This is a genomic window from Geomonas azotofigens, assembly GCF_018919395.1.
Classification (GTDB): Bacteria; Desulfobacterota; Desulfuromonadia; order Geobacterales; family Geobacteraceae; genus Geomonas; species Geomonas azotofigens.
The window spans coordinates 458,898-689,583 of record NZ_JAHLME010000001.1; the positions used below are offsets into that span (position 1 = coordinate 458,898).

At 63.1% G+C, this 230,686-nt stretch carries 197 protein-coding genes and 4 tRNA genes (2 of these 201 only partly in view); 107 read left to right on the forward strand and 94 right to left on the reverse strand.

Features of this window, described 5'->3' with window-relative positions:
• Both KOL99_RS02075 and KOL99_RS02080 read left to right on the forward strand, forming a co-directional pair.
• A protein-coding gene (locus KOL99_RS02075) for a TatD family hydrolase (protein WP_216508840.1) crosses the window boundary here: on the forward strand, nt 1–524 show its 3' portion. The gene continues 265 nt to the left of window position 1, outside the view; only the last 524 of its 789 coding nucleotides appear in the window; its start codon lies off the left edge, out of view; it ends in the stop codon at nt 522–524.
• 97 nt (nt 525–621) lie between these two features.
• A complete protein-coding gene (locus KOL99_RS02080; protein ID WP_216508841.1) occupies nt 622–1,119 on the forward strand; it encodes a ferritin-like domain-containing protein in 498 nt (165 codons plus the stop codon).
• Nucleotides 1,120–1,415: 296 nt separating this feature from the next.
• Here KOL99_RS02080 and KOL99_RS02085 read toward each other — a convergent pair whose 3' ends face one another.
• The gene (locus tag KOL99_RS02085) at nt 1,416–2,204 is read right to left on the reverse strand and encodes a lytic transglycosylase domain-containing protein (RefSeq protein ID WP_216508842.1); all 789 of its coding nucleotides are present in this window, start codon (nt 2,202–2,204) and stop codon (nt 1,416–1,418) included.
• Between the two features lie 11 nt (nt 2,205–2,215).
• Nucleotides 2,216–3,622, reverse strand: coding sequence for a sigma-54-dependent transcriptional regulator (locus tag KOL99_RS02090; protein WP_216508843.1), 1,407 nt, complete (start codon nt 3,620–3,622; stop codon nt 2,216–2,218).
• Nucleotides 3,623–3,939: 317 nt separating this feature from the next.
• Between KOL99_RS02090 and KOL99_RS02095 the strand changes: the two genes are divergently transcribed.
• The 5 genes from KOL99_RS02095 to KOL99_RS02115 are packed head-to-tail and all read left to right on the forward strand — an operon-like array spanning nt 3,940 to nt 9,178.
• Nucleotides 3,940–4,437 (forward strand): chemotaxis protein CheW, encoded by a 498-nt coding sequence (locus KOL99_RS02095; protein ID WP_216508844.1) that lies wholly within the window; start codon nt 3,940–3,942, stop codon nt 4,435–4,437.
• A gap of 42 nt (nt 4,438–4,479) precedes the next feature.
• Nucleotides 4,480–6,306, forward strand: coding sequence for a chemotaxis protein CheA (locus KOL99_RS02100; protein WP_216508845.1), 1,827 nt, complete (start codon nt 4,480–4,482; stop codon nt 6,304–6,306).
• Between the two features lie 10 nt (nt 6,307–6,316).
• Nucleotides 6,317–7,189 (forward strand): CheR family methyltransferase, encoded by an 873-nt coding sequence (locus tag KOL99_RS02105; RefSeq protein ID WP_216508846.1) that lies wholly within the window; start codon nt 6,317–6,319, stop codon nt 7,187–7,189.
• A gap of 10 nt (nt 7,190–7,199) precedes the next feature.
• Entirely contained in the window at nt 7,200–8,111 is a 912-nt protein-coding gene (locus KOL99_RS02110; protein WP_216508847.1) for an HDOD domain-containing protein, read from the forward strand.
• On the forward strand, nt 8,108–9,178 hold the full coding sequence (locus KOL99_RS02115) for a protein-glutamate methylesterase/protein-glutamine glutaminase (protein ID WP_216508848.1): 1,071 nt from the start codon (nt 8,108–8,110) through the stop codon (nt 9,176–9,178). The genes KOL99_RS02110 and KOL99_RS02115 overlap by 4 nt, the downstream gene beginning before the upstream one ends.
• A gap of 2 nt (nt 9,179–9,180) precedes the next feature.
• Here the strand turns inward: KOL99_RS02115 and KOL99_RS02120 are convergent, their stop codons facing one another.
• The 13 genes from KOL99_RS02120 to KOL99_RS02180 form a co-directional block, all read right to left on the reverse strand.
• A complete protein-coding gene (locus KOL99_RS02120) occupies nt 9,181–9,468 on the reverse strand; it encodes a hypothetical protein (protein WP_216508849.1) in 288 nt (95 codons plus the stop codon).
• Nucleotides 9,465–10,478, reverse strand: coding sequence for a DMT family transporter (locus tag KOL99_RS02125; RefSeq protein ID WP_216508850.1), 1,014 nt, complete (start codon nt 10,476–10,478; stop codon nt 9,465–9,467). The genes KOL99_RS02120 and KOL99_RS02125 overlap by 4 nt, the downstream gene beginning before the upstream one ends.
• Before the next feature lie 89 nt (nt 10,479–10,567).
• Nucleotides 10,568–11,587 (reverse strand): retropepsin-like aspartic protease family protein, encoded by a 1,020-nt coding sequence (locus KOL99_RS02130; RefSeq protein ID WP_216508851.1) that lies wholly within the window; start codon nt 11,585–11,587, stop codon nt 10,568–10,570.
• A gap of 137 nt (nt 11,588–11,724) precedes the next feature.
• Complete coding sequence (locus KOL99_RS02135) at nt 11,725–13,110, reverse strand: MATE family efflux transporter (RefSeq protein WP_216508852.1); 1,386 nt, start codon at nt 13,108–13,110, stop codon at nt 11,725–11,727.
• A gap of 228 nt (nt 13,111–13,338) precedes the next feature.
• Nucleotides 13,339–13,755: a F0F1 ATP synthase subunit epsilon gene (locus tag KOL99_RS02140; protein ID WP_129125177.1), complete on the reverse strand. Its 417-nt coding sequence runs from the start codon at nt 13,753–13,755 to the stop codon at nt 13,339–13,341.
• A 94-nt stretch (nt 13,756–13,849) separates the two neighbouring features.
• Nucleotides 13,850–15,262 (reverse strand): F0F1 ATP synthase subunit beta, encoded by a 1,413-nt coding sequence (gene atpD / locus KOL99_RS02145; RefSeq protein WP_216500167.1) that lies wholly within the window; start codon nt 15,260–15,262, stop codon nt 13,850–13,852.
• A 51-nt stretch (nt 15,263–15,313) separates the two neighbouring features.
• Entirely contained in the window at nt 15,314–16,177 is an 864-nt protein-coding gene (gene atpG, locus KOL99_RS02150; protein WP_216508853.1) for an ATP synthase F1 subunit gamma, read from the reverse strand.
• 20 nt (nt 16,178–16,197) lie between these two features.
• Nucleotides 16,198–17,706, reverse strand: a complete 1,509-nt coding sequence (gene atpA, locus KOL99_RS02155; protein WP_216500165.1) for a F0F1 ATP synthase subunit alpha — start codon at nt 17,704–17,706, stop codon at nt 16,198–16,200.
• A gap of 9 nt (nt 17,707–17,715) precedes the next feature.
• Nucleotides 17,716–18,258, reverse strand: a complete 543-nt coding sequence (gene atpH, locus KOL99_RS02160) for an ATP synthase F1 subunit delta (RefSeq protein WP_216508854.1) — start codon at nt 18,256–18,258, stop codon at nt 17,716–17,718.
• Nucleotides 18,255–18,866 carry a F0F1 ATP synthase subunit B family protein gene (locus KOL99_RS02165; RefSeq protein ID WP_216508855.1) on the reverse strand — a complete coding sequence of 204 codons (612 nt, stop codon included), beginning with the start codon at nt 18,864–18,866 and terminating at the stop codon, nt 18,255–18,257. The genes atpH and KOL99_RS02165 overlap by 4 nt, the downstream gene beginning before the upstream one ends.
• Nucleotide 18,867: 1 nt before the next feature.
• Entirely contained in the window at nt 18,868–19,293 is a 426-nt protein-coding gene (locus KOL99_RS02170; RefSeq protein WP_216508856.1) for a F0F1 ATP synthase subunit B family protein, read from the reverse strand.
• A gap of 488 nt (nt 19,294–19,781) precedes the next feature.
• Entirely contained in the window at nt 19,782–20,621 is an 840-nt protein-coding gene (locus KOL99_RS02175; RefSeq protein ID WP_216508857.1) for a ParB/RepB/Spo0J family partition protein, read from the reverse strand.
• Nucleotides 20,614–21,387, reverse strand: coding sequence for a ParA family protein (locus KOL99_RS02180; protein WP_216508858.1), 774 nt, complete (start codon nt 21,385–21,387; stop codon nt 20,614–20,616). The genes KOL99_RS02175 and KOL99_RS02180 overlap by 8 nt, the downstream gene beginning before the upstream one ends.
• A gap of 208 nt (nt 21,388–21,595) precedes the next feature.
• On the opposite strand from KOL99_RS02180, the gene KOL99_RS02185 reads away from it, so the two are divergent.
• The 4 genes from KOL99_RS02185 to uvrC all read left to right on the forward strand — a co-directional run bounded on the left by KOL99_RS02185 (nt 21,596) and on the right by uvrC (nt 26,102).
• Complete coding sequence (locus KOL99_RS02185) at nt 21,596–21,850, forward strand: cytochrome c3 family protein (RefSeq protein ID WP_216508859.1); 255 nt, start codon at nt 21,596–21,598, stop codon at nt 21,848–21,850.
• 233 nt (nt 21,851–22,083) lie between these two features.
• A complete protein-coding gene (locus KOL99_RS02190) occupies nt 22,084–23,286 on the forward strand; it encodes a c-type heme family protein (protein ID WP_216508860.1) in 1,203 nt (400 codons plus the stop codon).
• 83 nt (nt 23,287–23,369) lie between these two features.
• Complete coding sequence (locus KOL99_RS02195) at nt 23,370–24,050, forward strand: RNA recognition motif domain-containing protein (protein WP_216508861.1); 681 nt, start codon at nt 23,370–23,372, stop codon at nt 24,048–24,050.
• A gap of 213 nt (nt 24,051–24,263) precedes the next feature.
• The gene (gene uvrC, locus KOL99_RS02200; RefSeq protein ID WP_216508862.1) at nt 24,264–26,102 is read left to right on the forward strand and encodes an excinuclease ABC subunit UvrC; all 1,839 of its coding nucleotides are present in this window, start codon (nt 24,264–24,266) and stop codon (nt 26,100–26,102) included.
• Between the two features lie 92 nt (nt 26,103–26,194).
• Here the strand turns inward: uvrC and KOL99_RS02205 are convergent, their stop codons facing one another.
• The 3 genes from KOL99_RS02205 to KOL99_RS02215 form a co-directional block, all read right to left on the reverse strand.
• Nucleotides 26,195–26,782, reverse strand: a complete 588-nt coding sequence (locus tag KOL99_RS02205) for a GTP-binding protein (RefSeq protein ID WP_216508863.1) — start codon at nt 26,780–26,782, stop codon at nt 26,195–26,197.
• Nucleotides 26,783–26,862: 80 nt separating this feature from the next.
• Nucleotides 26,863–27,354: a roadblock/LC7 domain-containing protein gene (locus KOL99_RS02210; protein WP_216508864.1), complete on the reverse strand. Its 492-nt coding sequence runs from the start codon at nt 27,352–27,354 to the stop codon at nt 26,863–26,865.
• A 97-nt stretch (nt 27,355–27,451) separates the two neighbouring features.
• Nucleotides 27,452–28,861 carry a phosphoglucomutase/phosphomannomutase family protein gene (locus tag KOL99_RS02215; RefSeq protein ID WP_216508865.1) on the reverse strand — a complete coding sequence of 470 codons (1,410 nt, stop codon included), beginning with the start codon at nt 28,859–28,861 and terminating at the stop codon, nt 27,452–27,454.
• 158 nt (nt 28,862–29,019) lie between these two features.
• On the opposite strand from KOL99_RS02215, the gene KOL99_RS02220 reads away from it, so the two are divergent.
• On the forward strand, nt 29,020–29,601 hold the full coding sequence (locus KOL99_RS02220; RefSeq protein ID WP_216508866.1) for a peptidylprolyl isomerase: 582 nt from the start codon (nt 29,020–29,022) through the stop codon (nt 29,599–29,601).
• A 38-nt stretch (nt 29,602–29,639) separates the two neighbouring features.
• Here KOL99_RS02220 and KOL99_RS02225 read toward each other — a convergent pair whose 3' ends face one another.
• The 9 genes from KOL99_RS02225 to KOL99_RS02265 all read right to left on the reverse strand — a co-directional run bounded on the left by KOL99_RS02225 (nt 29,640) and on the right by KOL99_RS02265 (nt 37,954).
• Nucleotides 29,640–30,317, reverse strand: a complete 678-nt coding sequence (locus tag KOL99_RS02225) for a cytochrome c biogenesis protein ResB (protein ID WP_216508867.1) — start codon at nt 30,315–30,317, stop codon at nt 29,640–29,642.
• Between the two features lie 71 nt (nt 30,318–30,388).
• Nucleotides 30,389–31,105 (reverse strand): cytochrome c biogenesis protein, encoded by a 717-nt coding sequence (locus KOL99_RS02230; protein WP_216508868.1) that lies wholly within the window; start codon nt 31,103–31,105, stop codon nt 30,389–30,391.
• A gap of 139 nt (nt 31,106–31,244) precedes the next feature.
• A complete protein-coding gene (def, locus tag KOL99_RS02235) occupies nt 31,245–31,751 on the reverse strand; it encodes a peptide deformylase (protein ID WP_216508869.1) in 507 nt (168 codons plus the stop codon).
• Between the two features lie 6 nt (nt 31,752–31,757).
• Nucleotides 31,758–32,324, reverse strand: coding sequence for a glycine cleavage system protein R (locus KOL99_RS02240; protein WP_216508870.1), 567 nt, complete (start codon nt 32,322–32,324; stop codon nt 31,758–31,760).
• A 99-nt stretch (nt 32,325–32,423) separates the two neighbouring features.
• Nucleotides 32,424–34,748, reverse strand: coding sequence for a DNA translocase FtsK (locus KOL99_RS02245; protein WP_216508871.1), 2,325 nt, complete (start codon nt 34,746–34,748; stop codon nt 32,424–32,426).
• Nucleotides 34,749–34,865: 117 nt separating this feature from the next.
• The gene (locus KOL99_RS02250; protein WP_236025738.1) at nt 34,866–36,557 is read right to left on the reverse strand and encodes a ribonuclease J; all 1,692 of its coding nucleotides are present in this window, start codon (nt 36,555–36,557) and stop codon (nt 34,866–34,868) included.
• A gap of 71 nt (nt 36,558–36,628) precedes the next feature.
• On the reverse strand, nt 36,629–37,045 hold the full coding sequence (locus tag KOL99_RS02255) for a hypothetical protein (RefSeq protein WP_216508872.1): 417 nt from the start codon (nt 37,043–37,045) through the stop codon (nt 36,629–36,631).
• Nucleotides 37,046–37,074: 29 nt separating this feature from the next.
• On the reverse strand, nt 37,075–37,257 hold the full coding sequence (locus KOL99_RS02260) for a hypothetical protein (RefSeq protein ID WP_216508873.1): 183 nt from the start codon (nt 37,255–37,257) through the stop codon (nt 37,075–37,077).
• A 1-nt stretch (nt 37,258) separates the two neighbouring features.
• Entirely contained in the window at nt 37,259–37,954 is a 696-nt protein-coding gene (locus KOL99_RS02265) for a lysophospholipid acyltransferase family protein (protein WP_216508874.1), read from the reverse strand.
• A gap of 117 nt (nt 37,955–38,071) precedes the next feature.
• Here KOL99_RS02265 and KOL99_RS02270 point away from each other — a divergent pair, with 117 nt between their 5' ends.
• The gene (locus KOL99_RS02270) at nt 38,072–38,512 is read left to right on the forward strand and encodes a single-stranded DNA-binding protein (protein WP_216508875.1); all 441 of its coding nucleotides are present in this window, start codon (nt 38,072–38,074) and stop codon (nt 38,510–38,512) included.
• A gap of 151 nt (nt 38,513–38,663) precedes the next feature.
• Here the strand turns inward: KOL99_RS02270 and KOL99_RS02275 are convergent, their stop codons facing one another.
• The 3 genes from KOL99_RS02275 to KOL99_RS21960 all read right to left on the reverse strand — a co-directional run bounded on the left by KOL99_RS02275 (nt 38,664) and on the right by KOL99_RS21960 (nt 42,267).
• A complete protein-coding gene (locus KOL99_RS02275; protein WP_216508876.1) occupies nt 38,664–41,090 on the reverse strand; it encodes a glucan 1,4-alpha-glucosidase in 2,427 nt (808 codons plus the stop codon).
• Between the two features lie 65 nt (nt 41,091–41,155).
• Complete coding sequence (gene fabG / locus KOL99_RS02280) at nt 41,156–41,938, reverse strand: 3-oxoacyl-ACP reductase FabG (RefSeq protein ID WP_216508877.1); 783 nt, start codon at nt 41,936–41,938, stop codon at nt 41,156–41,158.
• Nucleotides 41,939–41,973: 35 nt separating this feature from the next.
• Nucleotides 41,974–42,267, reverse strand: a complete 294-nt coding sequence (locus KOL99_RS21960; RefSeq protein WP_407931843.1) for an aquaporin — start codon at nt 42,265–42,267, stop codon at nt 41,974–41,976.
• 301 nt (nt 42,268–42,568) lie between these two features.
• Between KOL99_RS21960 and KOL99_RS21735 the strand changes: the two genes are divergently transcribed.
• The 3 genes from KOL99_RS21735 (at nt 42,569) to KOL99_RS02295 (ending at nt 45,302) form a co-directional block, all read left to right on the forward strand.
• Complete coding sequence (locus KOL99_RS21735) at nt 42,569–42,823, forward strand: GSU3128 family (seleno)protein (protein WP_268898899.1); 255 nt, start codon at nt 42,569–42,571, stop codon at nt 42,821–42,823.
• A 90-nt stretch (nt 42,824–42,913) separates the two neighbouring features.
• Complete coding sequence (locus KOL99_RS02290) at nt 42,914–44,257, forward strand: MATE family efflux transporter (protein WP_216508879.1); 1,344 nt, start codon at nt 42,914–42,916, stop codon at nt 44,255–44,257.
• Between the two features lies 1 nt (nt 44,258).
• Nucleotides 44,259–45,302, forward strand: a complete 1,044-nt coding sequence (locus tag KOL99_RS02295; RefSeq protein ID WP_216508880.1) for a methyltransferase domain-containing protein — start codon at nt 44,259–44,261, stop codon at nt 45,300–45,302.
• Between the two features lie 103 nt (nt 45,303–45,405).
• Here the strand turns inward: KOL99_RS02295 and KOL99_RS02300 are convergent, their stop codons facing one another.
• Entirely contained in the window at nt 45,406–46,386 is a 981-nt protein-coding gene (locus tag KOL99_RS02300) for a beta-ketoacyl-ACP synthase III (RefSeq protein WP_216508881.1), read from the reverse strand.
• A gap of 76 nt (nt 46,387–46,462) precedes the next feature.
• Nucleotides 46,463–46,774, reverse strand: coding sequence for a hypothetical protein (locus tag KOL99_RS02305; RefSeq protein ID WP_216508882.1), 312 nt, complete (start codon nt 46,772–46,774; stop codon nt 46,463–46,465).
• 69 nt (nt 46,775–46,843) lie between these two features.
• Here KOL99_RS02305 and KOL99_RS02310 point away from each other — a divergent pair, with 69 nt between their 5' ends.
• Nucleotides 46,844–47,446, forward strand: a complete 603-nt coding sequence (locus KOL99_RS02310) for a HEAT repeat domain-containing protein (RefSeq protein ID WP_236025739.1) — start codon at nt 46,844–46,846, stop codon at nt 47,444–47,446.
• A 6-nt stretch (nt 47,447–47,452) separates the two neighbouring features.
• Here KOL99_RS02310 and KOL99_RS02315 read toward each other — a convergent pair whose 3' ends face one another.
• A complete protein-coding gene (locus KOL99_RS02315; RefSeq protein WP_328759463.1) occupies nt 47,453–48,193 on the reverse strand; it encodes an HD-GYP domain-containing protein in 741 nt (246 codons plus the stop codon).
• Nucleotides 48,194–48,371: 178 nt separating this feature from the next.
• Between KOL99_RS02315 and radA the strand changes: the two genes are divergently transcribed.
• The 10 genes from radA to KOL99_RS02365 all read left to right on the forward strand — a co-directional run bounded on the left by radA (nt 48,372) and on the right by KOL99_RS02365 (nt 62,462).
• Complete coding sequence (radA, locus tag KOL99_RS02320) at nt 48,372–49,733, forward strand: DNA repair protein RadA (RefSeq protein WP_216508883.1); 1,362 nt, start codon at nt 48,372–48,374, stop codon at nt 49,731–49,733.
• A gap of 126 nt (nt 49,734–49,859) precedes the next feature.
• On the forward strand, nt 49,860–50,216 hold the full coding sequence (gene dksA, locus KOL99_RS02325; protein WP_183343984.1) for an RNA polymerase-binding protein DksA: 357 nt from the start codon (nt 49,860–49,862) through the stop codon (nt 50,214–50,216).
• Between the two features lie 40 nt (nt 50,217–50,256).
• Nucleotides 50,257–52,560 (forward strand): GAF domain-containing sensor histidine kinase, encoded by a 2,304-nt coding sequence (locus KOL99_RS02330; RefSeq protein ID WP_216508884.1) that lies wholly within the window; start codon nt 50,257–50,259, stop codon nt 52,558–52,560.
• 147 nt (nt 52,561–52,707) lie between these two features.
• Nucleotides 52,708–53,352, forward strand: a complete 645-nt coding sequence (locus KOL99_RS02335; protein WP_216508885.1) for a flavodoxin family protein — start codon at nt 52,708–52,710, stop codon at nt 53,350–53,352.
• A gap of 158 nt (nt 53,353–53,510) precedes the next feature.
• Nucleotides 53,511–53,939: a bacteriohemerythrin gene (locus KOL99_RS02340; RefSeq protein ID WP_216508886.1), complete on the forward strand. Its 429-nt coding sequence runs from the start codon at nt 53,511–53,513 to the stop codon at nt 53,937–53,939.
• A 202-nt stretch (nt 53,940–54,141) separates the two neighbouring features.
• Nucleotides 54,142–56,943, forward strand: a complete 2,802-nt coding sequence (locus tag KOL99_RS02345) for a response regulator (RefSeq protein ID WP_216508887.1) — start codon at nt 54,142–54,144, stop codon at nt 56,941–56,943.
• Nucleotides 56,944–57,010: 67 nt separating this feature from the next.
• A complete protein-coding gene (locus KOL99_RS02350) occupies nt 57,011–59,158 on the forward strand; it encodes a putative bifunctional diguanylate cyclase/phosphodiesterase (protein WP_236025740.1) in 2,148 nt (715 codons plus the stop codon).
• Nucleotides 59,159–59,414: 256 nt separating this feature from the next.
• On the forward strand, nt 59,415–59,918 hold the full coding sequence (tpx, locus tag KOL99_RS02355) for a thiol peroxidase (RefSeq protein WP_216508888.1): 504 nt from the start codon (nt 59,415–59,417) through the stop codon (nt 59,916–59,918).
• A 132-nt stretch (nt 59,919–60,050) separates the two neighbouring features.
• Nucleotides 60,051–61,055, forward strand: coding sequence for an AI-2E family transporter (locus tag KOL99_RS02360; RefSeq protein WP_216508889.1), 1,005 nt, complete (start codon nt 60,051–60,053; stop codon nt 61,053–61,055).
• Between the two features lie 150 nt (nt 61,056–61,205).
• Nucleotides 61,206–62,462, forward strand: coding sequence for a glutaredoxin family protein (locus KOL99_RS02365; RefSeq protein ID WP_216508890.1), 1,257 nt, complete (start codon nt 61,206–61,208; stop codon nt 62,460–62,462).
• Here KOL99_RS02365 and KOL99_RS02370 read toward each other — a convergent pair.
• Genes KOL99_RS02370 through KOL99_RS02380 form a run of 3 tightly spaced genes read right to left on the reverse strand, consistent with a single transcriptional unit; the run spans nt 62,452 to nt 66,667 of the window.
• Complete coding sequence (locus KOL99_RS02370) at nt 62,452–64,965, reverse strand: response regulator (protein ID WP_216508891.1); 2,514 nt, start codon at nt 64,963–64,965, stop codon at nt 62,452–62,454. The two genes, KOL99_RS02365 and KOL99_RS02370, sit on opposite strands and share 11 nt — an antisense overlap.
• On the reverse strand, nt 64,962–66,002 hold the full coding sequence (locus KOL99_RS02375) for a uroporphyrinogen decarboxylase family protein (protein ID WP_216508892.1): 1,041 nt from the start codon (nt 66,000–66,002) through the stop codon (nt 64,962–64,964). Before KOL99_RS02375 ends, KOL99_RS02370 begins: the two co-directional genes overlap by 4 nt.
• On the reverse strand, nt 65,999–66,667 hold the full coding sequence (locus KOL99_RS02380; protein WP_216508893.1) for a cobalamin B12-binding domain-containing protein: 669 nt from the start codon (nt 66,665–66,667) through the stop codon (nt 65,999–66,001). Before KOL99_RS02380 ends, KOL99_RS02375 begins: the two co-directional genes overlap by 4 nt.
• Nucleotides 66,668–66,975: 308 nt before the next feature.
• On the opposite strand from KOL99_RS02380, the gene glf reads away from it, so the two are divergent.
• From glf to KOL99_RS02410, 6 genes are all read left to right on the forward strand, one after another.
• A complete protein-coding gene (glf, locus tag KOL99_RS02385; RefSeq protein ID WP_216508894.1) occupies nt 66,976–68,112 on the forward strand; it encodes a UDP-galactopyranose mutase in 1,137 nt (378 codons plus the stop codon).
• A gap of 64 nt (nt 68,113–68,176) precedes the next feature.
• Nucleotides 68,177–69,964, forward strand: coding sequence for a glycoside hydrolase family 2 TIM barrel-domain containing protein (locus tag KOL99_RS02390; protein ID WP_216508895.1), 1,788 nt, complete (start codon nt 68,177–68,179; stop codon nt 69,962–69,964).
• 60 nt (nt 69,965–70,024) lie between these two features.
• Nucleotides 70,025–71,110: a galactose-1-phosphate uridylyltransferase gene (gene galT / locus KOL99_RS02395; RefSeq protein ID WP_216508896.1), complete on the forward strand. Its 1,086-nt coding sequence runs from the start codon at nt 70,025–70,027 to the stop codon at nt 71,108–71,110.
• Nucleotides 71,107–72,198: a M24 family metallopeptidase gene (locus KOL99_RS02400; RefSeq protein ID WP_216508897.1), complete on the forward strand. Its 1,092-nt coding sequence runs from the start codon at nt 71,107–71,109 to the stop codon at nt 72,196–72,198. The genes galT and KOL99_RS02400 overlap by 4 nt, the downstream gene beginning before the upstream one ends.
• Nucleotides 72,199–72,212: 14 nt before the next feature.
• Nucleotides 72,213–73,283, forward strand: coding sequence for a galactokinase (galK, locus tag KOL99_RS02405; protein ID WP_216508898.1), 1,071 nt, complete (start codon nt 72,213–72,215; stop codon nt 73,281–73,283).
• Nucleotides 73,284–73,295: 12 nt separating this feature from the next.
• A complete protein-coding gene (locus KOL99_RS02410) occupies nt 73,296–75,530 on the forward strand; it encodes a family 1 glycosylhydrolase (protein WP_216508899.1) in 2,235 nt (744 codons plus the stop codon).
• Between the two features lie 38 nt (nt 75,531–75,568).
• Here the strand turns inward: KOL99_RS02410 and KOL99_RS02415 are convergent, their stop codons facing one another.
• Entirely contained in the window at nt 75,569–76,684 is a 1,116-nt protein-coding gene (locus KOL99_RS02415; protein WP_216508900.1) for a glycosyltransferase, read from the reverse strand.
• A 298-nt stretch (nt 76,685–76,982) separates the two neighbouring features.
• On the opposite strand from KOL99_RS02415, the gene KOL99_RS02420 reads away from it, so the two are divergent.
• A complete protein-coding gene (locus tag KOL99_RS02420) occupies nt 76,983–78,101 on the forward strand; it encodes a methyl-accepting chemotaxis protein (RefSeq protein ID WP_216508901.1) in 1,119 nt (372 codons plus the stop codon).
• 81 nt (nt 78,102–78,182) lie between these two features.
• On the opposite strand, the gene extS is transcribed toward KOL99_RS02420, so the two are convergent.
• The 10 genes from extS to extH all read right to left on the reverse strand — a co-directional run bounded on the left by extS (nt 78,183) and on the right by extH (nt 88,276).
• On the reverse strand, nt 78,183–78,995 hold the full coding sequence (gene extS, locus KOL99_RS02425) for a selenite/tellurite reduction operon c-type cytochrome lipoprotein ExtS (protein WP_216508902.1): 813 nt from the start codon (nt 78,993–78,995) through the stop codon (nt 78,183–78,185).
• Complete coding sequence (extQ, locus tag KOL99_RS02430; protein WP_216508903.1) at nt 78,971–79,387, reverse strand: selenite/tellurite reduction operon b-type cytochrome membrane protein ExtQ; 417 nt, start codon at nt 79,385–79,387, stop codon at nt 78,971–78,973. Before extQ ends, extS begins: the two co-directional genes overlap by 25 nt.
• Nucleotides 79,384–80,004, reverse strand: a complete 621-nt coding sequence (locus tag KOL99_RS02435; protein WP_216509388.1) for a cytochrome b N-terminal domain-containing protein — start codon at nt 80,002–80,004, stop codon at nt 79,384–79,386. Before KOL99_RS02435 ends, extQ begins: the two co-directional genes overlap by 4 nt.
• Nucleotides 80,005–80,107: 103 nt before the next feature.
• A complete protein-coding gene (locus tag KOL99_RS02440; protein WP_216508904.1) occupies nt 80,108–80,500 on the reverse strand; it encodes a QcrA and Rieske domain-containing protein in 393 nt (130 codons plus the stop codon).
• Nucleotides 80,455–81,711 (reverse strand): selenite/tellurite reduction operon b-type cytochrome iron-sulfur cluster-binding subunit ExtO, encoded by a 1,257-nt coding sequence (extO, locus tag KOL99_RS02445; RefSeq protein ID WP_216508905.1) that lies wholly within the window; start codon nt 81,709–81,711, stop codon nt 80,455–80,457. The genes KOL99_RS02440 and extO overlap by 46 nt, the downstream gene beginning before the upstream one ends.
• The gene (extM, locus tag KOL99_RS02450) at nt 81,665–83,515 is read right to left on the reverse strand and encodes a selenite/tellurite reduction operon c-type cytochrome ExtM (protein ID WP_407931844.1); all 1,851 of its coding nucleotides are present in this window, start codon (nt 83,513–83,515) and stop codon (nt 81,665–81,667) included. The genes extO and extM overlap by 47 nt, the downstream gene beginning before the upstream one ends.
• Before the next feature lie 272 nt (nt 83,516–83,787).
• Nucleotides 83,788–85,131 (reverse strand): multiheme c-type cytochrome (seleno)protein ExtKL, encoded by a 1,344-nt coding sequence (gene extKL, locus KOL99_RS02460; RefSeq protein ID WP_268898903.1) that lies wholly within the window; start codon nt 85,129–85,131, stop codon nt 83,788–83,790.
• Between the two features lie 74 nt (nt 85,132–85,205).
• Complete coding sequence (gene extJ, locus KOL99_RS02465; RefSeq protein WP_216508908.1) at nt 85,206–85,526, reverse strand: selenite/tellurite reduction operon protein ExtJ; 321 nt, start codon at nt 85,524–85,526, stop codon at nt 85,206–85,208.
• A 67-nt stretch (nt 85,527–85,593) separates the two neighbouring features.
• Nucleotides 85,594–86,799 (reverse strand): selenite/tellurite reduction operon porin ExtI, encoded by a 1,206-nt coding sequence (gene extI / locus KOL99_RS02470; RefSeq protein WP_216508909.1) that lies wholly within the window; start codon nt 86,797–86,799, stop codon nt 85,594–85,596.
• Nucleotides 86,800–86,857: 58 nt separating this feature from the next.
• Complete coding sequence (gene extH / locus KOL99_RS02475) at nt 86,858–88,276, reverse strand: selenite/tellurite reduction operon rhodanese-like protein ExtH (protein WP_216508910.1); 1,419 nt, start codon at nt 88,274–88,276, stop codon at nt 86,858–86,860.
• A gap of 514 nt (nt 88,277–88,790) precedes the next feature.
• Between extH and KOL99_RS02480 the strand changes: the two genes are divergently transcribed.
• Nucleotides 88,791–89,714 (forward strand): LysR family transcriptional regulator, encoded by a 924-nt coding sequence (locus KOL99_RS02480; protein ID WP_216508911.1) that lies wholly within the window; start codon nt 88,791–88,793, stop codon nt 89,712–89,714.
• Nucleotides 89,715–89,902: 188 nt separating this feature from the next.
• Nucleotides 89,903–93,619 (forward strand): pyruvate:ferredoxin (flavodoxin) oxidoreductase, encoded by a 3,717-nt coding sequence (gene nifJ / locus KOL99_RS02485; protein ID WP_216508912.1) that lies wholly within the window; start codon nt 89,903–89,905, stop codon nt 93,617–93,619.
• Between the two features lie 56 nt (nt 93,620–93,675).
• On the opposite strand, the gene KOL99_RS02490 is transcribed toward nifJ, so the two are convergent.
• The 5 genes from KOL99_RS02490 to KOL99_RS02510 all read right to left on the reverse strand — a co-directional run bounded on the left by KOL99_RS02490 (nt 93,676) and on the right by KOL99_RS02510 (nt 101,495).
• Nucleotides 93,676–94,890, reverse strand: coding sequence for an MFS transporter (locus KOL99_RS02490; RefSeq protein ID WP_216508913.1), 1,215 nt, complete (start codon nt 94,888–94,890; stop codon nt 93,676–93,678).
• A gap of 101 nt (nt 94,891–94,991) precedes the next feature.
• A complete protein-coding gene (locus tag KOL99_RS02495) occupies nt 94,992–96,788 on the reverse strand; it encodes a flavocytochrome c (RefSeq protein WP_216508914.1) in 1,797 nt (598 codons plus the stop codon).
• 44 nt (nt 96,789–96,832) lie between these two features.
• The gene (locus KOL99_RS02500) at nt 96,833–98,113 is read right to left on the reverse strand and encodes a porin (protein ID WP_216508915.1); all 1,281 of its coding nucleotides are present in this window, start codon (nt 98,111–98,113) and stop codon (nt 96,833–96,835) included.
• A 264-nt stretch (nt 98,114–98,377) separates the two neighbouring features.
• Nucleotides 98,378–99,784: a sigma-54-dependent transcriptional regulator gene (locus KOL99_RS02505; RefSeq protein ID WP_216508916.1), complete on the reverse strand. Its 1,407-nt coding sequence runs from the start codon at nt 99,782–99,784 to the stop codon at nt 98,378–98,380.
• Complete coding sequence (locus tag KOL99_RS02510; RefSeq protein ID WP_216508917.1) at nt 99,774–101,495, reverse strand: transporter substrate-binding domain-containing protein; 1,722 nt, start codon at nt 101,493–101,495, stop codon at nt 99,774–99,776. Before KOL99_RS02510 ends, KOL99_RS02505 begins: the two co-directional genes overlap by 11 nt.
• Nucleotides 101,496–101,758: 263 nt before the next feature.
• Here KOL99_RS02510 and KOL99_RS02515 point away from each other — a divergent pair, with 263 nt between their 5' ends.
• The 8 genes from KOL99_RS02515 (at nt 101,759) to KOL99_RS02550 (ending at nt 107,379) form a co-directional block, all read left to right on the forward strand.
• Nucleotides 101,759–102,139: a NifB/NifX family molybdenum-iron cluster-binding protein gene (locus KOL99_RS02515; RefSeq protein ID WP_216508918.1), complete on the forward strand. Its 381-nt coding sequence runs from the start codon at nt 101,759–101,761 to the stop codon at nt 102,137–102,139.
• 2 nt (nt 102,140–102,141) lie between these two features.
• Entirely contained in the window at nt 102,142–102,474 is a 333-nt protein-coding gene (locus KOL99_RS02520; RefSeq protein ID WP_216508919.1) for a DUF134 domain-containing protein, read from the forward strand.
• A 2-nt stretch (nt 102,475–102,476) separates the two neighbouring features.
• A complete protein-coding gene (locus KOL99_RS02525) occupies nt 102,477–102,731 on the forward strand; it encodes a GSU3529 family protein (RefSeq protein ID WP_216508920.1) in 255 nt (84 codons plus the stop codon).
• Nucleotides 102,732–102,848: 117 nt separating this feature from the next.
• Entirely contained in the window at nt 102,849–103,118 is a 270-nt protein-coding gene (locus KOL99_RS02530; RefSeq protein ID WP_216508921.1) for a hypothetical protein, read from the forward strand.
• A 48-nt stretch (nt 103,119–103,166) separates the two neighbouring features.
• Entirely contained in the window at nt 103,167–104,651 is a 1,485-nt protein-coding gene (locus KOL99_RS02535) for a cytochrome c family protein (RefSeq protein ID WP_328759485.1), read from the forward strand.
• A 177-nt stretch (nt 104,652–104,828) separates the two neighbouring features.
• Nucleotides 104,829–106,121 carry a double-cubane-cluster-containing anaerobic reductase gene (locus KOL99_RS02540; protein ID WP_216508922.1) on the forward strand — a complete coding sequence of 431 codons (1,293 nt, stop codon included), beginning with the start codon at nt 104,829–104,831 and terminating at the stop codon, nt 106,119–106,121.
• Nucleotides 106,122–106,124: 3 nt separating this feature from the next.
• On the forward strand, nt 106,125–106,868 hold the full coding sequence (locus KOL99_RS02545) for an acyl-CoA dehydratase activase (RefSeq protein ID WP_216508923.1): 744 nt from the start codon (nt 106,125–106,127) through the stop codon (nt 106,866–106,868).
• A gap of 70 nt (nt 106,869–106,938) precedes the next feature.
• Nucleotides 106,939–107,379: a rhodanese-like domain-containing protein gene (locus KOL99_RS02550; protein ID WP_216508924.1), complete on the forward strand. Its 441-nt coding sequence runs from the start codon at nt 106,939–106,941 to the stop codon at nt 107,377–107,379.
• Nucleotides 107,380–107,505: 126 nt separating this feature from the next.
• Here the strand turns inward: KOL99_RS02550 and KOL99_RS02555 are convergent, their stop codons facing one another.
• Nucleotides 107,506–109,932, reverse strand: coding sequence for an ATP-dependent DNA helicase (locus KOL99_RS02555; protein WP_216508925.1), 2,427 nt, complete (start codon nt 109,930–109,932; stop codon nt 107,506–107,508).
• Nucleotides 109,933–110,081: 149 nt separating this feature from the next.
• Between KOL99_RS02555 and KOL99_RS02560 the strand changes: the two genes are divergently transcribed.
• The 4 genes from KOL99_RS02560 (at nt 110,082) to KOL99_RS02575 (ending at nt 112,995) form a co-directional block, all read left to right on the forward strand.
• Nucleotides 110,082–110,366: a cytochrome c7 gene (locus KOL99_RS02560; RefSeq protein WP_216508926.1), complete on the forward strand. Its 285-nt coding sequence runs from the start codon at nt 110,082–110,084 to the stop codon at nt 110,364–110,366.
• A 269-nt stretch (nt 110,367–110,635) separates the two neighbouring features.
• The gene (locus tag KOL99_RS02565) at nt 110,636–111,055 is read left to right on the forward strand and encodes a hypothetical protein (protein ID WP_216508927.1); all 420 of its coding nucleotides are present in this window, start codon (nt 110,636–110,638) and stop codon (nt 111,053–111,055) included.
• Between the two features lie 94 nt (nt 111,056–111,149).
• Complete coding sequence (locus tag KOL99_RS02570) at nt 111,150–111,572, forward strand: hypothetical protein (protein WP_216508928.1); 423 nt, start codon at nt 111,150–111,152, stop codon at nt 111,570–111,572.
• A gap of 25 nt (nt 111,573–111,597) precedes the next feature.
• Nucleotides 111,598–112,995 (forward strand): radical SAM/SPASM domain-containing protein, encoded by a 1,398-nt coding sequence (locus tag KOL99_RS02575; protein WP_216508929.1) that lies wholly within the window; start codon nt 111,598–111,600, stop codon nt 112,993–112,995.
• A 10-nt stretch (nt 112,996–113,005) separates the two neighbouring features.
• Here the strand turns inward: KOL99_RS02575 and trhA are convergent, their stop codons facing one another.
• On the reverse strand, nt 113,006–113,674 hold the full coding sequence (gene trhA, locus KOL99_RS02580; protein WP_216508930.1) for a PAQR family membrane homeostasis protein TrhA: 669 nt from the start codon (nt 113,672–113,674) through the stop codon (nt 113,006–113,008).
• Between the two features lie 152 nt (nt 113,675–113,826).
• On the opposite strand from trhA, the gene KOL99_RS02585 reads away from it, so the two are divergent.
• Complete coding sequence (locus KOL99_RS02585) at nt 113,827–114,924, forward strand: phosphotransacetylase family protein (protein WP_216508931.1); 1,098 nt, start codon at nt 113,827–113,829, stop codon at nt 114,922–114,924.
• Between the two features lie 119 nt (nt 114,925–115,043).
• Here the strand turns inward: KOL99_RS02585 and KOL99_RS02590 are convergent, their stop codons facing one another.
• Nucleotides 115,044–115,316, reverse strand: coding sequence for a cytochrome c7 (locus KOL99_RS02590; RefSeq protein ID WP_216508932.1), 273 nt, complete (start codon nt 115,314–115,316; stop codon nt 115,044–115,046).
• Nucleotides 115,317–115,493: 177 nt separating this feature from the next.
• On the opposite strand from KOL99_RS02590, the gene KOL99_RS02595 reads away from it, so the two are divergent.
• Together KOL99_RS02595 and KOL99_RS02600 are read left to right on the forward strand one after the other, a co-directional pair.
• Nucleotides 115,494–116,408 carry a helix-turn-helix transcriptional regulator gene (locus KOL99_RS02595; protein ID WP_216508933.1) on the forward strand — a complete coding sequence of 305 codons (915 nt, stop codon included), beginning with the start codon at nt 115,494–115,496 and terminating at the stop codon, nt 116,406–116,408.
• Nucleotides 116,409–116,617: 209 nt separating this feature from the next.
• Nucleotides 116,618–117,127, forward strand: coding sequence for a type 1 glutamine amidotransferase domain-containing protein (locus KOL99_RS02600; RefSeq protein ID WP_216508934.1), 510 nt, complete (start codon nt 116,618–116,620; stop codon nt 117,125–117,127).
• A gap of 119 nt (nt 117,128–117,246) precedes the next feature.
• Here KOL99_RS02600 and KOL99_RS02605 read toward each other — a convergent pair whose 3' ends face one another.
• The 10 genes from KOL99_RS02605 to rpmH all read right to left on the reverse strand — a co-directional run bounded on the left by KOL99_RS02605 (nt 117,247) and on the right by rpmH (nt 128,146).
• Nucleotides 117,247–118,479, reverse strand: coding sequence for an LL-diaminopimelate aminotransferase (locus KOL99_RS02605; protein ID WP_216508935.1), 1,233 nt, complete (start codon nt 118,477–118,479; stop codon nt 117,247–117,249).
• A 53-nt stretch (nt 118,480–118,532) separates the two neighbouring features.
• On the reverse strand, nt 118,533–119,336 hold the full coding sequence (dapB, locus tag KOL99_RS02610; RefSeq protein WP_216508936.1) for a 4-hydroxy-tetrahydrodipicolinate reductase: 804 nt from the start codon (nt 119,334–119,336) through the stop codon (nt 118,533–118,535).
• A gap of 103 nt (nt 119,337–119,439) precedes the next feature.
• Nucleotides 119,440–120,312: a 4-hydroxy-tetrahydrodipicolinate synthase gene (gene dapA, locus KOL99_RS02615; RefSeq protein WP_216508937.1), complete on the reverse strand. Its 873-nt coding sequence runs from the start codon at nt 120,310–120,312 to the stop codon at nt 119,440–119,442.
• 669 nt (nt 120,313–120,981) lie between these two features.
• The gene (gene rsmG / locus KOL99_RS02620) at nt 120,982–121,635 is read right to left on the reverse strand and encodes a 16S rRNA (guanine(527)-N(7))-methyltransferase RsmG (protein WP_216508938.1); all 654 of its coding nucleotides are present in this window, start codon (nt 121,633–121,635) and stop codon (nt 120,982–120,984) included.
• Nucleotides 121,632–123,506, reverse strand: a complete 1,875-nt coding sequence (mnmG, locus tag KOL99_RS02625; protein WP_216508939.1) for a tRNA uridine-5-carboxymethylaminomethyl(34) synthesis enzyme MnmG — start codon at nt 123,504–123,506, stop codon at nt 121,632–121,634. The genes rsmG and mnmG overlap by 4 nt, the downstream gene beginning before the upstream one ends.
• Before the next feature lie 904 nt (nt 123,507–124,410).
• The gene (gene mnmE, locus KOL99_RS02630) at nt 124,411–125,778 is read right to left on the reverse strand and encodes a tRNA uridine-5-carboxymethylaminomethyl(34) synthesis GTPase MnmE (RefSeq protein ID WP_216508940.1); all 1,368 of its coding nucleotides are present in this window, start codon (nt 125,776–125,778) and stop codon (nt 124,411–124,413) included.
• Nucleotides 125,779–125,797: 19 nt separating this feature from the next.
• Nucleotides 125,798–127,414, reverse strand: a complete 1,617-nt coding sequence (gene yidC / locus KOL99_RS02635; RefSeq protein ID WP_216508941.1) for a membrane protein insertase YidC — start codon at nt 127,412–127,414, stop codon at nt 125,798–125,800.
• A gap of 18 nt (nt 127,415–127,432) precedes the next feature.
• Nucleotides 127,433–127,645: a membrane protein insertion efficiency factor YidD gene (gene yidD, locus KOL99_RS02640; RefSeq protein ID WP_216508942.1), complete on the reverse strand. Its 213-nt coding sequence runs from the start codon at nt 127,643–127,645 to the stop codon at nt 127,433–127,435.
• A complete protein-coding gene (gene rnpA, locus KOL99_RS02645; protein ID WP_183344102.1) occupies nt 127,635–127,988 on the reverse strand; it encodes a ribonuclease P protein component in 354 nt (117 codons plus the stop codon). The genes yidD and rnpA overlap by 11 nt, the downstream gene beginning before the upstream one ends.
• 8 nt (nt 127,989–127,996) lie before the next feature.
• Nucleotides 127,997–128,146 (reverse strand): 50S ribosomal protein L34, encoded by a 150-nt coding sequence (gene rpmH, locus KOL99_RS02650; RefSeq protein ID WP_183344104.1) that lies wholly within the window; start codon nt 128,144–128,146, stop codon nt 127,997–127,999.
• A 271-nt stretch (nt 128,147–128,417) separates the two neighbouring features.
• Here rpmH and dnaA point away from each other — a divergent pair, with 271 nt between their 5' ends.
• The 19 genes from dnaA (at nt 128,418) to KOL99_RS02745 (ending at nt 158,510) form a co-directional block, all read left to right on the forward strand.
• Nucleotides 128,418–129,797, forward strand: coding sequence for a chromosomal replication initiator protein DnaA (dnaA, locus tag KOL99_RS02655; RefSeq protein ID WP_216508943.1), 1,380 nt, complete (start codon nt 128,418–128,420; stop codon nt 129,795–129,797).
• Nucleotides 129,798–130,014: 217 nt separating this feature from the next.
• Nucleotides 130,015–131,133: a DNA polymerase III subunit beta gene (dnaN, locus tag KOL99_RS02660; RefSeq protein WP_216508944.1), complete on the forward strand. Its 1,119-nt coding sequence runs from the start codon at nt 130,015–130,017 to the stop codon at nt 131,131–131,133.
• An 88-nt stretch (nt 131,134–131,221) separates the two neighbouring features.
• Complete coding sequence (gene recF / locus KOL99_RS02665; protein ID WP_216508945.1) at nt 131,222–132,316, forward strand: DNA replication/repair protein RecF; 1,095 nt, start codon at nt 131,222–131,224, stop codon at nt 132,314–132,316.
• An 8-nt stretch (nt 132,317–132,324) separates the two neighbouring features.
• A complete protein-coding gene (gene gyrB / locus KOL99_RS02670; RefSeq protein ID WP_216508946.1) occupies nt 132,325–134,715 on the forward strand; it encodes a DNA topoisomerase (ATP-hydrolyzing) subunit B in 2,391 nt (796 codons plus the stop codon).
• Nucleotides 134,716–134,906: 191 nt separating this feature from the next.
• Nucleotides 134,907–137,420, forward strand: coding sequence for a DNA gyrase subunit A (gyrA, locus tag KOL99_RS02675; RefSeq protein WP_216508947.1), 2,514 nt, complete (start codon nt 134,907–134,909; stop codon nt 137,418–137,420).
• A gap of 112 nt (nt 137,421–137,532) precedes the next feature.
• Complete coding sequence (locus tag KOL99_RS02680; RefSeq protein WP_216508948.1) at nt 137,533–139,056, forward strand: HEAT repeat domain-containing protein; 1,524 nt, start codon at nt 137,533–137,535, stop codon at nt 139,054–139,056.
• A gap of 140 nt (nt 139,057–139,196) precedes the next feature.
• Nucleotides 139,197–140,204 carry an NAD(P)H-dependent glycerol-3-phosphate dehydrogenase gene (locus KOL99_RS02685; protein ID WP_216508949.1) on the forward strand — a complete coding sequence of 336 codons (1,008 nt, stop codon included), beginning with the start codon at nt 139,197–139,199 and terminating at the stop codon, nt 140,202–140,204.
• Between the two features lie 81 nt (nt 140,205–140,285).
• Nucleotides 140,286–142,571, forward strand: a complete 2,286-nt coding sequence (locus KOL99_RS02690; RefSeq protein ID WP_216508950.1) for an ATP-binding protein — start codon at nt 140,286–140,288, stop codon at nt 142,569–142,571.
• Nucleotides 142,540–144,072, forward strand: a complete 1,533-nt coding sequence (locus KOL99_RS02695; RefSeq protein ID WP_216508951.1) for a hybrid sensor histidine kinase/response regulator — start codon at nt 142,540–142,542, stop codon at nt 144,070–144,072. The genes KOL99_RS02690 and KOL99_RS02695 overlap by 32 nt, the downstream gene beginning before the upstream one ends.
• Before the next feature lie 182 nt (nt 144,073–144,254).
• Nucleotides 144,255–145,331, forward strand: coding sequence for a sensor histidine kinase (locus KOL99_RS02700; protein ID WP_216508952.1), 1,077 nt, complete (start codon nt 144,255–144,257; stop codon nt 145,329–145,331).
• A 162-nt stretch (nt 145,332–145,493) separates the two neighbouring features.
• The gene (locus tag KOL99_RS02705; RefSeq protein WP_216508953.1) at nt 145,494–147,644 is read left to right on the forward strand and encodes a hybrid sensor histidine kinase/response regulator; all 2,151 of its coding nucleotides are present in this window, start codon (nt 145,494–145,496) and stop codon (nt 147,642–147,644) included.
• Nucleotides 147,645–147,729: 85 nt separating this feature from the next.
• On the forward strand, nt 147,730–148,656 hold the full coding sequence (locus tag KOL99_RS02710) for an ABC transporter ATP-binding protein (protein WP_216508954.1): 927 nt from the start codon (nt 147,730–147,732) through the stop codon (nt 148,654–148,656).
• A gap of 92 nt (nt 148,657–148,748) precedes the next feature.
• Complete coding sequence (locus KOL99_RS02715) at nt 148,749–149,504, forward strand: ABC transporter permease (protein ID WP_216508955.1); 756 nt, start codon at nt 148,749–148,751, stop codon at nt 149,502–149,504.
• Nucleotides 149,505–149,719: 215 nt separating this feature from the next.
• Nucleotides 149,720–150,796, forward strand: a complete 1,077-nt coding sequence (locus KOL99_RS02720; protein ID WP_216508956.1) for a radical SAM/SPASM domain-containing protein — start codon at nt 149,720–149,722, stop codon at nt 150,794–150,796.
• 79 nt (nt 150,797–150,875) lie between these two features.
• Nucleotides 150,876–151,895 carry a uroporphyrinogen decarboxylase gene (hemE, locus tag KOL99_RS02725; RefSeq protein ID WP_199387225.1) on the forward strand — a complete coding sequence of 340 codons (1,020 nt, stop codon included), beginning with the start codon at nt 150,876–150,878 and terminating at the stop codon, nt 151,893–151,895.
• Nucleotides 151,896–152,013: 118 nt separating this feature from the next.
• Nucleotides 152,014–152,967 (forward strand): magnesium/cobalt transporter CorA, encoded by a 954-nt coding sequence (gene corA, locus KOL99_RS02730; protein ID WP_199387226.1) that lies wholly within the window; start codon nt 152,014–152,016, stop codon nt 152,965–152,967.
• A 113-nt stretch (nt 152,968–153,080) separates the two neighbouring features.
• A complete protein-coding gene (locus tag KOL99_RS02735) occupies nt 153,081–154,310 on the forward strand; it encodes an OmpP1/FadL family transporter (RefSeq protein WP_216508957.1) in 1,230 nt (409 codons plus the stop codon).
• 235 nt (nt 154,311–154,545) lie between these two features.
• On the forward strand, nt 154,546–155,604 hold the full coding sequence (locus KOL99_RS02740) for an ABC transporter substrate-binding protein (RefSeq protein WP_216508958.1): 1,059 nt from the start codon (nt 154,546–154,548) through the stop codon (nt 155,602–155,604).
• A complete protein-coding gene (locus tag KOL99_RS02745) occupies nt 155,601–158,510 on the forward strand; it encodes an ATP-binding protein (protein WP_216508959.1) in 2,910 nt (969 codons plus the stop codon). Before KOL99_RS02740 ends, KOL99_RS02745 begins: the two co-directional genes overlap by 4 nt.
• 24 nt (nt 158,511–158,534) lie before the next feature.
• Here KOL99_RS02745 and KOL99_RS02750 read toward each other — a convergent pair whose 3' ends face one another.
• The 11 genes from KOL99_RS02750 to KOL99_RS02800 form a co-directional block, all read right to left on the reverse strand.
• Nucleotides 158,535–159,572 carry a cytochrome-c peroxidase gene (locus tag KOL99_RS02750; RefSeq protein WP_216508960.1) on the reverse strand — a complete coding sequence of 346 codons (1,038 nt, stop codon included), beginning with the start codon at nt 159,570–159,572 and terminating at the stop codon, nt 158,535–158,537.
• Nucleotides 159,573–160,030: 458 nt separating this feature from the next.
• A complete protein-coding gene (gene gltA / locus KOL99_RS02755; RefSeq protein ID WP_216508961.1) occupies nt 160,031–161,440 on the reverse strand; it encodes an NADPH-dependent glutamate synthase in 1,410 nt (469 codons plus the stop codon).
• The gene (locus KOL99_RS02760) at nt 161,437–162,285 is read right to left on the reverse strand and encodes a sulfide/dihydroorotate dehydrogenase-like FAD/NAD-binding protein (protein ID WP_216508962.1); all 849 of its coding nucleotides are present in this window, start codon (nt 162,283–162,285) and stop codon (nt 161,437–161,439) included. Before KOL99_RS02760 ends, gltA begins: the two co-directional genes overlap by 4 nt.
• 202 nt (nt 162,286–162,487) lie before the next feature.
• Nucleotides 162,488–163,396 (reverse strand): DMT family transporter, encoded by a 909-nt coding sequence (locus KOL99_RS02765; protein ID WP_328759505.1) that lies wholly within the window; start codon nt 163,394–163,396, stop codon nt 162,488–162,490.
• Between the two features lie 216 nt (nt 163,397–163,612).
• Nucleotides 163,613–164,455, reverse strand: coding sequence for an FAD/NAD(P)-binding protein (locus KOL99_RS02770; RefSeq protein WP_199387233.1), 843 nt, complete (start codon nt 164,453–164,455; stop codon nt 163,613–163,615).
• A 107-nt stretch (nt 164,456–164,562) separates the two neighbouring features.
• Complete coding sequence (locus KOL99_RS02775) at nt 164,563–165,573, reverse strand: 4Fe-4S dicluster domain-containing protein (RefSeq protein ID WP_216508963.1); 1,011 nt, start codon at nt 165,571–165,573, stop codon at nt 164,563–164,565.
• Nucleotides 165,574–165,773: 200 nt separating this feature from the next.
• Nucleotides 165,774–166,718 carry a 4Fe-4S dicluster domain-containing protein gene (locus tag KOL99_RS02780; RefSeq protein WP_216508964.1) on the reverse strand — a complete coding sequence of 315 codons (945 nt, stop codon included), beginning with the start codon at nt 166,716–166,718 and terminating at the stop codon, nt 165,774–165,776.
• A 164-nt stretch (nt 166,719–166,882) separates the two neighbouring features.
• On the reverse strand, nt 166,883–167,386 hold the full coding sequence (locus KOL99_RS02785) for a hydrogenase iron-sulfur subunit (protein WP_216508965.1): 504 nt from the start codon (nt 167,384–167,386) through the stop codon (nt 166,883–166,885).
• Nucleotides 167,387–167,521: 135 nt separating this feature from the next.
• On the reverse strand, nt 167,522–169,519 hold the full coding sequence (locus KOL99_RS02790) for a CoB--CoM heterodisulfide reductase iron-sulfur subunit A family protein (protein ID WP_216508966.1): 1,998 nt from the start codon (nt 169,517–169,519) through the stop codon (nt 167,522–167,524).
• Nucleotides 169,520–169,554: 35 nt separating this feature from the next.
• Nucleotides 169,555–170,508: a CoB--CoM heterodisulfide reductase iron-sulfur subunit B family protein gene (locus KOL99_RS02795; RefSeq protein ID WP_216508967.1), complete on the reverse strand. Its 954-nt coding sequence runs from the start codon at nt 170,506–170,508 to the stop codon at nt 169,555–169,557.
• Nucleotides 170,505–171,089: a 4Fe-4S dicluster domain-containing protein gene (locus tag KOL99_RS02800; RefSeq protein WP_183344161.1), complete on the reverse strand. Its 585-nt coding sequence runs from the start codon at nt 171,087–171,089 to the stop codon at nt 170,505–170,507. Before KOL99_RS02800 ends, KOL99_RS02795 begins: the two co-directional genes overlap by 4 nt.
• A 579-nt stretch (nt 171,090–171,668) precedes the next feature.
• Between KOL99_RS02800 and KOL99_RS02805 the strand changes: the two genes are divergently transcribed.
• From KOL99_RS02805 to selB, 3 genes are all read left to right on the forward strand, one after another.
• On the forward strand, nt 171,669–173,378 hold the full coding sequence (locus tag KOL99_RS02805; RefSeq protein WP_216509392.1) for an ABC transporter ATP-binding protein: 1,710 nt from the start codon (nt 171,669–171,671) through the stop codon (nt 173,376–173,378).
• 167 nt (nt 173,379–173,545) lie between these two features.
• On the forward strand, nt 173,546–175,351 hold the full coding sequence (locus KOL99_RS02810; protein ID WP_216508968.1) for an ABC transporter ATP-binding protein: 1,806 nt from the start codon (nt 173,546–173,548) through the stop codon (nt 175,349–175,351).
• Between the two features lie 288 nt (nt 175,352–175,639).
• Nucleotides 175,640–177,550, forward strand: a complete 1,911-nt coding sequence (gene selB, locus KOL99_RS02815; RefSeq protein WP_216508969.1) for a selenocysteine-specific translation elongation factor — start codon at nt 175,640–175,642, stop codon at nt 177,548–177,550.
• Nucleotides 177,551–177,653: 103 nt separating this feature from the next.
• On the opposite strand, the gene KOL99_RS02820 is transcribed toward selB, so the two are convergent.
• From KOL99_RS02820 to KOL99_RS02845, 6 genes are all read right to left on the reverse strand, one after another.
• Nucleotides 177,654–179,606: a TraB/GumN family protein gene (locus KOL99_RS02820; RefSeq protein ID WP_216508970.1), complete on the reverse strand. Its 1,953-nt coding sequence runs from the start codon at nt 179,604–179,606 to the stop codon at nt 177,654–177,656.
• Between the two features lie 8 nt (nt 179,607–179,614).
• Complete coding sequence (locus KOL99_RS02825; protein ID WP_216508971.1) at nt 179,615–180,433, reverse strand: AAA family ATPase; 819 nt, start codon at nt 180,431–180,433, stop codon at nt 179,615–179,617.
• 137 nt (nt 180,434–180,570) lie between these two features.
• Entirely contained in the window at nt 180,571–180,750 is a 180-nt protein-coding gene (locus KOL99_RS02830; protein ID WP_183344170.1) for a hypothetical protein, read from the reverse strand.
• A complete protein-coding gene (hemH, locus tag KOL99_RS02835; protein ID WP_216508972.1) occupies nt 180,747–181,703 on the reverse strand; it encodes a ferrochelatase in 957 nt (318 codons plus the stop codon). Before hemH ends, KOL99_RS02830 begins: the two co-directional genes overlap by 4 nt.
• A gap of 228 nt (nt 181,704–181,931) precedes the next feature.
• Complete coding sequence (locus tag KOL99_RS02840) at nt 181,932–183,488, reverse strand: bacteriohemerythrin (RefSeq protein WP_216508973.1); 1,557 nt, start codon at nt 183,486–183,488, stop codon at nt 181,932–181,934.
• 156 nt (nt 183,489–183,644) lie between these two features.
• The gene (locus KOL99_RS02845; RefSeq protein WP_216508974.1) at nt 183,645–183,833 is read right to left on the reverse strand and encodes a hypothetical protein; all 189 of its coding nucleotides are present in this window, start codon (nt 183,831–183,833) and stop codon (nt 183,645–183,647) included.
• 251 nt (nt 183,834–184,084) lie between these two features.
• On the opposite strand from KOL99_RS02845, the gene KOL99_RS02850 reads away from it, so the two are divergent.
• The 7 genes from KOL99_RS02850 (at nt 184,085) to KOL99_RS02880 (ending at nt 189,539) form a co-directional block, all read left to right on the forward strand.
• Entirely contained in the window at nt 184,085–184,948 is an 864-nt protein-coding gene (locus KOL99_RS02850; protein ID WP_236025741.1) for an SCO family protein, read from the forward strand.
• Nucleotides 184,949–184,975: 27 nt separating this feature from the next.
• A complete protein-coding gene (ctaD, locus tag KOL99_RS02855; protein ID WP_216508975.1) occupies nt 184,976–186,595 on the forward strand; it encodes a cytochrome c oxidase subunit I in 1,620 nt (539 codons plus the stop codon).
• The gene (locus KOL99_RS02860; protein ID WP_216508976.1) at nt 186,592–187,191 is read left to right on the forward strand and encodes a cytochrome c oxidase subunit 3 family protein; all 600 of its coding nucleotides are present in this window, start codon (nt 186,592–186,594) and stop codon (nt 187,189–187,191) included. Before ctaD ends, KOL99_RS02860 begins: the two co-directional genes overlap by 4 nt.
• A 49-nt stretch (nt 187,192–187,240) precedes the next feature.
• A complete protein-coding gene (locus tag KOL99_RS02865) occupies nt 187,241–187,528 on the forward strand; it encodes a cytochrome C oxidase subunit IV family protein (protein WP_183344182.1) in 288 nt (95 codons plus the stop codon).
• A 10-nt stretch (nt 187,529–187,538) separates the two neighbouring features.
• Nucleotides 187,539–188,441: a cytochrome c oxidase subunit II gene (coxB, locus tag KOL99_RS02870; protein ID WP_216508977.1), complete on the forward strand. Its 903-nt coding sequence runs from the start codon at nt 187,539–187,541 to the stop codon at nt 188,439–188,441.
• A 62-nt stretch (nt 188,442–188,503) separates the two neighbouring features.
• Nucleotides 188,504–189,271: a protoheme IX farnesyltransferase gene (locus tag KOL99_RS02875; protein ID WP_216508978.1), complete on the forward strand. Its 768-nt coding sequence runs from the start codon at nt 188,504–188,506 to the stop codon at nt 189,269–189,271.
• 76 nt (nt 189,272–189,347) lie between these two features.
• Nucleotides 189,348–189,539: a hypothetical protein gene (locus KOL99_RS02880; RefSeq protein WP_216508979.1), complete on the forward strand. Its 192-nt coding sequence runs from the start codon at nt 189,348–189,350 to the stop codon at nt 189,537–189,539.
• A 9-nt stretch (nt 189,540–189,548) separates the two neighbouring features.
• Here KOL99_RS02880 and KOL99_RS02885 read toward each other — a convergent pair whose 3' ends face one another.
• From KOL99_RS02885 to tdh, 4 genes are all read right to left on the reverse strand, one after another.
• The gene (locus KOL99_RS02885) at nt 189,549–190,772 is read right to left on the reverse strand and encodes a TonB-dependent receptor (RefSeq protein ID WP_216508980.1); all 1,224 of its coding nucleotides are present in this window, start codon (nt 190,770–190,772) and stop codon (nt 189,549–189,551) included.
• 11 nt (nt 190,773–190,783) lie between these two features.
• Nucleotides 190,784–191,230, reverse strand: coding sequence for a hypothetical protein (locus KOL99_RS02890; protein WP_216508981.1), 447 nt, complete (start codon nt 191,228–191,230; stop codon nt 190,784–190,786).
• A gap of 256 nt (nt 191,231–191,486) precedes the next feature.
• A complete protein-coding gene (locus tag KOL99_RS02895) occupies nt 191,487–192,677 on the reverse strand; it encodes a glycine C-acetyltransferase (RefSeq protein ID WP_216508982.1) in 1,191 nt (396 codons plus the stop codon).
• Nucleotides 192,678–192,831: 154 nt separating this feature from the next.
• Nucleotides 192,832–193,884, reverse strand: a complete 1,053-nt coding sequence (tdh, locus tag KOL99_RS02900; protein WP_216508983.1) for an L-threonine 3-dehydrogenase — start codon at nt 193,882–193,884, stop codon at nt 192,832–192,834.
• A 295-nt stretch (nt 193,885–194,179) separates the two neighbouring features.
• Here tdh and cmoA point away from each other — a divergent pair, with 295 nt between their 5' ends.
• Nucleotides 194,180–194,914: a carboxy-S-adenosyl-L-methionine synthase CmoA gene (gene cmoA, locus KOL99_RS02905; protein WP_216508984.1), complete on the forward strand. Its 735-nt coding sequence runs from the start codon at nt 194,180–194,182 to the stop codon at nt 194,912–194,914.
• A complete protein-coding gene (gene cmoB / locus KOL99_RS02910; RefSeq protein WP_216508985.1) occupies nt 194,911–195,879 on the forward strand; it encodes a tRNA 5-methoxyuridine(34)/uridine 5-oxyacetic acid(34) synthase CmoB in 969 nt (322 codons plus the stop codon). The genes cmoA and cmoB overlap by 4 nt, the downstream gene beginning before the upstream one ends.
• A 675-nt stretch (nt 195,880–196,554) precedes the next feature.
• Here cmoB and KOL99_RS02915 read toward each other — a convergent pair.
• Nucleotides 196,555–196,722, reverse strand: a complete 168-nt coding sequence (locus tag KOL99_RS02915; protein ID WP_216508986.1) for a hypothetical protein — start codon at nt 196,720–196,722, stop codon at nt 196,555–196,557.
• Nucleotides 196,723–196,878: 156 nt separating this feature from the next.
• Between KOL99_RS02915 and KOL99_RS02920 the strand changes: the two genes are divergently transcribed.
• On the forward strand, nt 196,879–197,058 hold the full coding sequence (locus KOL99_RS02920; protein ID WP_216508987.1) for a hypothetical protein: 180 nt from the start codon (nt 196,879–196,881) through the stop codon (nt 197,056–197,058).
• A 119-nt stretch (nt 197,059–197,177) separates the two neighbouring features.
• Here the strand turns inward: KOL99_RS02920 and KOL99_RS02925 are convergent, their stop codons facing one another.
• Nucleotides 197,178–198,101: a M28 family peptidase gene (locus KOL99_RS02925; protein WP_236025742.1), complete on the reverse strand. Its 924-nt coding sequence runs from the start codon at nt 198,099–198,101 to the stop codon at nt 197,178–197,180.
• Between the two features lie 266 nt (nt 198,102–198,367).
• Between KOL99_RS02925 and ovoA the strand changes: the two genes are divergently transcribed.
• Both ovoA and KOL99_RS02935 read left to right on the forward strand, forming a co-directional pair.
• The gene (gene ovoA / locus KOL99_RS02930) at nt 198,368–200,473 is read left to right on the forward strand and encodes a 5-histidylcysteine sulfoxide synthase (RefSeq protein ID WP_216508989.1); all 2,106 of its coding nucleotides are present in this window, start codon (nt 198,368–198,370) and stop codon (nt 200,471–200,473) included.
• Nucleotides 200,470–201,627: a MalY/PatB family protein gene (locus tag KOL99_RS02935; RefSeq protein ID WP_216508990.1), complete on the forward strand. Its 1,158-nt coding sequence runs from the start codon at nt 200,470–200,472 to the stop codon at nt 201,625–201,627. Before ovoA ends, KOL99_RS02935 begins: the two co-directional genes overlap by 4 nt.
• A gap of 97 nt (nt 201,628–201,724) precedes the next feature.
• On the opposite strand, the gene KOL99_RS02940 is transcribed toward KOL99_RS02935, so the two are convergent.
• Nucleotides 201,725–202,768 (reverse strand): GMP reductase, encoded by a 1,044-nt coding sequence (locus KOL99_RS02940; RefSeq protein WP_216508991.1) that lies wholly within the window; start codon nt 202,766–202,768, stop codon nt 201,725–201,727.
• A gap of 357 nt (nt 202,769–203,125) precedes the next feature.
• Between KOL99_RS02940 and KOL99_RS02945 the strand changes: the two genes are divergently transcribed.
• Entirely contained in the window at nt 203,126–204,379 is a 1,254-nt protein-coding gene (locus KOL99_RS02945; RefSeq protein ID WP_216508992.1) for an MFS transporter, read from the forward strand.
• A 70-nt stretch (nt 204,380–204,449) separates the two neighbouring features.
• On the opposite strand, the gene KOL99_RS02950 is transcribed toward KOL99_RS02945, so the two are convergent.
• The 3 genes from KOL99_RS02950 to KOL99_RS02960 all read right to left on the reverse strand — a co-directional run bounded on the left by KOL99_RS02950 (nt 204,450) and on the right by KOL99_RS02960 (nt 206,734).
• Nucleotides 204,450–205,454 (reverse strand): tRNA dihydrouridine synthase, encoded by a 1,005-nt coding sequence (locus KOL99_RS02950; RefSeq protein ID WP_236025743.1) that lies wholly within the window; start codon nt 205,452–205,454, stop codon nt 204,450–204,452.
• Between the two features lie 143 nt (nt 205,455–205,597).
• On the reverse strand, nt 205,598–206,104 hold the full coding sequence (locus tag KOL99_RS02955; RefSeq protein WP_216508994.1) for an FKBP-type peptidyl-prolyl cis-trans isomerase: 507 nt from the start codon (nt 206,102–206,104) through the stop codon (nt 205,598–205,600).
• A gap of 165 nt (nt 206,105–206,269) precedes the next feature.
• Nucleotides 206,270–206,734 carry a hypothetical protein gene (locus KOL99_RS02960; protein WP_216508995.1) on the reverse strand — a complete coding sequence of 155 codons (465 nt, stop codon included), beginning with the start codon at nt 206,732–206,734 and terminating at the stop codon, nt 206,270–206,272.
• Nucleotides 206,735–206,966: 232 nt separating this feature from the next.
• On the opposite strand from KOL99_RS02960, the gene KOL99_RS02965 reads away from it, so the two are divergent.
• The 3 genes from KOL99_RS02965 (at nt 206,967) to KOL99_RS02975 (ending at nt 208,789) form a co-directional block, all read left to right on the forward strand.
• Nucleotides 206,967–207,614, forward strand: a complete 648-nt coding sequence (locus KOL99_RS02965; protein WP_216508996.1) for a YceH family protein — start codon at nt 206,967–206,969, stop codon at nt 207,612–207,614.
• Between the two features lie 9 nt (nt 207,615–207,623).
• Nucleotides 207,624–207,920, forward strand: a complete 297-nt coding sequence (locus KOL99_RS02970) for a DUF2288 domain-containing protein (protein WP_216508997.1) — start codon at nt 207,624–207,626, stop codon at nt 207,918–207,920.
• Nucleotides 207,921–208,066: 146 nt separating this feature from the next.
• The gene (locus tag KOL99_RS02975) at nt 208,067–208,789 is read left to right on the forward strand and encodes a DUF1847 domain-containing protein (RefSeq protein WP_216508998.1); all 723 of its coding nucleotides are present in this window, start codon (nt 208,067–208,069) and stop codon (nt 208,787–208,789) included.
• Here KOL99_RS02975 and KOL99_RS02980 read toward each other — a convergent pair.
• Nucleotides 208,773–208,976 carry a hypothetical protein gene (locus KOL99_RS02980; protein ID WP_216508999.1) on the reverse strand — a complete coding sequence of 68 codons (204 nt, stop codon included), beginning with the start codon at nt 208,974–208,976 and terminating at the stop codon, nt 208,773–208,775. The genes KOL99_RS02975 and KOL99_RS02980 overlap by 17 nt on opposite strands.
• A gap of 224 nt (nt 208,977–209,200) precedes the next feature.
• Between KOL99_RS02980 and KOL99_RS02985 the strand changes: the two genes are divergently transcribed.
• The 4 genes from KOL99_RS02985 (at nt 209,201) to KOL99_RS03000 (ending at nt 214,715) form a co-directional block, all read left to right on the forward strand.
• Nucleotides 209,201–211,183: an APC family permease gene (locus KOL99_RS02985; RefSeq protein ID WP_216509000.1), complete on the forward strand. Its 1,983-nt coding sequence runs from the start codon at nt 209,201–209,203 to the stop codon at nt 211,181–211,183.
• Between the two features lie 104 nt (nt 211,184–211,287).
• Nucleotides 211,288–212,820 carry a DUF4118 domain-containing protein gene (locus tag KOL99_RS02990; RefSeq protein ID WP_216509001.1) on the forward strand — a complete coding sequence of 511 codons (1,533 nt, stop codon included), beginning with the start codon at nt 211,288–211,290 and terminating at the stop codon, nt 212,818–212,820.
• A complete protein-coding gene (locus KOL99_RS02995; RefSeq protein WP_216509002.1) occupies nt 212,810–213,514 on the forward strand; it encodes a response regulator in 705 nt (234 codons plus the stop codon). Before KOL99_RS02990 ends, KOL99_RS02995 begins: the two co-directional genes overlap by 11 nt.
• Before the next feature lie 382 nt (nt 213,515–213,896).
• Complete coding sequence (locus KOL99_RS03000) at nt 213,897–214,715, forward strand: flagellin (protein ID WP_216509003.1); 819 nt, start codon at nt 213,897–213,899, stop codon at nt 214,713–214,715.
• A 187-nt stretch (nt 214,716–214,902) separates the two neighbouring features.
• Here the strand turns inward: KOL99_RS03000 and thpR are convergent, their stop codons facing one another.
• Nucleotides 214,903–215,439, reverse strand: a complete 537-nt coding sequence (gene thpR, locus KOL99_RS03005) for an RNA 2',3'-cyclic phosphodiesterase (protein ID WP_216509004.1) — start codon at nt 215,437–215,439, stop codon at nt 214,903–214,905.
• A 118-nt stretch (nt 215,440–215,557) separates the two neighbouring features.
• Here thpR and serS point away from each other — a divergent pair, with 118 nt between their 5' ends.
• The 14 genes from serS to KOL99_RS03075 all read left to right on the forward strand — a co-directional run.
• On the forward strand, nt 215,558–216,826 hold the full coding sequence (serS, locus tag KOL99_RS03010; RefSeq protein ID WP_216509005.1) for a serine--tRNA ligase: 1,269 nt from the start codon (nt 215,558–215,560) through the stop codon (nt 216,824–216,826).
• 5 nt (nt 216,827–216,831) lie between these two features.
• Nucleotides 216,832–216,917: transfer RNA gene (locus tag KOL99_RS03015), tRNA-Ser, on the forward strand.
• A gap of 39 nt (nt 216,918–216,956) precedes the next feature.
• Nucleotides 216,957–217,049: transfer RNA gene (locus KOL99_RS03020), tRNA-Ser, on the forward strand.
• Between the two features lie 52 nt (nt 217,050–217,101).
• Nucleotides 217,102–217,578 carry a DUF2155 domain-containing protein gene (locus tag KOL99_RS03025; protein WP_216509006.1) on the forward strand — a complete coding sequence of 159 codons (477 nt, stop codon included), beginning with the start codon at nt 217,102–217,104 and terminating at the stop codon, nt 217,576–217,578.
• 8 nt (nt 217,579–217,586) lie between these two features.
• A tRNA-Arg gene (locus tag KOL99_RS03030) sits at nt 217,587–217,663 on the forward strand.
• Between the two features lie 20 nt (nt 217,664–217,683).
• Nucleotides 217,684–217,760: transfer RNA gene (locus KOL99_RS03035), tRNA-Arg, on the forward strand.
• A gap of 184 nt (nt 217,761–217,944) precedes the next feature.
• Nucleotides 217,945–218,823, forward strand: coding sequence for a sensor histidine kinase (locus KOL99_RS03040; RefSeq protein ID WP_216509007.1), 879 nt, complete (start codon nt 217,945–217,947; stop codon nt 218,821–218,823).
• Nucleotides 218,824–218,994: 171 nt separating this feature from the next.
• Entirely contained in the window at nt 218,995–219,354 is a 360-nt protein-coding gene (locus tag KOL99_RS03045; RefSeq protein ID WP_216509008.1) for a hypothetical protein, read from the forward strand.
• 409 nt (nt 219,355–219,763) lie between these two features.
• The gene (locus tag KOL99_RS03050) at nt 219,764–221,983 is read left to right on the forward strand and encodes a multicopper oxidase family protein (protein ID WP_328759526.1); all 2,220 of its coding nucleotides are present in this window, start codon (nt 219,764–219,766) and stop codon (nt 221,981–221,983) included.
• A 706-nt stretch (nt 221,984–222,689) separates the two neighbouring features.
• A complete protein-coding gene (locus KOL99_RS03055; protein ID WP_216509010.1) occupies nt 222,690–224,744 on the forward strand; it encodes a TonB-dependent receptor plug domain-containing protein in 2,055 nt (684 codons plus the stop codon).
• 12 nt (nt 224,745–224,756) lie between these two features.
• Nucleotides 224,757–225,323 (forward strand): YfiR family protein, encoded by a 567-nt coding sequence (locus tag KOL99_RS03060; RefSeq protein ID WP_216509011.1) that lies wholly within the window; start codon nt 224,757–224,759, stop codon nt 225,321–225,323.
• Nucleotide 225,324: 1 nt separating this feature from the next.
• Nucleotides 225,325–227,496 carry a putative bifunctional diguanylate cyclase/phosphodiesterase gene (locus tag KOL99_RS03065; RefSeq protein ID WP_216509012.1) on the forward strand — a complete coding sequence of 724 codons (2,172 nt, stop codon included), beginning with the start codon at nt 225,325–225,327 and terminating at the stop codon, nt 227,494–227,496.
• A gap of 18 nt (nt 227,497–227,514) precedes the next feature.
• Nucleotides 227,515–229,755 carry a GspE/PulE family protein gene (locus tag KOL99_RS03070; RefSeq protein ID WP_216509013.1) on the forward strand — a complete coding sequence of 747 codons (2,241 nt, stop codon included), beginning with the start codon at nt 227,515–227,517 and terminating at the stop codon, nt 229,753–229,755.
• Nucleotides 229,756–229,796: 41 nt separating this feature from the next.
• Nucleotides 229,797–230,686 carry the 5' end (the start) of an MASE3 domain-containing protein gene (locus KOL99_RS03075; RefSeq protein WP_216509014.1) on the forward strand. Its footprint extends 1,852 nt past the window's final position, so only the first 890 of its 2,742 coding nucleotides appear in the window; it begins with the start codon at nt 229,797–229,799; the stop codon falls past the right edge of the window.

The window sequence follows — 230,686 nt, forward strand, 5'->3', positions numbered from 1 at the left end:
GCGAGATCGGGCTCGACTATCTGCTCCCCTCACCTTCCCGGGAACTGCAGCGGCAAGCTTTCGCGGCGCAGCTGCGGATCGCGGTAGAGGCCGGGCTGCCGGTACTGCTCCATTGCCGCAAGGCCTTCGATGACCTGGTTGCCGTGCTCCGCGACGTTGGCGTCGCCCGCGCCGGCGGCGTGATGCACTCCTTCTCCGGGAGCGTGGAGACGGCCGAGATCTGCCTGAAGCTCGGGCTGCACATCTCGCTCTCCGGAACGGTCACCTACGCCAACGCCCGTCGCCCGGTGGAGGTCGCCAAGGCGGTTCCGCTGGAGCGGCTGCTGCTGGAGACGGACGCACCCGACCTGGCGCCGGAGCCGCACCGGGGCAGCGTCAACGTTCCGGCATATCTGCTGGCCACGGCACGCCGTGTGGCCGACATCCGCGAGATCGCGCTGGACGACCTCGCCCGCAGCACCTTCGACAACGCCGTCCGGCTCTTCAACCTCGACCGGTGCTTGGAATCCCACCCGACGCATTAGACTGTTTTCATTGCGATTTCAGTTATTTGACCTCCTTCCCGGCTTCGATATACTCTTTGCCAGGCAATTCCCATTGAACCGTTACGGAGGTGCAGCCATGTTCAAGGAGTACACACTGCAGGAAGCACTCAAACTGGCCATCAAGACCGAGAAGGAGAGCATGGACTTCTACCGTCGGGCGGGGTCCGTGAGCAGGGATGAGAGATCGAAAAAGGTGTTCGACCTCTTGGCCAACGAGGAGGCCGGTCACCTGCGCGCCTTCTTCGACCATTACCGCGGCGGCGACCTGGGGGACATCGACAGCTACCTGGCGTCGCCACCGGACAAGCAGTCGGCCACGCATCAGGCGCTCGAGCAGGCCATCGCCGCCGAGAGCCACGAACAGAAGGCGCTGGAGATCGCCCTCAAAGAGGAGAAGGCCTGCATCGACTTCTACACCATCCTGGTGAAAGACGTTGTGGACCCGCTGGTGCGCCGCGTCTTCGAGACGGTGATCAGGGAGACCCAGGGGCACTACGACATGATCGAGGACGAGTACATGCGCATCATGACCATGGTGCACAGCTCGGATCAGAACATTTATGTGAGGGAATAACTGGGGGAAGGCGCCCGAAGGGCGCCGGTCCACACGGCGGCGACAACGGCCGAGGGAACGACTTTTTGTGGACCCGGTGGACAAAAGTGGACTCAGGGGACCCGGTGGACTCAGGGGACCCGGTGGACTCAGGGGACCCGGTGGACTCAGGGGACCCGGTGGACTCAGGGGACCCGGTGGACTCAGGGGACCCGGTGGACGGGCTACCGCGAAGAACCACAATTGAAAAGCCTCCGCACCTTTTGGTGCGGAGGCTTTTGTTTTCTGGGGTGCTCAACCTTGACCAGTACCTGCCTCTACGCCAGGTACTGGGCGTAGTAACCTTTGACCTTGGCCAGATAACTCCTGGTCTCGCGGGGGAGAACGTCGGTGCCGTGACGGTCGACGTTGCCCGGGCCCCAGTTGTAGGCGGCCAATGCCTCGTCGACGTTGCCGTTGTAACGCCGCAACATGTCCTTCAAAAACCTGGTGCCGGCCATGATGTTCTGCTCGGGATCGAAGGAATCGGTGACGCCAAGCCCGCGCGCGGTGGCGGGCATCAACTGCATCAAGCCCTGGGCGCCGGCGGAACTCACGGCATTCGGGTTGAAATTGCTCTCGGCCTTGATGACGGCCCTGATCAACCCGCTGTCCACGCCGTAACGCTGGCTGGCCCGCTGGATGATGGCGTCGGTACTGCCGTCGTCGGCAACTCCCGGGACCGTCGGCAGTTGGCCGGCCTGGAAATGCGCCTGCTGCGCCTGGAAGGCGGCCTCGACCCCTTGGTCAGCCGCAGCTTCGCGTGTTTCGGCCACCGCGCTCCCCCCGGACGGGAGCTGCTCGAGAAACCGGTTCAACAGGCCCTGCACATTGACACTGGGATTGGACGCCGGCGACGCGGCCGCGTCACCACCACCGATTGCCAGCGCGGAACTGAGCATCTTCAGCCTCAGCGCCTCGGCCGCGGCCTGCGGCGTCACCTGGATGCGTGCGCCGCCTTTATCCAGCATCTCCTGGAAGGGCACTGCCGGCGCACCGGAGGAGGGAGCGTTTTTCTTGACCCCTTCGACGCTCCCGGGTGCCATGGTTATCGGATTGATCGACATATACCTCCCCTCTACGGGGAAAGCGTAGTCTCCCCGTAAACCAGTTTCTTCTTCTTCAACTTCTCGATGAGCGTGGTCCGCTTCAGGTTCAGAAGCTCGGCGGCCTCTTTCTTGTTGCCGCCGCTTTTCTCGAGGGCCTGCATGATCAGCCGGTTCTCGAACTCCTCCACGGCGCTGTTCAGGCAGAAACCGTCGTCGGGAAGGTTGATCATGTGCTCGCCGTGCACCACCGGGGTGCTGCGGCCGCCGCGGTACTTCTCGGGAAGGTCGTGGATGTTGATCACGCCGCTCCCCTTGATGATCACCAGGCGCTCCACCAGGTTCTCCAGCTCGCGCACGTTGCCGGGCCAGTCGTAGCCTCCCAGCACCTCCATGACCTGCTTGTCAAACCCCTGGACCTTGCGCTGCTTGCTCCGGTTGAACTTCTCCAGAAAGCTGTTCAAGAGCAGCGGAATGTCCGCCCCGCGCTCGCGCAGGGGGGGGAGCATGATCGGGATCACGGACAGCCGGTAATACAGGTCCTCGCGGAACTCCTTGGAAGCCACCATCCCGTCCAGGTTCTGGTTGGTGGCGGCGATGATCCTGACGTCGACCTTCTTGGAGCGGGTGGAACCAACCGGCTCCAACTCCCGGCTCTGCAGCACGCGCAGGAGTTTCACCTGCAGGTTCGCCTTCATGTCCCCGATCTCGTCGAGGAAGAGGGTCCCCTTGTCTGCCATCTCGAAGCGCCCGACGCGGGTGGCAACGGCGCCGGTGAAGGAGCCCTTGACGTGGCCGAAGAGCTCGCTTTCCAAAAGCTCGTCCGGAATGGCCGCGCAGTTGAGCGCCACGAAGTTCTTCTCGGAACGGTTGGAGAGGTCGTGGATGGCGCGCGCCACCAGCTCCTTGCCGGTCCCTGACTCACCCTGGATCAGCACGGTGGAGTCGGAGGTGGCCACCTTCTCGATCATCTCGAAAAGCGAAAGCATCTTTTCGCTTTCCCCGATGATGTTGTTCAAAAGCGCCCTGTTCTTTATGCAAGGCTTGGACCGGAAACTCTTGCTCTGCAGCGCCTGGTGCTCCAGGCCACGCTTGACGTGGGTTTCCAGCTCTTCGAGGTTGAAGGGTTTTTCCAGATAGAAGAACGCCCCCGCCTTCAGGAGATTGGCGGTCATCTCGTTGTTGGCGAAGGCGCTGTAGGCTATGGTGACTATCTCCGGGCGGAGCGACTTGAGCTGCCGAATGAACTCCAGACCGTTCACCCGCGGCATCATGATATCGGTGATGACCATCTGCACGTCGTGCATCTCGATCTTCTGCAGGGCGTCCTGCCCGTCGAAGGCCTGGTAGACCTGATACCCTTTGTAGCTCAGGAAGGCGGCCACGAAGTCCCGCGTCTTCTTGTCATCGTCTGCGATCAGTATTTTCGGCGTTTCCATCGTTTCCCCGATTTCGGTTAAAGTTGCTGAGATTTCAGCCGATACAAAAACGGTCAACGTCCGAAACTATAGCGAGTTATTTCGGTAATGTCAATTAAATGACTTGACCTAAATATGAAGCCTGTCAATTTTTTGCCCGCCCCACCGAAACCACCCCCGCCGCGGGGTCTCGAGCCGCCCTGAGCGGCATTTCGCACGCTGGCCGGGATCTTGCGTTAGAGGAAAAAAATATTCAACCTTTGTGCTACCCCGCCGATTAGGGAGCAATAGGGCTGGCGCGACGCGTCGGCCCCGATTACACCGTAGAGGGAGGGTCCATGGAGACCGCACTCGCCAAGGTAAAGAGCGAAGAGTACGGGGGGGAGTTGATCCAGCTGGTCAGCTTCAACCTCGAGAAAGAAGAGTACGGCATCAACGTTCTGATGGTGCGCGAGATCATCCGGATGCTCAACATCACCCGGGTGCCCAACACCCCCCACTACGTCGAGGGGGTCATCAACCTGCGCGGCAAGGTGATACCGATCATCAACCTGCGCAAGAAGTTCGACCTGATGGACGCCGAATACGACAAGCGGACCCGCATCATGGTGATGGAGGTGGTGGGCGAGCTGATGGGGTTCATCGTCGACGAGGTGTCCGAGGTGATCCGCATCTCCGAGAAGGAAATCCAGCCGCCCCCCCCGGTGGTCTCCAGCGGCATCGAGCAGGAGTGCATGGCCGGCGTCATCAACCAGGCCGAACGGCTTCTGGTCCTGCTTGACCTGGAGAAGATGTTCTCCGCCGACGAAAGAAGGCTGTTCAGCAACGTAGCGTAAGGCACCAACAGGGGGAAACGGTCCCCCTTTCCGGAGCACAACATGGCCATAGACTGCGAAGATCAGGAGCTATTGGACGGCTTTCTAGCCGAGACCACCGAGCTCCTGGAAAAACTTGACGACGACCTGATCTCTCTTGAAAAGAGCCCGGAAGACGCCGACCTCATGAACCGGATCTTCCGGTCCATCCATACGGTCAAGGGGGCTTCCAGCTTCCTGGGCTTCGACATGCTCGTCAAGGTCACGCACAAGACCGAGGACGTCCTGAACCGCCTGCGCAAGGTGGAACTGACGCTCACCCCGGAGATCATGGACGTGATCCTCGAGGCGGTCGACCTCGTGAAGACCCTGGTGGCCGACATCAAGGGGGGCGATATCGTCGAGAGGGACCTGGAGGGGACCATAGCCAAGCTGATCCCGTTCCTCTCCGAGAACGCGGTGGAAGCGACCGTGCTCGCTCCCGTCTTCGCCCCCAAGGAGGAGAAGGCGGCCGCCCCTGCGCAAGCGCCGGCGGAAGCCGCTGCTGCCGAGGCCCAAGCAGCGCCCGCCACCCCCCAGGAGGCCAAGGCAGAGGCCAAGTCAGAGCCCGCGCCCTCCCAGCAGGTGGCACCCGCGCCGCAGCCCAAGCCCCAGCCGGTGAAGGAACCGCAAAAGGCCCCGGCCAAGGGTGGCGGCGAGGACCTCGCCGACAACTCGACGGTCAGGGTGGACGTGAAGCGCCTCGACGACCTGATGAACCAGGTCGGCGAGCTGGTGCTGGAGCGTAACCGCATGATCCAGCTGCACAGCGACTACCAGGCCGGCCTGAGCCCCGCCGACTTCGGCGACGATTTCGGCAAGCTCTCCAAGCGGCTCAACTTCGTCACCTCGGAACTGCAGATGCAGGTCCTCAAGATGCGCATGCTCCCGGTGGAGAAGGTATTCAAGAAGTTCCCGCGCATCGTCAGGAACCTGGCGCGCGACCTCGGCAAGGAGGTCGACCTGGTCATCTACGGCGAGGAGACGGAACTTGACCGCTCCGTCGTCGACGAGATCGGCGATCCGTTGATCCACCTGATCAGGAACGCCCTGGACCACGGCCTGGAGACCCCTGAGCAGCGCCTGGCCGCCGGCAAGGACCGGACCGGCACCGTGGTACTCTCCGCCGCCCACGAGGGGAACCAGATCGTCATCAGCATCAAGGACAACGGCCGGGGCATCGACCCGGACAAGATCGCCAAGAAGGCGCTGGACAAGGGGCTGGTCACCGACGAGCAGGTCGCCGCCATGGGGACCCGCGAAATCCTCGACCTGATCTTCCTCCCCGGCTTCTCCACCAAGGAGCAGACCACCGACCTCTCCGGCCGCGGCGTCGGCATGGACGTGGTGCGCACCAACATCAGGAAGCTCAACGGCATCATCGAGATCAAGAACGAGGTGGGGCAGGGCAGCGAGTTCATCCTGAAGTTGCCGCTCACCCTGGCCATCATCCAGTCGCTCCTGGTCGAGGTCGAGAAGGAGGTCTACTCGATCCCGCTGGCATCGGTCATCGAGACCATGCGCGTCAGCAAGAAGGAATTCCACATGATCGGCGGGCAGGAGGTGCTGAAACTGAGAGACTCGGTGCTTCCGCTGCTCAGGCTGCAGCAGACCTTCGGCTGCCAGGAAGTCTACACCGACCGTGACACCTGCTACGTGGTCATCGTGGGGGTTGCGGAGAAGAGGATCGGCCTGATCGTCACCAGGCTGCTCGGGCAACAGGAGGTTGCCATCAAGTCGCTGGGCAAGTTCCTGTCCAACCTCCCGGGGATCGGCGGTTCTACGATCATGGGAGACGGCAGGGTGGCGTTAATTGTGGATCCGATCGGACTGGTCGGTGGGGCAGCCTGAGGGGACGATAATGGCATTAGACATGAAACCATTTGACGCTAAAAGCGCCCCGAAGATTTCCGACAAGGATTTCGAGCAGCTTCGGGACTATATATACAACGTCTGCGGCATCTACTTCCACAGCAGCAAGAAGTACTTCCTGGAAAGCCGCCTGGCGCGCAGGATGGAAGGGACCGGCTGCAAGACCCACGCGGACTACTACCAGTTCGTGCGCAGCCCGGCCACCGGCAGGACCGAATTGACCAAGCTCCTCGACGAGATAACCACCAACGAGACCTGCTTCTTCAGGAACATGCCCCAGCTGAACGCGCTGGAGAACAAGTTCCTCCCGGAGATCATCGGCACCAAGGGAAAGATCGGCTTCAAGAAGCTGCGCATCTGGAGCGCCGGTTCCTCGTCCGGGGAAGAGGCCTATACCATGGCCATGATCCTCCTGGAGAAGCGCGCCACGCTCCTGAAGGACTGGATCATCGAGATCATCGGGACCGACATCAACGAGACCGTGCTGGCCCAGGCGCGCGAGGGGGTCTACAACAGCTACTCGGTGCGCAACACCCCGGACTACTACCTCAAGAAGTATTTCAAGGAGGAGGCCCCGGGGCGGTTCGTGCTTTCCCCCGAGGTCAAGAAACTGGCCACCTTCAACCAGTTGAACCTCTACGACGACAACAAGATGCTCTTCATGAAGAGCTTCGACTTCATCTTCTGCGCCAACGTGCTCATCTACTTCGACACCTCCTCGAAAAGCAAGGTAGTGCAGCACTTCTACAACAACCTGCAGCCGTATGGCTACTTCTTCGTGGGGCAGTCCGAGTCGCTGCATGGGGTGAACGATAAATTCAAGACCGTGCACTTCCCCGGCGGGTTCACCTACAACAAGTGAGGACGATGCAATGGATAAAGCAGCCATGATGCAGACTGCCCAGGAGATGGTCGAGAGCTTCGTTGACCTTCCCACCATCCCGCACGTGGCCACCCGGGTGATCGAGCTTCTGGACCGCCCCGGCGTCGAACTGGACGAGGTGGCCGACATGATTCTCGCCGACCAGGTCCTGGCGGCCCGGGTCATCAAGATGGTCAACTCGCCGCTGTACAAGCCGGCCAACGAGATAAAGTCCGTGAAAAGGGCCCTGATCTACCTGGGCTTCCGCCACATCCGCGAGCTGGCCTTCACCTGCTCCTTCGTCGACGTCTTCGAGGGGCGGGACGGCATCTTCGACGTCAGGACTTTCTGGGAGCACTCCTTCGGCGTCGGCGTGGTCTCCAAGATCATCGCCCAGCGGGTGCGCTACCCCGACACGGAAAAGGCCTACCTGGTCGGGATCGTGCACGACATCGGCGAGGTGTTCCTCTCCTACTACCGCCAGGACGCCTTCCGCGCCCTGCTCGAGTCGGTGAAGGGACAACCCTTCCGGCTGGTGGAAAAGGAGGCCGAGTACCTGGGCACCTCGCACAGCGAGATCGGCCTCTGCATCGCCCGCAAGTGGAACTTCCCGGCCGACTACTGCGAGGTGATCGGGCTGCACCACGACCCCGAGCAGGCGGTCCTCGACCCGACGCTCTGCGCCATCGTCAACCTGGCCGACCTGTTCTGCTCCGTGCGCCAACTCGACTACGGCGGGAGCTCCTGGGTCACCTTCAACCTCGCCGAGGAGAAGGCCTGGGCCATCCTCAGGTCCTACGCGCCCAACCTCGCCGACCTCGACGTGGAGCGCTTCTGCTACGAACTGGACGACCGCGTCCCCGAGATCCAGGACATGGTCAAATCGATCTTCCAAGGCATAGGAGCCAAAGAACCGTCATGATCCCCGCAACCTCGAGCAAACTGAAGGTACTGATCGTCGACGACTCCTCCTTCATGAGGATGGCGATCCGCGGCATCCTCACCAAGGCCCCCGGCGTGGAGATCGTCGGCATCGCGGCCGACGGCATGGAGGGGGTGGAAAAGGCCCTGGCGCTCAAGCCGGACCTGATCACCATGGATGTCGAGATGCCGCGCATGGACGGCATCGCCGCGCTGAAGCAGATCATGGCCAAGCAGCCCACCCGGGTGCTCATGGTCTCGACCCTCACCTGCGAGGGGGCGCGCGCCACCTTCGAGGCGCTCGAGGCGGGCGCCATCGACTACGTCCCGAAAAACGTCAGCGACTGCAAGGACGCCCAGGCCATGTTCCAGGCGGCGCTCCTCGAGAAGGTACGCGAGGCTTCGGTCTCCGCCATACCCAGGCGCGCCGGCCTCGGGATTGCGCCGCGCGTGGCGCCTGCGCCCCAGGTGCGTCCTTCCCAGTTCGCCAACCGTCGCGTCGGCTACGTCGGCATCGGCGCCTCCACCGGCGGTCCCGTGGCGCTCCAGGAAGTGCTCTCGCGCATCCCGGTCAATTTCCCGCACGGCATCGTGGTGGCCATCCACATGCCCAAGGCCTTCACCGGCCCCTACGCCGAAAGGCTCAACGCCAAGTGTTCGTTATCGATCAGGGAAGCGGTCGACGGGGACATCGTCAAGGGGGGGCAGGTGCTGATCGCTCCGGGGGGGATGCACACCACCCTGGTGAAACAGGGGAGCAACGTCGTGGTGCGCGTCCAGCCGACCAGCGACTTCCCCCAGTACATCTACATCCCTTCGGTGGACCAGATGATCACCTCCATGGCCGACGCCAGTAACGGCGCCATGCTGGGGGTCATCCTGACCGGGATGGGGAACGACGGGTTCAAGGGGATGAAGCACCTGAAGGAAAAGGGGGGGCTCACCCTGGTGCAGAACGAGGCGACCTCCACCATCTACGGCATGCCGCGCGCCTGCATCGACGGCAAGGTCGCCGACGTGGTGCTGCCGCTGGACCAGATCGGTTTCGAGATCGGCAAGATCGGCTAGAGTCAGCGCCGCGCCTGGATCAGGAGTCCTCCTTCGACCATCCTGACGCTGCAGCGCGAGAAACCTTCCCGCTTCAACCGGAACAGCACCACGGGGGCCGCGAGCCCCCGGCAGTTCGGGATGAAGAGCCGCAACTCCCCCGCGGCGTCCAGGTAGAGCCCCATCCCCCCCCTGATATCCGCCGGCTCGCACTCACGCACCCCACCAGGCTCGACCGGCTGGGGTGCACCGCCTTGTGCCGGATGCAGCGCGTGCCAGATCAGCGCGACCGTTCGCAGCAACCTGGTCATGGCCTTATCTCCCACCGTTCCGGGAACGCCTCGCCCTCTGCCCCGTTCCGCTCCGGCCCACGTCCCTCCGGTTTCCGGAGCGCCGGCACCGCCTGATGCCTGGCGTTACCGCGACTTCCCCAGTAGACTCCCGCTACCACCAATAATCCTCCGCACAGCTGCGGCAGCACCACCCGCTCCCCTAAGAGCAGCGCCGCCTGCAACGCCCCGAACAACGGGACCAGGTTGACGAAAACCGCCGCGCGCGAGGCGCCGATCCGCCCTACCCCCTGGTACCACCAGACAAACCCCACCACCGTCCCTAAAAGGGCCAGTTGCAGGATGGCGAGCCACCCTACCCAGCTGAACGCGGGCCAGGGGCCGCCCAGTACAGCGTGCTCCAGCAGCGCCGCAGGCAAGAGCAGCATGGCGCCGAAGAGTGCCGCGTAGGCGGTGGCGGCCAGCGGCGTGAAGGTTGCCAGGGCCTTCTTGCCCAGGATGGAATAAAGCGCCCAGCAAAGCGGTGCGCCCAGCATGATCACGTCCCCCTTGTTGAAGGCGAAGCCGGCGAGGACCGCCCAGGATCCTTTGGAGATGACCACCGACACCCCGAGGAGCGAGATCAGGAGCCCGAGGCCTTGCGTCAGGGTGACCCGCTCCCTAAGCCAGAGCGCGGAGAGCACCGCGGTGAGAAGAGGGTTGATGGCGACGATGAGCGCCCCGCTGGTGGCGGTGGTCAGCTTGAGGCCGGTGAAGAAAACCGCGTTGTAGCAGAAGATGCCGGTGACGCCGAGGCTGAAGAGGAGGGCGAGCTCCCGCAGCCCCTTCGGCACGGGGAAGGACGTGCCTTCTCTGCGGGCGTACCAGGCGGTGAGGGCGACCAGGCAGGTGCCGGCTATGGAGAAGCGGCAGGTGGCCGCGAAGAAAGGAGGCGCCTCTTTTACCGCCAGACGCGCCGCGACGAAGGTGCCGCCCCAGAAAAAGGTGGTCAGCACCAGCTTCAGATATACCGATTTCAGATTACCCGTCATGCCGCGAGCACCCCGCCCCGAGCCCTTCGCGACAAAGCCGCACCGCTACCGAAACTTCTTTGATTCACTTCCCCTCCAACCGCGGTCCATCAGAACCAGCGGATCATTTCATGTTCCATATCGATCTGGTAGCGGTGCTTGCGCAGGAAATCCATCCCCAGGAGGCCGTCGTGCATCCCGACGCTGCCGCTGTAGGCGATCAGTTCGACATCCATCGAGGCGTGGGCGTAAGGGCCGACGCTCACCGCGTCAACGCGGACGATCTTGGAGCGGACCACCCTGCCGTCGGCCAACTCGGCCTGCGCGTTCGCGGCAGAGCGTAAATCAATCGGGAGCCTGCTGGCAACACTTTCGTGCAAGGCGGTCCTGGTTGCGCCGGTATCGAGAACCAGCTCCAGCCTGATCGCCTGACCGCCATGCTTGACGGTCACCGGAACCAGCACCTGGTTGTCGACCACGCGCACCTTGGTGACCGCATCGCCGCTTGGCACCGTCGCCAGGGCCGGGGCCGCCCGCTCCTGGCGCGGGGAAAGCTGCTCCGTGCCCCTTTGCTCGTCTTCCCATTCCTGCGTGGCACGTGGCTGCAGCGGCTCGCGGTGCTCCGCTTGCCTCCTTGGCTCCGCCTCTTCCGCCATCTGCTGCGCCTGCGCCAGCTGGGTCTGCTCACTCGCGCCATAGGGCCAGAGCAGGTACCACATCAGGCCAGCCACTGCCAGCATCCCCGCGAGCCCGGCGATGGTTCGCCCCGGCGACGCTTCTGTGTCCCGGAGCGTCTGCCGGGGTGAAAGCTTTTGGGCATATCCCGCGAGCTTCTTCCCGATCAGGGGATCGGGACAGGCGTCGGCAAGCTGGGCAAGCGCGGCTCCCCCGCGGTGGTCTCCCTCCTTGATCAACGGGATGGCGATGGAACTGACCAGGTCCATGACCCAATCCTGCAGGCGGCCATAGCCCGGCATCCCCTCTGCCTGCCCCAGGGCCGGGAAGACGATCCGCTCCACGTCGCTAAGCGCCGCGATCAGCAGTTCCTGCCTGGCGCTGGAATCCGTGCTTTCCCGCAGTTCCAGCGCGACCCTTTCCTTTATTCCCCTGCACAGATGCTCGAGATCCATGACGATCACCCATGGCGGATCGACTCCGCGACGGCAACTGTTTGGCGACGACAGGAAATTCTAGCGTACTATGGGCAGCACGTCTGCGCCGGCGGCCGGGCAGGGGAAAAAATTGCAGCGTCCTTCGGGGATGGAGATCAGCGCCCTTGCTCTCCCGCCTCTTGCACCGCCACGGCGGAGCCGTCCATCGTGGTTGCGAGACGCAGGACATAGAGCAGGATGACGCAGGCGGCGCCCCAGGTGACCAGCAGGATGCCGCACCAGATGCCGGTGAGCCCCCATCCAAGCAGGTCGGAGAGGAGGTAGAAGACCGGGATCGGCAACACGATCTGCCGCACGAGACCGATCACCAGCGGGAAGACGGGACGTTTGAGCCCCTGCAGGACCGAGACGCTGGTGTAGAGGATGACGTAGGCGGTGAAGACGAAGGCCTCGATGTGCAGGTAGTGCACGCCGATTTCGACGACCACCGGATCCTTGGTGAACAGGGACATCAGCGGGCGGGCGGCGAGAAAGACGGCGGCGGTGCCGAAGCTCATCAGCATCATGCCGGCCCGCAGCGAGGTGCGTATGGTCTGCACCACGCGCTCCATCTGCCGTGCGCCGCTGTTTTGCGCCACCAGCGCCAGGGTTGCCACGTTCATACCCATGACCGGGAGGAGCGCGATCTGCTCAATGCGAGTGCCGATGCCGTAGGCGGCTACCGCGTCGCTGCCGAAGCGGGCCACGAAGCGGGTGATGACAAAGATGCCGATGGCGACGGTCATCATGTTCAGGCTGGAAGGAAAGCCCAGCTTGGCGAGCTGGTAGTAGGCGTGCCGATCCGGAACCAGTTCGAGCAAGCGGAAATGCCTGAGCATGCCGGACTGCCTGACCCGCATCAGCATGTAGCAGTTGCCGATCGCCTGCACGAGAACGGTGGCCCAGGCGATGCCGGCGAGCCCCATGGGGGGGATGCCGAGGCCGCCGTACATGAACCAGGGGTCGAAGGCCAGGTTCAGGAAGAAACCGAGCACCAGGTAGTTGCGGAAGCTGCGGCTGTCGCCGGTCGCGTTCAGGATGGCGTTCAGCACGTAGTTGACCAGGAAGAAGATGCTGCCGGTGAAGATGCACCCCATGTACTGCATGGCCAACTCCAGGACGGTGCCGTAGGCCCCCAGCAGCCCGAAGAGGAAGGGTGCCCCGGCAAGCCCCACCGCCGTGAGCAGGAGCCCGTGCAGCAGGCCGAAGGAGAGCGTCTGGCCGGCGAGGTGGCGCGCTCCATCGCGGTCTCCCGCTCCGAGGGCGTGTCCGATGAGCGAGGTGGCACCGGTGGAGATGCCCGCCCCGATGGCGATGATCAGGAAGAAGACCGGGAAGGAGAGCGACATGGCAGCGAGGGCGTCCGTGGAGATCCTGCCGCCGTAGAAGGTGTCCACCACGTTGAACATGGTGTTGAAGAAGTAACCCACGCTGGTCGGCAGGGCGATCTTGCGGATCAGGCCGGGGATGGGTTGGTTCAAAAGGTCGTGACCGTGGTTCATGGAACCCTCAATTCGCGGCCTTTGCAGGCACGTTTCCCCCTCCCTATCCCTCCCCCTCCGGGGGAGGGGACCGCCGGGTCACCGGAATGGATTCGAGCTCCTTCCCCCGGAGGGGGGAGGCTGGGAGGGGGGCAGGTTGGCTGTCTCAAGGCCTCAAGCTTACACGCCCTGCGGGCAAAAAAAAAGAGCGGCGGGGCCGCTCTTCTCATTTGTTTCTGTGTCGGACGCTTAACGCCCGCCTGCCTTGCCGGCCACCTGCACCCTGATCAGGGCGCGCTCGAGCGCGGCCTGGTAGATGCGGAAGTTCTTGTCTTCCGGGGTGAGCGACTTGAGCTCGGTCTCGGCACGCCCAAGGGCCGCCTTGGCACGCTCCAGGTCGATCTCGTCGGCCCTCTCGGCGGTCTCGACCAGCACGGTGACCTGGTCGTTCTCCACTTCGAAGTAGCCCCAGTTGAGCGCCAGGTGGTGCAGCACGCCGTCCTTCTTGTATGCCAGCTCGCCGATCTTCAGCGAGGTGAGGAAGGGGGCGTGGCCCGGAAGGACGCCGAACTCGCCGAGGGCACCAGTGGCGGTGATCTCGTCGACTTCTTCGGACAGGACCTTCTTGTACGGGGTTACCAGTTCAACCTTCAGTTTTTCAGCCATATAAACCTCTTGAGGTAAAGGTGGGAGGGTGAGGGGGACCGGCACCTGGCGGAGCCAGTCCCCTTACCTCATACCTTCAGCCGTACCAGATTAATTACACCGCAAGCTTCTGAGCTTTCTCGATGGCTTCTTCGATGGTGCCGACCATGTAGAAGGCCTGCTCCGGGAGGTCGTCGTGCTTGCCGGCGATGATCTCGCTGAAGCCCTTGATGGTGTCCTTCAGCTCGACGTACTTGCCCGGGGAACCGGTGAAGGCCTCTGCCACGTGGAACGGCTGGGAGAGGAACTTCTGGATCTTACGGGCGCGGGCAACGACCAGCTTGTCCTCTTCGGAAAGCTCGTCCATACCGAGGATCGCGATGATGTCCTGGAGATCCTTGTACTTCTGGAGCACGTACTGAACCTGACGCGCGATGGCGTAGTGCTCGTCACCGATGACCTGCGGATCGAGGATCCTGGAGGTGGAGTCGAGCGGGTCCACTGCCGGGTAGATGCCGAGCTCGGCGATCTGACGGGAGAGAACGGTGGTCGCGTCGAGGTGGGCGAAGGCGGTTGCCGGAGCCGGGTCGGTCAAGTCGTCGGCCGGTACGTAGATCGCCTGGACCGAGGTGATGGAACCCTTGTTGGTCGAGGTGATGCGCTCCTGCAGCTCGCCCATCTCGGTTGCCAGGGTCGGCTGGTAACCAACGGCGGAAGGGATACGGCCGAGAAGCGCCGAAACCTCGGAACCCGCCTGGGTGAAACGGAAGATGTTGTCAACGAAGAGGAGCACGTCCTGGCCTTCCTCGTCACGGAAGTACTCGGCGATGGAGAGCGCGGAGAGAGCAACGCGGGCACGCGCCCCCGGAGGCTCGTTCATCTGGCCGTACACGAGAGCGGCCTTGTCGAGAACGCCGGACTCCTTCATTTCCATCCAGAGGTCGTTCCCTTCGCGGGTACGCTCGCCGACGCCGGCGAAGACGGAGAAGCCGCCGTGCTGCTTGGCGATGTTGTTGATCAGCTCCATGATGAGAACGGTCTTGCCGACGCCTGCGCCGCCGAAGAGGCCGATCTTACCGCCCCTGGCGTACGGTGCGAGGAGGTCAACGACCTTGATGCCGGTGGTGAACGCCTCGACCTTGGTGGACTGGTTCACGAACAGCGGCGCCTCGCGGTGGATGCCGTACTCTTTCTCGTTGCCTACCGGACCCATCTCGTCAACCGGCTCGCCGATGACGTTGAGGATGCGGCCCAGGGTCTTGCGACCGACCGGCACGGAGATCTGCTTGCCGGTGTCCATGACCTGCTGGCCACGAACCAGACCGTCGGTACCGTCCATAGCGATGGTCCTGACGGCGTTCTCGCCCAGGTGCTGTGCGACTTCCAGAACCAGGTTGAACTCCTGGTCGTCGATCGCGGGGTTGGTTACCCTGAGAGCCTGGTAGATCGGGGGGAGCTTGCCCGGCTCGAATTCGACGTCGATAACTGCGCCGATGACCTGCGATATTTTTCCGAAGTTCTGACTCATGTTTAAACCTCTTCCTTTTGCGGCCGAGAGGGCCACATATTTTTATAAGTGTTAACCCTTGATCGATTCAGCGCCGGAGATGATTTCCATCAGCTCCGTCGTGATGGCAGCCTGGCGCGCCCTGTTGTAGATCAGGGTCAGCTTGGCGATCATCTCTGTGGCGTTCTTGGAAGCCGCATCCATCGCCGTCATCCTGGCGCCGTGCTCGGAGGCGACCGACTCGAGGAGGGCCTTGAAGACCTGGACCTCGATGTGCTTGGGAAGGAGTTCGTCCAACAGCGCGCCCTTGGACGGCTCGTAGATGTACTCGGTCCCGACTTCGTCCTCGTCACCGGCCTTCGGTGCGATGGGCAGGAGCTGCTCCAGGGTGATGTCCTGGGTCATGACGCTCTTGAAGGCGTTGTAGATGATGAAGACTTCGTCGTACTCTTCCGCCAGGTATCCCTCGATCAGTTCGGCGGCGATCAGGGCCGCGGTCTGGTAAGAGAGGGTGGAGAAGATGTTGCCGTGATGTTTGCGGACCGTGTGACGGTTCCTCAGGAACTCGTAACCCTTACGGCCGATGGTCATCAGGGTCATTTCCGAGTAGTCGCCCTTGCGCTCCTTGAGGAAGCGGTCGGCGGCCTTGGAGAGGTTGGCGTTGAAGCCGCCGCAAAGGCCGCGGTCCGAGGTCACCACCACCAGAAGGGCGCGACCACCGTCGCGCTTCACCATGAGCGGATTGGCATCCGACTCCTGGGTCTTGGCAAGCCGCTCAAGCACCTCCGCGAGCTTCCCCGCGTAGGGGCGCGCAGCGACCACGTTCTCCTGGGCGCGACGCAGCTTGGCGGCAGAGACCATCTTCATGGCCTTGGTGATCTGCCGGGTATTTTTTACGGATACGATCCGTTTCTTGATGCTCTTAAGGTTTGCCATTCGCTAAGTCCGTCCTTGGTTTAGGCAGTAAATTCCTTCTTGAACTCTTCCAGGCCGGCGATGATCTCGCCTTTCATGGTGTCGTCGATCGCTTTCTTGTCGCGGAGTTCACCAAGGAGGGTGGCCTTCCTGGAGTCGAAGAAAGCGTAGAGTTCCTGCTCGTAACGGCCCAGGGACCCGATCGGGTAGTCATCGACGAAGCCGTTGTTGGCGGCGAAGATGATCAGGACCTGCTTCTCGTTCGGGATCGGACGGTACTGCGGCTGCTTCAGGATCTCGACCAGGCGTGCGCCGCGGGCGAGCTGCATCTGGGTAGCCTTGTCCAGGTCGGAACCGAACTGGGCGAACGCCGCCATCTCGCGGTACTGAGCCAGAGCCAGACGGAGGGTACCGGCGACCTGCTTCATCGCCTTAACCTGAGCCGAGCCGCCGACGCGGGAAACGGAGAGGCCGACGTTGATGGCCGGGCGTACGCCGGAGTAGAACAGGTCGCTCTCCAGGTAGATCTGGCCGTCGGTGATGGAGATGACGTTGGTCGGGATGTAGGCCGAAACGTCGCCTGCCTGGGTCTCGATGACCGGCAGAGCGGTGAGCGAACCTGCGCCGCACTCGTCGGATACCTTGCACGCACGCTCGAGGAGACGGCTGTGGAGGTAGAAGACGTCGCCCGGGTAAGCTTCACGCCCCGGCGGACGGCGAAGGAGCAGGGAAAGCTGACGGTATGCGACGGCCTGCTTGGAGAGGTCATCGTAGATGATCAGCGCGTGCTTGCCTGCGTCGCGGAAGAACTCGCCCATGGTGACGCCGGTGTACGGTGCGATGAACTGCAGCGGTGCCGGCTCGGAAGCGGTAGCGGCGACGACGATGGTGTAATCCATGGCGCCGTGCTCTTTCAGCTTGGCAACAACCTGGGCGACCGTGGAACGCTTCTGGCCGATCGCGACGTAGATGCAGACGACGTCGCCGCCCTTCTGGTTGATGATGGTGTCGATCGCGACGGCGGTCTTGCCGGTCTGGCGGTCGCCGATGATGAGCTCGCGCTGGCCGCGCCCGATCGGAACCATGGAGTCGATCGCCTTGAGGCCGGTCTGCATCGGCTGATGCACCGACTTACGCTTGACGATACCGGGGGCCTTCACTTCGACCTTGCCGAAGGTGGAGGTGTTGATCGGGCCGAGGCCGTCGATCGGGTTACCGATCGCGTCGACCACGCGGCCGACGAGAGCCTGGCCTACCGGGACCTCGACGATCCTGCCGGTACGCTTGACCGCGTCGCCTTCCTTGATCTCGGAGAACTCGCCGAGGATCGCGGCACCAACGTTGTCTTCCTCAAGGTTGAGAACCATGCCGGTGATGCCGTGCGGGAACTCGAGGAGCTCGCCTGCCATCGCCTTGTCAAGACCGTGGATACGGGCAATACCGTCACCGATGGAGATGATGGTGCCGGTTTCGGCTACCGCCACTTCCTTGCCGTACTCCTTGATCTGCTTCCTGATAATCTCGCTGATTTCTTCCGCTTTGATTTCCATAGAACCGTCTCACCCCTTCTGTAATATATCCTGAATGTTAGCTAACTGAGTCCTTACCGAGCCGTCGAATACCTTGTCGCCGATCTGCGTTACCACACCGCCGATAAGCGACGGATCAACCACAACCTTCAGTTCAACCTTTTTGCCGGTCGACTTGGCCAGGGCCGATTTGATCTCCTCGACCTGGGCCGCGTCCAGCGGCAGCCCGGAGGAGAGCGTCGGCCTGATCACGCCGGAGAGCTCGTCGGCGAAGATGCCGTAGTTCTCCGCGATCTGCGGCAGCACCGAAAGGCGACCGCGCTCGAGGAGGAGCATCATCAGGTTGGAGATCATCGGGGAGATGGAGAGCTTCGCCACCAGGTCCTTCAGGATCTCTTTCTTCTCTTCGATGCCATAGGCAGGGTTGGCGAAGACCGCCGAAAGCTCGCGGCTGTCGGTGAGGACAGTGCTGAAGCGGGACAGTTCGCCGTTGAACCCTTCCACGCTCCCCGCTTCCGAGCCAATCTGCACGAGTGCCTTGGCGTAACGTTTGGCAATAGCGTTAGTACTCAATGTAGAGTCACCACCTTAGAGATATAGTCGCCCACCAGTTTGTCCTGGTCGCCTTTTGCAATGTTCTGCTTGATCTTCTGCTCGGCCAGCTCGACCGCGAGGCGTGCCGCCTCGGCGCGGAGCTCGTCTTTCGCCTTGAGGACTTCCTGGGTCGCTGCTGCCTCGGCCTGGGCCTTGATGCGGGCGGCGGCGTCCTTGGCTTCGGCGATGATGCGCTCTTTTTCGAGCTCACCCTCGCGCTTCATGTTGGCGGAAATCACCTCGATCTCCTGGTTGGCCTGGTCCAGGCGCTGGGAGTACTCGGCGAATTTCTTCTCGGCGGCTTCCTTGGCGGCGACCGCTTCCTTCAGGGTCTTCTCGATCCCTTCGCGGCGTGCGGCCAGGGTGCCCTTCACGTCGGCCTTCTTGAGGGCCCAGACGGCGATGGCGACCAGGGCGGCGAAGTCGATGCAGCGCCACATGAAGTCCTTCATCTGTGCGGCCTGGTGCCCGCCTTCGTGAGCGGCGCCCGCGTGCTCGGCGGCCTCCTCGGCAAAACCGAGGGAAGCCAGGGCGATGATCGCGCCGACCGTAAGCAGGGAAACTATCAGCTTCTTGTTGTTATGCATGCTAGAGACTCCTCCCCAGAACTTTTTCGCAGATTTCGGCGGACAGGGTCTCGGCGCTGGAGGTGAGCAGGCGACGTGCTTCCTCGGCCTCCTGGGCCACCTTGGCCTTGATGGCGGAAAGCGACGCGGTAGCTTCGGCACGCGCCTTGTCGAGGATGGCGGCCTCCTGCTGCTGGGCCTCCTTCTTCAGGGCACCACGCTCGTCGGCAGCACCCGCGCGGATCTCGCGCATGCGTGCCTCGTAGCTGGCCAGCTTCTCCTGCACTTCCCTGTCGACTTCGGCGCTTTTCTGCTTCGCCCCGTTGATCTGGGCGGCACGGTCGGCGAGCTGTTTCCTGATCGGCTTGTAGAGGAAGACGTTCAGGAGCAGTACCAGCACCAGGAAGTTCACCAGCTGGAATACAAATGCGATGTCTAAATTGATCACCAAACCACCTCTATTCGAACATTTTTAAAGGCGTATACGCCTTCAGACTGTGCATAGCTCCGCGCAAAACAGGTGATTGCTATCACATAAATGCTTTTTGTGTCAAGCGATTTATCCGTTTGCGTGCAGAATTGTATACACTTGGACAGTGCCCAACATCACTGTTTTGCGGCCCCGAAGCTGTGCCAGTCGGGGTGCCGCGGGACTGTCACAAGAGCGCGAACCGAGAGTTAGCGCGGGTTTTGTAGACAGGATCGTGTATGACATTTGGAACGATGTTTCAGGCGTTGAGGAAAAGGGAGGGTTTTCTGTAGGGGTGAATAATCATTCGCCCCCCTCAATCGCGCCGGTGCTGCTCTTGCTAATCATGGGGCCGGGGCACCGGCGGCCGGGCGAATAATTATTCGCCCCTACAGTCCGCCCGGGTGGAGGGAGCTCTGCCCTCCGATCATGCACTTCCCCTCCCCTTGAGGGGAGCGAGGCGGTGCCTACAGGTTCAGAAGCTCGACGATGCGGGTCAGCTCCTTCATGTCGCCGAAGCTGATCTCCAGTTTGCCGCCGCGACCGGCGCGCTTGAGCGCAACCTTGGCGGCGAAATGGCGCTGCATGCGCTCCACGAGGTCCTTCTGGTCCGGGTCGAGCGACGGCTTGGCCACCTTCTTCGCCGGCCCCGCCTTCCTGCGCTTCACCAGCGCCTCGGTCTCGCGCACGGAGAGGTGCCCCTTGACGATCTCGTCGCGCACCGCCTTCTGCTCCTCGACGTCCTCCAGGGTCAAAAGCGCTCGCGCGTGCCCCATGGAGATGCGGTCCTCGGCCACGTCACGCTTTATCTCGGCGGGGAGGCGCAACAGGCGCAGGGCGTTGGCGATGGTCGAGCGCTCCTTGCCGACGCGCTTGGCCAGTTCCTCCTGGGACAGGGAGAAACGCTCCAAAAGGGCGTGGTAGGCCTCGGCCTCCTCGACCGCGTTCAGGTCCTCGCGCTGGATGTTCTCGATGAGCGCCATCTCCAGGGCGGTCTCCTCGGAGACGTCCTGGATCACCACCGGGACTTCGCGCAGGCCCGCTTTCTGGGCGGCGCGCCAGCGCCGCTCGCCGGCGATCAGCTCGTAATGGCCGGCCTTCTTGACCACGACCAGGGGCTGGATGATCCCCTTTTCGCGGATGGACGCAGCCAGCTCCTCCAGCTTCTCGTTGACGAAGGTCTTTCTGGGCTGTTCCTTGTTCGGCTTTATGTCTTCGATAGGGCAGGAGAAGTACTTCTTGCCGTGATCCTCCACGACCGGGAGCAGCGCCCCCATCCCCTTGCCCAGTCCCATTTTTTTAACCATGCGACACCTCGCGCGCGATGAGTTCCTTGGCCAGATCCATGTAGCTGGTCGCCCCCTTGGAGGTGATGTCGTACAGGCAGATCGGCTTGCCGTGCGACGGCGCCTCGGAGAGCCGCACGTTCCTCGGGATCACGGTCTGCAGGGTCTCCTTGGGGAAGTGGGCGCGCATCTCATCGCCGACCTGGCGCGAGAGGTTGTTCCTCGCGTCGAACATGGTGAGCAGGATCCCCTCGATGGCGAGCGACTTGTTCAGCCCCTGCTGGATCAGGTTGATGGTCTTTAGTATCTGCGAAAGCCCTTCCATGGCGTAGAACTCGCACTGCAGCGGAATCAGGACGGAATGCGCCGCGGTCATCGCGTTGATGGTGAGGAGGTTCAGCGAAGGAGGACAGTCGATGAAGATGTAGTCGTAGGAGTCGGAGAGCGAGGCGAGGATCTTCTTCAGCTTGCGCTCGCGGTCGGTGACGCTCACCAGTTCCAGCTCGGCGCCGGCGAGGTCGGAGGTAGCCGGCAAGAGGTGCAGGTAGGGGAGTTCCGTCTTCAAGACGATGCGCGACGCCGGGGCGTCGTCGATCAGGGCGTCGTAGATGCTCTCTTCGAGGACATCCTTGTCGGCGCCCACGCCGCTACCCGCGTTTCCCTGCGGATCCATGTCCACCAGGAGCACGCGGCGCTCGGCCACGGCCAGCGAGGCCGACAGGTTCACGGCAGTCGTGGTCTTGCCCACCCCACCCTTTTGATTCGCCACACAGATGATCTTAGCCATAAATTTCTTCTCGATTTGTGAATGATCCGAGTGTTGCCGAAAATGCAAAGCAGGGAAAATTACCATACTGCCGGAGCTATGAAAAGTGTTTTCTCAGAGAAGCCCGCGACGCGTTCCTTGACTTAGGTCAAGGCGCCCTGACCGGCGGCGGCCTATGCTGACGGCGCTGAATCAGCTTGAGAACCGATACCATCGAAGGAGTTCCCGCATGAAGAAAACGCTTTTGGTCCTGTCGCTGCTGTTCGTCGCCCCCGCCGCTTATGGCTTCGAGTGCAACGTCTGTCACAGCAAAAACCCCGCGATGGTGAAGATGCACAAGGCCCTGAAAGGGAGGAACTGCTTCGACTGCCACAAGATGGGCGAGAAGCTGATGGGCAAGGGAATTCCCAAGGACAAGGCCGCGCAGATCAAGCGCCGCGAGACCGAAGAGATCTGCTTCGAGTGCCACAAAAAAAGCAACTGACGTTCGACGTTCTACGTCAAACCCAGCACCTGCGCCCCATCCGCCCTCTCCTGCGGATGGGGCTTTTTTTGTCCTGTCTCCCCCAGACACCTCCCCCCTCCCTGTCCCTCCCCCTCCGGGGGCGGGGACGCTGATGGCGGACTTGTCCACCGTAGCCTTGGCGAAGGTGGATTGCGGTTCCTATGTCCCCGGATATACTTGTGGCTTCAGTGCTATGAATTCCAGGAGGATGCATGACCCGCCCGGCAGATTTCTCGATCCGCACCAAGTTCTTCGGCCTGATGTCCCTGCTCCTGATCGCCCTCCTGCTCGCCTCCGGCATATTCCTGTACCATCGCCAGAAGGCCTTCGTGCTCCGCTTCGCGGTCGACAACGCGCGCAGCTTCGCGACGCAACTCATCGAGACCCGCGAGTACATGTCGTCGGTGGTGAAAAACGAGCCGGAGTCCAATTACAACCTGGTGCCGCAGGTGGTGGCGACCCAGGTTGCCAAAAGGGTCACCCAGAACAGCAAGTTCTACGTGCGCCAGGTGTCGCTGCGCTACCGCAATCCGGAAAACCGCCCCGACGCCTACGAGACGGCGCAACTGCGGAAGTTCATCGCCGACCCCACCGCGGAAAGCTACGCCATCGTGCAAAGCGGCGACACCAGCGTGTTCCGGTACCTGCAGCCGATGCGCGCCACCCCTTCCTGCCTGGGATGCCACGGCAGCTACCAGAGCGCACCCGACTTCGTGCGGAAGCGCTTCCCGCCCGGGCACTACTCCTACAACTACCGGGTCGGCGAGGTTATCGGCGCGGTATCGGTGAGCATCCCGGTGAAGGACCTGTACGCCCAGTTGGGGGCCAACTTCAAACTCGACCTGCTGGCCCGCGGGCTGGTGTACCTCATCGTCACCGTCGTGATGGGAATCATCATGAGCCGGCAGATCATCACGCCGGTGAAGCTCCTTTCGGACCGGATCATCGACGTCACCCGGACCGGCAACTTCCACGATAAGCTGCCCCAGAAAAGCCGCGACGAGATCGGCATGCTCATCGCCGCCTTCAATGACATGATGGAGGAACTCTCCCATCGCACGGTCCAGTCGCGCGAGGCCGACGAACGCTACCGCCGCTTCATCGAGGTGGCGGCCTCGGCGGTGGTGACCTTCCTCAAGGACGGCAAGATGGTGATCGTCAACGAGAAGGCGGAGGCGCTTTTCGGCCGCAACCGGCAGATGCTGCTCGGGGAGTCGATCTTCGATTTCCTGGAAGGGGGGGATGAACTGCGGCAGCGGATCGAACAGCCCGGCGAGTTCAAGGAGGAGACCATGCGCCAGCGGGTCATCAGCGCGGCCGGCAAGCCGGTGACCGTCGAGATGGTCGTTTCCGCTTCCAGGGCGGATCGGGAGCCGCTCTACACGGCGATCCTGCGGGAGCGTAACGGCGGCTAAGGCATCGGACCGAGAGAAAGTTTTGCCGTGCCGCCGCGTGTTGTGCTAGAGTGTGCCGACAAAATCAAGGAGAGTTAGATTCCATGGCAAAAGCAGGTAAAGAACTTTACGTAGGCAGCCTGTCCTACGATGTCACCGAATATGAGCTGCAGAAGTTGTTCGCCGTTTCCGGCACGGTCACCTCGATGCACCTGATCAGGGATCCGGACACCGGCCAGTTCAAGGGTTGCGGCTACGTCAGGATGTCCACCGAAGCCGAGGCAAGGGACGCCATCGATTCGTTGGATGGCGCCTGGCTCCTCGACAAGAAAATCACCGTCTCGTATGCCAACCCGCAGAAGATGAAGGCGAGTGGTGGCGGCGCCAAGACCCTCCCCAGGTGGCGCATCGAGGCGGCCGAGAAGAAAGCCGCTGAGAAGAAGGCCGCTGCCGCGGCACCGGCCACGAAGCCGGCAGCCAAACCGGCAGCAGCCAAACCGGCAGCAGCCAAACCGGCGAGCAAACCGGCAGCCAAACCCGCAGCTAAACCCGCAGCCAGGCCGTCAGCCAAACCGGCAGCTGCGCCGGCGGCCAGACCCGCTGGGAATCCTGCGGCGAAACCGGCGGGGGCCAGACCGGCCGCAGCCAAAGCGGGAGCGGCCAAAGCGGGAGCGGCCAAAGCGGGAGCGGCCAGACCGGCCGGCGCCTCCAGACCCGCGGGGAGCAAGCCCGCCTCGCGTCCAGGCAGCGCCGCCAAGCCCGGCAGCAGGACAGGAAAACGCTGACCCCACCACCGAACCTGTAGGGGCGAATAATCATTCGCCCCGTCTTTCCCCCCTCAGCCTCCAACACGACGCCTCTATTCCTCGAGAGCAGCGGCCGGGTCGCCATCGCCAACGGCGGGCGAATGTTTATTCGCCCCTACAGGACGACGCGTCGCACTCTCGTTAGCACGTCCCACCTTCCCTTCTAACCAGCAACCGTCTATACTACGCCTCATGATAACCCAGGAGATGATCCAGAACTTCCCCACCTCCCCCGGCGTCTACCTCATGAAGGCCTCGGACGGCACCGTCATCTACGTCGGCAAGGCGCGCAACCTGAGAAACCGCGTGCGGGCCTACGTCGGCGACACCCGCGACTCCCGCGTCCATATCCGCTTCATGGTGCAACTGGTCCAGTCGGTCGACTACATCGTCACCGACACGGAAAAGGAAGCGCTGATCCTCGAAAACACGCTGATCAAGCAGCACCGCCCGAAGTACAACATCAACCTGCGCGACGACAAGACCTACTTCTCGCTGCGCATGGACATGAAGGAGGAGTTCCCGCGCCTGTCGCTGGTGCGCAAGATCCCCTCCGACGGCGCGCGCTACTTCGGCCCCTACTCCTCGGCTAGCTCCGCCAAGGAGGTGCTGAAGCAGCTCTACAAGATGTTCCCGCTGCGCCACTATCCGCTGGCGACCTGCATGGCGAGAAAGCGCCCCTGCCTGTACCACCAGATCAAGCAGTGCTCGGCACCCTGCTGCGGGTTGATCACGAAAGAGGAGTACGCTGCGCTCGCCGAAGGGGCGGCCCTGTTCCTGGAAGGAAAGAACACCGAGATCGCCCGCCTCTACCGCGCCAAGATGAACCAGGCCTCCCAGGAGATGCGCTACGAGGACGCGGCGCGCTACCGCGACCTGGTGCGCGCCATCGAGGTCACCGTGGAACGGCAGAAGATGGTGGCGCAAGGCGGCGACAGCGACGTGTTCGGCGTGCACCGCGAGGGGGACCAAATGCAGATCGCCCTCTTGCACATCCGCGGCGGCACCGTGACCGGCGGCCGGACCTTTCTCTTCGACTGGGAGCTGGAGACCGAGGAGGGGTTGGCCTCCTTCCTAAACGAGTACTACGGCCTGGACGCCCCGCTCCCCCCCCAGGTGCTGATCCCCTTCCCGATCCCGGAACCGGGCCCGCTCGAGGAGCTCCTGTCCGAGAAGGCGGGGAAAAAGGTCGCTATCGCGGCACCGCAGCGCGGCCCCAAGCTGGAGATGGTGAAGCTGGCCCAGAAGAACGCGGAGACCGCCTCCCAGGAGCGGCTGGCCAAGGAAAGCTCGTCCGCCACGCTGCTGACCGAACTCGCCGAGAAGCTGCACCTCTCCCGCCCCCCGAGAAGGATCGAGTGCTACGACATCTCCAACATCCAGGGGGAGATGGCGGTCGGGAGCCGGGTGGTCTTCATCGACGGCAAGGCCGACAAGAACCTGTACCGGCGCTACCGGATCAAGGGGGTGCTCCAGTCCGACGACTTCGCCATGATGCGCGAGGTGCTGTCGCGCCGCTTCAAGGCGGAGACCACCGAGGATCAGCCCGACCTGATCGTGGTCGACGGCGGCCTGGGGCAGCTGGGGGTGCTGAACGCGGTACTGGACGAGTTGGGGGTGACCGGGGTGGAGGCGGCGGGATTGGCCAAGAGCCGCACCTTCCGGGACATGGAAAGCGCGGAGATCTCGAAGAGCGACGAGCGGGTGTTCCGCCCGGGGCGCAAGAATCCAATTACGCTCCGGCAGAGCTCGGCGCCTCTGCTGCTTCTGGCGCGCATCAGGGACGAGGCGCACCGTTTCGCGGTCACCTACCACAAGGCCGTGCGCAGTAAGACCCTGACCGGCTCAAGCCTGGACCAGGTGCCGGGGATCGGCGCGAAGAGGAAGAAGGGGCTCTTGAAGCATTTCGGGAGTTTAACAGGTGTGCGGGGGGCGACGCTGGAGGAACTGATCGCGGCGCCCGGGATGACGGAGAGCGCGGCCAAGGCGTTGTGGAAACACCTGCAGAAACAGAAACAAGAACAAAACTGAACAGGGATAAAAAGGATAAAGGGGATAAAACCAACTGGTTTGGTCGTATCCCCTTTATCCCTTTTATCCCTGTTTGAATAGCCTTTGTCTTTTTACTTCCCTTTTTTCAAATCAAACAGGATCAGCTTGGCGATCGCCTTCAGGGTCTCGAAGACACCCTCGCCGGTGGTGGCGCAGGCCTCGAAATCGGGGACGTTGGTCGGGTTCAGCTCGCGGCGCAGTTCCTCGACGCTGACCACGTTGGGGAGGTCGCGCTTGTTGTACTGGATCACGTACGGGATCTTGTCCAGGTCGTACCCCTGCTCGATCAGGTTGATGCGCAGGTTCTCGACGCTCTCGATGTTGGCGTCCATGCGCTCTTCCTGCGAGTCGGCCACGAACACCACACCGTCCACACCCTTCAAAATCAGCTTCCGGGAGGCATCGTAGAAGACCTGGCCGGGAACGGTGTACAGGTGGAAGCGCGTCTTGAACCCCCGGATCTCGCCCAGCGCCAGGGGGAGGAAGTCAAAGAAAAGGGTGCGCTCGGTCTCGGTCGCAAGGCTGATCATCTTCCCTTTCGCATCGGCGGCGGTCTTCTGGTAGACGTACTGAAGATTGGTGGTCTTGCCGCACAGGCCCGGGCCGTAGTAGACGATCTTGCAGTTTATCTCACGGGAAGCGTAGTTGATGAAGGACATCCTACAGTACCTCTTATAAATTACTGCACCACATGGTTTTCAGGGCACATGCCGCCACCCCGTCCCACCGAAATGTTCCGTTAGCTGAACAGGTTGTCGATATCGTCGTCGGTGATCTCGGCGAAGGGGAACTCGCTGTCGCCGCTCTTCTCCTTCTCCTCGTTCTTCTGCAGCAGGCGGTTGAAGATGGCGGTGAGTTCTTCGGAGGCTTTCTTGACCCGCAGGCGAACCAGCCCAAGCGAAGAGCGGGTATCGAAGAGGACGACCAGGATGACGCGGCCGGCCACGATGGAGATGTGCAGGTTGTCCTTCTCCCCCTCGTGGAAGAGGATGGAGAACTCCTTCTCGCCGATCAGCTTGGCCAGACCGCCCGTGGCGGCGATGTTGCCGGCGGTGAGCGAGGCGAGCGAGGTGGTGTCGAAGCGCTCCGTCTCACCGCAGCCGGTGATCAGCTGGCCGTTCTTGTCCACCAGGAAGATCACCTTTGCATTGGCTTCGCGCAGCAGTTTCTCGAGCGCGGCATTTATCTGTTTGAATTCCTCATCGTACATAATCAACTGAGGATTCGACATGAATGTCTCCTTGGTGGGGGTACTTTTGACGCAAAGCTTATTCTATAACAGAAGCGTTACGCCATTTCAAGGTAATTGCCTGAGCGATAACCGCTCCTTACACGCCCGCTATGCCACGCGCTGCCTTCAGAAGCAGAGCGACCTTCTCCGGATCCCCCGCCTCGCTGTACAGTCTCAGCACCGGCTCGGTCCCCGAAGGACGTATCAAAAGCCAGGCCCCGTCCTCGAAGATGAACTTGAAACCGTCGCTGAAATTGTGACGCGCCACCTCGAAGCCGGCGATGCTGGTGATGCCACCTTCCTGCATCCGATCCAGGAGTTGCCGCTTCGCCTGCGGGTCGATGGGGAGGTCGATGCGGGAATAGTGGAAGTGGCCGATTTCGTCCATGGTCTCACCCAGCAGGGCCCGCAGCCCCTTGCCGCTCATGGCCATCGCTTCCAGAAGCAGGAGCCCCATCAGGATGCCGTCGCGCTCGGGAATATGCCCCTTGACGCCGAGGCCGCCGGACTCCTCCCCCCCCATCAGGATGTCGTTCTCCAGCATCATCTCGCAGATGTGCTTGAAGCCGATCTGGGTCTCGAACAGCTCCAGGCCGTACTTCTCGGCCAGGAGGTCTATCATCTGGGTGGTGGAGACGGTCTTGACCACGGCGCCGCGCACCCCTTTCCTCTCGTAGAGGTGGCGCAGCAGCACCGTGAAGATACAGTGCGAGGAGAAGAACTCACCGGTCTCGTCGACGGCGCCGATGCGGTCGGCGTCGCCGTCCAGGGCCAGGCCCACCTGGAAGTTGCCGGCCTCGACCAGCGCGGACAGCTCGCCCAGGTGCTCGGCGATCGGCTCGGGGGGGTGGCCGCCGAAGGAAGGGTTCTCGGCGCCGTGGATCTCCTCGATCCCCGGGATCAGCAGCGGCAAGAGGCCGGAGCCGGCGCCGAACATCGGGTCCACGACGGCCTTGATGCCGGCGGAGCGGATCTGCTCGAGGTCGACGTAGCGCGCCAACTGGGCCAGGTAGGGCGCGGAGGCGTCGAACAGCTCCACCTGCCCGGTCGCCTGAGCCTCGGCCAGGTCCAGCGCCTGCACCGGGCGTGACGCCGCCTGGTTCTCGGCCACCATCTGCTCCAGCACCTTGGTGGTGGAGGGGCGCGCGGAGCCGCCGAAGGATTCTTTGACCTTGAAGCCGTTGTAGCGGGGCGGGTTGTGGCTTGCCGTGATCATGACCCCGGCGCCTGCCTTTTTCTCGTGGACCGCCCAGGAGACAGCGGGGGTGGGTGCGTAACCGTCGGAGAGCCAGGTCTTGATGCCGTTGCCGGCCGCGATGGCGGCGACGCGCTCGGCGAACTCCCTGGAAAGGAAGCGGCGGTCGTAGCCGATCACCAGCCCTTTTTCGGCAAGCCCCTGTTTGTGCAGATAATCCATGGTTGCCTGCGCCACGAGGGATAGGTTTTCAAAGGTAAAGGTGTCGGCGATGACGCCGCGCCACCCGTCGGTACCGAATTGTATCTGCAAGTGCAATCCTCCATAAACGTTAATGATTGGGCATTTTCCACGGCGACGCCTGATCTGTCAACCCTTAGTTGCCGGAAGGCCTCCTAAGTGGTTGACCGCGGACGGGGATTGGCTTATAAGGGTGCAACGATTACCAATCCCAGAGGAGGTACGAAAACATGCTGAAAAGATTCATCCACGCTCTGATCCTGGGGCTCTTCCTGGTGGGCGGCGCCTTCGCCGCCGAGACGAAGAACCCGGTGGTGCTGATCGAGACCAACCAGGGCACCATCAAGGTAGAGCTGAACCAGGAAAAAGCGCCCATCTCGGTCAAGAACTTCCTCGACTACGCGAACAGCGGCTTCTACAACGGGACCATCTTCCACCGCGTCATCCCCAACTTCATGATCCAGGGCGGGGGCCTGAGCCAGGACTTGGTGCCCAAGCAGACCAGGGCCCAGATCAAGAACGAGGCGGCCAACGGGCTTAAGAACGATCGCGGCACCATCGCCATGGCCCGCACCATGGTGGTCGATTCCGCCACCTCGCAGTTCTTCATCAACGTGGAGAACAACACCTTCCTGAACCACAACCCCGCCGGCGGGCAGATGGGGTACGGCTATGCCGTCTTCGGCAAGGTCATCGAGGGGATGGACGTGGTCGACAAAATCGCGACCACCAAGACCGGCAAGGGCGTCAACGGCATGCCGGACGTACCGCAGACGCCGATGATCATCAAGAGTGTCAAAGTCCTCAAGTAATGCGAAAAGGGGCGCCGCCAGGCGCCCCTTCTTTTTACTTATCTCCCCTTGCGCTGCGCCAGCAGCATCAGGTTCCCCACCGTAAAGATCAACGCCCCGATGAACGCGGTCAACGCACCCGGCTCCTTGTGCACCTCGAAGAGCGCCACCGGCACCGGACTGAGCGCCACGTCCTTGACGTAGATGCCGTACCCCTTGTGGAAGAGGGGCTGGTTGGGCTGCACCGCGTGCAGGCCATCCGAGAGCCGCAGGTCCGCGCGATAGCCGCTCATCATCCCCATTGGCCCCACCTGTCCGGTAATCCGCTCCACAACGACCCGCTCGCCGTCCGGAAAGCCGAAGGAATCGCCCTGCGGCAACTGCATCTGCTGTTTGAAGCCGCCGTAGGCGGAGAGAAGGTGGGCCAGGACGATGAGCAAAAAGCCCGCGTGCATCAGGTGCGGTGCCACGCTGCGCCCTTTGCGGCGCAGGGCGTCGATGGAGCAGATGAGCGCGTTGACGAAGAGAACCGCGATGCAGGCGACGCAAAGCCAGAGCCACCAGGAGTAGCCGAGGGGTGCGCGCTGCAGCCAGAAGAGGAGCGGCATGTCGTTGAGGCCGCCCTGCTCCGAGCTGGCGCTGGAGAAGGAGCCCAGGGCCAGGGTGACCATGACCCCGGTCATGAGCCAGAGGCCGAGGTTCAGGGAGCAAAAGGTGGTGTAGAGCTTTTTAAACAAGGGCGTTCCCTCTTTTTCCGGCCCGGGGACTGGCTCCGCAGGTGCCTGTCCCCAAAGCACCAAACTTTCGACTAGAAACTGTGCGAGCTCCGCATGAGCATGCTGACGCCCAGGTAGGTGAAGAGCGTCACCAAAAAGCCGACGATGCCCAGCCAGGCGAAGCCGCGCTCCCAGGCCTGACCCTTGAGGCGCAGGTGCAGGTAGAGCGAGTAGAAGATCCACAGGATGGAGGTCCAGAGCTCCTTCGCGGTCCACAGCCAGTAGGTGCCCCAGGCGTAGTACCCCCAGATGCCGCCGGAGACCATGGAGAGCGAGAAGAAACTGTAGCCCACCAGCGCGGCCCGGTACTGCAGGTCGAGCGCCGCCTTGCCACCTCCCTGCAGGTACGCGACACCCAACAGCGCGGCGATGCCGAAAAGGCCGTAGGCGAAGAAAGCCAGGGCAACATGCAGCTCGAACCAGTAGGTGTCGAGGATGGGGGGCAGCGGCATGTTGATGGTCGGGAAGGGGAGCGCCAAGGCGGCGAAGAGTCCGGCCAGCGCGCCGCACCCCCAGCAGAACCAGCGTATGCCCGCGGTCTGACGGCTATAGATGAAGGGAAGCCCCATGAGCCCGAGCGACCCCGAGAAGAAGGCCAGGGTGTCCTGGGGGCCGATCAGGGGGAGCCGTCCCAACCCCATGCCACGCGAGGCGAGGTAGGCCAGGCTACAGCCGAGCGCCGCCACGAAAATCGGCCGGCGGATCGAGGCGACGTAAAGCAGCGCGGAAATGATGAGAAGAAGTTTCATGACGATCCAAGAGCTTAGGCTGTTAACATTCCCTCCCCCGGAGGGGGAGGGTCAGGGAGGGGGCGCGCAGAGTCTTTGTGAAGCTTCCCCCCTCCCAACCTCCCCCCTCCGGGGGGAGGAGAGTGATCCAGTGTGGAAGCTATTTGTAACTCTTGCGCCTGAACAGGCCGGTTTTGAGCGACGCGATGCGGTCCAGGAACAGGAAGCCGTCCAGGTGGTCCATCTCGTGCTGGATCGCCACGGCCTCGAAGCCGGAGGCCTCGAACTCGCGCACGCTACCGTCAGGCTCGGTGAAGCGCAGGGTGAGCTCGGTGGCGCGCTCCACGTCGCCGGTGTAATCGGGGACGCTCATGCACCCCTCGCGCATCACGGCGCCGCCGCTTTTGGCCAGGATCTCCGGGTTGATCATCAAGAGCAGCCCGTGGTTGTTCTCCTTGCCGTGACGGTTCTTGGAGACGTCGATGACGCAGACGCGCCGGGAGACGCCGATCTGGGGCGCGGCAACACCGACGGAACCGGGGCCGGCGTGCATGGTGTCGACCAGGTCTTCGATCAACTGCTTTATCTCATCGTCGATGGCCTGCACCGGGGCGCAGGCCTGCTTCAATATCGGGTCGGGATAAACGACTATCGGTTTAACTGCCATATAGAATCAGAGGGAAACCGGCGTAATGAGTCGCACCGAAATCTCCACACTCAGCTCCTTTTTCAGTTTTTCCAGCAGGGCGGTCACATCCTCCACCGAGAGCCCCTGGGGGAGCGCGGCCTCGAGCACCAGTACGTACACGGGCTCGCTCGGCTTTCCAATCAGCTTGGTGTTGAGGTCGGCGATGCTGACACCGCGGTCGGCGAGCTCGCGGGTGATGCGATAGACGATGCCCGGCTTGTCGGAGCCGTACACCGAGATCAGGCAGAGCTCCCCTTCCGGCCCCTGGTAGCAGACCTCGTCGTCCTTCAACGTCCTGACGAAGGCGGAAAGGCCGGTGCCGGCGGTCTTGGCGGCGAACTCCTCTTCCAGCTTCTTCTTGGAGAAGGGCTTCTCGTGGGAGACGATCAGGATCATGGCGAACTCGCCACCGAGCATGGTGCAGCTCGAGTCCTCGACGTTGCAGCCGAGTTTGTAGAGCACCTCGGAGGTGTCCGCCACGATACCGGTGCGGTCCTTGCCGATGATGGTGACGGCGAAATGAGCCAGGTTAGGCTTGCGACAAAGGTTCATTGGGCCTCCTTGTAAGGGGGACAGGCACCGGCCAATCCCCTGAGCGACTAGATCTTGTTGATCAGGGGGACAGGCACCTGCGGAGCCAGTCCCCTGCGACTAAATCTTGTTGATAAAAACTTCGCGGGGCTTGCTGGTGCCGTCGGAGGGCCCGATGACCCCTTCCTGCTCCATCTTCTCGATGATGCGGGCGGCGCGGTTGTAGCCGATCCTCAGCCGACGCTGGATCATGGAGATCGAGGCCTGCTTCGCCTCGGCCACCAGGGCCAGGGCGTCGTCGTAGCGTTCGTCGATATCCTCCTCGTCGTCGCCACCTCCCTTCTCGTCGCTCGCCTTCATCTCCAGGATCGACTTCTCGTACACCGGTTTCCCCTGCTTCTTCAGGAACTCGACCACGCGCTGCACCTCGGCGTCGGAAACGAAGGCGCCGTGGGAGCGGAGCATCTTCGAGGTCCCCGGCGGGAGGAAGAGCATGTCGCCGGCGCCCAAGAGCGACTCGGCGCCGTTGCCGTCCAGGATGGTGCGGGAGTCGATCTTCGAGGAGACCTGGAAGGAGATCCTGGCCGGGAAGTTGGCCTTGATGAGGCCGGTGATGACGTCGACCGACGGGCGCTGGGTGGCGAGGATCAGGTGTATGCCGGCGGCACGCGCCATCTGGGCCAGGCGGGCGATGGACTCCTCGATCTCGCGACCGGCCACCATCATCAGGTCGGCGAGCTCGTCGACGATGACCACGATGTAAGGAAGGTGGCCGTGTTCCAGCTGCTCCTCCTTGGCCAGGAAGGCCTGGATGGCCGCCTCGCGCGCCTCCATGTCCTCCGGGTCCTCCAGGTGATCGGCCTCGTCGATCTCCTCGACAACGACGGTCTCGCGGGCGCGGTTCTCGGCGTCTTCCTTCTCCTGCCGCTCCAGTTCGCGGTTGTAGGAGTCGATGTTCCTGACCCCCTTGTCCGACATGAGGCGGTAGCGCCGCCCCATCTCCTCGACGGCCCACTTGAGCGCGAGGGCCGCCTTCTTGGGGTTGGTGACCACCGGGAGCAGGAGATGCGGGATCCCCTCGTAGACCGAGAGCTCCAGCATCTTGGGGTCGACCATGATGATCCTGACATCGTTGGGGGTCGAGGTGTACAGAAGCGACAGGATCATGGTGTTGATGGCGACCGATTTACCGGAGCCGGTGGCGCCGGCGACCAGGAGGTGCGGCATCTTGGCCAGGTCGGTAACGAGCGGCGTGCCGGCGATGTCCTTGCCGAGCGCCATCGGGAGCTTCATCTTCCCCTTGTGGAACTGCTCGGAGTTGAAGATCTCGCGCAGCGACACCATGTCGCGCTCCCGGTTGGGGAGCTCGATGCCGACGACGCCCTTGCCCGGAATCGGCGCGACGATGCGGATCGAGTGCGCCTGCAGCGCCATGGTCAGGTCGTCCTGCAGGCCCGCGATGCGGCTCACCTTGATGCCGGGGCCGGGGGAGAACTCGTACATGGTGATGACCGGGCCGGGGCAGATCTCCACCACCTCCCCTTCCACGCCGAAGTCCTTGAGCTTTTTCTCCATGAGCCGGGCGTTCATGGTGAGGGTTTCTTTGTCCTGGCGCTTGGCCCCCTCGGGGGGCGGATCGAGCAGGGACAGCGGCGGGGTCTTGAAATCCCCTTCCGCCTTGATGAAATCGAACGCCTCCTGCACCGGGGCGGTCTTCTTGTCGTCCTTTTTCTTCTCCTTCTTGGCCACCGGCGCGGGGACCGGCGGCGGCACCGCCGCGGGCTTGATGATCGGGGCCGCGTGCTGCCGGGGCTTCTCTTCCTTCTCCCCTTTCTCGGAGGCGAGCTCGCGCTGCAGGGCGCGGCGCTGCCTGCTCTTCTCCCAGCTCTCCTTGAGCGCGGTCAGCCACCAGTTGGCGAACAGGACGAAGGAGAAACGGGACAGGAGCATGGCGCTCGCCGCCAGCATCGGCAGCAGGATGAGGAGCGCACCGATCGTGCCGAAGGCGCGCTTCAAAAGGTCCGCGCTCTGGTAGCCGACGAAGCCGCCGGTGGGTACCCGCTGCCCCAGGAACTCGGTGAACTGCAGGTTGAAGGCGAACAGGCCGGAGATGGAAAGGACCAGCAGGCCGAAGCCGACCAGCTTGTAGCGGCGCCACCGGATCGGGTCGGAGCTGAAGGCACGGTAGGTCAGGTAGAAAAGGGTGCAGGGGAAGATGTAGGCGGCCAGTCCGAAGAGCTGCAGGAAGAGGTCGGCCAGCTGCGCGCCGAAGCGCCCTCCCAGGTTCTTGGTCTGGGCGAAGGTGGAGACGCTGTTGAAGGAGAGGTCCTCGCCGTGGAACGAGACAAGCGCAATGAACAGGAACAGGCCGGCCACGCCGAAACCCATACCTTTCATCTCCTTGGTCACCTTTTCCTTCTTTTCGATCTTCTCGTCAGTCGTCATGCGTTGTCCGTTTTCTGTGCTCCCGCCCCCGGAGGGGGAGGGTTGGGGAGGGGGAAAGGTTGACATCCCCCCTCCTGACCTCCCCCCTCCGGGGGGAGGAAAAGTGAGGTTCCTACCCTACATCTCCAAAACCAGCGGCAGAATCACCGGCCGCCGCTCGATAGTCTTGTTGAAGAAGCGGCGCAACACCCGGCGCACCTCAAGCTTCACCTCGTTCCAGTCGGTCATCGCCTCGGTGCTCACCAGCGCCAGGGTATCCAGCACCACCTTCTTCGCCTCGTCCAGGTACTGCTGGCTCTCGTCCTCGAAGATGAAACCGCGCGACACGATGTCCGGGCCGTAGATGATCTCGCCGCTCACCTGGTTGATGCCGATCAGCACCACCACCATGCCGTCCTCGGAGAGATGCTTCCTGTCCTTTAAGACCACGTTGCCGACGTCGCCGACCCCCTTGCCGTCCACGAAGACCCGGCCGGTGTTGACGTGATCCACGATCAACGCCTCGTCGCCGGAGAAGAGCACCACGTCGCCGTTGACGGCCAGGATGCAGCGCTCCTCGGGGGTGCCAACCTTCTGGGCCAGTTGGGCGTGCTTCACCAGGTGCCGGTACTCGCCGTGCACCGGGACGAAGAAGCGGGGCTTGACCAGGTTGTGCAGAAGCTTCAGCTCCTCCTGGCTGGCGTGGCCGGAGACGTGCACCTCGGAGACCTTCTCGTGGATCACCTCGGCGCCGCGACGGTACAGGTGGTTCATCAGGTCGGAGATGGTCTTCTCGTTGCCCGGGATGAAGCGGGAGGAGAGGATGACGGTGTCGCCGCGCTCCAGCTTGATCTGCTTGTGGTCGTCCATGGCGATCCGGATCAGCGAGCTCCTCGGCTCCCCCTGGCTCCCGGTGGTGATCATGCAGACCTGCTCCTTGGGGAGCTTCGGAAGTTCCTTCAAATCCATGAGGAGATCGTCAGGGATGGTGAGGTAGCCGAGCTCGCGGGCGATCTGCACGTTGGCGATCATGGAGCGGCCGTTCAGAAGCACCTTCCTGCCGCTCTTCTGCGCGGCATGCACCACCTGCTGCACCCGGTGGATGTTGCTGGAGAAGGCGGCGACGATAACCCTGCCGGGGCAGTTCGGGAAGATCTCGTCGAAGGCCTCACCCACCACCCGCTCCGAAAGGGTGTACCCCTCGCGCTCGATGTTGGTGGAGTCGGCGAAGAGCGCCAGCACCCCGGCCTGGCCGTAGCGGGCGAAGGTGGGGAGGTCGGTGAGCTCGCCGTCCACCGGGGTCTGGTCCAGCTTGAAGTCGCCGGTGTGGATCACCACCCCCTCGGGGCAGGTGAGGGCCAGGGCGCAGCCGTCCACGGTGGAGTGCGCCACCCGGATGAACTCCACGATGAAGTCGCCCAGTTCCACCACGTCCCGGGGCTTCACCACGCGCAGGTCGACCTTCTCGTCGAGATCGAACTCCTTCAGTTTTTCCTTGACGAAACCCAGGGTGAGGGCGGTGCCGTAGATGGGGGGATTGATGTCCCGCAGCACGTAGGGGAGCGCGCCGATGTGGTCCTCGTGCCCGTGGGTGAGCAGGATGGCGCGGATGCGGTCCGCCCGCTCCACGAGGTAGCCGATGTCGGGGATGACCACGTCGATCCCCAGCATGTACGGCTCGGGGAACATGAGACCGCAGTCGACGATGACGATGTCGTCGCCGTACTCGAAGGCGGCCATGTTGAGCCCGATCTCGCCGAGCCCGCCGAGGGCCACGAACTTCAGCCCGGTATTTTCAATACTGCTTTCTTCCAAAATAGTCCTTTGCATTGAGGGGACTGGCTCCGCAGGGCCTGCCCCCTTGGTTTTATCGGCTTGCCGCTCGAGCGCTACCGCCCCGGCTAAGGCGCCGTGCCGCCCGTAGCCTTGGCGGAGGGGGGGACGAGTGCCGCGATGCGGGCGTCGCAGCGCTTGATCCACTCCTGTCCCGGCGAGTAGATGCCGGCCACGGCGTAGAACGAGCTCCTGAGGGCGCGGTAGGCGATCAGCGCGCGCGCCGTGTCGTGGTTCGCCTCGGCCATCTGCCCGAGGTCCCACAGCTTCTGCGCGCTGCGGGGGACGATGGAACTGCCGGGGGTGTACATGTGGATGGCGGCCTCGTAGCCCGCCACCGCCGCGGGAAAGTCTCCCGACGCGGTCCCCTTCTCACCCTTTTCGAACTGCACGTACTGCCGGTACAGCGCGTTGCCCCAGAACAGGGCGACGGAGATCAGCGCGATCGCCGCGACGTTTACCGCTATGGTTTTGACCTTTTCCATGTCTTTTACTGTTTCCTGTGGCTTCAGGGTTACCCCTGGAAGAAGTTGGGGGCGACGACGAGCAGCGTGCCCAGCAGGGCGAGCACCATCCCCAGGAGGACGGTCGCGGCCGCGACAATGTTGAGCGGCGAGCGCAGACGGTGCGCGGCGGGGAGTCCCCACGCGATCAGACCGACCCCGCAAAGGGCCAGCACCAGGTAAACCATGACCATCTTATTCAACCTCCAGCTTTGCTGCGATAGCCGACCGTACCCGCTCCAGGAGTTCCGCTTCCGGGACGCCCGCGACCTCTATGGGCGCGGCGAAGCTGATCCTGATGGTTCCGGGCCTCAACTCGATGCGGTTGCGCGGGTTGATCGCCCGGCTGCCGTTGATGGTGAAGGGGACGATGGGGACGCCGGCCTTGACCGCCAGCAGGAAGGCGCCGCGCTTGAAGGGGAGCAGGGCACCGTCCTTGGTGCGGGTCCCCTCGGGGAAGATGACCACACTCGCCCCTGCGGCGATCCGCTGCGCCGCCTGGTTCATGCTCTTCAGGGCTTTCCTGCCGTCGCTTCTGTCCAGCGGGATGTAGCCCGCGCGACGCATGGCCGCGCCGAAGACCGGCACCCTGAAAAGCTCCTCCTTGGCGACCCAGGAGAACAGGCGCGGGATGGCGCGGGTCAGGGCCAGGATGTCGAAGTTACCCTGGTGGTTCCCCATGTAGATCACCGGCCCCTCGGTCGGGACCAGTTCCAGCCCCTCCACCTCGACCTTGATCCGGGCCGCCCAGAGGGAGCCGAGGCTCCAGACCCTGGCGCAGGCATGTCCCGCCCGGCCGGAGGCGTCGAAAAGTCCGCCAATGACGGCGGCGAGGCTGCATAACAAGGTGTACGGAACGAAGAAAAGAAGGTAGATACGAGCTCTCAGCATGACCGGTTACGTTACTTTTTTTTCCGATGAGAGTCAAACAATATCGCTTGCCATGAGACCCCGATTTCTATACACTTCCCGGAATTCAAAACGTGACACGAACAAAGGAGAATCCCCATGGCAAGTCTCAACAAGGTGATGCTCATAGGCAACCTGGGCAAAGACCCCGAGGTGCGCTACACCGCCGGCGGCACCGCCGTAGCTTCCTTCTCCCTGGCCACCACCGACCGCATCAAGGGGAAGGACGGCAACTGGGAAGACAAGACCGAATGGCACAACATCACCCTCTGGGCGCGTCTTGCCGAGATCGCCGGCGAGTACCTCTCCAAGGGGAAGACCGTATATATCGAAGGACGTTTGCAGACCCGCAAGTGGACCGACAAGGACGGCAAGGACCGCTACACCACCGAGATCGTCGGCGAGAAGATGCAGATGCTCTCCGCCAAGGGGGAAGGCGGCGGCCAGCGCCAGGGCGGCGGCAGGCCCCAGCAGGACTACAACCAGGGCGGCGGGTACGAGGAGCCGACCTTCAACCCGGACGACGAGATCCCGTTCTAACCGCTACCTTTTAATTAATGTAAAAAAGAGGCGCAAACCATCAGGTGTTGCGCCTCTTTTTTTGCGAATTTTCCAATTCCCGGTTTTTCCGTGTAGCAGTCGCGGCGCGCTCGGAGAACAAAACCTGCACAAAGGTCGGCCGCGGCGCTTTTCAGCAAAACACCTGCGGCGGGGAATCTACGCTGACAACGAAGTCATTGCCTTCGTAATGGCCTGGGTCCGGCCAATAAATGGTGAATTTGATCTCCTTTCCTGCCGAGAGCAATTCCGTTGCCAGATCTGCGCTATGGATCGAAAGCCCGGTATCGCGCGTTTTGTCGTCATGGACCGTGTGCCATTCATCATCGCTCCAGTGAATGACCGCCGGGGCCAGTGTCTCGATGCGCAGTATCTTGCCGGCTGGCAGGGAGCGGATCTTGTGGTTGAAACGCCACACCATGAACGGCGATTCTGTTTTCTCCACCAGGTAGCGCTGCACGGTTTGCGGCGGCATGTCGAAGACCCGTCCATCGTGCAGAGAACGCAGCAGCTTCAGATACTCGGCGTGTGCCCATGCAAGCGGCATGGCGGAACCGGACGGCCGGCCGAAAAAAAGCTCACGCTCCGGCAGGTCCGCCCCGTCCCAGATCTGCTCGGGAAACAATCCTTCCGCGCCGGCAAAGGTTTCCATAGCCGCCTGAAGTTGCCGTGCGTCTCCCTCTCGGCCGGCCGCCAGTTCATAATGGGCTCGCTCCCCGGTCAGCAGAGGCCAGCACCGGCCGATCCCGGTACCGTCAAACGGTTCGCCATCCCCATGTTCACCGTAGCCGTCGCCGTTGTAGCGACGCCAGACAGAGCCCTGTTGCGTCTCCACCCTGAGCAGAGCATCAACGAGTTTGACCGTATCGAGGATGCGCGGGTCGTCGGCGCTGCGCAGGCCAAAACGAACAAGGGCCAGCGCGTCTGGGCTGACCAGATGGTAGGCAGGACTTTCGGCTTGGCCGGGAGCGACGTTTTTTATCGGAACACTCTTTTGAAAGCGAGACACACCGCCTCCCGTCTCAACCGGTGCGATCCGGACGTAATACCCCGCGACCTCGAACTCACGACACCAATCGGTACCTTTCACGTAGATCCAGCGGTCGATGGACGCGTTCCACACATCTGCAGTCTCGCGCAGATACGTTGCGATTGACTGCTCCTGCTGCATCTCGGCCAGATCCGCCGCCGCCAGGAGAGCGGCGATTTCGGCGGCGACCGTGAATGGCGAATATCCGGGATCTTCCTCCCAGCGGTCCTGCGGGCTCACCGGCCCGTTGCGGACCAGATATGCCACGGCTTGTCGAACCATAGGCCAGAACCGGGCCATATCGTCCGCGGCCAGTGCCTTTTCACGCCGGCTCAGGTCAACGAGCAGGACCGGCAGGGCTGTTTCGTCCATCTGGATGCCGTTCCAGTAGGGGGAGCCGTCCAACCACATGTTCTGTGCCCAGTGCCCGTCAGCTTCCTGGGTTGCCTGCAAATAGCAGAGTGCGCGACGAACCTCCTCGTGCCCCCCGGCAGCCAGAAGCCCCCCCGCCGACCCCACCAGGTCGCGCGGCCAGGCGAGGTGATAACCGCCGAGATCGTTGTCCCCCTTGCTGAATCCCCACGGGATCGATAGGCTGGCGATAATTCCCCCCGGGAAATTGAAGGCCTCGTGGACACGCAAGACGGTCGTACTCACCCGGTAAAAGTTTGGCCGGCCCAATCCCCGGTCTGTATCGAGTGGCAGCAACAGCCCCTGCCATCTGTTCCACCCTTCAACGTACTCCGATTGCGCAGCGTCAAAGCCGTCCTGAAGTGCCGCACGCGCACGGTTCCCCGCTTCGGCGGCGTTGCGTCCAAACCCCAAGGCTAACAGAAATCCCCCGTTACCCGATTCAAGGTCAACCTCTGCCGTCAGGGCGATGTTCCCGTTCTCGGCCCGCGTATAGTCCCATGTCATCTTTTTGTGGGACACCAGATCTTGCCACCCATCCGAGAACCCGACGAATCCGACGGAACGATTGCGCCAGGGAACGGAGCAGGCCAAAGCCAGGGCGCTCCCGTCCCTTTCCGCGAACAGCATGGGAATGCCTTTGTATTCGTCAACCCAGGCTGTATTGCCGGCTCCATGATTGCCCAGGTGCGGAGCGAGCAATACGTATAGGCGATAACTTGAGATCTCCCCTTCTTGGGCGAAAAATCGGGTTTGCTGCAACACCGTGTCCCGCTTGGAGTCGGTCAGAATCGTCTTTTCGATACGGTAGCGCCCCTTACGGCATCTGCTGACTACACGAAAGGCCGGCACGCCGTCGGCCAACCACTGGACCTCGCTGACTGCGTCACGCTTTTCCTCCGAGAAGAAATCTGCTCCGTCGGTGACGATCAACCCCATGTCGCGCACGCAGGCCTGGTCTATCCGTGGATAATAGATCTCGTTGAAAATTCCGTGGCTCAGAGTGAACCAAACATGGCTCATGTTGCTCAGGGACACACCTACGCCGGATTTGGCGCTGGAGGTCCAGCGCGCCGGGATGCCGGGCCATCCCGGCGCGAAACGATCCGAGGGACTCATGATGTCTCCTTTGGTTTCGGAACGCGGTCATTTCAGCCGGTCAATGGCCAGGCCGCTTACCGCGACTAACCGCCATGTGCGAAGTCGGGATAGTCGGTCATGCCCCCGTCCACGAAGATGGTGCGACCGGTCACATATGAGGCGATGTCCGAGGCCAGTACTACCACCATGCGGGCGACTTCTTCGGGCGCTCCGATTCGTTTCAGCGGGATCTTCTCGAGCAAGTCCTGCAAGCTCCCGGCATCACTCCATACGGCGCGGTTGATCGGCGTCTTGATCGCTCCGGGCGCAACAGCGAGCACGCGCACCCCGTGTGGCGCAGCTTCCTGGGCCAGGGTCTTGGTCAGCATGGATACGGCAGCCTTGCTGGCCGTGTAGGCGCTGTAACCCGACCAGGCAATTTCTTCATGCACCGAGCTGATGGTGAGAATGACGCCGCTGTTCTGCGGCACCATCCGCCGCAAGGCTTCTCGGGCGCAACAGAAGGCTCCTGTCAGGTTCACCTCGATCACTTTTCGCCAGGCGGCGATATCTGCCTCCCAGGCCAAGGCACGACCACCATCAATGCCCGCATTGTTGACCAGGATATCAACCCCACCCCAGGCAGCCTGAATGCTTTCGAACATTTTCGCGATAGCCTCGGGATCGGATACGTCGGCTTGGATTGCCATGGCAATGCCGCCTTGCTCCTGAATCCGCTGCACGAGCGCATGCGCGGCCTCAGGATGGTCGACATAGTTGATGGCCACTAGAGCGCCCGCTTCGGCGAGGCATAGTGAAATCGCCTCACCGATGCCGGAATTGCCGCCGGTGACGACGGCCCTTTTGCCGTCAAGCCGCACGTTCATGCTCGTCCTCCTTGCGGTTGCGGTTGGGCCACGACTCAACGCTTCCCGCGAAATACGCCGTAGCGGTCATGGCCGAAGTGATGGAGCTTGGCAACTTCAATAGTCAACCAACGCGGCCCCATACACCGGTACATAGCCACACCGAGAAAAGTGCCCAGCAACGGGCCTATCCAGTAAATCCACCACCCCTGCCAGGCCCCGGAGATCACTGCCGGTCCAAGGCTGCGGGCCGGATTGGTGCTGGTCCCCGAGATTGGCCCTTCCGCGAAAACCATGACGGCATACAGGACGGGAAACAGAGAAGGTGTGAAAGACCTTAGCCGTCGCATCCCGGACAGGCAGCCAAGCTGATGCAGAAAATGACATTGCCAACATTCGGGAACTGTCTGACAGGGGGGATTTCTGGAACAGGCATAGGGGAAAGGTTAACACAATGCCTGGAATTGTCTTATCAAGAGCCTCTGAATCAGTGTGTAGATCGTTGGCAATCTACTTGGGTGGAGGGGAGAGGGTGTCGTTCTGGAAATAATCGATGCCGGGAGCGCGCCGCAGGTTAAGGTTTCCAGAGGCGTGCGTTTGTGCTAGTTATGTAGACGCTCGTCAGACAGCTCCCCTGCAAGGAGGTGGACCATGAAAATCCGTAAGAAGATCCTGGATTTCGAGTATGAGGAAGTTCTCGAGGTCAAGTACCGGGAACTGATCCGTGTCGCCTGCGCCGTGGCCGTCGGTTGCCCCGACTGACTCAAGAAGCACTTCGCGGTCGCGAAGGAAGCAGGCGCCACCGAAGCAGAACTGAACGAGGCCCTGGCCTACGGCATCATCGCGCCGTCGGGACGGGCCAAGAACTTCGTGCGCAGCCAGGAAGAGATTTTAAAGGATCTGTAGGACTAACAGGGATAAATGGGATGCAGGGTATAAGGCGGGGGTAGCCCCCCTGCCCCCCTTCATCCCTGTTTATTTTAGGTTTTCGACATCTTGAAACGTCTCTCCCCCAATAAAACCACCAAGCGGGTCTCGATCCGTCGCAACGTCGCGGCACTGTCGATGCCGGTGCTCCTTTCCTCGCTGTTCCAGCGTCTGGTCTCCATCGTGGACATTTTCATGGTGGGCGGCCTCGGGGCCGCGGCCATCGCCGCCACCGGCCTCGGGCAACTCCTCATCTTCGTCACCATGACGGTCTTCTGGGGCTTCTCCACCGGCGCCAACGTGGTCATCGCCCATCTCTGGGGCGCGGGACGGCGCCCGGAAGCCCGCAGGACCGCCTTCGCCTCGGTGCTTTTCTGCGGCCTCCTCGCCGTCGCGGCCACCCTGCTCGGCATCGGCTTCGGGAGGGATATCGCGGTCTTTCTGGGGGCGAGCCCGGACGTGCTCGCCTACGCCTCGGACTACATCCGCCTGGTCTTCCTCTATTTCGGCTTCACCGCCGGTCTGAACATCCTGTCCGCCATCATGCAGGGAACCGGCAACACCCGCACCCCGATGGAAGGGATCCTGCTGGTGAACATCCTGCACGTCGCCATTGCCTATCCCCTCATCTACGGCTACTTGGGCTTCCCACGCTACGGCGTTCTCGGAGCAGCCTACGCCATTAACCTCTCCGAGGCCGCCGGTTTCAGCTACCTGTTGATCCAGGCGCTCCGCAAGGGATACCTGAAGATCGGACGTCCCGACCTGGCCCTGTTGAAGAAGGTGATCGGCATCGGATACCCGGTGGCGCTGGAGCGGGTGGCCCAGCAGTCGGGACAGCTCTTCTACTCCAAGTTCATCATCGGTTTCGGCACCGCCGCCTACGCAGCTCACCAGATCGGCCTCTCCATCGAATCCCTCTCCTTCATGCCGGGCGCGGGGATGGGGATCGCCGCGGCGACGCTGATGGGGCAGTCCATCGGTGCCCGGAAGCTCAGGCGCGCCCACATGAGCCACACGGAGGCGCTTCGGCTGGCCGTGCTGGTCATGGGCTGCATGGCCCTGCTCTTCTTCTTCCTGCCGCACCAACTGATCGCCCTGTTCACCCACGACCCGCAGGTGATCGAGAAAGGAAGCGTCTTTTTGCGCCTGGTCGCCTTCGCCCAGGTGCCGCTCGCCATCTCCTTCGTCTACGCCGGCAGCCTGCGCGGCACCGGCGACACACATTACGTCTTCCTGGTCACCCTGGTGTCCATGTGGGGCATCCGGGTGCTCCTCTCCTACATCGCCGCGGTCCCGCTGCAGCTTTCCCTTTACGCCGTCTGGAGCGTCTTCCTGATCGACTGGTTCTTCCGGGCCGGCGCGTTCTGGTGGCGTTACCAGCGTCGCGACCTGCACCAGGTCATCATCTGACATGCAGCTTTCCTTCGTCCCAACCACCGATCAAGGTGAGATCCGGCTGCGGCTGGAACGGCTCCTGGTCCCCGGCTCCCTGCTCGACGCAGCGCTGGAGCGGCGCATCCGGCGGCTCTCCTCCGACTTCGCAAGCTACGCCGCCAGCTATCCCCTCCCGCTTTGGGCTCCCGGCCTCGTGATCAGCAATGAAATGCGCGGGCTGACCGAGGCCCTCTTCCCCCTGGCCCGCCCCCGCGCCTTGTTCGAGTTGATCCTGCGCCGCGGCTGCCGCTTCGACCCACTTCTCTCCGGAAGCTACCTGCACAGCTGCGCCAGTTGGCTCGACCTGCTCCAGAAGCTCTCGCCGCGACTGAACAGCGCAGATCCGGGCCCGGTGCTGCGCCTGATCGCCGCAGACGGCGACACCCGCGCGGCATTTCTGTTCGCCCTGATGCTGCCGCGGCACTTCGGCGGCGGCTTCGACCGCTACCCCGAGCAGTACCGGTGGCTGGCCCAGTGGCTTCGCGGGCAGGCGGGACGATACCCAACCGGGATCCGGGTTCTCGACGCCGCCTGCGGCAGCGGCGAAGGGACCTATCAGGCCGCGCTACTTGTTGCGGAGACAAGACATGGCAACAAAAGCGCGGTGCACGGCTCGACCCTGGAGCCGATCGAACTGTTCGCCGCCGCGCACCTTCATTTCCCGCACGATGCCGAGCGGGAGCGCGAGTACCGGGCCCGGGTCCAGGCGCTCGAGGACGCGCCTGCCATGGAGTTTTACCTGGACCGGGTCGACACCGCGCCGCAGCGCGAACCTTATCACCTGGTGCTCTGCAACGGGCTCCTTGGCGGGCCGATGCTGCACGAGCCGGCACCGTTAACGGCCGCCTTTGCCGGGCTTGCCGCCCGCCTCGCCCCCGGCGGCCTGTTCCTTGCCGCGGACCGTTTCCACGCCGGGTGGCGGCTGCGCGTCCCGCGGGAGGCGCTCATCGCCCAGATGCGGGCCAACAGCCTCACCCCGGTGGATATCCCGGAAGGGATCGCGGGGATAAAGGCGGGCTGACGGAGGCGGACGGCACGCGAGCAAAATAAAAGGGGACGGCACCCACCGGTGCGTCCCCTTTTGCAATCCATCGTCTCACGCAATCTCATTCTTGGTCGTTGCCTTACGCCCTAAAGAGCACCCCTCCCCAGGAAAGCCCGCCGCCGAACCCCATCATCAGCACCAGCTCCCCGGGCTTGATCACGCCGTTTCTCCGGTTCTCGTCCAGGGCGAGGCCCACCGAGCCGGCGGCGGTGTTGCCGTAACGGTCCAGGTTGAGCAGGAACTTCTCCTTGGGGATCCCGGTCTTCTTGGAGATGAAGTCGATGATGCGCACGTTGGCCTGGTGCGGGATGATGTGGTCGATCTCTTCCGGCTTCACCCCGCCGCGCTCGGCGAGGTCGGTGATAATGCGCGGAATGACGTCGGTGGCGAAGCTGAACACGCTTTTGCCCGCCATCTTGAAGGTGTTCTCCTTGGCCGCGATGCTCTCGGCGCTGACCGGCTTCCTCGATCCGGAGGAGGGCACCTGGATCAACTCCCAGCCGTTGCCGTCGCTTTGCATAACGGAGTGCTGAATCCCCTTCCCTGACAGTCCCGCCCCCAGGATCACCGCCCCGGCGCCATCGCCGAAGAGCGGCGCAGTGGTCCTGTCATCCATATCGAGGATCTTGGAATAGGTGTCCGCGCCGATCAGGAGCACCTTGCGGTACTTCCCCGAGCGGATCAGGTTGTCCGCGAGTTCGACGCCGTAGATGAAGCTGCTGCAGACCGCGTTCATGTCGAAGGCGAACGCCTTGGCGGCGCCGATGTTCTTCTGCACCATGCAGGCGGTGGCGGGAAGGATCATGTCGGGGGTGGAGGTGGCGACGATGATGCAGTCGAGTTCGAGGGGGTCGACATCGGCGTTTTCGAGGGCGAGGAGGGCGGCGTTGGTGGCGAGATCCGAGGTCGCCTCCTCCGCTGCCGCGAAGCGTCTTTCACGGATGCCGGTCCGGGAGTGGATCCACTGGTCCGCGTCATCCACCAGGTAGTCGAAGTGAGCATTGGGGACGACCCGCGCCGGAACGTAGCCGCCGGTCCCCAGAATTTCCGCACGTATCATGTAGAGAGCGCCTCCCTTGCTTCCCGCTTGGACCGCCGGGAAACGCTACCCTTATCTCACAATAAAATAACGTTTGTCAATTGTCTCCTTTGAAAAAAGCGGCATCCACCACTCCGTAGGCCCACAGGATCATGAATGCGCCCAAAAGCCATTTTACGTAAGGGGCATCCGCCTGGATCGCGGTCAACACCTGCTCCGGGGTGAGTCCCTGTTTGCCGGCGACCATCAGCTTCCCCGCGCTTCTGAGGCCGATGAACAGTCCCCCGAGCAGGAAGATGTTGTCCAGCAGGAGCATCACCCCTCCCTTGACGCGGCTGCCCCGGTACAACTGTCCCAGTCCGGGGAGCACCAGGGCGGAAAGTGCTACGCATTTGATCCTGTTTGCCATCCATATCTCCTTGTCTGCCCGCCACCCGGCGGGTTGTTGATTAAATTGTGTTGTGCCACGGGCCGAATTTTGCTAGTTATCATCGCTATGGACCATGCCGAACGCATCAAAAGGCGCGACGCCATCATCCCGCTTTTAAAGGACCCGGACCCGGAGGTGCGCCTGTCCGCCTCGACGGCGCTGGAGGCCCTGGAGGCGGCGGAGAGCCTCGAGGAGGTCTTCGATCGCCTCAAACGCGGCGACCGCGCCACCAAGGTGGCCGCCATCTACGCCCTGGGGCGGATCGGCGACGAGAGGGTGCTGCCGATCCTCTACTACTGCGCGGGGAGGCCCGAAGAGGACATCCGGTGCGCGGCGGTCAAGGTCCTGGGAGAACTGGCCCGCCCCGATGCGCTTGCCACCCTGCTGGAGAAGCTGCAGGACCCCGCGGTCACCGTGCGGGCCCTGGCCATCGAGGCGCTGTCGCGCTACCGCAACCCCTCCCTGGCAGCCAAGCTCGTCCCGTTCCTGGAGGCCAACGACGGCATCCTCGACGCCGAGGCGGCCCTCGCCCTGGGGCGCATCGGAGGGGCCGCAGGGGCCACGCTTTCCGACGCCGTCATCAAGCTGCTTTCCTCCCCCTTCGACAAGACCCGCGCCGCCGCCGCCACGGCCCTGGCGCAGCTTCCCTGATCCGGTTCAACCTCCCCCGTCCGTCAGTTCCAGAAACCCTTCCACGATGGTCCCGTCCAGCACGGTGCCGCGCGCCCTTCTGAGCGCCTCGACCGCCTCGTCCCGCAGCATCGGGCGCTGGTAGGCCCTGAGCGTCGTGGTCGCATCGTAAAAATCCGCCACCGCGACGACCGCGCACGGCAGCCCGAGGCAAAGGGAGCGCGCCGACTCGGGGTAGCCGGTCCGGTCGAAACGGACATGGTGCGCGAGCACCGCCTCGACCACGCTCGCCGGCACCCCGGCCATGCCGCGCACGATCTCGGCACCGTACTCCGGGTGCTTCCGCATCTCCAGGACCTCGTCCCCGGATAGTTTCCCCGGCTTGTCCAGGATGCACAGATCGACCCGGGTCTTGCCGATGTCATGGAGAAACCCCGCCAGCCCGCACTGCGCCACCGGTTCGGCGTCATGCCCAAGCGACGCCGCCAGGGCCAGGGCCAGCAACCCGACGCTCACGCTGTGCCGGAAGGTGTAGCCGTCATCCTCCCGCGTCGGATCCAACTGCAGCAGGGACGCCGGATCCTTTAGGGCGCCCAGGGCCAGGGCGCGCACCCGGTCCATGAGAGGCTCGGCTGGCGGGATCATCCCGTTGCCGATCTCCTGGAAAACCTCCCTCAGCGCGTCGACTGCGTCGCGGCAAAGCGCGGACAACCGGTCCATCTCGCTGGGCGGGAGTGATTTTGCTCTTTTCTTGTCGGCAGTCGCCACCGGGCCTCCTGGGTAGGGCAAACCATTAAAGGAAAGAGCTGATTTTATCTTAGCCGGGGAAACCTTGTCAAACTGAATGGCAGGTGGAGCCCGCGAGCGCGCCAGAGTTGACACTGTTGAGCAAAAAGCTTAGCATTACGTAGTTTTTCACTCGCCATCGGCGAGGCTTTGGGGGGGTATGGCAAAGGTAAAGGTGAAGACCGGGTACGTCTGCTCCGACTGTGGCGCGACCTATCCGAAATGGCAGGGACACTGCGGCGCCTGCGACGCCTGGAGCACCATAAAGGAGGTGCGCCTGGGTGCGGAGCCCCGTGCCGGACGGCGCGACGGCTTCGCCGGCGCCGTCTCCGCGGTCACCCTGCTCGGTGACGTGAAGTGCACCGAGGAGGCCCGCTTCTCCAGCGGCAGCGAGGAGTTCGACCGGGTGCTCGGGGGGGGCTTCGTCCCCGGCTCGGTGATCCTGATCGGCGGCGACCCCGGCGCGGGGAAGAGCACCATCCTGCTGCAGACCATGTGTCATGCCGCGGCCAGCAAGGAGGTGCTCTACGTTTCCGGGGAGGAATCCCTGCAGCAGATCGCCGGGCGGGCCCGCAGGCTGCAGCTGCCGCTGGACCGGGTCAAGATGCTGGCCGAGAGCTCGGTGGAGCGGGTCCTGGAGGCGGCCGAGAGCGAGCGCCCCGAGGTGGTCGTGATCGACTCGATCCAGGTGATGCAATCCGCCGGTATCGACGCCGCGCCGGGCGGGGTATCCCAGGTTCGTGAATCAGCCGCCGCCTTCACCTGCTTCGCCAAGACTTCCGGCGTCGTGCTGATCATGGTCGGGCACGTCACCAAGGACCAGTCGCTGGCGGGGCCCATGACGCTGTCCCACATGGTCGACACCCAGGTGATGCTCTCCTCCACCGAGGACGCCCGCTACCGGCTCATGCGCACCACCAAGAACCGCTTCGGACCGGTGAACGAGCTCGGCGTCTTCGCCATGACCGAGCGGGGGCTGCGCGAGGTGAAGAACCCAAGCGCCATCTTCCTCTCACGCACCGAGAACGCGGCGCCGGGGAGCCTGATCAGCGTGCTCTGGGAAGGGACCAGACCGCTGCTGGTGGAGATCCAGTCGCTGGTGGTATCGGCCCAGTACGGTTCGCCGCGCCGGCTCGGCATCGGGCTGGACCAGAACCGCATCGCCATGATCCTCGCCGTGATCACCAAGCACGGCGGCCTGGTCCTCTCCGACCAGGACGTCTTCGTCAACGTGGTGGGCGGGATCCGGGTGCTGGAAACGAGCGCCGACCTCGCCGTGGCCCTCGCCATCGTCTCCAGCTTCAGGAACTCGCTGCTGCCGCAGGACCTGCTGGTATTCGGGGAGGTGGGGCTGTCGGGGGAAATCCGGCCGGTCTCCAACGGGGAGTCGAGACTCAAGGAAGGGGTGAAGCACGGGTTCACCAGGGCCATCGTCCCCAAGGGGAACGCGCCCAAGAAAGATATCGCCGGGATGAAGGTGGTCGGGGTGACCTCTCTCGCCGAAGCCCTCGACGCCATCTAGCACCACTTTGGGAGCCTTGGCGGCGTACATTGCGTTTTCGGCATCTTTTCGTTAAGAGGAAAATTTCACTTTACTAATTTACAAAAATCCTCTTTAATGTCGTATTGATTAGAAAGGGCAGGTGTCATGAATTCGGAAAAGCTCGAGTATTTCAGAGGTATCCTTCAGGAAGAGAAACGATCGCTCCTGGAAGAGGCAGGCCGGACCGTCATGGAGATGAACTCCGACACGACCAACTTCCCGGACCCGACCGACCGTGCCACCCAGGAATCCGACCGCACCTTCGAACTGCGCATCCGGGACCGCGAGCGTAAGCTGATCGTCAAGATCCAGGAAGCGCTGAACCGCATCGACCAGGGCACCTTCGGCATCTGCGAGGTGTGCGAAGAGGACATCAGCGAAGCGCGCCTGAAGGCCCGTCCGGTGACCACCCTCTGCATCGACTGCAAGATGGAACAGGAAAAGAAGGAAAGGTTCCGCTAGTTTCCCCCATCCCACGTGTTGTTCGTCCTTCGGAGTGCGCATGGCTGCCCGGAAGGGAAATAACCTCCTGGAGCAAGCGTTACGTGTTGCCCAGTCTTCCGGCCGCTCGCACCAGGGCCGGCTCCGCAGCCTGCTCCGCCTGGCTGCCCGTACCCCCGGCATTGCCTCGGCCTCCCTCTATCTTCCCGATTCGACAGAACCAGTTCTCAGCGAATGTTTCAGCTCGCTGCTCTCCGGCGCCAGCCGCGGCTGCCTGATCCCGTACGGGCAGGGTTGCGCCGGCCGCGCCGCAGCCGAGCTGCGCGACATTTACGGGACGTCCGTCGACCTGCACCCCGAGGAGCGCGGCAGCGACGAGGCGGGGCAGTTCGCCGCCATTCCCATCCTGGACGGCACCGGGCTGACCGCAGTCCTGACCCTCGCCTGTCCCGACCCCGAACTCCCCACGGAAAGCCTCGCCCTTTGCCGGCAGTTGGTCCCCGTCTTCTCGCTCACCCTGTCCGGGTTGGCGGCCGAGCAGCAGGCCCACAAGGCCCGCCGCGACCTGGCACTTATCTCCTCGCTGGGCCGGCTCATCGAGGCGCCCGTCCCGGCGGCTACGCTGCTGCCGCAGGTGGTCAAGCTCTGCACCGGCTCAGGAGTCGCCGGCTGCGCCGTGATCCGGCTCACCCCCAAGGGGCGCAACCGGGGCAGGGTGTACAAGGGGTGCCACAGTAGCGTGCGGAGGGAGTTGACGGCGCTGCTCGAATTCGAACAGAGGTTCTCCGCCCGCACCCTGGCCGCCGGCACCTCCCGGACCGACAAGCTCCCCCTGCCGGGGTCATGCCGCTACGCCCTTTGCACCCCGCTCAGCTGCAACGGCCAGGTCCTCGGCGCGCTCTCCCTGTTCGGGGGAGCCGACCTCGTCGCCGCCGGGCAGGCGGAATTGGCCGAGACCGTCGCGCGTCTGGTCGCCGGTGCGCTCACCGAGGCGATCTGCGAGGAGCGGGTCGCCAGCTTCGACACGGAGAACGAGAAGAAGCTGAAGGAACTCTCCCTGCTCTACCGGCTGAGCAACACCATGCTCTCCACCATCAAGCTGAACAAGCTGATCCACCTGACCCTGACCGCCCTCACCTCCGGCCCCACCCCTTTCTTCGATCGCGCCATGCTCTTTCTGGCCAACGAGCGCTCCGGGTCGCTGGTAGGGATGCTTGGGGTCACCTCGGAGAACGCCCCTCCCCTCTCCATGCCGCCGGGCGGGGGTGACGACCTCCTCTCCAGCCGCTGGGACATCACCGAGGACGAGATGGCGGCCCAGCGGGAGTCGGAGTTCTCCCGGCAGGTGCAGGGCAAGAGGCTCGAGCTGGACCCGACCCTGAACATCGCCTCGCAGGCCGTGCTCGAGAGGCGGCTCATCTACATTCCCGAGGAGACCGGCATCGGTTCCGACGCGTCCGCGGTCTCGCGCACCGCGCTGGCCGCCTCGCCGCTCGTCGCCCACGGCCAGACGGTCGGGGTGGTGCTGGTGGACAACGCGCTCACCCTCTCCCCGATCACCCAGGAGCACCTGCGCTTTTTGCAGCTTTTCACCAACCAGGCCGGCATGGCGATCGAAAACTCGATACTCTACAACAGGATCGAGGATGCCCACCGGCAGTTGAGCGAGGCCCAGGAGAGCCTGCTCCAGAAGGAGCGCCTGGCCGCCATAGGAGAGATGGCCGCCGGCATCGCGCACGAGTTGAAGGGGCCACTGGTTTCTATCGGCGGATTCGCCGGTCGCCTGGCGCGCAAGCTCCCCGCCGAGAGCAACGAGTGGGCCAGCGCCGACCTGATCGTGCGCGAAGTGGTGCGCCTGGAGGGTATCCTCTCCGAGATCCTGCTCTTCTCCAAGAAGACCACCATCTGCTACACCCGCTGCAACATCGTGGACATCGTCAACGAGACCCTCGCCATGACCGCACCCACCGCCGAGGAGAAGCAGATCAGCATCAGCACCAAGTTCCCCCGTCAGCGCCAGCTCCTCCTCGGGGACTGCCAGCAGTTGAAGCAGGTGTTCATCAACATCATCCAGAATTCGCTGGAGGCCATGGCGCCGGGCGGGCAGCTGTCGATCCAGGTGCACCCGGGCGAGCTGGACGGTAAGGATGCCATCTCGGTGAAGATCGCCGACACCGGCGGCGGCATCCCGCTCGAGCAGTTGAACAACATCTTCACCCCCTTTTTCACCACCAAGGAGAGCGGCACCGGCCTCGGGTTACCCATCGCCAACCGCATCATCACCAACCACGGCGGCAAGATCCACGTCACCAACCACCCCGGCGTCGGCGCCGAGTTCCGCATCGTCCTCCCCAAGCACTGGTAGCACCGCCCCGGTATCCTCCCGGGTACTATGGCACCAAAAAGATCGTACTTGTCAGAACGCCCCCTCAAGCTCTATCCTCCCTCAAACCCAGTGCCGCCACCGCGGCAACGGCGATTCATATAATCAATTCTGGTACAGGAGGCGTACGTGAAAGTCATCGGAATCAACGGCAGCCCCAGGAAGAAGTGGAACACGGCGCAGGTGCTGCAGAAGGCGTTGGCCGGGGCGGCGTCCCAGGGGGCGGAGACGGAACTGATTCATCTCTACGACATCGACTTCAAGGGATGCACGAGCTGCTTCGCCTGCAAGCTGAAGGGGGGCAAGAGCTACGGCAAATGCGCCATGCGGGACGGGCTGACCCCGGTCCTCGAGAAGATCGCCCAGGCCGACGGGCTGGTGCTCGGGTCGCCGGTCTATTTCGGCAGGGCGACCGGGGAGATCTGCTCCTTCCTGGAAAGGCTCCTCTTCCAGTACTTCGTCTACTCGCAGCCGCCGGCTTCGTTGTTCGAGAGAACGATCCGGACCGCGTTCATCTACACCATGAACGTGCCGGAAACCCTGATGCAGGAGGCCAACTACGCCGTCCACATGGGGGGCAACGAGAACTACCTGCGCCGGATCTTCGGCGACTGCGAAACGCTCTGCTGCAACGAGACCGTCCAGTTCGACGACTACGACAAGTACGTCTTCAACTACTTCGATCCGCAGCAGAGGCGGGAAAGACACAGCGTGCTCTTCCCGGAAAACTGTCAAAAGGCCTTCGAACTCGGCAGGAGGCTCGTCCCGGCTTAGCCCGTGATCGGAAGTCCCGGCACCTGCATCCCTCACGCAGGTGCCTTTTCATTTGCCGCTAACTCATAGGGTTTTTAGCAGACCGTACTTCTTCAAGTTCCGGCTTCTCCTTCCGATATTAAGGGCATGACCATGAATCTGCGTGAGGAGGGAGAAGTATGCCTATCGTGACTTGGGATGGAAGTCTGGCGGTTGGACACGAGATGATCGACCAGCATCATGAACATCTGGTGGAACTGCTCAACAGGACCTACGACGAGTTCTGCGACAGGAAATCCAGGCAGAGCCTGGAAGCTGTGCTGGACGAGCTGATCGATTACGCCACGTACCACTTCGCACAGGAAGAAGTGCTGATGGCCCAGGTCGAGTTTCCCGCCACAGAAGAACACGTGGGGGAACACGCCTTCTTCATCAGAAGAATCGGCGAGATCCAGAAGGAGTTTCTTTCCGGCACCGGGGCCATCTCCCTGGAAATCATCACCTTCCTGAAGGACTGGCTGGTGAACCACATCTCTCAGAAGGACACCCAGCTCGGTGACTATGCCAATGCCCGTCAGGGGAAACCCGTGATCATCGACCTCGACTGACCGACGCAGGTCCCGCCTCTTCTCTCGTTACCCCCCCGTCAAGCCGCCCCTGGTCGATCCAGGGGCGGCAGCGCAAATTGCTTCAAGTTTCCCATGGTGTTTCCGATACGCTGTGACTAGCGGCGCGTATGAAAGTTCATCGCACCAGGAATTTATCGCGGCAAGGGTGGCCAGAATGGTCACTTTCAAACGGGTAGAAGCCATGCGGAAATTGATCGGCCGCCTGCCGATTCGCAAAAAACTGATGCTCATCCTGCTGATCGCCAGCGGCTTCACGCTGGTGCTCGTCTCGCTCACCTTCGTGGTGGGCACCTTCGTCTTGTCCCGCATCGGGATGCACCAGGAACTCTCCACTCTCGCCTCCATCGTCGGGCATAACAGCTCGGCGGCGCTCGCCTTCGGCGACAAGAAGGACGCCCAGCGCACGCTGCAGTTTCTCGAGGACAAGAAATACATCCTGGAGGCGTACGTCCTTTCCGAGGATGGGCAGCCTTTCGCCTCCTACCGCGCCGCGGGAGGCGTCCCGGTGGCGAAATCCGGCAAAGCCCTGGCCCGGGAGGCGGCAGGCGGGGACCTGTGGGACGTGGACGGCGACATGGTGGTCAGTTCCAGGATCCTCCTGGAGGGGCAGCCGCTGGGCACCGTGGTGATCCGGGCAGACTACCGGGACGTCAACGCCAAGCTTTGCTGGGTGCTTGGCGGCGCCTTGCTGGCGATGCTGGGGAGCCTGTTCTGCTCGTACCTGGTCTCCCTCAGATTGCAGGGGGTCGTGTCAGCCCCGATCATGCAACTGGCCCGCACCATGGAGGGAGTGTCCCGGGACCAGGATTTCGCGGTCCGGGTGCAAAAGAGCGCCGATGACGAACTGGGCGCACTGATGGACGGATTCAACGAGATGCTGGGCCAGATCCAGGCCCGCGACCGGGAACTCGCCGGCTATCGAGACGAACTGGAACAAAAGGTGGCGCAGCGCACCCAGGAGCTGGAGCTCACCGTGGCCGAACTGCAGCGGGCGATGGAGGCGGCGCAGACGGCGAGCCGCGCCAAGAGCCAGTTCCTGGCCAACATGAGCCACGAGATCCGCACGCCCATGAACGGCATGCTCGGGATGACCGAACTGCTCATGGCGACCAGGCTCGAGGACCAGCAAAAACGGTTCGTCTCCTCGGTGCGCCGCTCCGGGGAGGCGCTGCTCAGCATCATCAACGACATCCTGGACTTCTCCAAGATCGAGGCCGGCAAACTGGAACTCGAGGAGACGGCCTTCAACCTCCAGGACACGGTGGCCGACGTGGTCGAGCTCCTGGCCGAGGCGTCGCACCGCAAGGGGCTTGAGATAGTCGCCATGGTGGAAAACGACGTCCCCCCGGTGCTGGTGGGGGACCAGGTGCGGGTGCACCAGATCCTGATGAACCTGGTGGGGAACGCGGTCAAATTCACCGACCGCGGCGAGGTGGTGATCCGGGGAACGCTCAAGGAGGAGCGCGGCGAGGAGGTCGTGGTGCGGCTCGAGGTGGCGGATACCGGTATCGGCATCGCCCCGGAGGTGAAGGACCGGATCTTCGAGGGGTTCTCGCAGGCCGACAACTCGACGACGCGCAAGTACGGCGGGACCGGGCTGGGGCTCACCATCGCCCGCCAGCTGGTCGAGCTCATGGGGGGGGAGATCGGCCTCGAGAGCGAGCCTGGCGTCGGCTCGACCTTCCGCTTCACCTTGAAGCTGCGCCGCGAGGCGTCGGAGCGGAGCGCGAGCCCGAGCGCCGCCTGCCTCGCCGGCTACCGGGCCTTCATCGTCGATGACAACTCGACCAACCTGAGCATCATGCACCACGAGTTGCACGCCTGGGGCATCAAGGCGGACATGGCGGATAACGGGGCGACGGCGCTGGAGCTGATGCGGCGGGGGGCCCGGGACGGGGCGCCCTACGACTTCGCCATACTGGACATGCAGATGCCGGGGATGAACGGCATCGACCTCGCCCGCGCCATCAAGGCGGACCCGGCGCTGGACTCGATCAAGCTCCTCATGGTCACCTCAGTCGGGCAGTACGGCGACGAGGCCGAGGCGGTCAAGGCCGGCATCGGTTGCTACGTCAGCAAGCCGGTGCGCCAGTCCCGGCTCTACAACACCATCGTCGACCTTCTGGGGGTGGGGATGACTCGCGCGGTACAGCCGCGGTCCGGCGCGGAACAGGGGCCCGCCGTGGCGCTGTCGGCGACGGTGCTCCTGGTGGAGGACAACCCGGTGAACCAGGACGTGGCGACCGCCATGCTGGAGGCCTCCGGCTGCGTGGTCAGTGTGGCCAACAACGGCGCGGATGCCCTGGACGCCATCGCCCGGCGCGAGTTCGACCTGATCTTCATGGACTGCCAGATGCCGATCATGGACGGCTACGCCGCCACCCGCGCCATCCGGGAACGGGAGAAGGACGCGCCAGAAGGGGTGCACCGCACCATTATCGCCCTCACCGCCCACGCCATGCGCGGCGACCGTGAGCAATGCTTCGCCGCCGGCATGGACGACTACCTGACCAAGCCCTTCACCCAGGCGCAGCTGGTCGCCCTGCTGCAGCGCTGGATCGCCCCGACCGCCCCCGCCAGCGAGGAGGAACGGGAGCCGCCGCCAGCCGAGCCCGCCGTCGCCGGTTCCGGCATCGACCCGTCCGCGCTGGACGAGATCCGTGCGCTGCAGCTTCCGGGCAAACCGGACCTTTTGGTCAAGGTGGTGGGCTCGTTCATGAAGTCAAGCCCGCTGTTGGTGGCATCGATGCGGGAGGGGCTCGCCGGGGAGGACGCGCAGGGGGTGCGCCAGGCCGCGCATACGCTGAAATCGAGCAGCGCCTCGCTGGGGTGCGTGGAGCTCGCCGACTCCTGCCGCCTCTTGGAACTGCTGACGGCCGAGGGGACCCTGGAGGGGGCCGAACCGCTGCTGCGGCGGATCGAGGCGCAGCACCGGACGGCGATCGAGTTCCTCGCCGCGCTGCCGGGGCTCCCGGCGGCCTGAAAGGGAAGAGACGGCGCCCGCCCCGCGGGCGCTGGTGGGATACCACGTGGAGGAGATGAAGGTCGAAATGGAACCATACCTGGACGACGAGAGCGAACTGCGCCCCGAGCTGGTGCTGGTCGTCGACGACGACGAGATGATGCGGGACCTGGCCGTGGCGGCCCTGGAGCAGGCGGGATTCTTCGTGGCCGAGGCCGAGAACGGGGTGGTGGCCCTGGAGCAGTTCCGGCAGTTGCAGCCCGACATCGTCCTGCTCGACGTGATGATGCCGGAGCTGGACGGCTTCTCCACCTGCCGCGCCCTGCGCGCCCTCCCCGCCGGGGGCGACGTCCCGATCCTCATGATGACCGGCCTCGACGACACCCGCGCCATCGAGCAGGCCTATCACGCCGGGGCCACCGACTTCGTCACCAAGCCGATCCACTGGGCCATCCTGCGGCACCGGGTCCGCTACATGCTCCGTTCCTCCAAGGCGATGCGCGACCTCAGGGTGAGCGAGGCGCGCCTGAGCAACGCCCACCGCATCGCCCACATGGGGAGCTGGGAGTGGGACATCCTCAACGACCAGTTCTACTGGTCCCAGGAGATCTCCAACATCTTCGCCGTCGATCCCGGTGGCTTCGACTCCTCCTACGCGGCCTTCCTCAACACCATCCACCCGCTCGACAAGGAGCTCTTCAACAAGGCCTTCGAGGACGCCTGCGCCTACCAGCGGCCGATCAGCCTGGATCACCAGATCGTGCTCCCCCGGGGCGACGAGCGCTACTGCCACACCGAGGGGGAGGTCTGCACGGACGAGACGGGGCGGGTGGTGCGCATCTCCGGGACCATCCAGGACATCACCGAACGGAAGCGGATCGAGGACCAGGTCCGCTCCCTGGCCTACTACGACAGCATCACCGGGCTCCCCAACCGGGTCCTCTTCGGGGAGCTCTTGGACCGCGCCCTCACCTTCGCGCGCCGCTACCGCAAGAAGGTCGCCGTCCTCTTCCTGGACCTGGACCGTTTCAAGGAGATCAACGACACCCTGGGGCACGCCGTGGGGGACGACCTGCTCAGGGAGGTCTCCGAGCGCCTCAAGCGCTGCATCCGCGGCTACGACTCCGTGTGGCAGGGGATAGGGACGCCGGAGGGGAACCCGGTGGCCCGGCTGGGGGGGGACGAGTTCACCGTGATCATGGAGGACATCCAGGACAGCAACGGGGTGATCGCCGCCTCGCAGCGAATCCTGCAGCAGCTCTCCGACCCGTTCCTGCTGGACGAGGTGGAGATCTGCGTCACGGCCAGCATCGGCATCAGCATCTATCCCGATGACGGCGAGGACGCCATGACCCTGGTGCGCAACGCCGACACCGCCATGTACCACGCCAAGCGGGAGGGGCGTAACAACGCCCAGTTCTTCATGCAGGCCCTGAACGACGCCGCCTGCGAGCGGCTGCTCCTCGAGCGGCAGATCAGGAAGGCGCTCGCCAACGAGGAGTTCGTGCTCCACTACCAGCCGCAGGTCGACGCCGGCAGCGGCAGGATCGTGGGACTGGAGGCGCTGATCCGCTGGCAGAGCCCGGAACTCGGCTTCATGTCTCCGGCAAGCTTCATCCCCTTCGCCGAGGAGAGCGGGCAGATCATGCTGATCGACGAATGGGTGGTGCACGCGGTCTGCCGCCAGGTCGCCGCCTGGCGCTCAGAGGGGATCGCCCCCCCGAGGGTCGCGGTCAACCTCTCCGGCTGCCATTTCCTCAAGAAGAGCCTGATCGAGATGGTGGCGGAATGCCTGCAGAATTTCGCGCTGGAAGGGCATCACCTCGAGGTGGAGCTCACCGAGGGGGTGATCATGCGCGACGTGGAGCAGGCCACCGCCACCCTCGCCGACCTCAAGCGCATGGGGGTCACCGTCTCCATCGACGACTTCGGCACCGGCTACTCTTCCCTGAGCTACCTCAGGCGCTTCCCGATCGACACCCTGAAGATCGACCGCTCCTTCATAACCGGCGTCACCAGGGATCCCGACGGCGCCGCCATCACCACCGCCATCATCTCCATGGCCACCAGCATGAGGCTGGAGATCGTCGCCGAGGGGGTGGAGACCGCGGAGCAGATGGCGTTTCTCCTGGAGCACGGCTGCTCCGTCATGCAGGGGTACCTCTTCTGCCGCCCGGTCCCGCCGGAAGAGGTGGCCCGCTTCCTGCGCGAGGGGCTCCCCATGCCGACAAAGTGACTGGAGCCGCAGGTTGCCGTGGCGCAGGGGACTGGCACCTGCGGAGCCAGTCCCCTTTCCCCTTGCGGGAGGGGGAGCCACCAATGCCCCTTTTTTCCCACACGTCACGACAGAACCTTCCGCAGGCGGAGGCGGCCCGGGCGCGCAGCGAGGTGGCCAAAAATGGTCGGGCACGACGCCCTGTACCGGGCGACGGTTGCAATCCGCCGAAAATGTCTTACCCTTTCCCGAGAATTCAACCTGAGCAGGAGGAACTATGCCTAAAGTTACTTTCAAGGGAAACCCGGTGACACTGGTGGGGCCGGAACTGAAGGTGGGAGACGCCGCTCCCAATTTCGCCGTGGTGGATAACTCTCTCAACCAGGTGACCCTGACGACCTATGAGGGAAAGGTCAAGATAATCAGCGCCGTTCCTTCACTGGACACTCCCGTCTGTGACACGGAAACCAGACGTTTCAACCAGGAGGCCGCCGCGCTCCCCGGCAACGTCGTCGTCCTGACCATCAGCGCCGACCTTCCCTTCGCCCAGAAGAGGTGGTGCGGGGCCGCCGGGATCGACAAGGTGGTCACCCTCTCCGACTACCGCGACCGCTCCTTCGCCCTGGCCTACGGCGTGCTGATCGAGGAGCTCAAACTGCTGGCGCGCGCCATCTTCGTCATCGACCAGAAGAACGTGATCCGCCACATCCACTTCGTCCCCGAGGTGACCCAGGAGCCGGACTACGCCGCGGTGCTCGCCGCGGCCAAGGAACTTTGCTAGTCCCGACAGCGGCATAAACGCCGAAGGCGCCCGCGGCTGAAGCCGCGGGCGCCTTTTTTTGCTGTCGCGCGCGCCGGGTATCGTCCTGATTTTACTGGACGCGGCGCACGGGTTGATAGTAAAAGGGTGGTCATGGAAACCAGATCGATCCCCATCACGCTGCAGATCAGCTACGCCCTGGCGGCGCTCGCCGTCTTCACGGTGCTGCACTTCCACCTGCTGCCTGCGGTTTTCGCCGGGCTCGCGGTGTACGCGCTCACCGCGAAGCTGGCGCTCAAGCTCCCGGTACGCTGGGGAACGCTGACCCAGAAGGTGGCGCTGGCGGGGATCATCCTGTTCGTGATCGGACTGGTATCGGGGATCTGCCTGGGGCTTTGGTCGTTTCTGCGCGGCCACCACGGCATGTCCAACCTGCTCGGCACCGCCGCCGAAACGCTCGACAACCTGAAGCGCAACCTGCCGGAGGACCTGACCGCGCTGCTGCCGGATACGGTGGACGAGCTGCGCGAGCAGATCGTCACCATGCTGCGCGAGCACGGCAAGAACATCTCCTCGGTGGGGATATCGGGGGTGAAGACCTTCGCGCACCTGGTCCTGGGGATGGTGGTGGGAAGCCTCGCGGTCCTGCACCGCTTCAACCGGGAGGAGGGGTTCCCGCCGCTGGCCGGCCACCTGCACGACCGGCTCCTGAACCTCGCGAGCGCCTTCGACAAGGTGGTGTTCGCCCAGGTGAAGATCTCGCTTCTGAACACCGCCCTGACCGCCCTGTACCTCGCGGTGGTCCTCCCCATGTGCGGCATCTACCTCCCCATGGTGACGCTTTTGATCCTGCTGACCTTCATCGCCGGACTCCTGCCGGTCGTGGGAAACCTGATCTCCAACTTCACCATCGTGCTGATCAGCCTCGGCGTCTCCCCCATGGTCGGTCTCGCCTCCCTGGCCTTCCTGGTGCTGATCCACAAGCTGGAGTACTTCACCAACGCCCGCATCGTCGGGACCGAGGTAAAGGCGAGCGTCTGGGAGCTCTTGACCGCGATGCTGGTCATGGAGGCCATCTTTGGCGTGGCCGGCCTGGTCGCCGCCCCCGTGGTCTACGCCTGGCTCAAGGCCGAGCTGAAGGCGTACCGGCTGGTGTGAGCCGCGCCCCTGGCCAAAGGCACCACCCGTAGTATCATTTGCGGCATGGCCACAACGCTCCCCACAAAACACCTTCACGCTCCACGCTCCGCCCCCCGAACCGGCGCGCCACGTCGCCGCACCCTCCCCGGCAGTTCATCCCGGCACCGTTTGCAGCTCCTCCCATCGCGCCTGGCCTGCGCCCTGCTCCTGATCGCGCTCTGCGTTGCCGGCGTGTGTCCCCCAGCCGGTGCCGCCCCGACGGCCACCCTGTACTTCTTCTGGGGCGAGGGGTGCCCGCACTGCGCCGAGGCGAAGCCCTTCCTTGAGCAGCTGCGCCGCAGCTACCCCGGCCTCAGGGTGGAGGCGACGGAGGTGCTTACGCACCGCGAGAACATCCCCCTTCTCATGCGCATGGCGAAGGAGAGGGGGCGGGAGGCGACCGGGGTGCCGGTCTTCATCATCGGGCCGCACTACTTCAGCGGATTCTCGGAGGGGACTCCGGCACAGCTGGAAGAGGCGGTCAAGGAGGCGTTGCAGCACCCGGCACGGCCAGCCCCCAAGCCCCGGGTCACCGACCGCGTCACCGTCCCGCTGCTCGGAGAGCTCGACCCGCGGCAATCACTTCCCCTCTTCACCGTCGTGATCGCCGCGCTGGACAGCTTCAATCCGTGCGCCTTCTTCGTGCTCTTCTTCCTTTTGAGCCTCCTGATCCACGCCCGGTCGCGGCGCCGCATGCTCCTCATCGGAGGCGTCTTCGTCTTCGTCTCGGGGCTTTTGTACTTCCTGTTCCTGGCGGCGTGGCTGAACCTGTTCCTGGTGGCCGGGACACTCCCCGCCGTCACCACTGCCGCGGGTATCCTGGCGCTCCTCATCGGCCTCGTCAACGTGAAGGACTTCTTCCTGTTCCGGCAGGGGGTGACGCTCGGTATTCCGGAGGGGAAAAAGCCCAGGCTCTTCGCCCGGATGAGGCTTCTTCTGAAGGCGGAGTCGCTCCCGTCCCTTCTGGCGGGAACCGGCGTCCTCGCCGTCGCCGCCAACAGCTACGAACTTTTGTGCACCGCCGGCTTCCCCATGGTCTTCACCCGCGCGCTCACGCTGCACCGGCTCACGGCACCTGGCTATTATTCATACCTTGCCCTCTACTGCCTGGTATATGCGGTGCCGCTGGCGGCGATCGTGGTGATCTTCACGGTTACGCTGGGTGGGAAGAAACTGAGCGAATGGCAGGGGCGGGTGCTGAAGCTGGTATCGGGGCTGATGATGCTGGGGCTCGGAGGGGTGCTGCTGGCAAGGCCGGCCCTCTTGACCGACCCGGTGGTCTCCGCTTTGCTCATGGCGGCGACCCTGGCGCTGGCGGGAGTGCTCGCCCTCTGCTTCCGGCGGGCGTACACCGGCGGGGGACAAGACGGGGGGACTACCCGATAGCGAAGTTGCCGGCAAGGGCGGACTTGATCTTCTCCCCAAGGCTCGCCATGTCGAAGGGCTTCTGGATGAAGTTGACCCGGCTGCGGTCCACGCCCTTGTCCAGCAGGGTCTCGGGAGCGTAGCCCGACATGTAGATGACCTTCAGATCCGGCCTCAGGGCGAGGATCGTTTCCACCGCATCCTTCCCGCTCGCACCCGGCAGCATCACGTCCGACAGCACCACGTCGATGCCGTGTTCCGCCCGGCACAACTCCAGCGCCTGGACCGAATTCTCCGCCAAGAGCACGCGGTACCCCATGTGCTCCAGCATCTTCAAGGTCATCCTCCCCACGATCTCGTCGTCCTCGACCACCAGCACGGTACCGGTCGCCTGCCCCGCCGGAACCGCCTTCAGCTCCTGGACCCGTTCCCGATAGCGCGGCAGGCAGACCTTGAAGGTCGTCCCCACCCCCCGTTCGCTCTCCACGGTCACGAAGCCGCCGTTCTGGGTGACCATGCCGTACACGCTGGCAAGCCCCAGGCCGCTCCCCTGCCCCACCTCCCGGGTGGTGAAGAAGGGCTCGAAGACGCGGCGGCAGGTCTCGCGGTCCATGCCGTGCCCGGAATCCGAGATGGCGATCTCCAGGTACTCCCCCGGCACGGCGTCGATGTTGGCGCTGCAGATATCATCCCCGACCGTGACGTTCTCGGTGGCGATGACGAGGTCCCCGCCGTTGGGCATGGCGGCGCCGGCGTTGCTGACCATGTTGGTGACCATCTCTTCCAGCTGGGCCGGGTCTATCCGCACCGGCCACGGCTCCCGGCAAAGCTTGAGGGAGAGCCGCGTCCCCCGTCCGGCCAGGAGGGCGACCTTGCGCGCGAGCTCCCCCAGGGCCTCGTTGATGTCCAGGGTTCTCGGTGCGATGAGCTGCTGGCGCGAGAAGGAGAGCAGCTGCGCGGTCAGGTCGCGGGAGCGCTGCGCCGCCTTGCAGATCTCGTGCAGGCTGTCGGAGATGCGCGGGTGGCCGTGGTACTCCATCCCGAGCATTTCCGCGTAGCCGATGATGACCGACAGCATGTTGTTGAACTCGTGCGCCACCCCCCCCGCCAGACGCCCCACCGATTCCATCTTGATCGCCTGCCTGAGTTTGTCCTCCAGGAGCTTCTGCTTGGTGATGTCGTTGATGATCATGCCGCAGTACCCAGGCCTGGGGCGGAAGAGCCAGACCTGGCAGCACTTGCCGTTGAAGAAGTAGCGCTCCAGCGCCAGCGGCGTCCCCTCGCGGGCCAGCTGCCCCAGGCTCTCGAGCTGGGTCGCGTCGAAATCGGGAAGCAGCTCCAGCATGGTGCGCCCCACCAGGTCCTCCTCGCTCCTGCCGGTGAAGGCCTCGAAGGCTGGGTTCACCTCGACGAAACTGAAGTCGGCGGGGGTTCCCATCGGCCCCAGCAGCATCTTCAAGAGGGCGAAACCGTTGCCCATGTTCTCGAACAGCAGCCGGTACCTGTCCTCGCTTTCCTTGAGGTTGCGGTAGACGGTGCGCGCCGAAACGATGGCCATGGCGCAGACGTTGGCGGCACTGACGGCGAGGTTCAGGTACCTCTGCAGGTGCTGGGGCAGGGCGAAGTGGCCCGCCCAGATCCACCCCACCAGGCCGTTGTGATTCAGGCGCACCAGGAACCCCGAGGCCTGCTCCGTCACCTCGAAGCCCCCCCGCACCTCGCCGGTGAGTTGGCGCAGGATCACGTCTTGGGTAACCGCCTCGCCATGACGGTAGAGCGGCCCGCCGCTGCCCGGGATGAAGGCGACCTCCTTGGCCCCGAAGAGCATGGCGAAGACGGAAAGAAGCTCCTCCACCACCCGTTGTTCTCCGCTGCTGCTGGAGAGCCTGGAAAGCAGGTCGAGCAACAGCGCGTAATCGGAGGCCGGCGCGACCGCGCCGTCCCCTTCCCACGTCTCCTGCCGCTCCAGTTCGCCGTGTGCCCGTTGTAACTGCAGGGCGAGGAGCTCCAGGCCGACCGGAACCGACTCGACCGGCCGCTGCACGAAGGCGCCGAACTCCTCCAGCCAGCGAAGGCTCTCCGGCGAGCTCCCGGTGTCGACCAGGGTGATCCCGGCGCAGCTCTCCGCGAAGAAATCGGCCCCGGTACTCCGGTCGAAGCCCCACCCCTCGACGAAGGAGCGCCAACGGGCGAGCCACCCCGGGGTGACCAGGTAGGCGCCCGCGGCGGTGAGGCGGTCGAAGGCGTAATCGCCGCAGACGAGGGCGGCGCAGTGACGCTTCCTGAGCAGTTGCACCCGGCGCAGGTCATCGGGGGGGGCGCCCAGGTGCGCCAGGCACTCGCCCCCCACGACGATGGCGGGTGAGCCTCCGCACAGGCGCCGCAGGTCGTCCCAGGAAACGGGCGGTCGTCCGCAGCACCCGGTGAAGGTGGTGCACTCTGCCCCGCCCAGACATCCCCCGGCCAGTGCGCTGGTGACGTCCCCCCCGAGGGCCTCGCAACAGTAGATGCGCGGGGTCGTCATGGTCCCCCCCTCCCGCCGGCGAGCGGGTAGCGGCCGTATTCCCGCGCCGCCTGCGCGATCAGGTCCAGGGTCGCTTCGGGCACCTGCCACGGGATCTCGCCATGCTGGTCCGAGAGGATGAAGCCGCCACCGGCGGCCGCGGCGTCGATCGCCCCCCGCACCGCCGCGACGGTCGCGGCCTCGTCCCAGCACCGCATCTGGATGCCGTTGAGGTTGCCCAGCACCGCAAGGCGCCCGCGGCAGGCCGCCTTCACCGCGGCGAGGTCCTCTTCCCCTCCCACGCCGACCATCATGGTGCCCGTGTCGACCAGGTCGTCGACGACCTGCAGGCAGGGCCCCGAGGCGAGGTGGGTGGCGGTCGGACCCGCTATGGCGGCTATGGTCTTTTGGGCCGCGGGACGGCCGAAGCGGCGGTACAGGGCGGGGTCGATCATCTTCTGGGAGGCGAGCGGGTCGAAGTAGCAGATGGCGTGGGCCCCGGCGGCGAGCTGGGCGTTGGCCCACTCGGCGCAGAAGGCGCCGTTTATCTCCATGAGCCGGTGGGTGAGGTCCGGGCGGTCGAAGATGAGGTCGAGGTAGTGGTCGAAGCCGAGCTGCATCACCGGCAGCGAGAAGGGGGACATGACCACCCCCACGATGGGGACGCTGTCGCCGACCGCCCGCCTCAGGGCGCGCTGCGCTTCCAGCACCCTGGTGAGCCCCGGTACCTCGGCTATCCGCGGCGGGGCGAGCGAGGCGATCATGTCGGCTTTGAGCGGAGGAGGACCCGCGTTGGGAGGGCCGTCCTCCGTGAAGATGGTGCTTCCCCCCCATGCCTCCGCTTCCAGCGAGGCGTGGAAGAAACCGTAGATGCAGTCGTGCCCGTAGCGCTCGAGCATGCGCAACTGCCCCTGCACTACGTGTTCGGTCTTGGCAAAATACTCCTCGATGGTGAGCCCGAGCTCGCGGGCGCCGTGCAGGGACAGGAGCAGGAACAGGGGCACCCGGTCCGGCTCCCGGTGTGACAAGGTGGCAAGGACGCGCTCCATGCTGGTCATGACTCCCCCTCCCTGAGCCGCGCCAGTGCGGGGAGCACCTGTGACGCCGTGTCGCAGCTCAGGTCCGCCCCCACCTCGTGGTGCAGCGCCGGGTCGAGGCGGAAGGGGGCGCCTCCCACCACGATGCGGCACGTTATCCCGAGCCGGTCCAGGGCGTCGCGCACCTCGCGCACCTTCAGTGCGGAGGGGAGCATCAGCGCGGAAATCAGGAGCACCCGCACCCCGTCCCGCTGGACCCGCCGGACCAACTCCTGCACGCCCACCGTGCCGTAATCGAGGTAGCTGATCCCCGCACCCTTGAGCACGAACCCTACCAGGCGCTTGCCCAGCAGGTGGTAGTCCTCAAGCACCGCCAGCGCCACGCACCTGCGTTCCGGCACCGACGCGGAGCGTCCCCCGAGCACCTGTTCCATGAATTCCTCGCACTGGCGCCCGCTCATGTAGACATGGGAGAGGGAAAGCTCGCCCCGGTCCCACTTCTCGCCGATAACGGCCAGCGCCGGTGCGACAACCTGTTCGCAGAAACTCAAGGGGGAGAGGCCGGAATCGGCGTAGACGCGCTGTATCGCCAGCCGGTCCATGCTGACCAGGGCGGCTTCCAGCAGCAAAACGGGTGAACCGTGGGGGTAGTCGACGGCGGTACCGGAGCAGCAGGAGCTGATCATGTATTTCTCCAGATAGCAACTTGTTGTAGGTGAAACGACAAGCAGATCCAGTCAATACAGCGTGAGCATCGGGAAAACAGAGAAGTTTTTTCGATTAGGCGTAAAACTTACACCTCCTTCAGATATTAGTCCACTACAATGTCCTTGTTTATGACAGCCCCTTCTCTGTTTCTTGAGTCTTTGTGACTGTACTCACAATTACTGTGACAGTGTACTCCGGGGGCCTCCCGCCAGCAGCAGCCCGCCGTTGACTACCCCGCCCAACACATTATCATTTGCTAATATTTTTCACGGCTGAGAGGTGATCCATGGGCGCATTTGACATCGCCGTCGTGGGAGCGGGCATTTCGGGGTCGACACTGGCGGAGCGCTACGCCTCGCGGGGGGCGCGGGTGCTGGTGCTGGAGAAACGCCACCATATCGGCGGCAACTGCTACGACAGTTTCGACCGACACGGCATCCTGGTCTCCAACTACGGCGCGCACCTCTTCCATACCGAGTACGACGACGTCTGGCGCTACGTGAACCGCTTCTCGACCTGGTACCCCTACGAGCACCGCGTGCTGGCCCGGGTGGACGGCAAGCTGGTGCCGATTCCGGTCAACATCACCACGGTCAACTCGGTATTCGGCCTGGCGCTGCGCAGCGAAACGGAGATGCAGCGCTTCCTGGACCGGGTCCAGGTGAAGCACCCCGCCCCCAGAAACGGCGAGGAGGCGGCGCTGGCGCGGGTGGGACACGTGCTCTACGAGAAGATGTTCAAGCACTACACCAAGAAACAGTGGGACAAGTACCCCCACGAGCTGGACGCCTCGGTGTTGCAGAGAATTCCCATCCGCACCAACTTCGATGACCGCTACTTCAGCGACCGCTACCAGGCGCTCCCGCTCGAGGGCTACACCAAGCTCTTCGAGAAGATGCTCGAGCACCCCAACATCGCGGTGCGCCTGAACACGGACTACTTCGACGTGAGAGAGACGGCCGAGGTGCGCGGCTGCCGCAAGCTCTTCTATGCCGGCCCCATCGACCGCTTCTTCGACTACCGGCACTCCCGCCACAGGAGGCTGCAGTGGCGCTCCATCCGCTTCGAGTGGATCACGCTGGACCGCGAATACTTCCAGGAAAATTCCGTGATCAACTACCCCGACCCCGCCGACGGCGCGTTCACCCGCATCGTCGAGTACAAGCACTTCTCCCGCCAAAAGCACGACAAGACCACCATCTCCCGCGAATACACCACCGACGATGGAGACCCCTACTACCCGGTTCCCAACCCCGACAACGATGCGATCTACCGGCGCTACCAGGAGGAGGCGGACCGGCTCCCCGACGTGCACTTCGTCGGGCGCCTGGCCAACTACAAGTACTTCAACATGGACCAGGCCTTCAAGAACGCCCTCGACCTCTTCCACCGCCTGGAGGGGGACGACGCGGAGCTGTTGTAAATCGCCGTCGCCCTGCTAGTCTTTGCGGGTGAATTTTTTTTAATCCTTAAGCGAGGCATGGCGCATGGAATACCCCCGCCCGCAACTGCGGCGCCCCGAATGGCTCTCCCTGAACGGCCCTTGGCGCTTCACCTTCGACAACGACGGCCGCTACGGCGTCCCGTCCGACATCGAGACCTGGCCCCTCACCATCGAGGTCCCCTTCGCCCCGGAGGCGACCGCTTCCGGCGTCGGGGACACCGGCTTCCACAAGGTCTGCTGGTACCAGCGCGATTTCGAGTCCCGTCCCGGGCCGGGAAAAAAGGTGCTGCTGCACTTCGGCGCCGTCGATTACCTGGCCCACGTCTGGGTCAACGACATGCTGGTGGCGCGGCACCGCGGCGGTTTCACCCCCTTCAGCGCCGACATCGGCCACCTGCTCTCACCGGACGGGAACCAGCGGGTCACGGTCCGGGTCGAGGACGACCCGGAGGACCTGGAGAAGCCGCGCGGCAAACAGGACTGGCGCCTGGAGCCGCACGCGATCTGGTACTACCGCACCACCGGCATCTGGCAGACGGTCTGGCTGGAGCAGGTGCCGCAGACCTACGTGCGGAGGATCCGCTGGTCGCCCCACCTGGAGCGCTGGGAAATCGGCTTCGAGGCCTTCATCCTGGGACCGATCGCGGACGAGCTCGAGGTGCAGGTGCGCCTTTCCAGCGACGGCGACCTCCTGGTCGAGGACCGCTACCGGGTGATCCGGGGGGAGGTGCACCGAAGGATCGCCCTCTCCGACCCCGGCATCGACGACTTCAGAAACGACCTGCTCTGGTCCCCCGAGCACCCGCACCTGATCGACGCCGAGGTGACGCTCCTGAAGGGGGGGGAGGTGATCGACAGCATCACCTCCTACACGGCGCTCCGCTCCGCCAAGGTGCACCGGGACCGGTTCCTTTTGAACGGCCGGCTCTACCCCCTGAAGCTGGTGCTGGACCAGGGGTACTGGCCCGACACCCTGATGACGCCCCCCTCCTCCGAGGCGGCCCGCCGCGACGTGGAACTCGCCAAGGCGATGGGGTTCAACGGGGTCAGAAAGCATCAAAAGCTCGAGGACCCGCGCTACCTCTACTGGGCGGACCGGCTCGGCCTCGTGGTCTGGGCCGAGATGCCGTCGGCCTTCCGCTTCACCACCCGCGCCGTCAAGCGCCTGATGCGGGAGTGGACCGAGGCGATCGAGCGCGACTACAGCCACCCCTGCGTCATCGTCTGGGTCCCCTTCAACGAATCGTGGGGGGTCCCCGACCTCACCGCCACCCAGGCCCACCGCGACGCGGTGCACGCCTTCTACCACCTCACCAAGACGCTCGACCCGGAGCGCCCGGTGATCGGCAACGACGGCTGGGAAAGCTCCGCCACCGACATCATCGGCATCCACGACTACGACAACAACCCGCACACGCTCAGGGAGCGCTACGGCCCGCAGGTGAAGCCCGACGAGCTCTTCGACCGGCGCCGTCCCGGCGGGCGTATCCTCACCCTGGACGGCTACCCGCACCGGGGCCAGCCCATCATCCTCACCGAGTTCGGCGGCGTCGCCTACGTGAACCCGCAGGACGAGTCGCACCGGGGGACCTGGGGCTACTTCAGCCACGCCACCCTGGAGGAGTTCGAAAAGCTGGTGCTCGCCCTGATCGACGTCGCCCGGGGCACCGCCATGTTCAGCGGCTTTTGCTACACCCAGTTCGCCGACACCTTCCAGGAAGCCAACGGCCTCCTCTACCCCGACCGGACCCCCAAGATCCCGCTGGAGAAGATCGCCGAGACGGTGCGCGGACAGGTCGAGGAGGGGGCGCTGCACTGGGAAAGCACCTAACCACCATCGCGAGCGCTTGACCCCCTTGCGCCCCGGCGCCGAGGGAAAGGACCGGACGCCATGCTCTACAGGGAAGAGATGAAGAAGCCGGACGGACGAAGCCTCACCCTCTACGGTCACACCCCGATCCGGGTCGAAGGCCCCGCCCCGAGCCCGAACCGCGAGCCGTTGCAGGCGAACCCGCACCTGCGCTGGCACCCCCTGCGGGGGGAATGGGTCGCCTACGCAAGCTACCGGCAGGGGCGCACCTTCATGCCCCCGCCGGAGTACAACCCGCTCGCCCCCACCCGCGACCCGGAAAACCCGACCGAGCTCCCCCAGGGGGAGTACCAGGTGGCGGTGTTCGACAACCGCTTCCCCTCGCTGGCCCAGGCGGCGCACGACCCGCCCCGGGACGGGGTGAAGACGGCGCCGGCCAGGGGCAAGTGCGAGGTGGTGGTCTTCACCAAGGACCCGTCGGCCTCGCTCGCCGCGCTCCCCCTGGAGCACATCGAACTCCTCATGGAGGTCTGGGGGGACCGCACGGCGCTCCTCGGGAGCGACCGCTGCATCAAGTACGTGCTTCCCTTCGAGAACAAGGGGGTCGAGGTCGGCGTCACCCTGCACCACCCGCACGGGCAGATCTACGCCTATCCCATCGTCCCGCCGGTCCCCGCGCGCATGCAGGCCGAGGAGCTGATCCACTACCGCGACAAGGGGCGCCCCCTGCTCGAGGAGCTGATCGAGGGGGAGCTGCTCTCCGGCGAACGCGTCCTCTACGCCGGCGAGCACGCCGTCTCCTTCGTCCCCCCCTGCGCCCGCTACCCCTACGAGGTGTGGGTGGCGCCGCGCCGGGCGGTCCCGGGCTTCGATCACCTGGACCCTGCTGTGCGCGCCGACCTGGCCCGGGCGCTGAAGACCACGCTCCTCAAGTACGACGGCCTCTGGCAGCGCCCCTTCCCCTACCTGATGGCGTGGTACGGCGCCCCCACCGACGGCAGGCACCACCCGGAGAGCCATCTGCACGCCGAGTTCTATCCCCCCTACCGCTCCAGCGACCGGCTCAAGTACCTTGCCGGGACCGAACTCGCCGCGGGCATGTTCGCCAACGACGCCCTCCCCGAGGATAAGGCGCGGGAACTGAAGGACGTGGAGGTGGCACTATGAACGACGCCATCCGCGCGGCCGAGGCGGCCGAGAAGGTGCGGCGGGTCCAGGAGAGCCTCTGTCCGGACATGGTGGTGCGCCTGAAGGGCATCGACTGGTTCGCCTGGATCACGGCGGGAGGCTCCAACGAGGTGCTGCTCGCCGCCGAAACCGGGGTGGCCGAGGTGGTGATCACCCCGGAGGGGGCCTTCGTGGTCACCAACGAGATCGAGGCCCGGCGCCTGGCGGAAGAACAACTCCCTGAGGGGTTCGAGCTCCGGGTGCTCCCTTGGGCCTACCCCTCGCAGATCGACGTGCTTTTGCGCGAGCTGGCGCACGGACTGCCGGTCTGCTCCGACCGTCCCGACGATGGGGAGCACGAGCTCCCCGTCCCCCTGCTGTCCGCGAAGCTGGTACTCGCCCCGGCGGAGGTGCAGCGCTACCGTTCGGTGGGGCTGCTTGCGGCGCAGGCCATGACCGAGGTGCTCACCCACGCCCAGCCCGAGTGGAGCGAACGGCAACTGGCCGGGGCGGGGGCGAGGGCCCTGTTGTCGCGCGGGCTCGCACCGGCCCTGATCCTCGCGGCGGGGGAGCGGCGCGGCACGCTGTACCGCCACCCCCTTCCCACCGACGAGCCCCTCGGGCGCCACGCCATGCTGGTCTTCTGCGCCCGGGGCTTCGGTCTCTACGCCAACCTGACCCGCTTCGTCGCCTTCGGCCCTTTGACCGACGAGGAGAAGGAGCGGCACCGGCTGGTGCGCGAGATCGAGGCGCGGGCGCTGACCCTGTCCCGCCCCAACGAGCAGTTGAACGAGATCTACCGCGAACTGAGCTACGCCTACGCCGGCTTCGGCTTCGGTGAGGCGATCCACGAACACCACCAGGGGGGAACCACGGGGTACCTGTCCCGCGAGGCGATCGCGGGGCCGGAGAGCCGGGAGGTGCTGCAGGCGGGGATGGCGGTGGCCTGGAACCCGAGCCTCCCCGGAGCCAAGATCGAGGACACCTTCCTCATCACCAAGACCGGCCTTTTGAACCTCACCCTCGACCCGGTCTGGCCCAGCGCGCCGGTGGCCGGCATCGAGCGTCCGCTCGTCTGGCAGGGGTAGAGAAGGAGGACGCCATGGAAGAGAGCAGCTTCGAGAACACCTTCGGCTTTCCGGCGCAGGCCGCGGCGAGCGCGCCCGGTCGGGTGAACCTTTTGGGCGAGCATACCGACTACAACGACGGCTTCGTCCTCCCCATCGCCATTCCCCTGGAGACCCGGGTGGAGCTGGCCAGAAGCCGCGACGGCCTAAACCACTACTACGCCAGCGAGCTGAAGGAGCGCGCCTGGTCCGAGGCTGGGGGCGCCGTCCCCAGCGGCTTCGCCGCCTACCTGCACGGCTGCCTGGCCCTGCTGCGCGTCTCCGGCTACCACTGCGACCCGGTCTGCGCGCGGGTCACCTCGCGGGTCCCCATGGGGAGCGGCCTCTCCAGTTCCGCGGCACTCGAGGTGGCCTTCCTGCGCGCCATGCGCGAGCTGTTCGCCCTCGACCTGGACAACCTCGCCCTGGCCCTGATGGCGCAACAGGCCGAGGTGCGCTACGCCGGGGTGAACTGCGGCATCATGGACCAGATGGCGTCGAGCCTCGCCGACACCACCCACATGCTCTTTCTGGACACCCGCTCCCTGGAACGCAAGCTGGTCCCGCTGCCGCGCAACTCCGAGCTCCTGGTGCTCGACTCCGGCGTGCCGCGCCGGCTGGGGGAGAGCCGCTACAATCTGCGCCGGCAGGAGTGCGAGGAGGCGGCGCGGCTTTTAGGCCTCGCCTCGCTCCGCGACCTGGACGACCCCACCGAGCTGGGCCGCCTGCCCCGGGACCTGGCGCGCCGGGCCCGGCACGTGCTCACGGAGAACGAGCGGGTGCTCCAGGGGTTGGTGGCGCCCCACGCCTGCCAGTTCGGCGAGCTCATGAACGAGTCGCACAAAAGCCTCAAGGAGGACTTCGACGTCTCCACGCCCGAGCTCGACCTCCTGGTCTCCCTGCTGCAGCGGCAGGTGGAGGTGTTCGGCGCGCGCCTCACCGGCGCAGGGTTCGGCGGCGCCTGCGTGGCGCTGGTCCGGACGGGAACGGCCCGCGCGGTGGGCGAGCGGGTGCTCGCCCTTTACCAGGAACAGGGCCAGCAGGGTGCCCTGCTGGTCCCGCGGTAGGGAGGGGCGGACGTGACCGGGTCCGGCGGGCGGCGGCTTTTCCCCGAGCTTTGGGGCGGGGTCGAATGCACCCTGAACCGCATCGGGGAGCGCTTCCACAGCCAGATCGAGCTGAACGGCCACCTGGCGCGTCCCGGCGACCTGGAACTCTTCGCCACCCTGGGGATCACCGCGCTGCGCTACCCCGTGCTCTGGGAGATGGTGGCCCCCGACTCCCTGGACCGCCCCGACTGGAGCTTCAGCGACGAACGGTTGCCGCTCTTGCGCGGGCTCGGGATCGAACCGATCGTCGGCTTTCTCCATCATGGCAGCGGCCCGCGCTACACGAGCCTCACCGATCCCGCCTTCGCCAGCCTGCTCGCCCGCTACGCCGGCATGGTGGCCGCCCGCTACCCCTGGCTCACCTCGTTCACCCCCGTCAACGAACCGCTCACCACCGCCCGCTTCAGCTGCCTCTACGGTCACTGGTACCCCCATGGCCGCGATGACCGCAGCTTCGTCGCCGCCGTCCTCTCGCAGTGCCGCGGTATCGTGGAGGCGATGCGCGCCATCAGGCGCGTGATCCCTGCGGCGAGGCTGGTGATGACCGAGGACATGGGGAGGACGTCGTCCACGAGAGAGCTCGCGTACCAGGCCGACTACGAGAACAGCCGCCGCTGGCTCAGCCTCGACCTCCTGGCCGGGCGGGTGGACCGGGACCACCCCCTGCGCCTGTGGCTGTCCCAAAACGGCACCACGGAGGATGATTTCGACTACTTCCAGCGCTGCGACATGCCCCCGGACCTGATCGGGCTCAACTACTACCTCACCAGCGACCGTCACCTGGACGAGCGCCTGGAGCGCTACCCGGCGCAAACTCACGGCGGCAACCACCGGCACCGCTACGCGGACGTGGAGGCGGTGCGCGCCTGCCCGGAGGGGATCCTCGGGCACGAGGGAGTGCTCCGCGCGGCGTGGCTGCGTTACCGTCGCGAGGTGGCCCTCACCGAGGTCCATGCCGGCGCCACCAGGGAGGACCAGCTGCGCTGGTTCCACGAGGCGTGGCAGGCCGCGCTGAAACTGTGCCGGGAGGGGGTCCCGGTGCGGGCAGTGACCTCCTGGGCCCTGCTGGGATCGTTCGACTGGAGCGGGCTTCTCACCAGCATGGACGGGAGGTACGAGCCCGGCGTCTTCGACGTGAGCGGTCCCACACCGCGCCCCACAGCGTTGGCCACGGCCCTGCAACAGGTATCCCTCGTGGGTCAGCTCTTCCATCCCACCCTCACCCGCCCGGGATGGTGGCGCCGACCCGGGCGCCTGCTCGCCGGCTGCGCTCCGAGGCATGCCACGCCGGACCCGCCCCTCCCGGAGAGCGGAGGCGTGGTCGTGATCGGCAAGACCGGGACCCTGGGGCAGGCCTTCTCCCTGGTCTGCGCGAACCGCGGTCTCCCCTGCCATCTCCTCTCCCGCGCCGAGCTCGACATCACCTCGCGGGTATCGGTCGCCGCGGCGCTGGAGCGCTTCGCCCCGTGGGCCGTGATCAACGCGGCCGGTTTCGTGCGCATCGACGAGGCGGAGGGGGATGCCGTCACCTGCTTCAGGCAGAACGCCCTCGGCCCCGGGATCCTCGCCGCGGAATGCGCGCGCCGGGGCATCGCCCTGGTCACCTTCTCCTCCGACATGGTCTTCGACGGCAGCAAGAAAACGCCCTACCACGAGACCGACCCCGTTGCGCCGCTGAACGTCTACGGACGGAGCAAGGCCGAGGCGGAGCGCCGCGTGCTCAGGCTGCATCCCGGGGCGCTGCTGATCCGGACCAGCTCCTTCTTCGGCCCCTGGGACCGGTACAACTTCGTGACCGAGACCCTGCGCCGGCTGGCCCAGGGAGCGACGGTACGCGCCGCCTCCGACCTCGTGGTCTCCCCCACCTATGTCCCCGACCTGGTGCACGCCTGCCTCGATCTCCTGGTGGATGCCGCCCGGGGGATCTGGCACGTGAGCAATCAGGGTGCGGTGACCTGGGCCGAGCTGGCGACCTGCTGCGCCACCATGGCGGGGTTCGATCCGGCCGCCGTGTTACCCCGCCCCGCCTCCACCCTGGGATGGATCGCCCCCCGCCCCCCCTTCTCGGCCCTCGCCAGTGAGCGCTGGGCGGCACTCCCCCCCCTCCAGGACGCCCTCACCCGCTACTTGCGCGACGCCGCCCCGGACCTCCCGGCCCAACAGCTGGAGCGGGCCGGCAGCGGTGACACGAAAAAAGGCCCCTGAACGGGGCCTTCTTCTTTGCTCCTGCCTGGTTGGGTCCGCTACCGGTTCGGCGTCCGCGTAGCCGCCAGCAGCTCCTCCATGGCCCGGACCGTGGCATCCCACGAGGTGCCGGCCACCACCTCCCGCATCGCCCGCACCATGTCCCGCTGCTTCGCCCCGGACAGCGCCAGGGCCCCTTCGCACCCGGCGATGAAACTGTCGATGCCGTCGCCGATGAAGACCATGTCGCCGTACGGCTCGGCCACGTCGGTGATGGGCGTGCTCACTACCGGCTTTTCCGCGGCCATGTACTCCAATATCTTGGTGGGGCTGATGAAGCGGGTCGCCTCGTTCAAGGCGAAGGGGATCAGGCAGACGTCCCATCCCGCCAGGAAGCGGGGGAGCTGGGCATACTCCTGCTGGCCGTAGTAGCGGATGTTTTCGTGCTTGGGCAGGGTCTCCGGGGCAATCTTCAGCACCGGCCCGACCATGACGATCTGCCATTCCGGATGGGCGCAGGCCAGGGCGTCCAGCAGGGGGAGGTTGAGCCGCTCGTCCAGGACCCCGAAGTAGCCCAGGCGGGGGCGCGGCAGGGGGCGCTGGCTTTCATGCTCGATGCCGGGATCGCAGGCGAGACCGAAGTGGGCGGCGTCGACGCTGCTCGGGAAACAGTAGACCCGCGCATGGTGGCGCTGCTTGGCCCGGTACAGGCTTGGGCCGCCGGTGAAGACCAGGTCCGCCCGCTCCAGCAGGGCGCGCTCCCGCTCCGCCAACTCCTTGGGGGCATCCAGGAACCCGGAAAGCTCGTCCATGCAGTCGTAGACCACCAGGCGGGGCTCGAGGGTGGCCGCAAGCGGCAGCGCCATCGGGGTGTAAAACCAGGCCAGGTAGCGCTCCAGCCCTTCCGCGCGCAGGAGTTCGTCCAGGAGCGGGACCAGGCAGGAAAACTGTTCGTCGTGGTATCCCGGCCGCTGCACCGGGGTGTGCGGACGGCACACCAGCACCCCCGGGGCGGGGGTCGAGCGCTCCAGAAACGGCGCGGCCTCCCGGTCCAGCACCGGTTCCTCGAAAAAGACGACGCGGCGTCGTTCCGCCATGCGCGCCAGCAGCTGCTGCGGACGCTGGTAGACGAAGCTCCAGCGCAGGTGGGAAAAAACGACGATTGCTTCGTGCATCCCCGCCTCCTGTCGACGGCCGCCGCGTGGCTGCCGTGCGCCATGATATCGCTCCCGGGCATCTTCCCGGCTCAAAAACAACAGTAGAGGATTTTAACATGAGCTACGGTGAAGGGAAGTCGCGCAACGCCGGCGGCGCAAAGTCCCACGGCAAACGAGGTGATTCTCACGGTCTCACATTAAAGCTTTAGCCCGTACTGCCGATGAAGATACCTGACCTGTGCATCTCCCCGCGCATCGCCGCGCCGGGGCGAGCACCAACGAAGCGGCGCCCCGGCAGGCGCGAAGGGAGAACCTCATGAAACTTTTCGGCAACTCCTGCCAATCCAAGGTGGACGATCAGGCCGTGGAAATCGCGAAGATGGCCCAGATGCTCGACAACGTCGACAACATCGTCATGCTCTGCGATACCAGCCATGACAACAAGATCATCTACATGAACAAGCAGGCCCGTGCCCTGATGCAGCAGTTCCGCAGCCAGTTGAACGCGGGGCTGCGCGGCGCCGACGTCGCCAACGCCGAGGGGAACAGCATCCACCAGTTTCACAAGGACCCGGCCCGCATCCGGGGCATCTTCGGCGAACCGCGCGGCAGGATGCCGCACACCGCGGAGATCCCCATCGGCGAGGTCACCCTGCGCACCTCCACCTACCCCATCTGGGACAGCCGCGACCCCTCCAAGGTGCTCTGCTACATGGCCTGCTGGAACGACATCACCGCCGAGAAGGCGGTCGCGCAACACCAGCGCGACGCCATCGAGCGCAAGGAATACCTGGAGACGCGGGTGACCCAGATCGCCACCGCCATGGAGGAGATGAGCATGACGGTAAACGAGGTGGCGCGCAACACCGTCAACGCCGCCGACTCCGCCGCCGAGGTGGCCGGCAACGCCCGCGAGGGGCAGAGCGTGGTGAGCCAGGCCGTGAGCGAGATGCGCAAGGTAGCGGAGATCGTCAGGGATTCGGCGGGGATCGTGGGCAACCTGGGGGAAAAATCATCGAAAATCGGCGAGTTCGTGGCGGTGATCAACGACATCGCCGACCAGACCAACCTGCTGGCGCTGAACGCTGCCATCGAGGCCGCCCGCGCCGGCGAGCAGGGGCGCGGCTTCGCCGTGGTGGCCGACGAGGTGCGCCGGCTGGCGGACCGGACCGTCGCCTCCACCAAGGAGATCCGGCTCATGGTCGAGGAGATCCAGAAGGAAACCGTCCTGGCGGTGGAATCGATCGAGCGCGGCAAGAGCGAGGCCGAGGTGAGCGAGGCGCTCTCGCACCAGGTCGACAGCTCGCTCGCCAACATCGTCAACTCGATAGAGCAGATCGAACACGTCATCGCCCAGATCGCCACCGCGTCCGAGGAGCAGGCCGCGACCTCGACCACCATAGCCAGCAACCTCGAGGAGATCGTGCGCGGTTAACGAGTCCACCCCCGCCTCTCACCTCCTTGAGACGGGGGGGGAAAGCCCCGCCGGGCCCGGTACCCGGCGGGGCTGCTTTTTTTACAGCCCCTGGCGGCCCGCCAGAATGTTCACCAGTTTTGTCAGCTCTCCTTCCGGCAGGCGTATCGGTCGCATCTGGGTCCGTTCACGACTTTGCCTCGGGTTTTCCAGCCATTTTTTCAGTGCCCCTTCGCTCCAGCGCGTGCGCCCTGCGGCGGTCTTGGGGTAGAACTCCGACAGAAGGCCCGACAGGTTCGGGCCGATGGCACCGCGCCCCACCCCCCCCACGGCGCGGGTCAACGCTCGGTGGCAGTCGCCGCAGCGTTTCTCGAAGACGTTGTCCCGCTCGGATTTCCCATCCTGAAAATGCACCACCTGGGGCGACTCGTCCTTGCCTCGTCTCCTCTTGGCCTCGGCCTCCCGCACCCCCGCCAGCACCGCATTCACCAGGTCCGTTTTCTGCCGCTCGTCGAAGTGAAACTGGGGCATCAACAGCGCCGGGTTGCCGATCGCCTCAAAGATCCGCTGCGCGGTGGTCCCCGCCGGGAGCCGGTCCAGGTCCGCGGCGAGCCGGTTCCCCTTTCCCCCCACGATGTGGCAGCGCCGGCAGGCGAACTGCTCCACGAGGTCGCGCCCGCGCCGCGTGGGAGCTGAGCCGGGCACGGCGAACCAGGCGAAGCGTCCCGGCACCAGGTCGTGGTGGGCGATGCGCGGCCGGTCCGAGCGAGGGTCCCCGCCGTGGCAGGTGACGCAGCTTCCCACAGAGCGATAGTGCGCGGGGTGGCACTCGAGGCAGGACGGTGTCACCCCGTGGGCGGCCACCGGGGCCACCAGGAGCGCCAGGGCGATCAGAAGTGGGGTACGAACTGCCAATTGGCACCTCTGCAGAACAGGGCAACGAGGGTCAGCGCGAGCACCAAAACGGAAGCGGCGAGCGCCGCGCCGTTGACGGCCCGGCACTCGCGGGGGAGCCAGCGGGCGGAGTCCGGGGGCGTGGTGCGGGAAAGCCAGGGAAGGGCAAGGAAACAGGCCGCCAGCGCCAGCACCAGGTAGATGAGGTACTTCGAGTAGCTGACCAGCTCCTGGATCCAGAGCAGGAACCAGGCGGACTTGACCGGGTTGGGGACGCGGGCGAGATTCGCCTGTTCCTGCAGCGGGGCCGGGACCAGCGCGGCAAGGGCCATGAGGGCCAGCACCGTGAGGGCCAGCGCGGCCTTGATGAGCCGGAAGAAGTGCGGCGAACTCTTTACGTAGCCTCGTTTCATAGGTAGGGGAGCACCCCCTTGTTCTTCCTGATCCGGTAAAAGTGGAGCCCGCTCAGAAAGAGGAGCGCTCCCGGGATCATCAGGATGTGCAGCACGTAGAAGCGCAGCAGGCAGGCGGGCTCGCCCACCCCGTCCGGCACCAGTGCGGCGCGCAGCGCCCCGCCCAGCGGCATGATGTGCAGCAGCTCCATGCCGGTCTGGGTGGCCCAGAGGGCGAGCTGGTCCATGGGGAGGAGATAGCCGGTGTACCCCTCGAAAACCGCCAGGAAGAAGAGGGCGCAACCGACCAGCCAATTCAGCTGCCGGGGCTTTTGGTAGGCGCCGGTCAGGATGACGCGCAGGGTGTGCAGGACGATCAGCACCAGCAAGAAGTGGCTCGCGAGCCGGTGCAGGCTTCTCAGGTAGCGCCCTCCCCAGACCGAGGACTCCAGGAGGAGGATCGACGGGTAGGCCGCGGCCGGGCTCGGTTGGTAGTAGAAAAGGAGCAGCAGCCCCGAGGCGGCCAAAAGGAGCAGGCAGGTGAAGGCCAGCCCTCCCAGACAGAGGGTGTAGGAGAGGGTGAGGTTTTTTTGCAGCACCGCCCTCGGAAAGAGATGTTTGAGGAATTCCTCGATCAAATCAGTTGCTCCCACCGTTTCACCTGCAACACCAGCTTTGCCCGCTCCCGATTGATTCCCCCTCCCTTCGCTGGGGGGACCACGGGCGCATGATTATTCGCCCCTACAGTTGGACGTGATAGTTCTCTCCCACCAGCTGCACTTCGTACCGCGCCAGCGCCCGGTCGGCGGGCCCCTTCAGCACCTTTCCCTCGCGGTCGAACTCGGAGCCGTGGCAGGGACAGACCAGCCCGGAGGGGGTGACGTTGACCGTGCAGCCGAGATGCGTGCAGACGAGATCCAGGGCATAGACCCGCCCGCCCCGATCCAGGAGCGCGATGCGCGCCTCGCCGTAGACCAGGGCACCGTCGCGCGGGAGATCCCCCTTGGCCACGGTGAGTAGCGTCTTCCTACGCTTCCCCCTCGGGGTCAGGAACTTCCCCAGGAACCATCCTCCCGCCGCTAGCGCGATCAGCGAGCCGAGGAAGGTTCGACGTGATTGACCAAGCTCTGCCATTTTTCCAGGTACGCCCTCCGATAGGCCGTGCTTTTTCGATTGAGTTCCAGGTAGCGTCGCTCCGGGTAGAAGGTGCCGTTACTGACCTGCTGGCCGGTCGCGTCCCAGAACGAGGAAAGCGTCATCCCCTCGGCCTGCAGCTGGTAGATGCGCTCCTCCTTGGGCTCCCTCAGGAAACGGCGCGGGTTGTCGTGGCACCCCTCGCACATCACCGTGCCCCGGCGCACCGTGTGGGGGAAGAACGCCTTCCAGCGCGCCGCCAGGAGTAGGTTTTCGTCCCAGACCGCCCGGTCGTTCCTGACGTCGGTGAAGTAGGCGATGAACTCCGGTCTGATCGGGCTCACCTTGCCCCGCCCGTTCAACCCCAGCGGCGGCGCGTCCTGGCGCCGCAGGTAGGCGCTTTTTAGGTACTCCTCCGAGCCCTGGTCCCGCCGCAACCCGTAAAGCTCCTGCGAGGGGCTGTTGCTGAAGCGCAGGAAAAAGGTGCCGTACTCCTGGGCGGCCCAGGCGGAGTGGCAGGCCCAGCATTCCATCTTCTCCAGGTGCGCCGCGATGCGGTGCTCCGGCACGCTTTGCTTGGGCTCATGGCAGTCCCGGCACCCCTTGGCCGCCTTGCGCCCTGCGGCGAGGCTCGCCATGGAGTGGCAATCGCCGCAGGTAAGGCCCGCCTCCGCGTGCAGGTCCGGGGTCATCTTCAGGTACGCCTCGCCGTAGGCCACCTCGCCGCGCTGGTAGCGCATGCTGTCCTCGCGCGGCGCCATGCCGTAGTAGTCGGTGCCGACGAAATACCCTTTATGGCAGGCGAAGCAGTCGCGATCACGGGGCTTGCCGATGTCGTGCCCCTTGGCGGCATGACAGTCGGTGCACCCCTTCAAGTGGCACGCGCCGCAGTTCTTGGCGAAAAAGCCCCGGTCCGCCCGGCCGTAACTTGCCGCGACAAAGTCGAGCTCGCCCCGCCGGCTCCCCATGGCCTGGGCGAAGAGTGCCGCGTACCCCTTGTGGCAGCCGACACAGCCGGCGGCGCCGCTCTCCCGGGAGGCGGGGTTGGCCAGGGTCCTGGTCTCGTCCAGGTGACAGGAGAGGCAAGGGATCCCCCGGTGCACCCCCTTGACCACCTTCTTGTGGCAGACGGTGCAGTTCTCCCCGGCCAGCGCGAGCGCCGCGCTAAGGAGCAGGAATAAGGCGACGATGCAGCGCATCATTGAGCGCACGATGGTCCAGCTCCTTTCGATAAATGGGGTCGGCCGCCTTGTCGTGGCAGACCAGGCAGAGGTTCACGGCCAGGGCGCGCCGCACCTCAGCGGCGTCGAGGGGACGGGAATGCTCCCGGGTGATGGCCGAGTACGCCCGCACCTTCCCCTCCTGCAGGGTCAGGAAGCCGTCCAGCGGCTTGTCCGCCGACTGCTCGCAGATCATGGTCCCCTCGATGTTCCTGCCCGAGACCACGTGCTGCCCGAAACCGAGGAAGGCGGGGTTGCCGTGGCACTCGCCGCAGCCGATCGCCTTTTTGCCGGTGTTGTGTGAATAAAAGGGGGCGAAGCGGAGTTGCTGTTTCCCCCTGAAGCGCGCCACGTACTCGTTTTTGGAGAGGCTCCCGTCCGGCTCCACCACGCTCACGAAGGTCTGGCACCCGGGCGTGACCGTGGAGATCCTGCCGCGCTGGTTCAGGGCCAGCGGGAAGGGGTAGAGCATGCGGTAATCCTCCTTCTCGCTGAAGCGCCCCGGCGTCGGCACCCCCTTCACGTAGTCCATGGCGGACCGGGTCTTGTCGTAGCTCGTGTGACAGCCGTAGCACTGGACCACGGTGCGGCTGTGGCAGGAGTAGCATTCCATCCGGCCGTGGCCGACCACGGTGTGCTCAGCCGTGCCGGTGATGACCCGGCTCTTGAAGAGCCTGCCGCTGCGCTTTCCCAAGACCCAGACCGCGCCGTCCTTGTAGAAGACGTTGGAGTAGGCGCGCCCCTTGGCGGTCAGGATCATCTTCATCCCCTGCCGCATCTGCATCCGGTACCCCTGGGACTCCCGGAGTGCCTCGTCGCTTTCACTGGCGATCTCACGGTAGCGCGGCGGCTTGGCGCCGCCGTGGCAGTCCTCGCAGGCGATCTCGGTCTGCAGGTACATGTTGCGATAGGAGTAACCGTCCCCCATCAGGTCGCGGGAGGTGTGGCAGTCGATGCAATCCATTCCGGCCGCGAAGTGCACGTCCGGCGCGATGCGGGTCAGGTTCCTGTTGCCGCTGGCAAGCTGCCGTCCCGGAAGCCCGAAGCGGGTCGGCACCAGCGAGTTGTTGCCGTCGTTAAGTCCCTGGTAGGAATAGGCGATGCGCCCGCTTCTGTTGTGGCAACGGGCGCAGACCTCGTTGCCGGGAAGCCGCTCCATGGCGTGGCTCGCCGCGTAAGGGCCCCGCCCCCGCACGGTGGCGTCCCCCCCCCGGTAGGTGGCGCGTTCGTCGTAGGGGAAATGGCAGGCGGCGCACCCCGAGGCGTGGCTCGCCCCGTAGACCTCACCGCTCTCCCGGGCCACGTGGCACTGGGAGCAGAACTTACGGTACAGCTCCCCGGAAACGTGGTCGAGTTCCTCCACCGGCTTGAGCCGCAGCGGCTTGCCGGCGGGATCGTAGACCTCCCCGGCGCGGCTGGCGTACTCCCCCTCTTCCGGGCCTTCCCAGGTGAGCCGGATGTTGCGGATCATCCCGGCCGTCGTGTACATCAGGTTCGACTTGACCCGGTCCAGCTGGTATTGGTGACAGGAGCCGCAGCTCTTGTCCCAGTGCTCCGGCGCGGAGGGATTGCCGCGCCCCAGCATGCCGCGGTGGGCAATTTCCTTCCCGGTAGCCCTGGCATCACCGCCGTGGCAGGCGACGCAGTCGCGGTGCGTCGCCGAGGCGTGCTCGATGCCGGCGTGGCAGGTGAGGCAGTTGTTGGCCGGTGCCCCCTTGGCAATGCACCCGGCAGCGAAAAGGGCAGCCAGCAGAGCGGCTTTGCGGGTAACACGGGACCAGCCTGATGGCGCCACGCTCCCCGCCCCCGGAGGGGGAGGGCCAGGGAGGGGGAAATCCATCTTGCCCGCATCCTGCGTCCCCCCTCCCGACCTCCCCCCTCCGAGGGGAGGAACTGGGTATGTTTCTCGGTCTGTAACCTTCATATCGCCCGCTAACTTTGCACTGAACACCCGCGCATTATAGTCAAATTACAACCATTCTCCAAAACCTTTCATGAGCAATGGACAAAAAAAGCCGGCATCACGTTGGATGCCGGCCATTGCAAAACCAGGAACCTTCTCTGTGCCTACTTACCGCTCTGACTGATGCTCACCCTCTTGGTGAACTCCTTCCAGACGAAAGGATCGCTGTTGGGGGTGCCGAAGGGGAGATAGGTCAGCTTCACTTCCACGTCGAGGTCGTACGCTGCGGGCTTCTCGACGGTCTTGCCGTTCACTTCCACCTCTTCGAGGGGATAGAAGATTTCGAAGCGCTCCTTCACCAGCTTGCCCGGGGGAAGCCCGGTGTCCTCGATCAGGCCGCTCTTCTCGTAGGGGCCGCGCCCCATCCGGTCGCCCCTGGCCAGCTGTTGCGGGACCGGCATGTAGATCTTCTCCTGGTTGAACACTTCCTTGCCGTCTTTGGTCTTACCGATTACCGACAGAACCAGTCGGTTAGGGGTCGGTCAGCCGTCGGGGATGGAATGCCCCGCCTTGTTCAGCATCTCGACCTTGACCACGGCCCGGGGCCTGATCTTGGCGCCGTCGCGCCAGTAGTACCCGAACGCTTCGGCCTTGAACTCGACCGCCTTGTCGCTCATGGCCGCATCACGGTACGACTGGATGTTGTGGCCAAGCTTGGAGTTTTTCATGTGGCAGTCCTGGCAGTTCTCCTGCCCCACCTCCGCCTTGTAGGTCCAGAGGTAGCTGCCGTACGAGGTGCAGCACTGGGTCGGCTCGTCGAGCTCCAGGTTCGGCCCCAATCCGTGGCACTGGCCGCACTGGATGGCCTGGTCCATGATCGGGCTCTTGGCCATCTTGGGGAACTTGTCCGAGGGATGGTCGCCGTCCTTGGAACCGTATACCACCCCCGCCTTGGGATAGCCGTCCTGCCACTTGTGGGTGATCGCGTTCCGGTTATGACAGACCAGGCAGTTGATGGAGACGCTTTTCAGCTTCTCCTCGAGCTTTTTGGCCCCCTCCTTGTCCTTCTTGGCCCGGGCCTCCTTCCACCCGTAGAGGGTGCTGACCAGCTCCTGGGCCACCGAGTCCTCGGCGTCGGCCAACTGCGGCAGGTGGCACTTCGCGCACCCCATCAGGTGCTCGACCTTGACGTCCTTGGGGCTTTTCACCCCCGAATAGGGCTCCTCCATCAGGCCGTTCTCGATGGTGGTCATGATGGTCATCGCCGTGCGCGCCGTCCCGAAGAGGGAGCGCGAGTGGATCGATTTGGAGGCCTGGTCATGCTGCTCCTGGTGGCATTCCACGCAGGAGCTCGAGTCGTACATCTTGGCCAGTTCGGCGAGCGTCTTTGCCTTTCCCGACTTGGCCGCGATGGTCTCCTGCCAGCCGATACCGGCCTTTCCCGCGAAAGAGGGTGCCGTCAGCACCCCCAAAACAAGGGCGGCGGCAAGGCCACCCCGCAGAATCATTGTGTTCATGGGTACTCCCGTTCAGCCGATGATTTGCGACTGCGGGCGCCCGGCCACGCGGGGCGCCCTTTACCTTAGCAACCCTGCAGTTCGTCCCCTTCGCACTCCGTGATCGACACCGGGGCGTCCACTTTCATCTTCTCCGCCTTGGCCTTGCCGAACTTCAGGGTCACCTCGTTCCCCTGCACGGCGAGCACCTTGGGTGAGCCGCCGGCGGCCGAGACCATGGCGCCTTTTTTCACGAACGCCGGGGGAGCCCCTTCCAGGGTCACCGTGACCTGCTCGCCATCCACCTTGGTTACCTTTCCCTTGGCCGGTCCAGCCGCGAAGGCAATCGCCGCCAGGCTCATTATCGCCAGGGTCGTCGCCGCTATCCGTATCGCTTTAGCTAACATCGCTTTTCCTCCTGTAACCCGAGGGGGACTGGCACCTGGCGGAGCCAGTCCCCTTGGTTGTCTGTGGTTAGAAGATTACCTGGAGCTGCGTCACGTAGGTCATGAAGTCCTCGGTCCCGTCGGCCGTGGTGCCGCTGCCGTTACGGAAGCCGGTGGAATTGGCCTCGAAGGTGAGCTTCAGGTTCTGGTCACGCAGGTAGTAGTTCATGCCGCCGCCGGTCCAGAATATGCGCTGGTTGTAGATGCCGTTCAGGTTGGCGAACTTCCAGTTCTCATGGCGCACGAAAAGCTGCAGCGGGATGTTGGGGAGCATGTAGCCGGCCTTGACGTAGTAGCCGTTCTTCTCCCCGTTAATGCCGACCACGTTAAGGTCGGGATTGTCACCCAGGTAGGCGTGGTCGAGGTCGATCTTCTCGTAGGCGCCGGAAGCGGTGAAGGTCCCCAGCCCGTCAACCGGGTACTCAACGAAGCCGTCGAAGGTCCACGCCTTGTAGTCCTTCTTGTCGGTCTTCAAGACGGTGTTGCCGTAGGCGACGTCCGGCTCGAACTGGTACGCGGCCCCGAAGGTAGCGACCTTCTTCTTGCCGAGGTAGGTACCCTTGTAGCCGTAGTCGTTTTCGGGGTCGAGCAGGGTCACGTGGGCGCGCGCCGAGTAGCGGAAATTCGAGGCCGGTGCGGTTTCGCCGGAGACCGCCTTGCGTCCTTCCATGGCGTCCAGCCGGTACTGGAACATGTCGTTGAAGAGGTTACCCCATACCGCGACGCCGGTGTCGCGCGTGGTCACGTAGGGGGCGCGGATGAAGAGCGAGCGGTCCAGGGTGAGGGGAGCCTCGCAGGCTTCCAGGTTCTCGCGGGAGAGGTTGTACTTGAACTTGCCCACGTTCACCCGGAAGGCGTTGTCGATCTTGAAGCGGACCACCGCGTCCAGGAGCTGGAAGTTGGACCCCTGGTTCTCTCTGGCCACGTCAAGCGGGGTCAGGTTGGGGTCATCGGTGTACTCGGTCTGCACGTAGATCGACATCATGTCGCCGTACTTGCCCATGAGGGCCAGGCGGTTACGGCGGAAGTTGAAGTTCATCGTGGTGTCTTCGTTGTTGTCTCCGGAGCCGATGTCCCTAAAGGTCATCTGGAACTGCCCCTTGTAGTCCAGTTGCAGCGCCCCCTCGTCGTTGGGGCCGAAGGTCATCCTGGGACCGGCAAAGGCGGTGCCGGCCATAAGCACAATTCCCAGCGTCATCCCGGCGACCGTCGATATCTTAGGCATTTTCAGCATAGATCACTCCTTTTCGTTGTAAGTCAGCCCCCGCAGGAGCTCAGAAGCCCCATAACCGCTAGCAGCCGCCACCGCCGCTGCCGGAACCGCCCGAAGACGGGGCGCTCACGGTGCTGCGATAGGCCCGGTCCGCGGTCTCGATCTGGTTTCCTTCCGCGAAGCTCGGCTCGACCGTGTACACCCGTGCGCCGTAGTCTACGATGATGCGCTGGGTCGTTCCAGTGTGGAAACGGCTCACGTTCCAGGTCAGGTTGTCCATCAACGCGGTGGTGTCCCAGATCGAGCCAACCGCCAGCTTGCCGCCCGCCGGAACGGTGGCGCCTGCGGTATTGACCGCGGTGTGATCCGAAGAGGCGAGGAGGTTCCATTGGCCGTAGGAGCCGTCATACCACTTCACTTCCACGTTCGGGTCGTTGTAGTAGGCGATGCCGTCAAGGGCGAAGAAGCCTACCGATGCATAGTTGCCGGCCCGGCAGAAGGAGATGAAGGTCCTGGTTGCGTCGCGGCCTGCCGCGCCAAGGGTGGCCACGCCGTCGGTACCCAATGCCGCTGCGAGATCCGCTTTTATGGTGGCGGCATCCTTGAAATTCAGCGTCCCCGCCGGTGAGACCATCGCCGGAGCGCCATAGGAATATGATCCCTTGATGGCGCCGTCAAACGGTGTGTAGGCGTTGCCGCTCACAAGGAGGTCGGTGGTTGACGAGACGGTGGCCAGCGGGTTGGTGGCGCCGCGCACGGTGTCGACCAGGGTGACCTTGCCGGCATTGCCCGCGACGATGCCCTGGACATAGGCGATCATTTCCGGGAGGGAAACGCGCATGTCCGTGTTGACCCTGGTGGTGCCGTTCTGAGCCACGCCGAAGCTCGATCTGGCGACGGTGGGAACAACCTTGGTCAGCGGGTAACCAGCAGCGACCCATCCCGCGTTACCCCCCTGCAGAACCTTGAGCCGGTTCTTGGGGAACCCCCAGTAGCGGAACGTCGTGTAGGCGCGGGCCACGTTGACCGTGTTGGTTGCGTTGTTGGTGAAGACGACGGTGGTGTTGCCATCGATGCCGGCAGTCTGGATCAGGGTGTCCATCGCGGCCCCGGTCAAGACCATGCTGCCGGTGACGTTGAAGGGTCCCTCGGCACGGGTATTGTCCATGAAGGCCGCGGATCCCGCTGAAAGGAGTTGGGCTCCTGGGATGTGCCCAACGGTGTTGTATTTATTGGATGTGTCAGAGTCGTTGTTGGAGACATCGAGAATTACAACCCGGTCATATCCCCCCTGCTTGTTCACCAGGCCGGCATCGACCCACCCCTTCAAGTCGGCCGCGGTGATCAGCGCGGTAGCGGTCTTGGTCGTAACTGCCTTCTCTGCGGGAGTGTCATAACTGGTGCCCCCGCACCCCCAGATGCTGAGCGCCGCGACGGCCATCAGACCGAGCAGCGAGAACAGCAATACCCTGCTCTTTTGCATCATCTTTTCCGACATACAACCTCCTTTGGATTGGGTAAATTGTGGCGTTCAACAGGGCTTAAACTTTCACTCCTCCTTTCCACTCAATTAGCACTGTCAAAGAAACCCGCCAAGAACGTTAAAATATTTTCGTTTTGTGTCAAGAATGTTGCTTTGATGACTAAAGGAGCATGGAGATAAACTAAAGGGAACTGAAACACTGGCAGGCGCAGCATCCGCCATGGCACACGCTGCCATAACAACCCATTCTTTCGTCTTTTTATGTCAGACCAAGGTTAGCGATATCGTTTGCAACTGCGCCTTTGCTTCTTCGCAGTATGGGGTAAACTACTCAAGTGAAAGTTTTTCATAGGATCATGCGCAATACGCATGGTAATTAATTGAATTTAAGCCTTGGTTCTGACTGTGGAGAGGTATTCCTAAATTTCGCTGTTGCAATCTATATAAGTTTTTTGCAATATGCACAAACGACATATTCTCACACGGTCTATGCGTCTTTCGCATAGCCAGCGCCGCCGGGTGACCTCACATGGATTTCACCAATCTGAAAACCCTTGTAGTCTCGGTTGAATGCGGCAGCTTTTCCAAGGCTGCGGAGATCCTCTGCGTCACCCAGTCCGCCGTCTCCCGCAGGATCAAGCTCCTGGAGGACCACTACGGCCAGCTCCTTTTGGACCGTTCCGGGCTCGCGCTGAAGCCCACCGCCGCGGGGCATCTGCTCGTCGCGAAGGCGCGACAGGTGCTGAAGGTGGAACAGGAATTCCTCAACGACCTGCAGGCACTGGCGCGCAAACGGAAGATTTCCTTCTGTTGCACCGCCCCTTTCGGCATCTCCTATCTCCCCGACATCTTCACGCGCTTCATGTCCCGCAACTCCGAAAGCAGCGAACTGAGCTTCGTTTTCGACATGCCCGAAGGGGCGCTCAAGGGGCTGAAGGAAAAGCTGTACGACCTGATTCTCATCGAATTCTGCGAGGACCTGAACCTTGACGAATTCGCCGTCTACCCGCTGCCGGACGACGAGATGGTCTTCGTGAGCGGGCCCGGCTTCGGTATCGATGCCAAGGTGGTAGATGTTGAGACCATGCTTGGGCAACGCCTGTACTGCAAGAAATCTGGCTGCTGCGCCCGTCGCTTCCTGGAAAAGAGCATGCACGGCATCGGCCGGGACGCGGCGGAGTTCCGCAACACCGTCTTCTTCGACGACATACCCTTCATCATCAAGGCGGTCCAGGCGGGAGAAGGGGTCACCTTCATCTCCCGCAGCCTGGTGGCAGCGCACCTGGCCGACGGTGCGCTGCTCAGCCACCACGTCGAGGGGTTCGCACCGGCCAGGCCGCGGCGGCTGGTCCTGGAGAAGAACCGGAGCCTCGATCCGACCCTGTTCGACCTGATCGAGGGAATCTTCCAGAGGTTCTCGCTCACCCCGCCCCCTGAGTTGGCACCACGCTGAATTCTCGCTCCAGATTGCATCTTCCCCCACCCCCCATCCACCCCGCTTGGCCCCGCTCCGCTCTTCCCATCCAATAAATTAGTGGTAGCATATTAACCTTCATTATTGACACCCTCTCTGCGTCCCCATTATCGCGGACCGGGCCACCGGGCGGGTGCAGCCATCTCTTGACAAGGGGGACTGTTCACATGAGCGGAACCAGGAAAACGATGGACGGCAACACGGCGGCGGCTCATGTCGCCTACGCGCTGAGCGAGACGGCGGCCATCTACCCGATCACTCCGTCCTCGACCATCGGGGAAGTGGCGGATGAGTGGGCGGCGGAGGGGCGAAAGAACATCTTCGGCCAGGTGCTGAACATCAAGGAACTGCAGTCGGAGGCGGGTGCGGCGGGCGCCGTGCACGGCTCGCTGGTGGCGGGGGCGCTCACCACCACCTTCACCGCGTCGCAGGGGCTTTTGCTGATGCTTCCCAACATGTACAAGATCGCCGGGGAACAGCTCCCGGGTGTGTTCCACGTCTCGGCGCGCGCCATCGCCACCCACGCCCTCTCCATCTTCGGCGACCACCAGGACGTCATGGCGGCGCGACCCACCGGCTTCGCCATGCTCTGCTCGTCATCGGTCCAGGAGGTGATGGACCTCGCCCTGGTGGCGCACCTGGCCGCCCTGGAGGGGCGCCTCCCCTTCCTGCACTTCTTCGACGGCTTCCGGACCTCGCACGAGGTGCAGAAGATCGAGGTGATCGATTACCAGGATATGGCCGGGCTGGTGAACCACGAGAAGCTGGCGGCCTTCCGCAAGAAGGCGATGCACCCGGAGCACCCGGAACTGCGCGGCACCGCGCAAAACCCTGACATCTACTTCCAGGGGCGCGAGCGTGCCAACCCCTTCTACCAGGCCCTGCCGCAGATCGTTACCGAGACCATGGAACGGGTGGGGCAGTTGACCGGCCGGCACTACCGGCTCTTCGACTACATCGGCCACGCCGAGGCGGACCGGATCATCGTCACCATGGGTTCCTCGTGCGAGACCGCCGAGGAGGTGGTGCAGCACCTGAACGTGCAGGGCGAGAAGGTCGGCCTGGTCAAGGTGCGCCTGTACCGCCCCTTCGACTCCGGCGCCCTCCTTGCCGTCATCCCCCCCACGGCCGGAAAGATCACCGTGCTGGACCGGACCAAGGAGCCGGGCGCCCAGGGGGATCCGCTCTACCAGGACGTTTGCACCGCCTTCCTCGAGCGCGGCGGCAACATCCCGGATCTCTACGCCGGGCGCTACGGGCTGGGCTCCAAGGAGTTCCGTCCCGTACACGTGAAGAGCATCTTCGACAACATGAACGGGCGCCCCGGCAAGCGCCACTTCACGGTCGGCATCACCGATGACGTGAGCGACAGCTCGCTCCCGGTCGGGGGGACCCTCTCCACAACGCCTGAGGGAACCATCCAGTGCCGCTTCTGGGGCATGGGGGCCGACGGGACGGTCGGTGCGAACAAGGCAGCCATCAAGATCATCGGCGACAACACCGAGCTCTACGTGCAGGCCTACTTCTCCTACGATTCCAAGAAGTCCGGGGGGATCACCGTCTCCCACCTGCGCTTCGGCGAGAGCCCGATCCAGTCCACCTACCTGGTCGACGCGGCCGATTTCATCTCCTGCCAGAAGGCCCCGTACGTGCAGATCTACGACCTGCTCGAGGGGATCAAGGAGGGGGGCACCTTCCTTTTGAACTCCCCCTGGAACAGCGTCGAGGCGATGGAGGCGAACCTCCCCGCCACCATGCGCCGCGCCATCGCCGGCAAGAAGGTGCGCCTCTACAACGTGGACGCCATCAGCATCGCCCAGTCCGCGGGGCTTGGCGGGCGCATCAACATGATCATGCAGACCGCCTTCTTCAAGCTTTCCGGCGTCCTCCCCTTCGAGCGGGCCGTGGAACTCTTGAAGGACTCGATCCGCAAGGAGTACGGCAGGAAGGGTGACCAGGTGGTGGAGATGAACCTCGCCGCGGTCGACCTCGCCGTCGAGAACCTGGTCGAGATCTCCTACCCCGACGCCTGGCGCGACGCGGACGACCAGCGCGGCACCGACTTCCGCCTCAACCAGCGGATGCCCGACTACATGCGCGACATGGTCTTCCCGATCCTGCGCCAGAAGGGAGACGACCTGCCGGTCTCCTCCTTCGCACCGGACGGCGTCTTCCCCTTCTCCACCGCGCGCTACGAAAAGCGGGGCGTCGCCATCAACGTTCCGGAGTGGGTCAAGGAGAACTGCATCCAGTGCAACCAGTGCGCCTACATCTGCCCGCACGCCACCATCCGCCCCTTCATCGCTTCCGAGCAGGAACTCGCCGGCGCCCCGGAAACCTTCCAGACCATCCCCCCCAACGCCAAGGAGTTCAAGGGGATGGGATTCCGGATCCAGGTCTACACCCTGGACTGCATGGGATGCGGCAACTGCGCCGACATCTGCCCGGCCAAGGTCCCGGCGCTGGTGATGAAGCCGATCGAAACCCAGTCGGCGGTGCAGGAAGAGAACCGCAAGTTCGCCGAAACACTCTCCCCCAAGGGGCACCTGGTGAAGCGGACCACGGTGATCGGGAGCCAGTTCCAGCAGCCGCTCCTGGAGTTCTCCGGCGCCTGCTCCGGCTGCGGCGAGACCCCGTACGCGAGGATCATCACCCAGCTCTTCGGCGAGCGGATGATGATCGCCAACGCCACCGGCTGCAGCTCGATCTGGGGCGCCTCGGCGCCGGTCTCCCCCTACTGCGCCAACGCCGAAGGGCACGGCCCCGCCTGGAACAACTCGCTCTTCGAGGACGCCGCCGAGTTCGGCTTCGGCTACCACATGGCGGTATCCCAGCGCAGAAGCCTCCTGGCCGACCAGGTGCGCCGCGCCGTGCACAGCCTGCCGGAAGGTGAGCTCAGGGAGGAACTGTCCGCCTGGCTTGCCGGCATGATGGATCCGGAGCTCTCCCGGCGCCACGGCGACCGCCTCAAGGAGCTGCTCCCCAGGGCGGGAGACAACGAGCAGTTGCGCGAGATTGCCGCCGCCTCTGACCTCTTCACCAAGAAGTCCATCTGGATCTACGGCGGCGACGGCTGGGCCTACGACATCGGCTTCGGGGGCCTGGACCACGTCATCTCCACCGGCGAGGACGTGAACCTCCTGGTGATGGACACCGAGCTCTACTCCAACACCGGCGGCCAGTGTTCCAAGGCCACCCAGCTGGGCGCCATCGCCCGTTTCGCCGCCGCCGGCAAGCGGACCTCAAAGAAGGACCTGGGGCGCATGGCCATGACCTACGGCTACGTCTACGTCGCCTCCATCGCCATCGGCGCGGACAAGAACCAGACGCTGAAGGCGATTACCGAGGCCGAGGCCTATCCCGGCCCGTCGCTCATCATCGCCTACTCCACCTGCATCAACCAGGGGCTCAGGAAGGGGATGGGGAAATCGATCGAGGAGAGCCAGCTCGCCGTCAAGTCCGGCTACTGGCCGCTGTACCGCTACAACCCGCTTTTGAAGCTGGAAGGGAAGAACCCGTTCATCCTGGAGTCGAAGAAGCCGGATGGTTCGCTGGCCGAGTTCCTGTCGGGAGAGGTGCGTTACCAGGCGCTGGAAAAGCAGAACCCGGAGGTGGCGAGGCGGCTGCGCGAGCAGATGGAGCAGGAGGCGATGGAGCGTTTCCGCATGTTCCGTGACATGGCGGATTGGCAGCCGAGCAAGGGGGACGTACCCAAGGAGGGCGGACGCAGCCACGAGCACGTTCCCGCCGCAGCGGGAGCCGCCGAGGAGCCGGCGCCGGTCTGCGTCAGCGCGACGAGCGACCCGCGCTACAGCCGGCCGGGCGAGCCCGAGGAGGAGTGTGACGACGGCCGCGCCGGGATCGACAAGAACATCAAGGAATGACGCATAGGTAGGAAAATGTGGGGCGGTGCGAGGTGGCAGTGGCTGGTTCTGGCACCTCAAGCCGCCCCTGCAGTGCTGGCGGCCGCCCCCTCGCCGCGGCGCATCTTTTCTCTGGCGCTCCCGGCGGCAAAGAGCAGTGCCGCCGCCAGGCCGATCCACCCCGCGCCCTGGAAGACGGCGGCAAGCCCGAAGCGGCTTTGCAGCCACCCGCCAAAGAGAGGCCCCACCACGAACCCCAGGTTCAACGACGTGTTGAAGATGCCCACCGCGACTCCCGTTCCGTGACGCTCCCCCTGCTCCAGCAAAAGCGCCGTGCTGGCAGGCTGGGACAGTACGCTGCACAGTCCGATCCCTCCCCCCAGCATGAGCACCTGGTGGAATCCCTGGGCCACCGGAACCAGGAAGTAGAGCAGCGACACCGAAACCCCGCCCAGCAGCACCAGGGGCTTGCGCGGCAGCCGGTCGGAAAGCCACCCTGCCGGTCGCAGCAGCGAGGTGATCACGAGGGTGCTTGAAGCAAGCACCATCCCGGTCTGGGTGCCGCTAAGCCCCAGCCGCGCGTCGAGGAGAATGGGGAGAAAACCCGCCAAGAGCGAGATCCCGCAGCCCCTGCCGAAGATGAACGCCAAGAGCCCCCCCATGGTGCCGTGGCGCGCCGCCTCCAGTGCGGCAGGCAGGGCCGGATGGGCCGCCACCCGGCCCGTAGCGATAGCGGACTGGGCCTGCGCCGGTATCTGGCGCATGGCGAGCGTCAGCGCGAAAAGGCACAACAGGGCAAGGCAGGAGAAGATGCCATAAAAGCCCCACAGATCGTGCAGCACCCCACCCAGCAGCGGCCCGACCCCGACGGCGAGGTAGAAGGATATGTCGAAGGTCCCCGCCGCGCGCCCCTCACCTTTGCGGCCGCCCACAACCGCGACGAGGGAGAGCATGACGGGCCTGAACATGGCGCACGCAGCGCCCTGGAGCAGGCGCAACAACGCGATGAGCGCGAGCTTGGAACAAAAGAGATAGCCAAGGGAGACGAGAAGGTAAAGCGTGAGGCTGAGCGTGGCGGCACGGCGGGCACCGATGCGATCGACGCATGCCCCCATGACCGGGCTGAAAACGATCTTTGAAAGGGAGAACAGCAGCAGTGGCAGCCCCAGCAGAAGACCGCGCCCCCCGATGGAGAAAAGGTAGGTGGAGAAGAAGGCATCCGCTATGCCGAACCCGAGACTGGTTGCGAAGTTGATCAGAAACAGCGACTTGAACAGCTTTCCGTTTTTCATGTCGGTTCCCTGCTTCCGGTCACGCTCCGCCCCGGCTGGCGCTTCGAAAAGCGCCCTGCGTACCAGTGACGCAGGGCGCTTTCGTTTTTTGAGCGAAGTGGTTACTTCTCGTTCTTGATGAAGCTTGCCGCGTTGCTGCCGGCGATCCTGCCGAAGACCACGGTATCGGTAATGGCGTTGCCGCCCAGGCGGTTCCAGCCGTGCACGCCGCCGGTCACCTCGCCCGCCGCGTAGAAGCCGGTGATCGGCTTGCCGTCCTTGGCTATCACCTGCGCCTCGGTGTTGATCTTCACGCCGCCCATGGTGTGGTGGCGCCCCGGCTTGACCCAGATCGAGTAGTACTTCGGACCGTCGACGGGACGCGGGATGTCCTGACGCTGGAATTCGGGATCCTTTTTCGCCTCGAAGGCCTTGTTGTAGGCGGTTACCGTGGCGGTAAGCGCATCGGCCGGCACACCCATCTTGGCCGCGAGGCCGGCGATGCTGTCGGACTCCTGCACCAGCCCGAGGGCGATATAGCCGTCGATCTGGACGTTGCTCTTGCGGGTGCTCTCGCCCAAGACCAGGAAGGCCGACTTCTCGGGTTGCGCCAGGATGGCGGCGGAGGCCTTGTCGCGGGTGGTGAGCTCGTTGACGAAGCGCTTGCCGGCGTGGTTCACCAGGATGGCGCCGCTGCCGCGCACCGTTTCGGAGATCAGCACCTTGGTGTCGCCCCCCATGGTCGGGTGAATCTGGATCTGTTCCATGTCGATGAGCTTCGCGCCCACTTTTTCGGCGAGGAACATCCCCTCGCCCGTTGCCCCCGGCTGGTTGGAAGAGGCGGTTTCCTTGAACTGGGGCTTGTAGAAGCCCACCAGCTCGTTGTTGGCGGCGAAGCCGCCCGCGGTGTCGATGACCGCTTTGGCGTTGATGGTGTACACGCCGCTATGCTTCCCCTTCACCTGCACGCCGGTGACGCGCCCCTTGCCGTCGGAGAGGATCTGCACCACCTCGGAGTTCACCCTGACGTCGATGTTGCGCTTGGCCGCGTTGTCACGGTAGACCTTGATCAGGTGCGGTCCTACCGCGGCGCCGCCCACGGGACGGTGGGTGCGGTCCACCGCGACCCCGCCCGAGCGCACCAGGTCGGTCATGTCGGCCCCGAGCGACACCAGGAAGTCGACCGCATCGGCGGACTTGTAGGCGAGGATCTTGACCAGTTCGGGGTCGTTCTTGTCACGCCCCCCCTTCATGGTTTCCTTCACCATCTCGGCCGGGTCGTCGTGCATCCCGAGCCGCTCCTGGTAGCGGGTCCTGGCGGCGTTGATGCCGCCGGCCGCCAGCATGCTGTTGCCGCCGGTTATGGGCATCTTCTCCAGCAGAATCACCTTGGCGCCCGCGTCGTGGGCGGTGATCGAGGCCACGTACCCGGAGCCGCCGGCACCGATCACGACCACGTCGGTGGACTCGACCCGGTTCGATTTCAGCTCCTTCTTGCCGGGGGCCGATTCCTGCACCCATTTCTTGTCGGTCGATTCCTTCTCGGTCCCCATGGCGGGGATCTTCATGGCGAAGCTGTGGCAGTAGTTGCAGTACGCCTTCGAGGCGGCATGCCCCTTGTGGCAGGCGGTACAGTTGGTCTCGCCGAGATGTGACTTGTGCGGGTTGATGTGCTCCTTGGTCTTCGCAGCCAGCTCTGCGAAGCCGCCATGGCACCCCTTGCAGTTCTTGTTGAGCGCCGTCTCGCTGTCGTCCACGACAAGCGATTTGCCGTGGCAGTCGGCGCAGGTTACCTGGTTTTTCTTGTGCACCCCGGAGAGGAAGGAGCTCTTGTTTGAGTCCTCCGCCCAGGCCGCGGATGCCGCGATGAACAGGGCCGCTGAGAGCAGCAGTGCCGGTACGATAGTTTTCCGTTTCATTTTTATCTCCTGTTGATTACGTCGTCGTTGTCCTGGCCGAGCCCTTAGAAGAGCAGCTGCACCTGGGCGCGCGCCACGAGGTCGTCAACCTGGCCCTTGTAGGTGTGGCGGTTGCCGACGTCACCTTGGATCTTCAGGTTGTTGCCGTAGAGGAAGTAGTTGACCGCACCCTGGATTTCGGAAATGGAGTCGTTGGATACCTGGCGGTTGGGATCCATCCAGGCGTAGCGGAGGGCAAGCTCCAGGCGCTGCGGGATGACGAAGTAGCCGGCCTGGACATAACCGCCCTTGGCGATCAGCTCCTTGCCGGAAGTTTCACCCACGGCTTTCCCCCAGAAGTATTCGCCCTGCATCGACGCGCCCAGCCACTTGCAGGCGAAGTCCGCTTCCCAGGAGTCGACGCTGATATCCTCGGCAGCCTTGGTGCCGAAGTATTTCGCCTTTACCGCGGTACCGAGCCAGCCGTTGGCGTCGGTCACGAAATTGGAGTTGTTGTTGTCGATGGCGGAAGTCGCCGCGGCCCCGGTTCCGGATACCGTCTTTTTCACGGTATTGAGGTAGTAGCTGCTTCCCAGCGAGACCAGCGGCTTCTTGGAATACTCGAGGTCTCCCTCACCGTACTTCATGTCGCCCAGAGGGTTGAAAGCCAGCCTGAAGGCGTACGCGTTGTCGCCGGTTTTGTTCTTGGTATTCTGGCCGGCGCCTCCGAAGACCCCCGCGTCGTACTTCACGACGCCGGTCCAGAGATCGCCATGCAGGTTGATACCCGTATCGTACCCCTGCATGAAGGCATTCCTCACGAAGGAGCCGTCCACGAACTGCTGAGCGGTGTTGGAGGTGATCCACTGCCGGGAGTACTGGATCTTCTCCTGTCCGAACATCACCTGCAGTTCGTCGGCGACGCGGTACTTCATGTTCACCTCTTCCATCGCCTTGGAGTTCTCCTTCACCACGTTGGCCCAGTTGTAGGTGGCCTTGTAGGTGAGGTCCTTGGTGAAGGCGTAGCCGCTCAGGAGGGTCTTGACGCGCCGCAGGTTGAACTGGCTCACGTCCTGCTTGTTAGGCACCTCGTAGTTATCCAACTCGTACTGCGCCTGTATCTGGCCGCCCAACTGCAACTGGAACTTCTGGTCCGGGGAGGTGAACACGAACCCCTTGCCCAGCTTGTAATCCAGGGGCTGTGCCTTTGACGCTTCCTTGTACTCAGCCTCCGTGATGACACCTTTCTCCTTCAGGATATCCTCCAGGCTTTTAGCCTGGGCATCATTGCCCGCCGCCAGTACCGCCAGAACACCTGCCATCGCCAACGTCGCCTGTTTTTTCATGATCCTCTCCTTCTCAGTGTGAGGGCGTTCGCCCCGTAACAGCCTTTGACTCATTAGAGCAGGATCGGTACCAAGAACAGCCAACAGACGTAAGTCTTCGTTATCGTTGATCAAAACTGGGCATCGAGGGTGGGTCGGGACGGCAAACCGCTATAGCCGCGGGCTATCGGTGTTGTCATGAGGTAGGTGAAAAAGAGTAGGAATTACGGCGGGTTACAACTGTTATTGCCGGAGTCTATGGCTATAGACTCCGGCAATAGGGGTTCAGCGGCGGGAGAGCTTGAGGCGTTTCCAGAGGGAAGGCTGTGAGATGCCGAGGAGCCGTGCGGCGAGGGTCTGGTTGCCGCCGGCACGTTTCATCGCTTCTTCAAGCAGGTATCCGGCCGCGTTGGCAAAGGTCGGCAGGGGCTCGAACGAGGCAAACGGATTCTGGTCCGGGAGGCGCTCCGCCACCGCCCCGCCGGAGGCGCTGATCGATTTCACGAAGCTCTCCATGGAAAGCATGCGCTCCTTGTGCGTGCTCACCGCGTCGAAGACCATCGCCTTGAACTCGCGGACGTTTCCCGGAAAGCCATAGGTCGACAGCAGCTGCACGAGCCCCGGCGGAGGAGTCGGCTTCTTCTTCCCCAGCGTCCCGGCCGCCTCCTCCAGGAACAGGTCCAGGAGGTAGGGGATGTCCCCCTTGCGCTCGCGCAGCGGCGGGACTTCGACGTGGTGAGCGCGCAGCCGGTAAAACAGGTCGCGCCGGAAGGTCCCTTCGGCCACTTTCGCCTCCAGGTTCTGGTGGGTCGCCACCACGACGCGCGCCTTCAGCCGTTTGGGTTGGTCGCTCCCCAGCGGAAAATATTCACCCTCCTGGAGCAGCCGCAAAAGTTTGACCTGGGACGGTATGCTCAGGTCCCCGATCTCGTCCAGGAAGAGGGTGCCGTTGGCAGCCGCCTCGATCATGCCGCGGCGCACCCCTTCGGCACCGGTGAAGGCGCCGCGCAGATGCCCGAACAGGGTGTCGGCGAAAACGGTGTCGTCGAGTCCGGCCACGTTGACCGCGACCATCTCCCCTTTGCAGCCGCTGAGCCGGTGCGTGGCCTGCGCCAGCAGTTCCTTGCCGGATCCGCTCTCGCCGGTGATCAGCAAGGGGAGCGGGCTCTTCGCCACCGCCTCGATGTAGGCGAACATGGCCTGCATGGCGCGATCGGCGGTGCAGATGGCGGAGAAGGCCTCCGGGTGCTTGAGCTCGCACGAGACGAAGCGCTGCGTCATCTCCTTGTTTTCCCGCTGCAACTCGAGATGCTTGATGGCCCGCACCACGCCGCAGACGATGCGCTCCTCGTCGTCGGTCTTCACGTAGTAGTCGTGGGCGCCGAGCCTCATGCAGGTCACCACCTTCCCCACCTGGTTCAGGCCGCTGACGACTATCACGGCCACCCCGGGATAACGCTCCCCGATCTGGGTCAGCAGCTCTTCCCCGGAAACGTGCGGCATGGTGAGGTCGAGCAAGACCAGGCCGAAGTCCCGCTGCGCCATCAGCTCAAGGACCTGGCGGCTGTCGCTGCACGTTTCCACGTTGGTGATCCCCGCGCTACTTTCCAGCGCCAGCGAGAGCGAACGCAGCCAGGCCGGCTCGTCATCCACCAGCAACACCCGGAAGGACGGGTAGAGCTCACTTTCCATTTTTACTCCCTGCCACGGCAGCCGGTAGAGAAAGGGTGACCGTGGTCCCCTCGCCGGGGCTCGACTCGAAACCGAGGTCGCCGCCGTGGTCCTTGATGATGTTCGCCGAAATGGAGAGACCGAGGCCGGTTCCTCCGCTCTCGCGCTTGGTGGTGAAGAATGGGTCGGTCAGGTGCTGCAGGTGCTCGGGAGCGATGCCGCTTCCCTGGTCCCGCACCTTCAGCACCACCTTCCCCGCCGCCGCGTCATAGCTCGTGGCGACCTCGATGGCGCGGCTCGGGTCCGGCAGCGCCTGGCCGGCGTTCATGATGAGGTTCACCACCACCTGCTCCAATCGTTGCACGTTGCCATAGACCGGCGGGAGGCCGTTGCCGTAACTCGCGCTGAAATTACTGGTGAATTTCCGGGTAGCCACATCCACCAGGCGCACCGCCGTCTGCACCACGTCGTTGAAGTCCAGCGGTTCCTTGCGCGCCTCATCGTCCTTCCTGGCAAAGTTCTTCAGGTCGTCCACGGTCTTCTTGATGCGGTGCGCGCCGTCCTGTATCTCGTCCAGGATGAGCGGCACCTCCTGCCGAACCCGCTGGTACCTGATCCCTCCCAGGGAGAAGTCCCCCTCTTGCTCCTGGTAGCGGTCCAGGATCCGCTCCGCATCCCGAAAAATTTTCTTCAAGGTCGGCATGTTCATCAGGATGATGCCCGTGGGATTGTTGATCTCGTGGGCGACCCCGGATACCAGTATCCCGAGCGCCGCCATCTTGTCCGCCTGCACCAGTTGCTGCTGGTTTCTCTGCAACTCGGCCAGGGCATTCGAGAGCGACTCCGTGCGCTGCGCCACCTGCCGGCGCAGGGAGTACGACCAAAGCACCGTCGCCGCCAGGATCAGGGAGAGGGGTATCACCACCAGCGCCGCGTACTTGGCGATTACGAGCCAGGAGGTCTTCTGCGGTTCCAATACACCGATCCACTTGTTGTAGATCTCGTCGAACTGGCCGGTCTTCTTCAGGATGCTGAGCCCTTCGTTGAACTGGGCCAGCAGTTCCGCGTTTCCCTTTTTCACCGCGTAGCAGTAGTACCGCTGGGGCGCCACATTGCTCGCCATCGGCACGATGTTCTCCAGCTTCTCCTCGCGGATGATGTGCATGCCGGGCAGCAGTGCGAGCACCGCGTAGTCGCAATCCCCCCGGGCGAGTTGCTCAAGGGTCTCGCGCGGGCTGTCGGTGAGCACCAGGTCGCGCTCCCACCCCTTCTCCCTCAGGTAGTTGTGCATCCCTCCGCCGCGGTGCACCAGCACCTTTTTTCCCTTCAGCTCGTCCAGGCTCTGGACTTTGGCCGTTCCCTTCCTGGCGAAGATTGCTTGCACGATGATGGAATGGGGAGTGGAAAAATCGTATTGCCGGGCGCGGGATTCCGAAAAGGAGAGCCCCTCCAGGACATCCACCTCGCCGCTGTCGAGCTGCTTCTGAATGGCTCCAAAGTCGCCCAACCGGATCTCGACCTGCATCCCCATGACGCCGGCGATGGCCTTGGTGAGGTCGACGATGTAGCCCGCGGGCTGTCCGTACTTGTCCAGAAACTGGTAGGGGGGATAGTTGCTGTTGCCTCCGACGACGATGACGCGGGAGGGAGAGGCGGGAGCGGTCGACTGCGCCGCAAAACCCGAGGTGGGCAGGATGAAGACCAGCAGTAAGAGGATGATTCTGGTCAGCATGGCAAGCAAGGCTCCTGCGCATAACCGCTACGTGCATGGCCACGGAAAAAAAAGACTCAACAGCGGAAGCTCGCGGCACTTATACCACCTGTGTGCAGCCGGGGTCAAAGCAAATCTAGTACCTGTCATCCATCGGTTCCGGCGGGGATTTCCACACAGTTGATGCGAGAAAATGGCATCTTTCCTTTCAAAGATATTGACATATACCTTTCTGAATGTTAGTTGTGCCTTGTGCATATACACAATATCCCCGGAGTTTACTCATGAAAATTTGTTTTCCCGTCGAGCATGACCGCGGTCTCTTAAGCGCAGTTTACGGCCATTTCGGCTCGGCTCCCGGGTTTGTCGTGGTGGACAGCGTCACCGGTGAGTGCACCGCCATCGACAACGGCGACCGCGTGCACCAGCATGGGGCCTGTAACCCCGTGGCCGGGCTCGGCGGGCACCAGGTTGACGCGGTGGTGGTCGGCGGGATAGGGGGTGGCGCGCTGCACAAGCTGAACGCGGCCGGGATGAGGGTGTTTCGTGCCGGAGCGGGTACGGTTGCCGACAACCTCGCCCTTTTGAAAGAGAACCTGCTCCAGGAGTACCTGCCGGGGCATACCTGCGGTGGCCATGGCCATAACCATGGGTGCTCCCACTAGCCGTGCCGCGTCCGCGCAAGCCCAGGACCTGTATCTGTCCGCATCGCTCCGGCTTCGCCGCGGTGTTCAAGCCGGCGGGAACGCCGCTCAAGGATTTGGACCTGGTGCAACTCGCCCATGACGAACTGGATGCCCTGCACCTGTGCGACGGGCAGGGTAAGACGCAGGAAGAGGCCGGTGCCTGCATGGGGGTGTCCCGCGGCACCGTGCAGCGCCTGCTGGCGTCGGCCCGAAGCAAGGTGGCCGACGCCTTGGTACAGCAAAAGGCCCTGGCGATCTCCGGAGGGCCGGGACAAGCCGCTACCAGACCCTCCACCGGTCCGGCAAAGGAGTAGCCATGGAGTTGCTCGAGCAGCTCGTTGCAACAGCACGGCGCCAACACGAGGAAGCCGATCTCCCCGCCTGGCTCGTCGAGGAGATCATCGCACTCCGCGCTGCCCCAACACCGGTCCAGGGCCGGGATGACCGGCTCGCGCTTCTCCTGCGCCAGGTGGAGGATTTCGACAGTTACGCCGGAGCGGGCTGTTTCGGTGATTCGGTGAGCGCCGCCACCATAGCCGCGACGCTGGACCGGATACGCGGCGGGGCCTGAGGCGGCGTCGCCGCAGAGCAGTTCTGCCGCCACGTGCACCAGCTCCGGCGGCGCCCGTGGCAGGGCCGGTTCGGCCGGCCCGGCAATACGTGTGAGATTAGATTCGAGGTGTGTATCATGGCGTGCGAACTCGTCGAATGCTGCCAGTTCTTCAAGGACAACATGAAGGACCTCCCCAAGGCGGCACAGTACATTCAAAGTAAACTCTGCTTCGGTGACTACCAAAGCTGCAACAGGTACCAGATCTACAAGCAGACCGGGGAGCACCTCCCCTTCGATCTCTTCCCCGACGACCAGGAGGCGATCCGGAAGGTTAAGCAGTGCCTGAGCCGGAAACTGCGCTGCCCCGACGCGCCGAGGGATTGTCAGACGCCTGATACCGAGTAGTCGCGGCCGCCGCCCTCCGATCCAGCGGCTAGCGTAAAAGGAGAAATCGTGACGTCCAGGAAAAGTCTCGCCCTCAAGCTTGTCACCTTGGTAACTTTCGCCGCCCTGGCGAGCATGGCGCAGGCCGCGTCCGCCGCTTCCGCCGTCTTCGACGTCAACCGCGACTTTTACCCCTACTACCCCTCCCTCCTCAAGTGGGACAGGTCGGTCCTCGAATTCACCCCCCCCAGCGTCTGCCAAGGGTGTCATGAGAAGCAGTACCAGGAATGGAGCGGCTCCGTGCACCAGCTCGCCTTCCAGGACCCCGTCTACCAGGGTGAACTTAACAAGGCGGTCAAGGCGGTGGGCCACGAGATTTCCCGTCAATGCGAGGGATGCCACACCCCCGCCGGCGTGGCCACCGGCGAGGTAAAGGGGTCCGGCAACGCGGGGCTGAGCGAGATGGCGCTGGCGGGAGTTTCCTGCGACATCTGCCACTCCGTAAGCGGCGTCACGCACTGGCAGACGCCGTCCCACGAACCTGAGAACGGCTCCTTCATCCTCGCACCCGGAGCCGAGACCAAGGACGGCCCGCGCTTTGTCAAGCGCGGCCCCTTCAAACCCGGCGAGGATTGCGGCGGTGGCTTCCACGACTGCGTTCAGAGCCCCTTGCACCTGCAGGCCGACCTGTGCGCCTCCTGCCATCAGGTCTACCACTACGACGCACATTTCCCGCTCGAAGCCACCTACCTCGAATGGAAGCACGGCCCCTACGCCCAGCGCGACATCCTCTGCCAGGACTGCCATATGGTTGACACCTCGACCTTCATGGCGGCCGCGGACGGGTTCACCAAGCCGCAGCGCCAGCAATATCGCCACTATTTCAACGGCGCCAACTATCTCCTGAGCTATCTTGCCGCCGGTGCCGCCACCAAGGCGGGGAACCAGGAACAGGCCAAGCTCTTGATGAAGCAGTACGCGATGGCCGTCGACCGTCTCAAATCCGCGGCGGCGGTCGAGATCACCCCTGTCTACCGCAAGGGGGCACTCAGCGAACTGCAAGTCCGCGTGAAAAACCTGCGCGCCGGACACAACCTCCCCACCTCGCTCACCAACGTGCGCCAGATGTGGCTAGAGATAGTGGCCACGGATGACGCCGGCAGGACCCTCCTCAGCAGCGGCCAGGTCGGCGCGGACGGTTCCCTTCCCGCCGATGCCAGGCTCTTCAATTCCGACGGCATGGGGGACAACTTTCATTTCGCCGTCGATCCCTGGGTGGTCACCTCCTTTTCCCGGCACGACACCATCCCTCCCAAGGGGTACAAGGACGTGCATTACGGCGTCCCTCCGCTTAAGGGGGTGAGGAAGCTGAACATCGAGGCGAAGCTCCGCTACCGTCAGGCGGACCAGAAAGTTGCCGAGGCGCTTTTGAAGGCTGTTCCCAAGGATATCGACTTGGAAAAGATCTACGGGTTGAAGGGGGTCCCTCCGCTGCCGGTGGTCGACATGGCGGTGCGGCACGTGGTCGTCCCATCCCGCCAGGGCCCTCGGTAACAATACGACCGCCCCCTCGCCCTTAAAGCCCCCGTCACCACGGGGGCTTTTCTTTTGCTCGCGCCGCAATTATCGGTCAAACCGATAAAACTAAGAGCTTTTATCGAAACTATCGGTTTGACTTATCCTCTTTCTGCACATATATACATTTTGCAATTTTATGTCACGGGAGGGTGCATGAGCGACGAGTTCGAGGTGAAATCCGATCGGGTACTCTGGGAGCAGCTGGGCATGGACGTCGAGCGTTTTTCCGGTATGCCCGCCATGCTGACCAACGCGTACAAGAACATCTTTCTGTCCCAGCACAACCGCCCGAACAACATGGCCTACTTCGATGACATGGTTGCCAACATCCACACCGGGCGCATCCGGGAGATCTACGACGCCAAGCAGGGAGGAAGGCCGGTCATCGGCACCTTCTGCGTCTATGTCCCCGAGGAGCTGGTGGTCGCGGCCGGCGGGATCTGCATCGGGCTTTGCGGCGGCGCCCAGGGGTCCATCGCCGACGCCGAGAAGATACTGCCGCGCAACATCTGCCCGATGGTAAAGTCCGCCTTCGGCTTCAAAGTAGGCAGGATCTGCCCCTATTTCCAGGTGGTCGACCTGGTCTACGGCGAAACCACCTGCGACGCCAAGAAGAAGACCTGGGAGCTCCTGGACCGCTACGTGCCGACCCACATCATGGAGATCCCGCAGATGAAGCGGGAGCGCGACAAGCGGCTCTGGCTGGACGAGGTGAAGGATTTCAAGGCGGCCGTGGAGCGTATCACCGACACCGTCGCCGATTTCGATGCCGTGGCCGCCGGGATCAAGACCATCAACGCCAAGCGCTTCGCCCTGCAGCGCCTGAACTCCCTGCGCCACCACAACCCATCGCCCATAAGCGGCAAGGACATGCTGCTCATCGAACAGATCGCCTTCTACGACGAGCCGGTTCGCTTCGCGAAACAGGTGCACGAGCTGTGCGACGAACTGGAGCAGCGCATCGGCCGCGGAGTCGCGGTCGCGCCGACCGCCACCCCGCGCATCATGGTCTCGGGCACGCCGATGGCGTTACCGAACTGGAAACTGCACCATATCATCGAGTCGGCCGGCGCCATCGTGGTCAACGAGGAAAGCTGCATCGGCACCCGCTACTACAAGGACCTGATCGACGAGGGGGCAACCGACCTCGAAGGGCAGCTGGACAGGCTCACCCAGCGCTACATGAAGATCGATTGCTCCTGCTTCACCCCCAACGACGACCGCATCGCCCAGGTGTTCACGGAGTACGAGGCGTCCGGGGCGGAGGGGATCATCGATTACTGCCTTCAGTTCTGCCACACCTACAACATCGAGGCGGTGAAGCTGAGGGAGGCGTGCGAGGCCCGGGGCATCCCGTTCATGGCCATCGAAACCGACTACTCACCCGACGACGTCGGCCAACTGCAGACGCGGGTCGAGGCGTTCCTCGAGCAGATCAAGGGGTAGCCCATGCAGGTGGGGATCGATCTCGGCTCGCGCACCATCAAGACCGTCGCCCTCAAGGGTGGTGCCATGCTGCAGCGCCGCGTCGTGGAAAGCGGGTTCGAGCCGCACCGCCAGGCGTTGGAGCTACTTGGCGACCATCCGCGGGCGCGGGTGGTGGCGACCGGCTACGGACGGCACCTGATGCAGCAGCACGCCGATCTCGACATCATCACCGAGATCAAGGCTCATGCCCTGGGGGCGCGGCACCTGTTCCCCCACTGCCGGACCGTTCTCGACGTGGGGGGGCAGGACAGCAAGGTGATCCAGTTGAGCGAGAACGGTCGCATCGTCAACTTCCAGATGAACGACAAGTGCGCGGCGGGCACCGGACGGTTCCTGGAGATGATGGCGGTTTCGCTTGGGTACGACCTGAAAGAATTCGGTTTGGCCGCGGCACGAGCCCAGGCCGGCACCGCCATCAACAGCATGTGCGCGGTATTCGCCGAATCCGAGGTGGTCTCGCTGAAGAACCGGGGCGTTCCGCCTGGCGATATCGCCCGCTCGGTACACCTCGCCGTCGCCTCGAGACTCGCCGCGATGGTTCAAAAAACCTGCGACTGTCAGCACCTGGTGTTCACCGGCGGCGTTGCCAACAACAAGACGCTGGTGGCGATGCTGGAGCGGGCGCTGGGGGTGCCGGTGCTGGTCCCGGAGGATCCTTCCATAACCGGCGCGCTCGGTGCCGCCTTGCACGCCGGCACCCCCTGACGCGGATGCAACCTTGGAAGTGGCAAAACGGGCGGAAGGCCCGGTAGATAACGATACAGGAGAGATAACGATGAGAAGAATTGTGGCCCTTACCCTGGTACTTGCGGTGACCCTCGCCGCGACGGCGGCTTTCGCCGCGAACCTCTTTGGCGGCAACTACCAGTACGTGGCGCCCGGCGACTTCAAGAAATGGCTGGAGACGGGCAAAAAGGTGCAGATCGTCGACATCCAGGTCCCGGCCGAGTTCCAGCAGCACCACTTCAAGGGCGCCGTCCAGACCAACGCTTTCCCGGTGAAATCGGCCGAGGACAAGCAGAAGCTGGACCGGGTGCTGCCGCAGCTCACCGCCTCCCGCGAGGAGATCGTCATCGTCTGCCCACGCGGGGGCGGCGGCGCCAAGAACACCTACGACTACCTGAAAGGAAAGGGGATCGCCGAGGCCCGCATGCACATCCTCGAGGACGGCATGCAGGGATGGCCCTACCAGGCCCTGGTGGTGCAGGGCAAATAGCCCGGCCGCAATCGACAGAAAAGCCGCCTCTCGCAGCGCAGAGGCGGCTTTTTTTATTTCCCTCTCCCTCCGGGAGAGGGTGCCCGAAGGGCGGGTGAGGGAGGCGGTGGCGGCAATCCCCTCACCCTAGCCCTCTCCCAGAGGGAGAGAGGATTGTGAAGCTCCGGCCCAGAACTCGCTGATGTCCTTCAGGATCGCCGCCGACACCAGCTCCTCCGCCCGCGTCTCGAACCAGTCCGCCGGCATGGCGGAACTGTACCCCTGCTCCAGGAAGCGGTCGTCCATGAGCACGATCACCCCGCGGTCGGTCTCGGAGCGGATCACCCTCCCCGCCGACTGGATCGCCTTGGACATGGCGGGAATCGTGTAGGCGTACTCGAACCCCTTGCCGTAATGGCGCTGGTAGTAGGCCCGCATCTCCTCGCGCTCGAGGTCGTAGTTGGGGAGCGGCGGCCCGACCACGAAGGCGCCGATCACCATGTCACCCGCGTAATCCACCCCTTCGGAAAAAGATCCCCCCTGCACCGCGAACACCACCGTGGGCACCTCACCCGTCCGTAGCTGCTCCAGGAACTCGGCGGTCCGCGTCCCCTTCATGCTGCGCTCCTGCCGGAGCACCTCGAACCCCTCGGGCACGCGAAAGAGCTCAGCCACCCGCTCCAGGAAGGTGAAACTGGGAAAGAAGGCGAGGTAGTTGCCCCGCCTGAGCGCGACGATGCGGGCCAGGGCGTCGGCGATGCGGGCGTAGTTGCGCTCGCGCTGGGAATAGCGGGTGGAAACCTGCGGGATGATCAGGAGCTTGCGCCTCTCCGGCGGAAAGGGACTTTGGAACTCCGACCAGCGTACCTGGTCCGGGTCGAGGCCGGAGAGCTTGGCGTAGTACTCCATCGGCTTCAGCGTCGCCGAGAAGCCCACCACCTGCTGGTAATCGGCATAGCGCTCCCGGATCAGCTCCGAGGCGTCGCAGCAGGTCACCTTGACGCTGCCACCGCCGCCGTGCGGCTGGTAGGAGGTGAAGAATTCCTGGCGCTCCGAGCGCACCGCGAACTCCAGCGTCTCGGTGAACTCGGACCAGTAGTAGCACAGACGCAGCACCGGGTCCTCCTGCCGGATCTCGAGGTCCGCCTCCAGGTAGCGCGACAGGAGTCCACGCAGCCTGCCGTCCAGTTCGAGGAAAACCGCCAGAGGAGGCTCGATGCGGGCCGCCTTGCCACCTTCCCCACGGCGACAGGAGAGCACGGCCGCGACGCACTCCTCCAGTAGCGCGGCGGCCTCGCGCTGAAACGACGGCGGCACCCCGGCCAGGTCCTCGCGCATCCCCTCCAGGACCGCGCTGGAGAGCCTCGGGGAATAGTACTCCATGGCCCGGGAGGGGAGATTGTGCGCCTCGTCGATGACCAGGTTCGGCTTGCCCACCTGGTCCACCGGGAGACCGGCGGCACGCCCCAGCGCCGAGCGCGGCGCGAAGACGTAGTTGTAGTCGCAGATAACGACGTCGGCCTGCTTGGCGCAGTCGATCTGCAGTTCGAAGGGGCAGACCTGGTATTCCTCGCCGAACTGCCGGAAGCTGCGGCTTTTCAGGCTCCTTTTCTTCTCCAGCAGCTCCACGACGCCGTGGCGCGCCACCTTGGCGTAATAGTCACGGGCATACTCGCAGTAGTCCGGGGTGCAGATCGGCTCGTCCTTGAAGCAGATCTTGCTCTTGGCCGTTATGGTCAGCGAGCGCAGCTTGCTTCCCGCATCCCGGAACCTGCGCACCGCGTCCTCGGCGACCTCGTGCTGGCTGTTCTTCGGCGTCACGTAGCAGACCGTCTGCCCGCGCCCGAGCGCCTCCTTGAGCACCGGGTGCAGCACACCCACCGTCTTCCCCAGCCCGGTCGGCGCCTGGATCAGCATGCGGCGCCCCAGCGCCATCCCCAGATCGACCTCCCGCATCAACTCCACCTGCCCGGGACGCGGCTTCTCGAAGGGGAACGGGAAACCCGCCGCCAGTTTCCGCCTGCGCTGCGCCCTCTTGGCCGCCGCGGCCGCCTCCCGGACCAGCTCGTCCAGCCGCGCATCGAACCATGCCTGGTACTCGTCCAGGTCGAGCCGGACCTCGACGTCCGCGGAGTGCCCGTTGCGCGAAGATACCAGGTGGAAGGTAAGGCGCGGCACCACGCCGTGCTCCAGCCAGTGGAAGTAGCCGTAGGTGTAAAGCTGCAGGCAGTAGGGTTCCTGGAGCGAGCCACCGGCCAGGCGCCGTTTGAGATCCCAGAGGTTGAAGCAGCTCTTGATCTCCTCGATCCAGGGAGGATCGTGGGCGAAGATGCCGTCCATGCGCCCGTTGACCTGGAAACGGAAGCCGCCGCACTCGAGCAGCCGCCCCACCGGCACCTCGGCCTGGTAGGCCGGGTCGTCCTGCGCCCGCCGCCTTTGCACCCGCTGGTGGATCTCCTGCCCGTCGCTGGTGGAGCGGTCGTACCCGGAGCGGGGCTCGATGCTCCCGGTGCGCGGCACGGGGAGGGCGAAGTACCCCACGGGGATGTTGATGATGTCGCTTGCTGGTTTCATACGGCCCGTTAGTCCCTTGATTCTCCGTCACTTTCTAATGACTGCTTCTCTTTTGTCAAGTTAAGAATCCGGATGTCGTTGCAATAGCTCGGTTAACCGGTATCCTCTTCTGCGTATTATCTCATTACATGCGAAAAGGAGAGCAAAACATGAGAAGAGCCATCGCAGCAGCAGTCCTGACCCTTTTCTGTGCCGGATTGGCCTATGCCGCTGACGAAACCGTGGTGGTGCTCCCGGCCAAGAACGGCAACGTGACCTTCCCGCACAAGAAACACAAGGACATGGCCGAGATGAAGTGCACCAACTGCCACGAAACCGACAAGGGCGGCAAGATCGCGGCGCTGGGCAAGGATTGGGCGCACAGCACCTGCAAGGGATGCCACGCCGACAAGGGCAAAGGGCCCACCAAGTGCAACGAGTGCCATAAGAAGTAGCCCCTTTCCCGCCCGATCAGCATTTCGGCGGGGGCCTCGGCCTCCGCCGCTTTCATTGTGTCCCCCCTCCGCCTGGCAAAATCAATTAGACTCCCCCTCACAACATTGACAATCTCTAATTTTACCGGATAATGAATTCGCTCGGGGCACCCCGCTTATCCAACGCCGGCTGCCAACTCCTTGGAGAGACACGCGTCTGCCAGGCGACCGGAGCGCGAACCGAGCCGCCAAGCTCCTACATTAAAGGTTGAGGCAGAGGAGATTCACTCATGAGGGACCCTTTCCACGACCTGCACCACCACGAAACCGGAGGCACCTCCCATATCAGGCTGATCTCGGAAGGGGGGACTTCCCACGCCCGGACTCCCGAGCTGGTCTGCATCGATTCGATCCAGGCTACCCAGAGCTGCACCACCGAGGCCCAGCACACCGTCTTTCCCGCCGCCGTCGGCCCGGGCGCCGCGCCCGCTGACACCCTGGTTTGCACCCTTCCTCCCGAGCATGCCGAGGAGCTGAACCGTGCAATCGTGCCCGCCCTGCTGCGCCAACGGCTGCAACTGTTGAACCTCCCCTTGAGTCCGGCGGCCACCGTCTCGGTCCGGGAACCGGGCAAGCTGTGGCTGGTCTCCGATGGGACCCGCTCCTACTCCGTCCGGTTGATCGCCGCGCGCATCGCCGTGTATGCCTGAATGTGGGCGGTGGCCGCGGGGAAGCGTCACCTGACTACCGGCTGCCGGGGAGTACCCCGCCCCGCCCGGATGCTATCCATGCAAGGAGAGAGCGATGACCGAGGAGAAAGCAGGAGGGGAAATCGGCGACAGCAGGCACCTCAAACTCGTCTCGGAGGGGGGCGGGGAGCCGGAAACGCGGCGGGCGCAAAGCTGGTCGCCTGACCAGATCGTCGCCAGCTGCATCACACCGCAGCAGATGGAGAACTTCAGGGCCTACAACAACGTCTGCATGACCCTGCCGACCAACGACATGTATGTCTTCTCCCTCCCGCTGGAGCACGCGCTGGGGCTGGACCAGGGGGAGATTTCGCGGGAAGTGCGGCAGGAGTTCGATGCCAACGGCTCTCCGCTCTCCCCGGCGGCGAAACTGAACGTACAGCAGTCCGGAAGAGTCTGGTTCATCGTCGATCTCGACCGCAAGTACTCGGTGCGGATGGTGCCGACTGGCTTGCTGGTTTACAGCGAAAGGTTATGAAGCTCGCCACGGCCGGAGAACCGTCATGAGCGACTACCACTGCTTCGAGCAGGGAGGCGGCACCTACCTGTTCTTCAGCCGCTCGGCCAAGCTCTACCAGGTCAGCCCGCTCGCGGCAAGGCTCATCCGGGAATTCCTCCCCGAGGAGCCTGCCGCCGCCCTGCCGGCGCCCGGCACCCCCCCGCCCCCGTGGCTTTGCTCGGAGGAGGCCGCCCTCTACAGGGAGCTGGTCGAGCTTTTCGGCCGGGAGCTGGCCGTTCCGCTCCCCGCCCCGCACCAGCAGGACGCTGCCCCCGGCGAAAACAACTTCCAGACCTTTTCCATCTATCTCGCCCAGACCTGCAACATGGCCTGCTGCTACTGCTGGAACCGCGGCGGCACCTTCGGCAAACCCGGGCACCTGATGGGGCGGCCGACCGCCCGCCGGGCGACGCAGCTGATCGTGTCCCTGGTGGAGCGCTCGAGCGCGGAAAGGATCTTCATCAACTTCTACGGCGGCGAGCCGCTGCTCGATTTTCCCGTCCTGCAGCAGATCGCCCGCGAGCTCCTGAAGCACGAGCCCCGCCTGGGCAAGAACTTCCACCTGACCCTGGACACCAACGGCACCCTCCTGGAAGGGCACGCGGCGCAGTACCTGGCGCGCTACTTCACGCAGGTGGGGGTGAGCCTCGACGGCAGTCAACGCATCCACGACCTGCAGCGCCCGGGAAAATACGGAGAGGAAACCTGGCAGCGCATCGTCAACAACATCAGGAGCTTCCCCAACCCGAAGCTGCTGGGGATCAGGGCCACCCTGACCACCTTTTCCGACAGCTACCTGGAGACCTTCCTCCACCTCACCACCCTGGGCGTCGGTCGCATCCAGCTCGAGTACTGCCACGAGCCGGGGTACCGCCAAAACCCCATCTACGAGAAGCTCATCGTCCCTCCGCAACGGCAGCTCGCCGAGCTGCGCGAGTTCGTCGATTACTACGTCGACTATATCGCCAGCTACAAGAGCACCCGCGATATCCCCTTCGTTTCCAACCTCCTGGACAGCATCAACCGCATCAGGCGCGCCAACCGCTTCACCCGCCCCTGCGGCGCTGGAACCAACACGCTGGCAATCAACAGTCACGGCGAGGTATTCCCCTGCATCGCCTTCGTGGAACGCGACGACTTCGCCATGGGCCAGACCGGCCACGACTCCCTCTCGCTGCACCGCACGCTGCAAGGGTTCGAGGTGGACAGTCAACTCCCCTGCCAGACCTGCTGGCTGCGCTACGATTGCGCCGGAGGCTGCTACGCCACCCACTACGACATGACCGGCCACCCACGCCAGCCACACCCGGAATACTGCCAGAACATGCGGGGACGCGCCGAGGTCTACTTCTACGCCCTGACCCGGATCCTCACCAGATGCCCCTGGCACCTGGATGGATGAGGATGGTCCCTCACCGCCCGACGGGTGTCACGTACCAGAAGATGGCCAGGAAGTGAAAGGCGCTTCCCACCAGCACGAAAACGTGCCAGATGGCATGGTTGAAGGGGAGTTGGTCCCAGAGGTAAAAAAGGACTCCGAGGGTGTAGGCGGCCCCGCCCGCGAAGAGCAGCAGCAGCCCGTTGAGGGCGAGTGAGGCGGCCAGCGGCTTGATGACGACGAGAACGAGCCAGCCAAGCCCCAGGTAGAGCGCCGGCCCCAGGTAGGGAAGCCGGTGCGTGGTGTACAGCTTCATGAGCGCGCCCACCGTCCCGAGCCCCCACACCGTGACCAACAGCCAATCCCCCCAGGCCCCCCGTAGCGTGACCATGGCGAATGGGGTGTAGGTTCCGGCGATCATGAAGTAGACGCAGGCATGGTCCAGTATGCGGAACGTGTAGCGCAGGCGAGGCCTTCTCACGCTGTGGTAGGTGGTCGAGACGCTGTAAAAGAGGAGCATGGTGGCGGCGTAAACCGAAGCGGAGACGATGCGCGCCTGGTCGCCGATGCGAACCGCCAGGCTGATCAGGGCGGCCGCCCCCGCCGCGCTCAGCAGGATACCCAGGGCATGGGTCCAACGGTTGGCGAATTCCTCTTCCTCGGTGTAATGAAACAGCCGTTGTTTCAGGTCATCGTCGTCCATGGCTCCCCCTGAGATTAACACCAGCCAAAGATACAACGATTTTCCCCTTCCCGCAAACGCCCCACCCGCGTTTGAGCTTGACAAGCAGCCCCTTCAATACCATCATGAGCATCGCGTTTACACTATGCTAATGAGGTTTAGCGGAGGCAGCCTTGGCCAGGAAGATTTTCGTCGCGGCTTCGGGTCAGAACATCGGTAAGACGACCATCAGCGTTTCGCTGCTGCACCTTGCCCAGAAGAAATACGGACGCGTCGGCTTCATGAAGCCACTGGGGCCCAAACCCACCGTGCTGCGCGGTATTCCCGTCGACAAGGACGCCGCCCTCATGGCCCAGGTATACGACCTGACCAAGGACCTGAGCTACATGTCACCGGTCGTGGTGTACCCGGAAACCTCGCGGCAGGCCATCGACGGCAAGCTGAACCTTCCCGAACTGGCCGACCGCATCATGACCAGCTTTGCGGAGCTGGAGAAGAACTACGACTTCATCATCATCGAGGGATCCGGGCATCCCGGCGTCGGGTCGGTCCTCAATCTGTCCAACGCACGCATCGCCAAGATGCTGGACGCGCCGGTCCTGATGCTGAGCGGTGGAGGCGTGGGAAACGTCATCGACACCCTGGCCATGAACACGGCACTGTTCAAGATTGAGGGGGCCGATGTACGCGGGGTCCTGGTGAACAAGCTGTTTGCCGAGAAGCGCGACACCATGCTGGACTACCTGACCCGCGCCTTCGCGGGACAGACTTTTTCCGTTCTCGGCGGCTTCGACTACAAACCGGTACTGGCCAATCCATCGTTAGGCAGGGTGGCACGCCTGCTCGACCTCCCCTTGCACGGCAACTGCCGCGAGGTGAAGCGCATCATCCATAACGTGCAGATCGGAGCGGCGTCGACCCAGCGGGTTACGGAAATGCTGCGCGATTCCACGCTTTTGCTGGTGACCAGCAGCCGTGACGAATTGCTGGTCACCCTGGCCAACCTGTACCAGATGCCCGAGTTCCATCCGCAGATCGCCGGATTGATCATTTCGGGCCAGGCGCCGGTCAGCGGCATCACCCAGCGCATCATCGACCGCAGCAACATTCCCTATATCCGCACCAACCAGACCACTACCGATCTCTACAAGCTCATCACTGAGGATGTCTCCAAGTTGACCGCCAAGGACACCGAGAAACTTGCGCTAATCCGATCCCTGGCCGATGAGCGCCTGGACTTCGACGCGATCGACGAGCTGTTCGCGCAGTAGATCGGGTAACAAGGGGGCGGGGGCACCAAGGGGGCGGCAGAACCTAAAAAAGGCGGCCTCCGTAGGAGAGCCGCCTTGTGCCGTCCCTGGTGGGGATCGGCCTGCTCTGGGCTTGCCGACTACTTCTTGTGGCAGTCAGAGCACTTGGTCGGGCCGGCGCCCTTGTCGCTGTGGCACCCTTTGCAGGTCTTGTGCGCCCAGTCCTTGCCGAAGCCTTCGATCTTGCCCGGTCCCTTCTCGTGGCACGCCTTACAGTCCTTCAGCGCTTCCTGGTGTTTCTTGTGGTCGAAGGTGATGTTGCCGTTTTTGGCCGGCAGGGTGATGACGTCGGCGGCGAAGGCCGCTCCCGCACCGAACACGACGAGGGCTGCTGCTACGATTACCTTTTTCATGGTCCACTCCTTTTCTTTTGGGTCTTTTGCTACCGAACTGTGGTAAACATAGCATCTGGTCAGCCGCCCCGGTATCGACATCTATAGCAATCCGACCCGATGTCGGGTCCCCGGCGGGCCATGTCGGGCCTCATCCGCCCCCCGAACCACCCGTTTCAGCTTGCGGAGAGCGTTGTGATGGTTGACACCAACGACAAAAACGACAAGAGTGCCCAGCCCAGCGTCGCCATCGACGGCGCCCGGATCCGGAGCATAAGGGAGACCAAGCGGCTCACCCAGCTCTACGTCGCCAGCGTGGTCGGTGTGACCACCGACACCATTTCGCGCTGGGAAAACAACCGCTACCCCTCTATCAAAAGGGACAACGCCCAGAAACTGGCCGATGCCCTCGAGGTTCCACTGGAGGAGGTCCTAAGGCCGGACTCTCCAGAACCGGAGCAGGCCCCGCCGCAGTTGGAGCCGCCCCCAGCCAAAGCCACCACCGTCACGATATCCGTTCTCCTCGCCGCCCTGTTGCTGGGCCTGCTCCTGTTCTTCGTGCTGCGCCAGCCTGCCCTGCCCCTCAGCGCCACCCGCTGGACGCCGCGCTTCGCCGCCCCCGGTGAGGTTTTCCCGGTGCAGATCAAGGTGGCGCGCCAATCCGGATCCCCCTTCGGTTTCATCCTCAGGGAAAAGCTCCCCGCGGGTGCCCGCCTGGTCAGCTCGCTCCCCCCCGCGTCCTCGTCCGATTCCGACGTCAAATGGCTGGTTCCCGACGGCGGCACGCCAGTAACCCTCTCCTTCACCCTCCAAGTCCCGGCCAGCTTCAATTCCGGCAGGGATGCCGCGTTCAAAGGGGAGATCGTCATCCACAGTGCCGGTTCCACCAACCGGACCGAAGCGGTCGGCGGCAGCGGTGCCATCCACATTGGGTCCTACCACTGGGCCGACAGCAACGGTGACGGCCGCATCGACGACGACGAGATCATGCCCGCCTACTACATCTGCGAAGAGATGAAGGGACTGGGGCTCGATTGGAAGACCATCGAGGCGATCTGGAGCGGCAAGGGGTACCGCTGGGACGCCAAGCATGGCTACACCGTCTTGAAGTAGCCGCCCTCCCCTTCCCCGCCCCCTCACTCCTCCTCCCTGGTACACCGCGAGGTCGTTAGCACCCCCCCCCTCCGAGGATCATTAGTTTTCATTATTCTTTCTGATGCCAATCGCGGGGCGCATGGTAAACTGTGTCCGTCCTACTTGGTCCATTTCGGCAGCCTGGCGTCAGGGCCGCTGCCTAATAAACTTTCGAGAGCGGAGGAATCATGAAAGCATTGATCTTGAGCGCGGACAATTTCGAGGATTCGGAGCTGCTGGTACCCCTTTACCGACTGCGTGAAGTCGGCTACTCCGTGGTCGTGGCGTCGGAAAACGCCGGCACCATTCACGGTAAGCACGGGTACGAAGTACCGGTAGACAAGGTGTTTTCGGACATCCACCCCGCCGATTACGCCGTACTGGTGCTGCCGGGAGGGAAGGCCCCGGCGGCCATCCGGAACCTCCCGGGGGTCCAGGAAATCGCCCGGGCGTTCATGTCCTCGGGAAAACCGGTGGCTGCCATCTGTCACGGCCCGCAGATCCTGATCTCGGCCGGGCTGCTCAAGGGACGCAAGGCCACCTGTTACGAGTCGGTGGCTCCTGAACTGCGCGACGCCGGGGCGCAGTACCAGGACATCGAGGTGCTGGTCGACGGCAACCTGATCACCTCCCGGAAACCCGACGACCTCCCCGCCTTTTGCCGCGAGTTGACCAGGCTGCTCAAGGCGCAGGGGTAATAGAGATTCCAGCGGCCCCTCTCCCAAGTGGAGAGGGAGATGGATGACAAATGGGCGACTAGACGAAAAAAGGCGGTTCCCGATCGGGAACCGCCTTTTTTTACCTGCATGTGCCGCTACTACTTGAGGTTCTTCTTGATCCTCTCGACCGCCTCGATGACGTTGTCGCGGTTACCGAAGGCGGAGAGGCGGAAGTACCCCTCGCCGGCCGGGCCGAAGCCGCTGCCCGGGGTGCCGACCACGTTGCACTCGTTGAGGAGCTTGTCGAAGAAGTCCCAGGAGGAGAGCCCTTCCGGGGTCTTGAGCCAGATGTAGGGGGCGTTGACGCCACCGTACACGGTCAGGCCGGCAGCCGCTAGCCCTTCGCGGATGATGCGGGCGTTCTCCATGTAGTAGTCGATGATTTCCTTGTTCTGCTTCCACCCTTCCTCGGAGTAGACCGCGGCAGCGGCCTTCTGCACCGGATAGGAGGCGCCGTTGAACTTGGTGGTGGTGCGGCGCAGCCAGAGCTTGTTGAAGGAGTACCTCTCGCCGCTCTCGGTGGTGCCCATTACCTCTTCCGGCACGACTACCAGGCCGCAGCGCACGCCGGTGAAGCCGGCGGTTTTGGAGAAGGAGCGGAACTCGATGGCGCACTTCTTCGCGCCCTCCACCTCGTAGATGGAATGCGGGATGCTCGGATCGGTGATGAACGCCTCGTAGGCAGCGTCGTAGAAGATCACGGCGTCGTTGGCGAGGGCGTAGTCCACCCACTTCTTCAGCTCCGCCTTGCTGGCCACGGTGCCGGTCGGGTTGTTGGGGAAGCAGAGGTAGATGATGTCCACTTTGCCGGTGGGGAGCGCCGGGATGAAACCGTTCTCCTCGGTGCAGGGAAGGTAGACGATCCCTTTGTAGTAACCCTTCTCGTCCGCCTCACCGGTGCGGCCGATCATGACGTTGGTGTCGTTGTAGACCGGGTAGACCGGGTCGCCGATCGCCACCACGTTGTCCAGCGCGAAGATGTCCAGGATGTTGGCGCAGTCGCACTTGGAGCCGTCGGAGATGAACATCTCCTCGGTCTTCAGGTCGACGCCGAGCGGCTTGTAGGACTTCTCGATGATGGCGTTGATGAGCCAGTCGTAGCCCTGCTCCGGGCCGTAACCGGCGAAGTTGTCGACGGTGGCCAGGTCGTCAACCGCGTCGTGGAACGCCTTGATGACGGCCGGGGCCAGGGGGCGTGTCACGTCGCCGATCCCGAGGCGGATCACTTTCGCCTCCGGGTTGGCGGCGGCGAAAGCGCGCACGCGGCGCCCGATCTCCGGGAAGAGGTAACCAGCTTTCAGTTTCAGGTAGTTATCGTTTATCTTTGCCACGTATTTCCTCCAGAATTAAACTCTACGGCAGCCCAAAGGGCCGCCTGAATCTCTTATCTCAGCCCGAGCACGTCCTGCATGTCCCACACGCCCGGCTTGGCGGTGACCACCCACTTGGCGGCGCGCACGGAACCGCGGGAGAACATGTCGCGGGTGTGGGCGCGGTGGGTGAGCTCGATGCGCTCCCCCATGCCGATGAAGTAGACGGTGTGCTCGCCGACGATGTCGCCGCCGCGCACGGTCTGCATGCCGATCTCGTCGTGGGTGCGCTCGCCGCAGATCCCCTCGCGATGGTAGTTGGCGACCTGGTTGTAGTCGCGTCCCAACGCGTTGGCCACCACTTCGCCCATCCTGACCGCGGTCCCGGAGGGGGAGTCCTTCTTCAGGCGGTGGTGCGCCTCGACGATCTCGACGTCGAAGTCCTCGCCCAGGATCTTGGCCACGTCGGCCAGCACCTTGAAGCAGACGTTGACGCCCACGGACATGTTGGGAGCGATGATGACCGGGATCTCGCGCGCCAGTTCCGCCGCCAGCGCGCGCTCTTCCGGGGTAAAACCGGTGGAGCCGATGACGATGGACTTCTTGTAAAGGGCGCAGACTTCCAGGTTTTTAAGGGACACCTTGGGAGCGGTGAAGTCGATAAGGACGTCGCACCCCTGCACCACGGCGTTGAGATCGTCACTGATGGCGACGCCGATGGCGCCCAGCCCGGCGTTGTAACCGGCGTCCTGTCCCACCATCGGGTGGCCCGGCCGCTCCAGGGCGCCGGAGAGTTCGACCCCTTCGGATTCCTTGATGGCGGCGATGATACGGCCGCCCATCCGTCCGGCAGCCCCGCAAACAGCTATTTTAACCATTGGTTTCTCCAATTCTAATTAATAATGGGACTCCCCGCGAGGCGCCAGGGTTGGGGCGAATGATTATTCGCCCCTACAGTCCCCCATCTTTTTTCCGCTTTCGTTAGATCAGCTTGTATTCCTTCATGATGGCCACGAGCTTCGCCTTGTTGGCCTCCATGAGCGGGGCCAGCGGCAGACGCACCTCGTCGCTGCACTTGCCCATCAGGGAAACGGCGGTCTTGACCGGAACCGGGTTGCTCTCGATGAACATCGCGTTGGAGATCTTCAGGAGGTACAGATGCAGCCTCCTCGCCTCCTCCAGGTTGCCGGCGTTGAAGGCGTCGACCAGCGACGCGATCTCTTTCGGCATGATGTTGGCGGTCACCGAGATGACACCCTTGCCACCGGCTGCCATGATCGGCAGGGTGATGAAGTCATCGCCGGAGAGGACGTCGAGTTTGTCGCCGCAAAGGGCCAGCACCTCGGAAGCCTGCTGCAGCGAGCCGGTTGCCTCCTTGATGGCGACGATGTTCTGGTGCTCGGCGAGGCGCGCCACGGTTTCCGGGAGCAGGTTGACGCCGGTGCGGCCCGGTACGTTGTACAGGATCTGGGGGAGCGCCACCGCGTCGGCAACGGCCTTGTAGTGTCGGTAGAGCCCTTCCTGGGACGGCTTGTTGTAGTACGGAGTCACCAGCAGGGCACCGTCGGCGCCCAGTTCCTTGGCGTGCTTGGTGATCTCGATCGCCTCGTGGGTGGAGTTGGAGCCGGTGCCGGCGATGACCGGAACCCTCTTGTTGACCTGCTCTACCACGATCTGGATGACCCGGTCGTGCTCCTCGTAGCTGAGAGTGGAGGACTCACCGGTGGTGCCGCAGGGCACGATGGCGTCGGTGCCGTTCTCGATCTGGAACTCGACGAGTTCCCTCAGCTTTTCTTCGTCCACCGCATGGTTGTTGAACGGGGTCACGATGGCAACGATACTTCCGTGAAACATGGTCTACCTCCTCGTTAGAGCTATGTGAATGTCTGGGGTGTTTTGTTTGTAGAGCGTTCTACGGCGACCGGTGCAATTTCACCTGGTTCTGCTGTCGCTGTAAACAAAAAAAGTTTTTATTTCTAACATATAAAGAGACAAAAAGTCAAAGTAATGCTGACCGCTTTCCCCGCGCCAGGACCGGAGAATGGTGCCGGGTTGGCGAAGTTTAACACGGTTTGTGCAGGGAACTGAAACGGCCCTCACCGATAGCAAGCTGCCCTCACCCCCGCCCCTCTCCCGGAGGGCGAGGGGATGAACCTCCCACCCTCACTCTCCCGAAGAGATATGGGGAGGACTTTCAATCCTCTCTTTCTCGAAGGTGGATGAGCTCGATCTCGAATGGCGATTGGCGTGTCCAGCGTCCTCTCCCTTTAGGAGAGGGTCGGGGTGAGGGCGTCGCGAAACGCGAGACCTCTCTGACCTCGACCTGCCGTCGGTGCCTCTCCCCCCTACCGCCGCCGGAAGGCGCCAGGAACGTTTCTGGCCAAAATTGCACAAATTTTAGGCTGCCATTTTACACCCTAAAACAGCCGTTCTCGCCTCGACGCAACCACAGACCTTCATTGGCAGCTAAAGCCGCTTCTAGAGCCATTTTTGCTCATTCTGAAAAACATTAACAAAAACTAATCATATTTTGGCGATAACAACCAACGATCTGGCGTCGCCGGAGCAGGGAAGAGTGAAATCTTGTACCGACTCCACCCGCGCACCAAGTTTTTCCAGTTCGCCTTCGGCAGCGACGACTTCCTCCGCGGCGTTCTTCCCTTTCATTGCGACGACACGTCCCCCCTCCTTCAAAACCGGGAGGGCCATGGCAACGAAGGAAGGAATATCCGAAAAGGCGCGGGATACGACATAATCAAAATAACCTGCGTACTGCGCGGCCAACGTCTCGGCGCGCACATGCAGAGCAGCGAAGCCCACCAGGTTCAGCAGGCGCACCGCCTGTTTCTGAAAGCTGATCTTTTTCACCACCGCATCGACCGACACGATCTCCAGATCAGGTTGCACCAGCTTCACCGGAATGCCGGGGAAGCCGCCACCGGAACCGATATCGAGCATGGTTGCCGGCCCACGCACCACTTTCAGCAGGCTCAACGAGTCCACCAGGTGCTTCACCGCGATACCTTCGTCATCGGTTATGGCGGTGAGGTTGATCTTCCGGTTCCATTTCTTCAACTCTTCCGCGAAGAGGTCGAGGGCATGCAACTGGGCCGGAGTCAGGTCCAGCCCCAGTTCGAGGGCACCTTTCTTCAAGAGATCCTTGGCGCGCTGGTTCATCGACCATACCTCGCCTTCAGTGCGATGGACAGGATCGTGATACCGGCAGGTGTGACGCCAGGGATGCGGGACGCCTGGCCCAGGGTGTCGGGACGGAAGCGGGCGAGCTTTTCCCGCACCTCGGCGGAAAGCCCGGAGATGGTTCCGTAGTCCATGTCATCGGGGATTTTCGTACTCTCAAGCCTCGCGGAACGGTCCACCTGCTCCAGCTGGCGCTGGATATAGCCTTGGTACTTGATCTGGATTTCGAGCTGTTCACGCACCTGCTCAGGCAGATCCATGATGGCCGGATAAATCCTGGAGAGGTCCTGGCAGGTGAATTCCGGGCGACGCAGCAGCTGCTCGTAGCTGATAGCGTTCTGCATCCCCGCCAATCCCCATTCCTCGAGCAGATCCTCACCGGCAGCAGAAGGAGCCAGTCTTTCCTTGGAGAGCCGCGCCAGTTCGCTTTCGATCAGTTCTTTTTTGGCCAGGAAGGAGCTATAGACCTCTTCCTTCACCAGCCCGATTTCGTGCCCCTTCTCCCTCAGGCGAAGGTCAGCGTTGTCTTCGCGCAGCAACAGGCGGTACTCCGCCCGCGAGGTGAACATGCGGTACGGTTCCTTGGTGCCCAGGGTCACCAGGTCGTCGATCATCACGCCGATGTAGGCTTCGCTCCGTCCAAGCACCAGCGGCTCTTTGTCCTGTACCCTGAGGGCGGCATTGATCCCGGCCATGAGCCCTTGTGCCGCGGCCTCCTCGTAACCCGAAGTGCCGTTGATCTGGCCGGCATGGTAGAGGTTGCGCACCAGCTTGGTCTCCAGCGAGGCGTGCAGCTGGATCGGGTTGACGTAGTCATACTCGATGGCGTAGGCCGGGCGCATGATCTCGACCCGCTCCAGCCCCTCGATGCTCCGGTAGAAGGCCCACTGGATGTCGATGGGAAGCGAGGTGGACATGCCGCTCGGGTAGACTTCCACCGTTTCGCGCCCTTCTGGTTCGATGAAGGTCTGATGGCGATCCTTCTCGGGGAAGCGCACCACCTTGTCCTCGATGGACGGGCAGTAACGCGGGCCGATTCCCTCGATGATCCCGGCGTAGAGCGGCGAGCGATCCAGGCCGCTGCGGATGATATCGTGGGACCTGGGATTGGTATAGGCGATGTGACAGGGAACCTGCGGCTGCTCGATGCGCTCGGTTGAGAAAGAGAACGGGATCGGGTTCTCGTCACCGTACTGCTTCTCGAGCCTGTCGAAGTCGATGGTCCGGCCATCCAGGCGCGCCGGGGTGCCGGTCTTGAGACGGCCGACATCGAAGCCGTAATCCTTGAGGCCGTCGGAGAGCCCGATGGAAGGCAGATCCCCTGCCCTGCCTCCGGGGTAATTGACGAGGCCGATGTGGATGAGACCGCGCATGAAGGTGCCGGTAGTGAGGACAACCGTTTTGCCCAGGAAGCGGACACCGCCACGGGTATCGACGCCGACAACCTCGCCTGCCTCGATCACCACTCCCGTTACTTCCACCTGCTTCAGGTCCAGGTCGTCCTGCTGCTCCATGACGTGCTTCATGCGCAGGCGGTACAACTGCTTGTCCGCCTGGGCGCGGGAAGCGCGGACAGCCGGGCCCTTCTTGGTGTTCAGCACGCGGAACTGGATCCCGGTTGCATCTATGTTGCGTCCCATCTCGCCGCCAAGGGCATCGATTTCTTTGACGAGATGCCCCTTGGCCAATCCGCCGATGGCGGGGTTGCATGACATCAGAGCGATGGCGTCCAGGTTGATGGTGAGCATAAGGGTCGAGCGTCCCATGCGCGCGGCGGCGAGTGCGGCCTCGCACCCGGCATGCCCTGCGCCGACGACGATTACATCATATTTCTTGTCGTAAACTATCAAACCTTACTCCGTGTACTGCGAATGCATGTAAGTGTGGCAACAGAAGCAGCCCTGAACTCCTCTGCAGCCATGAATCTGCTAAGCCGACAGATGTTCCACGTGAAACAAAAGTAAAAAATCCTGCAAAATCATATCCTTAAAACACATCTTAACCTAAAACGGCCCAACACCCTCGACCTACGGGAAACAGAACATCCATGAACCGCAATAGAGAACTCGCAGCCCATGGTAAACAAGTTATCCACGGACCTCTAAGAGTCATCTAGCGGTGTAAGGCATATCTGTCACGGTTGAAGACTTATCAATCGGGGTCCACAAGTTCTGAACCGCAGTCCACATCATCTCACTCGCTACCCGCAACTTCTCCCTCGCGGTCTACATCTTCTCCCTCGCGATGCATATCTTCTCACTAGCGATGTATATCTTCTCACTAGCGATGTATATCTTCTCACTAGCGGTCCATAACTTCTCAGTAGCGGTCCATAACTTCTAAACAGCGGTCCGCAACTTCTCACTAGCGGTCCACAACTTCTCACTAGCGGTCCACAACTTCTCACTAGCGGTCCACAACTTCTCACTAGCGGTCCACAACTTCTCACTAGCGGTCCACAACTTCTCACTAGCGGTCCACAACTTCTCAACAGCGGTCCACAACTTCTCAACAGCGGTCCATAACTTCTAAACAGCGGTCCGCAACTTGTCATTCGCGTCCCACAACTTCTCAACAGCGTTGCAAGACTTCACAAGGGTCTGTAAAGAGTTTTATGTAAATGACCTTGGTTAAGGTGGTGGTTGAACTACAAAGGTATTGCACCACGCTGCGTGACCAGGACAAAAAAACATGCGGATTAACAGGAGAAAAAGGAATTGTTTCACGTGAAACATCACCCCTGCATTGCGCTCCCTATTTCCCTATACAGAAACTGGAAAAGATTCGATCGAGAACGTCATCTGCGGTTGTCTCCCCGGTAACTTGCCCTACAGCATCGAGCGCGTCCCTGAGATCAACAGGCAACAACTCCATGTTTACCCCAGCCTCTACATTGGTGACGAACGACAGGAGCGAGGATTGCGCCTTAAGGAGTGCGTCTCTGTGTCGGGCTTTGGACACCGCCACGAATTCCCGGCCGTCAATGGCATGCCCGTGCATAAAAGCATTGCTGATGGCATCACGCAGTTCAGGCACACCCTGCCCGGTAAGGGTGGATAGAGCGACTACAGGGGCACAACAGTCGTCAGGCAAAGTCGCTTTTACCGAAAGGTCTGCCTTGTTTCTGACAACTATAAAACTTTTGCTGCCTATCGCCTGCAGGATGGAGACATCATCTTCGCAGAAGTCCGTCGAGCCGTCGACAACAAAGAGCACCAGGTCGGCCTTGGGAATCCGGTCCAGCGACAGCCGCACTCCCTCCTGTTCAACCTGGTCCTCCGACTCACGTATGCCGGCAGTATCGAGAAGCTTAACCGGCAGTCCGTTTATGTTGACCACTTCCTCTATTAGGTCTCGCGTGGTCCCCGGAACAGAGGTGACTATAGCCCTCTTCTCCTTCAAAAGGGTATTGAGCAGACTCGACTTCCCGACGTTGGGCTTACCGGCGATGACCACCGATACCCCGTCGCGCAGCACCTTCCCCTCGTCGAATCCCTGAATCAAGGCATCAAGCTCGGCCAGCGCCGGCGCTACCTTGCCCAGCACGTCGGTCTCAACAGCCACGTCGACATCATCTTCGGGAAAATCGATCAGCGCCTCCACGTAGGCGAGGGCATAGACTATGCCTTCTTTTACGGTGGAGATACGCTTGGAGAGAAGCCCTTCGCGTTGGTGCTGGGCTAAGGCGAGCGACGCGTCGGTGCGGCTGGAGATGACGTCCATGACCGCTTCGGCCTGCACCAGGTCGATCCTCCCGTTCAGAAAGGCACGCTTGGTGAATTCTCCCGGCTCAGCAAGCCGCGCCCCTTGTTCCAAGGCCAACCCTAAGATGCGCGATACCACCAGCGTCCCACCGTGACATTGGATCTCGACCACGTCCTCGCGGGTGTAGGAGTTGGGGCCTTTCATGTAGACCACCATGGCCTCATCGACCAGGTCGCCGTTGGCAGGATTAACCACGTCACCATAAGAAAAACGGTGGCTTTTTAGGCCACCGTTCGACTTTGCTCTGAAGATGCTGCTTGCGATGGGCAGGGAGGCAGGGCCGCTGATCCTTACGATCCCGATTCCCCCCTCACCTACCGCTGTGCTTATTGCTGCGATTGTGTCGCGAACATACATTGCTTTGATCCACTTTAGGTCAGTCGGCGACCGACTTGTTGATGTACATCTGCTGCGCGATGGTCAGCACGTTGTTGACCAGCCAGTAGATAACCAGGCCGGACGGGAAGTTCAGGAACATGAAGGTGAAGACAACCGGCAGCATCAGCATCATCTTGGCCTGGACCGGGTCCATGTTGGTCGGGGTCATCTTCTGCTGGATGAACATGGTGGCGCCCATGATGAGCGGGGTCACGTAGTACGGGTCCTTGGCAGAGAGGTCGGTGATCCAGAGATAGAAAGGCGCGTGCCTGAGTTCGATGGAGTACATGAGTGCGCGGTACAGGCCGAAGAATACCGGGATCTGGACCAGCATCGGCAGACAGCCACCAAGCGGGTTGACCTTGTGGGTCTTGTACAGTTCCATCACGGCGCGGTTCATGGCGTCGCGGTCGTTCTTATACTTCTCCTTCAGCTCGTTCATCTTGGGCTGCAGCTTCTGCATGTCCTTCATGGACTTGTAGCTCTTGTGCGTGAGCGGGAAGAACACCAGCTTCAGGAGGCAGGTGATGACGATGATGGCGATGCCGTAGTTGCCGGTGTACTTGTAGAGGAACTTCAGGAACACCACCAGCGGCTTCGCAATGGGGGCAAACCAGCCGTAGTCGATGACCTCTTCCAGCCTGCTCCCTTGGGCTTTGAGGATGTCGAGGTCCTTCGGGCCGTAGTACAGGGTGTAGTTGACGGCTGCGCTCTGACCCGGGGCCACGGTCACGGTCGGGGAAACTATGTCCCGCAGGTTGGCGTCAACGGAGGGACGGGACAGGCGCACCTGGGCGATGCTCCCCTTCTCGGCGATGACGCTCTCCATGAAGTACTTGTCGGCAAATGCGGACCAGACGATGTTCTTGTCGAACTGCACCGGCGTCTTGAGCAGGCTGTCCAGCTTCTCGCTCTTGACGGCGTTGTCGGTGAGAGTCGAGGGGCCGTAAACTTCGTAGCGGCCGCCGCCGGCCTTCTGGTCGATGACGCGGGAAGTCTGCAGCAGGTGCACCGGAGCGGCGACCTGTGCGGAGCCGGCGTTCTGTACCTGCTCGGTAAGCCCGATGCGATAGGCGTCGCCGGTAAAGGTATAGGTCTTCTTGAACACGACGCCCTGCGGCGTGGTGGTGGTGAATTCGAGGGTGCCCTTGTTGGTGCCGGTAAGCTTGAGGTCGCTGCCGCCGACGTTGTAGAGGGCGGTCGGGTTGAGACCGAGCTCACGGGAGTCGTTCAGCAGGTTGAACCGGTTGGCTGCGGTCTCGTTGACCAGGACGATGTCCTGCCCTTTGGGTCCCGCCACATCCTTGTACTTCTTCAGTACGAACTTTTTCAGGCCGGCCCCCTGGGTGGAGAAGACGGCGCTGTAAAGATCGGTGTCGACGGTGATGTCGCGGGCGGCGCCGGCGGGTTGTGCCGGTACCGCGATGGGAGCGGTCGGTGCACCAGGAGCGGTGGCCGGAGCTGCCTGCGGGGCCGCGGCAACGGTGGCCGAGCTCACGGCAACCTGTTTGGCGCTACCTGCGGGCGGAACCTGCTTGGCGGGCGGAAAGATAAAAGAATAAGCGTACATGACCCCGATGGAGAGCAGTATCGCTATGATAGTACGTTTTTCCATTTCAATCTCCTGGAAGGACTATTTGACCGGATCGTAACCGCCCGGGTGAAACGGATGACACTTGAGTATGCGCGCAGCCGTGAGCCACAAACCCTTGAGAGGGCCGTATTTTTCCAATGCTTGTAAGGAGTAGTGCGAACAGGTAGGGTAAAAACGGCAGGATGGGGCCTTGAGCGGAGAGATGAATCTCTGGTAGAGAACGATCAGGCCTTTGAGTGTGCTAGTGACCATGTTTTTTACGCAGCCGCCCGAAGGCGGCTGCGAGCTCGGTTGAGATCTGGTGAAAGTCAAGCAAGTCAGCTCCTTTCTTGGCAACGATATTGAAATCGGCCGAGATGAAAAGAGGCTTGTTCTGCCTGTAAAACTCCCGCAGTCTTCTCTTGATACTGTTTCTGACTACGGCGTTCCCTACCTTCTTGCTCACGGTAAACCCTACCCGTGTGGCGCACCCGTCTTTCACCTTCCAAAGCAGCAGAAAGTGCGGCGTGTGCATCTTCGACGCACCGTCGTTGAACTGCAGGAATTCGGGGCGCCTGCGCAGGCGTTCAGCCTTGGGAAAATCCGAGCAGGACAAAAAGGATATTACTTGGTGGCAATGCCCACGGAGAGACGCTTGCGGCCTTTAGCCCTTCTCCTCTTGATCACGAGACGGCCGTTCTTGGTGGCCATACGCACGAGGAAGCCGTGGGTCCTTTTCCTGGAAGTATTGCTGGGCTGGTAAGTTCTTTTCATCTTTATCTGCTCCTTAAGTCTTAGGGTAACAATGCTTTTAAAGGCAAGTGTCGAACTTAAACATAAAGGCCAATTCTTGTCAAGACGTTTCTTTAAAGCCAAGTTTTGCCTTGCAAAAAAAGGGGCTGACATGGTAGTGTGACGAGCCAAAAATCTTAACATAGGCTTATTCTGTTTAAAATCCAGTAAGTCTTTGAAATCGCGCAACTTATCTATTATCAACAGTTGTTGATAAAGCTGTTTAAAAACAGTGAAAAAAAGGCCTCTCTCCATGGAAAATATTTGGCTGGAAGCCCAGGCAAATCTTAAACAAGTATTAACCGAGCAGACTTACACGACCTGGATAGAGCCGCTTAAGTTCCTTGGCGCCACCGCAGACACCGTAGTCCTCGAAGTACCGAGTTCGTTCTTTCAGAAATGGGTTACCGACAAGTACCTCTCCATGATCAAGGAAGTACTCTCCGCGATCACCTCGAAGACCTACCACATCGAGTTCCACGTCGCCGAATCGAAGCCTGAGTCCACCGAGCCCAAGGTGGAGAAGGAGTCGAAGGCGAAGAGCAAGGAAAAGGATAAAGAGAAGGAGGGGGAAAAGGACAAGGAAAAGGAGAAGGACAAAAAGCCCGAACTCGTCCCCAACCTGAACCCCAAGTACACCTTCGAGTCCTTCGTCTCCGGGCCGAGCAACCAGTTTGCCTATGCGGCGTCGCAGGCGGTGGCCAACAAGCCGGCCTCCAACTACAACCCGCTCTTCATCTACGGGGGCGTGGGTCTGGGCAAGACGCACCTGGTGAACGCGATCGGCAACCAGATCCTGGCCAAGAACCCCAAGGCGAAGATCTGCTACTACTCGTCCGAGAAGTTCATGAACGAGATGATCAACTCGCTGCGCTACAAGAAGATGGACGAGTTCCGCAACAAGTTCAGGAAGATGGACCTGCTGCTCATCGACGACATCCAGTTCATGGCCGGCAAAGAGGCGACCCAGGAGGAGTTCTTCCATACCTTCAACGCTCTCTACGAGTCGCACAAGCAGATCGTGGTCACCTCGGACAAGTTCCCCAAGGACATACCGGGTCTCGAAGAGCGCCTGAGATCACGCTTCGAGTGGGGCCTGATCGCGGACATCCAGCCGCCGGGAGTGGAAACCAAGGTAGCCATCCTCAAGAAGAAGTCCGACATGCACGCGGTGAACCTCCCCGACGACGTGGCGCTGTTCCTCGCCGAGGGTGCCACCAGCAACATCCGCGAGCTGGAAGGGATGCTGATCCGCCTCGAGGCCTTCGCCAGCCTGACCGGCAAAGAGATCACCCTGTCCATGGCGCGCGAGGTGATGAAGGACATCATCGTCGAGAAGACGCGCGACATCAGCGTGGAGATGATCCAGAAGATGGTCGCCGACCACTTCCGCATCAAGGTCTCGGAGCTCAAGTCGGACAAGCGCATCAAGACCCTGGTGGTGCCGCGCCAGATTGCCATATATATATGCCGGGAGCTGACCAAGGCGTCCTACCCGGAGATAGGCGAGAAGTTCGGAGGCAAGGACCACTCTACCATCATCCACTCGGTCAAGAAGATCGAGAAGCAATTGGCGGCCGACGCGGACCTGAAAGCGACTGTGGAAGACATCAAGAAAAGGCTGTTCACATAGTGGGGATAACTGTGGACAAACAGCCTGTCGCGAGCCCTGTCAAAATAAGCTGTGCAGAACTCACCACAACCGGGCGGTTTATCCCTTCAGGTTTCCAGGCCCAAAAGCGGAACAGTTTCAAACAGTAACGAGGTTGTCCACAGTATCAACAGGACACTATCTACTACTACAATCTTTAAAGATAAACATAATAAAAACAGAACCGGAGAGAGACGACATGGAATTCAGAATCAGCAAAGAGATTTTTATGAAAGCCCTCCAGAGAATCCAGGGTATCGTAGAAAAGCGCAACACCATGCCCATTCTCTCCAACGCGCTGCTCGAGGTTCAAAACGACCAGCTCTTCATCACCGCAACCGATCTCGAGGTCGGCATGAAGAGTTCCTATCCGACCACCGTGATCCGCGAAGGCAAGATCACCGTCTCGGCCAAGAAACTCTATGAGATCGTCAAGGAGATGCCGGACGAGGAGATCCTGTTCTCGACCAAGGACAACGACTGGGTAGAGATCACCTGCGGCAAGGCCCGTTTCAACATCGTCGGTCTCTCGTCGGAAGAATTCCCCTACTTCCCCAAGGTGAAGGAGGAGAGCTTCCTGGTCTTCAAGAACGAGATCCTGGCTGACATGATCGAGAAGACCTCCTATGCCATCTGCTACGACGAGACCAAGTACAACCTGAACGGTATCTTCATCAAGGCGTTCGACGAGAACGGCACCAACGTGCTCAAGATGGTCGCGACCGACGGTCACCGCCTCTCCGTCGCCCAAAAAGAGATCAACGGCAACATCACCGCCGAGCTTTCCAAGGGGGTCATCTTCCCGAGGAAGGGTATCTTCGAGTTGAAGAAGATGGTTGAGGAAGAAGACGGCGAGATCATGCTCGGCTTCATGGACAACAGCGCCGTCATCAAGAAGGGGAATACCGTGGTGGTGATGCGCCTCATCGACGGCGAGTTCCCGGATTACACCAAGGTCATCCCGGTCGCCAACGACCGCATCGTGCAGATCAACCGGGACAAGTTCCTCCATTCGCTGAAAAGGATGTCTATCCTCTCTTCCGAGAAGTTCAAGGGGGTCAAGATCGACGTCAATCCGGAGCTGGTGATCATCTCCTCCAGCAACCCCGAACTCGGAGAGGCGCGCGAGGAGATCGAGATCGATTACGAAGGCAACGGCATCTCGGCCCGCTTCAACGCCAAGTACCTGATCGACGTGCTCTCAGTCATGGAGCAGCGCGAGGTGGAGTTGAAACTGAAGGACGAACTCTCCCCGGTGATCATGAAGGCGGCCGACAGCGAGGAATTCCTGGCGGTCATCATGCCGATGAGGCTTTAAGACAGGTCAGAGGCGAGGTTAAGTAGAGACTAAAAAGCAGGATCAGCGGTTTTTCTCAAACCTTAACCTCAGCCTCAACCGTTCCTAAATGAAACTTATAAAACTCAAGCTTGCTTCATTCCGTAACCTGCAGAACATCGAGCTTGTTCCAGGCAAGAAGTTCAACGTTTTTTACGGCAACAACGGCCAGGGCAAGACCAACCTGCTGGAATCGATCTACCTCCTCGCCACGATGAAGTCCTTCAAGCAGGCGAAAAACGTCGAGCTGATCGCGTTCGGCTCGGAGTTCGCCCTGATCAAGGGGGTCGTGGAACGGGACCGGGTCAGCAGGGAGATTGCCCTCCTGTTGGAGAAGCAGGGCAAGAAAGCGAAGATCGACGCCAAACTCGCTACAAGGCTGGACGACTTCTTCGGCAGTCTGAACGTGGTGCTCTTCACGCCGGAAGAGATCTCCATGGTGCGCGGGGGACCGGACCTCAGGCGCCGGTACCTGGACCGGGCGGTCTTCACCTGCGATCTGAGTTACCTGGCCGCCTTCCACGACTACTCGAAGATCCTCAAGAACCGCAACGCCCTCCTGAAGGTCGGCGACAGCAGCGGGATCGAGGTCTGGACCGAGCAGTTGATCCAGGCCGCGCAACTGGTGATCGAGAGAAGAAAGGCATACCTGACCGAGATCGGCAAGCTGCTGCAGGGCTTCTACAGCGAGATTTCCGGCAACGACGAGACGGTGCAGATCGAGTACCGGCTGCACGGGGTGGACCAGAAGGCCTACGCGGAGAACCCCCGGGCGGCGCTCGCCGACGCCCTCAAGGCGCACGCGGCGGAAGAGAAGAGGCGCCAGACCACGGCGATCGGGCCGCACCGGGACGACCTCTACTTCGGACTGAACGGCCGCTCCGCCCGGCACTTCGCCTCGCAGGGACAGCAGAGATCCTTCGTGCTGGCGCTCAAGATGGCGGAGATCGAGTACATCACCAGGTGCTTCGAGGCACCCCCGGTGCTCCTTCTGGACGACATGACCAGCGAACTGGACCGGGAACGCAACAAGAACCTGATGGACTTCCTTAAGAAAAGGGAGATGCAGGTTTTCATCACCACGACGTCGCTGTCCAATGTGGCGATCGCGGACATGGAAGACAACAGAACTTTCCGCATCAACGAGGGAAAAATTCTCAACTAGAGGTAAAGATGAGCTCAGAAGAACAAAGCGATTACGGGGCGGATAAGATCCAGATTCTTGAAGGACTGGAAGCGGTAAGGAAGCGTCCGGCCATGTACATCGGTTCCACCGCTGCTCAGGGTCTGCACCACCTGGTTTACGAGTTGGTGGACAACGCGATCGACGAGGCGCTGGCCGGCTATTGCGACGCGGTCCAGGTCACCATCCACCTGGACGGCTCGGTCACGGTCGAGGACAACGGCCGCGGCATCCCGACCGACATGCACCCCACCGAGGGAAGGTCGGCGGCCGAGGTCGTCCTCACCGTGCTCCACGCCGGCGGCAAGTTCGACAACTCTTCCTACAAGGTGTCCGGCGGTCTGCACGGCGTGGGCAGCTCGGTCGTCAACGCGCTCTCCACCAAGCTGGAACTGGAGATCCGCAGAAACGGCCAACTCTTCACCCAGAGCTACCGAAGGGGCGTGCCCCAGGCGCCGCTCGCCATCACCGGCGAGACCAAGCGTCGCGGCACCAAGATCACCTTCCTCCCCGACGGCGAAATCTTCGAGACCACCGAGTTCTCCTTCGACATCCTCTCGAAAAGGCTGCGCGAGCTCGCCTTCCTGAACGCCGGCGTGCGCATCAAGATCCACGACGAGCGCACCGAGAAGGACCACGACTTCTTCTACGAGGGGGGCATCAGGAGCTTCGTTGAATACCTGAACAAGAACAAGAACCTGGTCAACCCGGAACCGATCTACATCAAGGGGGAGAAGAGCGGCGTCGATATCGAGATCGCGATGCAGTACAACGACTCCTACGACGAGAAAGTGTTCTCCTTCGCCAACAACATCAACACCCACGAGGGTGGCACGCACCTGATCGGCTTCAAGGCGTCGCTCACCCGTACCATGAACAACTACGCCACCGCCAACAACCTTTTGAAGAACGTGAAGGTGGCGATCTCGGGCGAGGACCTGCGTGAAGGCCTCACCGCGGTGATCTCGGTGAAGATATCCCAGCCGCAGTTCGAGGGGCAGACCAAGACCAAGCTCGGCAACTCCGAGGTGAAGGGGTACGTCGAGACCCTGATGAACGAGAAGCTCGCCACCTACCTGGAAGAGAACCCGGCCATGGCCAGGAAGATCCTGGAGAAGTCCATCGACGCGGCCCGCGCCCGCGAGGCGGCCAGGAAGGCCCGCGAACTGACCCGCCGCAAGGGGGCGCTCGAGGTGGGCACCCTTCCCGGCAAGCTGGCCGACTGCCAGGAGAAGGACCCGGCGCTGTGCGAACTGTTCCTGGTCGAGGGCGACTCCGCAGGGGGCTCCGCGAAGCAGGGGCGCGACCGCAAGTACCAGGCGATCCTCCCCCTGAAGGGTAAGATCCTCAACGTCGAGAAGGCGCGCTTCGACAAGATGCTCGCCTCCCAGGAGATCAGGACCCTGATCTCGGCTCTGGGCACGTCGATCGGCAAGGAAGACTTCGACATCGCCAAGCTCCGCTACCACCGCATCATCATCATGACCGATGCCGACGTGGACGGCTCGCACATCCTCACGCTGCTTTTGACCTTCTTCTTCCGCCAGATGATGGAGCTGATCGAGCGCGGCTACCTCTACATCGCACAGCCGCCGCTGTACAAGATCAAGCGCGGCCGGAAAGAGCAGTACCTGAAAAACGAGACGGCGCTACAGGCCTACCTCCTCGAGGAAGGGACCGAGGATATGACGCTGAAGCTCGGCACCGGCAACGACGAGCGCGCCTACCGCGGCAAGCAGATCATCCCGATCCTCACCCAGCTGATCGACTACGACGAGTTGTTCGACAAGGTGGTCAAGAAGGGGATCAACGAGCTGCTGCTGCGCGTCTTCCTGAAGGCCGGCATCAAGCCGGGGCTGGAGGAGATGTCGGACCTGATCGCGCTGGTGCCCAAGATGAAGGAGGCCCACCCCGAGGTGGAGGCCCAGGTCTACGACGAAAGCATCATCTTCGCCTTCGGGAACCTGAGGGTGAAGACCGATCAGGCCATCTTCGAGGTGCTGGACTCCTACGAGTACGCCATGCTGCTCGACAGCCACAAGCGCGTGCGTTCCGTGATGGGGGTAGGCCCCGCCGTGATCCTCGGGCCGGAAGACAAGGTGATGTTCGAGAGCGAGAGCCAGGACGAGATCCTCTCCTGGTTCATGGAGAGCGCCAAGAAGGGCCTCTACATCCAGCGCTACAAAGGTCTGGGCGAGATGAACCCGGAGCAGCTCTGGGAGACCACCATGCACCAGGAGAACAGGGTGCTCTTGCAGGTGAAGATCGAGGACGCCGTGGCGGCAGAAGAGATCTTCACCGTGCTCATGGGGGACCAGGTAGAGCCGCGCCGCGACTTCATCGAGCAGAATGCGCTTAACGTCGTCAACCTCGACGTGTAAGAGGGGGCGGAGGAGCCCGGCAGAGCGCGTGAGAACGTGTTAAGGCCGCGTGATCCTTAAATAAAAAAAATTTCCCCTCCCTTCGGGAGGGGATAGCGTTTTGCATATTTCTACTGCAAATCAATTGTGAGGGCATTTTTCGGGGTATTTCACCCGAAGATGCCGCCTTTTGACCGGAAAGGGTTTCCTAAATGCTGAATCAACTGAACAAGGTATCGGTAAACATCGAAGACGAGATGAAGCGCTCCTACATGGACTACGCCATGTCGGTCATCGTCGGCCGCGCGCTTCCCGACGTACGTGACGGCCTGAAGCCGGTGCACAGGCGCTGCCTCTACGCCATGTACGACATGTCAAACGACTGGAACAAGCCGTACAAGAAATCGGCCCGCGTCGTCGGCGACGTCATCGGTAAATACCACCCGCACGGCGATACAGCCGTCTACGACACCCTGGTCAGGATGGCCCAGGACTTCTCGCTCAGGTACCCGCTGGTCGACGGCCAGGGTAACTTCGGCTCCATCGACGGCGACTCCCCGGCGGCGATGCGTTACACCGAGATCAGGATGGAGCAGCTCGCCCACGAGCTCCTGAACGACCTGGACAAGGAAACGGTGCCGTTTGGCCCGAACTACGACGACTCCTTGAAGGAGCCGCTGGTTCTTCCCTCCAAGTTCCCGAACCTGCTCGTCAACGGCTCGGCCGGCATCGCGGTCGGCATGGCGACCAACATCCCGCCCCACAACCTCTCCGAGGTGGTGGACGCCATCGTCGCCATCATCGAGAACCCGCAGCTCTCCTTCGAGGAGCTGGTGGAACTGATCCCGGGCCCGGACTTCCCGACCGGCGGCTTCATCTACGGCCGCGAGGGGATCATGAAGGCGTACTCCACCGGCCGCGGCATCATCCAGATGCGCGCCAAGGTGCAGATCGAGACCCAGAAGAAAACCGAGCGCCAGTCCATCGTGGTCACCGAGATCCCCTACCAGGTGAACAAGGCGAAGCTGGTGGAGAAGATCGCCGAGCTGGTCAAGGAGAAGAAGATCGAGGGTATCTCCGACCTCCGTGACGAGAGCGACCGCGAGGGTATGCGCATCGTCATCGAGCTCAAGAAGGACGAGAACCCCACCATCCTCCTGAACCACCTGTACAAGCAGACCCAGATGCAGTCCTCCTTCGGCATCATCATGCTGGCCATCGTGCACAACCGGCCGCGCGTCCTGACCCTGAAGGAGACCATCGAGTTCTTCATCGAGCACAGAAAAGAGATCGTCACCCGCCGCACCATCTTCGACCTGAAGAAGGCCGAGGCGCGGGCCCACATCCTGGAAGGCTTGAAGATCGCCCTGGACAACCTGGACGAGGTGATCGCCCTGATCAAGGCCAGCGCGTCGCCGGCCGAGGCGAAGGTGGGCCTCATGGAGAAGTTCGGCCTCTCCGACCTGCAGGCCCAGGCCATCCTGGACATGAGACTGCACCGCCTGACCGGTCTCGAGCGCGAAAAGATCCTCGATGAGCTGCGCGAGATCCTGAAGTACATCGCCCGCTTGAAGGAGATCCTGGCTTCGGAGTCCGAGATCCTCAAGATCATCGTGGGCGAGCTGCTGGAGCTCAAGGACAAGTTCGGCGACAAGCGCCGCTCCGAGATCGTGATGCAAACCGCGGACATCTCGCTCGAGGACACCATCGTCGAGGAAGACATGGTGGTCACCATCTCGCACACCGGCTACATAAAGCGTAACGCCGTCACCCTGTACCGCGCCCAGCGCCGCGGCGGCAAAGGGAAGACCGGCATGAAGACCAAAGAGGAGGATTTCGTGGAGCAGCTGTTCATCGCCTCCACCAAGGACTACCTCATGTTCTTCACCGACGCCGGCAAGGTCTACTGGTTGAAGGTGTACGAGATCCCGGAAGCGGGGCGCGCCGCGCGCGGCAAGGCGATCGTGAACCTTTTGAACCTCGCCAACAACGAGAAGATCACCACCATCCTCCCGGTCAAGGAGTTCGTGGACGACAAGTTCATCATGATGGCCACCAGGAACGGCGTGGTGAAAAAGACCAACCTGATGGAGTACTCGCACCCGAGGGTGGGGGGCATCATCGCCGTCAACCTGGACGATGGGGACAAGCTCATCTCGGTGGCGCTCACCGACGGCAAGCAGGACGTGCTGCTCGCCACCGCTACCGGCAAGGCGATCCGCTTCAAGGAGGACGACGTCCGTACCGTGGGGCGCGTCTCCCGCGGCGTGCGCGGCATGACCCTCGAGGACGAGGACGTGGTGATCGGCATGGAGATTCTCAACGAGAACTTCACCGACTCCACCATCTTCACCGTCACCGAGAACGGCTACGGCAAGCGGACCGAGATCAGCGAGTACCGCACCCAGTCCCGCGGCGGCAAGGGGATCATCACCATCAAGACCACCGAGCGTAACGGCAACGTGGTGGACATCAAGCAGGTGGTTGACGACAACGACCTGATGCTGATCACCGACCAGGGCAAGATCCTGCGCGTCTCGGTGGCCGGCTTCTCCATCATCGGCCGCAACACCCAGGGCGTGCGCCTCATGGTGAAGGAAGAGAACGAGCGCGTGGTCGCCGTGGCCCGCCTGGCCGAGAAAGAGGACCAGGAGGAGAACGAAGAAGAGAACGACATCGACGAGATTGTCGAACTCGAAACCGAGGGCGGCGAAGGCGAGGAGTAAAACCCTCCCCCACCCCGGCAAGAGCAGCACAGCAGCACAGGCAGCAAACGTCGAACATGCAACCTTTGCCCTCCTTTGGAGGGGTGCCATGCGGTGAAAAAAGGGTAGGCCCATGCAACAGAGCGAGAAGGTAGACAACTCCCTCAACGAGCGTCGCGACATTCTGGATCTCCTGGTGCGGCTGAAGGGTGACGGCATCTCCATCCACGAGATGGAACGGATCGGCCACAAGTTCCAGCAGGCCGGCAAACGCGCGCTGCGTCCGCTGGTGCGGGAACTCTGGCGCGAGAACTCGGGCGAACTCATCACCAAGTACGCCTACATCCTGGACTTCTTCGATACCGAGGACTGGCTCGACCAGCTGATCCAGATCGCGCTCAAGCGCCAGGATCTTGCTGCCGACGGCAAGGCCGCCCTGTTGATCGCGCTGGAAGGGTACGGCGTCGACGTCAACTCCCCGCCCTTTAAGCAGGAGAAGGGAGCCTCCGGCGGCACCTCGCTGGGGCAGCAGGTACAGGGCGCCATGCAGTTGGGCGAGGAAGGGATGGTCACCTTCCTGGACGACTTCCTCTCCTACCCCGCCGAGGTGCAGCAGATCGTGATCCGGGAGCTGTGCCAGTCGGGCGACCTCAACTCACCCCGGCTGCTGGAGGCGATGCTCTGGCACGAGGATCGTGACATCGTGCACGCCGCTCTGGCTGCCCTGGGGAAAATAAGGGATACGCGCGCGGCCCGCGTGCTGCAGGACTTCCTGGCCGACTGCGGCGCGGAGCTCGCTCCCCACGCGGAGAAGGCGCTGCGCCGGCTCAGCTTCCTCGGCGTCGCGGTGCCGCCGCCGCGCAGGCTGCTCCCGTACCATGCCGCCTACGCCACTCCCCCCGACGGGGACGGTTACCGTTCGCTGCTGCTGTCCCGCTGGGTAAGCGCGGACACGGTCACCGTGCTGTACCTGCAGGTGCACGAAAGACGCGGGGTGCTGGCGGCGTGGGGCGCCGGCGAGCTTACCCTGGACAACTTCTCCGCCGAGGTGGAAGGCTTCCGCATGCAGGACGACCTGATCGAGGTGGCGCCGGGGTACCTGCTGGACCTGGTGCGCGACGCCCTTTACTGGAGTCGCGATCTCTGCTACCTTCCCGCCGACTTCTACATGAGGCGCGGCATCTTCGCCGGGGAGGACATGACGCCGGCGCGGTACTCCGAAAAACTGACCGACCTCCCCCGCTCCCGCGTGCTCAGCTTTCAGGAAGGGGACCAACTGGCCCAGCGGCTTTTCGCCGACTCCTTCTTCTCCGGCTGGTTCATGGCCGCACAGCGGGTCTACGATTTCGCCGAGGAATACCGCAGCGGCAAGGGGAGCGACCAGGTGATCGAGCGCTTCTGCTCAGAGCTGATAGCTCCGGAACTGGAGCTGATCCGGGAGCGGCTGCTCGTCAGCGCCGACCTGATGCGCCGCTGCGGCAGGGACAACCTCGAGGTGGCACGCATCGTACGACTCGCCGACAGCCTGATCGACAACCCGCTGCCGCACCATCTGCACCCGTTCCTGCGCCGCTTCGCCCTGGAAAGCATGGAGATCGCCCGGGAATCGCTGGAGCGCGGCGACGAGCCGCCGCTGAGGGCGGTGGAAGAGCTGTAGCGGAACGCTCTCACCCCGACCCTCTACCGGAGGGAGATGTGGATGCAGCTGGCGGAAGCCAGCGCAGGCAGAATTTTCATTATTTGTGCTACAATGAAGTCCTCATGAGGGCTAGAGACACGGTACGAGGGCTTGAATAGATGCTAGAGAAAGTCGCTGTAATAGGCGCGGGGAGCTGGGGCACCACCCTGGCCGACCTGCTCGCCAAGAAGGGGCACGCCGTCACCCTTTGGGCCTACGAGCCCGAGCTGGTCGTCACCATGCGCGACACCGGGGAGAACGACCTCTTCCTGCCCGGGATCAAGCTGCAGGAAAGCCTCGCCTTCACCAATGACCTCGAGGAGGCCTACCGCGGCTGCACCATGGTGCTCTGCGTGGTGCCGTCCCAACTGGTACGCCGGGTGATCAGCAACTCCCTCCCCTTCATCCCGAGGGACGCGGTGATCATCTCCGCCTCCAAGGGGATCGAGGTCGACACCCTGGCCACGGTTTCCGAGATCTACCAGCAGATCCTCCCCCCCGAGATGTACGCCCGGTTCGCCGCCCTCTCCGGCCCGAGCTTTGCGCGCGAAGTGGCCCAGGAGATGCCGACCGCCGTCGCCGCCGCCGCGGCCAGCGAGGAGATCGCACGCCGGGTGCAGGAAGCCTTCAACACCAACTTCTTCCGGGTCTACCGCAACTCCGACGTGGTGGGAGTCGAGCTGGGCGGCGCCATCAAGAACGTCATCGCCATCGCCGCCGGCATTTCGGACGGCCTCGGCTTCGGCAGCAACACCCGCGCGGCCCTCATCACCCGCGGCCTTGCCGAGATGACCCGCCTGGGGCTCGCCATGGGGGCCCAGCCGGCCACCTTCGCGGGTCTGGCCGGGATGGGGGATCTCGTGCTCACCTGCACCGGCGACCTGTCCAGGAACCGCAGCGTCGGCATCCAGATCGGCAAGGGGCGGCGCCTTGACGAGATCCTCGGCGAGATGCGCATGGTCGCCGAAGGGGTAAAGACCACCGAATCCGCCTACAACCTCGCCAAGAAGCTCGGGGTAGAGATGCCGATCATCGACCAGATGTACCAGATGCTCTACCAGAACAAGCCGGCCCGCGAGGCGGTCTTGGAACTGATGACCAGGAACCTGAAGGCCGAAGGAGCTTAACAGCAGGTTGAGGTCGAGGTTAAGGTTAAGAGAAGTTCTCAACCTCAACCTTGACCTCGCCTGTTTCACCAAGGATAGGTAATGCAACCACGCTTTGGCATAAGAACCAAACTGCTCCTGTCCATTCTCGCCATTCTTCTCATCTCCTATTCCACCCTGATCTACTCGACCATGAAGACCATGAGCGCCTCCTTGCGCACAGAGGTCGACCGTAACCTGGAAACCAACCTCACCTACGCCCGCAGCCAGTACCTCGACCGCGCCAAGGTCGTGAAGTACTCGCTGCTGCAACCGGCCACCTCCAAGCTGGTGCAGGAACACCTGCTGGCACGGGACCGTGGCTGGCTGGACGACCGGCTCAAAGTGGTGCACAAGGTGCTCCCCTACCTGGACTTCCTGCTGGTGCTCGATGGCAAAAAGAGGATCGTGGCGGGGAGCGACAGTTCCACCGGTGAGGAGCTGTACCTGCCGGGAGTGCTGGACCAGTCCCTGGCGGGAAAACGGGTGGTCGCCTCCACCGAGATCCTGCCGGCGGTAGTGCTGTGCCAGGCGGGAGCGAAGCGCTACTGCGAACAGGAGAGCAACGCGGAGGCGTTGGTGAACACGGTGGTGGTACCGGTTCTTGGCGATGACGGCAAGGTCGTGGGGTGTATCGTCGCCGGGGAGGTCCTCAACAACCACGCCACGCTCCCCGCTGATCTGCAGGAGGTATCCAGCCGCGACGTGGAGGTGAGCATCACCCAGCGCGACCTCCGCATCGCCAGCAGCCTGCCGACCGCCCTGCGCGACTCCTCCATCCTCGCGCCGCAGGTGATCGACGTGCTGGAGCGGGGCGAGGTCTACCGGGGCGAGGCACGCATCGGGTCGCGGGACTACGAGACGGTCATCGACCCCATCCTGAACAGCCGAGGCGAATTCGTCGGCGCCATTTCCGTGGCCGTCGCCACCGAGAGGTTCAGGGAAACCAAGCGGGAAAACCTCGGCAACATCCTCGCCTCCGCCTTCATCGGCATCATCTGTTCGTTCGGCCTCGCCTTCCTGGCCTCCCGGCACCTGACCGGCCCGCTGCGGCAACTGGCATGGAGCGCCAGCAGGATCGGGGAGGGGGACCTGGACCAGCGGGTCGAGGGGCACCAGGATGACGAGGTGGGGGTGCTCGCCTCCTCCTTCAACAAGATGGTGCAGGCGCTCAAGGAGCGTGATTCCATCATCAACAGGAAGACCGGCGACCTGCAGGAGCTGAACGAGCAGCTGGAGCGGATGGTGGACCAGCGGACCTCGGCCCTGGCCATGGAGATGGGACGGCTGGAGGCGGTGTTGACCAGTCTCGCCGAGGCGGTCCTGGTGACCGACCTGGACAACCGGGTGGTGCTCTTCAACCCCGCCGCGCAGCAGCTTTTCGGCATGGTGCCGCACCGCGTGATCGGGCAGCCCTTCGAGCATGTCTGCGAACTGGTCGGTTTCACCCCGCTCCTGGAGCGGATCAGGGACCTCTCGCAGCCGGACCGGGGGGGCGGGACCAAGGAGGAGCTGACGGTAAAGGGGAAGCGGCTGCACGTCTACCTCTCCTCGCTCTCCGACGAGTTCGGCAATTTCGCCGGCATCGTCCTCTCCATCCGCGACGTCACCGTGGAACAGCAGGTGGACCGGATGAAGACGGAGTTCATCTCGACCGTCTCGCACGAGCTCAAGACGCCGCTCACCTCGATCAAGGGATCGCTGCAACTGCTTTTGACCAGGAGCAAGTGGCTCACCGACACCGAGCGGCAGCTGCTCACCGTCTGCTTCCGCAACACGCAGCGCCTGATCAGGCTGATCAGCGAGATACTCGACATCTCCGGGATCGAGTCCGGTGGGATGGTGTTCAAGTTCAAGCCGGTCTCCATCGGCGAACTCACCGTCTACGCTGTGGAGGAGATCAAGTCCTACGCCATGGGGCGCGACATCACCATCGTCAACACGGTCGGAGAGCACCTCCCCATGGTGTACGGCGACAGCGACCGCCTGATCCAGGTGATCACCAACCTCCTCTCCAACGCGGTCAAGTTCTCCCCAGAGGGTAAGGTGGTGATGATCAGCGCGGAGCAGGAAGGGAACTACGTGGTGGTGTCGGTGGCCGACAAGGGGCGCGTGATCCAGTGGTCGGACCGCGACAAGCTTTTCAAGAAATTCCAGCAGATAGAGTGCCAGGAACGGGGCAAGGTGGGAGGGACCGGCCTGGGGCTCGCCATCTGCAAGGAGATCATCGAGCGCCATCACGGCCGGATCTTCTACACCGCCGCCCAGGAGCGCGGCAACACCTTCAGCTTCACCGTACCGATCATAGGGGAGACCGATGCCAAAGGACAAAATTCTTATAGTGGATGACGAGGCGGACATCGCCCTCATCCTCAAGCTGCAGCTGGAAGACGCCGGTTACGAGACCGAGCGGGCCCGCGACGGGGTAGAGGCGCTGGAGGCGATCGAGCGCGAGCATTTTTCCCTGATCATGCTGGACATCAAGATGCCCCGCATGGACGGTCTGGAAGTGTTGAGCCGGATCCGCAGCGACCAGACCCCGGTGGTGATGATGACCGCGCACGGCAGCGAGGACATCGCGGTGGACGCCATGAAAAAGGGTGCGCTGGACTACATCTCCAAGCCCTTCTCCTCCGACGACATGCTGCAAAAGGTGGAGCGCGCCATCGGCATCGACCGCACCAGGAAGGAAAACGCCAAGCTGCAACGGCAGTTGGACGAGGAGCGCCTCAAGATGGCGGCGGTACTCCAGGGGATGGCGGACCTTCTGCTGGCCGTCGACCTGCACGGGACCATCATCACTGCCAGCCGCCAGGCGGAAAGGGTCCTCTCCCGCGACGGGGGCATCGAGGGGAAGGTCCTGGAAGAGGTGTTGAAAGCCGATGTGCCGGGAGGCGAACTTCCGGCCCGGACCGTGCTGCGCTCGGGGGAACCCTGCCTGGATGTCGCCTATCAGCTCCAGATCGCCGGGCAGCAGGTGCCGGTGCTCTCGTCGGCGGCGCCGCTGAAGAACTCGGCCGGTGAGCTGGTCGGGAGCGTCGAGATCATCCGCGACATCTCCAAGCTCAAAGAACTGGAGCAGGAGAAGGAAGATTTCGTCAGCATGCTCTCGCACGACCTGAAGTCGCCCATCACGGCGGTGGTCGGCTCCATCGACCTGGTGCGCGAGGCGAAGCTCGGCCCGATCACGCCGGACCAGCGCGAGTACCTGAACGCCGCCATCGAGAGCTGCGAGGAGATGGTGGAGATGATCGACACCCTGCTCGGCATCCACAAGTTCGAGGCGGGCAAGATGAAGCTCAGCTTCAGGGACGAGGACCCGGGGGCACTGGTCAACCGCAGCGTCACCAAGTTCCAGACCCTGGCGCAACGCGGCGCCATCAACCTCTTCACCACCCTCCCCTCCGGCCTCCCTCCGGTCTCGGCGGACCGTTCCTCCTTCAACCGCATCATGGGGAACCTCCTCTCCAACGCGGTGAAATTCACCCCGGAAGGGGGGGAGATCGAGGTATCGGCCGACCTGGTGCGCGACCCCGCCTCGGTGACCGGGAAGGTCCCGGAGCAGAACTACGCGCCGCAGCAGCTCCCCGTGGAGGGGGAGTTCGTTCGGATCAGGGTGCGCGACAGCGGGGTCGGCATCCCGGAGGAATCGCTTGGTTCCATCTTCGACCGCTTCGTCCAGGCCAGAAACCGTCGCCAGGGGAAGACCCGCGGCACCGGCCTGGGCCTCGCCTTCTGCAGGAAGGCCGTGGATGCCCACGGCGGCTACATATGGGCCGAGAGCGAGCCGGGGGCCGGCAGCATCTTCACCATCCTGCTTCCCGCGCAGCCGGAGGATCCGGAGGAGTGACGGTGTCGACGCTTCATGAGTCACCGGCGGAGAGGGGCAAATGAGGATCTTTTGCAGCGTTCTTTAATTATCTCCTTTTTTCTTTTTGCAAATATAGTAAAGTAGAGCAGCGTCGGAGAGGGGAACCTCTCATGGGAGTGCCGGCAGTTACCATGACATGATCTTGTGCTGGGGAGGGCGAAGTGGCGCTGCGAGAAAGCGATGCGGGATACCGCGAGTTGTTCGAGGAAAACCCCGAAGCGATGTGGGTCCGCCACCGTGACACCGGGCGGTTCCTGGCTGTCAACGAGGCCGCCCTGACCCTCTACGGGTACCGGCGCAACCAGTTCCTGGAGCTGGACCTCTCCCACCTTGGCCCGGTGGTTCCCCCCGCCGGGGACCAGGACCGGGTAATCCCCTGCCGGCAACGCCGCCTGGACGGCACGGAGCTGGAGTTGCAGCTCACCTGGCGCCCGGTCACCTTCCAGGGCGAACCGGCCCACCTGGTGCTGGTGCGGCAGCCCGCCCCGACCCAGGAGGGACAGGACCAGGAACTGCGGCGCCAGGTGACCGAGCAGCTGGCGCAGCTGGAGGCGGCGCACCGGGAGCTTGAGGCTTTCAGCTATTCCGTTTCCCACGACCTCAGGGCCCCCTTGAGGCACATCGACGGGTTCAGCCGGGCGCTTCTGGACGATTACGGCGAGCAGTTGGGGGGGCAGGGGCAGGAGTACCTGGTCCGGATCTGCCAGGCGACCGGCAAGATGGCGCAGCTCATCGACGCGGTGTTGCAGTTGGTGCGGGCGGGACGGTGCGAGCTGGACCCGCGCGAGGTCGATCTCAGCGTCAAGGCCCAGGTGATCGCGCTGGAGCTCAAGCACAGGGAGCAGCAACGCCCGGTCGAGTTCGAGATCGCGGAGGGGGTCAAGGCGCAGGCCGATCCGAAGCTGGCGCGGCAACTCCTGGAGATCCTGATCGGCAACGCCTGGAAGTTCAGCTCCAAGACTCCCGACGCCCGGATCAGGTTCGGGGTGAGGGAAGAAGCGGGGCGGCCGGTCTACTTCGTCAGCGACAACGGCGCCGGTTTCGACATGGCCTACGCGGAGAAGCTCTTCACGGTGTTCCACAGGCTGCACCGTGCCGACGAGTTCGAGGGGAGCGGCGTCGGGCTTTCCATAGCCCAGCGCATCGTGACCCGCCATGGCGGCAGGATCTGGGCCGAAAGCGCACCCGGGAAGGGGGCTACCTTCTGCTTCACGTTGAGCAAGGATGACAATGGATGATTGACCATTGACAATGGACGTGAAAAGGGCGTCGCATTGACAACCCGCGGGTCACCGTTGACAATGTTATCCGCCCGCGGGTCGCGGCTTTGTCAAGAACGGATGCTGCCCGTGAGGTCAGGCCTCGTCTGTTGTCCATCGTTAATTGTCAGTTGAGGTTTTATGGTCGCGAAAGAGCTTAAAGTTCTGCTGGTTGAGGATTCGCTGGAAGACAGCCTGCTGCTGGTCCGGGAACTGGTGCGCGGTGGCTACAAGCTCGAGCACCTGAGGGTGGAGACCGCCGAGGGGATGCGGCTCGCGCTGGAAGGGCGTAAGTGGGACGTCGTCATCTCCGACTACAGCATGCCCTCCTTCGACGCCCTCGGCGCCCTGCGGGTGCTGCACGAAAGCGGCCAGGACCTCCCGTTCATCATCGTCTCCGGCAAGATCGGCGAGGACCTCGCCGTCGCCGCCATGAAATCGGGCGCCAACGACTACCTGATGAAGGGGAACCTCGCCCGCCTGGTACCGGTGGTGGAACGAGAGCTGCGCGAGGCCGCGGAGCGCAGGACCCATCGCCTCACCCAGGACAAGGTGCGCCGCGGCAAGGCGGAGTGGGAATCGGTGTTCGACGCCGTCTCCGACCTCATCATCATCACCGACGCCGAAGGTGTCATCTCCCGCTGCAACGGCCGGGTCTCGGCCTACTTCCCCGGTGGCTACGACGCCGTTCTCGGCAAGCGCATCGACGAGATCTTCTTCGGATCGGAGCAGCCCGAGGGGAAGGTGTTCCGCTTCCTGCACATGCAGGGTGATGAGACCGACGAGGATGTCCGCTTCCCCAACCTGAGCGGCTGGTACAACGTGGCCAGCTACCCCATGCGCATCGAGGGGAACGACCGCGGTTTCGTTCATATCATCAAGGACATCACCAAGCGGCGTGAGGTCGAGGAGGAGAAGCGCACCAGCGACCGCGAGCTCCTCACCCTTTACGCCGTGGCTTTCCGCCTGCAGTACACCAAGGGGGTGGAGAAGGTCATGGGTGACCTCCTGTTCCAACTGCACAACATGCTGCAGATGGACTTCTCCTGCATCCACCTGTTCGAGGGGGATAAACTGCGGATCCGTGCCTCGCTCGGGCTCTCCCCAGCCTTCGAGAAGGCGATGACGTCGCTCCCCGCCGATGCGGAGTGGAACCGGCTGGCGCAGAGCGGTCGCCCCTTTCTGGGGGAGGAACCGGACGCGCGCTTCCCGGACAAGGCCAAGAAGGCGGCGGTCGCCATGGGGCTGCACTCCTGGTGCACGGTCCCCTTGAAGATCGGCCAGGAGGTCATGGGGGTGATGACGGTGGGGACGCTGTCGGGACGCAGCTACAGCGACCGCGACGTCTTCCTGCTCTGCTCCATCGCCGGTCAGCTCGCCGTCCTCATCGACAACTACAGCCTCTACGACAAGATGAAGGAGAAGGCCGAGGAGCTCTACAAGAGCAAGATGGAGCTCAAGGAAAACCTGCAGAAGGTGAAGCGGGCCAACATCGAGCTGGGGCGCCTCAACACCGCCAAGAACAACTTCATCGGCATCGCCTCGCACGAGCTCAAGACGCCGATCACCTCCATCATGGGCGGGGCCGAGTTCCTGCTGAAGTATTCCGGGATCCCGATGACCCCGGAGCAGCACAGCATCCTGGCATCGGTCTACGAGGGAACCGTCCAGCTGAGAAAGCTGGTCGAGGATCTTCTCTCGATTTCCAGGATCGAGGCCCAGGGGCCGCTCGCCCAGAAAAAGCCCGCCAACCTGATTCAGCTTTGTCGCGAGGTGCACAACCTCTTCGCGCTGCCGCTCTCCGAGCGGCACATCACGGTGAGCATCGGCGGAGAGGAGACCGACGTCCCGGTCGACGAGGCCTTCGTCACCCTCGCCATCCGCAACCTCATGGAAAACGCCATCAAGTTCACCCACGACGGGGGCGAAGTACGGCTCTCCGGGCGGGTGTTGAAGCATGCGCAGTTAAAGGAACTGACTCCGACGCTGCGGCATTTCTATTCCGCCTTCCCCAACAACATCGCCACGGCCCCGGGCTATTACCTGTTGCAGGTGAGCGACAACGGCATCGGGATTCCCGCCGACGAGCGGGTGCGGATCTTCGAAAAGTTCTACGGGGTCGGGGACATCGCCCACCACTCCTCCGGCGATACCGCCTTCATGTCCAAGGGGTCCGGGCTCGGCCTCTCCATCGTGCGGGGCATCATGGACGCCCACGAGGGGGCGGTCTGGGTGGAAGAGGCGTCGGGGGGGGGCAGCACCTTCTCGCTTCTTTTCCCACTGCAAAATTAACAGGGATAAAAGGGATAAATGGGATAACTCCTCGTTTATGCGCCTTCATCCCTGTTATCCCTTTTATCCCTGTTCGGGGCGGTGTATGAATCACGCCATCACACTCCATGAGATCACCAAGAGCTACGACGGGTTCACCGCCGTGGACGCCTTTTCCCTGGAGGTGGAGCGCGGCACCGTCTTCGGCCTCTTGGGTCCCAACGGCGCCGGCAAGACCACTCTCATCAAGATCCTCACGACCCTGATGCGCCCTACCCTTGGTGACGCCTTCGTCGAGGGGCACAGTGTCCTCACGGCGGGCAAGGAGGTGCGCCGGCTGATCGGTGTGGTCCCGCAGGAAAACAACCTGGACCGCTACCTGACCGCGCGCGAGAACCTGGTCCTGCACGCGAGGCTGCATGGCATGCGTCCGGCCGCTTACAACCCGCGCATCGACCAGCTTCTGGAGATGACCGGGCTCGCCGCGCGTCAGCACGATTTCCCCGACACCTACTCCGGAGGGATGCAGCGCCGACTCGTCGTGGCGCGCGCCCTGGTGCACGAGCCCCGGGTCCTCTTTCTCGACGAGCCCACCACCGGGCTGGACCCGCAGTCCCGGCGTTCTCTCTGGGACCACATCCGGGGGCTGCGCCGGAGCATGACCGTTTTTCTGACCACCCACTACATGGACGAGGCCGACGCCTTGTGCGACCGGATCATGATCATGGATCACGGCACCTGTCTCGCCGACGGCACCGCCGCGCAGTTGAAGGATGCCTTCTCCCGGGCCCACACCTACCAGGTGGAGTTTCGCCGCGATGCCGACCGCTACCAGGGGGTGCTGGCCGGGCTTTCCTTCGTCAAGGGAGTCGAGCGCGAAGGGAGTCTCTTTCAGATCACCCTGGCCGACGAGGAGTCCATAAAGCCGCTCATGGACCACCTCTGCGGCTCGGACATCCGCCGCATCTGCCTCAAGGAGCCGAGCCTTGAGGACGTGTTCATTTCGCTGACCGGGGAAAAAGTCAGGGAATAACAAAGAAACCGTTCTACGTTCTACGTTCTATGTTCTAGGTTTAAGGCCTTCAACGTAGAACCTAGAACGTAGAACCTAGAACGGGTTCTCTTATGTTCAAAGGCGCTTTTTCCATCTGGGGCAGGGACATGCTGGTGCTCAAGCGCAGCATCATCTCGGAGCTCGTCTCCGTGGTCGCCTACCCGCTCACCCTCTACCTCGCCTTCGGCTTCGGACTCAAGGGGTATATCACCGACGTCAACGGCGTACCCTACCCTCTCTTCATCGCGCCGGGCCTCATCTCGATGACCGCGGTCAACGCGGCCTTCGACGAGAGTTCCTGGAGCATGTGGTTCCACCGCAAGGTGCAGCGCACCATCGAGGAGTACCGGGTCACCCCGGTCACCGTGTACGACATCGTCATCGGCAAGATCTTCTCCGGCTTTTCGCAAGGGGCGGTCAAGGGGACCGTCGTCTTCCTGGTGATCCTGTTCCTCACCCCCTTCCGCATCGACTACGCCAACCTGCCGATGTACCTTTTGTGCATCGCACTGTCATCCATGACCTTCTCCTGTCTCGGCACCATCTGCGGCACTGTCATAGACAAGCCGGAGAACATCGGACGGGTGCAGTCCGTGATCATCGTCCCGCTCATCTTCATGGCCGGAATCTTCTTCCCGCTTTCATCGTACCCCGCATCCATTCTGCCACTGATACAGCTCCTCCCCACGACCGCCGTATTCGAAGGAGCGCGGGACGCCCTCCTGACAGGAACAATTCCTACCCACTACCTGGTCAACCTGGTACTCAGCGCCGCCTTCTGTTTCGCCGTTGCTGTTTACACGTTCAACCGTAAAATGGCGGAATAAGCGATTCTTCTTGAGTTCAGCGAGGCTTTCATAGTAAAGTTTGCAGTAAACTTTTTACCTCCTGGATGCCGCTTCAGACGCCGTGTCGAACAGCAGGCAAACCGAGCGTACCTTGTCGCAGAGCCGACCGTTTTTGGCGTGAATTCGTTCCCTGCCCGAGTCGATTAGCCCCCCGCCGCATCGCAACGCTTTCCAGGGTAACTATTGGAGATGCCATGGCCGAAGAGTTCGTACCCAAATGGATCGCCTGGGAAACCACCCAGCGCTGCAACCTCAAATGCGTGCACTGCCGCTGCTCGTCCGAGATGACTTCGTCGGAAGGTGACTTCACCACCGAGGAAGGGAAGAAGCTCCTCAAGGAAATCGCTGACTTCTCGAAGCCGGTCGTGGTTCTCTCCGGCGGCGAGCCGCTGATGAGGCCGGATATTTTCGAACTGGCCGAATACGGTACCTCGCTGGGCCTCAGGATGTGCATGGCGACCAACGGTTCACTCGTCACCGACGAGGTCTGCGAGAAGATGAAGAAGGCCGACATCAAGATGGTGTCGCTCTCCCTGGACGGCTCCTGCGCCGAGGTTCACGACGACTTCCGCCAGTGCCCGGGCGCCTTCGACGGCGTCATGAAGGCGGCCGAGCTGTTCAGAAAGCACGGCCAGAAGTTCCTGATCAACTCCTCCTTCACCAAGAGGAACCAGACCGACATCGCCAACACCTTCAAGGTGGCCAAGTCGATCGGCGCCACCGCCTGGTACATGTTCATGATCGTCCCGACCGGCCGCGGCGAGGACATCATGAGCGAACTGATCTCCAAGGAGGACTACGAGGAGATCCTCGACTGGCACTATCACCAGGAGAAGAACGAGGACGACATCCTCATGCGTCCCACCTGCGCGCCGCACTACTACCGCATCGTGCCGCAAAAGGCCAAGGCGGAAGGCGAGAAGTTCGAGCGCCGCTCGCTCACCTTCTCCACCGGCGGCGGCAAGGGGTGCATCGCCGCGCAGACCATCTGCCTCATCGACTGCTTCGGCAACCTGAAACCCTGCTCCTACTTCCACAGGACCGCCGGCAACGTCAAGGAGACCCCCTTCAAGGAACTCTGGGAGAACTCGGAGATCTTCAAGGACCTGCGCGACTTCAAAGCCTACAAGGGGAAGTGCGGCGACTGCGAGTACCTGAACGTCTGCGGCGGCTGCCGCGCCCGCGCCGACGCGGTGTACGGCGACTACATGGCGGAGGAGCCGTTCTGCAACTACGTGCCGATCAAGGTGCAGAGAAAAGAGCAGAAATAAAGCTAACCTCCCCCGTCCCTCCCCCGCAAGGGGGGAGGGGGATCTTCAATTTTCTAAAATTTCACCCAGGAGGATTACTATGAATACTCGCTTTTTAGACGCTTGTTGGGGTAAGCCGGTTGACCGAGTGCCCGTATGGCTTATGCGCCAGGCTGGCCGTTATCTCCCCGACTACATGCGCGTCCGCTCCAAATGCACCTTCCTGGAACTGTGCAAGACCCCGGAACTCGCCGCTGAAGTGACCATTCAGCCGGTGGACATCCTGGGCGTCGACGCCGCCATCCTCTTCTCCGACATCCTGACCCCGATCGAGCCGATGGGCATGGAACTCGACTTCACCCCGGGTCCCGTCTTCACCAAGCCGATCCGCACCATGGCCGACGTCGAGGCGCTCAAGATCCCGAAAATGGAGACCGACGTCCCCTACGTGCTGGACGCCGTCAAACTGCTCCGCAAAGAGCTCGCTGCCAAGGTGCCCCTGATCGGCTTCGGCGGTGCGCCGTTCACCCTCGCCTGCTACATGGTCGAGGGCAAAGGCTCCAAGGACTTCGCCGCCCTCAAGAAGATGATGTACGCCGAGCCGGAAGTCTACGCGGCCCTGATGGACAAGATCACCACCATGGACATGGAGTACCTGAACGCCCAGATCGCTGCCGGCGCGCAGGCCATCCAGATCTTCGACACCTGGGGCGGCATGCTCTCCCCGTCCGACTACGAGCGCTACGTCCTCCCCTACACCCAGCGCCTCATCAACGGCCTGAACCGCACCAACGTCCCGGTCATCCACTTCGTCAAGGGCGCCGGCACCATGCTGGAGATCGTCAAAGAGGCCGGCGGCGACGTCATGGGTCTCGACTGGCACGTCAACCTGGGCAAGGCCCGCGACATCCTGGGCGACATGGCGGTACAGGGCAACCTCGACCCGACCGTGCTCTTCGCCCCCAAGGAGATCATCGAGCGCGAAGTGAAGCGCGTGCTGGACGAGAACGCCGGCAGGCCGGGCCTCATCTTCAACCTGGGCCACGGCATCCTCCCCACCGTCCCGCCGGAAAACGCGATCTTCATGGTCGACTGCGTGCACCGCCTGACGCAGAAATAATTCTGGACCACAGACAAGGGCGGCCGACGAGGCCGCCCTTTTTGTTGACCCCGTAAAAGGATCCGGCGGCCGTGCAGCCACGGCCGGCACATGGCGCCGGACCAGCCAGGAGCGCATCATGCTTAGGCTTTTCAAGATAGATAACGGGCTCATCAAGGAGATGGAGTCCCAGAGGGAAGACCTCCCGAACCAGATCCTCAAGGCCGACTGGATCGACGCGCACGAACCGGACGACGAGGAGAGGGATCTCCTCGAGCTGCTGCTGCACACCGACATCCCGGAGTCGGACGAGGTCGACGAGATCGAGATCTCGGCCCGCTGCTTCGTGGACTCGGCCGGGATTCACGTGCACCCGCTGTTCCTCTCCCAGAGCGAAGGGCGTCACATGACGCTCACCGTCGCCTGCATCCTGCAGCAAAACCACCTGATCACCATCCGCGAGGGGGATCTCGCCGACTTCCGCCTGTTGCGCATGCGTGCCCGCCGCGGGCATGTCGAGTGCCGCTCCCCCGCCGAACTACTGGTCATCCTGCTGGACCAGAAGGTGGAGAACCACGCGGACACCCTGGAGGACATCCACCGCCAGCTCGAAGGGGTGAGCCACATGGTGCTCGAAGACGACAAGTCCGAACTCGAGGACGCCATCGGCAAACTGGCCCGGCTGGAGGACAGCAACGGGAAGATCCGCCTCTGCCTGATGGATACCCAGCGGGACATCTCGTTCCTGTTGCGCCACCTGCGCGACCGCACCGACCAGAGCGAGACCCTGAGGGAGATCGCGCGCGACGTCGAGACCCTGATGTCGCACACCACCTTCCTGTTCGACAAGATCAACTTCCTGATGGACTCCACCCAGGGCTTCATCAACATCGAGCAGAACCAGATCATCAAGATCTTCTCCATCGCCGCGGTGGTCTTCCTCCCCCCTACCCTGGTGGCCAGCATCTACGGCATGAACTTCGAGTTCCTGCCCGAGCTCAAGATGCCGCTCGGCTACCCCTGGGCCCTGCTGCTGATGCTCATCTCCGGCTTCGCGCCCTACTGGTACTTCAAGCGCAAGGGATGGTTGTAACAAGCAGTCGATACTGTATGGCCTTGTCTGCTGTATACGAATAAATGGATGGTTTACTCTCTGTAAGAAAAGTGCTATAAGACTGCCTAAGTCTAATTAAATGAGGCGGTCCTATGGCAAAGAGAGCGGTCCTGGCAGCGGCGGCAGCACTGGTACTTTCCTTTTCCTTACCCGAAGCCCGGGCAACCAACGGGGACACCCTGATCGGCGTGGCTCCGGCCTCCCGCGCCATGGGCGGCGCCGGCGTCGCGGCGCCGCAGGATGCCATCAGCGCCATCTTCGCCAACCCCGCCGCGGTCTGCATGGGCCCCTACTGCCCGGGGAGCGAGTTCGTCTTCGCCTCCACCGTCTACGATCCCTCCGTCAAGGCCACGGTAAGGGTCGGCCCCACCAGCACCACCGCCAAAAGCGACATGAGGCCCTTCGTCATCCCGGCGGTCGGCATGATTACCCCCATCAGTGACCGGCTGCGCTTCGGCCTGGGCATGTTCGGCATCACCGGCATGGGGGTCGATTACCGCAACAAGGGGATCGACCTCAACCAGGGCAATCCCGGCAGCGAGGGGGACATCTATACCCAGCTGCAGATCCTCAAATTCGCACCCAACATCGCCTTCCTGGTGACGCCTGACTTTTCCATCGGCACCTCGATGCACCTGCTCTACGGTTCGCTCGACCTCGGCCAGGGAACCGCGCACAACTACGGGTTCGGGGAGCAGTTCGGGGCGCTGTATCGCCTCGGCTCCTTCTCGCTGGGGGCGAGCTACACCACGCCCGAGAAGATCTCGCACAAAAACGTCACCGACTTCGGCAGCGGTCTGCAGAAGCGGGAGTTGAGCATGGAGTCGCCGCGGACCGCATCCGCAGGTGTCGCCTGGCGTCCCAACGACGAGCTCCTGGTCGAAACCGATGTGAAGTGGCTCAACTGGCAGGATGCCGAGGGGTACAAGGATTTCGACTGGAAGAACCAGTGGGTCTACGCCCTGGGGCTGCAGTACAAGGACCCCGAAGGCCTCACCCTGCGCCTGGGGTACAACTACGGCAAGAGCCCGGTCAAGCTGCACAAGGGGTTCGACGCCGCCGGGACCACCACGGTCCAGGGGAACACGCTGCCGACCCTTTCCTACGAGTACCTGCGCATGATCGGCTTCCCCGCCATCGCGGAGCATCATTTCACCTTCGGTGTCGGATACCAGTTCTCCAGCAGGTTTGAAGGCCATGTCGGCGGGATGTGCGCCCTCGACAACAGCATGAGCGAGACCGATTCCAGCGGCACCTTCGCTTTCGGGTCCAAGGTCAGGGAAACCTCCTACGATCTGGGCCTGATCTGGCACTTCATGTAACCGCGACCAACGCCGCTCTCCCGCCGGGGGGCGGCGTTGATTTTTCCCCACCACCACCGCACCTTCCCTTTGCACCGCCTCCCCGAACTTAAACCTCAAGTGCCATCTTTATTCGCCGATACATGAACCAGATTCATACTCTGTTTAGCCCCACCTTAAACTGACTCGACCCGCTCCGGTGCCTGATTTTGGACGAAGCTTGATGCTCCGCAGCCTGTTTTGAGAGAGCACTTTCATGCTGTTGACAGTACGTTGCCACATCCTCATTCTGCTCGTCCTGGTCCTCGTGCCGTGGGATCAAGCGAACGCGGCCCCCTCCCCTTCCGGCCAGCCGGCCGTGATCGAAGTCGGCGTGCAGCCTTTGGGATACCCGGCGGCCATGATCGGGGCGGCGCTGGAGCACGACGCCATCCTGAAGCGGGAACTGGAAGCGGCCGGCTACCTCCTGAAATTCGTCCCCTTCCGCAAGGGAAGCGAGATGGTCCCTCTCATGGGCAACTCGCTGAGCGCCGCCATTGTGGGCGACATGTCGACCATCGGGATGGGGGTGCGGACCGGGATATGCGTGGTGGGGGTGGCGAAGAAGACCTTCACCTCCCTGGTGGGGCGCAACATCGCTCTGCTGGCGCAGTTGAAAAGAAAGCGGGTTGCATACGCGGAGGGATCGTCGGCGCACCATACCCTGCTGCAGGCGCTGGCGAGTGTTGGCCTTCTCGAACGGGATGTCACCTTGGTCCCCATGGATATCGACGCCATGCCCGCGGCCCTCGAGTCCGGCAAGGTGGACGCCTTTTCCGCCGGGGAGCCGGCACCGACCCTGGCGCTCACCAAAAACACCGAGGCGCGGGTGCTGTTCCGGGGCGCCAGCAGCGACTTCTTCGTGATATCGGCGCAGTTGGTACGCAATGACCCGCAGGCTGCATTGGCACTTGCCGCCGGATTGGTGCGCGCGCTGAACTGGATGCGCAAAAGCAACACCAATCTGCAGCAGGCTGCGCTCTGGGCGGAAACTGACCGCACGGCGTTGAGCCCGCGCCACCGGAAACTGGCGCAAGGCCATGTCATCGAGATCACGCGCCGCGAGATTCTCGATGTGCCGGCGGCGCCCGTTATCGTCCGACTCCCGGGACACCTTCCCCTAAAGGACGAGTTCGATTTCCTGAAGCGCCAGGGGAAGCTTCCGCAGGATGCCACGTACCAGAGGGTGGAGCATGCCTTTGCCTATGACGGGCTGCAGCAGGTATTGAAGTCCCCCCAGCGCTACCGGCTGGGTGAGTTCGAGTACCGGCCATGAGCGCCGCGGGCCGGAGACCAACCAGGCTGTCGGGCATCCGCGAGCGGGTCATCGCCTATTTCAGCGTGCTTTCGGTGCTAGGGTGCGGCGCCCTGATCCTGGTACTGGTGTACGGGGCTCCATGGCTGGGGATCGTCGGTATCCACGGGCTCAAGGAGGCGGAGATCGTCCATGCCCTGGAGAACGCCGCCGATCACAAGAAGCAGTCGATCCTCACCTGGCTCGCCTCGCGCCGTACCGAACTGGCGGTGGTGGCCAATTCCTACGATTTCGTCGGTGCGACCGCGGCCCTGCTGGACCAGGAAGCCGCCTCGGCGATCCCTCCCCAGGACCGGGTCCGGTTCCTGTGCCAGCATCTGTCCACCCTCAAGCGGACCTCCCCCGATTGCTATGACAGCCTGGCGCTGATAGCGCCCGACGGCAAGATTATCGCCGCCAGCGAGTCGGATCAGATCGGGAGTCGCTACCGTTACGGCGAGTTCCTGAACGTGGCTTTCACGGTGGGAGCTGCAGAGCAGATCGGCACCGCCTGGGGGAACGGCCATCCGGTGATCCTGATCTCGCGGCAAATTGTGATCCGGGACCGGGTCGGGCGGGAAACGGGGGAGGTGCCGGCGGTCCTGGTCAGCGTAACCAGGCCGCAACAGAGCCTGGAGGCGCTGGCGCTGCTGCCGGGAGTGGCCGATGCCGAAGGGAACCAGATGATCCTGGTCGGGGCACAGGGGGAGTTGCTGGCGTCGGTGCCGGAACACAAGCCGGACCTGCCGGCACAGGACCCGCTGCTGGCAAGACTGTCACGGCAGGCAATGACCATGACCGAGTCCTCCCGGCTGGAAACCCTCGACGACGGGCGCCAGATCCTCGCCGCGTACCGCTACGTGCCCCTGGGGGTGGCGCAGGGGTGGGGGATCGCTGTGGCGATAGACCACCAAAAGGCCTTTGCGCCGCTGGTCTCCACCACTGCGCGTGCCGCAATGTTCGGTCTGGTCATGATTGCCATCGCGCTGATTCTGGCGGGTTGGGGGGGAGGACGGGTGGCCGGGCCGATCCGGGAGCTGAGAAATACCGTGCTGGCCCTGGAGCGCGGCGACCTGTCGGCGCGCACGGAGGCAAAAAGCGGGGTGCCGCAGGAGATCGCGGATCTTGCCACGGCCTTCAACAGCATGGCCAGGCGCATCGAGGACTCGCACCAGGACCTGGAGCGGGAGGTGGCCGACAGGACCAGGGAACTGCGCCAGGAGAAGGAGAACGCGCGGCGCTACCTCGATTTGGCGGGTGCCATGCTGCTCCTGCTGGGAAGCGACGGATGCATCAGGATGATCAACAGGGCGGGAACCCAGCTTTTGGGCATGGTGCAGGGAGAGCCTCTCGGTCTGAACTGGTTTGACAACTTCATTCCTCGCGAACAGAGGAAGAAGATCCGTGAGATTTTTGATGCCCTGATGCGTGGTGAACAGCAACTCCTCGAGTTCTACGAGAACCGGATCCTGACCCGCGACAAGGGGGAGCGGCTCATCTCCTGGCACAACATCCTGATGCGGGACGAGGAGGGCAACATCCAGGGCGTGTTGTGCTCCGGCGAGGACGTCACCGACAGGCGGCAGGCGGAATTGGAGCGCGGGGAACTGGAGCGGCAGCTGCTCCACACCCAGAAGCTGGAGAGCCTCGGCGTGCTGGCCGGCGGCATCGCCCACGATTTCAATAACCTGCTCATGGCCATCGGCGGCAACGTCGAACTGGTGCGCCACGTGCTGGAGCCGGACAGTCCGGCCATCAAGTACTTGGAGAACGCACACCAGGCGACCAAGAGGGCAGGGGACCTGACCAGGCAGATGCTGGCGTACTCCGGGAAGGGGGGGTACAGCGTCAAGCTGGTGGACCTGAACCGGCTGGTGGGGGAGAACGTGGACCTGATGAAGGCATCCCTGCGCAAGGGGGCCACTTTTGCGGTCCAGCTGCAGCCGGGGCTGCCGCTCCTGGAGGCGGACCCGGGGCAGATGCAGCAGGTGATCGTGAACCTGGTCACCAACGCCATCGAGGCGGCGGGGGAGGGGGGAGCGATTACGGTTGCGACCGGGCTGGCCGACTACGGCGTGGCGCAACTGGCGCACAGCCGCCTGGAGCAAAAGCCGCAGCCGGGCAGATTCCTGTCGGTCGAGGTTGCCGACGACGGTTTCGGCATGGATCAGGCCACCCGCGAGCGCATGTTCGATCCGTTCTTCTCCACCAAGTTCACCGGACGGGGGCTGGGGCTGTCAGCGGTACAGGGCATCGTCAGGGGGCATGGAGGTGCCATCTTCGTCGAGAGCCGGCCGGGGGCGGGAACCAGGATGCGCGTCGTCTTCCCGGCGGCAGGAGCCGCTGGCGCGACAACGGCCGCCACGAAGCGGGAGGAGCGGGAGGAGCGGGAGCTACCGGCTCCAAGGGAAACCGCGCTGGAACGCGCGCTGGCCAAGCAGGCGGTGGCTGACGAGGCTCCCTCGACCGACCTGCCTGTGGCCGAGGGAGCGCAAGAGCCTAGCGGGCGCTCAGGGGGGATCGTTCTGATTGTGGACGATGAGGAGATGGTGCGCTTGGTGTGTCGGGCGATGATCCGGGGGCTTGGCTATCGCACCATGGTCGCCTCCGACGGTCCCGAGGCGGTGGCGCTGTTCCGGGAGCATGCCGAGGAGATCGGGGTGGTGCTCATGGACCTCTCCATGCCAAAGATGGACGGCATGACCGCCGCCGAGCATCTGCGGGGCATCCGCCCCGATGTGCGCATCGTCCTGTCCAGCGGTTTCAGCGCCGCCGAGGAGGCGCGGCGCTTGTCCGGGCACCAGGGGGCCCTGTTCATCCAGAAACCCTACGACCTGGTGTCGCTCAAGCAGGTGCTGGGCGAGGTCGATCCCGACCCGGCACCGTGAGATGGTCCGGCCGAATCCCCGCCCCTACTTCAGCTGGGGGTGGGGCGTGTCATCCGAACTCGGCGGCAGCAGAGGGTAGGGGAGCTTGGGCTGCCGCCCCGTCAGGCTCTTCAGAAACGCCACCGTGTCCTCCACTTCGCCATCCTGCAACGTCATCCCCAACTGGGCCGAGCCCATCACCGTCACCGCGTCGCGCAGCTTCCAGACCTTGCCCGAATGGAAATAGGGCTGAGTCAGGGCCACGTTGCGCAGCGAGGGAGCCTTGAAGACGTAGCGGTCGCTTTCCGTGTTGGTGACCATGAAGCGGCCGGTATCGCCGGCTGGACGGATTTCGGTGGCGGGGGCCTCCCGCACGCCGAAGGGATAGTAGTCCACGCCGCCCACGTTGGTTCCCGCGTGGCACGGGGCGCACCCCTTGTCCATGAAGATGCGCAAGCCCCGCTTCTCCCTGGCGTTCAAGGCGCCGGCGTCACCCTTAAGGAACCGGTCAAACGGTGAGTCAGGGGTCAGCAGGGTCGCCTCGAACACCTCGATCGCCTTGGCCATGTTGTCGAAGGTGACCGGATCCTTGGCGCCGGGAAACGCCGCCTTGAACAGCGGCGCGTAGCCGGGGATGCTCTTCAATGTCCTCACCACCAGTTCCGGGTTGCTGTTCATCTCCACCGCCGCCTGCACTGGCCCCTTGGCCTGGGTCTGCAGGTCCTTGGCGCGGCCGTCCCAGAACTGCGCCACGTCGAACACCGCGTTGAACACCGTGGGGGAGTTGCGCGGCCCCTTCTGCCAGCCATGCCCCGTCGAAGTTTCCTGGAGGTCAGCACCGGCCAATCCCACGTTGTGGCAGGTGTTGCAGCTGATGAGTTGCGAGCTGGAGAGTCGGGGGTCGAAAAAGAGCTTCCTGCCCAGTTCGAGCTTCGCCGCCGTGGCCGGATTGGCCTTGAGGGGAGGGGCCTTGGTCGGGATCGGTTTGAACAGCTTGTTGGCGCGCGACAGCAGGTCGTCCGCGGCGTAGGCGGGGTGGCAGAGGCAGAGCGGCACGAGCAGCAACAACGGTATCTGTTTCATGTGGCCTCCCGTAAGGGTGGAGTGGCAAACCATTAAAAGGTACATTCGGAAAAAGCGCTGTCAACCGATAGGGGAGGGAGAGGGGGCAGGGTGATGGTGATGGGACTGGTGATGCGGAGGCGAATGCGAATGGGCTGTAGGGGCAAATAATCATTTGCCCAGCCGCCGGTGCCCGGTCCGGTGCCGATGGCGAGAGAGGTGATGATTCGATCAAGGGGGGCGAATGATTATTCGCCCCTACCGTGGACGGGCGGTTCCGTGGAGGGAGCGTGGTAAGGAAAAATAATCATTTGCCCAGCCGCCGGTGCCCACGTCGGTGTCGCTGGCGAGAGAGGTGATGATGCGATCAAGGGGGGCGAATGATTATTCGCCCCTACCGTGGACGGGCGGACGCTGGTGCCGCGAAAAAAAAGGGGGCCTTGCGGCCCCCTCGCTGCGTCAACACATCTGCGCCGGCATCAGCGCTTCAGGTACTGATCGATCGCTGCTGCGGCGCGCTTGCCGTCGCCCATGGCGAGGATGACGGTCGCCCCCCCCCTGACGATGTCGCCGCCGGCGAAGACGCCGGGGATGCTGGTCTGCCCCTCTTCATCTGCCACGACGTTGCCCCACTTGTTCAGCTTGAGATCAGGCGCGGTGGCGGTAAGGAGCGGATTGGCGTTGGTGCCGACCGCGTTGATGACGATGCCCGCCGGGATGTCGAACTCGGAGCCGGCAACCGGCTGCGGACGGCGGCGGCCGGAATCGTCTGCCGGGCCCAGTTCCATCTTCTGGCAGCGCAGCGCCGAGACCCAGCCGTCCTCGGTGTCGACGATGGCGATGGGGGCGGTGAGCATGACGAACTCGACACCTTCCTCCTTGGCGTGCTTGATCTCCTCGATCCTGGCCGGCATCTCCGCCTCGCCACGGCGGTAGATGATCATGGCGCGCTTGGCGCCCAGCCTGCGGGCGGTCCTGACGCAGTCCATGGCGGTGTTGCCGCCGCCGATGACGGCGACCTCGTCCCGCTGCAGGATCGGCGTCGCGCTGTCTTCCCTGCGCCCGGCCTCCATGAGGTTGACGCGGGTAAGGAATTCATTGGCGGCGTAAACCCCTTTCAGGTTCTCCCCGGGGATGTTGAGCATGGTCGGGAGGCCGGCGCCGTTGGCGATGAAGACGGCGTCATAATCCTCGGTCAGCTCGGCGACCGTCAGGGTCTTGCCGATGATCACGTTGCACTCGATGGTCACGCCCAGCTCGGCAAGGACCGCCACCTCGCAGTCGATGATCTCCTTGGGGAGACGGAATTCCGGGATGCCGTAACGGAGTACGCCGCCGGTGTCGTGCAGCGCCTCGAAGATGGTTACCTGGTGTCCCATCCGCGCCAGTTCACCGGCCGCGGTGAGACCGGCGGGGCCGCAGCCGACCACGGCCACCGATTTGCCGGTCGGTTCCGGCTTCGCTTCTTTGAGCAGGCGGTCCGGGTGCAGCATGGCCCAGTCGGCCACGTAGCGCTCCAGGTAGCCGATGGCCACCGCGTCGCCTTTCTTGCCGCGCACGCACAATGCCTCGCACTGGGTTTCCTGGGGGCAGACCCTGCCGCAGACGGCGGGGAGGGCGTTGTCGCCACGCAGGATCTTGGCGGCCTTGGGGAGGTCGTCGCAGGCCAGGGCGTCGATGAATTCGGGGATGGACACTCCGACCGGGCAGCCGGAGACGCAGTTCCTGGTCTTGCACTGCAGACAGCGCTGCGCCTCGGAAAGCGCCTGGTCGGCGGAGAGCCCCAGGTTCACCTCTTCGAAATTGGTGCTCCGCTCGTCAGCCGGCAGTTCCGGCATGTGCACCCTATCTATAGCCATCCTCTCTTTGGGGGACAGGTCGTTGCTCACTTTGCTACCTCCTTAGCCAATTTGCAGCCCTCGGCTGCGTGCCTTGCCGCCTCTTCCTTGCGATAGCTGGTCAGGCGGTCGGAGAGGCCGTCGAAGTCCACCAGGTGCGCGTCGAACTCGGGCCCGTCCACGCAGGCGAACTTGGTCTCGGTGCCCACCTGGACGCGGCAGCCGCCGCACATCCCTGTGCCGTCGATCATGATCGGGTTGAGGCTCACGATGGTCTCGATGCCCGGCTCGCGGGTCAGGTTGGCCACTGCTTTCATCATCGGGACCGGGCCCACGGCGAAGACCGCCTGCGGTGCACGGACCGGGTCAGCGATCATCTCGGAAAGGGGACCGGTGACGAACCCCTTGTAGCCCAGGCTGCCGTCTTCGGTAGTGATCAGCAGGTTCTTGGAAAGCACACCCAGTTCGTCCGCCAGGATCACGTAGCGCTCCGAGCGCCCGCCGATGATGGTGGTGATCTCGTTGCCTGCCTCGGCCAGTGCCTTCACCAGCGGGAAAAGAACGGCAGTGCCGACGCCGCCTCCGACGCAAACGACCCGGCCCCAGTTGGTGATATGGGTCTCTTTGCCCAGGGGGCCGGCCACGTCACGAATGAAGCCGCCGACCGGGGTCGAGACGATCTTACGGGTCGAGGCGCCGATGGCCTGTATGAACAGGGTGATGGTCCCGGCGGCCGGGTCCGCATCGCCGATGGTCAGCGGGATCCGTTCTTCACCCTGAGCCAGCCTGACCATGACGAACTGTCCAGCCTTCCTGGCTTTGGCGATCCGGGGAGCGACCAGCACCATTTTGTGGAGGTTTTCCGCGAGAATCTCGTTGCTTACAACTTCGAACATTGAGTCACCTTCTTGGAGGAGAGTATGTGCTGCAGCTGTTTTAGCGTAGTGAATACGATATCAGCTGTGAGGGAAAAAGCGCAAGGAAGTATACGGAAAGTCAGGGGTAATGAACGAATGACAATGGACCGTTGGTAAGCGTCGACTGCCCGAAGGAGGGCACCCGCCCCCGGAGGGGGAGGGCTGGGGAGGGGGAAGAGGCTTATCCCTTCACCTTGTACGTCGCGCAGATGATGCCGGCGAAGATGAGCACGATGCCGGCCACGTGGAAGGATTGCAGTCGCTCACCGAGGAAGGCGACGGCCATGATGGTGCTGAATGCTGGCATCAGGTGCACGAACTGCCCGCCGACATGGGGACCGACCTGGCGCAGGCCGTGGTTCCACGCGGTGAAGGCGACCACGGAGGCGAGGATGCCGACATACAGGACGCTGAGGATGGTAGGGAGGTTCCAGGTCATCAGGTGCCCCTGGGAGATCTCGTACCCGTAGAACGGGATCAGCAGGACCAGGCCGCACACGGTCATGGAGAACAGGAACACGAACGGGTTCAGCCCCTGCGGGTAGCGCTTGATAGCGACGGAATAGAGGCCCCAGGCGATGGCGGCCAGCAGTACCAGCAGGTCGCCGCGGTTGAAGGTCAGGGTGAGGATGCGGGACGGGTCGCCACGCAGGATGATGGCGGCGACGCCGACCAGGGACAACGCGATGCCGGCGTGCTGGCGCAGCATGACGCGCTGCCCGTAGAAAATGCGCGCGAACATGATGATGAAGATGGGGATGGCGGAATTGACCAGCGCCGCGTTGATGGCGGTGGTCCAGTGCATGGCCGTGTAGATCAGGAAGTTGAAGAGAGTGACGCCGAACAGGCCGGAGATGCCGATCAGCGGCAGGTTGGCCCGGACGATGGGCCACTGCTCGCGCAGGCGCGGCAGCACTACCGGCAGCAGCACGATCAAGGCCACCACCCAGCGCCAGAAGACGAAGCCGGCGGGCGGGATCACGTTGTTCATGGCCCTGCTGATCACGAAGTTCCCGGACCAGATCAGGGCGCTTAGGGTAAGGAGGAGGTACGGCATCGCAATACCTGCTATGGCGAAGATTTCGTCCACATCCCCTTCGCCCTCAGGGAGAGGGCTGGGGTGAGGGCGGCGCCAAAGCGGAAAGACTCTCTCATTTTGCGCACTTGGTCAAGCAAATTGAACAGGGATAAAAGGGATAAAGACGGATGGAAAACAAACCCTCCCCCCGGAGGGGGAGGGCAAGGGGGAAGCTTTACAGCAAAGGGGACAGGCACCTGCGGAGCCAGTCCCCTTCACGTAAAGAGCTTAGAACTCCTGCGACATCGCCTTCACCTGGCGCGCGGTGAAGACCGGGCCGTCCTTGCAGACATAGACATTGCCGACGTTGCAGCGGCCGCACTTGCCGACGCCGCACTTCATACGGTTTTCCAGGGTGGTGTAGATGTTGTCGTCGGTGAAACCGAGGCGCTCCAGGACCGGGAGGGTGAACTTGATCATGATCGGCGGGCCGCAGACCAGCGCGATGGTGTTCTCGGCGCTCGGCGCCGCCTCTTCCAGCACGGTGGGGACGAAACCTACCTTGCCGTCGAAGTCCGGACCGGCGCCGCCGGGATCCACGCACTTCACCAGGCGCACGTCGTCGCGTTCCTGCCATTCCTTCAACTCGTGCTTGTAGACCAGGTCCGCTTCGGAGCGGGCACCGTAGACGATGGTGATGTCCTTGAACTTGTCGCGCAGGTCCAGGCAGTTCCAGATCACGGTCCTAAGCGGCGGCAGGGCGATGCCGCCCGCGATGAAGACCAGGCTCTTGCCGAAAAACTCCTCGATGGGGAAAGAGTTGCCGTAGGGGCCGCGCACGCCGACGGTGTCGCCGACTTCGAGCCTTCTCAGCGACTCCGTCACTCGCCCGACGCTCCTGAAGCAGCACTCGATGTACCCCTTGCGGGTTGGCGCCGAGGCGATGCAGAAGGTCGACTCGCCGAAGCCGAAGGAAGAGTACTCGGCGAACTGGCCGGCGCGGAAGCTGAAGTTCTCCCGGACCTGCTCGTCCTGGAAGACCAGGCGCAGCGTCCTGACGTCAGGCGTCTCGTCGACGATGGCTTCGATGGTAGCGAGGTTGGGGAGGTAGATGTTATCGGATTTGCACATAGGTCGTTTCTCTCGATAAGGCGTTTAACAGGGATAAAAGGGATGCAAGGGATAAAACCAATAGGCCTTTGTTGTTATCCCTTTTATCCCCTTTATCCCTGTTCGTTTTAGTCTTGCTTGGTGTTGATGGTCTCAAGGATTTCCGCGATGTCGATGCCGACCGGGCAGGCGCGGATGCAGCGGCCGCAGCCGGTGCAAAGGGTCTTGCCGAACTTGTCGTCGTAGTACTTGAACTTGTGCATGATCCGGTTCCGGTAGCGCTTGTTCTGCACGTCGCGCGGGTTGTGGCCGGAAGCGTGGTTGGTGAACTTGGCGAAGCCGCAGGCGTCCCAGTGCTTGCGCCTGACGCCGTCGTCCGTGCTCCCCTCGTCGTTGATGTCGAAGCAGTGGCAGGCCGGGCAGATGAAGGCGCAGGCGCCGCAGCCGACACAGATGTCCGCGATCTTCTCCCAGAGCGGGTCCTCGAAGTGCTCTTCCAGCCACTTCTTGATCTTTACCAGGTCGAGTTTGGCGACAGCCTGGTCGACAAACGGTTTCGGCTCGGCGCCTGCCCCTTCCGAGAAGAGGTTCTGGTGCGCAGCCACCAGGGCCTGACCCTTTTCCGTCACCGCATTACAGGCGTAGGAGCCGTCCTTGAGCGGGGTCAGGAACAGGTCGCTCCCCGCCTCGGCATCCGGAGCCAGGCCGACTGCGCGACAGAAACAGGCGTCGTCACCCTTGGTGCAGGCGATCCCGACGATGGTGCTCTTGCGGCGGCGCTCCAGGTAGAACTCGTCCTTGTAGTCCCAGGACATTACCGCGTCCAGGATGGCGGGGGAGCCGGCGTCGCAGGGAGGGGCGCCGATCAGCACCGCCTCCGGGAACTTCGAGCGGTCCACGTCGTTCACCTTCATGGCACCGTTTTCCCGCTTGTAGGAGAGGATGTCCTCGCAGATCGGGAAGAACAGCTCCTTGGAGGAGCGGCGCGGCAGCGCGTCGAGGGTGAGGTCCGAGCCTGCCGTCAGCGGTTCATAAAGCACCACCGATCCCGACAGTTTCGGTCCCACCACGAGTTTGGCTTCCTTGACCAGGAGGTCGATCAGATTGCGAAGGTTCTGTTCCGTAATGATCTGCGGCATAAAGGTCTCTTTTGTTGGCCTTTTCCCCTCGCCCTCCGGGAGAGGGGCAGGGGTGAGGGCGCTGCTGACTGTTGTAATGCTGCTCTGTTTCTAGCTCCTCCCCCCGGAGGGGGGAGGTTGGGAGGGGGGAAGCGCTGCGTAACCTAAAGCCCCCTCCCTGTCCCTCCCCCTCCGGGAGAGGGGACGTTAGGCAACGGTTCCTATTTTATAAACGACTGGTCGTCATCTTCCTTGTACTGGTTCAACGGTCCCTTATCCACCGGCGTGAGCCCGGCCTCGAAATCGTAGAGTTCCTTCAGTTCCTGGGCCATGCGCCGGTTCAACAGGTTGAGCGGGATGTCCATGGGGCAGACGCGCTCGCACTCGGCGCAGCCGCCACAGCGGCCGGCAAGGTGCATGGCGCGCACCAGGTGCCAGGCCATGTTCCCCGCGGGGCGGGGCGAACTTTCCACCGCCTGCGGACGGTTCTTGTCGCACAGGCACTGTTCGCAGTAGCAGAAGGGGCAGACCTGGCGGCAGGCCATGCAGCGGATGCAGCGCGAGAAGTGCTCCTTCCAGAACGCCCAACGCTCCGCCTGCGGCATCGCCTCGATGCGCGCCATCTCCTGTGCTTCCTCCGGGGTCAGATCGGCAAGTTCGGCGTGCGTCCCGGCGGCCACGTCGGCGCCTTCCGGCATGTGCACGGTACACTCCCGGCACTTGCGGGCGATGTTGGCCTCCGTCAGCGTGCCGGTCCGCTCCACGCCGAAGCCGTACACGCCGGGGCAGACTACGCCGATGATGAAGAGGTCCTCGCGCTGGAGCTGCGATTCCGTCATCAGTCCGGCCAGCGCGCGCATATCGCACCCCTTGGCGACGATGCCGACCTTGCCCTGCTTCAGCACCCCTTTCTTGGCCTTGGTGAGGTAGACCGAGAGGTTGTTGACGCAGGCGGGCGAGAAGATGAGCTTTTCCGCTTCTTCCACCGTGGTGACCAGTGCGGGGCTCGCGGTCCCTTTGCGGCGGCCGGGGAGGTAGCCCACCACGCCGACCACCGTCTCATCCTTGAGGATCTTTACCGCTTCCTTGCGGATCGCCTCGGTGATTGCCTGGTAGTAATCCGGTTCAATGCAGGTCACCTGGTTCTTGTTTGCTTTAGCGTTCATGTCTGATCCGTTGGCGCCGCGGCAGATGCCGGACGCAAGTTGTGTCGGTTGGGAGCGGAATCCTCCCCCTCCCTAACCTCCCCCTCCGGGGGAGGGGACTATGGCGCTTCTTCTTGCTCCTCCCCCCGGAGGGGGGAGGTTGGGAGGGGGCTACCCCCAGCCAATCATCCGATGCTGTCGTACGCTTCTTTGAGTTCCGGCGTATTGATGGCACCCGACCACTGCTCCTCGTGCTCGAGCTCCTTGAACTCGGGCATCGGCCCCATGGTGCGCACCCGTTCGGTCAGCTCGGTCACCACGTCGACCCACTTGCCCCCTTCGGCTGCCGAAACCCAGGAGAACTGGAGCCGGTTCAGGTCGACGCCCACGAAGTCCAAGAGGGCGCGGAACGCGGCGAAACGGCGCCGGGCGTGGAAGTTGCCGGCCATGTAGTGGCAGTCGCCGGGATGGCAGCCGGAAACGAGAACCCCGTCCGCCCCTTTCTGGAAGGCGCGCAGGATGAAGACCGGATCGATCCTCCCGGTGCAGGGGAACTTGAGCACCCGGACGTTGGGCGGGTACTGCATCCTGCTGGTCCCCGCGAGGTCCGCCCCCGCGTAGGTGCACCAGGTGCAGACGAAGGCGACTATCTTCGGTTCGAAGTCGTGTTGTTTTGTTGCAGCGTGCATGAAAACCTCAGAAGCCGTTCTACGTTCTATGTTCTACGTTCTGTGTTGAAAGCAGAAGCAAGAGCGAACCCGGGCTTTAGTTTAAGGTGTTAACGTAGAACTTAGAACGTAGAACCTAGAACAGGTTTTAGCCGTTTAGAGCGCCTCTATCATCGCCATGATCTGCTCGTCGGTGTAGCCGTCGAGTTCGATGGACTTGGACGGGCAGGTGGCCTGGCAGGTGCCGCAGCCGCCGCAGACGCCGGGGTTCACGTAGGCGACCTTCTTTATCAGGTTCCCCTGGCGATCGCGGATTTCCTTCTCCTCGATGGCCCCGTAGGCGCAGACCTTCTTGCAGGCGAAACAGCCGACGCAGTACTTCTCGTTCACCTTGGCGACCACCGGGTCGCGCTCGAGCTTGTCCTTGGCGAAGAGCGTCATCACCTTGGCCGCCGCGGCGGAGGCCTGGCTCACGGTATCCGGGATGTCCTTCGGACCCTGGCAGGCGCCGGCGAGATAGATCCCGGCGGTGGCGCATTCGACCGGCTTCAGCTTGGCGTGGGCCTCGGAGTAGAAGTTGTACTTGTCGTAGGAGATGCCGAGCTTCTGCGCCAGCAGGTCGGCGCCGTCCTGCGGCTGCACCGCGGTGGCCAGCACCACGAGATCGGCCTCGATCTCGACCTGGACGCCGACCTGGATGTCGCTCCCCATCACCACGATCTTGTCGCCGCGCTGGTACATGCGGGACACCATCCCCCTGATGTAGACCGCTTCCTCTTCCTCGACGGCGCGGCGCCAGAACTCGTCGTACCCCTTGCCCGGCGTCCTCGCGTCCATGAAAAAGACGTAGGCCTGCCCGTCGTGCACCTTGTGGTGGTAGAGCATGGTGTGCTTTGCCGTGTACATGCAGCAGACCTTGGAGCAGTAGGAGATCCCTTTCTCCCTGGCGCGCGAGCCGACGCACTGGATGAAGACCACCTGCTTGGGTTCCTTGCCGTCCGAGGGGCGCAGGATCTTGCCGCCGGTCGGGCCCGAGGCGGAGGCGAGGCGCTCGAAGGTCATGCCGTCGATGATGTCGGGAATGGTGCCGTAGCCGAACTCGCCGTACCCCTGGATCGGGCTCCCTTCGGGCTTTCTGTCGATGGTGTAGAGCTTGAAGCCGGTGGCCACCACGATGGCACCTACGTCCTCGACGGTGAATGTGTCTTTCTGCTCGTAGTCCACCGCGCCCGGCCCGCAGACCTTGGCGCAGACGCCGCACTTGCCGCTTTGGAACATGGTGCAGTTCTCGCGGTCGATCACCGGCGTGTTGGGGACCGCCTGCGGGAAGGGGACGTAGATGGCCGGGCGCATGCCGTGCCCCTGGTCGAATTCGTTGGGGATCTTCTTCTTGGGGCACTTGGTCATGCAGATGCCGCAGCCGGTGCACTTGGACTCGTCCACCGAGCGCGCCTTGTGCTTCACGGTTACCTGGAAGTTGCCGATGTAGCCGTCCACCTTCTCGATCTCGGAGTAGGTGAACAGGGTGATGTTCGGGTGGTTGGCCACGTCGACCATCTTGGGGGTCATGATGCACTGGGAGCAGTCGAGGGTCGGGAAGGTCTCGGAGAGCTGGGCCATGTGCCCGCCGATGGACGGCTCACGCTCGACCAGAACCACCCTGTGCCCGGCGTCGGCGATGTCGAGGGCCGCCTGGATGCCGGCGATGCCGCCGCCTATCACAAGGGCGCGCTTGGTGACGGGAACGGTGATCGGGGCGAGCGACTTCCCTTTCCTGACCCGCTCCACCATCAGCTTCACGATGTCCTTGGCCTTGGCGGTCGCCATGTCCCGGTCCTCGTGGACCCAGGAACAGTGCTCGCGGATGTTGGCCATCTCGCACAGGTACGGGTTGAGCCCCGCCGCCTCGGCGGCCTTGCGGAAGGTCTTCTCGTGCATGCGCGGGCTGCACGCCGCCACCAGCACGCCGTCCAGCTTGTGCTCGGCAACTGCCTTCTTCAAAAGGGTCTGCCCGGGGTCCGAGCACATGTACTTGTAATCACAGGAGAAGGCTACGCCCGGGATCTCCCCCGCGGCCTTCGCCACCTGCTCCACATCCACCGTGCGGGAGATGTTCTCACCGCAGTGGCACACAAAAACGCCGATTCTGGACATAAGCTCCTCAATCCATGCGCTGCCGCCCGGGTGGGCTACAGCAGCTGTTTATCTCTCAACAGCGGTTTCGGGTCGGTGATGACGCTCTCGAAACCGAGGCTCTCCGAGGCAACACCCATCGCCAGCGCCGCCAACTGGGTGACGTAGAAGATGGGGAGGTCGCGCTGGTCGGGGGCGCTGCCGCCGTGCAGCTCGGAGCCGAAGATGTTGCCGAACAGGGTGGAGTCGGGAGCGCCGTAGGCTTCCTTGATCTCCTTCTGGCGGATGTCCAGGTTACCGTGGCACAAGGGGCAGGCGACCATGATGCAGTCCGCGCCCGCGATGCGCGCCGATTCCAGGATGGCGTTGGAAAGTTTGAGCACCACGCCCGGACGGGACAGGGTGAAGTTCGCGCCGCAGCATTCCATGCGGTGGCTCCACTTGACCGGCTCGGCGCCGAGGGCGCGCAGGACGTCCTCCATGATGCTCGGGTCCTCGCAGTCATCCAGTTCCGGCACCTCGGGCGGGCGGGTCAGCAGACAGCCGTAGTAGGGAGCAACTTTGAGCCCCATGAGCGGCTTTTTCACGCTTTCCTCGAGCTTGGCGAGACCGAACTCGCGGGCCAGGATCTCCAGGATGTGCTTGACCGGCTTGTTGAGCGCGGCGGGGCCGTCGATGGCGACCTCGACCTGCTTTCTCTTGGTGTCGTCCTCTTTCAGATGATGCTGCGTGGTCTTCAGGCGCGAGAAGCAGGCGGCGCAGGCGACGGCCAGGTCCCCCTCGACCTCTTCCGCCAGGGAGAGGTTCTTGGCGCAGAGTGACAGCGACAAAAGCTCGTCCACGTTGTGGGCGGGGGTAGCCCCGCAGCAGAACCAGTCCGGCACTTCCTTCAGCCCCACGTTGAGCGCCTTGAACAGCGCCCGGGTGGAGATATCGTATTCGCGCCCGGAAGCGTGCAGCGAGCACCCCGGGTAATAGGAATAACTAAGACGTTTCTTGCCAGGTGTCACAGCGCCTCCCCTTTCTTGCGCATCTCCTCGATCCGCTTGAAGATCCCTTCGATCTCCGCGATGTTCTTGTTCTTGGAATGGAACATCTTCAGCTTCCCTTTAGAGATCAGCTTAGGCCCGAGCATGAGGTCCTTCAGGAACTGCCCGCTCTTCATGTTGAAGGCGGCGCCCAGGCGCAGCTCGTACTGACGGCCGTAGGTGCGGATGTTCTCGATGAAGAGCCGGTTGGCGAGCTGCACGTAGCTTTCCTTGGAAGGACCGTCGGCGTCCCAGGAAAGTTTTCTCAGCGCGTCCATGATGGCGGCGAGATCGACCTTGTTGGGGCAGCGGGTGGTGCAGGTCTCGCAGGAGGCGCAGTACCAAATGGAGCGCCCCGCCAGGATGCGCTGCCCCTGCCCCAACTGCAGCAGACGCACCACCCGGTTGGGCGGATGCTCCATGAAGGTGGACATGGGGCAGCCGGCAGAGCATTTGCCGCACTGGAAGCAGCGCCGCACGGAGCTGCCGGAGAGTGCCTCCACCTTCTTCACGAACCCGATGTTCATGGTCTCGTTGGAGAGGTGCATCAACTTGTTTTTCACTGCGGACCTCGTGACTGGTTCATGGTCGGGGACCATTTTGCTAATAAACAGTTCGAAATCATACGCCCATCGAAAGCGAAAGAGCAAGTGCTTTGTGGTCAATGGGTGTCATGCTGGAGAACGTTGTTTTAAAATGATAACAATTCGTGTCATACAAAAAATTGGAATGGACTATACGCCATTTTAAAACAAAAAAGCAAGCAATTGTTTTGCGTGGAACTGCGTGAAAAAGAAGAGCTTTTGTGAAAAAGTGCGGATAAATGGGCTTTTCCGAGCATCTTCAAAGCGGCAAAATTGCCCGAAAAAGTGAAATTTTAGAACAACAAGGCACGCGTTATCGCTAGCCTCGGAAGTGCTTGAAGTAGCGTTGGAAATAGTTAAAGAATTCCGATCCGGGTCAAATCTCGCTGCACAGTGGTTTGGCCGGGTCAAAAGAGTGTGTTTACGTTTTTTTAAAACAAGCGCCGTAAATCATTGGAATCGGCAAATACTTTGACAGGAAAAACGAAATGTAATAATACTGTCGGGGCGTTATCCGTGAGGTGGGCCATCGGCGAATTGAGAAGACTATACAGCTACATGCGCAATCGCCGGGGGGCTTACCTGCTTGGGGCCCTGCTGCTGGTAGGGACCAACCTGTGCGGACTCGCCATCCCGTGGCTTCTGAAACTGGCCATCGAGGCGCTGCAGGCTCCCGCCAAGGCCGGCTACACACCCGCCCAGTACGGGGCCATGATCGCTGCGGCCGCGGTGGCACAGGGGATCATCCGTGTCTTTTCCCGCACTACGCTCCTCAATGCCGGCCGCCGCATCGAGTACGAACTGCGCGAGGACCTTTACGCCAAGCTGCTCACCCTCGATCGCACCTACTTCTCCAACTGGCGCACCGGCGACATCCTGTCCCGGCTGGCCAACGATCTCACCAACGTCAGGATGCTGCTCGGCTTCGGCGTCCTGAGCCTGCTCAACACGGTGGTGATCTACACCGCCTCGCTGATCCTGCTGACCCGGATCTCCCCGTTTCTCACCCTGTGCTCGGTACTTCCCTTCCCGATCATGATCCTGATCGTGAAGCAGATGAGCGCCTCGATGTTCCGGATCTCCAAGCGGACCCAGGAGGCGCTGGCCCGGCTCACCACCCGTGTCGAGGAGAACGTCTCCGCAGCCGCGGTGGTGCGGGCCTACTGCCGCGAGGACGGCGAGATCGAGAGCTTCGGCGCGGTGTGCGACAGCTACAGCGAAGCCAGCATGGCCATGGCCAAGATCCGCGGACTGATGCTGCCGGTGATGGCGGCGACCGGCGCCATCGGCACCCTGGTCATCCTTTTCGTCGGCGGCAACCAGGTCATTCGCGGCGAACTGACCTTGGGCGGCTTCGTCGCCTTCAACGGCTACCTCGCCATGCTGGTCTGGCCGACCATCATGTTCGGCTGGATCCTGAACCTGGTGCAGCGGGGAGCGGCATCGATGACCCGCTTGAGCGAGATACTGAACGCGCTCTCCCAGGTGGTCGAACCGGAGCAGCCCGTGGATCCCGGCCACATCAAGGGAGAGATCGAGTACCGCAACCTCAGTTTCAGCTACGGCAGCGCCGAAATGCTGCGCGGCATCGACCTGAAGATCGCCAGGGGCGCCCGCATCGGCATCGTCGGCGTGGTGGGGAGCGGCAAGTCCACCCTGGTGCGCATGATCCCGCGGCTCTTCCCGGTGGCCGACGGCTCGTTGTTCATCGACGGCATCGACTTGAACCGGCTCCCGATAACGCGCATCCGCGAGGCGGTCGGCTTCGTACCCCAGGAGACCTTCCTCTTCTCCCGCACCATCGCCGAGAACATCGGCTACGGCAAACCGGGCGCGACCCGGGAGGAGATCGAGCGTGCCGCCCAGATCGCGGGATTATCCGGGGACCTGACCCGTTTCCCGCAGGGGCTGGACACGCTGGTCGGAGAGCGGGGGGTGACGCTGTCGGGCGGGCAGAAGCAGCGCGTCTCCATCGCCCGCGCTCTCATCAAGGAGCCGAGCATACTGATACTGGACGATCCCCTTTCCGCCGTCGACGCCGATACCGAGGAGGAGATCCTGTCCGCGCTTTCCGGTTATTACGGCAAAAGGACCGTGCTGATCGTATCGCACCGGCTCTCCCCGCTGCGCAACTGCGACCGGATCATCGTGCTGGAGCAGGGGAGCATCGTCGAAGAGGGGAGCCATGCGGAGCTCCTGGACCTGGGCGGCCGCTACGCCGCCATCCACAGGGAAGAACAGCTTAAGGCGGAGATAGAGAGGCTTTAAAGGCAAAAAGCAATTTTTTAACGCAACGACGCAAAGGCGCAAAGAGAATCAAAAACCTTGAAGGTTTTAGGGGTTAGACCGTTTATGTTTTAGGTTTTTCTTTGCGTCCTTGCGGCTTTGCGTTAAATACAAAGGTTTTCAGGCTTTTTATGTTTTAAGGGAGCGGCATGCACTTCGGCGGGATCTACGAGGATGAAACGGTAGGTAAGGTGTACGATCGGCGCCTGATGGGGCGCTTTTTCGCCTATGTCCTCCCCTATCGCCGCATGCTGGTCACGGCGCTCCTGGTGCTCCCCTTCATCGCCGCCACCAAACTCGCCCAGCCCTGGATCATCAAGGTAGCCATCGACGACCACATCGTAAAAGGGCGCATGGAGGGACTCCCCGCCCTGGCCGCTGCCTTCCTGGCAGTCATCTTCGCCGAATCGATCCTCATGTTCACCCAGGTCTACCTGCTGCAGTGGGTGGGGCAGCGGGTCATGTACGACATCCGGGTCCGCCTCTTCAGCCACATCCAGCGCCTCTCCACCCGCTTCTTCGACCAGACCCCGGTCGGTAGCCTCGTCTCCCGGCTGACCAGCGACATCGAGGTCCTGGGAGAGATGTTCGCCGCCGGCATCGTGACCGTGGTCGGCGACATCCTGGTGCTGGCGGGGATCGTCGGCATCATGCTCTGGATGAACGTGCGACTCTCGCTGGTCACCTTCTCGGTGCTGCCGGTGCTGATCTGGGTCGCCTTCGCCTTCCGGAAGTGGATGCGGCTCGCCTTCCGCCAGGTGCGCGCGCGCCAGGCCAACCTCTCCGCCTTCCTCGCGGAGAGCATCGGCGGCATGGCGGTGGTGCAGCTCTTCAACCGGGAACGGGACGAGGCCAAGGAATTCCAAAGGCTGAACGCCTCCTACGTGGAGGCGAACCTCCCGGTGATCACCTGGGACGCCGCGCTCTACGCGGTGGTGGAATCGCTCTCCTCGGTGGCGGTGGCCTTGATCATCTGGTACGGCGGCGGCGAGATCGTGAAGGGGACCCTCTCCTTCGGTTCCCTGGTCGCCTTCATCCAGTACATCGAGAAGTTCTTCTCCCCGATCCGCGACCTCTCCGCCAAGTACTCGATCATGCAGGGGGCGATGGCGTCACTGGAGCGGATCTTCGCCCTCTTGGACAACCAGGACCGCGAGCCCGGCGCGCTGCCGGCGACGGAGCGGACGGCCGGAGCGGCGCCCGCCTGCGAGGGTTCTCCGGCGGACGGCCTGCGGAGCATCTGCTTCAACGACATCTGGTTCGCCTACAAGGAACGCGATTACGTGCTGAAAGGGTTCTCCCTGCAGATGAAGCGCGGCGAGAAAGTGGCGCTGGTGGGGGAGACCGGCGGCGGCAAGACCACCGTGACCCGGCTCCTGTCCCGGCTCTACGACGTCGAGCGCGGCACTATCACCATTGACGGCACCGACATCCGGGAGCTCCCGCTCCCGGCGCTGCGCAAGCGGATCGGCGTCGTGCTGCAGGATCCCTATCTCTTCTCGGGCACCATCGCCTACAACATCTCGCTGGGCGATCCCGAGGCCCTGAAGAGGGTGGAACAGGCCGCTGCCGTGGTCGGGGCCGATCGTTTCATCCGGGAGCTTCCCAAGGGGTACGAGGAGGAGGTGCGCGAGCGCGGTGTGAACTTCTCAGCAGGTGAGCGGCAGTTGATCTCCTTTGCCCGCGCCGTGGCCTTCGATCCCGAGATCCTGGTGTTGGACGAGGCGACGGCGAGCGTGGACACCGCCAGCGAGCGGTTGATCCAGCAGGGGCTCGAGGGGCTGATGCAGGGGCGCACCACGCTGGTGGTGGCGCACCGGCTCTCCACCATTCGGGATGCCGACCGCATCGTCGTCATCCACCGCGGCGAGAAGGCGGAAGAGGGGACCCACGCCGAGCTCATGGCCGCGCAGGGGCTCTACTACCGGCTTTACCAGCTGCAGTTTAAGGATTAGGATCATCGCAATCCCCTCGCCCTCCGGGAGAGGGGCTGAGGTGAGGGCTTCCATGCAGGCTCCGCGACTCGTACGTCCTGTAGGGGCGAATAATTATTCGCCCAGCCGCCGGTGCCCCGACCCCGCCTTCGGCATCAGAGGTCGAGATGCGATCTAAGGGGGGCGAATGATTATTCGCCCCTACAGTGGACACATCCAATCGGACAACATTGACTCCTGACGAAAGACCGATTGACCTTTGATTCAAAAATTGAGATATAGGAAAGAATTTTTTCACGGAGCCTCACCATGAAGCATCTCATTCTCGGCACCGCCGGACACATAGACCATGGCAAGACCTCCCTGGTGAAGGCGCTGACCGGCGTTGACACGGACCGCCTCAAGGAGGAGAAGGCCCGCGGCATCACCATCGAGCTCGGCTTCGCGCACCTGGAACTCCCGGGGGACCTGCGCTTCGGTATCGTCGACGTTCCGGGCCATGAGCGCTTCGTGCGCACCATGGTCGCCGGCGTGGGGGGGATGGACCTGGTGCTTCTGGTGATCGCGGCGGACGAAGGGATCATGCCCCAGACCCGCGAGCACCTGGAGATCTGCCAGTTGCTCGGCGTGAAGCGCGGCATCGTGGTGCTCACCAAGAAGGACATGGTGGAACCGGATTGGCTCGACCTGGTCACCGAAGAGGTGCGGGACTACCTCGCCGAAAGCTTTCTCGCCGGCGCGCCCGTCATCAGCGTTTCCTCCCGCACCGGCGACGGCATCGACAACCTGAAGGCGGAACTTACTAAGATCGCGAAGGAGATCGAGCAGAAGCGGGTCGACTCTCCCTTCCGGCTGCCGGTGGACCGCGTTTTCACCGTGACCGGCTTCGGTACCGTCGTTACCGGCACGCTCCTCTCCGGTGCCGTCACCGTCGGCGATGAGGTCGAGATCCTTCCCTCCGGTATCGCCTGTCGCGTGCGCGGCGTGCAGTCTTTCGGCTCCAAAGTCGAAAAGGGTGGGGCGGGCGAACGGCTCGCCGTCAATCTCCAGGGGGTGGACCACACCGACGTGCAGCGCGGCGACGTGGTGGTTCCCAAGGGGCTCTACAAGCCGACCAGCGCCGTCGACGTGAGGCTCAACTATCTCGCCTCCATGGGCAAGGAGCTGAAGCACCGCGCCGGCGTCCGGCTGCACTCGGCCACCTACGAGGTTCCCGCAAAGGTGATCCTGTTCGACCGCGACGCGCTGCAGCCCGGCGAAAGCGCTTACGTGCAACTCCGTCTCGACCACCCGGTGCTGCTCTTGCCGGGCGACCCGTTCGTGCTGCGTACCTACTCGCCGCAGGCGACCCTGGGCGGGGGGACCGTGCTGGACCCCGCGCCCCCGCGCCGCCGTCGCCGTTCCGCGGAGGCGCTTGCGCTGCTCGAGGCCGTCGAGTCCGGCGTGGACCAGGAGCGCATCCGGCTGTTGGTCGAGTCGTCGCTCCTTTCCGGCATTTCCATCCAGGAGATGGTGAACCGTTCCGGGATGTCGGGCAAGAGGATCGAAGCCGCCCTGGCCCCGCTGCTCTCCAGCGGAGCCGTGTTGCAGGTGGTCAAGGAGCCGCGCATCTTCCTCAGCAAGGACGCCTTCGCCCATTTGAAGCAAAAGCTTTCAGATGAGTTGCATGAATACCTCCAGGACAACCCGATGCAGGAAGGTATCGGCAAAGAGGAGCTGAAATCCAGAATTCCCAAGCGCAGCGACGCGCGCTTTTTTGGCCCGGTGCTGGCGAGCCTGGAGAAGGACGGCTTGGCGCTTTCAGATCGCGAGTTGGTGAAGCTCCCCGGCCGGAAGGTCGGCGTCACCCAGGACCAGGCCAGCGTGCAGCGTGCCCTTGAAGACGCGCTCACCAAGGCCTGGTTCGAGCCTCCCACCTTGAAGGAGCTCTGCGACCTGGTCGGCGCCACCGAGAAGCAGGTGCTCGATCACGCCAACATGATGTTCCGCGAGGGAAGGGTGGCCAAGATCAAGGGGGACATCTTCTATGCGCCCGGCGCCGTCAACGAGTTGCGTGACAAGCTGGTTGCCCACCTGAAGGAAAAGGGAGAGATCACTCCGCCCGAGTTCCGTGACATCACCGGCCTCTCCAGAAAGTTCATGATCCCGCTTCTGGAATACTTCGACCAGGAGAAGCTCACCATCCGGATGGGCGATAAGAGGGTGTTGAGGAAGGGATAAGGAAACAGATTTGGGCTGAGATTAAGATAAAAGAAAACGAAAAAGGCCCTCCGGTGCGAGGGCCTTTTTTATTTTGCCGCGAACCATTTTTGCCCCTACCTGCTTACCAAATATAATCCTTGGCGATGTCCCGCTTATCCCGCCCGTAGAGGATGTGGAAGGCGCGCAGCTTCTTCAGGGCGACGGGGGAGAGGCTCCCCAGCGGCAGGTAGATGATCCTCTTCCCCAACCGTGCCGCGTGCTGCTTCAGGAAACTCCGCGGCGGCTTGGCGGCGGCATAGACCACGTCCTTCTCCAATGAATAATCGAGCGCTGCCATGAGCAGGTGCTCGGATTTACTGAGCGCATACCGGTAGTCCGGGTCGTGCCAGACGTCCACCATGCGCCGCGGCGGGTAGCTCAACAGGAAGCCGCCGTACTCGCAGCGCGAAATGCCGGGCCCTACGATGTTGTCCGTGGGCGGCGTGGCGTAGAAGGCCATGTCGGACTCCTGGGCGTGCTCCCCAAGCCACGTCATGCAGTACGGGTACTTCGTCCCCTCCTTGTCCTCGTCGAGGATCACCACCACGCACCCCACGCCGCTCTTTAGCCGCTTGTTCTCACGGACGTAAATCTTTCCCTCGTGAATGTTGCGCAGCGTCTCGCGCATGTCGATCCCGTCCAGAAGCGACGAACTGAAGGGCTCCGACTTGCTCGCCTCCTCGCTCAACTGCCGGGCCCCGATCCGCTTCAGGTTGCGGCCGTATTCCTCGATGTTGAGATCCTCGGGGGGGAAGGAGCAGATATAGGGATCGTCGAACCCCTCCAGCCAGTCCCCGGGCCGCTTTTCCTTCTTGCGGTTCATCATCTTGAGCCGCGACATCCCCTTGGCGCGCACCTGCTCGCGCGGACGGAACCGGATCCGCTTGGTGGCGGACCAGAGCTCGGCGGCGGAGAGGCGCAGGGTGGGGATGTCGCTCCCCTCGCGCTGCCAGGGATAGTGGGCGGCCAGCCGGAAGAAGGCGTACGCGAAGTTGTCGTCCAGGCAGCCGCGGGCGGCGGCCAACATCTGGAACAGGTCCGGGAGCAGCATGCGCGACAAAAGCGCGTAGTTGCGGGCGAAACGGAAGAAGGCGCGTTTCTGCCAGTAGTGCACCTTGTCGCCGGTCTCCTGCCGGTAGTGCCGCGCCGCTTCCAGGAACAGCCGCAGCATGATTTTCTGCCGGTCAGGCAGTTCCCCTTCCGGTCCGATCCGGTGCGCGCTCCTCTGCACCGATTCGGCCAGCGCCTCCTCCTCGGGGATATTCTGCTTCCCGCCGAGGATCAGCTCGAAAGCGTTGAAGCTCTTCCTGAGCGAGGGACCACCAGGGGCCGGTTCGGGGGGGAGGGGAGAGCGCCTGGTCTCGTAGAGGGCTGAAAGAAAGGGGTACTCGGCCAGCACTTCGTGGCAGCACTCCGGGTGCAGGTTGAAGATGGTGATCCCCTCGCGCCGGGTACGGGTGAGTGGCTGGGCCTGTGGCGCCCCGAAGTCGTGGCGGATCCGCTCCAGGTGCGCCATGCCGCAGATGAAGAGGACGCGCTCGTGCTGTTGGGAAAGCTGCCGCAACCGGTACGCCATGCCGCGCTCCCGGCGCAGGTCCTCCTCGCAGGGCGGGATCTCCCGGTACAGCTTGGCGACCTCGCGGTAGAACGGCTCCAGGCCGATGCGCTGCACCGAGTACGAATCGGGAAGTTGTTCCGGGTGGGAAGGGTAGGAGTCGAGGTCGATATCGACCAGGTGCAGTGGGACGTCGTTTTCCAGGGCGAGCCGCGCCCCCTCGATCAGGGGATCGGCCGGCTCTATGATGAGGAACACGGACTGGGCGGCGACGTGGTAGGCGAGCACCGAGATCTCCGGCAGGCGCCGCACGCCGCGCAGGAACTGCTGTTCCAGCGTCTGCGGGAGCTCCAGCGCGATGCAGTCGGGCTTTACGGTCTCGAACGCCTCCCGCACAAGGTGGGCGAACTCCATCCGGTAGTGCAGGATCGGGAGGGCGTGGACGTTGCCGAAATGTTCCAGGTAGAGTTGGTCGGCCATAGCAACCGCTACTTCAGGTAGCGCAAGGCCTCTTCGCCAAGGATCCGCTCCACCGCGAGCGGCAGCAGTTCGCGCGGGTCCTTTTCGGTCGCGGCCATCATCTTAAGGGCATAGCGGGCGATGTTGATGCCGTCGCGCACGGAGTACGGCTCGTCCGCGGCGTGGCCGCGCTGCAGGAACTGCACGACGTAATTGAGAATGGAGCTCCCGGCGAAAGGGAGGTTCTCCTTCAGGATGGCCAGTTCCTCCTCCGCCTCGGGGAAGTCGATGAAGAGCTGCGGCTGCAGGCGGGAATGGATGTACTCCGGTACCTCGAAGGTGGAGGAGTCCTCGTTCATGGTCACCACGATGCGGAAGTCCGGGTGGGCCTGGATCCTCAGGCCGGTGATGATCGACTCGACGTAGCGGCGGTCGTCCAGAAGCGGCGCCAGCGACGCCCACGCCTTCTCGCTCATCCGGTTCCCCTCGTCCAGGATCAGCACGCCGCCCGAGATCATGGCGGATACCAGCGACGATGCGGCGTACTGGATGGTCCCTTCCGGGCCGATCACCGGCGTGACGATCAGGTCCTCGGGGCGGGTGTCCATGGTGGCCTGGAACAGGTACACCTTGCGCCCCAGTCTCTTGGCGGCGGCGTAGGCGAGGGTGGTCTTGCCCACGCCCGGCTTGCCGATCAGGCGCGGGTTGAAGGGGATGTCGCGCTCGTCGATGACCATCCAGGCAGCCAGAAGCTGCCGGAGCAGTTCCTCGTCCCCCACCCAGCGCAGGGGGAGCTCGATCGGGTTGGCGAGGGTCAGGCTGATGCCGTCCAGGGTTATGCGGTCCATAAAAGCTCCAAAAAAACCGAACCATTAGCCACGGAGAAATTCGGAGAAAATCTGAGAGAACCAAAACAAGAGCTTTAGGGGTTCAGGTTTGCTCAGATGTCCTCAGATTTTCTCCGTGGCTAACGGTTTTAATGGTTTTAGGTATTCATTTCGTGCCCGTACATCATGACCAGACGGGCGCGGTTCTCGCGGCAGCTTTTGCAGAGCTCGCCGGCGTCCTTGAAGAATTCCTCCGCCAGCCACTCTCCCGCCTCGCCGTACAGCGAATCCGGCTCGTTCTCGTCGTACTCCGTCTTGCAGATGCTGCAGGTTTTCATGCTTTTACCGTGGTCCGCACCAGGTCCGCCAGGCAGTCCAGGAAGATCGGGTCGGAGTTGAGTGACTCGGTCCTGACGAAGCGCTTGATGCCGTGCGCCTTGGCCTCCTCGGCGTACTGGATGTCGATCTCGTAGAGGGTTTCGATATGGTCGGAGACGAAGGAGAGCGGCACCATCAAGAGGTTCTCCTTCCCTTCCTTGGCCAGCCGCTGGATGGTCGCCTCGGTGGAGGGCTCCAGCCACTTCACCTTGCTCGCCTTGGACTGGAAGCAGAGCAGATGGCTCGCCTCGCCGACCTGCTCCATCACCAGGCGAACCGTCTCCTGGATGTGCGCCAGGTACGGGTCGCCTTCGTCGATGAAGGACTGGGGGAGCGAGTGGGCCGAGAAGACGATTTCGACGTCCTTGGGGTTCGGGAAGGCCTGCAGCCCCCGGATCACCTTGCCGGCCAGCGCCTTGATGTAGAGCGGGTGGTTGTAGAAACGGTCGATGTAAATGATCTCGAAGTCGGCGTTCGCCTCCTTCAGCACGCGCTGCAGTTCGTTGACGCTGGAGCCGGTGGTTGCCCTGGAGTAGTGCGGGTACAGCGAGAGCGCCACCACGCGCTTGATTCCTTCGCGCTTGATGGCCGCCAGCGCGTCGATGGTGGAGGGGCGGGAGTAGCGCATGGCGACGAAGGAGCGGAAACGGTCACCCAACAGCGCCTGCAGCCCGGCACCCTGGGCCTCGGTCAACTCGCGGATCGGGGACTTACCGCCGATCTGGCGGTAGTACTCCTCCACCTTGGGGGCCCGCTTGTTGACGATGCGCCGGGCGATAAAAGGCTGCAAAAAGGCCGGCCCGATCTTGATGATGTCGCGGTCCGTGAACAGGTTCATGAGGAAAGGGTGCACGGCATCGAGTGAATCGGGGCCGCCCATCTGGAGCAGCAGGAGTGCGGTTTTGTCAGACATGGCAACCTCTTGGGCGAGAATAGTGGCCCAAGAAATGTAGCAGAAAACGCGGGGAAGTAGAACCGGTTTAATTCATTGGGAAGGGGGAACGGCAAAACAAATTAACAGGGATAAAAAGGATAGAAGGGATGAACAGCGAAAACCACACGGCTTTGGTTTAAAACCCTAAGCTTCTGATTTACGCAGTTATCCCTTTTATCCCCTTTATCCCTGTTAAATGGTTTTACCTTAGCGGACGCCGGCCTTGGCGAGGTGGGGGCCGTAGCGTTTGTCGGTCCCCTTGATGTGGTTCACCAGCCAGTTCTGCAGGAACTCGATCACGTCGTGGGTGAGCACCGTCTCGCCGGAGTTGAACTTCGCCTGCAGCTCGAGCACCTGGCTCACCAGGGCCTTGTGCTGCTGGACGTGCGCGGTCTCCTCCGGGTAGCCGGATTTACGGAAAGCCTCTTCCTCGGCGGCGAAGTGGCTGCCGGTGTACTCGATCAGGCGCTGCAGCACCGAGCCGATCGCCTCCTTGCTGCGCTTGTGCTGCATCGCCTGGGCCAGCTCGTTCACCATGGCGAACAGCTTCTTGTGCTGATCGTCAAAGGTGCTGATGGTGGTGGCGAAGCTCTGGTCCCAGACCATGGCGTCGGAGAGCTGGAAGTGCGACACCAGCTCATGCAGTTCGTCCACCTGCTGCACCAGCTTGCTGGTGGCGGCCTTGGTGTTGCGGGCGCTCTCCACGTTGCTGTTCACCACGGAGGTGATCATCTGGATATTGCCGGTGATCTCGTGGGTGGTCGCGGTCTGCTCCTCCGCGGCGGTGGCGATCTGGGAGAGCTGCATGGTCAAATCGTTGATCATGCTCAGGATCCCGTTCAGCGCCTCGCCGGAGCGGCAGGTCTCCGCGGTCCCCTGGTTCACCTGTTGCACCCCTTCGCTCATGGCGCCGACGGCGTCCCGGGTCTCGCTCTGGATCGACTTGATCATGCTGTCGATCTCCTTGGTGGCGCGGGTGGTCCGCTCGGCCAGCGCGCGCACCTCGTCGGCCACGACCGCGAAGCCGCGTCCGGTCTCGCCGGCGCGGGCCGCCTCGATGGCGGCGTTCAGCGCGAGCAGGTTGGTCTGGTCGGCGATGTCCTCGATGGTGCCGGCGATGGCGCCGATCTGGTCGGAGCGCTCACCGAGTCCCGCCACGGAGGTCGAGGTGGAGGTGACGCGCTGGGCGATGTTCTCCATGAGCCGGGCGCTGTTGCTGACGATCTCGGCGCCAGCGGTGGTCTCCGCGGTCGCCTTGTGGGCGTTCTCGGCGGCGTAGATGCAGTTGCGCGCGATGTCGGCCGAGGTGGCGGACATCTCTTCGCTGGCGGTGGCGATGGTGGACGCCTGCATGGCGACGTCCTCGGCGGCCGACGCCATGGCGTCGTTGGTGGCGCTCACCAGCGCGACCGAGTCCCGGACCAGGTCGGTGACGGTGAAGAACTGGTGCATGGTCTTGTTCCAGTCCCCCATCATGTTGTTGAAGGCGGTCGCGATGCGACCGATCTCGCCGCTGGGGATATGCTCGACGCGGCGGGAGAGCGTCCCCTGGGCCGCTGCCTCCAATGCGTCGGCAATCTCCCGCAGCACCCGGGATTCGGAGCGGGCCACGAACCAACTGGCCAGCGCTGCAATGATAAAGATGAAGGTCCCGGCCGCCACCATAGTCAGGATGTTGCCGCAGTTCCCCAAGGCAATGGTAGAGGCGACTGTCGCACAGACAGCAATCAGGTTGATCGTGATAAGGCGGGCACTAAAAGACATGAACGATCTCCTTTTCTGGCTTTTCACACTCAAGGAGATTATCGTCTGCACAAGACTAAAACTTTAAAGGTATCGTGTTGTTTACAATTAAAGTCCGAAACTGATCCTGTCGCGACCGGATTTTGGGGCAGCGTGGATTGTACAGATGCGTGGTTGTTACCAGGAAGGGCGTCCGCCTTGGTGCAGCCGATCCTGCACTGGGGCGAGGTTGGCGGCGACTTCGGGGTTGGTGATGTGCTGGTTTCTCTCTCTGTGCTGGACCTTTTCCGACTGCTCGATCTGCATCACGAACCCGCAGGAGAGGATGATGGCTGCCATAACGATCTTGCTAGGAAAACTCTTCATAGCCGACCTCCTTGTTGCCGGGGAGGCATCGGAGAGCCCCCCGGCCAGACTGCCATATGAGGAAAAACATTGGCACAGTCTAATGTATAGGAAGATTAAGTCAAGTTTAATCTTCTGACTGGAGGGATGTCCCCGTCAACACAGGGAAAAAGATGCGGGGTGGGGTCTTTCCTAGGGAAATATGGCGCCTCATGTGGACAGCGAGAAAGATTGATTTATAATGAGCACTTGTTTTTCCCATGAGAGGTGTAATGGAAGCGATGAGTATCATTGGATTTCTCAGGCGTGCGGTGTTGTTGGGGGTGGCGGTCCTGCTGCTCTCCCCGGCTGCTGTGCGTGCCCATAGCGAGGAGGACGCCTCCGCCCATCATGAGGGCGCGGCGCAGACGGATGCCAAGGTGGGGCTCGACGAGCGGCTGGGGTCCAAGATCCCGCTCGACCTGGTGTTCATCGACGAGAACGGCCGTCAGCGGCGCCTGCGCGAACTGATCACCGGCCCGACCATCATCCTCCCGGTCTACTACTCCTGCACCAACGTCTGTAACTACCTGCAGGAAGGGCTGGCCCGGGCGCTCCCCGAGATCAAGCTGGAACCGGGGAAGGAGTACCGGGTCATCTCGGTCAGCTTCGACGAGCGTGAGAACCCGCAGCGGGCGCTGAAGTCCAAGCATATGTACCAGGCGGTGATGAAAGGGAAGTTCCCGGAAGGAAACTGGACCTTTCTCACCGGCGACGCGGTCAACATACGCGCGCTCACCGACGCGGCGGGGTTTCATTTCCAGCGCAAGGGTAACGACTTCGTGCACCCCGTGGTCAGCTTCATCGTGGCGCGCGACGGCCTGATCGTACGCTACCTTTACGGTACCCAATTCCTTCCCAAGGACGTCACGCTGGCCCTCATGGAAGCGCGTCAGGGCCGCGTCGGCACCACCATAAGCAAGATGGTCAGCTACTGCTTCAGCTTCGACCCCAACAGCAAGAGCTACGAGTTCAACATCCTTCGGGTGAGCGCGACGGCGATCATCGTCTGCGTGGTGGGCTTCATCATCTTCCTGGTCGTGGGGGGGAACAACAAAAACGGCAGCAACAAGCGCAATGGCAACAACGTCTCCTAACAAGGCGTTGCAGGATTCGGGGGAAAAATGAGTCACGAAACGGCAATGGCAGAAGGCGGCTTTTGGCGGGATTCCGGGAGGACCGGGATCGGAGCCTGGATATTCTCGACCGACCACAAGCGGATCGGGTTGATGTACCTTTACTGCGTGCTCGGCTTCTTCCTGGTCGGCGCCTTCCTCGGGCTCTTGATCCGGCTGGAACTTATGGCGCCGGGACCGACCATCATGACCGCGCAGACCTACAACGCGATGTTCACGGTGCACGGGGTGGTGATGATCTTTCTCTTCATCATCCCGGGGATACCCGCCTCTTTCGGCAACCTGGTGCTCCCCATACAGCTCGGCGCGCGGGATGTCGCCTTCCCGCGGGTGAACCTATTCTCCTGGTGGCTCTACGCCATCGGCGCCGTCATCGTGCTCACCTCGCTCTTCACCGGCGGGGGAGCCCCCGACACCGGCTGGACCTTCTACGTACCCTTCAGCGCCCGGACCACGACCAACGTCTCGCTGGCGGTGTTCGGCGTCTTCGTGCTCGGCTTCTCCTCCATCCTCACCGGGATCAACTTCATCACCACCATCCACAGGATGCGCGCCCCCGGGATGACCTGGACCCGCATCCCGCTCTTCGCCTGGAGCCTCTACGCGACGGCCTGGGTGCAGGTGCTGGCAACCCCGATCATCGCCATCACCCTCTTGCTCGTGGTCACCGAAAGGATACTGGGGCTCGGTCTCTTCGACCCCACCCGCGGCGGCGACCCGGTCATGTACCAGCACATGTTCTGGATCTACTCGCATCCGGCGGTCTACATCATGATCCTGCCCGGCATGGGGGTCATCTCCGACATCATCCCGGTCTTCTCCCGAAAGCCGATCTTCGGCTACAAGATGATCGCCTTCTCGAGCCTCGCCATCGCGGCGGCCGGCTCGGCCGTCTGGGGGCACCACATGTACACCTCGGGGATGAGCGACTTGGGCGTTCTGGTCTTCTCCTTCCTGACCTTCATCGTGGCGATCCCCTCGGCCATCAAGGTGTTCAACTGGGTCTCCACCATGTACAAGGGGTCGATCTCGCTGGAAGCGCCCATGCTCTTCGCGCTCTCCTTCATCCTGCTCTTCTCGATCGGCGGGCTCTCCGGCCTCATCCTGGGCGCGGCCGCCACCGACATCCACGTGCACGACACCCATTTCGTGGTGGGGCACTTCCACTACGTCATGTTCGGCGGCACCGGCTTCGCCTTCTTCGCGGCGGCCCACTACTGGCTCCCCAAGTACTTCGGGCGCAGGTACAAGGAGAAGCCGGCCATCGTCGGGTGGGTGCTCATGTTCATCGGCTTCAACATCCTCTACTTCACCATGCAGGTGCTGGGAATGGAGGGGATGCCGCGGCGCTACTACGACTACCTCCCGGAATTCGCACGGCTGAACTTCGTGGCCACGGTGGGAAGCTGGATCCTCCTGACCGGGGTCGCCATCGTGGTGTGGAACCTCTGGCATGGTCTCTTCAAGGGGGAGGCGTTCACCGGCAACCCCTGGGGCGGGGCGACGCTGGAATGGAGTGTCCCCACCCCGCCGCCGACGGAGAACTTCGAGCAGGACCCGGTGGTGACCCACGGGCCGTATGATTTCAAAGGGGCGGGGATTCCATGAGTCACCTGGAAAAAGACAGTTTCGGCGCGAAGCTCGGCATGTGGTTGTTCCTGTTCACCGAGATGCTCCTCTTCGGCGGCGTCTTCATCCTCTACTCGGTCTATCTGACCCGCTATCCGAAGGAGTTCGGGCTCGGCGGCCACCAGCTGGACCTGGTCTACGGCGCGACCAACACGGTGGTGCTCCTCACCAGCTCGCTTTTGGCGGCCATGTCGGTGACCGCCATCAAGACGGGGGCCAAAAAACTGACGCTCGGGCTTCTTTCCGGGACCGTCGGCTGCGCCTTCATCTTCCTGGGGATCAAGTACCTGGAGTGGAGCGCCAAGTTCCACCACGGTATCTACCCCAACTCCCCCAAGCTGATCGCGGGGCCGCCGGGCGAGTCCATATTCTTCAGCCTCTACTACCTCACCACCGGCCTGCATGGCATCCATGTCATCGTCGGCGCGGTGCTGATGAGCTGGACCGCGGTGATGGTGCAAAAAGAGAGGATCAACGCGGGCGACAACGTGACGCTGGAAAACGTGACCCTGTACTGGCACCTGGTGGACCTGGTCTGGATCTTCATCTTCCCGCTCTACTACCTGATCCTGTGATGGTGATCCAGGTCGGGGCGAAGGAAGCTCACACTTTCGGAGTGAACGTATGACAGAGGAACACGCGGAACACATCCTGAGTTACGGAAAACTGACCACCGTCTGGGTGGCGCTGCTGGTCCTGACCGCGGCGACCATCATGGTGACCCGGGTCGAGCTGGGGGTCTGGAAGGTATGGGCGGCGCTTGCCATCGCCAGCGTCAAGTCCGGCCTGGTCATCGCCTTCTTCATGCACATGAAGTACGAGCCGCGGCTGTTCCGGATCATCCTGTTCGTGGCGCTCTTCACCCTGGCGGGCTTCATCGGGGGAACCTTCTTCGACGTACTCTACCGTTAAAGGGGCGAACGTGGAAAATCAGCTATTGACGACGACGCAAGCAGTCGACCCTGTCTTCAAGTTCCTCTTCGGCGCCTGCACGGTGCTCCTTTTGGGGATCACCATCACCATGATCTACTTCGTGGTGCGCTACCGCCGCTCGAAGAACCCGGAGCCGACCTCGCAGGTGGCGGGGAGCCCGCTGCTGGAAGTGATCTGGACCCTGCTCCCCACCCTGCTGGTGATCGGTATGTTCTACTACGGCTGGACCAGCTACCTGTCGCTGCGCACCGTCCCCCAGAACGCCATGCAGGTGACGGCGGAGGCGCGCATGTGGTCCTGGAACTTCGTCTATGACAACGGCAAGACGAGTCCGAAGCTCTACGTCCCGGTGGGAAGGCCAGTGCAGGTGAACCTGGTGTCCAAGGACGTGGTGCACGGCTTTTACCTGCCGGCGTTCCGGGTCAAGCGCGACGTGGTGCCGGGGATGAAGAACCACGTCTGGTTCGTCGCCACCACTCCCGGCAGTTATGATCTCTTCTGCTCACAGTACTGCGGCACCGGGCACTCCGCCATGATCAGTTCGGTCGAGGCGCTGCCGCCGGAGCAGTTCGCGGCCTGGCTGGGCCAAAAGCCGGCCAGTGTGGGGGCACAGGGGCAGGAATTGCTGCAGAAATACGGCTGCCTGGGATGCCACTCCCTGGATGGCACCCCCAAGGTGGGACCGACCTTCAAGGGGCTCTACGACAGCCAGGTCAAGGTGACCCGCGGTGGCAAGCCCGAGACGGTGAAGGCGGACGAGAAGTACCTGCGTGAGTCCATCGTCGATCCCGGCGCCGCGATCGTGGAGGGCTTCCCCCCCATCATGCCCAAAAACGAGATCCCCGAGGCGGAGCTGAAGGCGATAGTGGAATTCCTGGAAGGGGAAAAGTGATCGCACCTGCAGTTTGCAAAACTAAAGGACTGTACCGGCTGTTCCGGCTCCCGCTGGCCTTGATGAATGCAACGGCGGCGCTGGGCGGATACCTGCTGTGCCGGACCCAGCCGCAACCGGATGCTTTTCCTCTCTTTGCCGGCGTGGCCCTGATGGCGTGTGCCGCCTCCGCCTTTAACCAAGTGCTGGAGCGCGACATCGATGCCGTGATGGACCGCACCAAGCGGCGTCCGCTCGCCGCTGGCGAGCTCGGCGTGCCGGGCGGTTTGTCCATCGCCCTGGTGACCCTCGGCGCCGGGGCGATGCTTCTGAACCTCATCGGGCCGCTGCCCCTTGGCCTCGCCCTGGTGACCCTCCTCTGGTACCTCCTCGTCTACACCCCGCTCAAGCGCCGCACTCCGTTCGCCCTGCTGGTCGGTGCCGTCTGCGGTGCGCTGCCACCGTTAATCGGCTGGAGCGCGGCCGGCGGCGCGGTCACCGATTTCAGGATCGTCCTGCTCTGCGGCATCCTGTACCTTTGGCAGGTGCCGCACTTCTGGATGCTGCAGAAAAGGCACGCCGAGGACTACCGCCGGGCCCGCATCCCCCTTTTCGTCCCGCGCAGTTTCCGGGGACCGGCGCCGTTTCTGGTGCTGTGGCTGGTAGCCATGGTCGCCGCGACGCTGATGCTGCCGGTCTTCGGCCTGATCGCGGGCCAGCACGCACCCCTGTGGTGCATCGCCTTTTGCCTGCCGCTCTTGCTGTACCCGTTCGAGCGCTGGGAGAGCGCGGCATTCGCCGGCGTCAACATCTTCCCTGCGCTGCTCACCCTCGCGCTGTACGGCTTTTGATCCACGGATTTGCGATTCAGATCCCCATCTCCCGGAAGGAAGAGGGGACTTTGACAAGATGTGCAGGAGGTTGCTGATGGGGGACAAGGAAAATTGCGAGCAGCCGGCACGGCACAAGACCCACATGTGCAAGCTGAAGAAGGATGGCAGGATGGAAGAATTCGAGCGCCACGGTGCGAAGCCGATCGTCTACTGCAACAAATGCAAGGTGCAGGCGGATGACCCGTTGGTCGTCTGCAACCCCAGAAGCCTCAAGGTCACCCGCTGACTACCCCGCCTAGAAGAACACCGTCGCCTTGGTCGCAAGCAGGTACCAGTTCCGCTTGGAAGCGTCGGTGTACTCCGACATGTTCCAGGTCCCGTCGATCAGGTGCCCCTCCAGCTTGAGCACCAGGTTGCGCACCGGGTCGAAGCGAAGGGTCAGTACCTTTTCCTTCTGCCACGTCTGCCAGGGAGCCCCGACGCCCAGGTCCTCGAAGGTCGACCCGTCGCGGTGATGCCGGTCCGCGTAGATCTCCGTGTAGTACCCACCCAGCTCGAACCAGTCGGTGAAGCGGTAGGCGGCGCTCACGTACCAGCCGTCCGAGGCCTGCCTGGAGGTGAAATTCTCCAGTGCCGGGTTCTGGTAGTCGGCCGACACGGTGTAGTCGTCCCTCTGGTATTCGGTGGCCAGGGTCAGGTCGTTCCAAAGGTACTCGACCCCCAGGATGTAACGGTGCCATGAATCGAACTTCCACTTGGCGGTGACCGGGGTGGTGGCGGAGGTGACCGGGTCGGTATAGATCCCGGTGGCGGTGCCGTCGAAGGAGGTATGCAGCCCGCTGAAGGTGGCGCGCACCCCCACCGGCGTCCTCCATTCCAGGTGGTGCACGAACGCGGTGCTGGAGTTCACGTCGGTGGTGGTCAGCGGCGCATCCACGGTGGAGATGTAGGCCGAGTAATTCCTGGCCGAAGCGCCATCGAGTGGGATCGGCGTCGTCCCGACCTGGAACTGGTAGTTGACGGTGCCTGCCGATCCGGCGGGGATCGATCCGTAGACGCTCGCGCCGGTGATGGCGTTGACCGAGTCACGCTCGTAGTCGTAGTACTCGTTCTGGGGAAGGAAGATGAAGGTGCGTGCGGCGTCGTTGTCGCGGGATTCGTTGTACAGCCCGAGGGGGATCTTGATCTTGCCGGCCCTGAAGCCGAGCCAGTCGGTGATGCGGTAATCGCCGAAGGCCCAGTCGAGGGTGATCTTGTCCTTGCCGTAGCTGCCGCGGTCCATGGCCAGAAGCTGGAGGCCGACCCGGAGGTCCGGATTGACCTCCTTGGAAAAGTTCACCGCGAAGTCGTTGAAGTTGAACGAGCCCTCACCGCTGTTGGAGACGGGGAAATTGTTGTCGGGGGATGTCTTGATGTACCCTTGCGAGGCGAAACCGTGAATCTCGACGCCGGCCAGATCCACGGCGTGAGCCGACCCGGCAAAGGTGAGCAGCATCATGGCAGTCAACGCTTTCTTCATATCGCTTCCCCCTACTTGATGGCAATGGTTTTAACGGCATCGCCCGCCTGCCCCGAGGGCACGAACCCGATGGCGTTGGGGGTCTTGGCGACGAAATCGATCAACTGCTGTGCGTCGGTGAAAGCCGGCGGCATGGACGCCTTCCCCGTAGTCACCATCCTGACCCAGTGCTGGTCGAACTGGGAAGGGGTCTTACCGAGGATTACCTGCAGGAACTCCTTGAGCGTCCGCTCCTCTTCCAGGACCGCTATCTTGATATGCTTCCGGTTGCCCCACTTGACCTTTTCGCCGAGGTAGATCCCCTGCAGTTCGGCGCGGGTGAGGGTGCTTTCGACGACGCTCTTGTTGGCGATGACGATGAAGCTGGCGGCATGGGCGCTGGAATGTCCCCAGGCGATCAGACATAACAGAAGCAGAATCTTTGTCCCCGTGATGCAGAACCGTTTGGGGTGGAACATGCAGCACCTCCAGAGGTTTCTATTCACTCAAATAAACTTCGTTACTGGTATAGGGGTAACTTTGATGAAATATCGGACGGTACAGTACCTTGCTTTAATAAAAATGTGAAAACATTTCTATGGATGGATGTTTGAATTCAGCACGCGGTATTGCATGGACTGACGCTGTCGAGTTGTGGAAAGCTTTGCGGAGAGGGAGACGAAGGCGGGAATATCCCTCCCCCTTATGCGAAGGAGGAGGGAGCAAAGAGCATGCTCAGCCGATCACGCCGAGTTCGCGGCCGATGCTGGTGAAGGTCTTCAGCCCCGTTTCCAGGTCATCCTGGGTGTGGGCCGCGCTGATCATGACCCGGATGCGTGCCTTGCCCTGCGGCACGGTGGGGAAGCCGATCGGCATGGCGAAGATGCCCGGCTCCGATGCGAAGAGACGGCGTGAGAACTCCTGCGCCACGGTTGCCTCCCCGAGCATTACCGGGGTGATGGGAGTGACGCTGGCGCCGATGTCGAACCCGGCCTGGCGCATGCCTTCCTTGAAGTAGCGCGTGTTGTCCCACAGCTTTTGCACCAGCGCGGTGCTCTCCTCGAGGAGGTCCACGGCGGCGAGGCACGCGGCGGTGTCCGCGGCGGTTACCGCGCTGGAGAAGAGGAAGGGGCGCGCTTTCTGGCGGATCCAGTCGATGACCACCTTCTTGCCCGCGATGACCCCGCCCATGACGCCGAAGGCCTTGGAGAGTGTGCCGATCTCCAGGTCAAACTTGCCGTTCAGCTTGAAATGGTCCACGATGCCGCGCCCGCCGTGGCCGAGCACCCCTTCGCCGTGGGCGTCGTCCACCATGGTGATGATGCCGTGGCGCTCGCATAGCTCGAAGAGCCGGTCCAGGGGCGCCATGTCCCCATCCATGGAGAAGACCCCGTCGGTGATGAGGAGCGCCCGCCGGTACTGGCTGATGTTATCGGTGATGACCCGCTCGCAGTCGGCGAGGTCGCAGTGTTCGTAGACCAGGATCTTGGCGGAGGAGAGCCGGCAGCCGTCGATGATGCTGGCGTGGTTCAACCGGTCGGTGAAGATGACGTCCCCCTTGCCCACCATGGGGGGGATGGCGGCCTGGTTGGCGCAGAAGCCCGACTGCACGTAGAGGGCGTCCTCCACCCCCTTGAACGCCGCCAGCCGCTGTTCCAGCTTGCGGTGCAATTCCAGGGTGCCGGCGATGCTGCGCACCGCCGCCGGGCCGACGCCCCACTGCTCCACCGCCTCCTGCGCCGCCTTTTTGAGGCGCGGATGGTTGGCGAGCCCAAGGTAGTTGTTGGTGCAGAAGTTCAGCACCCTCTTGCCGTCCACAACCATCCAGGGCCCGCAGGCCGAGCCGATGGTGCGGATGTTGGTTCTCAGGCCCTGCTCTTCCAGGGCGCTCATCTCTTCCGTTATCCAGGCGAATTTGTCTGACATCGTATAACTCCTATAAACTGTAGGGGCGAATAATCATTCGCCCCCCCCCACGTGCCTTCAGCACCTCTTATGCCACCGGCAACGTTGTGTGCACGAGCGGCTGGGCAAATATTTATTTGCCCCTACAGGTAAGCCCCCACGCTCGACGCAGTCATTATTGCTCGCCATCCTCAACCCAGTTGAGGATGACCTTCCCCGCGTTGCCGCTGCTCATCACCTCGAAGGCTTCTTCGAACTGCGTGTAGTGCATACGGTGCGTGATTACCGGGGTTAAGTCCAGTCCGATCTTGATAAGCGACTGCATCAGGTACCAGGTCTCGTACATCTCGCGGCCGTAGATCCCCTTGATGGTCAGCATGTTGAAGATGACCTGGTTCCAGTCGATGGCGAGATCCCCCGAGGGGATCCCCAGCATGGCGATCTTCCCGCCGTGGCACATGTTGGCGAGCATCTCCTTGAAGGCGTCGCCGTTGCCGGACATCTCCAGGCCGACGTCGAACCCCTCCTTCATCCCCAGTTCCCTGCGCACGTCCGCGAGGGTACGCTCCTTCACGTTGAGGGCCACCGTCGCCCCCATCTTCTTGGCCAGGTCGAGGCGATACTGGTTCATGTCCGTGGTGACGATGTAGCGCGCCCCCGCGTGGCGGGCGATGGCGGTGGCCATGATTCCGATCGGGCCCGCACCCGTGATCAGCACGTCTTCACCCAGGACCGGGAAGGCGAGGGTGGTGTGGGTCGCGTTGCCGAAGGGATCGAAGATGCTGAGGATCTCCATCGGGATGGAGGGGTCGGCGTGCCAGACGTTGGTCACCGGGATGCAGATGTACTCGGCGAAGGCGCCGGTGCGGTTCACGCCGACGCCGTTGGTGTCCTTGCACAGGTGGCGCCTCCCGGCCAGGCAGTTGCGGCACCTGCCGCAGACGATGTGCCCCTCGCCGGACACGATGTCCCCGATGTTGAGGTCGGCGACGTTACTCCCCATCGCCACCACCCGTCCCACGAACTCGTGACCGATCACCATCGGCACCGGGATCGTCTTCTGGGCCCACGCGTTCCAGTCCCAGATGTGCAGGTCGGTGCCGCAGACGGCGGTCTTGTGCACCTTGATGAGGACGTCGTTGATGCCGACTTCCGGTACCGGTACCTCGTCCATCCATAGCCCCGGCTTCGGGTATTTCTTAACCAGCGCGCGCATGGTCTTTTGCATGATGCAACTCCTCGACAGTAATGGCCGTTTTGGGCTCATTAATGTTACCAACAACGACTCACATGTAAATAGCGGGAGGGGAAGAGGGCAACCGGGTCTGGCTTCCTGGAGCGGGACGCTCAAAGCGAAACGAACAGCAGTGCCAACTCTGCGGTGACGGGACGGGTTCCTTTGATGACATGTGAAATTCGCATGGGGTTGTGGGCTGCACATCCAACAAGGTGTTGATGTTCCGCTCCAAACCCGCTATCTTCGAGTTTTTTACTGATAACTGGGTAAGAAGGACGAGAAGACAGTGACAAAGACGAAGGATGCAATCTACGCGGCGCCGCTCCAGGAAATGATCGACTTCAAGTTCGATGAACGGGTGGTGGCGGTCTTTCCCGACATGATCCAACGCTCGGTGCCGGGCTACGGCATGATCATCTCCAACATCGGCATCCTCGCCGGCAAGTACGCCCAGCCCGGCAGCCACTGCTACGATCTTGGCTGCTCCCTCGGGGCGGCCACCCTTTCCATGCGTCAGCGCATCAGCCAGCCGGACTGCGACATCATCGCCGTCGACAATTCCCCCGCCATGATCGAGCGCGGCCGTGAACTCCTCGCCCGCGATGCCGGATCGGCCGTCCCGGTGACCATGACCTGCGCCGATCTCCAGGATGTCACCATCGAGAACGCGTCGGTGGTGGTCCTCAACTTCACCCTGCAATTCATTCCCCCCGCCCAGCGCCTGGCGCTGATTCAGCGCATCCATGCGGGGCTCAACCCCGGCGGCATCCTGATCCTCTCGGAAAAGATCGCGTTCAGCGAGCCCGAACGGCAGCATTTTCATGTGGAACTGCATCACGATTTCAAGCGGGCCAACGGTTACAGCGATCTCGAGATCAGCCAGAAGCGGTCCGCGCTCGAGAACGTGATGATCCCGGAAACCATCGCCTGCCACCAGGAGCGGTTGCGGGCCGCCGGCTTTTCGTTCTCCGAGGTCTGGTTCCAATGCTTCAACTTCGCCTCACTGGTCGCCATGAAATGAACTACGACGCCCTCTATTGCCAACTCGCCGCCATGGGGCAGGAGCGCTGGGCGGAGCAGTTGCGAGCGATCCTGCCGCAGCGACTGCTCCTGGAAAGTCACGGCAAGCTCGCGGGGTGGCAGAGTGCTCTGCAGTCCCTGCCGGAGATAATCCCGTCCCGGATCGAGCTGAAAGACAAGGTCACCATCGGCTCCGGCGCCGACCTCGGCGCAGTCGACCGCAATGAACTCATTGCCACGCTCCAGGCTTTTCACCCCTGGAGGAAAGGTCCCTACCATTTCTTCGGGATCGACATCGACACCGAATGGCGCTCGGATTGGAAATGGGACCGCGTGGTGCCGCATATCGAGCCGCTGGCCGGGCGCAAAGTGCTCGACGTCGGCTGCGGTAACGGCTACCACGGCTGGCGCATGCGCGGTGCCGGCGCGGACTTCGTCCTCGGTATCGAGCCATTCCTTCTTTCCGTGCAGCAGTTCCAGGTGATGCAGCGCTATCTGCGCGATCCGCATCATCATGTCATTCCCGTCGGCATCGAGGACGTCCCCGCCGATCTCGGCTGTTTCGACACCGTTTTCTCCATGGGGGTCCTCTACCATCGGCGCTCTCCCCTCGACCATCTTGTCGAGCTCAAGGGGTGCCTGCGCCCGGGCGGACAATTGATCCTGGAGACGCTGATCGTGGCAGGGGACCGGGATACCGTGTTCATGCCGCCGGGACGTTACGCCAAGATGCGCAACGTCTGGTTCCTCCCTTCCATCGACGCGATGACCTTGTGGCTGCAGCGCTGCGGCTTCACGCAGATCGCCTGCGTCGACACCAACCGTACCAGCCGCGAGGAGCAGCGTTCGACGCAGTGGATGCAGTTCGAGTCGCTGGCCGATTTTCTCGATCCTGACGATGTGGAGAAGACCATCGAAGGGCACCCGGCACCGCTGCGGGCGGTATTCACGGCGAAGAGGCCTTAAGGTTTGGGGCGGGCACGGGAGAAAAAACTCCCCCCTGCGATAAGCCGAGGGTGGTCGCAAATAACTGCAGACGCGTCGCACTTAAATCAACAGAGGTCGTCTTCAAGCAGATTGCGGTCGTGTGAAACGAAAAAGCAAGCTGCGTTGGCGCGAAAGCGCGTGGTGATCAAAGCGAAGGTGTCCGTACTTAAAATAAAGCAGACCGTGTTTCAATTAAGCATGACCATGTTTAAGAAAAAGCAGACCACTTTTAAATTAAACACGGTCGTAGTTAAATATAAGATAATTCTTCATTAACAGGTTGCGCCCCATCCCCACCCAAAACGAGGGTGCCGCAGAAAAAAACGAGGCTGTCGCAGGAAATACGAGGCCGCAATCGCGATTGTCAAGGCGTCTTCGGCGGAAGAAAAGGGATGGGGAAAATTTATACGGGCTTCGCGGTGGGATGGAAGGTCGCAAACGGGTGCGGGCACCACGCTTTTCAGCAAAAGCAGACATCATTTATTTTAAACGGGGTCGCATGTTAGAAAAATGCGACCCCATTTATTTTAAACATACCCTTACATTAGAAAAACAAGCTTGTCTTGGTCGTGAAGGCGCCCCTTAACCGAGAAAGCCCCGACGGCGTCCTCGCATGTGCGGCGGACGGCAGCGTCGGGGGACTTTCCAGGCCATTTACCTGCGGTAGCCATACGAGCCGCGGTCATAACGGCCATCGTAGTCGCCGTAGTAGCCTCCGCGATGGTGCCCGCGGTAATAATCATCCACCGGCACGACAACGCAGGCCGACAAGAGCGACGGTAACATCAACAGTGCAATCAGAAACCGGATTTTCTTTTTCATCTCGATTCTCCTTTTCCCCGGACACGGTGCCATTGTCTTTAGGGTAGAGGGAAATTGAGGATCAAATATGCAACAAAGAAGAAAATACGCCACATTCGCCACGGCAGTGCCGAACTGCTATGATAGGGCATCAGCTCGCACGAAAAGGAGAACGCCATGAGCGGGAAGGATAGCTGCCCAAGCCCCAAACAACACCCGGCGCACATGTGCCAGTTGAAACACGAGGGGAGGATCGAGGAGATGGACAAGCACTCGGCCCAGCCCAAATTCGTCTGTAACCGGTGCCGTGCGAAAGCGGACTCCGAGGATTACCTCTGCAACCCGCGGCCGCTGTAGGCGGCAGCTAGGATTTGCGTCATGCTCACAGTAGCCTCAAACACTAATAAGGCGCCCCCTGGCCAGCCAAGGGGGCGCCTTACTTATTCAGGACCGGTGGTTACACGCCTTCGTTTGCGCTACTTCCGAACCAGTTCCGCCACCACATGGTCGAGGCCTGTCACCACGCGGCTTAGTTTGTCGTAGTCAACTTTGTCCGGAGTATCGGAGGGTTGGTGATAATGAGGGTAGCGGAAGGGTGCCGTGTCGGTGATCATGATGCCGGGATAGCCGACCTGCCAGAAAGACCACTGATCGGACCAGCCGATGCCGGGCAGGGTCTCCGGGGCGGCCACTCCTTCGGACGGGAAGCGGGTGCTCTTGCGGAAGGTCCCGATGGCGCGCCGCACCAGGTCTCGTGACTGGACGTTGCCGACGAAGGCGATGAAGTTGCCGGTATCCGGGTAGAAGTGGTCCAGCGGGGGCGGGTACTGCTGGCTCCCGGGCCGGTCGGAGTAGCACCCCATGGTCTCCAGGGACAGCATGGCCACGATCTTCTCGCCGCGCTCCCTGCAACGACGGGCGTAGATCATGCTCCCCATGGTGCCCCCCTGGAAGTGCGGCGGCTCCTCGTTGGTGAAGGCGACGAAGCGCAGGGTGCGCTCCGGTTTCACGGCGGCGAAATGCCGCGCCACTTCAAGCAGGGCCGCCGCCCCGGAGGCGTTGTCGTTCGCACCGGGCGTGCCTGGGGCGGAATCGTAGTGGGCACCGATGATCACGATTTCGTCCGGGGCCCTTCTCCCCTGCAGCACCCCTTCCAGGTTCACCACCGTTCTTCCCTCGATCAACACGCTCTGTTCGTTGACCTTGAGCCCGTACTCCCGGAGCCGGTCGCCGACGTACTGCGCCGCATCCTGGAGCCCGTGGTAATTGGCGAGGTTCCTCTCCCCGACCTGTCCGGCAAGCACCAGCACGTGCTCGCGCAAACGCTCACTGAGCCTTTTTTCCTCCGGGGTGAGTGGAGGGAGCGGTCCCTTGTGGGTCTTGCCGGGCATCCTCACCATTGAACCACCTACGGTGCCAAGGAGGAAAAGTGCCAGAACGGCGCAGGCAGCTATCCACACTATTGCTGTCTTGTAGTTCATAGAGCAGGTCCTTGTCGGGAGCTCCAACCAGCGAAAAGAATAGTGTGACCGCCCCGGATGTCAATATCAGGAAAATGTCTCAGGCTGACCTACGAAGACTGCAGGAAAAGATCTGGTATCATTAGTGCGATCGGTAGATACAGTACCGAAAAAACGTCGTGACAGAGCGAATGTGAGGGGCGGACATGGACCTGAGAAAGACACATAGCATCGTACTCACTGAAGGGGATCCGGAACAGAAACGCGCCGAGATACTGCGGTACTTCGAGGCGACGTTCACCATAGACGAACTGCTCTATGACACCCTGAAGGACGGCGGCGCCTTCTACCTGAGGGCTGACCGGCTGCGCCACCCGCTTATCTTCTACTTCGGACACACCGCCTCGTTCTTCGTCAACAAGCTGGTGATCGCCCGGGTAATCGAGAAGCGCATCAACCCGCGCCTGGAGGCGATGTTTGCGGTCGGCGTGGACGAGATGTCCTGGGACGACCTGGACGAGACCCACTACGACTGGCCCACCCGGGACGAGGTGAAGGAGTACCGCGACCAGGTGCGCGAACTGGTTACCGGGCTGATCAAGACCCTGCCGCTCACCCTCCCCATTACCTGGGACAGCCCCTTCTGGGCCATCGTGATGGGGATCGAGCACGAGAGGATCCACCTGGAAACCTCTTCCGTGTTGATCCGGCAGCTCCCCATCGACCGGGTGCGTCGTCACGAGTTCTGGGAGATCTGCCGCGACGCGGGTGTCGCCCCGGAGAACGAACTGGTTCCCGTTCCCGGCGGGCAGGTGGTGCTGGGGAAGGAAGAAGGGCATCCCCTCTACGGGTGGGACAACGAGTACGGCCACCACGAGGCGCAGTTGCAGCCGTTCGCCGCGTCGAAATACCTGGTCTCCAACCGCGAATACCTCTCCTTCGTGGAGGCCGGAGGGTACCAGGAGCAGCGCTGGTGGACGGAAGAGGGATGGCACTGGCGCAACTTCAGACAGGCCGAGCACCCGCTGTTCTGGGTGCAGCGGCCGCACGGCTGGGGACTGCGTACCATGGTCGAGGTGATCGATCTCCCCTGGAACTGGCCGGTGGAGGTGAACTACCTCGAGGCGAAGGCCTTCTGCAACTGGCTCGCCGACCGGACCGGCAAACGAATCCGCCTTCCCAGCGAGGACGAGTGGTACCGGATCTACGACCTGGCGGGCGTGCGCGACCCGCAGGAGTGGCGCGATGCCCCCGGTAACATCAACCTTGCCTACTGGGCCTCGTCCTGCCCGGTGGACCGCTTCCGCTTCGGGGAGCTTTTCGACGTGGTGGGCAACGTCTGGCAGTGGACCGAGACCCCCATCTACGCCTTCCACGGGTTCCGCATCCATCCGTGGTACGACGATTTTTCCACGCCGACCTTCGACACCCGCCACAACCTGATCAAGGGAGGATCCTGGATCTCCACCGGTAACGAGGCCACCCGCGAGTCGCGCTACGCTTTTCGGCGCCACTTCTTCCAGCATGCGGGCTTCCGGTACGTGGAAAGCGACAACCCGGTGCAACTGCACGAGGATCCCTACGAAACCGATGCGCTGGCCGCGCAGTACTGCGACGCCCACTACGGTCCCGAGCATTTCGGGGTTCCCAATTTCGCCAAGGCTTGCGCCGACATTTGTTTGGAGGTAACATCCGGGCGCGCCAGGGAGCATGCCCTCGATCTCGGTTGCGCCGTGGGACGCTCAAGCTTCGAACTGGCGCGCGGCTTCAGCAGGGTGACGGGAATCGACTTCTCCAGCAGGTTTTTCCGGCTGGCGGCGCGGATGCAGGAAGAGGGATACCTGCGCTACGCCCTTCCCGAAGAGGGGGATATCGTCTCCTACCATGAGCTGAGCCTGGAGGAACTGGGGCTCGCCGCGCTGCGGGACCGGGTGCAGTTCTACCAGGGCGACGCCTGCAACCTTCCGGACAAGTTCACCGGCTACGACCTGGTGCTCGCCGCGAACATACTGGACCGGCTCTATTCGCCGCGCCGTTTCCTGGCCGGCATGCGGGGGCGGATCAACCCCGGCGGGCTCCTGGTGCTCGTTTCCCCCTACACCTGGCTCGAGGAGTACACCAAGAAAGAGGAGTGGCTGGGAGGATACCGGGAGGCGGGCGAGCCGGTCTGGACCCTGGATGCACTCAAGACGGAGCTGTCGCCTCACTTCCGGATGCTGGGCGAGCCGCGCGACGTTCCCTTCGTGATACGGGAGACGCGCCGCAAGTTCCAGCACGGCATTTCCGAACTGACCGTATGGGAGCTTAAATGACGCAGAAGAAGTTCGATTTCGACGAGATCATCGACCGGCGCGGCACCGCGAGCGAGAAGTGGGACAAGTACGGCAACCGCGACATCATTCCGCTTTGGGTGGCGGACATGGATTTCAGGTCCCCCCCTGCCATAGTGAAGGCCCTGCACGAGCGGGTGGAGCATGGCGTTTTCGGCTATACCGCACCGCCGCCGGGACTGGCGCAGGCGGTGATCGATTCGTTGCAGGCGGAGTTCGGGTGGCAGGTGCGCCCGGAGTGGATCACCTGGCTCCCCGGGCTGGTCACCGGGCTCAACGTGAGCTGCCGGGCCGTCGGTGAACCCGGCGACGATGTCATCACCTTCACCCCGGTCTACCCCCCCTTCATGTCGGCGCCACCTCTTTCCGGGCGCAACGTGATCAACGTGCCGCTGGTCTGCAAGTCGGGTCGCTGGGGGCTCGACCTTGAGGCGCTGGAGGCCGCGGTGACCCCGAGGACGAGGCAGCTTCTCTTGTGCAGTCCGCACAACCCCGTGGGGCGGGTCTGGAGCCGCGAGGAACTGGCCGCCCTGGACGGTTTCGCGGCGCGGCACGATCTCGTGATCTGCAGCGACGAGATCCACGCCGGCCTGGTCCTGGAGCCGGGCGTGCGGCACATCCCGATCGCGGCACTCTCACCGGAAACCAGCCGGCGCACCATCACGCTGATGGCGCCCAGCAAGACCTACAACGTGCCGGGGCTGGGGTGCTCCTTCGCGATCATCTCCGACGATACGCTGCGCCGCGCCTTCCGAAAGGCAATGGGGCGCATCGTGCCACACGTGAACCTCCTGGGCTACACCGCCGCCGAAGCGGCCTATCGCGATGGGGAGGAGTGGCGCCAGGACCTGCTGGAGTACTTGCGCGGCAACCGTGACCTGGTGGAAAAAGAGGTGACCGGGATGGGGCTGTCCGTGGCGCGGGTCGAGGCGACCTACCTTTCCTGGATCGATATGCGCCAAACGGGGATCGAGGATCCGGTGCGCTTCTTCGAGGATGCCGGCGTCGGACTTTCCGGTGGGAGCGACTTCGGTCTTGCCGGCTACGTGAGGCTCAACTTCGGCTGCCGGCGCGAACTCCTGCGGGAAGCGCTCCGGCGCATGAAGGTGGCGCTGGAGGGGATGTCCGGTAGGTAATTGAGCTGATAGAGCCTCCCCCTGGAGGGGGGAGGTTGGAGGGGGGGAGAATGTTTGATGGCCCCCTCCCCACCCCCCCCCTCCGGGGGAGGGGGCATTACCCGAAAATTTTGTTTTCCTGTTCCTGCACCCGGATGAAGGTGGTGCGCTTGGTCAACTCCTTGAGCGCCGAGGCTCCCACGTAGGTGCAGGCGGAACGAACCCCGCCCAGGATGTCGCGCACCGTCTCGTCGATGGGACCGCGGTACGGGACTTCCACCGTTTTCCCTTCCGATGCGCGATAGTGCGCGACACCGCCTGAATGCTTGTCCATCGCGGTGGTGGAACTCATCCCGTAAAAGAGCTTGAACTGACGCCCGCCACGCTCCACGATCTGGCCACCGCTCTCGTCGTGACCGGCCAGCATTCCCCCCAGCATCACGAAGTCAGCCCCGCCGCCGAAAGCCTTGGCGACGTCACCCGGACAGGTGCAGCCGCCGTCGGAAACGATTCTCCCTCCCAGGCCGTGTGCCGCGTCGGCGCACTCGATCACCGCCGACAACTGCGGGTACCCTACCCCTGCCTTGACGCGGGTGGTGCAGACCGAGCCGGGGCCGATGCCCACCTTGACGATGTCGGCGCCGGAGAGAAGCAGTTCCTCGACCATCTCGCCGGTGACCACGTTGCCCGCCACGATGGTCTTGTCCGGGAAGCTTTCGCGCACTTTCTGCACGAACTCCACGAAGCTTTCGGCGTAGCCGTTGGCGACGTCGATGCAGATGAACTGCAGCTTGGGATGGTTGGCGATGATGGCCGAGAACTTCTCGTAATCGCTGTCGGAGGTGCCGGTGCTGACCATGATGCGGTTGTAGATGTCGTCACCGTGGTTGTGGTTCTCCAGCCAGGCGTCCCACTGGGCCACGGTGTAGTGCTTGTGCAGCGCGGTCAGCATGCCGTGTTCCGCGAGCCTATCCGCCACCTCGAAGGTGCCGGTGGTGTCCATGTTGGCGGCGATCACCGGGATGCCGCTCCAATCGTACTTGCTGTGCAGGAACCTGAAGTGCCGCTGCAGGTCGACCTGGGCCCTGCTCTTCAGGTTTGATCGCTTGGGCCGGATCAGTACGTCACTGAATCCGAGCTTGATGTCGCTTTCAAGGAACATGTCATGTCCTCCGTTGGTGTTCCTTCGGCTCTCCCTTTTTGGCAGGAGAGAGCAGGTCTCAGTCGTTCGTGAATGAAGACAATGTAGGGGCGAATAATTATTCGCCCCATTGGCAGCTTGGTCCATGTAGCCATGGACGGTGGTCGGGCACCGGCGGCCGGGCGAATGTTTATTCGCCCCTACAGGTGTGGTGACAGCTTCTATCTCGGCTTGTCATGAAGTGCAGTATCTGGCAGCCACAGACAGCCTGTAAGAGAGTACCCGAAAACGCTTTGACCACAAGTTGCCATGTGATTCCGAGAGCTTGTTGAGTTTGCCCAAGCCCTGTGCTAGAGTGCGCGGCGGAGGAGTGTATACATGATCGACGAACGTCAGCGCCGCCAGCGCTGGTTAATCTTTTTCATCCTGTCCCTGATCTACATCCTGGTTTACTTCTACCGCGTATCGCTGGCCGTCGTCGCCAGGGACGTATCCCGCGACCTGAACCTCACCCCGGCGCAACTGGGGTCTCTCTCCAGCATCCTTTTTTACGTCTATGCCGCGGCGCAGATCCCGCTGGGGCCGATGATCGACCGGCTGGGGAGCCGCGTCGTGATCAGCGGCTGCGGCGTGCTGACCGCCATCGGGGGGATTCTTTTCTCGCAGGCGGGGAACATGGGGCAGGCTCTCGTCGCCCGCGTCCTCATCGGCATCGGGACCGCCTCCGTGTTGATGGCCACCTTCAGTCTCTTCAGCCACTGGTTCACCAAGCAGGAATTCGGCCGGGTCTCCGGGCTGATGGTCGCGGTGGGAAACATGGGGAACCTGGCCGGAACCGCGCCGCTGGCGCTGGCGGTGGCCTGGATCGGGTGGCGCAACTCGTTCCTCGCCATCGGGATCATGCAGGCGCTGGCCACGGTGCTCGTTTTCTTGCTGGTGCGGGATCGCCCCGCCGTGGCGGCGGAGGATGCCGGTGAGCAGGCTCCGGCCAAGATGGGGATGCTGCAGGCGTGGAAGCGGATCACATCGAACCGGGATTTCTGGCTCCTGGCGGGGCTGGCGTTCTCCTGGTACGGGTGCTACCTCGCGGTACAGGGACTGTGGGGCGGGCCGTACCTGATGGAGGTGCTCAAGCTGACGCGCGAGGAGACCGGGCGCATGCTCATGTTCACCTCGATCGGTTTCATCTGCGGCAGCCTGGTCATCGACTCCATCGCCCGCAAGATCGCGCACTCCTACAGGAAGACCTTTCTCTGGGGGCAGATACTGCTGCTGGTCCTGATGATCGGCTTCCAGGGGCCGCTCGATCATCTCCCCCTGCTGCTTCTGGGGCTGTACTTCTTCTGCCTCGGGCTCGCCGTGTCGAGCGGCGTCATGATCTACCCGATCAACCGCTCCATGTTCCCGGTCTCCATCGTCGGCACCGCGCTCACCTCCATCAACCTCTTCGTCTTGCTGGGGGCCGCTTCCGTGCAGCAAATCATGGGGATGGTGATCGACGCCGTGGGCAAGACCACGCCGGAAGCGACGGTGCAGGCCTTCCACTCAGCGTTCCTGGTGCCGGTGGGCGTGCAGGCGGTCGCGGCGGTCCTGTTCTTCTTTGCCAGGGATTACTGGGAGAAAAGCGCGTAAAGGCTGGGGGGTGGGGACTGGGGACTGGACTAAAGGGTCGACACCAGCGGCTCGCGGCTCGTGATGGGGGTTAGGCGGCGAGCTCCGCAACGGCGGCGCGGAAAGCAGGGAGGTTCTTGGCGCGCTTGAGCTGTTTCAGCTCGCGCTCCAGTTCGTGGTCCTCGACGTTGGCAACGACCCCCTTGATCTTGCCGAGCACCTGCATGTCGCCGCAGAAGAGCTTGCCGTAAAGGGGGAGCAGGTCATTCAGGTAGCGGTGCAGCATGGCGCGCCTCTCGGCCACATCGGGCTCGGAGGCCGCGCGGCCGCGCAGCCGCTCGAAGAGCATCGGCTCGCCGATGCCGCCGCGACCGAGCATGAGCCCCGCCGCACCGGTCTTCTCCAGCAGTTCCTGGCCGAAACCCGCGCTCCTGATGTCGCCGTTGGCGATGACGGGAATGGCGGTCCGCTTGATCACTTCGGCGGTGACCGCGTGGTCGGCGAGACCCTCGTAGGCCTGGCGCACCGTGCGCGGGTGCAGCACCAGGAAGTCGACGCTGGCCCGCTCGAAGAGCGGCAGGAGCGTGAAGATCTGGCGCGGGTCCTCGTAGCCCGCCCGGATCTTCACCGAGAACGAGCCCCGGATCTCCTCGCGCAGCGCCGGGATGATCTCTTCCAGCAACTCAGGACGCTTCAGCATCCCTCCGCCGGTGAGCCCGCTGGTCATGCGGCCGTAGGGGCAGCCCATGTTGAGGTTTATGTGCACCGCGCCGGCCTTCTGCGCCGTCCTCGCTGCGGCGACCAGCGCGTCCCTGCCGTGCCCGATCAGCTGGACCACCAGCGGCACGCCGTTCTCCTCCGCGGCACATTCACGCACGTCTCCCGGCATCAGGAGCTTCTTCTCCGACTGCGAGTTGACCCGCATGAACTCGGTCCAGACAACGTCAGGGCGCACCCATTTCGTGAACAGTTCACGCAGCGCGCGGTTGGTGAGCCCTTGCATGGGCGCGAGCATGAGCGGTTTCTCCCCGGGGTTCCAGGGGAGCACGTTGTTCGTTTCGGTGGTGGCGGCGGGATTTGCTTCAGTAGTGGGCATGTTCTTTAGACGAGGCATTGCTGCGTGCGGTATTCCGGTCCGGTAAGTCGTAGGGTCCCGCTCTGAAAACGGTAGGGGCGAATGATCATTCGCCCCTACGCTTCTACAGGTAACTTGCGCCCCCGCGAACAGGGGCGATGTATTTAGAGGATCTCCAGCAGCTCGATCTCGTAGGTGATGTCCTCGCCCGCCAGCGGGTGGTTGGCGTCGACCACGATGGCGGTCTCGTTCACCTCGACCACGACCACGTCGACCGGCTCGTCTTCGTCGCCGGTCAGCTCGAGCTCCATGCCGACTTCCGGGACGATGTCACCGGTGAGCTGCTCGCGGCTGATGGCGAACACCTCGTCCTCGTCGTACTCGCCGAAGGCGTCCTCGGCCGGGATCACGATGGTCTTCTTCTCGCCCGGCGCCATGCCGACCAGGGCCTCTTCGATCTGCGGGAAAAAGTCCTCGTTGCCGATGGTGATCTCCATCGGGCCGTGCTCACCGCAGCCGCAGTCGTCATCTTCGCAGCCGTCGTCGTTGCAGCCGCAGCCTTCATCTTCGCAGCAACCGGCATCGCCGATGGTGGTGTCGATGACGGTGCCGTCTTCCAGGGTGCCGGTGTAATTGATGCGTACTTTGTCGCCTTGCTTTGCAATTGCCATTTTTACTCAGTTCCTTCTTTGTGGTTGATTTACTAGCGCGTGGCTATGTCAGGGATGGTACGTGGGACGGCGCCCGCTAGTCCAGCAAAATCTCACGGGGACGCTTTTTTTCTGTTCCGCCCGCGTGATCCTGACCGGTCCGGCCCTAACGATGCACCCTTAACCTCAGGCTCTTTTGGAGAGTTTCTTCACCGTGAAGCTGTAGCACTGCAGGTAGGTGAGGACCGTGAGCAGGAAGCTGTAGATGATGATGCTGAGGATGAACGGGTCCGCCGGAGCGGCCAGCGCGAAGATGAAGTAGAAGCCCATGACCGAGATCTTGGTGACGTCCGCCCACCGTTTCTTCTTGGCGAATTCCTTGGCCTCCTCCGGGCTCTGCACTTTGCCGACCAGAGAGAAATCGCGCTCGGCTTCCTTGGAGGCGAACTTGAAGATGGGGTAGAAGAACAGCAGCTGGATCACGAAGGCGTAGATCACCCCGTTCATGAAGCGGTATCCCCTGTTCACCTCATGCAGCCGCTGCTGGAAGTTGATCGCGGTGTAGATCAGGATGGCGATCAGCCCGAACTGCGCCACGGCAAAAATCTTGATGGTCTTGTTGATCTTCTTTAGGTCCAGGGTAGCCGCCATGTCATCTCCTTGGGTCAGGTCGCCTCGTTGCAGCGTCAACTGCGCAATACCATAACAAATAAAATAATGTTATACAACAGAAGAACTCTGGCCGCGCCGACTCCTCTTTTTGCATTGAACCCTGCCGGCGAATCTAGTAAGTTGGAGCGACTTCACCCTCGGGCATGGCATAAAGCTGCCTGCCGGTTGTTCTATTGATGATCAGAAGCCCCCGCATAAAAGGAGCTTTCCCATGGATGTGACCCTTAACGCCATCGAAGTTAGAGTGCTCGGTTCCCTGATAGAGAAGGAGCTGACCACACCTGAGTACTACCCCCTTTCCCTGAACGCGCTGGTGAACGCCTGCAACCAGAAATCGAACCGCGACCCGGTCACCAGCCTGGACGAGTCCCAGGTGACCGGCGCCCTCGACAGCCTGCGCTTCAAGCAGTTCGCCCTCCTTTCCGGTGCCGGCGGCAGGGTCTCGAAGTACCGTCACGCGCTGGTGGAGAAGTTCCGCTTTACCCCCGCCGAGCTCGCGCTTCTGTGCGAGTTGATGGTGCGCGGACCGCAGACCGTGGGGGAGCTGAGGACGCGCGGCGAGCGCATGCACGCCTTCGCCGACCTCTCCGAGGTGGAGGCGGTATTGCAGGACCTGATGGAGCGGACGCCTCCCTTGGTGACACGGCTGCCGGTCCAGCCGGGCCGGAAGGAGCCGCGCTACTGCCAGCTCTTCGCCGGCGAGCCGGACCTGTCAGAACTGGCGGCCGCATCGGAAGGAGCGAGGGGGGGCGCGGCCGGTGAGCGGATCGCGGAACTGGAGCAGGAGGTTGCCGCCTTGCGCGAGGAGGTGGCGGCCCTGCGCCAGACCATCGCCGATTTCAAGAAATCTTTCGAATAGGAGTAAGAGATGACCGATACCAGGGAGGAACTGGCCACCAAGGTCGATATCGCCGACTGGCTTTCGCTTCGGGCGCACCTGGAGCGCGGCGGGGTGATCGTGGTGGACCCGCTGCTGGAATTGATCGAGGTGGGCACCGCGCTCGCGGCGGACGAGGTGCAGAAGGTGCAGCGCTGGCTTTCCACGGGGCTTTTGACCAAGCCGAGCCACGAACAGGTACAGACCTGGGATGCCGACAAGGGGAAGATCTTCAACTGCCTGATCATCTCCCCGTACGTTTTGATCCAGGAGCCGGTAAAGCCTTAACGCAAAGGCGCAGAGGCGCCAGGACGCAGAGAGAGACCTTTCGATAGGTCCCGCCGCTTTTGAATTTCCCGAGTTCCTGCTTTGCGCCTTCGCGGCTTGGCACCTTTGCGTTGATAATCTTTGGTTGGAGCCTAAAAGGAGGCGACATGGAAAAGGAGTACGCCGAGGTGACCTGCGCGAGTTGCAGCGCGGTCTGGCAGAAGAAAGGGACCACCAACTGCTGGAGCGGGGACCCCGCCACGGCGCCGCCGCGGCCGAACAACTGCCCCGCCGACCGGCACACCGAGGTGGTCAAGGAGTCGGCGGAGCTGCTGAAAGGGGAGAGCGAGGACGCCAAGATGGCGTTCGTGGCGGCCCGGGTGGAGGGGCTTTGCTACCAGCCCATTCCCGGCAGCGACGCGGTCAACGCGCGCTGGACCCGGGTCGAGGACACCATCGCGTTCGCGAAACTCATGGGGTACCAGAGGATCGGCATCGCCACCTGCATAGGGCTCCTCGACGAATCCGAGCGGCTGGTCTCCATACTGAAGGCGCAGGGCTTCACCCCGTTAAGTGTCTGCTGCAAGGCAGGGAGCATCGACAAGAATGAATTGGGGCTGGCCGAGAGCGACAAGGTGCGGCCCGGCACCTTCGAACCCGCCTGCAACCCGATCGCCCAGGCCCAGATCTGCAACGATCTCGATACCGACATGAACATGATCGTCGGCCTGTGCGTCGGGCACGACATGCTCTTCAACAAGTATTCAAAGGCCCCGGTGACCACCCTGGTGGTGAAGGACCGCGTCACCGGCCACAACCCCGCCGCCGTCTTGTACGGCCAGAACTTCTACTACAAGCGGCTGCAGAAGGGGCCTATGGTCGTCGAGTAGCAGGGAAGGGGCGCAGCACCCACCTGTTCTCTTCGGCCACGAACACCGGCACCTCCCTCCGCCCGCAGGGGGGAGGTGCTATTGCGGTCGCACCTGCCGGGAGACTCCACGCGCCGGTCATGGCGTCGTCGGCGAAATCCTCACCGAGATAAAGGCCGTCTTCGGTATTGAAAAGATAGACTTTCATGTTGTCCTCCCCCCCCCTTTTTTCCTGATTTCACCATAGCGCTTTGCCGATAAAGGCAGGATCAAAATGATGCCCGAAGAGGTCACGAAGTCGTCAAGACGGTCAACCTGTCATCTTGATACGTTCTTGACGGGGTTGCCGGCATCTTGATACCCCCTTGATGCGGTAAGCGCTAGCATGGTCCCAGAGCCGGAAAAGTACCCAACGGCAAGGGAGGAAAAACCATGGGACAGGAACAGCCCGCGGCAAGGCAAAACCTGGTCAGGCGCCTGGCGGTTGCGGTCTTCGGAGCGCCTAAATATCTGAAGGATCCAAGCCTCTTCCACAAGATGTCCCTCATCCCGGTGCTCGCGTGGGTCGGCTTGGGCGCGGACGGGCTTTCCTCGTCCTCCTACGGCCCCGAGGAGGCCTTTCGCGCCCTGGGCAGCCACACCTACCTCGCCATCACGCTCGGCGCGTTCACCGCGCTCACCGTCTTCATCATCTCGTACGCCTACTCGCGCATCATCGAGCACTTCCCGCATGGCGGGGGGGGGTACATCGTGGCGACGCACATGCTCGGGGAAAACGCCGGGGTGGTTTCCGGCAGCGCTCTCCTGGTGGATTACGTCCTGACCATCACGGTGTCCATCGCCTCCTGCGTCGATGCGCTGTTCAGCTACATCCCGAAGCCCTACCACGCCTACAAGGTCGAGGTGGCCTGCGTCCTCGCCGTTTTGCTGATCGTCCTCAACATCAGGGGGGTGAAGGAGTCCATCGCCGTGATGGCTCCCATCTTCATGGTGTTCGTCGGGACGCACGTGCTCCTTCTCCTGGACGGCATCTTCACCCATACCGACCGCTTCGCGCCGCTTGCCGCCGACTTCCACACCGGGCTCTCGCACGACCTGTCCAGCATCGGGATCTTCGGCATCATGATGCTCTTCCTGCGCGCCTATTCCCTGGGGGGCGGCACCTACACGGGGATCGAGGCGGTGTCCAACGGCCTGCAGATCATGCGCGAACCGCGGGTGCAGACCGGTAAAAGGACCATGATGTACATGGCCGGATCCCTCGCCTTCACCGCCGGCCTGCTCTTTCTTTGCTACACGCTGATCGGCATCAGGCCGGTGGAGGGGAAAACGCTGAACTCGGTGCTGGCGGACGCGCTCTTTGCCGACTGGCCGATGGGCGGAACCCTCGCCTTCATCACGATCTTCTCGGAAGGGGCCCTGCTGCTGGTCGCCGCCCAGGCCGGGTTCGTGGACGGCCCGCGGGTAATGTCCAACATGGCGGTCGATTCCTGGCTGCCGCACCGGTTCGCGGCCCTTTCCGTGCGCCTCACCATGCGTAACGGCATCGTTCTCATGGGCGTGGCCTCGATCCTGCTGCTCATCTACACCGGCGGCAGCGTCTCCGCGCTGGTGGTTATGTACTCCATCAACGTCTTTCTCACCTTTTCGCTGTCGCAGCTCGGCATGTCGCGCTTCTACGTCAGGCGCAGACAGGAGGACCCGCAGTGGCTGCGGCACCTTTCGGTGCACCTGGTGGGGCTCGTGCTCTGCGCCACCATCCTGGTCATCACCACCGTCGAGAAGTTCACCGAGGGGGGATGGCTTACGCTGCTGATCACCTCGGTGGTGATCGGCATCTGTTACCTGATCAGGGGGCACTACCGCTCCGTGCGCAAGGGGATGGAGCAACTGGACGAGGCGCTGCTCGATTTCCCGACCACGGGCCCGGTCAACGAAGCGGCCCCTTCCCGCAACGACCCCACCGCCATACAGCTCGTGTCGGCGTACTCCGGTTTCGGGGTGCACACGCTCCTGTCGATCCTCACCACCTTTCCCAAGACCTACAAGAACGTCATCTTCGTCTCGGTCGCCGTGATCGACTCGGGCTCCTTCAAGGGAGCCGAGGAACTGGAGGCGCTGGAGAGGTCGGTGCAGGAGGGGCTTGTCAAGTACGTGACGCTGGCCAGAAGGCTCGGCTTCGCCGCCGACTACCGGCTGGCCGTGGCGACCGACGTGGTGGAGAGCGTGGTCGGTATCTGCAGGGAACTCGGCGAGGAGTATCCCCGCTCCACCGTATTCACGGGGCAGCTGACCTTCCGGCTGGAAAAGTTCTACCACCGGATGCTGCACAACGAGACCGCCTTCGCCATCCAGCGCCGCCTGCAGTGGGACGGCCTCACCACGGTGATCCTGCCGATACGGGTAAGCATCTGAGGGGACCGGCCCCGGTTTCCGGAAAAACCGCTTGTATGGTCGAGGACTTCTGCTAGATTCGAACTATGAGCAAGAGCCATGAGGCATCCACATTAGAGACAGCCGTGCTGCGCAGCAGGCCCCACGCCGCCTGGTCAAGTGGAGTGGCCGGCTATGCAGCCTCGGCTGCACTGGTTGCGCTGGCGACGCTTTTGTGCGACCAGGCCCGACCGTATCTCTCCCCGGTCAACATGGTGATGGGGTACCTGCTGGTCGTCGTGCTGGCGGCGCTTTTCCTCGGGCGCCGGCCGGCGATGCTGAGTGCACTGCTGGGCGTACTCGCCTTCGACTTCTTTTTCGTGCCGCCCCGCCTCTCCTTCAGGATTGCGGACAAGGAATACCTGGTGACGTTCCTCGCGCTGTTCACGGTGGGGCTCGTGATCAGTTCGCTGGTGGCCAAGGCGCGGGAAAGCCTCGATGCGCTCAGGGTGCGCGAACGGCAAACCGCGAGCCTGTACCGGTTGAGCCGCGACCTTGCCGCCGCGACCGACACGGCTTCCCTGGCAGCTGCGGCGGTGGCCAATCTCGAGGATTCCCTGGGTGGCCAGGTGGCGCTGATCCTGGGACAGGAGGGGGAGTTGGCGCCCGCTGCGGCGAGCCTCGGCTTCGTCATGGACGCGGGGACCTTGCAGGTGGCCGAGTGGTGCCTGCGCTCGCGCCGCCTGGCCGGGGGCGGCACCGATTCCTACGGCAGCGACCGGTTGACCTACGTCCCGCTCAAGGCCCTGGCGGAGACCCACGGGGTGCTGGCCCTGAGGCTGGCAGAGCAAGCGGAACGCCTTGACGTGGAACTGCAGCGGCTGCTGGCCGCCTACGCCACCCAGATCGCCATGGCCCTGGAGCGGCTGCGTCTTTTGCGGCAGGCCCAGGAGACGCGCATCCTCAAGGAGCGGGAGAACCTCGAGCGCGCCCTGCTCAACTCGATCTCCCACGACCTGCGCACCCCGCTCACCGCCATAACCGGCGCACTGAGCGCGGTGCTGGAAGAGGGGGACAAGCTCACCAGCGCCTCTCGTGACGAGTTGCTGCAGACCGCACGCGAGGAGGCCGCGCGCCTGAACCGCTTCGTCGGGAACCTCCTGGACATGACCCGCCTGGAAGCGGGCGTGCTGCAACTGAAGAAGGAACCGTGCGACGTGCAGGACCTGATCGGGACGGCGCTGGCCACGGTGGAGCCGCGCCTGGCGGGGATCGCGGTATCGGTGCGGCTGGCTCCCGAGCTCCCCCTGGTCTCCCTGGACTTCGTGCTGATGCTCCAGGTCCTGGTGAACCTGCTCGACAACGCCCTGAAGCACGCCGCGGCCGGCGGTGAACTGGAGATCGCCGCCCGGGTCGCGGGAGAGCGGCTGGAAATCGGCGTGGCCGACCGCGGTCCGGGAGTCCCCGAGGCGGACCTGCCGCATATCTTCGAGAAGTTCTACCGCACTCCGGTTCCCGAGGGGGTGGGGGGGACGGGGCTCGGGCTTTCCATCTGCCGGGGCATCGTCGAGGCGCACGGCGGTACCATCCGAGCCGAGCACCGGGAAGGGAAGGGGTTGCGGATCGTGGTGGAGGTGCCGCTAGGTGTCGCGGCAGAAGGGAATGTCGATGAAAGGTGAAGAACAAAAGACCAACCTGCCGCGGGTGCTGGTGATCGACGACGAGGTGGCTATCCAGCGTTTCCTGAAGACGGCGCTCGACACCGGCGATTACTCGGTCCATCTCGCCGACAACGCGCATGCCGGGCTGGCAGCGGCGGTGGCGGCGCGCCCCGACGTCATCCTCCTGGACCTGGGGCTACCCGACCTGGACGGCATCGAGGTGATCCGGCGCGTGCGCGAGTGGTCCCAGGTCCCCATCATCGTCATCTCGGTGCGCGAGCGCGAGGACGAGAAGGTGCGGGCGCTCGACGCCGGGGCCGATGACTATCTCACCAAGCCCTTCGGCATCGGAGAACTCCTGGCCCGGATCAAGGTGGCGCTGCGGCGTTCGCTGCAGCAGGCGCCGGAGCCGGTGTTCCAGGCTGGCGAACTCCGGGTCGACCTGCCTCACCGCCGGGTGACCGTGCGCGGGGAAGAGGTGCAGCTCACCCCGACGGAATACGAACTGCTGCGGCTGCTGGTGACCCATGCCGGCAAGGTGCTGACCCACAGCCAGATCCTGAGGCAGATCTGGGGCGTCGCCTATCTGGAGCAGCCCCATGTCCTGCGGGTCAACATCAGCAACCTCAGGCGCAAGATCGAATCCGATGCCTCGCGCCCGCGTTACATCGTGACCGAGGCGGGGGTGGGGTACCGGCTCACATCGGAGTAGTTCGCCTCATGTACAGGAGGAGCCCGGCGTCCTCATTATTTTTGACAGCACCGTGCCCGGCGCGGGGGGGGGTGGTGACGAAATTTTGACTTGTCCCTGGAATCCCCTGCCGCCGCTAAATTCCGCTCCGGCAGCATAAACTTTTTTATCCTCACTTTTTCGGCTACTCTCCCCTTCTCCTCTATTTGTAATGTATCGGTTTTGCATGACTTTTTCGTCCTGGGTCGGGGTGCGCCCGCAGCACCGGTGCCGCGGGTAAGGCGGTGGCTGACATGAGCGGGCGAAAAAACGGCACGCATGATGAAAAGGCGGTTCCCCTATCGGCCGCAGTAAAAAAAACCGGCAAGAACGCCGGAACAAAAAACCAGAAGGGGGAAACACCATGTCAACCAGCGATATCTCTTTAACAGCAGGAATGAGGACCAACCTCCTCAACCTCCAGTCGACCAGCAAGCTCCTGAACAGAACGCAGGAGAGGCTGTCCTCGGGCAAGCAGGTGAACAGTGCACTTGACAACCCGACCAACTACTTCGCAGCTCAGAACGCGAACCAGCGCGCCAGCGACCTGTCCGACCGTAAGGACGGCATGTCCGAGGCGGTGCAGACTGTCGGCGCCACCAACGCGGGCATCACGGCCATCACCGGCCTGATCAACGCCGCCAAAGGTATCGCCCAGTCCGCACTCTCCACGAGCGACACCGCGACCAGGTCCAAACTGGCCACCCAGTATGACACCATCCGGAGCCAGATCGACAACATCTCCTCCGACTCCGGGTACCGTGGTCTGAACCTGCTGAGCTCCACCAACACCCTGACCGTCAACTTCAACGAGGACGCGAGTTCCAGCCTGAACGTCGTGGGCTTCCTGGGCAACGCGAGCGGCCTGAGCCTTTCGAGTGCCAGCAGCAGCTGGGCTACCAACTCCGACATCACCACCGATACGGCGAAGATGGACACCGCGATCTCGACCCTGAGGTCCAACACCCAAACCCTGGCGGCGAACCTGAACATCATCACCACCCGCCAGAGCTTCACCGACGCGATGGTGAGCACGCTGCAAACCGGCGCCGACAACCTGACACTGGCCGATATGAACCAGGAAGGTGCCAACATGCTGATGCTGCAGACCCGCCAGAGCCTGGGTACCACCTCGCTCTCGATGTCGTCGCAGGCAGCTCAGTCCGTACTGAAACTCTTCTAGAAACCTCAACCCGGCCCGGGGGGACCTCCTCTCCGGGCCGATCCTTATCCCTCCCCTCGCACAGGTGATCGGCTTACTGGCCGCGCCGGCGCCCGACACTATCAATCTCGACAAAAATTTGACTGGCCGCCTCACCCGGCGCCGTAGCCCCGGTAGGCGCCGCCGCGCCGCTTCTCGCATCCCCTTTTCAACTGCGGCGGTAGCTTTCTTCCTTGCGATGGATGGCACCCTTGGGGGTCAGGACGCTGGAGAAGAGTATGAACTCCTCGGCGGCGAAGGGAGGGAAGCTGAGGGCGCGGTGGGCCGCCTCGAAGCGCGCCACGGCGGCGGAAGCGTTCTCCTTGATGCGGGCCAGCGTGATGTGCGGCGAGAAGCCACGCTCCTCGGAAACGATGCCGGCACCGGTCACGGCGGATTCTATCTCCCGCTGCAGGGTAAGCAGAGGACGCGACTCGTCGAGGCCGACCCAGAGCACCCGTGGGTGCCCGTGCGGCGGGAAGTGCCCCACCCCGCGCAGGGTGAGTTCGAAGGGGGCGAATTTGACCGCGGCGAGGTTCTTCTTGAGGACGGCACCGGTCTGGGGCAGTACATCGCCGAGGAAGAGCAGGGTCAGATGAATCTGGTCCGGGGGCACCCACCGGATACCGGGAATCTCCGCGCTCAGCGATGACAAAGCGGCCTTGATGTCGTCAGGCAAATCGATGGCGATGAAGAGTCTGGCCACGGCATGCTCCTATCTGCGGCTGTTTGGAAAGGGGTGGTGCTGCGAAAAAAGAGTTGACTAACCCAAAATTGAATGTTAGACAGTATAGCTTTGGTGATCTGAAAGTAAAGGCGCACCCATGCTCGACGCTAGATACTTACGCGAAAACCTGGAGACTGTAGAAGCCCGGCTGAAAACCAGGGGCGAGGGCGTCGATATCGCCCGCTTCAGGGAGTTGGACGGCTCACGTCGCGAACTGCTCCAACAGAGCGAGACGCTGAAAGCGCTGCGCAACAAGGTCACCGAGGAGATCGCGAGACTCCAGGACAAGAGCCAGGGCGCCGAGAAGAAGGCGCAGATGCGCGAGGTTTCCCAGCAGATCAAGGGGATCGACGAGCAGCTGAAGGGTGTGGAAGAGGAGCTGCAGGCGTTCCTCCTTACCGTTCCCAACATCCCGAACGACACCACCCCGGTGGGCAAGTCCGAAGCGGACAACGTCGTGGTGCGCCTGGAAGGCGAGATCCCGACGTATTCCTTCGAGCCGAAACCCCACTGGGAGATCGGCGAGAACCTCGGCATCCTCGACTTCGAGCGCGGTGCGAAGCTGACCGGAGCACGTTTTACGCTGTACAAGGGGCTCGGCGCCAGGCTGGAAAGGGCGCTGATCAACTTCATGCTCGACCTCCACACCGACGAGCATAAATATATTGAAATGCTGCCGCCCTTTATGGTAAACAGGGACAGCATGACCGGGACGGGCCAGTTGCCCAAGTTTGAGGAAGATCTCTTCCATCTGGAAGGGGTCGATTTTTTTCTCATCCCCACGGCTGAGGTTCCGGTAACCAACATCCATCGCGGCGAGATCCTTAAGGGATCGGACCTTCCGATTTCGTACTGCGCCTACACTCCCTGCTTCCGGAAGGAGGCGGGTTCTTACGGCAAGGACACGCGCGGCCTGATCAGGCAGCACCAGTTCAACAAGGTCGAGCTGGTCAAGTTCACCACTCCCGAGCAATCCTACCAGGAGTTGCAGAAGCTACTCGGCAATGCCGAGGAGGTGCTGCGCAGGCTGCAGATACCTTACCGGGTCGTTGAGCTTTGCACCGGCGACATCGGTTTTTCGGCCGCCAAGACCTTCGACATCGAGGTCTGGTTGCCGGGTCAGAACTGCTACCGGGAGATTTCCTCCTGCAGCTGTTTTGAAGATTTTCAGGCGCGTCGGGCCGGAATACGTTTCCGCCCGGACGAGAAGGCAAAGCCGGAATTTGTCCACACGCTGAACGGCTCGGGCCTCGCAGTCGGAAGAACCGTGGTTGCGGTGCTGGAGAACTACCAGCAGGCGGACGGTTCGGTGCTGATCCCCGAGGTGCTCAGGCCCTACATGGGCGGAGCGGAGCGCATCAGCTAGGCTTTGGAGGAATGGCCGAGTGGTTGAAGGCGGCGGTCTTGAAAACCGTTGAACGAAAGTTCCGTGGGTTCGAATCCTACTTCCTCCGCCATTGATTTATCGCAGCACCAAAAGCAGTAGAGGTTGAAACGGAGAGCTGGCCGAGTAGGTCGAAGGCGCACGCCTGCTAAGCGTGTATACTGGGAAACCGGTATCGAGGGTTCGAATCCCTCGCTCTCCGCCACTTTTTTTTGTGGTACGCGGTAAGTGGTTGTTGCAGGGCAGCGGAGGTTGTGGTGCAGCGGTTGATGAAACTGACGGTTTTGTCTCTGGTGGCTATCGGTTTCGCGGCAGGGTGCAACGAGAGGGACCCAAAGGAGCAGTCGTCGGTCCCCCCGCGGGTGGCCGAGGCTCCCTCCACGGTGGTGGTCCCGGACCAGGTGAAGGGCAAGTGGAAGGCGGTGCAGATCCAGGTCGCCGACAAGAATGCCAGGCTCAGAAAGGTCTATACCGTAAAGATAGGCTCCGACTTCAAGCTGCCGGGGTCCGACCTGACCCTCAAGGTCGAAACGTTTTTGCCGCATTTCGTGATGGAGGGTACCACCCTCACCTCCCAGTCCAACGATCTGGTCAATCCCGCCGCTCAGCTGGTGATCAGGGAGAAGGGGAAGGAGATCTACAAGGGGTGGCTGTTCTCGCTCTACCCCACCACGCATGCGTTTCAGCATCCGCAGTACGGTTTCACCCTGGTCGACTACCAGCCGGCCAGTTGATAAAAGTTGCGCTCGTAGCTCAGCTGGATAGAGCAACGGACTACGAATCCGTAGGTCGGGAGTTCGAATCTCTCCGAGCGCGCCATACATGTAGCACCGCAGTTTGCGCCCGTAGCTCAGCTGGATAGAGCACAAGACTACGAATCTTGGGGCCGGGCGTTCGAATCGCTCCGGGCGCGCCATTAAAAGGGGGCCAGGCATTTTTGCCTGGCCCCCTTTTTCTTTGCAATCGGTGGTCTGTGAACATGGGGCGGGACGCTGGCGTCGGAGAAAAACGGACACCGCTATCGTCCTTTTTTGGTTGAAATTAATATGTGAATACTATAAATTCGCCTCCTCTGTTACCCCCAATACCGAGGGAGCGTCATGAACGAGCAGGCGACCCAGGAAAGGGTTGTTAAAAACAAGGGCGGAAAGAAGTCCGCTTCACTGCAGCCGGCGCCGCGGCGGCCGGGCGTACCGGAGCAGGGGACCCTCCTGGTGCAACCGGAGTCGCACCAGGCCGAACTCGAGCATCAAAACAGCACCCTGCAGGAAGCGCTGCACAGGTCGGCGGAGCGCGCCCACTCCCTGGAACTCACCGTGAAGGAGCTGGAAGCCTTCAGCTACGCCGTTTCCCACGACCTGCGAGCCCCGCTGCGGCACATCAACGGCTACCTGAGCATCCTGGCGGAGGAGTACCAAGGGCACCTGCCCGAAGAGGCCCGCCTGCTCCTGGAGCGCTCCCAGCAGGCGACCCGCGAGATGAGCCGCCTGATCGACGATCTCCTGGAACTGGCCAAGGTGAACCGCATCAAGATCGCCAACAGGCCGGTCAACCTAACCCTCCTGGCGCGCGAGGCGCTTGGGCGGTTGCGCGAAGCCCATCCGGAGCGTGAGGTCGAACTCGTGGTGGCGGAGGGGCTCTACGTTTTGGGCGACAAGGCGCTGCTCAGCCAGCTGATGTGGAACCTGCTGGAAAACGCCTGGAAGTACACCGCGACCAAGGCCAATGCGAAAATCGAGGTGGGGAGGATCATCATCGGCAACCAGCTGGTCATGTTCGTCAAGGATAACGGGGTGGGGTTCGACAGCCTCTACAAGGACAACCTCTTCGTCGCCTTCCAGAGGTTGCACGGCAGGGAATTCGAGGGCAACGGCATCGGCCTCGCCACGGTGAAACGCATCGTGGAACGGCACCAGGGCAGGGTCTGGGCCGAGTCGGAAAAGGGGCAGGGGGCCATCTTCTTTTTCACGCTGCCGTAGGGCTCTATGCGGCATGCCGGCAGCAGTCACAGGGACCAGGCGTTATGTCTGGTCCCTTTGTTTTGACTGGTTGGACCGTGGCGCGAGACAACTCAGTATTGATGTCTGTGCCATTTTCTTCTATAGTGGCACGATTGTATACTGCTCAAACCGCACAAGGAGGAGGTAATCATGAATGTCGCGATAGTCCATAAAGCAAATGTGAATGACGAGGTGCTTGACGGCCTGGCCAGGGAGCTCCCTTCCATCATTTCGGAATTGCTGGAGATCCGCGGCGGCAAGATGGCGATCCTCAAGCCGGAGCAGATCTCGCTGCAGTTCTCCCAGGCAAGCTCCCGGGACACCGGCGCGGACATACGACTGATCGTGCTGGCCAGAAGCCTCGGGCCCCGCACGGCGCGCGAGAACAAGCTGGCCGCGGCTATCCTGGAAAAGGTCGTGGCGCTGGTGAACGGCATCGGCGCCGCCTGCTCCATCACGGTACGGCTCTACCTCACCGAGATCGGTGCCGCGGAGTACCTGCCGGGGTAGTTGCCAAAATAACGCTCACAGATATTCGTTGCAAAAGGGTCAGCCTGAAAGGGATGGCCCTTTTTGTTTTTGTGGTGCGGGAGAAGCATGGCGATGGAGCGACGGGATGCAAAGGGGTGCGAAAAACAGGACACGCATCGCTGGCAAGAGATGAATTTGTAACAGAAACAGGCGAAGTGTTGATTGCCATGAAGGAAGGAATAGCGTGAATTCAGGTAATTGTAAATTGGAACAAAAATTGCCTTTAATGGTTATGTAATCAAAATATGGTGAAGGGGGGTTTGCTATGAGGACAAGTCTGATAACAGGTACTGTGGGAGCGATAGCGCTTGTCACAATATCTTTGGTTAATGCTTGGGGCGGAGTTTCCGGCCAAGTTCCTCTGGCGGGTTCCTCCATACCCCAGTTCGTGGATCGCCTGCCCGACCTGGACGTCATCACCGCGGGGGGCGACCGGATCGAGCTCCGCATGAAGGAGTTCAAGAGCATGGTGCTCCCGGCGAAAACGGTTCCCGGCTATACCGGGACCTGGGTCTGGGGATACCTGAAGCCGGACCAGGCGGCGGGGCAACTCGCCGACGGGACGGTGCCGGGGCGCCAGTCCTTCATCGGCCCGGTCATCGCGGCCACCCGCGGCGTCCCCGCCGAGATGAAGTTCGTGAACGACCTCCCCACCGCGAAAACGACCCGGGTGCTGGCGTACCGGTACGGCACCGACCAGACCCTGCACTGGGCCGACCCCCTTCACGACGGAGAGAGCATGTGCGCGCACATGGCCATGCAGCCGGCGCCCGGGAGCGAGTGCGCGGCAAACTACGGCGAGATCTACGACGCACCGATCCCGGCGGCGGTCCACCTGCACGGCGGCGAGGTCCCTCCGCAACTGGACGGCGGACCGGACTCATGGTTTACCAGCGACGGCACCAGGAGGGGCGCCTCGTTTTACAGCAGGGACGGCTCCAGCGCCTCCAACTACGCCGTCTACCGCTACCCCAACAGCCAGGAAGCGGCGCCGATCTGGTTCCACGACCACACCCTGGGCGCCACCCGGCTCAACGTCTACGCGGGGTTGGCGGGCGCCTACCTGGTCAGCGATCCCGCGCGTGATCCCGGGAACCTGCCGGAGCTGGTGCCGCTGGTCATCCAGGACCGGATGTTCGACACCGGCGGGCAGCTCTTTTTCACGGCGGGGACGGCGGGTGGCACCCTCTGGGCGCTCAACCCGGAACACCCCTACTGGAACCCGGAGTTCGTCGGCGACGTGATCGTGGTGAACGGCAAATCCTGGCCCTACAAGGAGGTGCAGGCCAGGCGCTACACCCTGCTGTTCCTGAACGGCTCCAACGCGCGCAGCTACGAGATGGCGCTGGTGGATCCGGTGTCCAAGAACCCCGGGCCGCCGCTGTGGGTCATCGGCACCGACGGGGGGTACCTCGACCGGCCGGTGAAGATCGACCCGCGGGCCGCGGGCAAACTCGTGATGTTACCTGGCGAGCGCTACCAGGCCATCGTCGACTTCGCCGGATACCAGGCCGGCAGGATCGGCCCCAACGGCGCTCCCTACTCAGGGACCTGGCTCTTGCGCAACACGGCAAAGACTCCTTATCCCGGCGGAGCTACCGCCGATGGCAACACCACCGGCCGGATCCTGCAGTTCCGCGTCGTGGGGGGCAGCATGGCGGACGGCTCCTTCAACCCGGCCGCGACCAATGCACGGCTCAGGGGGGGGAGCGGCCAAGGCCCCGCCCTGGTGCGGTTGGCAGATCCCGGTGCCGGTACCCTCGCCTCCGGGGTGACGGTGCACAAGACCAGGCAGCTCACGCTGAACGAGGTGATGGGGATGGCGCAGACGGCAACCAACCCGGTGGACGGAAGCCAGGCCGCTTACCCCGGCGGGCCGCTCGAGATCCTGGTCAACAACACCAAGTGGAACGGCAAGCGCATCGTCGGCGTTGACAACGGCATGTACCGCTTCGAGCCGATCGCCGGTTTCGTGGCCGATACCACGGGGAACTTCGTCTCCGAGCGGCCCAAGGAAGGGGAAACCGAGGTTTGGGAGATCGTCAACCTGACCGAGGACGCGCATCCCATCCACCTGCACCTGGCGCAGTTCCAACTGGTGAACCGGCAGAGGTTCGACGCCAACGCCTACGGTGCCGCCTACGCCGCCGCCTTCCCCGGTGGAGGCTACGACCCCATGACCGGCCTGCCCTACCCCAAGGGGGTCTTCATCCCCGGCTTCGGGCCGCCGCAGAGCTACGACGGCAACCCGGGCAACACCCGCGCGGTGGGAGGCAACCCCGACATCGCCCTGATGGGTAAAAACGGCAAGCCGGTTTACCTGCAGTCGGCGCCCATGGCCCCGCTGCCACAGGAGGCGGGGTGGAAGGACACCGTCGTCGCCTATCCCGGGCAGGTGACCCGGATAGCGGTGCGCTGGGCCCCCACCGACCTCGCGGCGTCGACCCCGGCCGCCGCCGGCTTCTTCCCCTTCGATCCTGACGGCGGCAACGGTTACGTCTGGCATTGCCACATCATCGACCACGAGGACAACGAGATGATGCGGCCGAACCAGGTGGTTCCTAACGCGGCCGCCGCGCGCAGCTACGTGATGGGGAGCGATTACTGAGAGAGGTTCTTGGGGAGTCGGGGGAAAAGGCAAATCCCCCCTGTCCCCCTTCGCAAAGGGGGGGACCCCGGTTCACATGCAGCGTTACCTGGGGAGCATTTCCGGCGCTGCGCAAGAACCCGGGATGAACGCAAAGAAGGGGCTATGCGGATGCATGGCCCCTTTCCCTTTCGTCGCCGCACCTCCCTCCGGGAGAGGGTGCCCCCAGGGTGGGTGCGGGTCACCCTGCCGCGTTGACCGTTTCCCCCTCCTTGCCATCGCTGCTCCCCCGCCCCAGGTCCCCCCTTTTCATGCCCCCCGGCACAATCCACCATACAACGCTAAGTTTGACGGCCGATGAGCCGATGAGAAGAATGTGACAGCAGCGGCGCAGGCATGGCAGCGACAGGCTTTGGCGGCCCCAATTGCAATGCTTATACAGTGTGATACGCTTCCCGACTACAGGCTGACAAGTCATAACAAACAGTTAGCAAAGTATAGTTGCAACTGGTTAATTATTATTGTTTTGCCTTTGCCTGTTCGTTGCCGTAAATGCCTGGTTGATAACCATATTAATCGTTGACAATAATAATAAAATATTAAATTATCCATTACCTGGCTGCGCTCCACTCCCATTACGTTGAATCGCCGCAGCGCCTTCTTCCACAGGCTCGTTGTCCCGACCAGCGGCACAGGTGTAGAAGAAGCAGACAGCTGGAGGAAGACGATGAGAAGATACTGTTCCAGGCCGAGGCTGGCTCTGGCCGGCGCGCTGCTGCTGTCCCTGCTGTGGGGAGCGGTGGCGCTCGCCCAGGATGCCGCGGAGCAGCCGGAGCCTGCCGACCTCGAGTCGATGGACCTGGAGCAGCTCACCAACCTCAAGGTGGAGAAGGTCTACGGGGTCTCCAAGTTCGAACAGGTGGTCACCGAGGCCCCCGCGTCGGTCACCGTGATCACCTCCGAGGAGATCAGGCGCTACGGCTGGCGCACCCTGGCGGACGTCCTCAATGCGAGCCGCGGCTTCTTCACCACCTACGACCGGAACTACAGCTACATCGGGACCCGCGGCTTCAACCGCCCCGGCGACTACAACACCCGGCTCCTCCTCCTGGTGGACGGGCACCGCGTCAACGACGCGATCTACGAGTCGGCGGCGATCGGCACCGAGTTCATCCTGGACATGGCGCTCATTGACCGGATCGAGATCATCCGCGGTCCCAGCTCCTCGCTCTACGGCGCCGGCGCCTTTTTCGGCGTCATCAACGTCATCAGCAAGAGCGCGAAGCAGATCGAGGGGGTGGAGGTCGGCGGCGGCTGGGGGAGCCAACAGACCGGCTCCGGGCGCATCAGCTACGGCAAGCTCTTCAACGGCGGCGAGTTCCTCGTCTCCGGTTCCGGCTACTCCAGCCGGGGTAACGACCGCCTCTTCTTTCCGGAGTTCAACGATCCCGCCACCAACAACGGCATCGCCCGCGACATGGACCGCGACCGCAGCTACTCGCTGTTCGCCTCGGGGCATCTGCGCGACTTCACCCTGACCGGCGCCCTCATCTCGCGCGACAAGAGGATCCCCACCGCCTCCTTCGGCACCATCTTCAACGATCCGCGCACCGACTCCAACGACCGCAGGAGCTTCCTCGACCTTCGCTACGAAAAGGCCATCGACGGCACCGGCGTCACCGCCCGGCTCTTCTACGACGAGTACCGCTTCACCGGCAATTTCGCGTACGAGAAAACCGGCGACGATCCTCCCTTCTACCCGGCGAGCTACGTCAACCGCGATGACCACCTGGCGCGCTGGTGGGGCGCCGAGCTGCAGGCGAGCCGCCAGCTCCTGCCGCGCCTGCAGCTGACCGGTGGGGTGAAGTTCCGCGACAACGTCCAGATAGAGATCCCCAACTACGACCTGGTGCCGGGAGGGCGCAGGCTCGACAACAACCGCGAGGACGTCTTTTACGCCATGTTCGGCCAGGCCGAACTGCGCATCCTGGATACGCTGATCCTCAACGCGGGGATCCGCTACGATCACTACGAGACCTTCGGCGGGGCCACCAGCCCGCGCCTGGCGCTGATCTACACCCCGGTCGAGGGGACCGTGTTCAAACTGATCTACGGGCAGGCCTTCCGGGCGCCCAACGCCTACGAGCTGTACTACAACGACGTCTTCAACGGCTACGCCACCAGCCTGTCGCTCAAACCCGAGACGGTGCGCAGCTACGAGGCGATCTACGAGCAGTACTACGGCGGCGTGGTGCGGACCAGCGCGAGCCTGTTCTACAACAAGATCGACAACCTGATCAGCTACCAGGACGTGTCGCCGACCCAGGTGGCCTTCGCCAACATCGGCCGGGTCCAGGCGATGGGGGGAGAGTTCGAGGTCGAGGGACAGTGGAGCAGCGGCTTCGCCGCGCGCGGCAGCTACGGCTTCGTCTCCGCCCGAAACGAGGGGACCGAGCAGAGCCTGGACTACTCGCCGCGCCACCTGGTCAAGCTGAACCTGACCGCGCCCCTGTACCGCAAGAAGGTCTTCGGGGGGATCGAGCTGCAGGGGGTGAGCCGGCGCGAGTTCGCGCACAGCGGCGCCCAGGTCGCCTCCCCGGGGTACCTGGTCACCAACGCCACCCTTTCATCGACGGCGCTGCTCCCCGGGCTCGAGGCCTCGTTCTCGATCTACAACCTCCTGGACCGGCGCCTGGACGACCCGGCCACCACCGACCACGTGCAGAGCCTGATCCCGCAGGACGGCAGGACCTACCGGCTCCTGTTCAGCTACCGGTTCTAGGAGAGGGTGCCGATGCCAGCATTGCCACGCATACGGAGGTGCCGCCTGGGGCTTTTGCTCCCGGCCCTCCTTTGTCTTCTCCTCGGTACGCCCGGCAGCCCCGGCGCGGAAGCGCCCCAGGAGTACCAGGTGAAGGGGGCCATGGTCTTCAACATGGCCAAGTACATCGAGTGGCCCGCCGACGCCTTCTCGGGAGGGGGGGCGCCGCTCCTCGTCTGCAGCCTCGGGCGCGGCCCCTTCACGGCCGCGCTGGAGCAGTACCGCGGCAAGACGGTGCTGGGGCATCCCCTGCAGGTGAAGCGGGTGCAGCCCGGCGAGGAGCTCGGGGAGTGCCACCTGCTGGTGGTGAGCGGCGTGGAGAAGCGCTACCTGGCCGGCATCCTCGACCAGGCGCGCAAGAGGTCGCTTTTGACGGTGAGCGACCACCCCGACTTCGCCCGGCTGGGCGGCATGATCGGTCTGGTCGAGATCGAGGGGAGGGTCCGCTTCGAGATCAACGTCAAGGCGGCGCAGCAGGCCCGCGTCAAGATAAGCTCCCAGCTTCTGAAGCTGGCCCGCATCATCCGGGAGGGGGACTGAGATGAGCCGCCCGGGCGAAAAGTTCATCAGGAACCTCCCCCTGCAGCGCAAGCTGATGCTGATCATCATGAGCTGCTGCACGGCGACCCTTTTTGTCTCCTCACTCTTCTTCGTCGCGCGCGAGGCGCAGGTCCTGTACCGGAACCAGCAGGAATACCTGGTTTCGCTGGCGGACATGATCGGCAGGAACAGCGCTTCCGCCCTGGTGTTCAACGACCCCAAGGCGGCGCAGGACACCATCAGGCCCCTCACCGACAAGGGCAACATCCTGGCGGCCTACATCGTGAACAAGGACGGACGGCTGTTCGCGCGCTACCAGGCCGCCGGAGCGGTGCACGCCGCGCTCCCCCTGGAGGTCCTCCCCGACTGGGCCTCGCCGGACGAGGTGGCCCAGGCGGTGCGGCAGGTGGCGCGGGAGGCCTACACCAGCTCGTTGCTGTCCGGCTACGCCAGCGTGGTGAAGCCGGTCGAGCTGGACGGCGAGCAGGTCGGCACCGTGGTGCTTCATGCCAACGCCAGGGGCTTCTTGCACAGCCTGCGCTACAACATCCTGGTGGCGCTCGGTTTCATGGGGGTGACCTTCCTCGTGTTCTGCCTCTTCTCGGCCCGGCTGCAGCTGATGATTTCCGCGCCGCTTTTGGCCCTTTTGGCCGCCATGAAGGAGATCTCCGCCGGCAAGAACTTCGAGCTGCGCGTGGCGAGGCCCTGCGACGACGAGATCGGCCTCTTGTACGACGGCTTCAACGAGATGCTCCACGAGATCGAGGAGCGGGACCAGATCCTGAGGCAGCGCCAGGCCCACCTGCAGCAGCTCGCCCACTACGACCCGCTGACCCGGCTCCCCAACCGGACCCTGTTCTACGACCGCCTGGCCCAGGCGCTGTACCATGCCGAGCGCTCCCGGGAGGCGGTCGCGGTCATCTTCATCGACCTGGACCACTTCAAGGACATCAACGACACCCTGGGGCACCGCACCGGCGACCTGCTGCTCATCGAGGTGGCGGGGCGGCTGGCGACCGTGGTGCGCAGCTGCGACACGGTGGCGCGCCTTGGTGGTGACGAGTTCACCGTCTTCTGCCAGAACGTGGGCAACGCCGAGAACGCGGCCCTGGTGGCTCAGAAGCTGGTGGCACTGTTCGGCGCCCCCTTCCGGCTGGGCGCCAGCGAGATCCGGGTCACCGCGAGCGTCGGGGTGACCATCTTTCCCCACGACGGCAAGGGGGTGGACGAGCTGCTCATGAACGCGGACATCGCCATGTACCACGCCAAGGGGTGCGGCAAGAACGTGTACGCCCTGTTCGACAAGAAGATGAACGAAAACGCCAGCGAGCGGGTCACGCTCCTGGCCGACCTGCGCCAGGCCGTGGAGCAGGGGCAGTTCGAGCTGCACTACCAGCCCAAGGTCGACCTCATGACCGGCAAGGTCACCAGCGTTGAGTCGCTGGTGCGCTGGATGCACCCGAGGCTCGGCCTGCTGGCGCCCGACAAGTTCATCCGGCTCGCCGAGGAGGGGGGGATGATCGCTGAGCTGACCGACTGGGTCATGCGTACCGCCTGCCTGCAGGCCAGGGCGTGGCAGGAGGCGAACCTGGCGCCGGTCCGGGTGGCGGTGAACCTCTCCCCGTTCCACTTCCAGCGCCAGGACGTGAAACAGTCGGTCTGCGCGGTGCTGGAGTCGACCGGGCTGGACCCGGCCCTGCTGGAGATCGAGATCACCGAGAGCGCCCTGATGCAGAACGACGAGTACACCTGCCGGGTGCTGTCCGAGCTGCGCGAGATGGGGATCACCATCTCCGTGGACGATTTCGGCACCGGCTACTCGTCGCTGTCGTACCTGCACCGCTTCCCGATCAACACGTTGAAGATCGACCGCACCTTCATCCTGAACATGATGAAGAGCTCGGAGGATCAGGCCATCGTGACCGCCATCATCGCCATGGCCAGGAGCCTCAAGATGCAGATCGTTGCGGAGGGGGTGGAATCGGTGGAGCAGCTGGAGACGCTGAAGGACCAGGGGTGCCACGAGATCCAGGGCTTCCTGGTGTCCCGGCCGGTGAACGCGGAGCGGGTCGCCCGGTTCTTCACCGACGAGGATCACCTGCAACCGCATAGCGCCGCCGCGGAGGCCCTGCAGGGGGGGACCGCGCGGCATCTGTTAAACGACAGGCCCTAGGCCTGCCGAGGGGGAAACATGAACGAACTTACCATCAAGCTGAAGACGGGGGACGAGATCAAGGGGGTGCTGACCCGTTCCTTCAAGTATCAGGATACCGACCTCGAGGTGTTGACCGAGGAAAACAAGGAGACGCTGGTCTTCTCCCTGGACGAGATCTGCTACATCCGCTTCTTGAGCCCGCCGGCCGGCATCGGGCGCGGCGGCCGGGGGACGCTGGAGGAGGTGCAGACCATCGCCGGCGAGACCTTCCAGGTCACCGTCCCCGCCAACGGCAAGTTCCTCAAGGGGTTCCTGGGGCTCTTGCCCGGGGAGAGCAACCAGACCATCTTCTTCACCGACTCCGGGGTGCGCTACCGCCAGGACGCCCGCTACACCGGGCAGATCCTCCACGACCAGGGACTGGTCTCCACCGACAAGCTCGAGGCGGCGCTGAAGCTGCAGGAGGAGCAGGCGCACCGGGGGGATGACGCCGCCATCCTGCTCGCCGACGCGGTGGACGAGGTGGATCCGCACGAGGCCCAACGGCACGAGATGCACCACGCCCGCGTGGGGGACATCCTGGTCGAGTCCGGGCTGGTGACCAGGGAACAGGTGGAGGCCGCCTTCAAGAGCCAGAAGGGGAAGAAGCTCCAGGTCGGCGAGCTCCTGATCATGAAGGGGCTGATCACCGAGGAGCAGCTCCTGTCTGCTTTGGCCACCAAGTTCCGGCTTCGCTTCGTGGACCTGGAGACGGTGATACCGAGCGAGGCCGCGCTGGGCGCGATCTCGGAGGGGCTCGCCACCCGCCTCAGGGTGTTCCCCATTTCGCTGGAGGGGAGGAAGCTGGTGGTTGCCACCTGCGCCCCCACCGACCTCACCATCGGGGACAACCTGAGGTTCTCCACCAATTTCGCGCCGGAACTGGTGGTGGCGCCCTCGCGCCAGATCCTCGCCGCCATCGACAAGTACTACCGAAACCGCGTCGAGACGGTGGACACCCTTTTGAACGCGATGAAGGGCGAGGCGGAGTCGGTGACCATCGAGGAGGAGGTGGACGACACCCGGCTCCTCTTCGAGCCCGACTCCAAGATCATCTCCCTGGTGAACCGGATCCTGATCGACGCCTACCGCCGCGGCGCCTCGGACATCCATTTCGAGCCCGGCGCCGGCAACGAGCCGCTCAACATCCGCTACCGGATCGACGGCGAGTGCGTCCACGCCCACAAGGTTTCCGCCTCCTACAAGGGCGCCATCACCGTGCGCATCAAGATCATGGCCGACCTGAACATCGCCGAGCGGCGCCGGCCGCAAAGCGGCAAGATCCTCTTGCGCTACCGGCAGCAGATGCTGGAGTACCGCGTCGAGATCACCCCCATGGTCGGCGGTCGCGAAGGGGCGGTGTTGAGGCTCCTGGCGGCGTCCAAGCCGCTGCCCCTGGCGGGGCTCGGGTTGTTGTCCCACAACCTGGAGCGCTTCATCGACATCCTGGACAAGCCGCACGGCATCATCCTCTGCGTCGGCCCCACCGGTTCCGGCAAGACCACGACGCTGCACTCGGCCCTGGGGCACATCAACACCCAGGAGCGCAAGATCTGGACCGCGGAGGACCCGGTCGAGATCACCCAGGCGGGGCTGTGCCAGGTACAGGTCAACGCGAAGATCGGCTTCAACTTCGCCGAGGCGCTGCGCTCCTTCCTGCGCGCCGACCCGGACGTGATCATGATCGGCGAGATGCGCGACGCCGAGACCTCCAAGATCGCCATCGAGGCCTCGCTCACCGGCCACCTGGTCTTCTCCACGCTGCACACCAACTCCGCCCCCGAGGCGGCCGTGCGCCTGATCGAAATGGGGATGGACCCCTTCAACTTCTCCGACGCCCTGCTGGGCATCCTGGCCCAGCGCCTGGCCAAGCGGCTCTGCGCCGCCTGCAGGAAGCCGGCGCGCGACCAGCGCCAGCGCTACGACGAGGTGGTGGCCGCGCTGAGGCAGATCGCCGGCGACCGGGAAGGTGTCATCCCCGATTTCAAGGAGGCCAACTTCATGAAGGCGGTCGGGTGCGAGGAGTGCGCCGGCACCGGCTACAAAGGGCGCATCGCCCTGCACGAGCTGATGGTCGGGACGGAGAAGGTGAAGGTCGCGGTCAGGCGCGGCGTGGGGATGGACGAGCTGCGCTCCATAGCGATGGATGAGGGGATGTGGACCCTCAAGATGGACGGCCTGGTCAAGGTGCTGCGGGGTGAAACGGACCTGGAGCAGATCCTCAAGGTCTGCATGTGACGGTGGCGGGGGAAGGCGGCGCGTGGCGGAGGGACTGAAACATGGCCCAGGGTGAGTTGCGTTCGAGTTGGAAAGCGATGCTGGCGGCGCTGTCGCTTCTGGCGGCCATCCCGTTCCTGCTCCTGGAGCTGTTCGGCTCCACGCTGTACCTCGTGCTGGACGTTTCCACCTACCTCACCTTGCACAACACCGTCGAGCTTTTCAGCGTTTTTGTCTCCCTCTCCATCTTCGGGGTGGGGTGGTTCTCCTACAACCAAAGCCGCGACCGGCATACCCTGTTCCTCGCCGTGGCCTTTCTCGGCATCGGCCTCATGGACTTAATGCACACCCTGGCCTACCCGGGGATGCCCGACCTGATCACCCACAACTCCCCCAACAAGTCCACCCAGTTCTGGATCGTCGTGCGCACCTTCTCCGCCGCCGCCTTCCTTTTGAGCGCCTTCGTGGACGAACAGTGCCGGTGCCGGTGGCTGGGGAGGCTGCCGCTCCTGGCGGGGGTGCTCGCCGTCGCCGCGATCTCCTTCTGGGCCATCATCTTTCATCCCGACCTGGTGCCGGACACCTTCGTGCCGGGGGTGGGGCTCACCCCCTTCAAGAAGGCGTCCGAGCTGGTCATCATCGCCCTGCTGGTGCTGGCCGCCCTGGCCTACCTGCGACGGCTGCGCAACTCCCGGGACGGCATCTACCTCTACTACCTGAGCGCCTTCATCCTCTGCATCGTAAGCGAGCTCGCCTTCACCGCCTACAAGAGCGCGTTCGACAGCTACAACGTCCTCGGGCACCTGTACAAGCTGTTCGCCTTCCTGCTGATCTACCAGGGCATCTTCGCCGCCGCGATCCAGCGCCCCTACCGGCAGTTCCGTCTCACCCTCGGGGAGTTGCGCCACACCAACGACCTCCTCGTGCACATCATGGACTCGATCCCGCACTG

Bases quoted from the DNA above. Each gene is read 5' to 3' on its own strand.
- atpD (WP_216500167.1), bottom strand. From the start codon at position 15,262: ATGAGTCAGAACTTCGGAAAAATATCGCAGGTCATCGGCGCAGTTATC.
- KOL99_RS03055 (WP_216509010.1), top strand. From the start codon at position 222,690: ATGAGAAGATACTGTTCCAGGCCGAGGCTGGCTCTGGCCGGCGCGCTG.
- KOL99_RS02920 (WP_216508987.1), top strand. From the start codon at position 196,879: ATGAGCGGGAAGGATAGCTGCCCAAGCCCCAAACAACACCCGGCGCAC.
- KOL99_RS02555 (WP_216508925.1), bottom strand. From the start codon at position 109,932: ATGAAACCAGCAAGCGACATCATCAACATCCCCGTGGGGTACTTCGCC.
- KOL99_RS02715 (WP_216508955.1), top strand. From the start codon at position 148,749: ATGTTCAAAGGCGCTTTTTCCATCTGGGGCAGGGACATGCTGGTGCTC.
- KOL99_RS02255 (WP_216508872.1), bottom strand. From the start codon at position 37,045: ATGGAAAAGGTCAAAACCATAGCGGTAAACGTCGCGGCGATCGCGCTG.
- KOL99_RS02705 (WP_216508953.1), top strand. From the start codon at position 145,494: ATGGTCGCGAAAGAGCTTAAAGTTCTGCTGGTTGAGGATTCGCTGGAA.
- KOL99_RS02135 (WP_216508852.1), bottom strand. From the start codon at position 13,110: ATGAACCACGGTCACGACCTTTTGAACCAACCCATCCCCGGCCTGATC.
- KOL99_RS02960 (WP_216508995.1), bottom strand. From the start codon at position 206,734: ATGGCGGCTACCCTGGACCTAAAGAAGATCAACAAGACCATCAAGATT.
- rpmH (WP_183344104.1), bottom strand. From the start codon at position 128,146: ATGAAAAGAACTTACCAGCCCAGCAATACTTCCAGGAAAAGGACCCAC.
- KOL99_RS02985 (WP_216509000.1), top strand. From the start codon at position 209,201: ATGGGACAGGAACAGCCCGCGGCAAGGCAAAACCTGGTCAGGCGCCTG.
- KOL99_RS02125 (WP_216508850.1), bottom strand. From the start codon at position 10,478: ATGACGGGTAATCTGAAATCGGTATATCTGAAGCTGGTGCTGACCACC.
- recF (WP_216508945.1), top strand. From the start codon at position 131,222: ATGAAACTTATAAAACTCAAGCTTGCTTCATTCCGTAACCTGCAGAAC.
- KOL99_RS02505 (WP_216508916.1), bottom strand. From the start codon at position 99,784: ATGGAAAGTGAGCTCTACCCGTCCTTCCGGGTGTTGCTGGTGGATGAC.
- KOL99_RS03060 (WP_216509011.1), top strand. From the start codon at position 224,757: ATGCCAGCATTGCCACGCATACGGAGGTGCCGCCTGGGGCTTTTGCTC.
- KOL99_RS03065 (WP_216509012.1), top strand. From the start codon at position 225,325: ATGAGCCGCCCGGGCGAAAAGTTCATCAGGAACCTCCCCCTGCAGCGC.
- extI (WP_216508909.1), bottom strand. From the start codon at position 86,799: ATGCTGAAAATGCCTAAGATATCGACGGTCGCCGGGATGACGCTGGGA.
- extQ (WP_216508903.1), bottom strand. From the start codon at position 79,387: ATGAAACGAGGCTACGTAAAGAGTTCGCCGCACTTCTTCCGGCTCATC.
- KOL99_RS02805 (WP_216509392.1), top strand. From the start codon at position 171,669: ATGCGCAATCGCCGGGGGGCTTACCTGCTTGGGGCCCTGCTGCTGGTA.
- radA (WP_216508883.1), top strand. From the start codon at position 48,372: ATGGCAAAGGTAAAGGTGAAGACCGGGTACGTCTGCTCCGACTGTGGC.
- KOL99_RS02380 (WP_216508893.1), bottom strand. From the start codon at position 66,667: ATGATCAGCTCCTGCTGCTCCGGTACCGCCGTCGACTACCCCCACGGT.
- KOL99_RS02890 (WP_216508981.1), bottom strand. From the start codon at position 191,230: ATGTTCCACCCCAAACGGTTCTGCATCACGGGGACAAAGATTCTGCTT.
- KOL99_RS02260 (WP_216508873.1), bottom strand. From the start codon at position 37,257: ATGGTCATGGTTTACCTGGTGCTGGCCCTTTGCGGGGTCGGTCTGATC.
- KOL99_RS02540 (WP_216508922.1), top strand. From the start codon at position 104,829: ATGAGCGACGAGTTCGAGGTGAAATCCGATCGGGTACTCTGGGAGCAG.
- KOL99_RS02510 (WP_216508917.1), bottom strand. From the start codon at position 101,495: ATGCTGACCAGAATCATCCTCTTACTGCTGGTCTTCATCCTGCCCACC.
- KOL99_RS02980 (WP_216508999.1), bottom strand. From the start codon at position 208,976: ATGAAAGTCTATCTTTTCAATACCGAAGACGGCCTTTATCTCGGTGAG.
- KOL99_RS02950 (WP_236025743.1), bottom strand. From the start codon at position 205,454: ATGCCCACTACTGAAGCAAATCCCGCCGCCACCACCGAAACGAACAAC.
- extH (WP_216508910.1), bottom strand. From the start codon at position 88,276: ATGTCGGAAAAGATGATGCAAAAGAGCAGGGTATTGCTGTTCTCGCTG.
- KOL99_RS02745 (WP_216508959.1), top strand. From the start codon at position 155,601: ATGAGCGCCGCGGGCCGGAGACCAACCAGGCTGTCGGGCATCCGCGAG.
- KOL99_RS02085 (WP_216508842.1), bottom strand. From the start codon at position 2,204: ATGTCGATCAATCCGATAACCATGGCACCCGGGAGCGTCGAAGGGGTC.
- KOL99_RS02825 (WP_216508971.1), bottom strand. From the start codon at position 180,433: ATGGACCGCATAACCCTGGACGGCATCAGCCTGACCCTCGCCAACCCG.
- KOL99_RS02915 (WP_216508986.1), bottom strand. From the start codon at position 196,722: ATGAAAAAGAAAATCCGGTTTCTGATTGCACTGTTGATGTTACCGTCG.
- KOL99_RS02110 (WP_216508847.1), top strand. From the start codon at position 7,200: ATGGATAAAGCAGCCATGATGCAGACTGCCCAGGAGATGGTCGAGAGC.
- KOL99_RS02695 (WP_216508951.1), top strand. From the start codon at position 142,540: ATGCCAAAGGACAAAATTCTTATAGTGGATGACGAGGCGGACATCGCC.
- KOL99_RS02210 (WP_216508864.1), bottom strand. From the start codon at position 27,354: ATGTCGAATCCTCAGTTGATTATGTACGATGAGGAATTCAAACAGATA.
- KOL99_RS02680 (WP_216508948.1), top strand. From the start codon at position 137,533: ATGCAACAGAGCGAGAAGGTAGACAACTCCCTCAACGAGCGTCGCGAC.
- tdh (WP_216508983.1), bottom strand. From the start codon at position 193,884: ATGCAAAAGACCATGCGCGCGCTGGTTAAGAAATACCCGAAGCCGGGG.
- KOL99_RS02875 (WP_216508978.1), top strand. From the start codon at position 188,504: ATGAATGCAACGGCGGCGCTGGGCGGATACCTGCTGTGCCGGACCCAG.
- KOL99_RS02865 (WP_183344182.1), top strand. From the start codon at position 187,241: ATGACAGAGGAACACGCGGAACACATCCTGAGTTACGGAAAACTGACC.
- KOL99_RS02600 (WP_216508934.1), top strand. From the start codon at position 116,618: ATGAAAGCATTGATCTTGAGCGCGGACAATTTCGAGGATTCGGAGCTG.
- KOL99_RS02735 (WP_216508957.1), top strand. From the start codon at position 153,081: ATGGCAAAGAGAGCGGTCCTGGCAGCGGCGGCAGCACTGGTACTTTCC.
- KOL99_RS02080 (WP_216508841.1), top strand. From the start codon at position 622: ATGTTCAAGGAGTACACACTGCAGGAAGCACTCAAACTGGCCATCAAG.
- galT (WP_216508896.1), top strand. From the start codon at position 70,025: ATGCTCTACAGGGAAGAGATGAAGAAGCCGGACGGACGAAGCCTCACC.
- KOL99_RS03040 (WP_216509007.1), top strand. From the start codon at position 217,945: ATGAACGAGCAGGCGACCCAGGAAAGGGTTGTTAAAAACAAGGGCGGA.
- KOL99_RS02185 (WP_216508859.1), top strand. From the start codon at position 21,596: ATGAAGAAAACGCTTTTGGTCCTGTCGCTGCTGTTCGTCGCCCCCGCC.
- KOL99_RS02175 (WP_216508857.1), bottom strand. From the start codon at position 20,621: ATGGTTAAAAAAATGGGACTGGGCAAGGGGATGGGGGCGCTGCTCCCG.
- KOL99_RS02850 (WP_236025741.1), top strand. From the start codon at position 184,085: ATGGAAGCGATGAGTATCATTGGATTTCTCAGGCGTGCGGTGTTGTTG.
- KOL99_RS03070 (WP_216509013.1), top strand. From the start codon at position 227,515: ATGAACGAACTTACCATCAAGCTGAAGACGGGGGACGAGATCAAGGGG.
- KOL99_RS02935 (WP_216508990.1), top strand. From the start codon at position 200,470: ATGACGCAGAAGAAGTTCGATTTCGACGAGATCATCGACCGGCGCGGC.
- KOL99_RS02400 (WP_216508897.1), top strand. From the start codon at position 71,107: ATGAACGACGCCATCCGCGCGGCCGAGGCGGCCGAGAAGGTGCGGCGG.
- glf (WP_216508894.1), top strand. From the start codon at position 66,976: ATGGGCGCATTTGACATCGCCGTCGTGGGAGCGGGCATTTCGGGGTCG.
- ovoA (WP_216508989.1), top strand. From the start codon at position 198,368: ATGGACCTGAGAAAGACACATAGCATCGTACTCACTGAAGGGGATCCG.
- KOL99_RS02370 (WP_216508891.1), bottom strand. From the start codon at position 64,965: ATGACGACCCCGCGCATCTACTGTTGCGAGGCCCTCGGGGGGGACGTC.
- KOL99_RS02340 (WP_216508886.1), top strand. From the start codon at position 53,511: ATGCCTATCGTGACTTGGGATGGAAGTCTGGCGGTTGGACACGAGATG.
- KOL99_RS02295 (WP_216508880.1), top strand. From the start codon at position 44,259: ATGCAGCTTTCCTTCGTCCCAACCACCGATCAAGGTGAGATCCGGCTG.
- KOL99_RS02440 (WP_216508904.1), bottom strand. From the start codon at position 80,500: ATGGCAGAGCTTGGTCAATCACGTCGAACCTTCCTCGGCTCGCTGATC.
- KOL99_RS02940 (WP_216508991.1), bottom strand. From the start codon at position 202,768: ATGTTCCTTGAAAGCGACATCAAGCTCGGATTCAGTGACGTACTGATC.
- KOL99_RS02115 (WP_216508848.1), top strand. From the start codon at position 8,108: ATGATCCCCGCAACCTCGAGCAAACTGAAGGTACTGATCGTCGACGAC.
- KOL99_RS02090 (WP_216508843.1), bottom strand. From the start codon at position 3,622: ATGGAAACGCCGAAAATACTGATCGCAGACGATGACAAGAAGACGCGG.
- gyrB (WP_216508946.1), top strand. From the start codon at position 132,325: ATGAGCTCAGAAGAACAAAGCGATTACGGGGCGGATAAGATCCAGATT.
- KOL99_RS02250 (WP_236025738.1), bottom strand. From the start codon at position 36,557: ATGCAAAGGACTATTTTGGAAGAAAGCAGTATTGAAAATACCGGGCTG.
- KOL99_RS02415 (WP_216508900.1), bottom strand. From the start codon at position 76,684: ATGCACGAAGCAATCGTCGTTTTTTCCCACCTGCGCTGGAGCTTCGTC.
- KOL99_RS02720 (WP_216508956.1), top strand. From the start codon at position 149,720: ATGGCCGAAGAGTTCGTACCCAAATGGATCGCCTGGGAAACCACCCAG.
- KOL99_RS02820 (WP_216508970.1), bottom strand. From the start codon at position 179,606: ATGGCCGACCAACTCTACCTGGAACATTTCGGCAACGTCCACGCCCTC.
- KOL99_RS02480 (WP_216508911.1), top strand. From the start codon at position 88,791: ATGGATTTCACCAATCTGAAAACCCTTGTAGTCTCGGTTGAATGCGGC.
- KOL99_RS02770 (WP_199387233.1), bottom strand. From the start codon at position 164,455: ATGTGCAAATCCGATAACATCTACCTCCCCAACCTCGCTACCATCGAA.
- KOL99_RS02245 (WP_216508871.1), bottom strand. From the start codon at position 34,748: ATGACGACTGACGAGAAGATCGAAAAGAAGGAAAAGGTGACCAAGGAG.
- yidC (WP_216508941.1), bottom strand. From the start codon at position 127,414: ATGGAAAAACGTACTATCATAGCGATACTGCTCTCCATCGGGGTCATG.
- KOL99_RS02925 (WP_236025742.1), bottom strand. From the start codon at position 198,101: ATGGTGAGGATGCCCGGCAAGACCCACAAGGGACCGCTCCCTCCACTC.
- KOL99_RS02305 (WP_216508882.1), bottom strand. From the start codon at position 46,774: ATGGCAAACAGGATCAAATGCGTAGCACTTTCCGCCCTGGTGCTCCCC.
- KOL99_RS02120 (WP_216508849.1), bottom strand. From the start codon at position 9,468: ATGACCAGGTTGCTGCGAACGGTCGCGCTGATCTGGCACGCGCTGCAT.
- ctaD (WP_216508975.1), top strand. From the start codon at position 184,976: ATGAGTCACGAAACGGCAATGGCAGAAGGCGGCTTTTGGCGGGATTCC.
- KOL99_RS02975 (WP_216508998.1), top strand. From the start codon at position 208,067: ATGGAAAAGGAGTACGCCGAGGTGACCTGCGCGAGTTGCAGCGCGGTC.
- KOL99_RS21960 (WP_407931843.1), bottom strand. From the start codon at position 42,267: ATGCGACGGCTAAGGTCTTTCACACCTTCTCTGTTTCCCGTCCTGTAT.
- serS (WP_216509005.1), top strand. From the start codon at position 215,558: ATGCTCGACGCTAGATACTTACGCGAAAACCTGGAGACTGTAGAAGCC.
- KOL99_RS03045 (WP_216509008.1), top strand. From the start codon at position 218,995: ATGAATGTCGCGATAGTCCATAAAGCAAATGTGAATGACGAGGTGCTT.
- KOL99_RS02190 (WP_216508860.1), top strand. From the start codon at position 22,084: ATGACCCGCCCGGCAGATTTCTCGATCCGCACCAAGTTCTTCGGCCTG.
- KOL99_RS02560 (WP_216508926.1), top strand. From the start codon at position 110,082: ATGAGAAGAGCCATCGCAGCAGCAGTCCTGACCCTTTTCTGTGCCGGA.
- fabG (WP_216508877.1), bottom strand. From the start codon at position 41,938: ATGAACGTGCGGCTTGACGGCAAAAGGGCCGTCGTCACCGGCGGCAAT.
- corA (WP_199387226.1), top strand. From the start codon at position 152,014: ATGCTTAGGCTTTTCAAGATAGATAACGGGCTCATCAAGGAGATGGAG.
- tpx (WP_216508888.1), top strand. From the start codon at position 59,415: ATGCCTAAAGTTACTTTCAAGGGAAACCCGGTGACACTGGTGGGGCCG.
- KOL99_RS02105 (WP_216508846.1), top strand. From the start codon at position 6,317: ATGGCATTAGACATGAAACCATTTGACGCTAAAAGCGCCCCGAAGATT.
- KOL99_RS02885 (WP_216508980.1), bottom strand. From the start codon at position 190,772: ATGAAGAAAGCGTTGACTGCCATGATGCTGCTCACCTTTGCCGGGTCG.
- KOL99_RS02955 (WP_216508994.1), bottom strand. From the start codon at position 206,104: ATGGCAATTGCAAAGCAAGGCGACAAAGTACGCATCAATTACACCGGC.
- KOL99_RS03000 (WP_216509003.1), top strand. From the start codon at position 213,897: ATGTCAACCAGCGATATCTCTTTAACAGCAGGAATGAGGACCAACCTC.
- KOL99_RS02685 (WP_216508949.1), top strand. From the start codon at position 139,197: ATGCTAGAGAAAGTCGCTGTAATAGGCGCGGGGAGCTGGGGCACCACC.
- KOL99_RS02565 (WP_216508927.1), top strand. From the start codon at position 110,636: ATGAGGGACCCTTTCCACGACCTGCACCACCACGAAACCGGAGGCACC.
- gyrA (WP_216508947.1), top strand. From the start codon at position 134,907: ATGCTGAATCAACTGAACAAGGTATCGGTAAACATCGAAGACGAGATG.
- KOL99_RS02205 (WP_216508863.1), bottom strand. From the start codon at position 26,782: ATGTCCTTCATCAACTACGCTTCCCGTGAGATAAACTGCAAGATCGTC.
- KOL99_RS02970 (WP_216508997.1), top strand. From the start codon at position 207,624: ATGACCGATACCAGGGAGGAACTGGCCACCAAGGTCGATATCGCCGAC.
- KOL99_RS02420 (WP_216508901.1), top strand. From the start codon at position 76,983: ATGAAACTTTTCGGCAACTCCTGCCAATCCAAGGTGGACGATCAGGCC.
- hemH (WP_216508972.1), bottom strand. From the start codon at position 181,703: ATGTCTGACAAAACCGCACTCCTGCTGCTCCAGATGGGCGGCCCCGAT.
- KOL99_RS02710 (WP_216508954.1), top strand. From the start codon at position 147,730: ATGAATCACGCCATCACACTCCATGAGATCACCAAGAGCTACGACGGG.
- KOL99_RS02130 (WP_216508851.1), bottom strand. From the start codon at position 11,587: ATGGATCTCGAGCATCTGTGCAGGGGAATAAAGGAAAGGGTCGCGCTG.
- KOL99_RS02945 (WP_216508992.1), top strand. From the start codon at position 203,126: ATGATCGACGAACGTCAGCGCCGCCAGCGCTGGTTAATCTTTTTCATC.
- rsmG (WP_216508938.1), bottom strand. From the start codon at position 121,635: ATGAACCAGCGCGCCAAGGATCTCTTGAAGAAAGGTGCCCTCGAACTG.
- extJ (WP_216508908.1), bottom strand. From the start codon at position 85,526: ATGTTAGCTAAAGCGATACGGATAGCGGCGACGACCCTGGCGATAATG.
- KOL99_RS02760 (WP_216508962.1), bottom strand. From the start codon at position 162,285: ATGTTCGAAGTTGTAAGCAACGAGATTCTCGCGGAAAACCTCCACAAA.
- KOL99_RS02545 (WP_216508923.1), top strand. From the start codon at position 106,125: ATGCAGGTGGGGATCGATCTCGGCTCGCGCACCATCAAGACCGTCGCC.
- galK (WP_216508898.1), top strand. From the start codon at position 72,213: ATGGAAGAGAGCAGCTTCGAGAACACCTTCGGCTTTCCGGCGCAGGCC.
- KOL99_RS02100 (WP_216508845.1), top strand. From the start codon at position 4,480: ATGGCCATAGACTGCGAAGATCAGGAGCTATTGGACGGCTTTCTAGCC.
- KOL99_RS02860 (WP_216508976.1), top strand. From the start codon at position 186,592: ATGAGTCACCTGGAAAAAGACAGTTTCGGCGCGAAGCTCGGCATGTGG.
- hemE (WP_199387225.1), top strand. From the start codon at position 150,876: ATGAATACTCGCTTTTTAGACGCTTGTTGGGGTAAGCCGGTTGACCGA.
- KOL99_RS02785 (WP_216508965.1), bottom strand. From the start codon at position 167,386: ATGCACGCTGCAACAAAACAACACGACTTCGAACCGAAGATAGTCGCC.
- KOL99_RS02845 (WP_216508974.1), bottom strand. From the start codon at position 183,833: ATGAAGAGTTTTCCTAGCAAGATCGTTATGGCAGCCATCATCCTCTCC.
- KOL99_RS02390 (WP_216508895.1), top strand. From the start codon at position 68,177: ATGGAATACCCCCGCCCGCAACTGCGGCGCCCCGAATGGCTCTCCCTG.
- KOL99_RS02490 (WP_216508913.1), bottom strand. From the start codon at position 94,890: ATGAAAAACGGAAAGCTGTTCAAGTCGCTGTTTCTGATCAACTTCGCA.
- atpG (WP_216508853.1), bottom strand. From the start codon at position 16,177: ATGGCAAACCTTAAGAGCATCAAGAAACGGATCGTATCCGTAAAAAAT.
- KOL99_RS02880 (WP_216508979.1), top strand. From the start codon at position 189,348: ATGGGGGACAAGGAAAATTGCGAGCAGCCGGCACGGCACAAGACCCAC.
- KOL99_RS02810 (WP_216508968.1), top strand. From the start codon at position 173,546: ATGCACTTCGGCGGGATCTACGAGGATGAAACGGTAGGTAAGGTGTAC.
- KOL99_RS02275 (WP_216508876.1), bottom strand. From the start codon at position 41,090: ATGAGTCCCTCGGATCGTTTCGCGCCGGGATGGCCCGGCATCCCGGCG.
- KOL99_RS02690 (WP_216508950.1), top strand. From the start codon at position 140,286: ATGCAACCACGCTTTGGCATAAGAACCAAACTGCTCCTGTCCATTCTC.
- KOL99_RS02530 (WP_216508921.1), top strand. From the start codon at position 102,849: ATGGCGTGCGAACTCGTCGAATGCTGCCAGTTCTTCAAGGACAACATG.
- KOL99_RS02790 (WP_216508966.1), bottom strand. From the start codon at position 169,519: ATGTCCAGAATCGGCGTTTTTGTGTGCCACTGCGGTGAGAACATCTCC.
- mnmE (WP_216508940.1), bottom strand. From the start codon at position 125,778: ATGTATGTTCGCGACACAATCGCAGCAATAAGCACAGCGGTAGGTGAG.
- KOL99_RS02300 (WP_216508881.1), bottom strand. From the start codon at position 46,386: ATGATACGTGCGGAAATTCTGGGGACCGGCGGCTACGTTCCGGCGCGG.
- nifJ (WP_216508912.1), top strand. From the start codon at position 89,903: ATGAGCGGAACCAGGAAAACGATGGACGGCAACACGGCGGCGGCTCAT.
- KOL99_RS02500 (WP_216508915.1), bottom strand. From the start codon at position 98,113: ATGAAAAAACAGGCGACGTTGGCGATGGCAGGTGTTCTGGCGGTACTG.
- KOL99_RS02965 (WP_216508996.1), top strand. From the start codon at position 206,967: ATGGATGTGACCCTTAACGCCATCGAAGTTAGAGTGCTCGGTTCCCTG.
- KOL99_RS02095 (WP_216508844.1), top strand. From the start codon at position 3,940: ATGGAGACCGCACTCGCCAAGGTAAAGAGCGAAGAGTACGGGGGGGAG.
- KOL99_RS02165 (WP_216508855.1), bottom strand. From the start codon at position 18,866: ATGCATAACAACAAGAAGCTGATAGTTTCCCTGCTTACGGTCGGCGCG.
- KOL99_RS02350 (WP_236025740.1), top strand. From the start codon at position 57,011: ATGGAACCATACCTGGACGACGAGAGCGAACTGCGCCCCGAGCTGGTG.
- KOL99_RS02270 (WP_216508875.1), top strand. From the start codon at position 38,072: ATGGCAAGTCTCAACAAGGTGATGCTCATAGGCAACCTGGGCAAAGAC.
- KOL99_RS02240 (WP_216508870.1), bottom strand. From the start codon at position 32,324: ATGAACCTTTGTCGCAAGCCTAACCTGGCTCATTTCGCCGTCACCATC.
- KOL99_RS02590 (WP_216508932.1), bottom strand. From the start codon at position 115,316: ATGAAAAAGGTAATCGTAGCAGCAGCCCTCGTCGTGTTCGGTGCGGGA.
- KOL99_RS02375 (WP_216508892.1), bottom strand. From the start codon at position 66,002: ATGACCAGCATGGAGCGCGTCCTTGCCACCTTGTCACACCGGGAGCCG.
- KOL99_RS02895 (WP_216508982.1), bottom strand. From the start codon at position 192,677: ATGTCAGACAAATTCGCCTGGATAACGGAAGAGATGAGCGCCCTGGAA.
- KOL99_RS02575 (WP_216508929.1), top strand. From the start codon at position 111,598: ATGAGCGACTACCACTGCTTCGAGCAGGGAGGCGGCACCTACCTGTTC.
- dksA (WP_183343984.1), top strand. From the start codon at position 49,860: ATGAATTCGGAAAAGCTCGAGTATTTCAGAGGTATCCTTCAGGAAGAG.
- selB (WP_216508969.1), top strand. From the start codon at position 175,640: ATGAAGCATCTCATTCTCGGCACCGCCGGACACATAGACCATGGCAAG.
- KOL99_RS02830 (WP_183344170.1), bottom strand. From the start codon at position 180,750: ATGAAAACCTGCAGCATCTGCAAGACGGAGTACGACGAGAACGAGCCG.
- dapB (WP_216508936.1), bottom strand. From the start codon at position 119,336: ATGGTTAAAATAGCTGTTTGCGGGGCTGCCGGACGGATGGGCGGCCGT.
- KOL99_RS02230 (WP_216508868.1), bottom strand. From the start codon at position 31,105: ATGAAACTTCTTCTCATCATTTCCGCGCTGCTTTACGTCGCCTCGATC.
- KOL99_RS02265 (WP_216508874.1), bottom strand. From the start codon at position 37,954: ATGCTGAGAGCTCGTATCTACCTTCTTTTCTTCGTTCCGTACACCTTG.
- def (WP_216508869.1), bottom strand. From the start codon at position 31,751: ATGGCAGTTAAACCGATAGTCGTTTATCCCGACCCGATATTGAAGCAG.
- yidD (WP_216508942.1), bottom strand. From the start codon at position 127,645: ATGGTCACTAGCACACTCAAAGGCCTGATCGTTCTCTACCAGAGATTC.
- KOL99_RS02360 (WP_216508889.1), top strand. From the start codon at position 60,051: ATGGAAACCAGATCGATCCCCATCACGCTGCAGATCAGCTACGCCCTG.
- KOL99_RS02570 (WP_216508928.1), top strand. From the start codon at position 111,150: ATGACCGAGGAGAAAGCAGGAGGGGAAATCGGCGACAGCAGGCACCTC.
- KOL99_RS02515 (WP_216508918.1), top strand. From the start codon at position 101,759: ATGAAAATTTGTTTTCCCGTCGAGCATGACCGCGGTCTCTTAAGCGCA.
- dnaA (WP_216508943.1), top strand. From the start codon at position 128,418: ATGGAAAATATTTGGCTGGAAGCCCAGGCAAATCTTAAACAAGTATTA.
- KOL99_RS02180 (WP_216508858.1), bottom strand. From the start codon at position 21,387: ATGGCTAAGATCATCTGTGTGGCGAATCAAAAGGGTGGGGTGGGCAAG.
- trhA (WP_216508930.1), bottom strand. From the start codon at position 113,674: ATGGACGACGATGACCTGAAACAACGGCTGTTTCATTACACCGAGGAA.
- KOL99_RS02345 (WP_216508887.1), top strand. From the start codon at position 54,142: ATGCGGAAATTGATCGGCCGCCTGCCGATTCGCAAAAAACTGATGCTC.
- KOL99_RS02595 (WP_216508933.1), top strand. From the start codon at position 115,494: ATGGTTGACACCAACGACAAAAACGACAAGAGTGCCCAGCCCAGCGTC.
- KOL99_RS02140 (WP_129125177.1), bottom strand. From the start codon at position 13,755: ATGGCTGAAAAACTGAAGGTTGAACTGGTAACCCCGTACAAGAAGGTC.
- cmoB (WP_216508985.1), top strand. From the start codon at position 194,911: ATGAACTACGACGCCCTCTATTGCCAACTCGCCGCCATGGGGCAGGAG.
- KOL99_RS02995 (WP_216509002.1), top strand. From the start codon at position 212,810: ATGAAAGGTGAAGAACAAAAGACCAACCTGCCGCGGGTGCTGGTGATC.
- KOL99_RS02525 (WP_216508920.1), top strand. From the start codon at position 102,477: ATGGAGTTGCTCGAGCAGCTCGTTGCAACAGCACGGCGCCAACACGAG.
- atpA (WP_216500165.1), bottom strand. From the start codon at position 17,706: ATGGAAATCAAAGCGGAAGAAATCAGCGAGATTATCAGGAAGCAGATC.
- KOL99_RS02750 (WP_216508960.1), bottom strand. From the start codon at position 159,572: ATGAAACAGATACCGTTGTTGCTGCTCGTGCCGCTCTGCCTCTGCCAC.
- KOL99_RS02775 (WP_216508963.1), bottom strand. From the start codon at position 165,573: ATGCCGCAGATCATTACGGAACAGAACCTTCGCAATCTGATCGACCTC.
- KOL99_RS02840 (WP_216508973.1), bottom strand. From the start codon at position 183,488: ATGTCTTTTAGTGCCCGCCTTATCACGATCAACCTGATTGCTGTCTGT.
- KOL99_RS02220 (WP_216508866.1), top strand. From the start codon at position 29,020: ATGCTGAAAAGATTCATCCACGCTCTGATCCTGGGGCTCTTCCTGGTG.
- dapA (WP_216508937.1), bottom strand. From the start codon at position 120,312: ATGTTTCACGGAAGTATCGTTGCCATCGTGACCCCGTTCAACAACCAT.
- KOL99_RS02780 (WP_216508964.1), bottom strand. From the start codon at position 166,718: ATGAACGCTAAAGCAAACAAGAACCAGGTGACCTGCATTGAACCGGAT.
- KOL99_RS02330 (WP_216508884.1), top strand. From the start codon at position 50,257: ATGGCTGCCCGGAAGGGAAATAACCTCCTGGAGCAAGCGTTACGTGTT.
- KOL99_RS02740 (WP_216508958.1), top strand. From the start codon at position 154,546: ATGCTGTTGACAGTACGTTGCCACATCCTCATTCTGCTCGTCCTGGTC.
- dnaN (WP_216508944.1), top strand. From the start codon at position 130,015: ATGGAATTCAGAATCAGCAAAGAGATTTTTATGAAAGCCCTCCAGAGA.
- KOL99_RS02495 (WP_216508914.1), bottom strand. From the start codon at position 96,788: ATGAAACGGAAAACTATCGTACCGGCACTGCTGCTCTCAGCGGCCCTG.
- uvrC (WP_216508862.1), top strand. From the start codon at position 24,264: ATGATAACCCAGGAGATGATCCAGAACTTCCCCACCTCCCCCGGCGTC.
- KOL99_RS02550 (WP_216508924.1), top strand. From the start codon at position 106,939: ATGAGAAGAATTGTGGCCCTTACCCTGGTACTTGCGGTGACCCTCGCC.
- KOL99_RS02195 (WP_216508861.1), top strand. From the start codon at position 23,370: ATGGCAAAAGCAGGTAAAGAACTTTACGTAGGCAGCCTGTCCTACGAT.